This is a genomic window from Stenotrophomonas sp. GQ19 (assembly GCF_059758695.1).
Map to the genome: position 1 here is coordinate 114232 of NZ_JCAXES010000003.1, position 222950 is coordinate 337181.

Consider the following 222950-nt stretch of genomic DNA (forward strand, 5'->3'; position numbering starts at 1 on the left):
TCGCGGCGGCAGGTCGCCGATGATGGAATGGAAACGCTCCTGGATCGCCGGGCGTGACAGGAACTCGATCAGCTTCCACGACGCTTCCTTCTGCTGCGAGGAACGGAAGATCACCAGGCTGGTGCCACCGGCGATACCGGCGCCCGGACCGTCCGGGCCCGGCAGTGCGGCGGTGCCCCACTTGCCTTCCAGTTCCTTGGGCTGCAGCTTCTTGAACTCACGGATGTTCCACGGGCCGGACAGGTAGAACACGTTGAACCCGCGGAAGAACTCATCCCACACGTTGGAGATCTGGGTTTCGGACATGCGCGGCGCCCAGCCCTGGGCGAACATGTTTTCGTAGAAGCCCAGGGTCTTGCGGAAGCCGGGGCTGCTGAAGTTGCCGCGGGTATCGGCATCGCGCAGCAGCGGGTCGGGCTGCTGCAACGCGAACGACAGCTGTTGCTCGAATTCGTTGATCGGCATCAGCACCGCGTAGCGCTTGGGGCCCTGCATCTTCTTGATGGCGGCCATCATCTCGTTCCACTCCGCCCAGGTGCGCGGGGGGTGGTCGTAGCCGGCCTGGGCCAGCAGGTCCTTGCGGTAGTACAGCAGGCGCGTGTCCACGTACCACGGCACGCCCACCAGCTCGTCATGCACCACGTTGGTGTCCCAGATGCCCTGGAAGTAGTCGGCCGGGTCCACCACCTTGGACTGCGCCACATACGGCTGCAGCGGCACCAGGGTGTTCAGTTCGGCGAACTCGGGGATCCAGGTGTTGCCCAGCTGGCACACATCGGGCAGGCCGTCGGCGGCGAACGCGGTGAGCAGCTTTTCGTGCGCGGCCGTCCACGGAATGTTCTGCACATCGACGTGGATGCCCGGGTTTTCCGCCTCGAACTCCTTGATCAGGCCGGTGACCACTTCGGCCTCGCGGCCCATCGCCCAGAATCGTACCGTCACCCCTTCCGGCTCTTTCCGGCAGGCACTCAACAACAGGCTGCCAACCAGCAGCAACACCAGGCTCAACCCCCGCTTCGGGCGCGACATCGATTGCACTGCTCTACTTCCCCTGCTGCTGGTTGCGGTTGGTGGTGGCATTGTTCTTCTGTTCCTGGGCGGCCGCCGCGCGCGATTCGGCAATGCCGACCGAGCGCGCCGACGCGGCTTTCTCGTCTTTCTGCAGCTCCATCGGCTGCTGCTCCCCTTCCGGGGTGAGCCAGCCGCCACTGAAACCGGCGCGCTCCAGACCCTTGCGGATGTGCACGTTCTTCTTCATCACGTCCCAGACGAAATCGTTCCGGTAGTTGGCGATCATCGTCAGGATCGGGCCCTGGTCGATGCCGATGTAATCGCTGGCCACCCAGCCGCGATCGGGCACCAGCCGACCGGTCTTGATCGGGATGTCGTAGTTGAAGCTGGGGTTGAACGAATCCAGGAACCCGTAGCTGGAATAGATGTAGTCGCCGTAGCGCTTGTGCATCTCTTCGGTGGCCGGGATCACTTCTTCCGGGGCGAACACCACCGAGGCGATGGCTGCGGTCGGGGCGATGGTGCCGTCATCGAAGTTCTCGCGCAGACCGGCGCCGCGCGAGGAGTAATGGCGGAACTGGCGCTGTTCGCCGCGGTATTCCTGCGTGGTGTTCTGCGGGCCATCGCTGGCGGTCAGGCCCCACACGTTCTCGCCGTAGTCCTTCCAGTTCATCGGGTTGGCGATGGCGTACTCGCGCTGGGCCAGCGCGGCCGAGCGGCTGTTGAGGAAGTAGGTGCTGCCACGCTCGCGCATGTAGGCATCCTGGATGTCGCGGAAGTCCACCCACACATGCGTGTACTGGTGCCCGAACAGCGGGCCGAAGGACAGGTATTCCTGGCCCTGGTACACGCCCCAGTCGTTGTCGTAGGTGCGCGTCCAGACCGTCCACGCGTCCGGGCTGACCGGGTGGGTCGGCGAGCCGAGCGCGAGGATGTAGACCATCATCGCCTCGTTGTAGCCCATCCAGTCGTGGTCGATGAAGCCGCTTTCGGGGAACCAGCCCATCGAGATCAGCGGCGCACGCTGCTGCAGCCACGGCCAGTCCACGCGCTTGTAGAGCGTGTCGGCAATCTCGCGGATCTCTTTTTCGCGGGCGTCGTCACCGCTGTAGTAGGACTGGGCAAACAGCACGCCCATCATCAGCAGCGCGGTATCCACGCTGGACAGTTCCACCCAGCTGTCATAACGACGGCCCTGCTGCATGTCCAGGAAGTGGTAGTAGAAGCCCTTGTAGCCGCCCTTGCCGGTGCGCTGCGGGCCCATCGGCAGGTCGCGGAAGAACTTCAGCGTGAGCAGGGTGCGGTCCACGGCCTGGGTACGGCTGACCCAGCCGTTCTCCACGCCGATCGGATAGGCGGTGAGCGCGTAGCCCACCGAGGCGATGCTGGCAAACGGGCGCGACGGGTAGCGGTCGGGGCTGAGGCCGTTGACCTCGTTGGTGGTATCCCAGAAGAACTGGAAGGTGCGGCGTTCGATATCGTCGAACAGCGGCGGCAGCTCCGGCTTCATCGGGCGCGGCGGCACGTCGGCTTCAACCAGGATCACCGGCGGCTTCGGCTTTGCCGGTTTGTCCGGCGCCTGCTGCTGGCAACCGGCCATGGCCACGGACAGCAACGCCAGCGACACCACCCGAGATGCATTCATCGACCACCACCTTTTGCGCATGTTCGTGCTGGAGAGCATAGCCTCAACCAAGCTGAAATCGTTTACAGATCACGATCCAAAAAAATCCGCCGGGGCGGACCGTCTGCGTACCGACCAACGGTCGGTACCTACCGCACACGCGCTTGCCCATCCTTGGACGGCAAGCGCCTGTACAGTCCCGCCGGCGGACCCAAGCCGACCGGCGGTACTGCCCCGACACCGCCCAGAAGGCGGTGCCGGGTAACGCTGGCATCAGAAGCGGAAGCCGACTTCCGCCTTGACCTGGCGCGGCGTACCGATGATGTCACCGGTCTCGTTGTAGCTGGCCTGCAGCTTGCCGTTGGTCTTGACGTAGTTGTAGTTGGAGAAGTTGTCGAAGTTGAACACGTTGATGATGTCGATGCGCGCGTACAGCTCGGTCTCGCCCGGCATCTTGAACGTCTTCGTCGCCTGCAGATCGACCGAACGGTAGCCGAAGATCTTGCCACCCAGCAGGAACTTGCCATTGGCGTTGGGCACTGCGGCCTGCGGGGTCGGCAGGTCGTAGCCACTGGCCTGCGGCACGCCGTACCAGTCATTGACGGCAGTCGGGGTGGCCAGGGTGACCTTGCCGCCGAAGGTGATGCCCCAGAAGCCCGCGTACGAACCGGTGACCACCAGGCGGTGGCGCGGCGCGCCGTTGGAACGGATGGTCGGGTAGTCGCCGATCAGGCCGCGGTCGAACGCGTACTTCTCATTGATGTCGCGGTTGTGGCGCGCGGTGGTCCAGGTGTAGGCGATCGAGGAACCCCAGCCGCTTTCCTGGGTGAACGGCTTCTGCGCCGACAGCAGGACCTGGGTAGCGCGGGTCTTGATGCCCTGCTGACCGATGATCAGGCTGCCGAAGCCCGGCACGTTGCAGCTCCAGGCCTGGCTCAGGCCCGGGTCGGTGCCACCGCACAGGCGCGGGTCATCGAAGAACTGGCCGGTCGGGTAACGGTTGCCCAGGGTGAAGGCAAAGCCGTCGTAGCTCAGCGTGCGGGCGATGGTGGCGTCGGTCAGCCAGTCACCGACCTGGTTGCTCATGCCCAGGCTGAACTGGTCGGAGTACGGCACCTTCAGGTTGTTGTTCAGCAGATCCACTTCCAGGCCGGCATTGCTGGTCGAACCGACCAGGGACTGCAGGTTGCCGATACCGTTGAGCAGGTTCGGGTTCCAGTCATAGCAGGCAGCCTGGCCGTTGAGGCAGCTGCCGGTGGCCGGGTTGCGGAAGTAGATGGTCGGCTGCGGCAGGGCCAGCTTGGTGGTTTCCAGCTGCAGGTTGTCGAACAGGTCGCGGTCATACGAACGACCGGCACCACCGTGGATCACGTGCTGCTCGTCGGCGTTGATGTCATACGAGAAGCCCAGGCGCGGCTGCCAGGCATCCTTGAACGCCTTGCGGTTGTGGCCGTTGCTGATGTAGTTGCTGATGTCCAGCCCGCCCAGCGCCAGCGTATCGGCGAAGGTCTGGCCAGCGGCAGCGCGCGGGTCCTGCGAGTAGATCGCATCGACCACGGCCTGCGGGGTCACGAATTCCAGGTAGGCCGGGGTCTTTTCGTAGTCCCAGCGCAGGCCGATGTTCAGCTGCAGGTGATCGTTGACCTGCCAGTCGTCCTGGATGAACAGGCCGATCTGCTTGGACTTCGAACGCACTTCGCCGGACACGCCCGTTACGCCGTTCACCGGCTTGACGAACTGCGCCTTGTACGGGATGTCGGACGGGAAGTCCGCATCGCCCAGCGAGTAGGTGAACTGCGGATTGATCTGCGCCGCATCGGAGGCGTACAGGTCGATCTGCTTGTACTTGGCGCCCATCTTGATGGTGTGGTCGCCCATCCACTGGATGCCATCCAGGGTCAGGTTGTCTTCAATCGCCCAGCCCTTCTGGCCCTTCACCTGCGAATCCAGTGCCGAGGCGCCACCGATCTTCACCAGGGTGCGGTCTTCGGTGCCGTCCGGCGCGGTGTAGGTGAAGCCGTTGCCCAGGGTCAGCGGGGTCGGGTTGTTGAACGAATCTTCGTGGGTGAGCATCAGCTCGTTGTAGTAACGCTCACCGCTGTGGTTCCAGCGCAGCGCGTAACGACGGTCGGTGTTGACCACTTCACGGCCGGCTTCCGGCGCGGTCTGGCCACTGAACTGCTGCTGGGTCTCGTCGCGATCCTGGAAGCTCAGTTCGATGCGATCGTTGTCGGTCGGCTCGAAGTCGATCTTGGCGAAGATCAGGTCCTGCTCGAACGGCTGGCTGGCCGGGCCGAGGCCGGCGGCGGCGTCTGCCGGCAGCAGGCCGACGCGGTTGGTGACCGAGCCTTCCGGCGCGATGGTGACCGGCAGGTCGAAGCGCTTGGCTTCGTAGGTCACGAAGAAGTGGGCCTTGTCCTGGATGATCGGGCCACCCAATGCAAACCCGTATTCCTTCTCGGCCGATGCTTCCTTGGTCTGGCCGTACTGACGCTCCGCCGGGGTCTTGGCGCGCATGTCTTCGTTGGTGTAACGGTAGAAGGTTTCACCCTTGAACTCGTTGGTACCGGACTTGGTGGCCGCGGTCACGGCCGCGCTCGACACCTGGCCGTACTCGGCCTTGTAGTTGCCGCTGATGACCTTGTATTCGCCGATGGCCAGCTGCGGGAACGGGTTGCCGGCGCTGCCGGACTGGCCGGCCACGCCGCCGCCCTTGACGTAGCTCTTCTGGCCCACGCCGTCGATGTAGACGTTGGTGCCGTCGGCATTGGTGGCACCGCCGCGCAGCGAGGTGTTGCCCTTGGCATCGCGGGTGAAGATCATGCCCGGCACCGCGTCGGCGAACTCCAGGAAGTTGCGCGACACCTGCGGGGTGGTCTGGATCTGCTGCAGGCTGACGGTCTTGCCCACTTCGGAGGTACGCACTTCCTGCAGCAGGGTCGGTGCAATGACGTTGACCGTGTCCAGGTTGGTGGCGTTGGCAGTGCCGCCGTTGGCCGGCGCGCCGCTGAAGTTCAGCGTCGCGGTCGAAGCCACGGTCACCGTCACTTTCTGGGTCTGGCCGTTGGCCACCACGTCATAGGTGCCCGGGTCCAGGCCCATCAGCGAGTAGCTGCCGTCGGCACGGGTGGTGGCACGGCGAACGGTGCCGCTGGCCAGGTTGGTGGCGGTCACTTCGGTGCCGGCCTCGGCCTGGGCAACCTGGCCGCGCAGCGACGAGGTGGCCGACTGCGCCATCAGGGACGGCGCGGCGCCCAGCATCAGGCAGGTAACCAGTGCACTGGTCAGCAGACTGCGCGCCGGTGCTCGGTTGCGGTGATTGGAATACGTCATGTAAATCTCCGGGTGGTGGTGGCCGTCTTTGCGGCCCCTGTCGTTTTTTTTACAGCGTGGTTTGAATGCATCACGACCAACGGTCGTGATTTACAGCAAAGGCGTCACGACCAACGGTCGCGACCTACACGAATCACGCACGATCAGGCGCGGCACAAGCGTCTGCTTGTCGCCGGCCACTTCCGTGTTGTTGCCGTCCATCAACTGCAACAGACGCGTCATCGCCTTATCGCCGAGGTCGGCGATACTCACCTGCATCGTCGTCAACGAAGGGTGAACGAAACGCGCCAGCGGAATGTCATCGAAGCCCGCCAGGGCGATATCGGCTGGAACCCGCACGCCTGCCTGCGCGAACGCATACAGGCACCCCAGCGCCATCATGTCGTTGGCGGCGAACACCGCATCGGGCAGCGCGCCGGCTGCCAGCAACTCCTGTCCAGCGCGATGGCCGGAGGCTTCGTCAAAGTCACCGGGCAACTCGATGCCCACCGCATCGGTACCGAACGCGGCCAGCGCGTCACGGAAACCGCGCAGGCGCTCACGCGCATCGAAGTTGAGGTCCGGGCCGGAAATGAACGCGATGCGGCGGTGACCGACATCGAGCAGATGGCGGGTCATGGCCATCGCGCCGGCATGGTCATCGATGCTGAGCACCGGATGATCCTGCTCGGGCAGGTAGGTATTGATCAGGACCGTGGGCAGCGCCTGCGGCAGGTTGTCGGTGAGGAAGCCGGGGCTTTCCGCATACGGCGACAACACCAGCAGACCGTCCACGCGACCGCGCATGGCACGCAGGGCTGCGCCCTGCTGCTCCTGGTCACCGTGGTAGCTGGACACCAGCAGGTGCTGGCGGCGCTCACGGGCGACCCCGTCGATGCCGCGCATCAACTCGGAGAAGAACTCACCGTACAGGTCCGGCAGCACCACACCGATGGTGTTGGTGCGCCGGCTGCTCAGGCTCCGCGCGGCGGCATGCGGGGTGTAGCGCAGACGCGCAGCAACCTCCAGCACCAGCTTGCGGACCGGTTCGGCGACATTTTCATGTCCATTGAGCGCACGCGACACCGTGGCCACGGAGACCCGGGCTTCGCGGGCTACATCTTTGATTGTGATGGCTGCCTTGTTCACTTCGCCGCCCTCCACGGCTTAGAGATCTGGGGCTTGGCGCGGAATGTAAGCGTTTTCAATCCTGAATGTAAACACTACGTTAGGCCAATGTCGTCTGCCGGTAACATGAAAGTGTCTTCAGGGGCCCTGTCCTGGACTGACCAGGACAAGGCAGGACAAGGCTTTCAGCCGTTTTTGGCCGGTGCTTCGGCGCGGATGGACAGCGCGTGGATATCGGTGTCCATCAGGGTGCCCAGGGCGGCATAGACGGCCCGGTGGCGCGCAAGGGGCAGCTTGCCTTCGAAGGCGGCGCTGACAATGTGCACATTGAAATGGCCGCGCCCATCGCGCGCGCCCTCGTGGCCGGCGTGGCGGTGGCTGTCGTCCTCCACCTCCAGCAGCTGCGGGTCCAGCGCCTGCTGCAGGGCCGCCCGGATCTGCTCGACCCGGGTCACGGCAGGACCTTGCGGAACGGGCGCACCTGGACGCGGGTATAGACGCCGGCCGCCACGTAGGGGTCGGCGTCGGCCCAGGCCTGGGCCTGCTCCAGCGCGTCGAACTGGGCGATCACCACGCTGCCACTGAACCCGGCCGGGCCCGGGTCTTCGCTGTCGATCGCCGGGCACGGCCCGGCCAGCAGCAGCCGGCCCTCATCGCGCAGGGCGGTCAAACGGGCCAGGTGCGCGCCGCGCACCGCCATCCGGGCCGCCAGTACATCGGCACCGTCATAGCCTTCAATCACATACCACACAGGCAACTCCCAAGGCTCAGCTAAACGAACGGGACGATTCTAGCCCGGCTCGCTGGACACTGCCGGGCTGAACCCGTACTCTTGGCTCCATTGCACGTGGCTGGACGCAGCAGCCCCGCCGGTAGACGGCTTCACCGCCGCCCGACGATCGACCCGCTGCCCCACACCAGTACACGTAGACGACCTCCCCGTAGTTCTGTCGCTGCCCGTCGCGGCGCGCCTTGCTGTTTGAAGTGTGGAACCGCGCCGACCCAGGCGTGTCATGGCTTGCCATCCTGCCGCCGGGCGTTCCGGAACGGCTGAGGGTGCGGCGACCGGTCCGTTGCAATACTGACATCACTCTTGATGACCTCCGAACTCGCGCTCGACGCGAACCCGCAAATCCGGCCGACCGCCCCACAGCAGCAGGAAATGCCGCTGGCCGTGGTGCATGGTCAACCGGTCCTGCAGATTCCGCAGGATCTGTACATTCCGCCGGACGCGCTGGAAGTCATCCTGGATGCCTTCGAAGGCCCGCTGGACCTGCTGCTGTACCTGATCCGTCGGCAGAACCTGGACATCCTGGACATCCCGGTGGCCGAGATCACCCGGCAGTACGTCGAGTACATCAACGTCATGCAGGAGCTGCGCTTCGAACTGGCGGCCGAGTACCTGGTGATGGCGGCGATCCTGGCCGAAGTGAAGTCGCGGATGCTGCTGCCGCGGCCGCCCAGCATCGAGGGCGAGGAAGCCGACCCGCGCGCCGAGCTGGTGCGCCGGCTGCAGGAGTACGAACGTTTCAAGCAGGCTGCCGAAGATATCGACGCCCTGCCCCGGCAGGACCGCGACACCACCCCGGTACATGCCTTCGTGCCCGACCGCGCCGCAGTGAAGCTGCCGCCGCCGGTGGACCTGAAGGAAATGCTGATGGCGCTGCACGACGTGCTCAAGCGCGCCGAGCTGTTCACCGGCCACGCGATCAAGCGCGAGGCCCTGAGCGTGCGCCAGCGCATGGGCGACGTGCTGGGGCGGCTGGAAGACGGCCGGTTCTACCGGTTTGAATCGCTGTTCACCGCCGAAGAAGGCAAGCTGGGCGTACTGGTGACGTTCCTGGCCCTGCTGGAACTGGCCAAGGAACAGCTGCTGGACATTGTCCAGGAAGCACCGCTGGCGCCGATCTATGTCAAATCCCTGGCTGCCGGCAACACCAACGAACCGCTGCAGTTCAACAGCGAATTCGACGACGCCGACGCCGCCAACGCATCCGACTGAGCACCCGACCCACGCATGGATCAATTGCTGATCAACCGTATTGTCGAAGGGGCGCTGCTGGCCTCCAGCCAGCCGCTGACCCTGGCGCAGCTGCAGGGCCTGTTCCCGGAAGAGGAACCGGCGCCGCCGGGCAGCATCGAGCGCGCACTGGAACTGCTGCGCGACGGCTGCGCCCAGCGCGGCGTGGAGCTGGTGGAGGTGGCCTCCGGCTTCCGCTTCCAGGTCACCAATGAAGTGCACGGCTACATCACCCGGCTGTGGACCGAACGCAAGACCCGCTACACCCGCGCCACCCTGGAAACCCTGGCGTTGATCGCCTACCGCCAGCCGATCACCCGCGGCGAAATTGAGCAGGTGCGCGGCGTGGCGGTCAGCAGCAACATCATCCAGGCGCTGGAAGAACGCGAGTGGATCCGCGTGATCGGCCACCGCGACGTACCCGGCAAGCCGGCCCTGTTCGGCACCACCAAGGGCTTCCTGGACTACTTCGGGCTCAAGCGCCTGGACGAACTGCCGCCGCTGTCCGAGCTGCGCGACCTGGGCGAACTGGAACCGCAGCTGCCGCTGGACCGCGATGGCCAGCCGGCCGGTCGCCTGGCCGCCGGCGCCGCCACCCCCGATGCCGAGCTGGACGGGGACGCGGCAAACGACGACACCCCGCCACTGGCAGGTGACGACGAATCGCAGGACAATTCACCCGATGGCGGGCACGCGCCCACCACCGATACCGTTGCAGACACCGAATCCAAAGCGCCGTTGCCGCCCCGCGACGACGACGCTGGAATGACCGCCCCTGATGGCGAACCCGATACCGCGCCGGGCGAGCGCGCGGCGCCCCAGAACGAAACCGAAAACAACGCCGTCGCGAAGACGACCGTGGCTGTTGACGAAGCCGATCCCGAACCAGAGGCCGACGCACCCGTTGCCGGCCGGAGCCAAGTAAATGAGTGACACCCCCCGCAAGCCGTCTTTGAACAAGCTTTCGCTCAAGCGCGAAACCGCCACCGACCAGCCCAAGCTGGAAGAACGCCTGCACAAGGTGCTGGCCCAGGCCGGCCTCGGTTCGCGCCGCGCGCTGGAACAGCGCATCGCCGATGGCCTGGTCAAGGTCAACGGTGAAGTCGCGCAGACCGGCCAGTCGATCAAGAGCGGCGACAAGGTCGAGCTGGACGGCCGCGGCTTCGTGGCCACGGCGCTGACCGAAACCTCGCGCGTGCTGGCCTACAACAAGCCGGAAGGCGAAGTAACCACCCGCGAAGACCCCGAAGGTCGCCCGACCGTGTTCGAAGCGCTGCCTGCCCTCAAGGGCGCGCGCTGGATCGCGATCGGCCGCCTGGACATCAACACCACCGGCCTGCTGCTGGCAACCACCGACGGTGAGCTGGCCAACGCGATGATGCACCCCTCCTACGAGGTCGAGCGCGAGTACGTGGTGCGCGTGCGCGCCCCGGAAGGCGAAGAGAAGGTGCCCGACAACATCGTCGACCGCCTCGCCCGTGGCGTGGCGCTGGAAGACGGCCCGGCCAAGTTCGACGAGATCGAACGCATCGGCGGCACCGATTCGCACGACTGGTTCCGCGTGGTCGTCAAGGAAGGCCGCAACCGCGAAGTGCGCCGCCTGTGGGAATCGCAGGGCTGCCAGGTCAGCCGCCTGAAGCGCACCCGCTACGGCAAGGTCAGCCTGCCGCGCGAACTGCTGCGTGGCCAGTCGGTGGAACTGCCGGCCAAGCAGGTTGAAGCGCTGCGCGCCGAACTGAAGCTGGAAGAAGGCGCGCCGTCGGCGCTGACCCTGCAGCCGGTGATCGGCCAGCGTCGCGCCGCCAAGACCACCGTGCGCGTGTCGCGCGAGGGTGGACGTGGCAATGCCTACGTCAACGGCCACAACTCGGCCGACGAAGGCCGCGAACTGCGTCGTTTCGACAACGTGCGCGAAGAGCGCGGCCGTGGTCGCGGCGGCAAGGGCGGCGGCTTCAAGGGTGGCCTGACGGTCAGCGGTGAAGCGGCGGCCAAGCAGTCGCAGCGTCCGTTCAAGGCGCGCCCGGACAAGGGCAACCGGGCGCTGCCCGAAGGCAACCCGGCCGCGTTCCGCAGCTGGTACGTGCCGGACGGTGTCAGCACCGGCCCGAGCAACCACCGCAATGCCGGTCCGGGCGCAGCCCGTGGCCCGGGTGCGCGTGGTCCGGGTGCCGGCGCAGGCGCCGGTGGCCAGGGCCGTCCGTACGGCAAGCCGAAGGGTCCGGGCAGCGCAGGCGGCCCGGGTCGCGGCAGCTACGGCGGTGGCGCTGAAGGCCGTGGCGGCTACGCCGGCGGTGGCGGTGGTTACGGCGGCGAGAGCCGCGGTGGCGAAAGCCGTGGCGGCTACGGCGGCCAGGGCCGTCCGGCCGGCGCCGGTGCCGGTGGCAACCGCGGTGGCCAGAGCGGCCAGGGTCCGTCGCGTCATCCGTACGGCCATCCGGGCAATGCCCCGAGCTTCCCGTCCGACCACGCCAATCCGGGCAGCAGCCCGTACGGCAGCGCGCGTCCGGCGGGTAACCGCGGTCCGGGTGGTCCGGGTGGCAATCGTGGTCCGGGCGGTCCCGGTGCGCGTGGTCCGGGCGCCAATGCGCGCGGCCCCGGTGGTCCGGGCGGCAATCGCGGTCCGGGCGGCCCGGGTGGCAACCGTGGCCCGGGCGGTCCCGGTGGCCGTGGTCCCGGCGGCCCGGGCGGTCGGCCCGGCGGCAGCCGCGGTCCGGGCGGCGGCGGTCACCGTGGCGGCGGCCCGCGCGGCGGCTGATCACTGATACCCTGAGATCAAAAAACCCCGGCTTCGGCCGGGGTTTTTTTATGGTGGCTGACCGCGCGTTGTGCCGGCTGGGGCAGCCACCCATGGGGTGGCTCTACCCTGCTCTACGTGTGCACCCTTGCGCCATCAACCTCCGGCCAAATGCGGTAGAGCCACCCCATGGGTGGCTGCACGTAACGCCGGCCAGATGATGCCTCAACGGCGCTCGATCGTGAACTTGCCCAGCCCCACGCCCAGGTCCCAGCCCTTGCCGGTACCGGCCAGCGCCAGCGACACATCGCCCTTGGTCATGACCTGCGCATTGCTGGATTTGTCGGCGCCCGCATGGGCTTCCACCGAGGCATAGGAGCCAATCAGGTCGTTGACCGAATAGGCGCCGGAGAACTTGCCCTTGCCATCGACGATCTTGGATTTGCCCACGGTCAGCCCGCCCCCCTTGACGGTGATCTTCACTGGGATGCGCGCGCCGTTGTCGCAGCTGATGGTGCCGGTGCCCGATGCGGTCTTGTACAGCACCGACCAGCCAGCCAGGTTGTAGTGCAGCTCGCAGTCGATGTTGCCGGCTGCCTGGGCGGCCGAGGCCGTCGAGAGGCCGGCCAGCGCGATCAAAACCAGGGAAAACTTCTTCATGCGATCCGCTCGTACTCAGTGGGTGACGAGGCGAATCTAGCAGTGGCTGCGTGTGACCCGGATGAGGCCACACGCCGCCGTCAGGCCATCGTTCAGCCAGCGTCGACCGGGCCGTCCAGGGTGAACGCATCGGCATCGAGCATCGCCGGGAAGCGTGCGCGGTGCGCGGCCAGTGCCGCCGCCGAAATGGTGGTGGTGACCACCTGCTCGACCTCGCGCACCTCCACCTGCGGCTGGCCGAGGAAGTCGATCACCGCACTGTCGCCGGCATAGTGCAGGTCGTTGCCATCCACGCCCACCCGGTTGACCGCGGCCACGAAGCACAGGTTCTCGATCGCGCGTGCACGCAGCAAGGTGCGCCACGGATACGCGCGTGCCGACGGCCAGTTGGCCACGAAGATCTGCAGGTCGAAGTCCAGCTCGCCCGGGCGCTCCACATCGAAGCGATTGCGGCAGAACACCGGGAAACGCAGGTCGTAGCAGACCTGCGGATTGATCCGCCAGCCCTTCCATTCCACGCTCAGGCGCTCGTTGCCGGCCGCGTAGCGCAGGTGCTCGTTGCCGTAACGGAACAGGTGGCGCTTGTCGTAATGCTGCAGCTCGCCGTCGGGCGTGGCCCACAGCAAACGGTTGTACACGCCCTGCCCCACCCGCAGCTGCACGCTGCCGGTGACCGCCGCGCCCAGCCGCACGGCCTGCTCGCGGATCCAGGCCACGGTCGGGCCGTCCATGCCTTCGGCCTTGTCGATGGCCTCGTTGGAGAAGCCACTGGTGAAGGTTTCCGGCAGGATCACCAGGTCGGTCTGCCCGGCCAGCGGGGCCAGCAGCGCGCCGTAGTACGCGCGGTTGCCAGCCGGGTCGTGCCAGCGGGTATCGCCCTGGACCAGGGAGATGCGCAGGTCACCACGTTCGACGGGGGCGCCCATCACAGCACCTGCAGGCGTTCGATCGCCGCATCCAGCGTGGCTTCGTTCTTGGCAAAGCACAGCCGCACCAGGCGCTGCCCGGCCGGTGCGGTTTCATAGAACGGCGACAGCGGGATCGCGGCCACGCCCTTTTCGATCGTCAGCCACTTCACGAATTCGTGGTCGGGCAGATCGCTGATGGCCGAGTAATCCACCAGCTGGAAGTAACCGCCCGGCACCGGCAGCGGGGTCAGGCGGGTGGTCAGCAGCTGGTCGCGGAAGCGGTCGCGCTTGGCCTGGTAGAACGCCCCCAGCTCGAGGTGGTGCTCGGGCTCGTCACGGATCATCGCGGCAAAGCCGTACTGGGCCGGACCGAAGCTGGTGAAGGTGTTGTACTGGTGGACCTTGCGGAACTCGGCGCTCATCGCCGGCGGTGCGATCGCATAGCCGATCTTCCAGCCGGTGCAGTGGTAGGTCTTGCCGAAGCTGGAGATCACGAACGCGCGTTCGCGCAGTTCCGGGTAGCGCAGCGCCGATTCGTGGCGGCGGCCGTCGTAGATGATGTGTTCGTACACCTCATCGGAAATCAGGTAAATGCTGGTGCCGCGCAGCACGTCGGCCAGCGCCTGCATGTCGTCGGCACTCAGCATCGCGCCGGACGGATTGTGCGGGGTGTTGACCATCAGCAGGCGGGTGCGCGGGGTGATCGCCGCACGCACGCGGTCCCAATCCACCGCGAAGGTCTGCGGGTCCAGCGGCACGTGCACCGCGCGCGCGCCGGCCAGATCGATGGCCGGCTCGTAGCAGTCGTAGGCCGGGTCGAGCACGATCACTTCCTCGCCCGGGCGCACCACGGCGTGGATGGCGTTGAAGATCGCCTCGGTGGCGCCGCTGGTCACGGTGATTTCCGCGTCCGGGTCCACCTGCGCGCCGTACAGATCCAGCGACTTCTGCGCGATGGCCTGGCGCAGCGGCGCCACCCCGGTCATCGGCGGGTACTGGTTCAAACCGCCCTGCATGGCCTCGATGGTTTCATCCACCAGGCGCTGCGGCGCGGAGAAATCCGGAAACCCCTGCCCCAGGTTCACGGCGCCATGCTCGGCAGCCAGCTGGGACATCACGGTGAAAATGGTGGTGCCCACCTTGGGCAGCTTGGTTTGCGGTTGCATCGGCCGGAAAGAAGAAAAGGGGGAAAGGCCAGTGTACGCAAAACCCCCGATACAATGACCGCCCCTTCCGCCGCAAAGACCGCCCCTTGAACGCTCCTCCGTTGCTGGCCGCCCAAGGCCTTGCCTTCAGTCGCAACGATGAGCCGGTGTTCGGCCCGCTCGATTTCCACATCGATGCCGGTGAAGCGCTGCTGGTGCAGGGCGACAACGGGTCCGGCAAGACCACCCTGCTGCGGGTGCTGGCCGGCCTGCTGCGCGCCGATGCCGGGCAGGTGCAGATCGACGGGCGGGCCGCCGGGCACAAGGAGCGCGCGCGGTTCGTGGCCTACCTGAGCCACCTGCCGGCGCTGAAGGCCGATCTGGACACGCTGGAGAACCTGCATTTCCTGTGCGGCCTGCACGGCCGGCGCACGCGCCAGATGCCGGGCAACGCGCTGGCCATCGTCGGACTGGCCGGCTATGAAGACACCTTGGTGCGCCAGCTCTCGGCCGGGCAGAAGCGGCGCCTGGCGCTGGCCCGGATCTGGCTGTCGCCGGCCCCGCTGTGGCTGCTCGACGAACCCTACGCCAACCTCGACCTGGACGGCATCAACCTGGTGAACCGGATGATTTCCGCGCACCTGCGCAGCGGCGGTGCCGCCCTGGTGACCACCCACGGCGCCTACGCCGCGCCGCCGGTACAGACACGGCTGCTGCGGCTGTCGCCTGCGGGGGAGATTTCAGCGCCCGCCGGGCAGAATTCAGCGACTGCCGGGCAGAGCCCGGCACTACGAGGGGGTGCCGCATGATCGCGCCGGGTACCGAACCGGGCCTGTGGCAGACCGCGCGGGCGCTGGCCCGGCGCGACCTGCGCCTGCTGTGGCGGCGCCGCGGCGATGCCCTGCAGCCGCTGATGTTCGCCGTGCTGGTGGTGGTGCTGTTTGCCCTGGCGCTGGGCCGCGAGCCGCAGCTGATGGCGCAGGTGGGCGCGGCGGTGCTGTGGCTGGCGGTACTGCTGGCCGGCCAGCTGGCGCTGGATTCCATGTTCCGCAGCGACGCCGAGGACGGCTCGCTGGAGCAGTGGCTGCTGGCGCCGGTGCCGCTGGCCTGGCTGGTGCTGGTGCGGGTGCTGCTGCATTGGGCCACCACCGCCCTGCCGCTGATCGTGGTCAGCCCGTTGCTGGCGGAAATGCTGCATCTGCCGCATGACCAACTGCCCATCCTGCTGGCATCGTTGCTGCTGGGAACACCGTTGCTCAGCCTGATCGGCGGCGTGGTTGCCGCGCTGACCGTGGGCATCCGGCGCTCTGGTATTCTCGTGGCGTTGCTGGCCTTGCCGCTGTACGTACCGGTGCTGGTGTTCGGTGCAGGCAGTGTCGGGGCCGCCGCACGCGGTCAGGATCCGGTGGGGGCGCTGCTGTTGCTGGGCGCCGGGCTGGTGGTGGCGCTGGTGCTTGCACCGCTGGCCACCGCCGCGGCCATCCGGATATCGTTGAATTGAGCAGTCGTCCACCGCCACACCGTTTACAGCGTCACCGTTCAACACGCCGCTCCACGTCCGTTGAATCGTCGCCCTAGGTTGGATAGCTACCGCTGCATGCACACTCTCGTCCGCTGGTTCCACCACGTCGCATCGCCGCCCATCTTCGACCGCTTCGCCGCGCGCTGGTCGCGCGTGTTCTACGTGGCCGCCCTGCCGGTGCTGCTGATCGGGCTGTGGCAGGGCCTGTTCGTCGTGCCGCCGGAGCAGAGCCAGGGCGACGCCTTCCGCATCATCTACATCCACGTGCCCAGCGCGTGGATGAGCCTGTTCGTATTCGCCTTGATGGCACTGTATTCGGCCATCGCGCTGGTCTGGCGGATCAAGGTCTGCGAGATCCTTGCCATGGCCTGCGCGCCGATGGGCGCCGGCTTCACCCTGATCACCCTGCTCACCGGCAGCATCTGGGGCAAGTCCACCTGGGGCACCTGGTGGGACTGGGACCCGCGCATGACCAGCGAACTGATCCTGCTGTTCCTGTACCTGGGCGTGATCGGGCTCTACTACGCCATCGAAGACCGCCGCAGCGCCGCGCGTGCGGCCGGGCTGCTGGCCATCGTCGGGGTGGCACTGCTGCCGGTGATCCGCTATTCGGTGGACTGGTGGGGCGGCCTGCACCAGCGCCAGTCGATCAACGTGTTCGGTGACAACGCCATCCGCGCCGAGCTGATCGCGCCGCTGTGGTGGATGGTGGTGGGCACCAAGCTGTGGTTCGCCGGCTCGCTGCTGGCCAAGGCGCGTGCCGACAACCTGCTGCGCGAGGCCGGCAAGGCCTGGGTGGCCGAACGCATCGGCGGCGGTGCCGCCACCGCTGCCGGGGAGATGCCGCGATGACCCACCTGCCCTTCATCATTGCCGCCTTTGCGGTGTTCGCGCTGGTGCTGTGCTGCGATGCGTTCGGGTCCTGGCTGCGCCTGCGCCTGGCGCGCTGGCAGGCCCGGCACCGCCAGCAGCGGCTGCAGGCCCGCGCCAAACCGCAGGCCGGCACCCCGCTGGCCACGGAGCTCATCCGATGACCCCGGTGCAGCGCCGCCGCATGGTGTGGGTGTTGCTGCTGTTGCTGGCCTCCGGCCTGGCCACCACGCTGGTAGCCTTCGCCCTGCAGCGCAATATCGCCTACCTGTACACGCCGGCCGAAGTGCTGCGCGGTGACGTGGATCCGCAGTCGCGTTTCCGCCTGGGCGGGATGGTGGTGAAAGGTTCGTTCCAGCGCGCCAGCGGTTCGCTGGAAGCACACTTCGTGGTCACCGATGGCGATGCCACCTTGCCGGTGAGCACCTCGCGGATCCTGCCGGACATGTTCCGCGAAGGCACCGCGGTGGTGGCCAGCGGCCGCCTGCAGGACGGCCGCTTCATCGCCGATGAAGTGCTGGCCAAGCACGACGAAAACTACATTCCCAAGGAAGTGGCCGACAAGATGGGCCAGGCGCATACCAAGCACGATGTACCGGTGACCGCACCGGAGGTGCGCTGAGTGCTGCCCGAACTGGGGCAGATCCTGCTGGTGACGGCGCTGCTGGTGGCGGTGCTGCAGGCGGTGCTGCCGTTGTGGGGCGCCCAGCGTGGCTACGCAGCGTGGATGGCCGTGGCCCGCCCGGCCGCATACGCGCAGCTGGTGCTGCTGCTGGGCGCGTTCGGCGTGCTCACCGCGGCCTTCGTCACCCAGGATTTCTCGGTGCGCTATGTGGCCGAAAACTCCAACTCGCTGCTGCCGCTGGCCTACCGCTACTCCGCGGTGTGGGGCGCCCATGAGGGCTCGCTGCTGCTGTGGGCGCTGGTGCTGGCGCTGTGGAATGCCGCCGTAGCGCGGTGGTCGCGGCAATTGCCGATGCAGGTGCTGGCCCGCGTGCTGGGCGTGCTGGGCATCATCAGCATCGGCTTCCTGGCCTTCCTGATCTTCACTTCCAACCCGTTCGCGCGGCTGCTGCCAGCGCCCCTGGAAGGACACGACCTCAACCCGCTGCTGCAGGACCCGGGGCTGATCATCCATCCGCCGATGCTGTACCTGGGTTACGTCGGCTTCGCGGTGCCGTTCGCCTTCGCCATCGCCGCGCTGCTCGAAGGGCGCGTGGATGCGCGCTGGCTGCGCTGGACCCGGCCGTGGACCAACGTGGCGTGGGGCTTCCTCACCCTGGGTATCGCGCTGGGCAGCTGGTGGGCGTACTACGAACTGGGCTGGGGCGGCTGGTGGTTCTGGGACCCGGTGGAAAACGCCAGCTTCCTGCCGTGGCTGGCCGGCGCGGCCTTGATCCACTCGCAGGCGGTCACGGAAAAGCGCGGCAGCTTCGCCAGCTGGACGCTGCTGCTGGCCATTGCCGCCTTCGCGCTGTCGTTGCTGGGCACCTTCCTGGTCCGCTCGGGCGTGCTCACCAGCGTGCATTCGTTTGCCGCCGATCCCTCGCGCGGGACCTTCATCCTGATTTTCCTGGCGCTGGTCATCGGCGGCGCACTGCTGCTGTACGCGCTGCGCGCCGGTGCGCTGGGCAACGACGACCCGCGCCGCGGCTTCATGGCCACCTCGCGCGAAACCCTGCTGCTGGCCAACAACCTGCTGCTGGCCGCGGCGTGCGCGATGGTGCTGCTGGGCACGCTGTACCCGCTGCTGGCCGATGCGCTGGGGTTGGGCAAGGTGTCGGTCGGCCCGCCCTACTTCGGCACCCTGTTCCTGCTGCTGATGGCGCCGTTGGTGGCGCTGCTGCCGTTCGGCCCCCTGGTGAACTGGCAACGCGACCAGGCCTCGCGCGCGCTGGCGATGCTGGCACCGTGGGCGGTGCTGGCGCTGCTGCTGGGCGCCATTGCCTACTTCATGGCCCCGCAGGGCGCGCTGAAGACCGCGGCCGGTGTGACCGCCGCTGCCTGGGTCGCCTTCGGTACCGCGCGCTTTGTGTGGAGCCGGCTGCGTGGCAATGGCCGCTTCACCGCCGAAATGGTCGGCATGCTGCTGGCCCATGGCGGCGTGGCGGTGTTCCTGGCCGGGGCCCTGCTGGTGGAAGCGCTGAACGTGCAGCGCGAGGTAGCGCTGTCGCCGGGCCAGTCGCTGCAGGTGTCCGGCTATGAAGTGCGCTTCGAGGGCGTGGACCATCAACAGGGCCCCAACTACACCGCCGACCGCGGCCACATGCGCATTCTGCGCAACGACCGCGAACTGGCCCTGCTGCACCCGGAAAAGCGCGCTTACGCCAGTGGCGGCCAGATGATGACCGAAGCCGGCATCCACGCACGCATCGGCGGCGATGTGTACGTGGCGCTGGGCGAGCCGCTGGGCAACAATGCCTGGGCCGTGCGCGTGCACATCAAACCGTTCGTCCGCTGGATCTGGCTGGGCGCACTGCTGATGGCCCTGGGCGGTTTCGTCACCGCCGCCGACCGCCGTTTCCGCCGTCCCTGAGTCCTGGAGTTACCCCGTGTCCGATCCGCGTCCCGTTTCCCGCCCCCTGCCGCCCGTGGCCATCGTCATCGGCGTGCTGTTCTTCTTCGGGCTGCTGGGGCTGATGATCTACGGGGTGATGAAATCCGGCGCGCCCGACCGCGACGTGCTGCCGTCGGCATTGATCGGCAAGCCCGCCCCGGCCTTCACCCTGCCGGTGCTGCACGACCCCACCATCAAGGTCAGCAGCAATGAACTGCGCGGCGCGCCGTACGTACTGAATGTGTGGGGCAGCTGGTGCGCGGCCTGCCGCGAAGAACACCCGGTGCTGACCCGCTTCGCCGAAACCAAGCGCGTGCGCGTGATCGGCTACAACTGGAAGGACGAACCGGCCGACGCCCTGCGCTGGCTGGAACAGCTGGGCAACCCGTTCGTGCTGGTGCTGGCCGACATCGAAGGCCGCACCGCGATCGACTGGGGTGTCACCGCCGCGCCGGAAACGTTCCTGGTGGATGCCAGTGGCGTGGTGCGCTGGAAGTACAGCGGCGCGCTCACCCAGCGGGTGGTGGACACCCAGCTGATTCCCGAACTGGACAAGGTGGAGCGCAGCCATGCCAATGCCCAGACCACGCTGCCCGCCGCGCCGTAAGCTGCCCGCGCTGCTGCTCGGCGGCCTGCTGGCCGCTGCGGCACTGCTGCCGGCGACGGCCAGCGCGCAGGCGGTGTCCGACCCGACGCCGCTGCACTACCGCGACGCCGCCGAAGAGGCACGCTTCCATGCACTGGCTGCCGAACTGCGCTGCGTGCAGTGCCAAAACCAGTCGCTGGCCGATTCCAACGCGCAGATCGCACACGACCTGCGCCGTGAAGTGCTCACCCTGATGCAGCAGGGCCACGACGACGCGCAGATCAAACAGTTCCTGGTCGACCGATACGGCGCGTTCGTGCTGTACCGCCCACCGATGGACGCCCGCAACAGCCTGCTGTGGTTCGGCCCGGCCGTGCTGCTGCTGGGCGGCGCGGGCGTGCTGGTGTGGGTGGTGCGCCGACGCAGCCGCCAGTTGCAGCCGATGGACAAGAGCGAGGAGCGCTGGTGAGCGGATCGTGGTTACCAACACTTGCCGCCATGGCCGCCACTGCCGTCGGCCTGGTCGTGCTGTGGCCGCTGCGCGCCACAGGCCGGCGCGCCCCCTTCCTCGTGATGGTGGTCGCCGTGGGCGTGGCAGGTTCGGCGCTGTATTACCTGGTGGGTATGCCAGAGGCCGCCACGCCGACCGCGCGCACGGGCGAACCGGCCACCCTGCGCGATGGCGTGGTGGAACTGCAGCGCGCGCTCGAACGCGACCCGCAGCGCGCCGACGGCTGGGCCCTGCTCGGCCGCTCGCAACAAGCCCTGGGCAACCTGCCCGAGGCCAACCGCGCCTTCACCCGTGCCGTGCAGCTGGCCCCGGATGAGCCCGAGCTGCTGGTGGAGGCCGCACAAACCCGCGCACAGGCCGACCCGGCCAAGCAGTTCGACGATACCGGGCTGCAGTGGCTGCGCCATGCCCAGCGGCTGGCGCCGGGCAGCGAACGCGCCGGCTGGCTGATCGGCATCGCGCTGCGCCAGCGCGGCCAGGATGCCGAGGCGGCGGCCACCTGGGAGGCCCTGTTGCCCCGGCTGGATCCGGGCGCCGCCACCGCGCTGCGCGAACAGATCGCCATCGCCCGCGAGAAGGCTGGGCTGCCCGCCGCAGCGGCGCCGCCCGCCGCGGTCACCGCAGCAACCGCACTCACCATCACGGTCGCGCTGGATCCCGCGTTCGCCGCCCGCGCACGCCTGCCTGGCGATGCCAGCGTCTTCGTGATTGCCCGCGTCCCCGGCGGCCCGCCGATGCCGGTGGCCGTGGAAAAACACCGCCTGGCCGACCTGCCGCTGCGGGTCACGCTGGACGACGCCGACAGCCCGATGCCCACCCAGCCGTTGTCGGCGCTCAAGGAGGTGGAGGTGTTCGCGCGCCTGTCCGCCTCCGGGCAAGCCAACCGACAGGAAGGCGACATCGATTCGCCGGCGGTCCGCGTGCCGCTGCCGCATGCCGAGCCGGTGCCCCTGCTGATCGGCGGACCATGAGCCGGGCTGGCACGATGCAGCGTGCCGCCACTGGCACGGCACGTTGACCGGACCCGGCTAAAATGCGCGCATGACTGAATTCATCCCGCCCGGTACGCGTTACCACGCCCTGCCCTCGCCCTTCCCGTTCAAGCGCGGTGGCCAGCTGCTGGACGCGCACGTGGCTTATGAAACCTGGGGCACGCTGGACGCGCAGGCCAGCAACGCGGTGCTCATCGTCACCGGCCTGTCGCCCGACGCGCACGCTGCCGCCAACGCCGACAACCCGGCCGCCGGCTGGTGGGAAGGCATGCTCGGCCCGGGCAAGGCGATCGATACCGACCGCTGGTTCGTGATCTGCGTGAACTCGCTGGGCAGCTGCAAGGGCTCCACCGGCCCGGCCACGATCAACCCGGCCACCGGCGCACTGTATCGGCTGCAGTTCCCGGAGCTGTCCATCGAAGACGGCGCCCGCGCGGCCGTCGAGGTGGTGCGCGCGCTGGGCGTGGCGCAGCTGGCCTGCGTAATCGGCAACTCGATGGGCGGCATGACCGCGCTGGCACTGCTGTTGCTGCACCCGGGCATCGCACGCAGCCACATCAACATTTCCGGCAGCGCGCAGGCGTTGCCGTTCTCCATCGCGATCCGCTCGCTGCAGCGCGAAGCGATCCGGCTGGACCCCAAGTGGGACGCAGGCCGGTACAGCGAAGACAGTTATCCCGAATCGGGCATGCGCATGGCGCGCAAGCTGGGCGTGATCACCTACCGCTCGGCGCTGGAATGGGACGGCCGCTTCGGCCGCGTACGGCTGGATTCGGACCAGGCCGACGACGACCCGTTCGGCCTGGAGTTCCAGGTGGAAAGCTACCTGGAAGGCCATGCGCGCCGCTTCGTGCGTTTCTTCGACCCCAACTGCTACCTATACCTCAGCCGCTCGATGGACTGGTTCGACCTGGCCGAATACGCCGACGGCGACGTGCTGGCCGGGCTGGCGAAGATCCAGGTGGACACGGCGCTGGCGATCGGTGCCAACACCGACATCCTGTTCCCGGTCCAGCAGCAACAGCAGATCGCCGACGGCCTGCGGGCCGGGGGCGCCGACGCCCGCTTCATCGGGCTGGATTCGCCGCAGGGGCATGATGCGTTCCTGGTGGATTTCGCACGGTTCGGGCCGGCCGTGGGCGAGTTCCTCTCCGCACTCTAAGGACAGACATGCGACTGCAGGGCAAGCTCAGCGAATGGGACGACGCGCGCGGCTTCGGCTTCGTGCAGCCCAATGGCGGGGGCGAGCGTTGCTTCGTGCATATCCGTGCATTTGCGGCGCGTGACCGGCGGCCGGCACTTGGCGACGTGATTACCTATGCGGTTGAACGCGATGCGCAGGGACGCCGGAACGCGGTGCAGGTGCGCTTTGCACTACAGCGTGGCGGCGCGCGCAACACACTTGCTACCGAGCGGAAGGGCCGCGACGTTTTCCCTCGCAAGACCATCGCACTGCTGTTCCTCGCCGGACTAGCTGGGCTGACCGCGTGGATGCACTGGCCGATGTGGCTACCAGCGGCCTATCTGGGTGCGAGCGCCGTGACCTTCCTGTTCTACCGGTTCGACAAGAGCGCTGCGCAGAACGACCAGCAACGCACGCCCGAAAAAACCCTGCAGCTGCTTGCGTTGTTCGGCGGTTGGCCCGGCGCCCTGTTCGCGCAATCGGTGCTGCGCCACAAGAATCGCAAAGCCTCGTTCCAGCAGGTGTTCTGGGTGGTGGTGGTGATCAATCTGGGCGCCTTGGCCTGGCTGCTGCACCAGATTCCCCGGTAGAGCCACACCATGCGTGGCTGACGCACCCATCGGGCGCCCCATCACCCAGGCACCCGACCCAGACACACCGCCAGCGCGACCTTCAATCCCCACCAAACGGACTACACCGCCATCCGTGCTGGTGCTGCACCCACTCCTCCAGGCTCCTGTCGTCGACAGCCACCGGACCGCACTCGACCGCCACGTACTCCCGCATCAGCCGGCCCAGCACCTGGTCAGCAGCACGGTGCTCGCGCGCCGCCGCCTCCTGAAAACGGGCGCGCAACCCGGCGTCCACCTCGACCTGCATCAACACGCACCGGTTCATGCCTTCCCTCCATCAGTGGACGCCGACGCACGCGCTGCTTCCCGCGCAAGCCGCTGCAGCTTCCTCGGAATCTTCACCGGCGCCGGCACTGGTCGCTCAATCACCGTGAGCGTGATACGGCCATGCTCCGCGTCGATCTTGAGACGTGAGCCTACGTCGAAGCCCAGCTTGTCCAGCCAGCGGCCGCGCAGACGTACGTACGGAATCATCTCTACGCTGCCGCGCTCCTCGCGGATGGGGTACAGCTGTGCACCCACTTTGCAGCTCGGGGCTGGGCGGGCGTAGGGTTTGCGTTTGGGTGGCTCGACGAAGGGTGTGTCAGCCCATGGTGTTCGCATGATGCACCTCCTGATAAGGATCGCCCTCGCCGGGATGGCGAGGGTGTCGGGAGGCTAGAACCGTACGAATGCAATGCCGGTGGGCGTGTTTCCACGAGGGTGTTGTATTCCGCCCCCTCCCGACTCAGGAAGTCGCTATTTTGCATTCGTGGAGGTTCTAGACTCCGGAACACACCATGCGGGATGGTGCAGAAGATAGGAAATTGCTTGTTTCTGTTGATCTGCGGTGGTTGGTTCACTGCATCTACACCCTGTCGCAACGCGCCAATCGTTTGAGCTAAGAACCCCGAAAGAACGAGCCTAGGCGCCAGACAGCCAGAATCCCAATAGGCCCGCTAGGGCAGGTGCCTCCATCAGCCAGAATAGCCATGCCTTTGGGCGATAGCGGGCGGTTCGAAAGTGCGCAATGTGAGCAGTTACAACCCCAAGCTCCCCATCACAGGGTCGCCGTCGCTTCCGAACGCTGCAAATCCCACGCAGACTCCACCGATCGCCCCCAATGAATCGTCTATCATGCCAACACCGAAACTTCATAAACAGGTGGAACGTGGCGCTCAAGATGCAGGCAGGGGAATCAATTAAGGAGAACTTCTCGAAGTTAGAATTCGACACTGAGCATGCCTTAGTGATGCACGCAACAAGTTTATGCACGTTCCCAGTGGAGGCCATGTATGACAACAACTTAATGTCTCAATACAAGAGTATAATAAGGGATTGCCACATCTATATTATCGGATTTCTGCCAATACTGGATCTCAGGGGAGTATGCGAGGAAAATGGAGAGGCAGTCTTCGACTTCACAACAATCGACCGTTCATTTTTTGTGCGCGAGCCCATTCCGGAGGGAATGTCCCTGAAAATTGAAGGGGGAGGTTATTACTTGCAGGCATCGAATGGCACGAAGTACACATTCAATCGGGATCACCTTTACAGGAAGGCGAGTGTGGGCTTGGACGCCGATTCAATGATGGTTATGTATGTCGGACAAGCGTACGGAACCAAAGGCTCACGAAGCGCTCTTGATAGACTTCGCAAGCATGAAACCTTGCAGAAGATTGCAATCAAACAAGCTCCGCCAGGAAAAAAATTGACTGCACTTCTGCTTGCCGTCAAGCCGAGCACAAAATTAGTTACAATGATTAACCCTCACGCAAAAAACAGGGATGACAGTGGGGCGCGGATTAAGAGCGGTCTCGACAAGCTGCGAACTACCACAGAGCTAGAGCGAATCACGCTGTACGAAGCATCGCTGATACGGCACTTCGCACCAGAGTACAACACTGAATACAAGAACAGCTTCCCGTCCACGAACATGAAGGTCCTCAATGATTGTTATGAGAAGGACATAAATGCCATTGTCGCGGAAATTAACTTTGATGCCATGCCCTTCAAGTTAATGTCAAAGTCGGTAACGCCCGCACTAACCTTTATGATCAAACATGATCTCCATAAATCCGAATCGCGCAAAGTTTTCTTTGGAATTGGTTGATAGAACGCTAAAATAGAGCATACATTAAGCTCCACGCCCAACATGGACATTGCTCAGTCAGTTTATAGGCCATGGACTCACCTCCCATACCTTAAGACACTTGCCACAGTCTCAATACCCACTAAAAACGAGAAACATATGCTGGCATGAATCCAGATTGACCTACATCACAAAGTTACGACGGGCCTGAAAGAGTTCCTATCTTACTGTTGCGACCCCAACCAGCTGGCCAGAATCCAATGAAACCTCAAATTCTCGAGACTGCTGGGAAAAGAAAATATGCCGCCTAGCAATTCTCGCCTCCAGAACAGTTCGATTACTCGCCCTAAACCAAGGTCGGTCCATGTAATACTCAAAAGCAAACTTCCTTGCCGTTTCTTTGCAAGTTGTCCATGACTGCCCAAAGCACAATGACGTTAGCTCACTGATATCGCAGCCGCGATAGACCTGCACTACAGTCGGCAATAGATCTATATCATTAGGCTCCAGGATATCAACCAGCACTATCCTAGGATACCAGTCATCATTCTCTTGACCTATAAAAAGATCGTGCAAGCCGCCATGCGCAAATGTCGTGAACGCATGCCGAAGCGGATCTGCAACACCATACCAACTAGAACCGCTATTCGAAGAATCTGAGAATTTCATAAATTCCGAAAGAACACCCGCCCCCACGCCCCCCGATCTAATATGTAGGCATAGCCGCTCGATCAGATGACACGCGTCATTTACTTGTTGAGGGTTCAGACTATGCATGATCTTGGCTTCCAGATCGTCGAGGTCGATGCACATCTCACCCTTCATGAATCTGGAGTCTTCCTGACTCAGTTTTAACATTGATCTTTCCGAAAAATTCAAAATGTGGTTGAGTTGCAGAACTGCGTAGGCCTGAAGTAAGTGCAACGCTGCGTCCCAGCTGCCACGAAGCATGCGTGCCCAGTAGCGTACTCCAAGTGTTAGCACCGGGCCAAAGAATCACAGACTAAAAGAGGATCTCATAAACGGCCCTCGTCACAAGTGTTACCGTCGTGCCTACACGAAATACTATCAGGACCGAATGAACTCAACTCCTACGCATTGCGTCGTGGAGCGGGACCCTGAGTTTCGGTCGACACCCAAGAACCGAGTCCGGTTGAGCAGGCCCACCTTGATTCAGTGTAAATAATGCCTTTCGAAGACAAAAGCACGGCCGCGACACACCGAGGTCTAGGGAAATTCACACCCTCTTCGAATGCAGGGATGAAAAGCTATCAAATAGCTCGATTCAATTCCCCTACCTCGCGCGCCTCGGCTTCGACGGGGTCTTGTCTGCCGACTCGTCGATAAACGATCGACCTCTCAATCTCCCTGAAATTGGCCAGCTACGAAACCGCTCGGAGGATGTGCTGGGCTCTCATGCTTGATAGCGAGATGCCACTTCCGATCGTGCTGCGGCTTACGTGCGCGAGTTGCCCGCCCCGTCCTGGAGCGAAGTGTTGCGGCACCCTCAGCAAGCATCCACGCCCTTCTCACGCAATTCACCCCAACCGCCCATCCCGCAACCGATAACTCCGGTGCACGATGCCCTCCGGCAACACATCATGCGTAATCATTACCAGGCTACGGTTCCCCAGCGCCCCCACCATGTCATGCAACAGCGCATGCGCGGTATCCACATCCAGCCCTTCAGTAGGCTCATCCAGCAACAGAATCGGTGAACCACGCAGCAGCGCCCGCGCCAGCGCCAGGCGCCGCGCCTGCCCGGCCGACATGGTGGCGCCGTTCTCGCCCACCCACGCCTGCAACCCGCCAATCTGCTCGGCCCAGCCCTGCAGGCGCACATCGGCCAGCACCTGCCACAGCTGCGCATCGGTAGCCTGCGGATCACCCAAGCGCAGATTGTCGGCCACGCTGCCCGCAAACACCGGCGCGTTCTGCGGCAACCACGCCACCTGCCGGTGCCAGTCGGCCTGGGCGAACTGGCGGATGTCGATGCCGCCGTAGCGCACGTAACCGGCATCGGGGTCCCACAGGCGCAGCAGCAGCGACGACAGCGTGGTTTTGCCACAGCCGCTGTCGCCCTGGATGGCGATGCGATCACCCGGGCGCAGCTGCAACTGCAGCCCGTCCAGCAATGCCCGCTCCTGCCCCGGCCAGCGGAACGCCACGTGCTCAACACTGAGCGTGGCCGGTTCGGCGGGCACCGGCACCGGGTTCACCGGCTCGGCCACACCGGCGGGTTGATCGACGATCTGCTCCAGCCGCACCGCCGCCACCCGTCCGGACAGCCACGACTGCCAGGCCAATCCGATGGCCGCCCACAGTTCCAGCAGCGCGACGGTGAGGAACACCAGGCCCGCGGCCAAGGCGGCATCGATGGCGCCGCGCTCGAAGCCGCGCAACGCCAGCCACAGCATGGCCACCAGCCCTGCGGCCGCGCACACGCCATGCAGCGCATTGCCGCCGATCAACCGCACGCGGCGCCGACGGTCGCGCGACTTCAGCTGTTTGGCCGCCACCAGCACGCGCAGGTTCCAGTGCTCGCGCGCCTGCAGGGCGGTCAGGTCCGCCGCGCCTTCCAGGCCTTCGAAGGACTGCGCGCGCAGCTGTGCGCGATGCAGCGCGCGGTCGCGCTCCTGGTCGCCGGCACCGCGCACGGTCAGCCACGGCACGCCCGCGCCGATCACCAGCGCGAGCACGCCCAGCAGCGCCGCTGCAGGCGGGTAGATGATGCCCGCGGCGATCACGCCCACCAGCGAGATGCCGCCCAGCGCCAGCAGCGGGCCGATGGCGCGCACCAGCAGGCCGTCCACTTCGCCGATGTCCGACATCAGACGCGCCAGCAGCTCGCCAGTGCGCACGCCGGCCAGTCGCGCCGGCGCCAGCGGCAGCGCGCGGCGGAAGAACCACACGCGCAGGTCGCGGGCGATGCGCAGGGTGACGTCGTGGCCCACCAGCTTTTCGAAATAGCGCGAGGCGATCCGCGCCATGGTCAGCCCGCGGATGCCCGCCGAGGGCGAGAAGAAGTTGAAGCCGCTGCCCAGCCCGGCCGCACCGGCCAGTGCGGCCGCGGTAAGGAAGCCACCGGACAGCCCCAGCAATGCGGTGCCGGCCAGCATGGTGGTCCACAGCAGCAGTACGGTCAGTACCAGGCGACCGCGATGGCGGGTAAATACCTGCTTCAACGAGTCGATGCGTGGCGCACTCATGCCGACACCTCCCGCGTGTTGCGGGTGCCGCTGGCGGTCAAGGTCAGGCGCGTATCGGCCCAGGCCATGGCGGTCTCGCTGTGGGTGGCGATGATGACGCTGCGGCCGCGCGCGAACGCGGCCAGCGTGCGCAGCAGGTCGGCCTCGGTGTCCGGGTCAAGGAAGGCGGTGGGTTCATCGAGCAGCAGCAGCTGCGGGTCGCGCAGCAGCAACCGCGCCAGGCCGATGCGGCGCGCCTCGCCCCCGGACAGGCCGAAGCCGCGCTCGCCGATCACCGTATCCAGCCCATCCGGCAGGGCGGACGCGAAGCGCATCACCTGCGCCGCCTCGGCGACGGCACGCAGGTGCGCGTCGGTGGCGCCCGGGTCGGCCAGCCGCAGGTTGTCGGCAATGCTGCCGTGGAACAGGTAGGGGCGCTGCCCGGCATAGCCGATCTCCAGCCCGGGGCGCAGCACGATGCTGCCCGACTGCGGCGGCAGCCAGCCGGCCAGCGCTTCCAGCAGGGTGCTCTTGCCACTGCCGCTGGGGCCGACCAGCGCCAGCCGCTGGCCGGGCTCGATCTGGAAGGACAGCCCTTGGATGACATCGTGCTGCGCCCCCAGCGGACGCAACACCAGGTCGCGCACCTGCACCGGCGGTGCATGTTGTTCCAGCAGTTCGGGGGCACGTGCAACGGCGGCCTGCACATCGCCGCCCTCCTCCGCATCGGGCAGCTCGCCGAGCAGGCGCTCCACCTCGGCCGCGGCGGCCAGCGCGTTGGCGCGGTCGTGGTAGTGCGCGGCCAGGCGCCGCAGCGGCGCGTAGAACTCCGGCGCCAGCAGCAGGCAGAACATGCCCACGCCCAGTGTGGGCACCTGCGCGTGCAGCGACATCAGGCCCAGGTAGCTCAGCCCGAAGTACAGCGCGACCATGGCCACGCTGACCGAGGCGAAGAATTCCAGCACGGTGGACGACAGGAAGGCGATGCGCAGCACTTTCATGGTGCGCTCGCGCACGCCTTCGGCCGCGGCGGCCACGCCCTCCAGTTCGGCCTCGCCCCGCCCGTACAGGCGCAGCAGGCCCAGGCCCTTGATGCGGTCGGCGAAATGCCCGCTCATGCGGGCCAGCTCGCCCAGCTGCGCGCGCCCGGCCGCTTCTGCGCCCCAGCCCACCAGCATCATGAAGAACGGCACCAGCGGCGCGGTGAACACCAGGATCAGCGCCACCACCCAATCGGTCCAGGCCACCGCCAGCGCGATCAGCAGCGGCACCACCACCACTTCAATGCGGACCGGCTGATAACCGGCGTAATAGTTCTCAATTGCATCGGCATGGGCCAGCATCAGCTCGCCCAGCTCACCGGTACGCTGCTGGCGCAGCCACAACGGCCCGCGCCCCAGCAGGCGCCGGTAGACCCGCTCACGCAGGGCCAGCCGCGCGGCATCGGCCACATCGCCGGCTGCGGCCTGGGTGGCGCTGCCCAGCAGCGCGCGCGCGACCAGCACCACCAGCAGGCCCAGCAGCACCGGGGTGGCGTCGGCCAGCGGCCGGTGCTGCACCAGCACGGCCTGGATCAACCAGGCAATGGCCGCGGCCTGGCCGATCAACAGCGCCCCGGACACGCAGATGCACAGCGCAGCCATGCGCTGGCGCCCCCGCGCGGCCATGCCCAGCCCGCCCAGCCAGTGCAGGCGGCGACGGCGCAGGGCCGTGGTTTCAACAACAGTGGCGTCGGGGGGTATGCTCAAGGCAGATCACGCAGGGACACAGGGAGGTTTCCGTCGATTGTAGTGGGTGCCGGCATGGCCCCCGTGCGGCAAGCGGTCGCAGGTTGCCAGGAACGCATACGATTCCTTGCACAGACCGCTCGTACATTGATCTGAATCAAGGCTATTTGAAGTTGCAGGTCACAGAATTCATCCCGTAGACCCCCCTTCCCGCCACCTGAAACGCTAAACCCAACGAGGTAGCCAGGCCATGATTGATCAGACAGTCGTAGAACTGTCGCGGCTGCAATTCGCTCTGACCGCGATGTACCACTTCCTATTTGTCCCCCTCACGCTCGGGCTGTCCTTCATGGTGGCCATCATGGAGAGCGTGTACGTCATGACCCGCAAACAGGTCTGGCGGCAGATGACCCTGTTCTGGGGCACATTGTTCGGCATCAACTTCGCCATCGGCGTGGCCACCGGCCTGGTGATGGAATTCCAGTTCGGCATGAACTGGTCGTACTACAGCCATTACGTCGGCGACATCTTCGGCGCACCGCTGGCCATTGAAGGGTTGATGGCGTTCTTCCTGGAAGCCACCTTCATCGGCCTGTTCTTCTTTGGCTGGAAGCGGCTGAGCGCGGTCAAGCACCTCACCGTGACCTGGCTGATGGCGCTGGGCACCAACCTGTCGGCGGTGTGGATCCTGATCGCCAACGGCTGGATGCAGAACCCGACCGGTGCGGTGTTCAACCCCGAAACGATGCGCATGGAAGTGGTGGACTTCGCCGCGGTGCTGTTCAATCCGGTGGCGCAGGCCAAGTTCGTGCACACCGTCAGTGCCGGCTACGTGACCGGTGCGATCTTCGTGATGTCCATCAGCGCGCTGTACCTGCTGCGGGGCAAGTACAAGGACATGGCCCGCCGCTCGTTCGCGGTGGCGGCGGCCTTCGGCCTGCTGTCGTCGCTGTCGGTGGTGGTGCTGGGTGACGAAAGCGGGTACGCCGCCAGCGAACACCAGAAGATGAAGCTGGCTGCGATTGAAGCGATGTGGGAAACCGAGCGTGCCCCGGCCGACTTCACCGCCTTCGGCATTCCCAACCAGACCACCCACACCAACGACTACGCGATCAAGATTCCGTACCTGATGGGCCTGATCGCCACGCGTTCGCTGGACCAGCCGATCCCGGGCATCCTGGAGCTGGTGGGTCGCGCCGAGAACCGCATCCGTGGCGGCCAGCTGGCTTACGGTGCACTGGAACGCGTGCGCAAGGACAAGAACGACGTCGAAGCGCGCGAGATGTTCGACCGCCATTGGCAGGATCTGGGCCACGGCCTGCTGCTGAAGCGTTACCGCGAGGACATCCTCAACGCCACCCCGGAAGAAATCTCCAAGGCGGCGATGGACACGGTACCGCGCGTGGCACCGCTGTTCTGGACCTTCCGCATCATGGCCGGCCTGGGCTTCTACCTGATCGCCTTCTTCGCCCTGGCGTTCTACTTCTCGTGCCGCAACAGCTTCCAGGACAAGCGCTGGTTCCTGCGCCTGGCCGTGTGGTCGCTGCCGGCCCCGTGGATCGCGATCGAGTGCGGTTGGTTCGTGGCCGAGTACGGTCGCCAGCCGTGGGCGGTGGATGGCGTGCTGCCCACTTTCTATGCCGCATCGGGCCTGGCCCTGCATGAAATCCTGACCACGCTGGCAGTGTTCACCGGGTTGTACACGGTGCTGCTGGTGATCGAGGTCAAGTTGATGCTGAAGGCGATCCGCAAGGGTCCGGAAGAAATCCTGCCCACGCTGCAGGCTGATATCCGCCCCGTTTCCCCCGTTGCCGCCGCCCCCGGCCAAGCCTGAGGCAGGAGAATCCAGATGGAATTCATTGCACTTGATTACACCACGCTCCGCGTGATCTGGTGGCTGCTGCTCGGCATCCTGCTGGTCGGCTGGGCCGTCATGGACGGGTTCGACCTCGGCGTTGGCACCCTGCTGCCGTTCGTGGCCCGCACCGATGACGAACGCCGGCTGGTGATCAACACCGTCGGCCCGGTCTGGGAAGGCAACCAGGTCTGGTTGGTACTGGGTGGCGGCGCGATCTTCGCAGCGTGGCCCCCGCTGTACGCGGTCAGCTTCTCCGGCTTCTACCTCGCTGTGTTCCTGATGCTGTTCGGGCTGATCCTGCGCCCGGTCGCCTTCAAGTACCGCAGCAAGATGCCCGGCAAGCGCTGGCGCCAGAACTGGGACCGGGCGCTGTTTGTCGGCGGCCTGTTGCCGGCCCTGATCGCCGGCGTGGCGGTGGGCAACGTGCTGGTGGGCGTGCCGTTCCACTTCGATGACAGCATGCGCATCTTCTACACCGGCACCCTGATCGGCCTGCTCAACCCGTTCGCCCTGGTGGCGGGTCTGGTCAGCGTGGCGATGGTGGTGTCGCACGGTGCGGCGATGCTGGTGCTCAAGACCGATGGTCCGGTGGCCGAACGTTCGGCGCGCTATGGCAGCGTGGCTGCACTGGCGAGCTTCGTGTTGTTTGCCGCCGCCGGCGCCTGGGTGGCCTTCGGCCTGCCGGGCTACCAGATCACCTCGCAGGTGGTCACCGATGGCCCGACCAACCCGCTGTTGAAGACCGTTGAACTGGGCAGCGTCGCCGGTGGCTGGCTGCGCAACTACAGCAGCATGCCCGCCACCGTGGTGTTCCCCCTGATCGGCCTGCTGGGTGCCCTGGCCAGCGCAGTGCTGCTGCGTGCCCGCCGTGGCGGCCTGGCCTTCCTCGCCTCGGGCGCGTCCATCGCCGGCATCATCCTCACCGTCGGCTTTGCGATCTTCCCGTTCCTGCTGCCGTCCTCCAGCCAGCCCATCTCCAGCCTGACCGTCTGGGACAGTTCGTCCAGCCATCTCACGCTGTGGATCATGCTGCTGGCCACGGCCATTTTCCTGCCGATCATCATCGCGTACACCAGCTGGGTATACCGCGTCATGAAGGGCAAGACGACCGCCGAGGAAATGGGCGACAACCCCAACGCGTATTGAGTGTTCTCACGCGTGCCGACCCACGGTCGGCACCACCCCCGAATGAAGGAGAGTGAACATGTGGTATTTCGCCTGGATCCTCGGCGCCGGCCTTGCCTCGGTCGTGGCCATCCTCAACGGCATGTGGTTCGAAGCCCGCGAAACCAGCCGACTGGACAACGAGCAACGCTGAAAGTGTAAAAAAGAGTTGCCGATACGGCCTTCACACCGTATTCTTGGCGGCTCCTTCGGGGTGTAGCTCAGTCTGGTAGAGCGCTACGTTCGGGACGTAGAGGTCGCAGGTTCGAATCCTGTCTCCCCGACCACTCAGGTGGTCGCATTGAAGCCTGGAAACACGATTTCCAGGCTTTTGTGTCTAAGCCGTGGCAACACGGCACCGAAGGAAAGCAACACGGTCCCCCTTGCCGCCGAAGGGCGGGATCGATACAATAGGCGGCTCCTTACGGGGTGTAGCTCAGTCTGGTAGAGCGCTACGTTCGGGACGTAGAGGTCGCAGGTTCGAATCCTGTCTCCCCGACCATTTGATGGTCACATTGAAGCCTGGAAGACATATGTCCTCCGGGCTTTTTTGTGTCTGTTGTTCAGGGCACGCATCCACGGCGTGTGGCCATGCCGGACACGCCGGTAGAGCCGACCGTTGGTCGGCTGCACTTCCGTGCGGTGGAGGGTTCCGCACACCCACACCCACACCCACACGCCCCGGCCCGGCCCGGCCCGGCCTGACGACATCGGCATCCGGGGGATTTGGCGCTGGCGTCAAAGCGCAGCCGACCAACGGTCGGCTCTACCGGGGTGTTTCGCATACCCACATGCCCCGGTCCGGTGGTTTGCACATCCACACGCCCCGGTCCGGTGTTTTGCACAGCCACACGCCCGGTCGGGTGTTTTGCACACCCACATGCCCCCGATCCGGTGTTTTCGCATGGGTACACGCCCCGGCCCCGTGTTTCGCATAGCCACACGTCCGGCCCGGTGTTTGGTATGACCAGACGCCCCGGGCCGTCGGCACGACCCATTCATTTGGCGCAGGTACAATGCCCCGCTTCGGGACGCGCGCGGCGCGCGCCATTCCTCTTCTACCCCACGCAGCCTCCGGCCATGCGCCAGCGGCGGCGTTTCCGCACATCCGGCCCCCACCGTGATCGCGCCACCTGCATGAGATCCACGTCCATGACCCACACCGACCCACACGCCTCGTCCCTGCTGCGCGGACGCGTGCTCGCCTTTGCCGCCATCCTGCTGGCCGCGCTCAACCTGCGCACCGCCGTCACCTCGGTCACCCCACTGCTGGACCTGCTCGGCCAGACCTTCGGCTTCGGCACCACCATGACCGGCGTGCTCGGCATGCTGCCCACCGCCTCGTTCGCCCTGTTCGGCGTCACCACCCCCATGGTGGCCCGCCGCATCGGCCTGGAGCGCACCGCCCTGCTCGCCATGGGCCTGGCCACCGTCGGCCTGCTCCTGCGCTCCATGGCCGGCGGCATCGGCAGCCTCCTGTTCGGCTCCATCGTCGCCCTCGCCGGCATGGGCATCGGCAACGTCGTCGTCCCGCCGCTGGTCAAGCGCTACTTCGCCAACCGCGTCGGCACCGTCAGCACCCTGTACATCACCGTGCTGCAGATCGGCACCATGATGCCCGCCCTGCTCGCCGTGCCCCTGGCCCAGAGCGCCGGCTGGCGCGTCTCGCTCGGCATCTGGGCCATCCTCGCCCTGGCCGCCGCCCTGCCCTGGATGATGCTGGCCCGCCGCCGCCCGCACCCGGACCCGCTCGACACCGCCGCCGACCCGTCCGCCCAGCCGCACGGCAAGGTCTGGCGCACCCCGCTTGGCTGGGGCATGACGCTCATGTTCGGCATGACCTCGCTCATGACCTACTCCATGTTCACCTGGCTGCCGCGCATCGTCGTCGAAGCCGGTGCCACCCCGGCCTTCGGCGGCATCATGGTGGCCATCTTCGCCGCCTGCGGCCTGCTGCCCTCGCTCACCATGCCCGCCCTGGCGGTGCGCCTGCGCAACCCGTTCCCGCTGGTCCTGATCGGCTTCTCGGCCTTCCTCATCGCCTTCGCCGGCCTGCTCTTCGCCCCGATGAAGGCGCCGTGGCTGTGGGCCATCCTGCTGGGCATCGGCCCGTCCACCTTCCCGCTCGCGCTGACCCTGATCAACCTGCGCACCCGCACCCCCGCGGGCTCGGCCGCGCTGTCCGGCTTCATGCAGGGCGTCGGCTACGCCTTCAGCTGCCTGGGCCCGTTCCTGTTCGGCTGGCTGCACGAAATGAGCGGTGGCTGGCACCTGCCGTTCGGCTTCCTGGTGGTCTGCGCGGTGGTCCTGCTCACCGCCTCGTGGGTGGCCTGCAAGCCGCAGAAGCTGGAAGACCAGTGGTAAGCGTCGCTTCTACACACCGCTTGCGCACCTGCTGACGTAGCGTGTCAGTCACTGACCTGCCGGGAACGGCAGGCGGTCGGGGCCTGGAGCATTCCAGCGCGTTTCACTGAACGGCTTCAGTACGCAACGACCCCCGGGACATCGCAGTGGCGGCGGCCTGCCGGTCTTTGCGATCAGTACGTTACATCCTGTTTCTCTTCCCGCTCCACAGCGGGATGCGGACGCGCGTGCTTTAACGATTTGTAAACAACTGCGCAGTCAGGCACGATTGGCATGTGATGTGCGTCACATTTTTGCACACCATATTCTCTGAAGGGATGCACTGGGGGTTCCATGTACAACCATCGGCCGCTGGCGCTTTGCGTCGGCCTGGCATGCGCCACACTCTGTTTGACCAGCACCGGCGCACGCGCCGCCGCGACTGCGGATCAGCTCGGGCAGATCAGCCACTTCCGCGACCATGCCCAATGGCTGGATGCGCTGGCCGCCATCGAGCGGGCCCAGCTGCAGTCGCCCGACGACGCCCTGCTGTACAAGCTGCAGGTGCTGACCCTGTCCGACATCGGCAACGCGCACCGCGCCTGGCAGCTGTACCAGGCCCGCCCGCAGCTGTTCGATGATGGCCAGAAGCAGCGCTTCGAGGCCAACTACCTGGCCAAGCTGGTGGGCTGGAGCCTGGCCTACGGGGCCAGCGAAGACACCCGCCTGGACGAAGCCGAAGGCGCCCTGGCGCAGATGCAGCAGTATCTCGACCGCGACGGCAGCAGCGTGCAGGCCGCGCCGCTGCGCATCCGCTACGACCGCCTGATCCTGCTCAACCGGCTGGGCCGGCACACGCAGGTTCGCGACGAGTACCGCAGCCTGTTGGCCGACGGCCATCCGGTGCCGAACTACCTGATGGCCCCGATCGGCGATTCGCTGATGGCCACCCAGCACCCGCAGGAAGCCATTCCCGTGCTCGAGGCGGCGATGAAGGCCGACCCCTCGCAGCCGCAGGTGCGCTCCGAGCTGGCCTACGCCTACCTGGAAAGCGAACAGGCCAACACCGCCATCGCGCTGCTCACCAAGTGGCAGGCCGACGAGCCCGCATGGCGCTGGACCAACGGCGCCAAGGCCCCGCACGCCAACTGGCCGCGTTACGAAGCCGACCTCAACCTGGCCATGGTGCGCGCCTACAGCGGCGACCTGCCCACCGCCCAGCGCGACCTGGAGAAGATGGTCGACATCGGCCCGGGCAACACCGGCACGCAATCCTCGCTGGGCAACGTCTACCTGATGCGCGGTTGGCCACGCCGGGCGCTGGAGCGCTACAGCATGGCCAACACGCTGGACCCGCGCGACGTACCGGCCCGCCTGGGCCAGTACGACGCCTACGTGGAGCTGCAGCGCGACGACCTCGCCCGCCCGATCCGCGACACCCTGCTGGAGCGCTACCCCGGCCAGCCGTCGGTGCAGCGCCTGGACCGCAGCTGGCGCGCCCACCGCGGCTGGCAGCTGCATGCGTACGCCGAGGGCGGGCGCAGTTCCGGCGGCGGCGGTGCGTCGCCGTTGGGCAACGATGACGGCCGTTACGGGGTGGAAGTGCAGTCCCCGATCCTCGACGACCGCTGGCGCGTGGTGGCCTTTGCCGACCGCCGCAACGTCGACTTCCAGGACCAGACCATCAACCCGCTGCGGGTGGGCCTGGGCACGCGCTACCGCTATGGCCGCGCCGACGCCGAAGCCTTCGTCAACCGCGCCAACGACCACATCGGCGATACCGGCCTGAGCGCCGGCCTCGGTTGGCAGTTCAGCGACCAGTGGCATGTGGGCGTCACCGCCGCGCGCAACGATGCCGATGCGTCGATGCAGGCGCGCGTGGCGGGCATCACTGCCGACAGCGTGGCCATCGTCGCGGATTACCGCCGCAACGAACGCACCCACTGGAGCATCGGCGCCAGCCAGTTCCGCTACGACGATGGCAACCGCCGCGATACCGTCACCACCGCCATCGAGCAGCGCCTGCTGACCCGCCCCACGCTGATCCTGGACGGCCTGGGCAGCCTCTACGCCAGCCAGGGCAGCCACGACGACGTGCCCTACTTCAACCCGTCCGAGGACCACTCGGTGGAACTGGGCCTGCGCGTGGACCAGCAGCTGTGGCGCCACTACGAGCGCCACTTCCGGCACCGCCTGACGGTGTCGGTGGGCCAGTACTGGCAGCAGGGCTTTGGCAGCGCGCTCGTGCCGTCGGCCGAGTACCGCCACGAATGGCAGATCGGCGAAGGCCGGATTTTCGAGTACGGCGTGAGCTGGTCGCGACCGGTCTACGACGGACAACGCGAACGACACGTGGGCCTGGATGTCGGCCTGCGCTGGGGAGAATGAGATGGACCATATGGATCTGAAACGCTGGACCCTGGGCCTGCTGCTGGCGTTGCTGGGCGTTGTCGTTCCCGCGCACGCGCAGCCGCCGTCGGCGGCCGTGCTGGACGCGGCCGACAACGGCCTGCTGGTGCTCAGCTACCACGACATCCGCGATGACGTGGCCACCACCAGCGACCTGGACGCCTATGCGGTCAGCACCCAGAACTTCGCCGCGCACCTGGACTGGCTGTCCGCGCACGGCTACCACCCGGTGTCGCTGTCGCAGCTGATCACCGCCTCGAAGGGCGGCACCCCGCTGCCACCCAAGCCGGTCCTGCTGACCTTCGATGACGGCCTGCGCAGTGTGTACAGCAAGGTGTTCCCGCTGCTGCGCGCCTACAACTACCCGGCCCTGGTGGCGGTGATCACCGACTACGTGGACATGCCCGCCGGCCGCCAGATCGACTACGGCTACCGCCCCTTCACCCGCGACGATTTCCTGACCTGGGAACAACTGCGCGAGATGCAGAAGAGCGGGCTGATCGAACTGGCCAGCCACACCGACAACCTGCACCACGGCGTGCAGTCCAACCCGCAGGGCAACTCCACTCCGGCGGTGATCACCCGCATCTACGACCCGACCGCCAAGCGCTACGAAACCGCGGCCCAGTACGAAGCCCGCCTGCGTGCGGACCTGCAGCTGAGCGTGGACCGGATCCAGAAGAACGTGGGCGTGTCGCCCAAGGCGATCGTGTGGCCGTATGCCGCCTACAACGCACTGAGCAACGACATCGCCGAGCAGCTCGGCATGCCGGTGTCCTTCGACCTGGAAGGCCGCAGCACGCCGGTGACGCGTGACCTGCACGGCCTGGCCCGCTTGCTGGTGACCAACAACCCGACCGTGATCCAGCTGGCCTACGAACTGCGCCGCGACGTCGAACGCGACGGTATGCGCGCCCTGCAGATCGACCTGGACGCGGTGTACGACGCCGACCCGGCGCAGCTGGCCAAGAACCTGGATGCGCTGATCGAGCGGGTCAAGAAGATCGGCCCCACCCACGTGTTCCTGCAGGCCTTCGCCGACCCGGACGGCAACGGCTCGGCTGACGCGCTGTACTTCCCCAACCGGCACCTGCCGATGCGCGCGGACCTGTTCAACCGCGTGGCGTGGCAGCTCAAGACGCGTGCCGGGGTGAAGGTGTTCGCGTGGCTGCCGGTGCTGGGTTACGAGCTCAAGGACCCGGCCATCCGAACGGCGCTGGCGATCGAGAGCCCCGAGCGCGATGGCATCTTCCGGCTGGACTTCACCAACCCGAAGGTGCGCCGGATCATCGATGACATCTACGAAGACCTGGCGATCAACTCCTACTTCGAGGGGCTGCTGTTCCACGACGATGCCTACCTGCGCGATACCGAGCTGAGCCAGCTGCCGCCCGAAGGCGACGACGGCGCGCGGACCCAGGCACTGATCGACTTCACCCTGGAGCTGCGCACCGCCGCGCAGCGCTGGCGGCCCAAGCTGGCCACCGTGCGCAACCTGTACGCGCAGCCGGTGCTGCAGCCGCAGAGCGCCAGCTGGTTCGCCCAGCGCCTGGACCTGTTCAACAAGGCCTACGACCACACCGCGTTGATGGCGATGCCGTGGATGGAAGGCAGCCGCAACCCGGAAAAATGGCTGGACACGCTGGTGGTGGCGGTGCGTGCACACGACCCGCAGCTGTCCCAGACCATGTTCGAACTGCAGACGGTGGACTGGCGTACCCAGAAGCCGATTCCCGGTGAGCGCCTGCGTGCGCAGATCCGTCGCCTGCAGGCGCAGGGCGTGCGTCATTTCGCCTGGTACCCCGACGACTTCATCGCCGGCCGTCCGTCCACTTACGATGCGCGCGCGGCGATGTCCTCGCGCAGCTTCCCGTACGAGGAAAAGTGAGGCTGCCATGCATCCCTTCCTGTTCGCGCTGTTCCAGTTCGCCTTCTTCTATCCGATGGTGATGGCGTTCTTCTGGATGTCCGGCGGCCTGTACTACTTCTTCCGACGTGAGCGAAAGGCGCGCGATCGCAACGATCCGCCGCCGATGGAAAGCTACCCGTTCGCGTCGATCCTGATCCCGTGCCACAACGAAGCGGACAACCTGACCGACACGCTTGGCTCGGCGCTGCGCCAGAACTACCCGGACTTCGAAGTGATTGCCATCAACGATGGCAGCAGCGACGACACCGGCGCCCGCCTGGACGCGATGGCCGCGCTGCATCCGCGGCTGCGCGTGGTGCACCTGGACCGCAACCTGGGCAAGGCCAATGCGCTGCGCATGGGCGCACTGGCGGCACGCTCGGAGTACCTGGTGTGCATTGATGGCGATGCGATGCTGGAGGAGTACGCCACCCACTGGATGGTCTGGCACCTGACCAGTGGCCCGCGCGTGGGCGCGGTGACCGGCAACCCGCGCATCCGCAACCGGTCCACCCTGCTGGGCCGCCTGCAGGTGGCCGAGTTCTCTTCGATCATCGGCATGATCAAGCGCGCCCAGCGCGTGTACGGGCGCATCTTCACCATCTCCGGGGTGATCGCCGCGTTCCGCCGCACCGCGCTGCACCGTATCGGCTACTGGGCCGATGACATGGTGACCGAAGACATCGACATCAGCTGGCGCCTGCAGCTGGACCACTGGGACATCCGCTACGAACCCAACGCGCTGTGCTTCATCCTGATGCCGGAAACGCTGAAGGGCCTGTGGCGGCAGCGCCTGCGCTGGGCCCAGGGCGGCGTGGAAGTGATGCTGCGGCATGGCAGCTCGCTGTTCCACTGGCGCAAGCGCCGCATGTGGGGCGTACTGCTGGAATACCTGCTGAGCGTGCTGTGGGCCTACACCATGCTGGCCATCATCGTGCTCTGGGCATTGGGCAAGTTCATGCCCCTGCCGCAGGACCTGTACATCGCCACGCTGCTGCCGCAATGGCACGGGGTGATCCTGGCGCTGGTGTGCCTGCTGCAGTTCGCCAGCAGCCTGATCATCGACCGCCGTTACGAAACCCACATTGGACGCAACTACTTCTGGGTGATCTGGTACCCGATGGCGTACTGGCTCATCAGCCTGTTCACGACCCTGGTGGCCCTGCCGAAGACGCTGCTCAAGCGTCGTGGCAAGCGGGCGGTCTGGGTCAGTCCCGACCGGGGTATCCGATGAACACTGTCAAATCCACCCGCCGTTTCGACTCGCGCCTGATCCAGAAACCGCGCCAGCAGCCGCGTCTGCAGCGCACCGCCTGGGGGTTTGTGACCCTGGCCTTCTGGGGGTTCTACTTCTACCTGTGGGCGCCGTTGGTGACGTTGATTTCCTGGCTGCTCGGCGGCCGCATGGCCTGGCTGCAACTGTACGAGTACAAGCAGGCCATCGACCCGTTCATCATCATCGCGCTGCCGGTGATGCTGGTCTGCACGGCGGTGCTGCTGATCGCCTGGGCCGAGTACAACCGCATGCGGTTTGCCGGCAAGGAGCGCCGCACCCCGCATGAGGACACCACCCGCGAGGAGATCGCCCGCGACCTGGGCGCCAGCCCGGAACTGGCGGCGCAACTGGCCAGCGGGAAGGCGGTTACGTTGCATATGGACGATCACGCGAGGCCGGTGGGCGTGACCCACCAGCTGCTGTAGGAGGGGGCGGCAGGGCTGCGCCCTGCACCTGCCGAAGCGAAGGCCAGAGCCGGAGCCAGAGCCGGAGCAACGTCAACGGCTGAAGCGGCTCTGGATTTCTGCTGGTTGGGCGGGGCGGTGTGGGTGGGCAGGACACGCCGTAAACCCGTCCATGGGGGCTCGGCGGCGCCATCCATGGCGCCAACGGTCCTGCCCACCCACACCGCCCCACCCCCGACAGTTTCCTGGTGACGGTTGGTGGAGCCATGGCATGCGGGGATCAGATCCGATCGATATCGATATCGATATCGAAATCGAATAATTCAAATCGAATAGTTCAAATCGAATAGTTCAAATCGAATAGTTCAAATCGAATAATTCAAATTGAAATCGAAAATCGTCCACGCACGCAGTGGCTCTACTGTCAGCCACGGGAATCTGTCGAAGGCGGGGTGGGTCCGGTTGCGGGGGTGTCCGCGGCATGGATGCCGCGGCCAAGCCCCCAAGGATGGGTTTACGGCGTCCCCCGCAACCGGACCCACCCCGCCATCCCACGGATAGCCCGCTTCTGACGTTGACGTTGACGTTGCCGTTGCCGTGGCCTATAGCGGGTGCAGGGCAGCAGCCCTGCAAACAAACAAACACCTACCGCGTCTGCCCTTCCCCGCGCACCACGAACCGCTCCACCGTCAGCGCGTCCAACCCCATCGGGCCGTACGCATGCAGGCGCGTGGTCGAAATGCCGATCTCCGCGCCCAGGCCCAGTTCGCCGCCGTCGGAGAACCGCGACGACGCGTTCACCATCACCACCGCCGAACGCAAGGCGTGCACGAACTGCTCGGCCGCCTGCGCATCCTCGGTGGCAATTACCTCGGTGTGGTCCGAGCTGTACTGCTGGATATGCGCCAGCGCCTGATCGAGGTCATCGACCACGCGCACCGCAATGATCAGGTCCAGGTACTCGGCCGCGTAATCGGCGTCGGTGGCCGGCTGCGCATCGTCCAGCCACTGCCGCGCGCGGTCATCGGCCCGCACCGCCACGCCACGTTCGCGCAGCGCCTGCCCCGCCAACGGCAGGAAGGTCGCGGCCACATCGGCATGCACCAGCAGCGTTTCCAGCGAATTGCACGCCGACGGCCGGCTGCACTTGCCGTCAACCAGCAACGCCAGCGCCCGCTCAAGATGGGCGGCGCGGTCCACGTACAGGTGGCACACGCCCTTGTAATGCTTGATCACCGGCACCCGCGCATGTTCGGCCACGAAGCGGATCAAACCTTCGCCGCCGCGCGGGATCGCCAGGTCGACCAGGTCGTTGAGCTGCAGCAGTTCCAGCATGGTCTCGCGGCGCAGGTCCTCGACCAGCGTCAATGCCGCCTCGGCCACGCCCGCCTCGCGCAGCGCACGCTTGAGTGCGGCGGCAATGGCGGTGTTGGAGTGGATCGCCTCCGAGCCACCGCGCAGGATCACCCCGTTGCCGGCCTTGATGCACAGCGCAGCGGCATCGGCGGTCACGTTCGGGCGGGCTTCGTAGATCATCACGATCACGCCCAGCGGCACGCGCACCTTCTGCACGCGGATGCCGTTGGGGCGCACGTCGTCACGGGTGACCACGCCCACCGGATCGGGCAACGCGGCCACTTCACGCAGGGCCGCGGCGATGCCGGCCAGGCGCGTGGCGTCCAGTGCCAGGCGGTCGAGCATGGCGCTGCCGGTGCCTTTGTCGCGCGCAGCGGCCAGGTCGCGCGCGTTGGCGTCCAGGATCAGCGCGGCATCGGCCTCCAGCGCGGCCGCCATGGCGTCCAGCAGCGCGGTCTTGGCGCTGGACGACAGCTGCGCCACCTGCTGCGCCGCGGCGCGGCAGGCCAGCGCCTGGGCGCGGATGTCGGAGGGGGAGCTGGCAACCATCTCAATATCCTCTGAAGATGCAGGGTAGCGCCACGCCATGCGTGGCTGCGGGATGTCGAACGGGCCCAGGCTGCGCGGCCACGTAGGGCGTGGCGCTACCGTGGATGTTCTTACGCTTTACAGCACCACCAGGTCGTCGCGGTGGATGACGTTGCCGCCGTAGTTGTAGCCGAGCACGCTCTCGATGTCGCGCGAGTGGCGGCCGGCGATGCGGCGGATGTCGCTGGCCGAGTACTGGCTGACGCCGCGGGCCAGGCACATCTCGCCCTGCTCACCGCGCAGGCGCACTTCGATCATGTCGCCGCGGCGGAAATCGCCGTCGGCCCCGCGCACGCCACCGGGCAGCAGCGAGGCGCCCTTGTCGCGCAGCGCGGCGGCCGCACCGTCGTCGATGAGAATCGCGCCGGGTTCCAGCGGGGCATGCCGCAACCAGTACTTGCGGGCGGCCACGCGGGTCTGCCCGGCGTGGATGCGGGTGCCGAACAACCGGCCCTGGGCCAGCGCACGCACCACGTCGCTGTCGCGACCGTTGAACAGGCAGGTGTCGATGCCGACCCGCCCGGCCTTGGCCGCCGCTTCCAGCTTGGTATGCATGCCGCCGGTGCCGGCCCCGCTGCCGGCGCCGCCGGCCATGGCCAGCACCTCGCCGGTGAGCTCGGGCACGTCGTGGATCGGCCTGGCCTGCGGGTCACGGCGCGGGTCGGCGCTGTACAGGCCATCGATGTCGGTGGCGATGAACAGCACGTCGGCATCGATCAGTGCCGCGACCGTGGCGGCCAGGTTGTCGTTGTCGCCCAGTTTGAGCTCATCCACCGACACGGTGTCGTTCTCATTCACCACCGGCAACGCGCCCAGGCGCAGCAGCTCGTTGAGGGTGGCGCGCGCGTTGAGGTAGCGGCGGCGATTGCGCAGGTCGTCGTGGGTGAGCAGCACCTGCGCCACGGGGCGCTCGAAGAAGCGCTGCCACAGGCCGATCAGCTGCGCCTGGCCCAGCGCGGCCAGCGCCTGGCGCGCGGCCATCGCCGCGCCGGCTTCCAGCGCACGCGGCACGATCGCGCGGCCCGCGGCCACCGCCCCGGACGACACGATCACCACCTCGCGCCCGGCCAGCACGTTGGCCGAGACGAACTGGGCCAGGCCCAGCGCATGGCGCGGTGACAGCCCACCGCCGTCGGCGGCGAGCAGGCTGCTGCCGACCTTGAGCACGGCGCGCTTCCACGGCGGCAGGGTCTGTTCGGGAAACGGCGATTGCACGGTCGGGCTCATCGGGAGTGCATGCCTCAGCGGGTAGCCCATTCGTGGATGCGGGCGGTGGCACTGCCGTGCACCAGCAGCGGATCGGTGTCCACCAGCGCCTGCGCGGCGGCCAGGTCGGCCACGTCCTGCAGCACATAGGCGCCCCCGCTCTTGTCGGTGAAGCCGCCGGTCAGCAGCAGCTGGCCGCGGGCGCGCACCTCATCGAGGAAGCGTACGTGTTCGGCGCCCACCTCGTCGCGGAAGTCCGGGGTGCGGGTGACCAGTACCAGGTAGCAGATGTTCATGGGTGTCCATTCGGGGGGTCGGGCAGCGCCGTTGTTGTGGTTTGCCGGGGAGAGCCCGGCACTACCGTCGTTGTGGTTACACCAGCGCGGCCCAGCGGGCGCGCAGTTCGTCCAGCCGCAGGTCGGCGGCCGCGCCGGGCGACACGCGCGCGGCCAGGCTGCCTTCGGGCGTACGCCCCTGCCCGGCACTGTCGGCGCCGGCCGCGGCGGCCTTGTAGGCCTCGCGGAACGGAACGCCGGCCACCGCCGCTTCCACCGCGACGTCAGTGGCATACATGCCCGAGTCGATCGCCGCGCGCAGCTTGTCGTCGCGCCATTCCAGGTTGGCCAGCAACGCCGGCAGCAGTTCCAGCGCGGCCAGGCCACGGCCGAAGCCGTGGAAGATGGCGCCCTTGCTGCTCTGCAGGTCGCGGTGATAGCCGGACGGCAGCGACAGCAGCTGCTCGATCTCGGTACGTGCGGCGGCCACGCTGGCGTGGGTGGCGCGCATCAGTTCGATCACGTCCGGGTTGCGCTTGTTGGGCATGATCGAGCTGCCGGTGGTGTACTGCGCCGGCAGCGCCACGAAGCCGAACTCGCCGCTGGTGAACAGCGACAGGTCCCAGGCGATGCGGCGCAGGTCCAGGGTGGCACCGCCCAGCGCTTCCAGCGCGGCCAGCTCGAACTTGCCGCGCGACAGCTGCGCGTAGATCGGTGACACCTGCATCCGCGCAAAGCCGAGCGCGGCAGTGGTGTGGGCGCGGTCCAACGGCAGGTTCACGCCGTACCCGGCAGCGGTGCCGAGCGGGTTGGCGTCGATCAGCGCGAAGGTGTCATGGGCGCGGATCGCGTTGTCGATGAAGGCCTCGGCCCAGCCGGCCCACCACATGCCCGCCGAGGACACCACGGCGCGCTGGATGTGGGTGTAGCCCGGCACCGGCAGGTCCTTCTCGGCCTCGGCGCGGTCCAGCGCCACCTTGGCGATCTCGCGGCTCAGGCCGGCCACGTGCAGCAGCTTGTCCTTCAACCACAGGCGGGTGGCCACCAGGATCTGGTCGTTGCGGCTGCGCCCGGTGTGGATCTTGCGACCGGCATCGCCCAGGCGTTCGGTCAGGCGGGCTTCGATCGCCGAATGGCAATCCTCAAAGCGCTCATCCAGCACGAATGCACCGCTGCGGAAATCGGCACCCAGCACGTCCAGCTCGCGCAGCAGGCCATCCAGCTCGTCGCTGGACAGGATGCCGATGTGCTGCAGGCCCTGCGCGTGCGCCTTGCTGGCGGCAACGTCATACAGGAAGAACTCGCGATCCAGGATCACGTCATCGCCGGCCAGGAAGGTCTGGATCTTGGCGTCGACGGCGACGCCCGGCTTCTGCCACAGAAGGTCTGCCATGTCTTGCTCCGTTGGCGGAATCGCTCCGCCGGGTTGTGCGCGCACCGTTGCCGGTGCGCGCCGGTAGGGTTCAGTGCGGGATCGCGGCCAGTTCGTCCAGGCCCAGCGCCAGGTTGAGGCTCTGGATGGCCTGGGTGGCCGCGCCCTTGAGCAGGTTGTCCAGGGTCGCCACCACCACCACCCGCTTGCCACCCGGGGCCACGTCGAAGCCACCGATCTGCACGCCATGGCGGCCGGCGATCTGGCTGACCCACGGGGCCTCGTCGATCACTTCCACCAGCGCTTCATTGGCGTAGTACTTCTGGTACAGCGCCATCACGTCCTCGCGCTTGACCACGGTGTTCAACCAGAGGTTCACGGTCATGGTGATGCCGCGGAAATGCGGTGCCACGTGCGGCATGAACTCCACCGGCACGCGCAGGTGCGCGGTGACTTCGCGCTCGTGCATGTGGTTGGTGAGCGCGTACGGCATCAGGTTGTCGCGCAGCAGCTCCGGGTTGTTCTTGTCCGACGGAGTGGTACCGGCGCCGGAATACCCGGACACGCCGAAGCACTGCGGCGGGCCGGCCAGCTGGGTCAGCAACGGGCTGATCGCCAGCTGCATCGCGGTGGCATAGCAGCCCGGGTTGCTGATGTGCTTCTGGCCCAGGTAGTCGCCCCGGGTCAGTTCGGGCAAGCCGTAGTACCAGCTCGGCTCGAAGCGGTGGTCGGCCGACAGGTCCACGATCACCGTGTCCGGCCGGGCCGCGTCCAGCGCGGTGACGAACGGCGCGGCCAGCCCGTTGGGCAGCGCCAGGATCACCGCGTCCATGCCCTTGGCAGCGACCGCGTCGGCGTCGAGGTTTTCGAACAGCAGGGCAGAGCCCTGCTCCACGTCGGGGTGATGGTCGGCCACACGCTGCCCGGCCAGTTCGCGCGAGGACACAAAGCCCAGCTGCAGGTTGGGGTGCGCGGCAATCAGCTTGATCAGCTCGGCGCCGGTGTGGCCACGGGCGCCGACGATGCCGACGGTGTACTGCGGGGAGCTGCTCATGCGTGTGCGTCCAGGCGGTGCTGCAGGTGGCGCTTCACGCCCTGCCATTCCGCGTCGATGATGGAGAAGATGACGGTGTCGCGCGGGGTGCCGTCGGGGTGGCGCTTGTGGTTGCGCAGCACGCCGTCCTGCTTGGCACCCAACCGCGCGATCGCGGTACGCGAGGCGAAGTTGAACCAGCTGGTTTCGAACACCACGCTCAGGCACTCCAGCCGCTCGAACGCATGGGTGAGCAGCATCAGCTTGGTTTCGGTGTTGATGCCGGTACGCTGCGCGTCCTGCCCGTACCAGGTGTAGCCGATGCTCAGGCGCGGCACCTCTTCTTCCATCGCGTAGTAGCGGGTGGTGCCCACGACTTCATCGGCCGCGTTGAGCACCACGAAGGGCAACACTTTGCCGTCGGCCTGGGCCTGCAGTGCGGCCTGCACGTAGCCGGTCATGGTCTTGGCGCTGGGCACCTGGGTGTACCAGAGGCTGGACAGCGTGCCGTCGCCCAGCGCGCCGCGCAGACCGTCGATGTGCGCCATCTGCAGCGGCTCCAGCCGGGCATGGGTGCCGGCCAGCGTGGGCACTTTGGTCCAATCGGCGTGATTCATCGGGTTCAGCCCTCCAGGCTCGGGGTGCGCAGGGCGCAGTGTTCAACGTAGGTGCGGATCCGCTCGAAGCCGTCGGCGCCAAACCAGAACACCTTCCAGGTGCCCTGCTTGTAGCAGCCGTCGGACTCGGCGTAGTAGAAGTGGTTGATCGGGTTGCCGTTGCGCGAGCGCCAGAACAGCTGCGGGGTTTCCTCCAGCATCACGTTCCACACCGCGCGGCCCAGGCCTTCACCCTGCGCGTCGTCGAGCACCGCGAACTTGTCCAGGTACACGCCTTCGGCCTCGTCGGTGAGGATCACCGCGGCGCGGTAGTTCTCGCTGACGTAGGCGCGCAGCAGCTTGGTCTTCTCGAAGTAGTCCGGCACCAGGGTGCGGCCGAAGCTGGATTCGATCAGGCCCTTCAGGCGCGGCAGGTCCAGTTCGTCCCAGGCGGTGGCGCGCAGGACTTTTTCACCCTTGCGCACCAGCGTGCCCGAGCCCTTGTGAGTGAACAGCTCCTTGGCCAGGTCTGCCGGCCGGGTGATCGACACCGACGACTCCAGCGGCAGCCGATCCAGCAGGTCCTTGATCTGTTCGATCTTCACCCGCATGCCGCCGTGGATCCACGGCTGCTGCATCAGCTGGTCGTACTCGGTGGACAGGTTGATCGAGTCGATCACCTTGCCCTCTTCGTCGAGCAGGCCGCCGGTGCCGGTCAGGAAGATGATCTTGTACGGCTGCAGTTCCTGCACCAGCTCATTGGCGGCAAAATCGGCGTTGACGTTGAGGATCTGCCCGCAGCGGGTTTCGCCCAGGCTGGTGATCACCGGGATCGAGCCGGCGCGCAGGCTGGCTTCGATCGGGGCCAGGTTGACCTTCTTCACCTCACCCACCAGGCCATAGGTGGCCTGGTCCATGTACTCGGCTTCGAACACGCCGCCGGTGATCGAGGTGGCGCGGGCGCCGTTCTGCTGCAGCGCCTCCACCAGCTGCAGGTTGGACGCCTGGAACACCCGGCGCACGATCGCCAGGCCTTCCGGCGAGGTCACGCGCAGGCCGTTGACGGTTTCCTTGACGATGCCGGCCGCCGACAGTTCGGCGTCCAGCTGCGGGCCGGCGCCGTGCAGCACGATCGGGGTCAGCCCGACTTCCTGCAGGAACGACAGCGAGGAGGTCAGCGCATCCAGGTCATCGCGCAGCACCGCGCCGCCGACCTTGACCACGGCGAAGCGCTTGGCGTCCAGCTGCGAGAAACGCTTGAGGTACTGGCTGATCTCCTTCGCGCTGGCCATGCTCGAAAGCAGGCGCACGATGGTCTGGCGGGTCTGGCGGTGGGGCTGGGAAGAAGGCATTTCGGTATCGTCACAGGCGGCCGAAGCCGCGATGGGAGTTCCGTCAGTGGGGGACCACGACGGCGTCATTCGATCAGGCACCGTGCGCGATGATGCGGTGCACGGATGCGGTGTAACGCTGCAGCTGCTCCAGCGTCACGAACTCATCGGCGGTGTGGGCCTGGGCGATGTCGCCCGGACCGTACACCAGTGTGGTGTAGCCGCCGGCCGAGAACAGCGAGGCCTCGGTCCAGAAGTCCACCGCGTTGCCGATCGGAATATCCAGGGCATCGGCCACATCGCGCGCGGCCAGGCGGCGGTTTTCCGCTTCGGCGATGTCGCCGGCCGGGAAACTGGGGCCACGGAAGGTTTCGGTGAACTGCGCCGCGGCCGGTTCGGCAAACCCGGCGAAGGTGGCCAGCAACGCGTCGATGTCCATCGACGGCAACGGGCGGAAGCCGAACCGCACTTCGGCAGCAGGCGCAATCATGTTGGCCTTGATACCGCCTTCCACCCGGCCGATGTTGAAGCGCAGGCCGGTGAGCCCGCCGAAGCGTGCATGCGCCAGCGATTCCACGTGGTCCAGCGCGCGGTTGCCCCAGCGCATGGCCTGGTGCAGCGCGCTGGCCGCCGCATCCTGCTTGCCCGAGGCATGCCCGGCGCGGCCGGTGAACTGCATCAGCACCGAACTGATGCCACGGTGCGCAAGCACCGCTTCGCTCATGGTCGGCTCGGCCACCAGCACCGCTTCATACGGAATGCCACGGGCCAGGAAGGCAGCGATGCAACGCGGATCGTTGGCTTCCTCGTCGCTGGAGAACAGGAACGCGGCATCGCCATCGCTGGCATTCGCTGCGGCCACCAAGGCCGCCGCAGCGCCCTTGATGTCACACACGCCCAGCCCGATCACGCGATCCTCGGCGCGCCGCATCACGTGCGGGTCGGCCGTCCAATGCGGCGAGTCCGGCACGGTATCCAGGTGCACGTTGAACAGGTACTTCGGGGTGCCACGCACCGCATACAGGCTGACCGCACCGTCGCCATGGTCGATCACCTCCACGTTGAACCCGGGCAGGTTCGCACGCAGGTAATCGAAGATGCCGCCGGTGGTGATCGCCCGCGGCGGATTGCGCGTGTCGAAGGACACGAGCTGCTGCAGGTGATCGAGTGTCTGTTCCAACATGTGTCTGGATATCCGTAGGGTTCAAAATCGGTAGTGCCGGCCGCTGGCCGGCTCTGCAATGATCCGGCCGTTCCAGGAGCCGGCCAGCGGCCGGCACTACCCCTCCATCGGCTTTGCGAGGCGCCGGCCAGCGGCCGGCACCCCGGTGAATCGCCTTAGCGGTTGACCTGCGCGTACAGCGTGGAGCTCATACCAAACAGCTTGATGAAGCCTTCGGCCTCTTCCACGCCCCAGTCGGCCGACTGTGCATACGTAGCGCCCTTGGTGTTGAGCAGGTGCGGCGACTTCACCGCCACGGCATCCACACGGCCACCGCGGGTTTCCAGCACCACTTCACCGTTGACCTTGGCCTGCGAGGACTTCAGGAAGGCTTCGATGTCGGTCTTCAGCGGGTCGTGGTAGAAGCCTTCGTACACCAGCTCCACCCACTTGCGCGCCACGTCCGGCTTGAAGCGGTTCTGCTGCTTGGTCAGCACGGCATCTTCCAGCGCGCGGTGCGCGGCCAGCAGCGAGACCAGGCCCGGCGCTTCGAACACGATGCGGCCCTTCAGGCCGATCACGGTGTCACCGGTGTAGACGCCACGGCCCACGCCGTACGGGGCGAACAGCTTGTTGAGCTTGGCCAGGATCTGCTCACCCGGCAGCGCCTTGCCGTCCAGCTCGACGGCTTCGCCTTCGACGAACTTCAGGGTGACCGTCAGTGCCTGTTCCGGCCATTCGCTGCGCGGTGCGCACCAGCCGCGGGCACCTTCGCCCGGGGCTTCCCAACGGTCGATCTCGCCGCCGGACATGGTCAGGCCCAGCAGGTTCTCGTTGATGGTGTAGGCCTGCTGCTTGGCGCGCACGCCGAAGCCGCGCTCTTCCAGGTACTTCTGCTCGTAGGCGCGGGTCTGGGTGTGTTCCTTCTGGATTTCGCGGATCGGCGCGACGATCTGGTAGTCGCCCAGCGCCTTCACGGCCAGGTCGAAGCGGACCTGGTCATTGCCCATGCCGGTGCAGCCGTGGGCGATGATGTTGGTGCCCAGCTCGGCGGCGCGCTTGAGCGCGGCATCCACGATCAGGTAACGGTCGGACACCAGCAGCGGGTACTGGCCCTGATAGCCCTCGCCGGCCCACACGAACGGCTTGACGAAGCCGCTCCAGATCGCCGGGCCACCGTCGACGGTGACGTGGCTGGTGACGCCCAGTTCGGCGGCACGCTTCTCGATGAAATCGCGCTCTTCGTCATCCACGCCGCCGGTGTCGGCGAACACGGTATGCACGTTGTAGCCGCGCTCCTGCAGGTACGGCACGCAGAAGCTGGTGTCGAGTCCACCGGAGAAAGCCAGGACGATGTCTTTGTTGCTCATGGGGGTCAGGTCCAATTGGGGAATTAGGATTCGGTAGAGCCGACCGTTGGTCGGCTGAATCGTGCGGTACGCCGGTCGGCTGAAATCCTGCGCCGGTCGGCTGAAATCTTCGGTGTGACGGTTGAGGCGCAGCCGACCAACGGTCGGCTCTACCCCGTCGGCACTAGCGGCCGATCAACGCCGACATGATCGCCTTCTGCACATGCAGGCGGTTTTCAGCCTCGTTGATCGCGATGCACTGCGCCGAGTCCATCACGCCGTCGGTGGCCTTCACGTTGCGGCGCAGCGGCAGGCAGTGGCTGAACACGCCGTTGTTGGTCAGCGCCATCTTGGCTTCGTCCACGATGAAGTGCTGGTACTGGTCGCGGATCGGCTTTTCCGGTTCCCAGTTGCCGAAGAACGGCAGCGCGCCCCAGCTCTTGGCGTACACCACGTCGGCGCCGGCGTAGGCGCTGGCGATGTCGTGGCTGACCTGCAGCGACCCACCGCTCTCGGCCACGTTCTGCTCGGCCCAGCCCATGTAGCGCTCGTCCAGAATGTAATCCGGGGTCGGACACAGCAGGGTCACGTCCATGCCCATGCGGGTGGCGATGGTCAGCGCCGAGTTGGCCACCGCGGTGTTCAGCGGCTTGGGGTGGTAGGTCCAGGTCAGCACGTACTTCTTGCCGCGCAGGTCCTGGGTACCGAAATGCTCCTGCAGCGCCATCACGTGGGCCAGTTCCTGGCACGGGTGGGTGATGGTTTCCATGTTGATCACCGGCACCGGCGAGTACTTGGCGAAGCTCTTGAGCACGATGTCTTCGCGGTCCTTGGCCCAGTCGATGAACTTCGGGAAGGCACGCACCGCGATCAGGTCGCAGTAGCGGCCCAGCACCTTGGCCACTTCGGCGATGTGCTCCTCGGTGTCCCCGTCCATCACCGTGCCCAGGTTGAACTCGATCGGCCATGCGTCCTTGCCCGGCTGCAGCACGATGGCGTGCCCGCCCAGCTGGAAGGCACCCAGCTCGAAGCTGGTGCGGGTGCGCATGGAGGGATTGAAGAACACCAGGGCAATCGACTTGCCCTTGAGCTCGTCGCCCAGCTTGTTGCGCTTGAACAGCGCGGCCTGGGTCAGCAGGGCATCCAGGTCGGTGCGGCTCCAATCCTGGGTGTTCAGGAAGTGCTTCAGGGACATCGATCGATCCTTTGCGGCTGGTTTTCCACCGTTGCCGGCGGAGGTTGGGGGCGCCGGGGCGCGTTCAGGGCTCAACAAAACGTATACAGATGAAACTTTTCGGATCGTAGAAACGAAAAAACCCAGCGCGGGGGCTGGGCTTTCCGAACAGACAGCACGAAGCTCCGGTTACCCAGCGAAAATGTGGGGTTCCGGTCGGCGGGCACGCGACGTCATGCCCGTAGCCATACGGGCGGCGCTGGTGTCGTGCTGGAAGTCGGTGAGTTTCATGGCCGCCCATCTTTGCATGCACCCCGGGTGGGTGCAAGGCCTGAATGTCAATTGTGGGCACCGGCCGTGGCCGGGTACGCCCCTCACGGGGTGGGACACCCTTCACAGGGCCGGTGAACGGCCTCAGGGATTGGCCGCGCTGCCCTGCTCGGCGCCGATCCACGGGGTGATCGAGACGCGGATCTTGAGCCGGTTGCCCGGATCTTCGGGCAGGCGCGAGCGGTACTTGGTGCCCTTGTAGACGTAATCCACGTCGTAGGCGATCGGCCGGCGGAACTCGCGGCCGACCGGGATGATCCGGCATTCACGGGTCAACAGCGGGCCGTTGTTGGCCGCCGGTGCGGGCGCTTCGGCCACCGGCATCTCTTCCTCGGTGCCGTCTTCGCGGCGGAAGATCGAGCGCACCGAGTCCATGAAACGGCCGAACCGGCCCTTGTCTTCCTGCGGCTCTTCCCCGGTGACGTTGACCGGGGCCAGCGTACGCGTGGACACCGGCTCGCAGTGTTCTTCGGTGCGGGTCGCGCGCAGCGTCTGGAACACCGGTTCGACGTTGAGCACCTGGGCGTAGTCGAACTTCACGTTCTCCACGATCACCACCCGGTTCCGGACCTCGCCGTCCTGGGCGCAGGCCACGGAGGCAGCGCCGCCAAGCAGGCAGGTCAGGGTCAACAACGAAGCGGATTTCATTGGCAACAGGGAAGTGGACAAGGTGGATAGTTTAGGCAGTGCCAGGCACAAGGGGCTGAACATTACCCTTCCGCGATGATTCTGCCCATAGCCCCCCTGCCCCGGGCCGGTTGCCGCGCGGCCCCGGCGCTGGGCGCCGATGTGATCTAAAATCGCGGGCTTGCCCCCTTTTGCCCCCACCACCGCCCCCATGACCCTGCGCCTGCACAACAACCTGACACGCCAGCTCGAACCGTTCACCCCGCTCGATCCGACCTGTCCGACCCTGTATGTGTGCGGCCCCACGGTCTACAACTATGTCCACATCGGCAACGCCCGCGGCCCGGTGGTCTTCGGGGTGCTGGCCGACCTGCTGCGGCGCCGCTTCGGCGGCCTCCGCTACGCCCGCAACATCACCGACGTGGACGACAAGATCAACACCGCCGCGCGTGAACAGGGCGTGCCGATCTCGACGATCACCGACCGGTTCGCCGCGGCCTACCGGGAGGACATGGCCGCGCTGGGCGTGGTGCCGCCGGACATCGAGCCGGAAGCCACTGCGCACATTCCGCAGATCGTCACCATGATCGAGCAGCTGATCACGGCCGGCCACGCCTACGCCGCCGAAGGCCACGTGCTGTTTTCGGTCGGTTCCTATGCCGGGTATGGCAAGTTGTCGCGCCGCGACCCGGACGAAATGCTGGCCGGCGCACGCGTGGACGTGGCCCCGTACAAGCGCGACCCGGGCGATTTCGTCCTGTGGAAGCCCTCCAGCGACGACCTGCCCGGCTGGGAATCGCCGTGGGGCCGGGGTCGTCCGGGCTGGCACATCGAATGCTCGGCGATGGCGGCCGCGCACCTGGGCCCGACCATCGACATCCACGCCGGTGGCGTGGACCTGCAGTTCCCGCACCACGAGAACGAGATCGCGCAGAGCGAATGCGCCCACGGCGGCCAGACCTTCGCCCGGTTCTGGCTGCACAACGGCATGCTCAACTTTGGCGGTGCCAAGATGAGCAAGTCGATCGGCAACATCGAGCGCGTGCACGACCTGGTGCGCAAGCATGCGCCCGAGGCGCTGCGCTATGCGCTGCTGTCGGCGCACTACCGGCAGCCGCTGGACTGGTCCGACGCGCTGATCGAACAGTCCGCGCGCACGCTGGACCGGCTGTACGGCACCCTGCGCGACCTGGCCGCCGTCGAGGCCACTGCGGTCATCCCCGCGGAGATGGACGCGGCCCTGGACGACGACCTCAACACGCCGCAGGCCTTGGCCGAACTGGCCCGCATCGCTGGCGAAGCCCGCAAGGCCGCGCCGGCCGACCAGGCCCGCTGGAAGACCGCGCTGCTCGGGGCCGGCCTGGCGCTGGGCCTGCTGCAGCAGGATCCGGCCGCCTGGTTTGGCAACGCACCGGGCGACACCGATGACGATGCGCGCATCCAGGGCTTGATCGATGCCCGCACCACCGCCAAGCAGGGCCGCGACTTCGCCCGCGCCGACGCCATCCGCGACCAGCTGGCCGCCGAAGGCATCGCGCTGGAAGACACCGCCCAGGGTGTGCGCTGGGTACGCAAGCGTTGATGCCCCGCCCGGCCGACCGCCGGGCGCTACCGCGACACAGATCCGGCCACGGATGGCCGGGTGTTCCCCCCGAACCACCACGGCCTGACCACGGAAGGCAGCTACCGGCCCGGAGTCCCCCATGACCCTTGCTTCCCCGTTCCCGCTTGAACCCACCGCTGCCGAGGCACAGGCGGCCATCGCCGATGAATTCGCCTTCTTCAGCGACTGGTCCGAGCGCTACCAGTACCTGATCGATCTTGGCCGCAAGCTGCCCACCTTCCCCGACGCGTGGAAGACCGAAGAGCACCGCCTGCTGGGCTGCCAGTCGATGGTGTGGATCGTGCCCGAGGGCAACGCGCAGCAGCTGCGCTTCCACGCCATCAGCGACTCGGCGATCGTCTCCGGACTGATCTACCTCGCCCTGCGGGTGTATTCGGGCCGTTCGGCCGCCGAGATCCTGGCCACCGAACCGACCTACATCCAGGACATCGGCCTGTCCCGCCATCTGTCGCCCACCCGCAGCAACGGCGTTGCGGCGATGCTGGCCTTCATCCGCGAGACCGCGCAGTCGCAGCACGCCCAGTCGTGAGTACCGACGCCCCTGCCGAGCCCGCCGAAAGCGCGCTGACCCTGCTGGCCCGTCCCGGCTTCTCGCTGCTGCTGGCCTACCGCATCTGCGCGATGCTGTCCTACCAGATCGTGGCGGTCACGGTGGGCTGGCACATCTACGAAGTAACCCGCAATCCGTTCTCGCTGGGCCTGGTGGGGCTGGCCGAGGTGCTGCCGTTCTTCTGCGTGGCCCCATTCGCCGGCTATCTGGTCGACCACCTGCCCCGCCGCCGGCTGGGCATGGTTGCCGCCAGCGGCCTGGTGCTGACCGCCGTGGTGCTCACCGCCGTTGCCCAGGGCTGGCTGCCGTTCCACGGGGTGTGGCCGATCTATGCGGCCATCGCCATGACCGGCATGGTCCGCGCGTTCCTGTCGCCGATCTACAACGCCCTGTTCGCCCGCGTGCTCGAGCGCCAGCAGTACGCGCGTGGTGCGGGCCTGGGCGCGGTGGTGTTCCAGGCCGGCATGGTGGCCGGCCCGGCGCTGGGCGGCCTGCTGGTGGCCTGGGGCGGCAAGGGGGTGGCCTATGGCGTGGCGGTGGCGGTGGCGTTGATCGCGGTCGGCTGCCTGGCCGTGCTGCGCGTCTCCGAACCGGTGCACACCGGCCCGGCCGCGCCGATCTTCAAGAGCATCGCCGAGGGCGGTCGCTTCGTGCTCGGCAACCGGATCATGGTCGGGGCGATGGCACTGGACATGTTTTCGGTGCTGCTCGGCGGTGTGGTGGCGATGCTGCCGGCGTTCCTGCATGAAATCCTGCACCACGGCCCGGAAGGCCTGGGCATCCTGCGCGCGGCCCCTGCGCTCGGGTCGGTCTGCGTGGGCCTGTGGCTGGCCCGCCGGCCGCTGCAGCGCAATGCCGGCCGCGTGCTGCTGTTCGCGGTGGCCGGCTTCGGCCTGTGCGTGATCGGCTTCGGGCTGTCGCACAGCTTCTGGCTGTCGGCGCTGATCCTGTTGTTCTACGGGGCATTCGACGGCGTGTCGGTGGTGGTCCGCTCGACCATCCTGCAGCTGGCCACGCCGGAGGAGATGCGCGGCCGCGTGTCGTCCATCAACGGCATCTTCATCAGTTCGTCCAACGAACTGGGCGCGTTCTATGCGGGCACCATGGCCAAGCTGTTGGGTCTGGCCCCGGCCGTGGTCCTGGGCGGTTTCGCCGTGCTCAGCGTGGCCGGCATCACCGCCTGGAAGAACCCGACGCTGCGCCGGTTGAACCTGCGGGATCTGCAGTAGGTACCGACCGTTGGTCGGTACGGCGTTGTCGCACCCCCGTGGCGACGGCAGCCGACCAACGGTCGGCTCTACCCCGGTGCGACCCGTGATGGGTTCCGACCCGCACATGCGACGCACCGTCAAGGCGCTGGCGGGTCACCCTCGGCAGGACACGCCAGATCCCCTCCATGGTGCTCGTCTGGCGCCATCCATGGCGCCAACGGTCCTGCCGAGGGTGACCCGCCAGCGCCCGCGAGATGGCAATCAGGCGCCGCGCGCCTCGCCACCGAACCACAAAAAAGCCCGGCCGAAGCCGGGCTTTTCACTATCCATCAACCACCAGAAAATCAGTCGCCCTGCTGCTTCTGCAGGTGCTCCCAACGTTCCTGGGCGTCGATCGTGCGCTCAGCGGTGAGACGCGCTTCCAGACGATCCAGGCCGATCTCTTCGCCGGTGTCCACGCAGTAGCCGTAGTCACCGTCTTCCAGACGCTTCAGCGTGCTGTTGATCTTGCCGATCAGCTTGCGGTAACGATCGCGGGTACGCAGTTCCAGCGAGTTCTCGGTCTCGCGGGTGGCGCGTTCGGCTTCATCGCCGATGTCACGCACTTCTTCCTGCAGGTTGGCGATGGTCTGCTTGGATTCCTCCACCAGATCATTGCGCCAGTGCTGCAGACGCTGGCGGAAATACTCCAGCTGCAGCGGGCTCATGTATTCCTCTTCCGCACTCGGCTTGTAGCCGTCGGGCAGGATCGGACGACCGGTGGCTTCGTCAGTCTTGTATTCCACCACCTTGACCTTGGTGCGCGGTGCCGGGGCGGACGAGCGCGCTGCCACGGCAACGGCGACCTTGCCGACCGGACGCGACACGGGCTTGGGGGCGGACTCGGACTTGGCGGGGGTTTTTGCAGGCGATTTCGAAACGGGCACGGGATTCTTGTTTTGCGGGGCCTTGGAGGCGGGGGCGGCTGCTGCCGGCGCCGGCGCGGACGCCGGAGGGGTAGCAGGTTTGGCCGCGCTCTTGGCCGGGACAGACTTGGCCGTCGCCGGCGATGCCGGCTTCGGTGCGGACTTCACTACGGGTGCTGCAACCGGCTTGGCGGCCGGCTTGGTTGCCACGGGCTTGCTGGCGGTTTTACTTGCCTTCACCGGCTTGGCTGGCGGCTGTTTGACCGCCGCCTTCTTCACCGGTGCTGGCGTGGAGGCCGGCTTGACAGCTGCCGGCTTCACGGATTTTTTCGCGACGGTCTTGGCCGGTGCGGCCTTTTTCACCGGCGCCTTGGCGACCGGCTTGGCCACCGCGGCCTTCTTGGCCACGACCTTCTTGGCAGGCGCGGCCTTCTTCACCGGTGCCTTGCTCACCACCGGCTTCTTGGCGACGGCTTTCTTCACCGCCTTGGCCGGGGTCTTGGCGACAGGTTTCTTTACGGGTGCCGTCCTGGTCGCCGGTTGTTTGGATGCAGGCTTGCCAGCCGGCTTGGCAGCCGGTTTCTTGGCAACGGACTTGGCCGCCAACTTCTTAACAACAGGCTTGGCGGTTTTCTTGGCGGCCTTGACGGCCTTCTTTGCAGTTTTTTTAGCAGCCACGAAACGCTCTTCCTTGGTTTCCCCGGGGCCCGGGAAAGCGGGCCTTTATAGCCTACCCGACCAGCAGCAGCAACCACACCGCCTACTCCGTTCAGCCCCGGAGTCGCAAGGCGTGGAGCCGGTCCGCCCGTCCAGCGGGGCCGGCTTGCGCAGTTCGGTACCTGACCCGGCCAACGGCCGGGGCGGCCCGCCACGCGCGTGGGCGCGGAGGGGACCAACGTCCCATCCTGCGACAAATGCGCCCTTCATGCCAACTGCCTTAAGATTGGCAGGTGATCTCACGCCTGCTCATTGCCCTGCTGCGCTTCTACAAGCGCTTCATCAGCCCGCTGCTGGGGCCGCGCTGCCGCTTCATGCCCAGCTGTTCTGAATACGCCATGCAAGCCATCGCCACGCATGGGCCCGCGCGCGGCAGCTGGCTCGCCGCGCGCCGCCTGGGCCGCTGCCATCCCTTCCATCCCGGTGGCATCGACGAGGTGCCCCCGCGCGCCGCGCACGACGCTGCCTGCCGCTGCACAGGAAAACACTGAAATGTCCTCCACGCTCATCGTCAACGCCCGCCTGGTCAACGAAGGCACCATCCGTCAGGGCGACCTGCGCATCGAAAACGGCCGCATCGCGCAGATCGGTACCGGCCTGGAGGCCCGCCCGGGTGAAACCGTGGTCGATGCCGCCGGCCGCTGGCTGCTGCCGGGCATGATCGACGACCAGGTGCACTTCCGCGAACCGGGCCTGACCCACAAGGGCGACATCGCCACCGAGTCGGCCGCGGCCGTGGCCGGCGGGCTGACCAGCTTCATGGACATGCCCAACACCAACCCGCCCACGCTCAACGCCGAGATCCTGCAGGCCAAATACGACGCCGCCGCCGGTCGCGCGCGCGCCAACTACGGCTTCTACATGGGCGCCAGCAACGACAACCTGGCCCACATCCAGTCGCTGGACCCCAAGACCGCGCCGGGCATCAAGGTGTTCATGGGCGCCTCCACCGGCAACATGCTGGTGGACAACCCGGAAACCCTCGACGCCATCTTCCGCGACGCGCCGACGCCGATCATCACGCATTGCGAAGACACCCCGATGATCGATGCCAAGGCCAAGGAGTACGCCGAGAAGTACGGCGATGCGCTCAGCGCCGAGCAGCACCCGGACATCCGCTCGCGCGAGGCCTGCCTGAAGTCCTCCGAGCTGGCCGTGTCGCTGGCCAAAAAGCATGGCACCCGCCTGCACGTGCTGCACATCTCCACCGCCGACGAGCTCAAGCTGTTCGAACGCGGCCCGCTGATCCGCGCCGATGGCAGCCGCAAGCAGATCACCGCCGAAACCTGCATCCATTTCCTGCGCTTTGACCGCAGCGATTACGCGCGGCTGGGTAACCTGATCAAGTGCAACCCGGCGATCAAGGAAGCCAGCGACCGCGAAGCGCTGACCCGCGCCGTGGCCGAGGACGTGATCGACGTGCTGGCCACCGACCACGCCCCGCACACCTGGGAAGAAAAGCAGAAGCCCTACCCGCAGGCGCCGTCGGGCCTGCCACTGGTGCAGTACGCGCTGGTGGCCGCGCTGGAGCTGGTGCACGAAGGCAAGCTGGAGATCACCCAGGTGGTGCAGAAGTTCGCCCATGCGCCGGCGCAGCTGTTCGACGTGAGCCAGCGCGGCTACCTGCGCGAAGGCTATTTCGCCGACCTGGTGCTGGTGGAGGACGTGCCGTTCACCGTGAAGCGTGAGGACGTGCTGTCCAAGTGCGGCTGGTCGCCGTTCGAGGGCATGACCTTCCGTTCGCGCATCGCCTCGACCTGGGTCAACGGCGAGCAGGCGTGGGACGGCGGGAAGCTGGTGGGCGCGCCGAACGGCCAGCGCATGAGCTTCGACCGCTGATGCGGGCATCGATGCTGGGCCTGGCCCTGCTGGCGGCGGGTGGCGCGGGCGTGACTGCCCTGCTGCCGGCGCCGGCCCAGGCACAGGCCGACACGCGCGTGGTGTTTCCGGCCAGCGCGTCGCAGGGCGCCATGGTGATCGGCAAGGTGCCGGCGGGCAGCGTGGTGCAGTACGCCGGCCGCACGTTGCGGGTGAGCGGCTATGGCAGCGTGGTGTTCGGCATCGGCCGCGATGAGAAGGGACCGCTGCAGCTCCAGGTGCAGCGCCCCGACGGCGGCAGTGACACGGTGAGCATCGCGGTGACCCCGCGCGACTGGCCGACCGAACGCGTCAACGGCGTGCCGCCCAAGACAGTCAACCCGCCCCCGGCGATTGCCGAACGGATCAAGCGCGAGCAGGCCCAGGTGACGGCGGCGCGTGCGCGCGACGACGACCGTGCCGACTTCGCCAAGCCCTTCATCTGGCCGGTGCAGGGGCGCATCAGCGGACGCTTCGGCAATGCCCGGGTGTACAACGGCCAGCCCGGCGCAGGCCATTCGGGCATGGACATCGCCGTGCCCACCGGCACGCCGGTCAAGGCCCCCGCGGCCGGCGTGGTGACCTTCGCCGGCCCGGACCTGTACCTCACCGGCGGCACCTTGCTGCTGGACCACGGCTTCGGCATCAGCTCGAACTTCCTGCACCTGTCGCGCATCGACGTGAAGGTGGGCGATCGCGTCGAGCAGGGCCAGGTGATTGCCGCGGTTGGGGCCACCGGCCGTGCCACCGGCCCGCACCTGCACTGGGGCATGAACTGGTTCGACACCCGCATCGACCCACTGCTGGTGCTCGACCGCAGCAAATAGCCGGTAGGCATCGACCGTTGGTCGATGCACGGTAGTGCCGGCCGCTGGCCGGCTCCCCGCCATCCATCCATCGCGCGAAGAGCAGCCGGGCAGAGCCCGGCGCTACGGCTGTTGCGATCCGGCGCCGACCAACCGGTAGGCATCCACCATTGGTCGATGCGTGCGCGACAACCGGTAAGCATCGACCGTTGGTCGATGCACGCGCGACAACCGGTAGTGCCGGCCGCTGGCCGGCTCCCCACCATCCATACATCGGGCGAAGAGCAGCCGGGCAGAGCCCGGCGCTACGGGTGATGCAATCCGCCGCCGACCAACCGGTAGGCATCGACCGTTGGTCGATGCACGCGCGACAACCGGTAGTGCCGGCCGCTGGCCGGCTCCCCGCCATCCATGCATTGCGCGTAGAGCAGCCGGGCAGAGCCCGGCGCTACGGGTGTTGCGATCCGGCGCCGACCAACCGGTAGGCATCGACCGTTGGTCGATGCACGCGCGACAACCGGTAGTGCCGGCCGCTGGCCGGCTCCCCCACCATCCATCCATCGCGCGAAGAGCAGCCGGGCAGAGCCCGGCGCTACGGCTGTTGGAGCGGCGTTGCGCCCGATCAGCCCCGGCCGGCCCACCACGTGCGCAGCAGCGTGCGCATCGGCGTGACCTTCAGCTCGCGACCCTGCGCACTGGCCTGCAGCCGCGTGCGCGCCAGCGAGGCGTACATGCGCCGTGCGCGCGGGCCCGGCACGCGGGACGGCCACCGTGCCAGCAGCTGCTGTGCCCAGCGCTGCGCGGCATCGCCTTCGCCGGCGGCCAGCAGCGAACGCGGCACGGCCGCCACACCGGCGGCATTCAGCCGCTGGGCCAACGTCTGCACCAGCACCGGGGTGGCCACATCACAGCGCGCGGGCGTATCGAACATCACCGCTTCCACCGCGGCCACCGCGGCCGCATACGGCTGCAGCGCCTTGAATGCCTGCGCCGGCTCCAGTGCGGCCGCGCGGGCTTCGATCAGCTCCGGCAGCGCATCGGCCAATGCGGTCCACGGCGCACGCACCGGCTCCAGCAGGCGGCCCAGCGGGTGGCGCGAGCGCTGCCCGGCCCAGCTGCGCAGCTCCTCGCCCCACCACGCCAGCTTGGCATCGGCCGGCATCGGGTCACCACTGGTATTGAGAATGTCGTCGAACTCCTGCAGCAGCGTGAACCACGCCACCACCAGGGTGCGCTGCGCCTCGGGGACGAACGGTTCGGCCACCGACCATTCCGGCCAGCGGGTGCGCCACTTGTCCAGGAAACTGTCGAGGGCGCTGGAAGTTGTCACGGGGGAAATCCTTGCAAAGGGGCGGTGCCCACCAACGGTGGATACCTACCGGGGGTGCGCAGCGGCTCAACGCCGGTGCGTGCCTGGGTTGTGGTGTGTACCCACCAACGGTGGATACCTACCAGATCGCGTGTGTACCCACCAACGGTGGGTACCTACCGGATCGCTACGGGTCAGCCGCGTGCGGGCGGCCAGGCGTCGGCGCGCTGCAGCTGCGCGGGGTGCTCGATCATGCGTTCGGCACCCCAGGCCAGCGGGTCGTCGGCGTCCAGCCGGTAGCCCCAGAGGGCAGCGACCGAGGCCATGCCCGCCGCGTTGGCGGCCACGATGTCGCGCTCGTCGTCGCCCACGTAGATGCAGGTACCCGGCGCGATGTTCATGCGCTCGGCCGCGACCAGCAGCGGCAGCGGGTGCGGCTTGCGCTGGGCCAGGGTGTCGCCACCGATCAGCACCTTGCAACGCGCGTCCCAGCCCAGCTGCGGCACGATCAGCCGCGCCAGGTACTCGGGTTTGTTGGTCACGATGCCCCAGGCGCAGCCCGCTGCATCCAGTGCATCGAGCATGCCGGCCACGCCGTCGAACAGCACCGCGTGCTGGCCGATCAGCGCTTCATAACGCTGCAGGAACTCGGGCACCAGCGCGTCGCGCTCGACCTGGCCAAGCTCGGGAAACGCCACCGACACCATCGCGCGCGACCCCTTGGACACCACCGGACGCAAGGCGTCCAGGCGGATCGGGGCGCGGTCGCGCGCGGCCAGCATCGCGTTGGCGGTGGCCAGCATGTCCGGCGCGCTGTCCAGCAGCGTGCCGTCCAGGTCGAACAGAACCGCGTGCGGAAAACCGGACTCAGACACCGGCGGCATCGTCCGGCTTGACCGCATGGGCCAGATAGTTGATGTCGGTGCGGGTGCTCAGCCGCGCGCGGTTGCGCCACGGCTCGTAGGCCATGCCGCTGACGTCGCGCAGGCTCAGGTCGGCCTCGCGCAGCCACTTGCCCAGCTCGGCCGGCTTGATGAAGTCCTGGTAGTGGTGCGTGCCCTTGGGCAGTAGCCGCGCCACGTACTCGGCACCGACGATGGCCACCGCGAAGGCGGCCGGGGTACGGTTGACCGTGGACAGGAACAGCTGGCCGCCCGGCTTGAGCAGGCGGTGGCAGGCGGCAATGATCGCGCCCGGGTCCGGCACGTGCTCCAGCATTTCCATGCAGGTGACCACGTCGAAGCTGCCCGGCTGTTCGGCGGCCAGGTCCTCGGCGGCCTGCACGCGGTAGTCCACCGTCACGCCCGACTCCAGGCTGTGCAGGCGCGCCACCTTGACCAGTTCCGGGGCCAGGTCGATCGCGGTGACGTCAGCGCCCTCCTTGGCCAGTGCTTCGCTGAGCAGGCCACCACCGCAGCCGATATCCAGCACGCGGGCGCCGCGCAGCGGCACGCGCTGGGCGACGTACTGCAGGCGGACCGGGTTCAGCGCATGCAGCGGCTTCTGCGGGCCGTCGACGTCCCACCAGCGGTTGGCGAGGGCGGCGAACTTGTCCAGTTCGGCCTGGTCGAAATTGGTGGAAGCGTGAGGGGTGTTCATGGGGATCCTTGGTGCATCAAGCACGGATGTGTCGGATGCGCTCGCGCCACTGGCGCGCGTTGGCGACGATCGCCGCGGTGTCCATGCCGACCAGTTCGCGCTGTACCAGCTTGGGCTGGCCGGCGATCCAGACATCGCTGACCTGGTGGCGGCCGGCGGCGTAGACAAGCTGAGAGAGCACATGGTGCAGCGGCTGGGTTTCAAGCGCGGACAGGTCCACGCAGACCAGGTCGGCCTGCTTGCCCACTTCGATCGAGCCGATGCGGTCGCCAAAGCCCAGCGCGCGCGCGCCGCCCAGGGTGGCCGCGCGCAGCGTGGTGGCCGCGTCCAGCGCGGTGGCATCGTTGGCCACGGCCTTGGCCAGGATCGCCGCGGTGCGGTTCTCGCTGAACATGTCCAGGTCGTTGTTGCTGGCGCAGCCGTCGGTACCGATGGCCAGGTTCACGCCGGCACGCTGCAGCGCGCACGCCGGGCAGAAACCGGAGGCCAGCTTGAGGTTGGATTCGGGGCAATGCACCACGCTCACGCCGCGCTCGGCGCACAGGTGGATTTCCGCTTCGGTCAGCTGGGTCATGTGCACCGCGATCAGGCGGTCGTTGACCAGGCCCAGGCGGTCCAGCCGCGCCAGCGGGCGCTGGCCGTGCAGCTTGATCGAATCGGTGATTTCCTGCGCGGTTTCATGCGTGTGCAGGTGCACCTGCATGTCCAGCTGGTCGGACAGCATGCGCACGCGTTCGAAATTGGCGTCGTTGACGGTGTACGGCGCGTGCGGCGCGAACGAGGTGCCGATCAGCGGGTCGTTGCGCCACTGGTCGTGCAGCTCGCCCGCCTTGGCGAAGTATTCGTCGTCGGTCTTGGCCCAGGCGGTCGGGAAATCGATGATCACCGCGCCAACCAGGGCACGGAAGCCGTGCTGCTTGTAGACGGCGGCCTGGACGTCGGAGAAGAAGTAGTTTTCGTTGGCGCAGGTGGTACCGCCGCGCAGCATCTCGGCGATTGCCAGGGTGGTGCCGTCGGCCACGAATTCCGGGCCGATCACCGCCGCTTCCACCGGCCAGATGTGCTGCTGCAGCCAGACCATCAGCGGCAGGTCGTCGGCGACGCCCCGCAGCAGGGTCATCGGGTTATGGGTGTGCGCGTTGACCAGGCCCGGCATCAGGGCCGCGTCGGGGCGGGATACGGTCTGCTTGGGCGCAAAGCGCTCTCGCGCTTCGGCGCGCGGCAGGATCGCGATGATCTCGCTGCCGCGTACGGCCACGGCATGGTCTTCCAGCACCACCGCATGCGGTTCGATCGGGACCACGTAGCCGGCTTCGATCAGCAGGTCACAGGTTTCGGGAATGCGTGCGGTGTCGGTCATGCGGGCTCACTTGTCTGGGCGGACGACCCGAGGGTGTGGGCGACCGGGACGCTCTGGAACGGGACGCTTTTGACGTAGAGCCGACCGTTGGTCGGCTGCGTGTGGCATCGGCAGCCGACCAACGGTCGGCTCTACCGTCATCCGGCCTTGGCCGACAACAGCAGCCGACCAACGGTCGGCTCTACCGTAATCCGGCTTCGCCGGATTACTTGCCTGCGCGTGCGGAGTATTCGCCCGAGCGGGTGTCGACCTTGATGATTTCATCCTGGTTGACGAACAGCGGCACGCGGACCACGGCGCCGGTTTCCAGGGTGGCCGGCTTGCCGCCGCCGCCGGAGGTGTCGCCACGGACGCCCGGGTCGGTTTCGGTGATCTTCAGCTCGACGAAGTTCGGCGGCTGGACGAAGATCGGCTCGCCGTTCCACAGGGTGACGATGCAGGACTCTTCGCCCTTCAGCCACTTCTCGGCGCCGCCCATGCCGGACTTGACGGCCTGGACCTGCTCGAAGGATTCCGGGTCCATGAAGTGCCAGTACTCGCCGTCGCTGTACATGAAGTCCATGTTGGTGTCGACGACGTCGGCCTTTTCCACGTCATCGGTGGCCTTCATGGTCATTTCGACCACGCGACCGGACTTGATGAAGCGGTACTTCATGCGGGTGAAGGCCTGGCCCTTGCCCGGCTTGACGTATTCGGTCTCGGTGATGACCGCCGGTTCATTGTTGACCAGGATCTTCATCCCGTTCTTGACATCGTTCATGCCCACAGTGGCCATGCTGAAACTCCTGAATGGGCAAACGCCGCGCAGGCGCGGCGAGCCGGATAGAATGGAAAACCCACCGGCACCGGTGGGGTGACTCGTTTTTCTGACCGACATGATAACCGCAGGCCCCCATTCCATGCAGCTTTCCGCCACGCCCCTGCCCACCCCCGTGCGCTGGCAACAGCTGTGGCGCCAGGCGGTACGCGACCCGAGGGCGCTGCTGCAGCAGCTGGGCCTGGACCCGGATGCCCTGCCCGTATCGGCCGACGCCGCCCGCCAGTTCGCGGTGCGCGTGCCGCAGGGCTTCATCGCCCGCATGCGCCACGGCGACCGCCACGACCCGTTGCTGCGCCAGGTGCTGCCGATCACTGATGAAATGCAGGTGGTGCCCGGATTCAGCCTGGATGCGGTCGGCGATGGCCTGGCCAAGAAAGCCACCGGGGTCATCCAGAAGTACCGCGGCCGCGCCCTGCTGGTCACCACCGGCAGCTGCGCGATCAACTGCCGCTACTGCTTCCGCCGCCACTTCGACTACGGCACCGAGAACGCGGCCAAGGAAGGCTGGCGCGAGGCGGTGGACGCCATCGCCCAGGACCCGGACATCGACGAGGTGATCCTGTCCGGCGGCGACCCGCTGTCCCTGGCCACCCACAAGCTGGTCGAGCTGACCGATGCACTCCGCCAGATCCCGCATCTGCGCCGCCTGCGCATCCACAGCCGCCTGCCCGTGGTGCTGCCCGAGCGCGTGGACGAGGACCTGGTGCAATGGATGGCCAGCCTGCCCTGGCCGTTGGCGTTCGTGATCCATGCCAACCACGCCAACGAATTCGATGCCTCCGTGGACGCGGCGATGGCCCGCCTGCGCGGTGCCGGCGCCACCCTGCTCAACCAGGCGGTGCTGCTGCGCGGGGTCAACGACTCGCTGCAGGCCCTGCAGGACCTGAGCGAGCGCAGCTTCGCCGCCGGCGTGCTGCCTTATTACCTGTACCAGGTGGACCGGGTGGAGGGCGTGGCCCACTTCGAGGTCAGTGACGAGACGGCCAAGGCACTGCACGCGCAGCTGACGACGCGGCTGTCGGGCTACCTGGTACCCAAGCTGGTCCGCGAGATTTCCGGCGATGGCAGCAAGCGCCCGGTGTGAGGCCAGTGACCACCAACGGTGGTCGCCTACCGGCGGGGATGCGCTGCGACCACCAACGGTGGCCGCCTACCGGCGTCGGCGACAGCGCGTAGCGCCGGGCTCTGCCCGGCTGATCCGCCAATGTAAATCCAGCCGGGCAGAGCCCGGCGCTACGGGGCTTGCGCCCTACACCCCGGATTCGATCAATTCCACCACGTCGGTGGCGCTGACCGGGTGGCTCAGCCAATAGCCCTGGCCCAGGTCGCAGCCGCGCTGGCAGAGCAGGTCGAACTGCACTTCCTGCTCGATACCTTCGGCCACCACGGTGATCCCCAAGGCATGGGCCATGGCGATGATCGCCGTAGTCAGGGCCAGATCGTCCGGGTCGCGCTGCATGTCGGCCACGAAGCTCTTGTCGATCTTGACCCCGTCCACCGGCACCTGGCGCAGGTGGCTCAGGCCGGAGAAGCCGGTGCCGAAGTCATCCAGCCACACCTTCACCCCGGTCCGGTGCAGCTTGTCCAGCAGCGCCGCGGCCAGCATTTCATCGCCGATCACCGCCGTTTCGGTCAGCTCCAGGTGCAGGCGCGAGGCCGGCAGGCCGGTGTCGCGCAGGCAGTCGGCCACCAGGTTGGGCAGCTCGCCGCCACGCAGCTGGCGCGGCGATACGTTGACCGAGACGAACAGGCCGTCCCCGTCCACGCCGTGCGGCCACTGCACCGCTTCCATGCAGGCCGCGCGCAGCACCTTCGGGCCGATCACCTCGATCAGGCCACTCTGCTCGGCCACTTCGATGAACACCGACGGCGGGATCGTGCCCAGCGTGGGGTGTTGCCAGCGCAGCAGCACTTCCACCCCGACCATGCGCCGGTCGCGGGTGCGGAAGATCGGCTGGTAGACCAGGCGCAGTTCGCCGCGCTCCCAGGCGCCGCGCAGCTCCTGCTCCATATGCACGCGGCGCTCCACCGCGTGGTCCATGGCCCGGCTGTAATAGCGGTAGCAGTTCTTGCCGGCCACCTTGGCCTGGTACATCGCAATGTCGCCGTTCTTCAACAGCGTGGTCGCATCGGCCGCATCGTCGGGGAACAGGGTCACGCCGATGGACGTGCCCAGGAACAGTTCCCGGCCCTGCACGAACAACGGCTTGCCCAGCTCGCGGACCAGGATCTCGGCCAGTTGGCGGGCATGGGCGGCCACATCGCCGTCGCCGAGCAGGATCACGAATTCATCGCCGCCAAAGCGGGCCAGCAGGGCCTCGTCGCCCCCGGCCTGCGCCACGGCGGTGCTGATGCGCTGGGCGAACTGCAGCAGCGCTTCATCGCCGGCTTCATGGCCCAGCGTGTCGTTGACGCGCTTGAAGTCATCCATGTCGGCAAACAACAGGGCCAGCCGATGGTTGGACGCACGCGCGGCCATCAGCCGGTGGTCCAGCGCCTCACGGAAGGCCAGGCGGTTGGTCAGCCCGGTCAGCGCATCGGTGTAGGCCATGTGCCGCACTTCGCGGTCGTGGCGGGCGATCGATTCGCTCATCCGGCCGAACGCACGCACCAGTTCGCCCACCTCGTCCTTGCGCGGGCTTTCGTGCAGCGTCAGCTGGTAGTCGCCCGCCTCGATCTGGCGCGCGGCCCCGGCCAGCCAGCGGATCGGGGCCACCAGGGTGCGCTGCACGTAGATGATCATGCCCGCGCCGATGCCGACCAGCAGCCCCAGCATCAGCAGCAGCCAGCCGAGGTGGCGCTTGCCCACCTGCTGCAGGCGCTCGCCCAGGGTCTGGTTGGCGCGCTGCTCCATCGCCTGCACGTCATCCAGCGCCATGCCCACCCGGACCCCGCCGATGCGCTGGTTGCCGATCATGATCGGCATCGCGTTGTCGAGCACCTTGGGCGACTGCTGCACCACCAGCGCCCGCGCGGCGACGGCACCGGAGGCCAGCGGGTCGCTCATCGGCCGGCCGAAGTCGATCACTTCGGCCGAGCCGTCGTGGATCAGCTTGCCGTCCTCGTCGAACACCAGCACGTAGCGCACCACCTGCTGCCGCGAGGTGTTGCGCACCAGCGCGCCCACCTGCTCCAGGTCGTTGTAGTACAGCGGGTTGGCCAACGCGTCGGACAGCTCGCGCGCCAGCGCTTCACCGCGGCTGCGCACGCTGCGGTCGAACAGGTCATGGATGACGTTGCCACTGAGGTGCTGGACCTCATCCTGCATCGTCGCCTGGCGCCCAAGCACCACCGCGACGATGGCGATCACCACCAGCATCGCACCGCTCATCGCGAGCACGAACCGTGCCTGCATTCCGGAACCCAACAGCCTCATTCCACTTCCATCCGCACGCGAGCCAAGCCTTGTTTCAATTCATCCAACCGGTGCTGCATCTGCGCATCCACCCGATGGAACCCGGACGTACCAAAAAATGTCTGCAGCGCATCCTGCGCCTTGGGATCCGATGCCGCCTCCAGCAGCACCTCCTGCAACCGGTCGCGCACCCGTTCATCCAGCCCGGCGCGCACCATTTCCACCGCGCGCGGGTACGGCTCGGTACGATGGATGACACGGAAATCACGCAGGAAAGTGGCCGGAATGCGATGTCCGTCGGTCCAGTCCACGCTGCTGACCGCCCCGGCGTCCACCACACCCTTGTGCACCAGGGTGGCGATATTGCCCTCCGAGCGTGCAAACACATAGCCCACCGTATCGGGGGCGGCCGCATCGCGCGCCGACAGCAGGATCTCCGGGGTCAGGCCCTGCTGCAACAGGGTCATCACCGGCACCAGGTAGGCACTGGTGGAGGCCACGTTCTGCAACGCCAGGGTGTGCCCCTTGAGGTCGGCCAGCGTCGCAATGGTGCTGTCCCGGCGCACGAAGAACACGGTGTGGTAGTCACGCACGCCGCTGCGCTCGGTCAGCAGCAGGGGCTGGGCGCCACTGCGCAGGCCCAGCGCCACCGCGGTGCCGGAGGTTTCAGTGACCCAGTCCACCCGGCCACGGCGCAGGTAGCTGGCCATCTGCTGGGCGTCGGGTGCCATCAGGATGCGGCCTTCGGTGATGCCGACGTCGCGCATGCGCGGAACCACGTAATCGAGCAGGGGTTGCAGTTGCGCATAGTGTGACTTGGGGTTGTCGCTGATCCGGCCCAGCACCAGCACGTTGTCCGGTGCCGCTGACGCAGGTCCGGCCATCAGCACGATAGCCAGACACAGCAGACCTCCCTGCAGCAGCCATCGCAGACCCGGCACTCCCATCACTCCCCCCAAGGAATCCGAACAGCCTACCCGAAAAAGTGAGAACTGCGTCAGCTCATTCGGGCTTGGCGTTGGCCAACCGTGCCATCCGCTGGGCGTCGGACAGGATGCCGCGCAACAGGCGCACTTCCTGTTCGCTCAGTCCGGTGCGCAGGAACAGGCGGCGCAGTTTGCGCATGGCCGATTCCGGGGCGCGGCCCTTGTGGAAGTCGATGTCGTCCAGGGCCTGGCCGAGCTGGGTGAACATGCCTTCCACCTGCGCATGGCTGGCCGGCTGCTCGCGGAACTCGGGGTCGGCCGGGGCGGCGCCGTCGATGCCGCCGAGCACGGCCATGCGCGTTTCATAGGCCAGCACCTGCACGGCGGCGGCCAGGTTCAACGAACTGAAGTCGGGGTTGGACGGGATATGCACGGCCAGGTGGCACAGCTGCAGTTCCTCGTTGGTCAGGCCGGTGCGCTCGCGGCCGAACACGAAGGCCACTTCGGCCGGTTCGGCGGCCTTGGCCAGGGCGCGCTGGGCAGCGACGGCCGGCAGCAGTTCCTCCAGCTGGACCCGGCGGGCACGTGCGGTGCAGCCCAGGACCAGGGTGCAGTCGGCCACGGCCTCGGCCAGGGTGGCCACGACCGGTGCATCGCCCAGCACGTCCTCGGCGCCGGCCGAGCGCCGGAACGCTTCATCGTCCAGCGGCTTTTCCGGTGCCACCAGGACCAGCCGGGACAGGCCCATGGTCTTCATGGCGCGCGCCGCAGCGCCCATGTTGCCGGGGTGCTGGGTGCCGACCAGGACGAATCGGATACGGGTAGGAGCGGTTTCAACGGACATGAACAGGCCAAACGCGAGCAGGACAGCCACAGATGGTAAACTGTGCGACCGGCCTCTGCGCCGGGACCGCTCTTTTCCCCCGCCAGTACCCCCCCACTCTGCCTTTCCGGGAGCTTTTCGCCATGCAGAAACCCGCCGTCACCGTCATGGTCAAGGCCGCCCGCCTCGCCGGCAACGTCCTGTTGCGCAACATCAACAAGCTGGAGGCGTTGAACGTCGTGCAGAAGGGGCGCATGGACTATGCCAGTGAAGTCGATGCAGATGCGGAAAAGGTCATCGTCAAGGAACTCAAGCGCGCCTATCCCGAGTACGGGATCATGGGCGAAGAAGGTGGTGTGCAGGGTGTGAACCGGTACATGTGGGTGATCGACCCGCTGGACGGCACCAGCAACTACCTGCGCGGCTTCCCGCACTACTGTGTGTCCATCGCGCTGGTCGAGAACGGCGAGCCGATCGATGCGGTGATCTTCGATCCGCTCCGCAATGAGCTGTTCACTGCCAGCCGCGGCGCTGGTGCGGTGCTGAACGACCGTCGCATCCGCGTGGCCGACCGCAAGGACATGGGCGGCGCGATGATCCATACCGGTTTCGCCCCGCGTGAGCGCCAGCGCGCCAGTTCGCAGCTGAAGGCCGTGGATGCGCTGCTGGTGCACGCCGAAGACGTGCGCCGTACCGGGTCGGCCGCGCTGGATCTGGCCTACGTGGCCTGCGGCCGCGCCGATGCCTACTTCGAAGCCGGGCTGAAGGCCTGGGATATCGCCGCCGGCGTGCTGCTGGTGCGCGAGGCCGGTGGCCGGGTCTGTGACTACAAGGGCGCCACCCCGGCCCGCATGGACAGCCGCGGCCCGGAGACCCAGCAGATCGTGGCGGGCAACGTGAAGAACACCGATGTGCTGCAGAAGGTGCTGGTCAACACCGGCTACGCAGCCGAGTTCGACGCCAAGTTCTGATCGGCCACCGCGCTGAAACCGAAGAACGGCGCCCTTGGGCGCCGTTTTTTTGTGCCGGTGCGTCCGGCTTTCCAGCGTGGCCGGGGTAGACGGGCGGCCGCAACGCAACGCCACGCGCGCTACACTTTTTGATTGCGCCGCGGCGCACCCTTCAAGGAAGACCCATGTACAAGCGCGCGATTCTTTCCCTGGCCTTGCTGCTGGGGGGATATGACGCGACCGCGTCGGTGGTGATGGACCCGTCGTCCACGGAAGGGCCGGTGGTCCTGCCCGAGGAGGTCGCGGCGACCTGCGCCGACCTGGTCGCGAGCCTGCAGGCCTCGGCCGCGCTGAGCCTGAAGAAGGCCGGCAAGGACGGCGGCGATGTCACCACGAGCCCGACCTGGGCGTACACCCCGTTCTCCCACCGCGTGCTGATGGCGTCCTGCGTGGCGTATGTCCTGACCGGCAGCACCGACGCCCCCGCCCGCCCCTTGCGCTTCATCGATGAAGACAGCGGCACGCAGGTGGCGGTGCTGGACAAGACCGGCTACCGCGACATCACCCCCTGAGCCGGCGCACCGCCGTATTTGACGTCGGCCTATGAGCCACCGTCCCGTATTATTCCGATTATTCCGACAACGGCGCCCTTGGGCGCCGCTGTTGTTTATGGGAACTGAGTGACTGCGGAGGCAACGGCAAAAAGCGCCATGCGCATCGCCTGCTGCTGGCTGGCTGGCGCGGGTGGGGGCGCGGGACACGCTGCAAGTCCCGCTCCGCGGCCCGGCCCAGCCGCCGACGGCTGTGCGTTCGGACGCTTGCGAGGCAGTGCCTCGCAAGCAATGCGCCCTCACCCATGTAAGCTCCGTCGCCGCATCCATGCGGCTCAGGGTCCCGCACCCCCACCCGCGCCAGCCCCTGACAGAGGGTCGGTGCCCTGGGCAAAAGGCAGGGCGCAAAGCCGGACTTCACCGGCGTGAACTCAAAGGCACCGCTGCGGGCTTCCTTGCCGTTGCTTCGCATGGCCACCGACCCACTGTCGAGGGCGGGACGGTGTGGGTTCGCGGGACCCTGAGCGCCATGGATGGCGCGACGGAGCTTACAGGGACGTACTTGCAGCGTGTCCCGCGAACCCACACCGTCCTGCCCAGCCCGAGAATGCAGGGCAAATGAGGCCTTTGACGTTGCATTTGCCTCAAGGGCAGCCGGGCAGAGCCCGGCTCTACCAGGGAACAACGCAGACACAAAAACGCCCGGCCGAAGCCGGGCGTTCTGAGGTTTCAGCGCACCGCGGATCAGGCTGCGGTGCTGGCCTTCAGGGCGGCGATGCGCTCTTCCAGCGGCGGGTGGCTCATGAACAGCTTGCGGGCCGTCGAACCGGCGATGCCGAAGGCCGCGATCTGCGTCGGCAGCGTGCTCTGGCCGTGGTTGAGCTTCAGCCGCTCCAGCGCCGCGATCATCTTCTGGCGGCCTGCCAGGTGCGCACCACCGGCATCGGCGCGGAACTCGCGGTGGCGCGAGAACCACATCGAAATCATCGTCGCGAACACACCGAACACCATCTCCAGCACGAACACGATGATGTAGTACGCAAAGCCGCGACCGCCGCCTTCGCGGTTGCCCGACAGCGCGCTGTCGATGAAACCACCCACGATGCGGGCCAGCACGATCACGAACGTATTCAACACGCCCTGCAGCAGCGCCATCGTGATCATGTCACCGTTGGCCACGTGCGCGATCTCGTGGCCCAGCACCGCCTCGGCCTCGTCCTCGCTCATGTTGTGCAACAGTCCCGTGGACACCGCCACCAGCGCCTTGTTGCGGTTGGCACCGGTTGCGAACGCGTTGATTTCCGGGCCGTCGTACACCGCCACTTCCGGCATGCCGATGCCGGCCTCGCGGGCCTGCCGCTCGACGGTGGCCAGCAGCCAGCGCTCGGTCGGATTGCGCGGCTCGGTGATCACCACCGCGCCCGTGGAACGCTTGGCCATCCACTTGGACAGCAACAGTGAAATGAAGGAACCACCGAAGCCAAAGATGGCCGCCATCACCAGCAGGCCGCTCATCTGGTTGGGGTTCACGCCCAACACCGACATCACGATGCCCGCCAGGACCAGCACGGCAAGGTTGGTCAGAAGGAAGAGAGCAATGCGACTGAACATGGGGAAATGACGCTCATGGGAGGTGGATGACTGCAAATCTGCGGGGACTTCAGGTTGAATTCAAGTCGCAAACTGACCGACGATTCATAGTTCATGCCAATGACCCCCTACCTCGGCCGCTTCGCGCCCTCGCCCACCGGCCCCCTGCACCCCGGCTCGCTGCTCGCCGCACTGGGCAGCTGGCTGCTCGCCCGCCACGCCGGCGGGCAGTGGTGGGTGCGCGTGGAAGACGTCGACCCCCCGCGCACCGTACCCGGTGCCATCGACCAGCAACTGGCCTGCCTGACCGCGCTTGGCCTGGCCAGCGACGGCCCGATCGTGCGCCAGAGCCAGCGCGACGCCCTCTACCAGCGCGCCCTGGAGCGCCTGCTCGACGAAGGCACCGCGTTTGCCTGCCACTGCAGCCGCAGCGAACTGGCCGACCAGCACGGCATCCACCATCACTGCGTGGCACGCGGCCTGCGCGCGCAACCGGCCATCCGCCTGCGGGTACCGCCCGGGACCCGGATTGCCTTCCACGACGGCCTGCGCGGCCCGGTGGAACAGGACGTCCACGCCGACGTCGGCGATTTCGTGCTGCGGCGCGCCGATGGCTACTGGGCCTACCAGCTGGCCGTGGTCGTGGACGATGGGCAGCAGGGCATCACCGACGTGGTGCGCGGCGCGGACCTGCTCGACTCCACCCCGCGCCAGATCCTGCTCCAGCGCGCGCTTGGCCTGCCGACCCCGGCCTACCTGCACCTGCCCCTGCTGCTGGACGCGCACGGCCGCAAGCTGTCCAAGTCCGACGCTGCCCGCCCGCTCGACCCGGCCGAACCGCTGCCCGCCCTGCGCCAGGCCTGGGCGGCCTTGGGCCAGGACCCGGCCGTGGTGCGCGACGCTGCCGGCGTGACGCCGTTGCTGGACAACGCCCGTGCCGGCTTCGATCCGGCCCGCCTGCCCGCCCATGACATCGCCCCACCCGCCACGCCCGGCTGACGCCCCATTTGCCGCGGCGATGTTGCAGAATCCCCTTCCCCCTTGTTGGCACAGCCTTTCGGAGTAGCAGCCCATGACATCTCGCGTCGCACTGGTCACCGGCGGAACCGGCGGTATCGGTACTGCCATCTGCCAACGCCTGGCCGACCAGGGCCATCGGGTCGCCACCAACTACCGTGACCAGGCCAAAGCCCTGGCCTGGCGCGAGATGATGCTGGCGCGCGGCTGCGACGTGGCGATCTTCCCCGGCGACGTCGCCGACCCGGACACCGCCGAGGCCATGGTCCACGCGGTGGAAGCAGCACTCGGCCCGATCGAGATCCTGGTCAACAACGCCGGCATCACCCGCGACACCACCTTCCACCGCATGCGCGCCGACCAGTGGCACGACGTCATCAACACCAACCTCAACTCGGTGTTCAACGTCACCCGCCCGGTCATCGAAGGCATGCGCCGCCGCGGCTGGGGCCGGGTCATCCAGATCAGCTCGATCAACGGCCTGAAGGGCCAGTACGGCCAGGCCAACTACGCCGCGGCCAAGGCCGGCATGCACGGCTTCACCATCTCCCTGGCCCGCGAGAATGCCGGCTTCGGCATCACCGTCAACACCATTTCCCCCGGCTATGTGGCCACCGACATGGTGATGGCCGTGCCCGACGAAGTGCGCGCCAAGATCATCGCCGACATCCCCACCGGCCGCCTCGGCAAGCCCGAGGAAATCGCCTACGCGGTCGCCTTCCTGGTGAACGAAGAAGCCTCGTGGATCACCGGGTCGAACCTGGACATCAACGGCGGCCACCACATGGGCTGGTAGAGCCGACCGTTGGTCGGCTGCACGCAATCCCGGTAGAGCCGACCGTTGGTCGGCTGCACGCAATCCATCCAGAAAGGTACCCGATCAAAGGCAGCCGACCAACGGTCGGCTCTACCGGGGATTTTCAAGAAAACGTTTGCAGGACTTTTTACAGCTGCACATATTCACCCGTTTGCAAATGCTGCACCCTGCGCAAATCCATGCTGCGCAACATAAAACCGGTCCTGTACCCCGCCGCATGGGCCTTCCGGCGGTTGCATGTGCTGCTGCACTGCGCCATGCTGCGCGCCTACTGTGATGAGTGACCGTTTCATGGCTGCGAACCGCATTATCAAGAAATACCCGAACCGCCGGCTCTACGACACCGAGATTTCCAGTTACATCACCATCGAAGATGTGCGCCAGCTCATCCTCGACGGCGAAGACTTCGAAGTGCGCGATGCCAAGAGCGGCGACGACCTGACCCGCTCGGTGTTGCTGCAGATCATCGCCGACCAGGAACAGGACGGCGAGCCGATGCTGTCCACCCAGCTGCTCAGCCAGCTGATCCGCTTCTACGGCGACTCCCTGCAGGGCTTCATGGGCAACTACCTGGAGCGCAGCATGCAGGTCTTCCTGGACCAGCAGCAGCAGTTCCGCCAGCAGATGGGCAACCTGCTCGGCCAGACCCCGTGGGCGATGATGAACCAGCTGACCGAGCGCAACCTCGAGCTCTGGCAGGACTTCCAGCGCAACATGGGCCCCGGCTTCGGCCCGCGCCCCGGTGGCACCTCCACCGGCACCGGTACCGGCAAGCCGGAAACCCCGGCCCCCGGCGCAGGCAAGACCCGCCGCTGAGGCAACGCCCGGCACGGGGCAATGAAAAAGGCGCAGCCCCACGGCCGCGCCTTTTTCGTATCCGCGGCGTGCGCGATCAGCGCTTCGGCTTGGCGCACCCGGTGCACACGCGCTCGACCGTGAAGCCCTTGGCCTTGAGCTTGTCCACCACGCCGTCGTCGCCCAGCAGGTGCAGCGTGCCGACCACCACCAGCGTGCCGCCCTGCCCGGCCTGCAGGTACTGCTGCAGCTTGGGCACCCAGGCATCATTGCGATCGGTATTGATGCGCTTGTACAGCTGCGGGTACTGACCGCGCATCTGCGCGGCCATCGAGGTCCACAGCAGCTTGTCGTCACCGCGGCGCCACGCGTCGTGCAGCTTGCGGCCTTCCGCGTCGGCCTTGTCGGCCTGGTCCAGCGCCTCGGCCACCATCTGCTGCTGCTCGGCCGCCGACATCCCCGACAGCACGCCGACCTGGGTGTCGATGTCCTCCAGCCCGGAGGTCGGCTTGCCGGCCGTCGCGGCGCGCTGCATGAAGTGCCGATCCAGGCCCAGGTTCGGGTCCAGGCCCATCTTGGTGAACTGCCCCAGCGTGATGGTCAGCCCCACGAACCACGGCTTCATGCCCTGCAGCTGCGCCAGGGGCAGATTGTTCGCGGTGGCGTAGGCCTGCAGCTTGGTCCACGTCGCCGGGTCCAGGTCACGCTTGAGCTCGGTGCCGTCGGTGCGCACCGCCGCCTGCAGCATCTTCTGGGTCAGCTGCGGCGACTGCATGTCCTGCGGCGACAGCTCGAACACCACCCGCTTGGACGCTGCGAACGCCTGGTCCACATCGGCCGCAAGCGGATAATCCTGCGCACGCAGCAGGTGGAACGAACCCAACAGATACACCCGGCTGTCGCCCGGGCCGGTCACCTTCCACAACAGCGGCACCGGGGGCGTGGCCTTGGCCGCCGGGGCGTCGCCGCGCGCCTGCACCACGCCACTGCCCAACAGCAGGCCGACCATCAACACCGGGGACAACATTCGGGACAACATCGACATGGTTCAGGCCTCTCCTTCAGGGGCATGGTAGGCCTGCTCGCCCGCGTCAATGCGCAGGTCCAGGCGGTTTTCCGGCGGCGCCAACGGGCACGTTGCAAACGGCGTGAACGCGCACGGGGGATTGTAGGCGTGGTTGAAATCCACCTGCACCTGCCCGTTCGCATCCGGTGCGGCCACGTCCAGGTAGCGCCCGGCCGGGTAGCTGCCGTGCCCGCTGGTGCGGTCGGCGAAGATCACGAACAGCTCGCGCCCGGGTTCGCCCAGCGCTTCCAGCCGCCAGGTGCGGCCGTCGCGTTCGAACTCCAGTGCGCCGGCATTGGGCATCTGCGTGGTCAGCCCGGTGATGTCCACGATGGGCAGGGTTTTCCCCGGCGCGTGCGGCACGAAGCGCGCGTTCACCCGCCACGACGGGCCGCCCGGCCAGTACTGCAGCCCGGTGAAATTGGCCCGGCTGGCCGCGTCGGCATGCTTTACCCGCAGTGCATAGCGCTCGCCGCGATGGATCAGGCTCAACTGGCCCTTGCCGTCGTCGAAGGAAATCAACGTCGGGGCGGGGTCGCGATCACTGGCGAACCGGATGCGGCCGGTGAGTGGTTTGTCGCCCACCTGCAGGGCCGCGCCACGCTCGGGCGTGAACCATACCGTGTCGCCGTCGCGCGCCACCATGCCCAGCTTGGCCGGTCCGACCGCCAGGCGGATGCCACTGCCCGGCCCGCTGCCGATGTAATGCGCCTTGTACTCCAGCCAATGCAGGCCCACCAGGCTGGTCCAGCCGTCGGCGGCATGCAGTTCTTCATAGCGCTTCTGGCGCCACTGCTGCTGTTCGGCGGCGAACGCCGGATCCACCGCAGCGGCCACCGTGGGTGCCGCTTCTTTGTCGCCGCACGCGGCCAGCCCCACCGCCAGCATGATCGCGCCCAGCGCCCTTCCCCAAGTTCGCATGATTGTCCCCTTCAACGTCCGCGCAGGAACCAGCGGTCGATTTCCGCCAGTGAAAAACGCGCCCAGGTCGGTCGACCGTGATTGCACTGACCCGAGCGTTCGGTGATTTCCATGTCGCGCAGCAGCGCGTTCATTTCCGGCACGGTCAGGCGCCGGTTGGCGCGCACTGCGCCGTGGCAGGCCATCGTGGACAGCAGCTCGTCGCGGGCGCTGGCGATGCGCCGGCTTTGGCCGTGCTCGCGCAGGTCGGTGAGCACGTCACGCAGCAGGCCTTCCGGTTCGGCGTTGGCCAGCAGCGCGGGAATGCTGCGCACGTGCAGCGACCCTGGACCGGAACGGGTGATCTCAAAGCCCAGCGCCACCAGCGTGTCGGCTTCGCGCTCGGCGGTGTCGGCATCACGCTCGCCCACTGCCAGGGTGATCGGCACCAGCAATGGCTGCGCGTGCAGGCCCATGCCATCGTGCGCGGTCTTCAGCCGCTCGTAGCCGATGCGCTCGTGCGCGGCGTGCATGTCGACCACGATCAGGCCTTCGGCGTTCTCGGCCAGGATGTAGATGCCGTGCAACTGCGCCACGGCGTAGCCCAGCGGCGGCACGCCGCTGTCGGCCGCGGTAGCGGGCAGGCCGTTGTAGCTGGGCATCGGCGGCAGCGCAGCGGACACGCCACCGGCAGGCGTGGCGTACAGCGCGGCGTAGGCCGACGGTGCATCGGCCACCTGCAGGCCCAACGGTGACTGCTGCGGGCGCCACTGGCCGGCCATGCTGCCACCCCCGCCGCCGCCCAGCGCGTAGCCGCCGCCGGACGTGCCATAACCGGCCGCACTGCCCGGTGCGGTGCCGGGCAATGCGTGCGCATCGGCGGCACCTGCGGTGGCGGTCATGCCGGCGCGGGTTTCGGCCAGCGCTTCCTTCAACGTGCGGTAGACAAAATCATGGATCAGGCGTGAGTCGCGGAAGCGCACCTCGTGCTTGGCCGGGTGCACGTTGACGTCGACCCGGGTCGGGTCCAGTTCCAGGAACAGCACGTAGGCCGGCTGGCGGCCGTGGAACAGCACATCGCCATAGGCCATCTTCACTGCGTGGGCCACGCTGCGGTCACGCACCGAACGGCCATTGACGTAGAGGTATTGCTGGTCGGTGCTGGCGCGCGAATAGTGCGGCTGCGCGATCCAGCCATGCAGCCGCAGACCGGCCCCGCTGTGGTCCACGCGCAGCGCCTGCGCGGCAAAATCCTCGCCCAGGGTTTCGCCCAGGCGCGTATCGGAATACAGATCGCCAGGCTTGTAGCGGCGCGACGGCTTGCCGTTGTGCGACACCCGCAGTTCCACGTCCGGGCGGGCCAGCGCCAGCGACCGCAGCCACTCTTCGATATGGCCCAGCTCGGTGCGTTCGGCGCGCAGGAACTTGCGCCGCGCCGGCACGTTGTAGAACAGCTCGCGCACTTCCACCGTGGTGCCCGGCGCATGCGCGCGCGGGGTGACCTCGCCGAGCTTGCCGCCTTCGATCTGCAGGGCCGAACCGTGCGCATCGCCGGGACGGCGCGAGGCCAGGGTAAAGCGGCTGACCGAGGCGATCGAGGGCAGCGCTTCGCCACGGAAGCCGAGCGTGGCCACCGCTTCGAGGTCGTCCAGGCTGGCGATCTTGCTGGTGGCGTGGCGGGATACCGCCAGCGGCAGTTCTTCCGGCGCGATGCCGCCGCCATCGTCACGGATCCGGATCAGGCGGACGCCGCCTTCTTCCAGGTCGATGTCCACGCGGGTGGCACCGGCATCCAGTGCGTTTTCGACCAGTTCCTTGACCACCGACGCCGGGCGCTCCACCACCTCGCCGGCGGCGATCTGGTTGATCAGGATCTCGGGCAGCTGGCGGATGCTCATGCGTCGCTCCCGCAGAAGGGACAGGCGACGGCGGAAGCGAGGGGGAATCGGGGGCTGTACGTCATCGACAGATGATAGCGTAGGCCGCCAGCCGACCCACGGTCGGCTCTAGGAGCCGGTAGAGCCGACCGTTGGTCGGCTGCTCTGCGACGCGGCAACCCCGGCGCGGAACCCGACGCGGGCGCGCTTCGCGCGATAGCCGACCAACGGTCGGCTCTACCCGGTTCATCCGGATGGGTTACGTGTGGGGCCCAGCCGACCAACGGTCGGCTCTACGCGGTTCATCCGGACGGGTTACGTGTGGGGCCCAGCCCAGCCGACCAACGGTCGGCTCTACGCAAATGATCCGCGTTGGGGATTATTTGCTGCCGCCGGCTACCGTGCTGGCGGCCTGGATCTCGGCTTCGGCGCGGGCGGCGTAGAGCGTGCCCGGCGGCGGTTGGCGGCTGAAGAAGGTGTGCACGCCGTCGAGCACCGCACCGGCGATCTGGCGCTGGTAGGCCGGGTCGATCAGGCGGCGCTCTTCATCGGGATTGGAGATGAAGGCGGTTTCGACCAGCATCGCCGGCATGTCCGAGGTGCGCAGCACCGCGAAGTTGGCGCGTTCGATGTTGGGCTTGTGGTTCTTGCCGATGCGCTTGAGCCCGCCCAGCACGTGGCCGGCCGCATCTTCAGACGCCTTCATGTACCCACTCTGCGCCAGGTCCAGCAGCACGTTGGCCAAGGTGCCTTCGGTCTGCTGGAGGCGTACACCACCGACCAGATCGGCGGCGTTTTCCTTGTCGGCCAGCCAGCGCGCACGCTGCGACGAGGCACCCTTGGTCGACAGCACGTAGACCGACGAACCGGTGGCGGCGCGGTTTTCAGCCGCGTCGGCGTGGATCGAAATGAAGATGTCGGCCTTCGCCGAACGCGCCTTCTGCGCGCGCATCGGCAGCGGAATGAACACGTCGGTGTCGCGGGTCAGGAAGGCTTTCAGGCCGGGCGTGGCATTGACCTGGCGTGCCAGTTCACGCGCCACTGCCAGGGTGATGTCTTTTTCCCGCTTGCCGGTTGGGCCTACCGCACCGGGATCCTGGCCACCATGGCCGGGATCGATCGCGACGACCAGCGGGCGCATGCCCGGGCGCATCTTGATCCGCGAGATTTCGCTGGGCATCACCGGGCGCGGCGGCTCGGCAGGCACCACCACCGGCGTCGGTGCGGGCACCACCGCGGCAGTGGCCTGGCCGGCCAGGATCGCCGCCGGGGTGGCCGAGTTGCTGGCCGCATTGGCGTTGCCGGCGGCCGCTACGTTCACAGCAGCGGCGGCTGGTGGCGTGGGGGTCGGCACCGGCGTGGCGGCCGTGGCGCTGGCCTGCTGGCGCACCGAGGCGGTCAGAAGTGCCGTGGCACGCGCCGCATCGCTGCGCGCCTGCGCTGCGTTGGCGGCGGTCTGAGCCGGCGGTGCGGCGCCCGCAACCGTACCTGCGGGGGCAGGTGCGGGCGTCGGGGGTTGTGCGGGTGCGGGGGCAGGCGTGCTGGCAACACTGGTCGGCGCATCGCCCGGCCATTCGATGACCAGCCGCGACTCGTCGCCCTGCTTGACCATCTGCGGCCGGAACGGCGCGACCGATTCGGCCAGATCGAACACCACCCGGAACGTGCCGGGCACCGGCTGACCGGTGCGCACGGCCGTGACCACGCCCTTGGGCGCAGGCAGCTTGAGGTTGCGGACCGCGCTGGAGTCCGGGAAATCCACCACCAGACGGTTCGGGCCGGCCAGGGTCAGGGTCTTGTAGCCACCGCTGCCGGACAGCGCGATCTCCGCGCGGGTGCCGGTGGCACCGGTCTCCAGACCCACCTGGCGCACTTCACCGGCCCACGCCAGGGCGCTCGCCAGACAGAGTCCGACGGCGGCACAGATGGCGGTGAGTGGTTTCCCCATTGGCATGGGTCAAGATTCAATCACCGCCCTGAATGAAATGCAACTCCTTTTCCCTTAATAATCCGTAACCTGCCGGTGTTTCCTAGTGTCAGCCGACAGAAAGGGCCTGCAAGTCGCCCCCTTGTGGCAACCGGGCAAGCCATTCACGACCCGCGTCGCTCGTCGCATTGAGACGCACGCGGCGTCCCTGCCCCTCGATTTCCAGCGCCACGATCAGGTCGGTGGGCGGCAGCGCGCCCGCGCCGCGCTCGGGCCATTCGATCAGCCACAGCGAGGCACTGCCCTCGTCCAGCCCCAGGAAATCCAGCTCATCGGCCTGGCCGATGCGGTACAGGTCCAGGTGCCAGGCTTCGTGCCCGTCGGCCAGCGGATAGCGCTCCACCAGCGTGTAGGTGGGGCTGCGGATGGCGCCCTGCACGCCCAGCGCGCGCAGCAGCGCACGCGCCAGCGTCGACTTGCCCGCGCCGAGGTCGCCCTGCAGCTGCATCACCGCCTGCGGCGGACGGGTCGCGGCCAGCCACTGCCCAAGCAGGTCGGTGTCGTCGGTCTGGGCCAGGAAAAACGTGATCATGCGGGTCGAGGTTCCGGATTCACCAGCCGGCGCAGCGGCACCAGCAGGTCGGTGGGGAGCAGGCCACGCTGGCCGTCGCTGGCGGCGGCATCGCCGGCCAGCCCATGCAGCAGTGCACCACTGCTGGCCGCATCGAAGGCATCCAGCCCCTGTGCGCGCAACGCAGCGATGATGCCGGTCAACAGATCGCCCATGCCGCCCACGGCCATGCCCGGGTTGCCCGCCGCGATCACCCGCGGCAGCTCACCGGGGGCGGCGATGATGCTGCCGGCGCCTTTGAGCACCACCACCGCGCCGAAGCGCTCGGCCAGGGCCTTTGCGGCGGCGAAACGGTCAGCCTGGATCGTGGCCGTGTCCACCCCGAGCAGGCGCGCCGCCTCGCCCGGATGCGGGGTCAGGATGGCGTGGTTCAGCGGCTGCGGCGCGGCGGCCAGCAGGTTCAGCGCGTCGGCATCGACCACCAGCGGCGTGCCGCTGCCCAACACCTGCCGCCACAGCTCGCGCGCCCAGTCGTCCTGGCCCAGGCCCGGCCCGATCGCGATCACGCCGGCCCGCGCCAGCAGGGCCTGCAGGTCCTGCGCGTCTTCCACTGCGTGCACCATGGCCTCGGGCAGGCGGGCCAGCAGCGGGGCCACGTGCAGCGCCTGGGTGGCCACGCTGACCAGCCCGGCGCCGGCACGCAACGCGGCCTCGCTGGCCAGCATCACCGCGCCCCCGCTGCCGCAGTTGCCGCCCACGCACAGCACGTGGCCGGATTCGCCCTTATGGGTATTGGCGCGCCGCGCCGGCAGCAGCCCGGCCAGCCGGGGCGCCTGCCATGGCACCGCACTGGGCGACACCTGCGCATCCGCGCCGTCCGGCAGCTGCAGCGGTGCCAACCGCCGCGCGCCCACGTATTCCAACGCGGCGCCGGTATACAGGCCCTGGTGGCAGACAATGAACTGCAGGGTCACGCTGGCGCGGACCGCGTTGCCCGGCACGGCGCCGGTGTTGGCGTCCACGCCGCTGGGTACGTCCAGCGCCAGGACCGGCACGCCCGCCTGGTTGATGGCTTCGATCAGCGCCGCCGCCTCACCGGTGGGCGCGCGGTTCAGGCCCAGCCCGTAAAGCGCATCCACCACCACATCGGCCGGGGGCAGTGCACCGGCAAACACGGCCACCTCCCCGCCTTCGTCCTGCCAGGCCTGCAGCGCCGCCCGGGCCAGGGCGATGGCCGCCGCATCGGTGGCCAGGCGCAGCACGTGCACCGCGCGCCCGGCCTGCCGGGCCAACCGGGCCAGCACATAGCCGTCGCCGCCGTTGTTGCCGGGCCCCGCCACCACGCACAGGCGCTGCGCCTGCGGCCATTGCTCCAGCAGGCACTGCCAGGCGGCCTGCCCGGCCTGGTCCATCAGCGCGGCACCGCCATCGCCGAGCAGGGCGCTGGCACGCGCATCGATCTGGCGCGCAGCAGGTATATCGAACAGTTCAGCAAGCTTGGGCATGCCGGGATTCTATACTTCCCCCCATGTCTGCTGTGCCCCTCCCCGCCCCCGTCAACCTGGCCCGCGCCACCGAGCGCGTGCGCGAGATCGCGCGCGCGCATGGCTTCCAGCGCTGCGGCGTGTCCGGCATCGAGCTGGGCGAGGACGAAGCGCACCTGGCCGACTGGCTGGGCAAGGGCCTGTACGGCACCATGGACTGGATGGCCCGGCACGGCACGATGCGCGCGCGCCCGGCCGAGCTGCTGCCCGGCACCGTGCGGGTGATCTCGGTGGGCATGGACTACGGCCACAAGGACGACGCGCAGGCGTGGGACACCCTGCACGACGGCGACCGCGCCTACGTGGCCCGGTACGCGCTGGGCCGCGATTACCACAAGCTCATGCGCAACCGCCTGCAGAAGTTCGCCGATGCGATCGCCGCCGAGATCGGCGCGTTCGGCTACCGGGTGTTCGTCGATTCGGCGCCGGTGCTGGAGCGCGCCCTGGCGCGCAATGCCGGGCTGGGCTGGATCGGCAAGCACACCTGCCTGATCGACAAGCAAGGCGGCTCCTGGTTCTTCCTGGGCGAGATCTACATCGACCTGCCCCTGCCGGTGGACACGCCGGCCACCGCGCACTGCGGCACCTGCACGCGCTGCATCGATGTGTGCCCCACCCAGGCCATCATCGGCCCGCAGCGGCTGGATGCGCGGCGGTGCATTTCCTACCTGACCATCGAACACGACGGCGCCATTCCCGAAGACATGCGGCCATTGATGGGCAACCGCATCTACGGCTGTGACGACTGCCAGCTGGTGTGCCCCTGGAACAAATTCGCGCGGCGCACCGACGAGCCGGACTTCCGCGCCCGCAACGACCTGGATACCGCCTCGCTGGCGCAGCTGTTCGCCTGGGAGGAAGACGAATTCCTGCGCCGCACCGAAGGCAGCCCGATCCGGCGCAGCGGCCACGAGCGCTGGTTGCGCAACATCGCCGTGGCGCTGGGCAATGCGCCCACCAGTGCGCAGACGCTGGCGGCGCTGGACGCGCGCCGCGCGCATGCCTCGCCGATCGTGCGCGAACACGTGGCCTGGGCCCTGCAGCAGCACGCCGCGCGGAACCCGGGCGCATGACGCTTGTGCGACCATGGGCGCCCGTTCGTACCGTTTGACCTGTCCATGGACCGCAGCGCGCAGATCCTCACGCCCAGCCAGCTCAACATCCTGGCCCGCGACCTGCTGGAAGGCGCCTTCCCGCTGATATGGGTGGAAGCCGAGCTGGGCAGCGTGACCCGCCCGGCATCGGGGCACATGTACTTCACCCTGAAGGACGCACGTGCACAGATCCGCGCGGCGTTGTTCAAGCCCAAGAGCCAGTGGCTGAAATTCGTGCCGCGCGATGGCATGCGCGTGCTCGCCCGTGGCCGGTTGACGCTGTACGAAGCCCGTGGCGAGTACCAGCTGGTGCTGGACCACATGGAAGAAGCCGGTGAAGGCGCACTGCGCCGCGCCTATGAGCAGCTCAAGGCGCGGCTGGAGGCCGAGGGCCTGTTCGCCGCCGAGCGCAAGCGGCCGATGCCGGCGCATGTCCGCCGGCTGGCGGTGATCACCTCGCCCACCGGCGCGGCGGTACGCGACGTGCTCAGCGTGCTTGAACGCCGCTACCCGCTACTGGAAGTGGACCTGCTGCCCAGCCTGGTGCAGGGCGACAGCGCCGCCGCGCAGATCACCGCGCTGCTGCGCGCGGCCGATGCCAGCGGCCGCTACGACGTGATCCTGCTGACCCGCGGCGGTGGCTCGCTGGAAGACCTGTGGGCCTTCAACGACGAGCACCTGGCCCGCGCGATTGCGGCCAGCAGCACCCCGGTGGTGTCTGCGGTGGGCCACGAAACCGACTTCAGCCTGGCCGACTTCGCCGCCGACCTGCGCGCGCCCACGCCATCGGTGGCCGCCGAACTGCTGGTGCCCGACCAGCGCGACCTGCAGTTGCAGGTGCGCCGGCTGGCCGCGCGCATGGTGCAGCTGCAGCGCCACGGCCTGGGCCAAGCCATGCAGCGCGCCGACCGCGCCCTGCTGCGCTTGAATGCCCAAGGTCCGCAGGCCCGCCTGCAATTGCTGCAGCGGCGCCAGCAGGATCTGGGCCGGCGCCTGGACGCGGTATGGCGGCAGCAGCAAGAACGCCGGCAGGCGCAGCTGCGGCATGCCGCCGTGGTGCTGCGCAACGGCCACCCGCAGCGTCGCCTGGATGCGCTGCGCGAGCGGCTGCACCGGTTGATGCCACGCGCCGACGCCGCCATCGGGCGCCAGCTGCAGCGCGACCAGCTGCACCTGCGCGGCCTGGCACGTTCGATGGAAGCAGTGAGCCCGCTGGCCACGGTGGCACGCGGCTACAGCATCCTCACCCGCGACGAAGACGGCAGCCTGGTGCGCTCGCCGCTGCAGGTGCGCCCCGGCGACACCCTGACGGCACGCGTGCAGGACGGCGCCATCGCAGTCGTAGTGAAATAACCGACGCCCCGTAGAGCCGGGCTCTGCCCGGCTGCAGATCGCCGACCGCACGCCCGTAGAGCCGGGCTCTGCCCGGCTGCACGACAACGACGAGCTGAAAGACGCCGGGCAGAGCCCGGCGCTACGTTACCGGTCGCTTGATCATCCGGTCCGCCGGTTACCGCGCCCTCACCCGCCCGCGCTTTCGCAGAACTTCTGCCGGTATTCCATCGCCTTGGGCATCAACGCCTGCAGGTTCTGGATGCGGGTGCCCGGATTGGGGTGCGTCGAGGAAAACTCCGGCGGCGCCTGGCCGCCACTGGCCTGGCCCATGCGTTCCCACAGCGGCACCGCCTCACGCGGATCGAAGCAGGCGGCGGCGGCGAGCATCAGGCCCACTTCATCGGCCTGGGTTTCGTGGCTGCGCGCATACGGCAGCAGGTAGCCGTAGCCCATCGCCGACATCATCATCTGTTGCTGCTGCGGGTCCATGCCGCTGGCGGCGCCGGCCATCTGCCCGATCTGGGTCAGCTTCTGCTGGGCCATGCGCTGGGCACCATGGCGCAGCAGGGCGTGGGCGATTTCGTGGCCCATCACCACGGCCATCGCATCCACCGTGCGTGCCACCGGAATCAGCCCGGTGTACACCGCCATCTTGCCGCCGGGCAGGCAGAACGCATTGGCCTGCTCGGACTGGATCACGTTGACTTCCCACTCGAAGTCGCGCGAGAAATGCGCCGGCTTCAGCCCGTGCTCTTCAGCCAACGCGGTTTCCACCACGTCCACCTTGGCAATCAGGCGCTGGGCGATGGCGCGCACGTCGCGCGATACCTGTGCGTTGGGATCCACCGGCCGTTCCTGCGCCAGGATCTCCTGGTAGGCCTGCAGCCCGAGGGCTTTTTCCTGGTTGGCGTCCAGCGCGCTGTCGATGAGCACGCTCTCACCGGTGTAAGGGTCCACCGCCCGGTTGGAAAACCAGTAGAAGGCGGCATAACCGGCGAAGGCCAGCAGCACCCACCAGCGGATGTTGCCGAACAGGCCGGGACGCCGGGCGCGGCCCTGTTGCTGGCCGCCGAATGGATCGTTGCGCATGGTGCAGGTTCCTCGCTGGACCGACGCCACCCTGGCCGGCACGGCGACATCTTAGTGGCTGCGGCGGGATTTGACGTGAGTGCCGGGTCGATGCCGTCGCCGGTCAGATACCGCGCACCAGGCGGAACCCGATCCGAGCGCTGGTGGTGTCCGAGTCCTGCGACTGCCGCCAGGCCGCGCGGGTCTGCTCGGGGGCGTTGGCCCAGTTGCCGCCGCGGATCACCCGCTGCCGGCAGCCCGGGTTGAACCACGCCGCGCCATCGGCCGGTGCGCGCCGGTAGCTGGCATGCCAGCAATCGGCCACCCACTCGCTGAGATTGCCGGCCACATCGTGCACGCCCCAGGCATTGGGCTCGAAGCTGGCCACCGGCGCCGGGCCCCACCAGCCGTCGCCATAGCCGACGAACGCGTTGTACCAGCGCCGACCCGACGGCGAGACGTCCTCGGCACCGGTGAAGTTGCCCGAACGCGCGGGCGGCGTACCCGCATCGCCCCACGGGTAGCGGCCACTGCTGCCGGCGCGCAGCACGTATTCGAACTCGGCCTCGCTGGGCAGCCGGTACGAGCGCCCGGTCTGTTCGGACAGCCAGATCGCGTAGTGCTCGGCGTCGCGCACGCTGACGTGCATCACCGGCGAATTGGCCAGCGCCGGGGCGCCGTTGTAATCCGATTGCCAGTCCACGCCACTGTGCCGCACGAAGTTGCCGCTGCGTTCGTCGTACACGATCGAGTGGCCACGCCGCGTCGCGCGCGGACGGGCGTTGCTGGCCTGCACGTAGCGGCGGAAATCGGCGACGGTGACCTCGGTGATCGACAGCGCGAACCCGCGCTCGAAACGCACGTAATGCGAGGGTTTCTCCGCGTCGCTGGCCCCCAGCTCGGTGTCCCCGGCGCCCATCTGGAAACCGCCATGCGGCACCACGATCATCTGCGGGCCACGGCCTCCATCGCGCAACGCGTCGCTGAACACCTGGCGCGGCCGGAAACTACCGTAGTGGGTGACCAGCTCGATGCGTTCGCGCAGCTGCCCCACCACGGGGTCGCCGGGCAAGGCCATGCGCAGCGCGTCTTCAAGCTTCTCGCGCGCCGCCTTCAGCCCCTGTGGCGTGGCCAGGTCGCGCAGGCCTTCGTCACGCAGGCGGGTCAGGGTATCGGCACGGATGCGCTCGATGCGCTCGAACGCATCGGCGATGGTGATCGACGAATCGCGCACCTTGGCCGCCTCGGCCAACCAGGTTCCCGCCGTGGCGAAATCGCTGGCACGCGCGGCGGTTTCCGCACGGCCGATCAAACCGCTCTCGGCGGCGGCCAGCCCCTGGCGGGCGCGGGCGTCGTCGGGATTGAGCGCCAGCGCCTCACGGAAATTGGGGATGGCGCCGTCGCCGTCTTCCCCGATCCGGCCGGCACGCAGATCCTCTTCGCCGGCACGGTTGTAGGCGATCACCCGCTGCGCCATTTCCACCCGTGACTGCAGTTGGCGAACGCGCGGGTCGTCGGGGGCGATGGTCAGCAGCACCAGGGCCATGTCGCTGGCCTGCGCCACGGCCTCGCGCTGCTTGAGCGGCCGGACCAGCAACGCGTCGGCATCCTCCAGCAGCTGCTGGCGTGCGCGTTTCAGCCCGGCCACGGCCTGGCGGTCCTTGGGATCACGCTGCAGCAGCGCCAGCCAGAGCGGAACCGCCGCCTGCGCATTCTCGTACAGCCGGCCCTGCTCGAAGGCCTGCGCGGCCTGGCGCCGCGCCGCCGCAACGCCGTCGTCGGCAATCTCCACCACGGGCGGCTGCCAGCGCTGCACGGTCTCGGCCGCGTCCTCGCCCCCGATCGTCACCCGCGCAGCCGGCACCGCAGCGGCCGGCTGGGCACGCGCAGCCGGCTTGGCCACCGCCGCGGGCGGCGACGGTGCATCGGCCGAGCATGCGGCCAGGGCGACCAGCACACCGGCCAACAGCGACGCGGGAAGGACAGAAGTGCGCACAATCAGGTTCCTTGCAGCCAGGCACGAGCATTGCTGAATCCGACCGGGTGAGGCAAGCCACGCCTGCCGCCACGCGGTGACAGGTTCATGATACCGGCGCGCAGGCCGACCACGGCGCGTTATCCTGCTCCCCCTGTGCACCCCTGCAGTAGACGGAACCCACGTGGCTTATTGGATCAAAACCCCGGCGGAACTGGACGAGCGCTACCGCCAGCGCCCCACCCGCATCGGGCTGGACACCGAATTCATCCGCGAACGCACCTACTGGCCGCAGCTGGCCCTGGTGCAGATGGCCGTTGGCGAGGAGATCCTGCTGATCGACCCGCTGATTCCCGGCATGAACGAGGCCCTGGCTACGTGGCTGGGCGATACCAGCATCCTGAAGATCATGCACAGCGCCAGCGAAGACCTGGTGACCTTCAAGGTTGCCTGCGGTGTGCTGCCGCGACCGTTGTTCGATACCCAGATCGGCGCGGCGCTGGCCGGGATCGGCGGCGGCATGGGCTACCAGAAGCTGGTCAATGCGATCACCGGGGTGACCCTGGCCAAGGGCGAGACGCGCTCGGACTGGATGCGCCGACCGCTGTCGGAGGCGCAGCTGGAGTACGCCGCCGATGACGTGGAGTACCTGTTCGCGATCCACGATGCGATCGACGCCAAACTCGGCGAGCTGGACCGCCGGCAGTGGCTGCAGGACGATGCCGAACGCCTGCTGGCCAGCGTCGAGCACGACGAAGAACGCTGGCCGCACGTGGCGATGCGCTCGGCGCAGTTCATGGACGCCGCGGCACAGATGCGCCTGCTGCGCCTGCTGCGCTGGCGCGATGTGCAGGCGCGCATCAGCGACAAGCCGCGCAGCTGGATCCTGGACAACGAACTGGCCGCCCTGCTCGCGCGCACCCCGCCGGCCGACGTAGCCGCGCTGGACAAGCTGATGGAAGGCTTCCCGAAAGCCCCGCGCAAGCTGCTCACCCCGGTCTGGGAGGCGTTGACCACCCCGCTCGACGACGAAGCCGACGCACCGCTCGCCTTGCCCGGCACCGACAGCAACAAGCAGGCCCTGAAGCGGCTGCAGGATGCGGTCAGCGCACGCACCGCCGAACTGGGCTTGCCCGACGGCGTGCTGGCCTCGCGCAAGCATCTGGAAAGCTACCTGGAAAGCCGGCAGTGGCCGAACGCACTGGCCGGCTGGCGGCGCCAGCAGCTGGAGCCGGTGCTGGCACCGCTGTTGCCGACGGTCTGAACCCGCACGCCGCGCGCAATGCGCGGCGATGGAAGACGCGATGCAGCAGGCTGCATCGCGTGGCACCTCGCGCCAAGGCTGCGCAACGCGCTGCACGCCCCCCCCGCGATAGACCTGTCGCGATCCTGTACGTACGCCAACACGATCGCGAAGCGGTGCCTGCCGCCATGACCGCAGGCACATACAGCGGCCTGAACAGCATGCAAGAGTGAATTGCACGCCGCCTGCCACGCCTGTGCAGGGTGCCGGTGGACGTCGCATCCCGCGGGCCGCGCCAGTGGCGCAGGTTCTGCCCACGCTGCTGCGCAAAGGACTTCCATGCATACGATCACCGCCCGACGGACCGCAGCTTCCTCCCACCGTACCGTGCGCGGCCTGCGCCGGTGGCTGGGCCTGTCATTGCTGTGCGTTGCCGCCAGCGCCAGCGCCGTCGACGACCTGCAGACACGCATCGCGCAGGCGATGCAGGGCACCGCCACCCCTGCCATGGGCGTGCTGGTGATCCGCGACGGCAAGGTCACCGAACAGGCGGTCAGCGGCGTGCGTCGCAACGACGCCAAGACCGCCGCAACCAGCAACGATGCCTGGATGATCGGCTCCACCGGCAAGCCGATCACCGTGGCGATGATCGCGCGGCTTGTCGAACAGGGCGTGCTGAAGTGGGATGCACCGTTGTCGGCGATGCTGCCCGACCTGGCCACGCAGATGCAGCCGGCCTACCGCGATGTCACGCTGGTGCAATTGCTGTCGCACCGCGCCGGTCTGCCGGAGAACCTCACCGACGGCGCCGCGCTGGATGCGTTCTTCACCGACACCCGCGCCCTGCCGGTGCAACGCGAGGCCTACATTAAGGCCGCCCTGTCCGAAGCACCGGTGCATCCGCCGGGCACCGAATTCGCCTACAGCAACAGCGGCTTCCTGGTCGCGGCGGTGATCGCCGAACGGGCGGCCGGCGCGCCGGTGGAAACGCTGATCCAGCGCGAAGTGTTCCAACCCCTGGGCATGACCGGGGCCGGCTTCGGCACACCGCCGACCGGGCAGCTGCTGGGCCACCGCGCCGGCGCGCCGGTAACCCGTGCACCGGCCAAAGCCGACGATGGCGTACCGCCGATTTATACCGCGGCAGGCAACCTGCACATGCGCCTGCAGGACCTGGCGCTGTTTGCCATCGACCAGCTGGCCGGTAGCCGCGGCCAGGGCAAGCTGCTGACCCCGGCGTCGTATGCGCTGATGCAGACCGCGCAGCCGGGCAGTCCGTCCGGGCTGGATTGGGGCGTACAGCCATCCATCGCCGGCCGCCAGGGACCGGTGCTGGTGCATGGCGGTTCGGATGGCAACTGGCTGGCCTGGGTGGTGCTGTTCCCCGGGCAGAACAACGGCGTGATCGCCATTGCCAACGCCGCCGAGGACATGGGCGCCGACAAGGCCAGCATGGTCCTGCTTGGCGGCCTGTTCGCCGAACTGGCGCCTGCCGCCACCCCGTCCGCGAAGTAGTCCACGCACGACGCCCTGTATGCACAGGGCGTCGTTGCCCGTATCACGGAAGGCAGTCACTGCAGACAGTCACGGCAGGCAGAAGATTGCCTAGAATGCGCGTCCGATTCTCTGCAAGGACGCTGTTCCCCATGGCGCATTCCCCCCACGACGCGCTGGCCCTTCGCCGCAACGCGCGCGATGCCCTGCACCAGCACCGCTTCGATGACGTCGACCGGCTGCTGGGCGAGATGGAACAGCAGTGGCTCGACGGCAGCACCTCGCGCTTCGGATACGGTTGGCTGCTGGCTACCCTGCTTGATCCTGCGCAGGACCTGCCCACGCGGCTTGAGCAGGCGCGGCAGTGGTGTGCGCAACAGCCGCACAGCCCACACCCCTGGGCCGTGCTGGGTGCACTGTGGGATCGCGCCTGCGGGCGCATCCGTTCCAGCGAAACCATCGAAACCATCCGCCAGGTGCAATGGGATGCGGCGGGCCTGGCCCGCGACCACGCACTGGCTGCGTGGCTGCACACCATTGCACGGCACCCGCGCCCGGCCTTCGTGCTGGGCCGGATGCTGCGCATGTCGTGCTACCTGGGCGAACCGCGCTGGCTGCAGCAGCTGCAGCGCGGTGGCCGTGCCGATCTGTACAACGCGCAGCAGTACCAGGATCCGGATGGATTTGCGGCCGCCGTGGCGTTGTTGGCGCCGTATGGCTGCCCGTTGGAAGCCCTGCCCGCCCTGCCGCCGCTGCTGGCCGGGCGCAGCGAAGAAGCGTTCGAGTACGCCGCCGATTACTGGCTGCAGCAGGCCCTGGCGATCCGTGCCAACGACACCGACGCGCTGGAAACCTACCTGTACTACCTGTACCCGCGCTGGGGCGGCAGTCATGCGCTGATGCAGCACTTCATCGACGGCGCCGACGCCGCCCGGTTGATGCTGCCGCAGCGCAACCGCCTGCGCGTGTTGAAGGAACGCGACTGGCTCGGGTTCCAGCCGGACGCCGACAATGCCGACGACGTGGCCCAGTACGACCAGGCCTACGCCGCCCTGCTCGACCTGCACCTGGATGCATCGACGCGGGCCCTGGTGCTGTGCTGGTGGGCGATGCTGGACTACCACCTGGGCCGCGACGAACCGCAGGAAAATCACGTGCACTGGGACCCGGTGCGGATGGCGCATGCGCATGACTGCCTGGCCGAAGCCTTCGCGCTGGACCCGGCCTGCGTGATCGAAGAAGGCTTGACCGTGCTGGAAGCCTGCGCGCTGTTTGCGCACGTCGATGGCGCCGACACGCTGTTCGCACAGGTGCTGGCCAGCGTCGAAGACTGGACCGACAGCGCGCATGCGCTGGCGTGGCTCGCCGCGGGCCGCCAATCCGGCCTGTTCGGCTTCAGTGTCGACGCCGCGCTGGCCACCCGGCATCTGCGCGGGGCGCTGGCGATGGCCCGCGAAGAAGACGTCGACCTGTCCACGGTAGCGGCCAACCTGTTCTGCGCGGTGTCCGCCCCGGCGGGCCTGCAGATGCTGCTGGACCTGGGCGCGGCCGGGGATCCCCGGTCGATGGCGACGCTGGTGGACCTGTACCGGGGGCGTGTGGGCGGCCAGGACTTCCCCGCCTTCATCGATACGGCGCAGGAAAGTGCGTGGACCGAGCGTGCGATCGCCGCCGGCGACCTGGTGGTGATCTACAACCGCGCGTGGCAGCTGGGCCAGGCCTTCGAGCAGAATCCCGAGCCGGCCCTCCAGCAGCAGTCGCGCGCGCTCTACCGCCGCTGCGTGGATGAAGCCGCGCCCCACGACCGGGTATGGCGGCCGGCCCACAAGAATCTGGCGGTGCTGCTGTACCAGGGCGAGGATGACGCCGACAAGCAGGAAGCGGTGTTCGATCTGCTCGGGCCGCTGTGGTGGCGCGGCGACAGCGCGACCCAGGCGTGGGCGGCCGGCTTCCTGGCCGATGTCTTCCACTTCGGCAACGGCGTGCCTGCCAACGCCTTCCTGGCCAAGGTATGGCTTGAGCGCGCCGCGGAAGCCGAGCCGGACAACGCCGACGTGCTGCGCATGCGCCCGTTGATCGACGGCCAGGGCAAGCTGTTTGGCGCCAGCCGGGCCACGCGCCAACAGGCCCGCGACCGCGAGAAGGTGGACCTGCGCAGCTGGCAGCTCACCTTCGGCCAGCATGCCGTGCCAGACCGGCACGACATCCAGCCGGTCTGAACCGGGGAAGCCGACCAACGGTCGGCTCTACTTGGACGCGAGGAATCAGACGCAGCCGCGCGCTTTCAGCACGGCCCAGCGTTCCGGGCCGATCGCCTTGCGCAGGCCCGGCAACGGATCGATGTTGCCGCTGTTGTCGGCCACCGCCACCACGAAGTCGTCGGTGGTGGTGAGCAGGGCGCGGCGCTCGTGGGCATCCAGCCACGCCGCCACGTTCTTGAGCACGCGCGTGGCCGACGCAGTGCTTTGGCGCAGCTCCATGTACTGGCTGTGGCGTTGGCAGGCCTCGGTCAGTGCCGGCTCGGTAAACCAATGCTGCTCGCTATCGCCCTGCACCTCACGGATCTCGTCGGGCGCCCACAGGTAGTACCGCGCTTCGTCATCGCCACGGTCCAGCACCGCCTGCCGATACGGCTGCCGGCCCCACACCAGGAACGGCGGCCAGGCCGCGGTGGTGTCCTCGGCGGTGAAACACAGCAGCAGGCAGTACAGCGGTTCGCCGGCGGGAATGCGTGGCAGCTGCGCGCTGATCGCCTCGATCAGCAACCGCTCCACCTCGGCGGTCACCGTGGCCAGGGTTTCGCCCGGACGCGGGCGCTGGTACTCCAACCGGCTTTTGCCGTTGCGGCGCCCCTTGGCATCCAGATACTCCAGCACGATCCTGTCGAGCTGGCCGGCGTCGTTGTAGGTGTAGACGTTCTGGCACCACCAGGTACCCTCGCGCTTGGACCAGTTCTCGATCACCACGCGCTGCAGCTGGTCGCCCTCCCAATGGTAGGTCTCGTTGAAACCGCGATCGTCGGTGATCAGGTCCAGCCCCTGCAGCTTGCCGTCGTGCTCGCGCCATTCCCAGCCTGATGCGATGTCACCGTCGTCAAACGACAGACTATGGCGCACGCCGGGTGCATGCAGCCACGCCGTGATCGTGCCGCGCGTTCCGCATTCAATCACTACCCGCCCCTGCGCATCGAAGCCATGGCATACGTGCCTGGCGGGGTCCGCCTTGTCATCGATGACCCACCGCGCCTTGGGCCCGCCCTGCTTCTCCTGCAGGAACGGCGTGGCGAAGGCCATCGACTCGGTCGCCCAGCGCCACTGCACCACTGCGGCCTTGCAGGTGGCCACCAGCGTCCTGGCCGCGGCAGGATCGGCGTAGGTCGTGTAAAGCTGCCGGAGCATCGTCAAGATCCTTTCAACGTGGGGCATCGGGGCAACCGCGCGTCCGATGCGGGCCGGGGACCATAGCACGCAACGCACAACGCCCTGCATGGGCAGGGCGTTGTGGGATTACCTCAGCGGCAGCGTCGGCAGCGCGCGAACGCGCCGCCGATGCAGCCGACCTTACCAGTTCATGTTGAGCGAAACGCCCACGGTGCGCGGTTCGTTGTACACCGCCGCCATGTAGTTCTCGATCACACCCTTGAGGTTCTTCTCATTGGTCATGTTGCGCGCGAACAGGGCCACTTCCCACGCGCCGTAGTTGCCCGAATAGCCCAGCTTCAGGCCGCCTTCGAAGCTGCCCTTGGAGTTGAACTCGGCCGAGTCGTACAGCACGAAGCTGGTGTAGCCCTGCTTGTTCCAGTCGGTGGACACGAAGAACACATCGCTGTCGTTGACCGGCACGTCGTAACGCGCGGCCAGGTTGATGTTGTACTTCGGCGCGTTCGGCAGCGGGTTGCCGTTGATCTGGGCAAACGTGTTCGCACCGACCTTGATGGTCGGGTCGTTCACGGTGCACACCACCGCGCCGTTCAGGGCGCAGACCTGGGCATACACGCGGTCGTCCTGAATCTCGCTGTGCAGCAGGCTCACGCCGGCGCTCAGGCTCAGGTTCGGAATCGGGCGCAGCTGCATGTCCGCTTCCAGGCCGTAGGCCTTGGCCGTGTCGGCGTTGAACAGCACGCCGTTGCCGTCCGAGTCGTTGCCGTTGAGCTGGATGTCGTTGACCACGTAGGTGAACGCGGCCGCGTTCACGCGCAGGCGGTTGTCCCACAGGCTGCTCTTGATGCCCGCTTCCCAGGACAGGATGGTTTCCGAATCGGCGGTGGTGAAGTCGGCGTTGAACACCGCCGAACGGCCCTGGATGGTCGGGCCACGGAAGCCACGGGCCACGCGCGCATACACGCTGAACTGCGGGTTGAACGCGTACATCGCGCTCACGTCCCAGCTCGGGGTGGTGTCGGCCATTTCCACGTCGGTGCGACCCTTGTAGGTCACCACGCCGGCGGCGGTGTCGGCGGTCTTGAGCAGGCGGGTGTGCTTCTCGTCGCGGGTCTGGCGCAGGCCGGCGGTCAGGGTGAACTTGTCGGTCACGTCATAGCTGACCTGGCCGAAGCCGGCCCAGGAGGTGTTGACGTTGCGCAGGCGCACCCAGTTGTTCGGGTTGCGCGCGTTGCCCTGCAGGAACCAGGCGCGCTGGTAGAAATCGGTGGTGTCGCGGCCGTCGAAGTAGAACGCGCCCACCTGCCACTTCAGGCGGTTGTCATCGCCATTGGCCAGGCGCACTTCCTGGGTCCACTGGTCCAGGTCGCGGATCTGGCCCATCGACTGGCCATAGCCGTTCGGCAGGCCGTTGACCGGGTAGTTCACCGCCGCGCCACCGTCGGTGTCGCCGCGGCTGTAGCCGGAGGTGGTTTCGTAGGCGGTGATCGAGGTCAGCGACAGGTCGCCGAAATCGTAGACGGCCTTCACCGAACCGCCGTAGGTCTTGTAGGACTGCGGGTTGTTGTCGGCTTCGTCGTAGGCCACGCGGTCACGCGCCACGTCGGTCTTGTTGGAGCCCTTGGTGATCGCGCCACGCAGGAACAGGGTCGAGGTGCCGTCGTAGTCGCGCGCGTGGGCCGAGGCCAGCAGCGAGAAGTTGTCGGTCGGCTGCAGCAGCAGCTGGGCGCGCACGTTGCGGTCGTCGAAGCCGCCCATCGCATTCTTGCGCGGGGCCACGGTGCCATCGGCGCTGGGGCCGGTGTAGGTGTTGTCGACGTAGTCATCGCGGTGCTGGTACAGCGCCGAGACGCGGAACGAGGCCATGTCGTTGATCGCACCGCCCACGCCGCCGTCGATGGCCACGCTGCCGAAGCTGCCGTAGCTGGCCTGCACGCGACCGCTGGACTCCTGGCTGGGCTTGATGGTGTCGAACTTGACGATGCCGGCGGTGGTGTTGCGGCCGAACAGCGTGCCCTGCGGGCCGCGCAGCACTTCGATCTGGTCCACGTCATAGACCGGGTTGGACTTCAGCACCACGTGCTCCAGCACCACGTCGTCCTGGATGATCGAGACCGGCTGCGAGGCACCCAGGTAGAAGTCGATGTTGCCCAGGCCACGGATGTAGAAGCGCGGGAAGATGCGCCCGGTGGTGGTTTCAGCGTAGAAGCTGGGCACCTTGCCCGACAGCGCCAGCAGGGTGTCATCACCGCCGGCGGTGTAGTCGCGGATCTGCTCGCCCTGCACCACGCCCACCGACACCGGCACTTCCTGCAGGTTGCGCTCGCGGTGGTCGGCGTTGACGGTGATGGTGTCCAGCGAGGTCGGCGACGCGTCCTGTGCCATCGCGGTGCCGGCCAGGCCGAACAGCGAGGCGGTGGCGCAGGCCAGCGCCAGTGCATGGCGGCGCGGCAGCGCGGTGGAATGACGGGACGACAGCGGCGCGGAGGTGGTGCGGAAGGCAGGCATGCAGGGGTCTCGGGGAGTACAGATCGGGTGGCGTGGGGTACACGCGGATGAACAACATCGGCACCGCTGTCTTCACAGCGATGGGGCACGGTATTGCGTGGATGTTGCAGGCTGGTTGCAGGGCGATGCGGGGGACGGCCGTCCATCCCCTACCCTGGTCTGCTGGCTGAGCCGCCGGGAATTCTGGCGCGGATTATGCCCGCTCGGCGCAGTGGCCGGTAGGCTTGACGCTGTGCCGGATCTGGTCAGCGGCGCGCGCGGCCGGGGCTGCGCGCGCCGCCAGGCAGGCTCAGGCCGCGGCCGGACGGCGCACGGCGGCCGCCGGGGCGGCCAGTCGGAAACGGCCCACCGTGTGCTGCAGGTCGGCCGATTGCGCGTTCAACGCCCGGGCCGCTGCCGACGCTTCTTCCACCAGCGCCGCGTTCTGCTGGGTGACCCCGTCCATCTGCACGATGCCCTGGTTGACCTGCTCGATGCCGGCGGCCTGTTCCTGGCTGGCGCTGGCGATTTCCTCGATCAGCCCGCCCAGTTCACCCACCGACGCCACCACCCGCTGCAGCGTCTGCCCGGCCTGGTGGGCCAGCTGGCTGCCCTCGGCCACCTGGGTGCTGGAGGCCTCGATCAGCCCCTTGATCTCGCGTGCGGCCTGGGCCGAACGCTGCGCCAGCGCGCGCACTTCGGAGGCGACCACGGCAAACCCGCGCCCTTCTTCGCCGGCCCTCGCCGCTTCCACCGCCGCGTTCAACGCCAGGATGTTGGTCTGGAACGCGATTCCGTCGATAACCGTGGTGATGTCGGCGATACGCACCGACGCCCCCTCGATGCCGGCCATGGTCTGCACCACCTGCGCCACGGCGGCACCGCCCTGCGCCGCCACCTCGGCGGCCTCGGCGGCCAGCCGGTCGGCTCGGCGGGCATGGTCGGCGTTCTGCTTCACTGCCGCGGTCAGCTCCTCCAGCGACGCGGCCGATTCCTCCAGGCTGGCCGCCTGCTGTTCGGTGCGCCGCGACAGGTCTTCGTTGCCGGCGGCGATCTCCGCCGAGGCCGTGGACACCGACACCGCGGCCTGCTGGATGTCACCGACGATGGCGGTCAGCTGCGCCACGGTCGCATTGGCGTCATCGCGCATGGTGGCGAACACGCCCTGGAACTCGCCCTCGATGCGCCCGCGCAGGTCACCGTCGGCCAGCGCGCGCAGCAGTCCGGACAGCGCCGCCAGGTTGTGGTCGGCGGTGACCATCAGGGTATTGAGGCCCTCGACCATCACGCGGAAGTCGTGCTGGTAGGCATCGGCGTCGCCGCGCACGCTGAAATCGCCGTCCGCCGCCGCCGCGACCAGCCGCTTGATCTCGCCGTTGATCGCCTGCAGGCGACCGCGCACCCCGTTGACCGCCTCGGTGATGCGCGCCTTCTCGCCGGGCAGCGCTTCCATCGCCTCGGACAGGTCGCCGTCGGCGTAGGCCCGAACCAGCGCGACCATGCGCATCTTGGTGCTGATGTGGGCATCGACCAGGGCATTGGTGCCGCTCACCATCGTGCCGAACTCGCCCTCGAAGCGGCCGGCATCGATGCGGTGGCTGATCGCGCCGTCGGCATGGCGCTGGCTCATGTCGTTCTGCGCATCGATGATCTCGCGCAGCTTGCCCTGCATCTGCGCCAGCGCGCCCATCAGCTGGCCCACCTCGTCCTGGCGCTGGACCACGATGGTCCGGTCCAGGCGACCGGCGGCCACATCGCGCGCCACCTGCCCGGCCTGCGCCAGCGGCACGCTCAGCATGCGCCGCACCACCACCAGCAGCGCCACGATCACCGCCAACAGCCCGAACCCGGCGACCAGCGCGATGTGCAGCATCAGCCTGTGCAGCACGCTCTGCAGCACCGACACCGGCTCCAGCCCCAGTACCGCCCACTTCCAGGGGCCATATGCCTGGACCGACACGAAATAGGCCTGCGCCGGGCCATCGGCCGCGGTGCGCAGGTGCAGCGTGGCCTGCTCGGCCTGGCCCGCCAGCAGCGCCTCCAGCGCGGGCAGGTCCGCCGCGTCCACCTGCGTGGCCAACAGCTCGCCCTCGGCCGACGGTGCGGCGATCAGGCTGCCGAAGCGCTCGCCGGGCCGGGTATCCACGGCCAGGAAATGGCCCTGCTTGCCCAGCTGCGCGGTGCGCAGGCGCGCCTTCAATGCGGCCAGGCCGTCGGAGTAGTTCTGCCCCACGAACGCGATCCCCACCACCTCGCCGGCCGCGTTGGTGATCGGCGTGTAGTGGGTCATGTAGTCCACCCCGAACAACCGCGCAGGGCCGGTGTAACGCCCGCCTTTCAACAGCGAGGCGTAGGCTGGGTTGGCGTGGTCCAGCGCGGTGCCCAGCGCGCGGGCGCCCTCGGCATTGCGCAGCGACGTGGACACGCGCACGAAGTCGTCGCCTTCGCGCACGAACACGGTGGCCACGCCTCCGGTGGCGGCGGCGAAGCGGTCCACCGCCGATTCCTGCAGGTTGATCGTCTGCGTGCCCAGGCGCAGCGTCGGCACCTGGCGCTCGCCCACGGTGACCGGCGCGGCGGCATCCAGGCTGGCCTCGCCATCAGGCAACAGCGCGCGGAAGGTGCCGGCCATGCGTTCGGTGCTGTCACTGAGGCTGCGGTCGTACAGCTCGACCGAATCACGCATCAATGCAGTGGACGACTGCAGGCCGGCCTGCACGCGCTGTTCGTAGCTGTGGGCAACCTGGCGGTAGATCAGCGCCGCCAGCAGGACGAAGGCAACGGCAGTGATCAGGCCCATCAGCAGCGCTAGGCGCGCGCCGATGGAGGAGGAGAAAACGGTGGCGGCACGGGTCGTCATCGTTGGTACTCGGAAGGGAAAAAGTGTGGGATGTTCGTCACACTTCTTATCGGCACCCTTTTTGGTCCTCTTTACCTTTTCCGGGCTAGTCCTTTCGTACTAGGGCAAAACGCCAAGTCATTGTTTTTACTTGTATTGGATCGTGACAAGTCTTCACAAACCCCGAGCTGCGTTCAGAAACGGGAGTGGCGGCCGAGAACGGAGCGCCGCGCGCGGACTGAAGGCGCCGTAGGCCAAGACCGCCTCGCCTCCGCCCTCCGCCCGCGTTGCGCTGTGCACCTGCCAGCGCCGCCGCCCCTTGGCAGCGGCCCATTCACGGCGCTAGACTAGGTGCATCGCGAGGCAACGCCCACGCGGTCTGCACCATCCGTGGGGCCATAGCTCAGCTGGGAGAGCGCGTCGTTCGCATCGACGAGGTCAGGAGTTCGATCCTCCTTGGCTCCACCACTTATTCAGCCCGACAGGGCATTCGAAAGGCCGGAATACCTGAACAGCAGGGATTTCGGCCTTTTTCGTTGGGCGCCGGCCCCTCACCGGCAGACTCCAGTTCACCCCCGAGTGAGACCCGCAGCCCCATCCCGTCTGGTGCCGTCCAGAACCTGCCGATGCCGGTGCGCTTGTCGAGAAACATAACGTCGAAGGAGCAGGTCACGCGATCATCCATCGCGCTTTGGCACTCGAAGAAGCGGCGCAGAAGGTCAAGATGGTGCGTATCGAACGCGCGGGTGTCGCTGAAGAACAGCGCCGGTTTCAAGCGGCCGTTGAACGCGTTGCATGCGGTCCGGTCCGGTGATCGCTGTTCCTGCATCGAGAAGCACGTACTGATCGGGTCGACGGTTTCCAACCGGATCCTGTGCTCGCCGATGTACACGCCATGCATCTGGAACCCATCAGATGCGGGCAATGTAAAGAAGATGTTCCCTACACACTCACCAGGCGGACTACCTGCGTGAATACGCGCGGCCTTTGCCTCGCTGGCGATCTGCAGCACATCCACACGCGCATTCTGGCGCTCATGGAGCAGAAACAGGCGCAGGAAAACCACCATCAGCACGACGTCGCCGGAGCCCGCAATAGCCCCGTACTTCCAGGAATAGATTTTCTGATAATTGCGAATAATCACGTGTTCTGTCGCATTTGACCCCCGTGACAGCACGGCGCAATGATCCCCGGCAAGGATCAGATGGTCTTGCACATCGGCCGCAATAATCAGCGTCATGGCAGACAAGACTCCACGCACAGCGCATCGCAAGTAAAGGAACTACGTCATGCCGGGAAACTTCATCATCAAGGCCAGCCAGCATCCGTTTCTGGCCGGCGAACGGCTGCCCGCGCAGCTTGCATCGCTGCCGGACAACCGGGCAGCTCTGTTCGATGAAGCCTTCGTTCTGAAGGACAAGACAACCGGCGAGCCGTTACCCAATATTGCCTATCGCATCCTGCTTGAAGATGGAAACGTTCTGTCTGGCGTTACCGATAGGCTCGGCCTCACGCATGTCGTGAACTCCGCCGCCGCCCAAGCGCTATCGCTGCAATTGCAGGAGAGCTGACGTCATGGTCATCACTGCCGCACGCATCCTGTATCGCACTATCGCCAGTTCTTCGACGTCACCGGTCTCCAACAAGGTGCGCAAGGAGGTGCGGATCGACAGGCCGCGCGACGTCCTCCATCTGGATCCTGTTGCGCTGGCCCCGCAGATCCTGGATGAAGATGAGCGCCCCGTAGAGGGCTCGACCGAGCCCCATGCCATCCCGTACAAACACCCGATGGTCAAGGTGGCCCCGCATACCAACCGCATTGCCCATCGCGAGCTGAAGATCCGTGTCTGGAGCGAGGGCCGCCCGGACAACCACCATCAGGGCAAGACAGTGACATGGTCCATGGCGCCGCTATTCGTGCCGCCGGGCGAGGAAGGTCAACCCGCCCTTGATCCGGTGTTCCGAGGGAGTTGGGCGCATGCCGTTGCCGAACAGCGTGACCGCTTTACTGCGCCGGATGAACTGAGCGCGGTGGGATTCACCCGGCTCAGTCAGGAATACGCCACGACTACGGTGGATGAGACCGGGCATACGGCAATCCGCATCAACCTGGCACCGGTCGCATTCAATGCCGCTCGCATCAGTGTGCAACTTGAAGGGTCGGCGGCTGCGGTGGATGTGATTGATCTGGAAGTTCCGGGGATTATTGTGATTGACCCGGGGCATGGGGGTACACAGAACAAACCTGGCTCTTCGGCCAACAACGCAACATCGCATACCAGCGGTGTCCTTGAGAAGCAGCTGACCCTGGATTTTGGACTACGCACAAAGAGCGCACTGCGTGCGCTACGTACTAATGAAAACCGGAATGTTCGAATTCATTTAACGAGGTCTGACGACGAAAGCAAAGCCGGGATAGCCCGCGCCAATGTAGGCCGAGAAACCGGCGCCGACATACTACTCAGCATCCACTTCAACGGAGCAAATGGGATCGCAAGAGGGACAGAAACGCTGATCCGCCCCCGGAACGACAACGTCAATTTTGCCGAAGACACCGCACTAGCCGAAAGAATCAACGATGCGACCTACGGAGCCATCCTCACCCATGACGCGGGTGCAAGAAATCGCGGAGTAAAGTCAGAGAGGCAGCTTGCGGTTCTGAGTGACCCTGAGCTTGGAAACACCGTTACTTATCATCCGCTTCGCGCTGTACTGCTGGAAGTAGAGTTCATCGACCACCAAGCCGTAGATGAACTCCTTAGCATCAACAGTGGCTACGAGCAGGTCCGGCAAGACATATGCGACGCCATCGCAGTTGCACTACTTGAAGATCTGAGGTGTAACCAATGAAAGTGCCGTCCCCACCCAGTCACGCACTGCGGTGCCTCAGCCTGATCCCTGCAGTTCTTATAGCCTGCACCCTGCAGTCGTTTGCCGTAGCAGCAACTGTAGAAAGGTCGATCGACATGGCACCGCCTTCCGAAGCGCGCTCGAAGCAGCTTGCTGTCCCCTACACACTGCAGCCTGAGAAGCTCCGTGAGACCTCGCGGCCCGTCCAGAAGTCGAAACTATTCAGACTCCTCGCGACCGGATCTGCACAAGCACGAATCGTCAACGTAGATGGTGAGGTAGTCAGGTCATCCGCGCCAAGAGCAAGCATCCAGAGCTTGCAGATCAGCCCTGACGAAGGCTGGTTCCTTGTGGGGGTGGGCAACTCTGGATACTCGGTTGTGTCTGCAGGGTCGCTGGTTGATATGGCTAGGCCGCCAACGCATCCGGAGGCCCCCGAAGACGCCACAGACTTCGAGTGGAAGATTCTAGACAACAACCACCTCATCGGGCAGGCCGACCTCCCTTCGCTGGACACCGAAGGCCTGACGGCAGCCGAGGTGGAGTCGCTTCCTCCCCGGGACACACTGATTTACCTGTACACCATCTCCACCAACACCATGACCCCCATCCAGGTCGACGACACACTCTCTCGTCCATTCCATATCACAGGCGTCACCGACGGCCAGGTCGAGCTGCTGCACTACGTCACTTCGGAGATATTTGGCGCGCGGATTGTCCCGGTTCCCGCCCAGTGACCTTCGCAGCCGCGGGTCACTGGGCGTTGCAGCCCGTCCGCAAACCCGTCAATCGTCGCCCTGGTCCTTGCGCTCCGGGCGCCGGGTTTCCGCGTCATGGATGGCCTGGTCGGTCTGGCCCGGGCGCTGTTTGGCCACTTCGTCCTGCTTGCGGTCCTGCTGGGCTTCCTTGGTGCCTTCCTGCTGGCCCTGCTGCTTGTCGTTGCTGGTCATGCTGGGTACTCGCTGTGGCCGTGTCACGGGGATAGCTGCCAGGCTAGCCAGCGCGGGGTGATGCGCCGGTCACGGACCCGTGTGGGCCATGGCAACGCCGCTGCGCTCGAACGCACCTGCCCCCACACCGCACCGCTCAGTCCAGCTTGACCACCAGCTTGCCGAAGTTGCGCCCCTTGAGCAGGCCGAAGAATGCCTCCGGTGCCTGCGCCAGACCCTCGACGATGTCTTCGCGGTACTGCACCTTGCCCTCCTGCAGCCACCGCGCCATGTCCGCCAGGAACGCCGGGAACAGCGCGTTGAAATCGGACTGGATGAAGCCGCGCACGGTGAGCCGCTGGCGCAGCACCTGGCTCATGAAGCCCGGCAGCCGGTCCGGCCCGGGCAGCACCGCGCCGCGTGCGTTGTAGGTGGCAATGGTGCCGCACACCGGAATGCGCGCGAAGTCGTTGAGCAGCGGCACCACGGCCTCGAAGACGTGGCCGCCGACATTCTCGAAGTACACGTCGATGCCGTTGGGAACCGCTGCTTGCAGGCGGGCAGCAAAGTCGTCGGCACGATGGTCCAGGGCCACGTCGAACCCCAGCGTTTCCAGATAGCGGCGCTTCTGCTCGCCACCGGCAATGCCCACCGTGCGCGCGCCCTGCAGCTTGGCGATCTGCCCCACCGTGGCGCCGACCGGGCCGCTGGCGGCGGCCACCACCAGCGTCTCGCCGGGCTGCAGCCTGCCGATCTCCTGCAGGCCGGCATACGCGGTAAAGCCGGGCATGCCATACACACCCAGTGCGGTACTGACCGGCAAGCCGGTGTCGCCCAGTGTGCGGGTGATGCTGTCACCGTCCACCACCGCGTGGGTCTGCCAGTTGCCCGTGGCCACGACCCGCTCGCCGACGGCAATGCCGGGATGGTTGGAGGCAATCACCTCGGACACCGTGCGCCCCTCCATCACCGCATCTACAGCCACCGGCGCGGCATACGAGGGGCCCTCTTCCATGCGACCGCGCATGTACGGATCCAGCGACAGCCAGCGGTTGCGCAGCAGCACCTGGCCCGGACCCGGCGTCGGCACGGCGACCTGCTCCAGGCGGAAGTTGGCGGCAACCGGTTCGCCCTGCGGCCGCGAGGCCAGGACCACGCGGGTGTTGGTAAGGTCGTTCATCGATGGGCAACTCCATGACAGTGTGTGCTCACGGTAGTCGCTGGCGAGGTGCCTGGGGTGGGGGTAAAACAGCGTTCCATCCGTGCGCTGGCCGCGCGGCACCGCCAGCCCCTGCCCCACCTGCATCGGCAGTACCGATGCGACAACAGCATTCCACTGGCCGCCCCGTGCCAGCCTGCCGTGGCCACCGGGACGCCGCGTGGCGCATCATGGCGCGATGATCGCCCTCGCCCACCACGTTCGCGCCAACGCCGCGCGCTATCTGCTGCTGTTGATGTCGGCCACCACCGCGCTTGGTCTGGGGCTGTGGGTGGTGCTGGCCACCGAGCCGGGCTGCCTGGCCGCGCAGGGCCATTGGTCGGGCAGTGGCCTGTGCCATACGCGGCTGTGCCTGCTGCAGGGTGACTGCGGGGAGATGGCCACGCCGGTGATCGGTTGCGCACACGTCCGGCCCGGCGACTCCCGCGGCAAGGTGTACTTCCACCTGGGCAACCCGCTGCCCGGCGCACCGGCACTGGCGCACTGGCAGGCGTTCAAGGAAGGCGACGGCATCATCGAAGCGCGCTTCGAGGGTGATCGGCTGGTCAGCCTGGCCTGCCCGCTGGCGAAGTAGCCGACGCGCGTGCCCGAAACCGGGCTCAGCCGTTCAACCCTACCGCCTCACGCAGCTCGAACGGTGCCTCGCATTGTGTACAGCGTGAGCTGCCGAACAGCAACCGTAGCGTGTCGACGAATCCGTCGCGGTGCGCGCGTGCCATCTCCAGCAGCCAGCGCTCCGACTCGGCGGCCGGATCACCGGCCCCCGCTTCGATCACCGCCGTGCGCACCGCCCCGCCCCCGATCCACTCCTCGTGCGTGACGAAGGCCTGCGGCGGGTCGATGACGATGTACAGATCGGCCTGGCAGGCCGGGCACACGCCCGACAGTTCGCCTTCCAGCACGCCGGCCAACGCGCGCGACCAGACCCGTTCCCCACCGAACGCCAGGTGGGCCTGCAGCAGGTGCAGGAACGACGCGTCGGGCAGGTCGTCCTGGGCAACCTCGCGCAGGGTCTGCGCGGTGCAGTCCTGCAGCAGCGGCAGTAGCTGCGGATGGCCCGGCACCTGCACCGGCGCGCTGTCGGCATGGCTGACGATGGCGCCCGCCAGCACCAACGGCTCGATCCGCTGCGCCGGCACCGCGTTCAGCGCGGCACGCAGCAGATACGGAAGCGCCTGCAGGCTGGCCGAGTACACCGTGGACTGGTGGCACAGGTGTGACCACAGCACATCCCAGTCCACCTCGCCCGTGCCCGCATCCAGGTCCTCCAGCATCGCGCCCACGGTGTCGGCGCTGCCGTAGGCATCGTCCAGTGCGTTCCAATCGGGCATTGCCGTGCTCCAGCGTGTGCAGGGGTAGCCCGACAGTGTGCGACGGTCAGCGTGTTCGCCGCCACTGCAACGGGCTGATCCCCATTTCCACCCGGAACATGTAGTTGAACGCGGACGCCGATGCATAGCCCAGCTCGTGCGCGATCACGGTGGGTGAACGCCCCTGCGCCAGCCATTCGATCGCACGCAGCAGGCGCAGCCGCGTACGCCACGCGCGCAGGGTCATGCCGGTCTCACGCTCGAAGTGCCGCGCCAGCGTGCGCGTCGATGCACCCAGCCGGTTGGCCCAGTACGCCATGTCGCGCTCGTCGCCGGGGTGGTCGTGCAGGGACTGGCACCAGCGCTGCAGGCGCGCATCCTGCGGCCACGGCAGGTGCAGCGTGTGGCGCGGCTGGCGGCGCAGCTGGGTGGAGATCAGGCGGCACAGCGTGAGGTAGTAGTCAGGATCGTGGTCGGCGGTGGTGCGGTCCAGTTCCACGATCAGTTCGCGCAGCAATGCCGACACCTCCAGCACCACGCAATGGTCGGGCATGCCCAGCGCCGCGTCGTCGGCCACATAGAGGTTGCGGAAGGCCGCCGCGCCCAGGGCGCCGGTGTGGTGCAGCATGCCGGTGGGCACCCACAGCGCCTGCTGCGGGGTGATCACATGGCGCGCGTGCGCGGCACTAACCTGCAGCACACCGTCGGTGGCGAACACCAGCTGGTTCCAGGGATGCGCGTGTGGTGGAAAACGCTCGCCGGCGGCCAGCTGCTGGCTGCGCGCCACCACCGGCCACGGCAGCTGCCGCAGCGCCGGTACCGGGACTTCGCGCCAGGGCGGCACCTGCGTGGACGGCCGGGATTGTCGCTTGGTCGACATGATGGGTCATTCTATCGAAAGACAGTCAGGCCCCGTGCGCTGAGGATGGGCCAACCCCCTGCTGCCTGCCGCCATGCCCGTCCTCCCCTCTGCTGCGCCCGCACGCCGCCCCTGGCAGGTCATCGGCGCCGGCATCTGCGCGCTGGTGCTTACCGTAGGTCTGGCCCGCTTCGCCTACACCCCGTTGCTGCCGCTGATGCGGGTGGACGCCGGGCTCAGCGCTGCCCAAGGCGGCTGGCTGGCCACCTTCAACTACCTGGGCTACCTGCTGGGCACGCTGCTGGTGGCGCGGGTGGGCGACATGCGGCAGAAGTTCCACTTCTACCGGGTGGGCCTGGTGCTGGCCGTGCTGGCCACCGGGCTGATGGGGCTCACCACTACGCCCTGGCTATGGAGCCTGCTGCGCTTCGTGGCGGGCCTGTCCAGCACGGCCGGGCTGCTGCTGGCCTCGGGACTGGTGCTGAACTGGCTGCTGGCACAGGGCCTGCGCCCGCGGTTGGGCCTGCATTTTGCCGGGCTGGGGCTGGGCATCGCGGTGTCCGGTATGGCCACCGCTGCGCTGGCCGGGCATGCCAGCTCCAGCGGCCAATGGATCTGGCTGGCCGCCCTGGGGGTGCTGTTCCTGGTGCCGGCCTGGGCGTGGATGCCTGCGCCGGCGGCGGCATCTGCCCAGGCCACGGGCACCGCGCCCACCCCGCCCGGCCGGCGCTGGCGCTACCTGCTGGTCGCCGCCTACTTCTGCGCCGGCTTCGGCTTCGTGGTCAGCGCCACCTTCATCGTGGCCATCCTGGAACAGACCGCCGTGTTTGACGGCCATGGCAGCGCGGTTTGGGTGCTGGTCGGGCTGGCCGCCGTGCCCTCCACCTTCGGCTGGGACCGGCTGGCGGCGCGGCTGGGCCTGATCCGTGCGCTGATGCTGGCTTTCGCGCTGCAGGCGGTCTCCTTCGTGTTGCCGCTGCTGGATGACGGGCTGCTGGCCGGGCTGGGCAGCGCCGTGCTGTTCGGCCTCACCTTCGCCGGCATCGTCAGCCTCACCCTCACCGTGGTCGGCCGCCATTACCCACGCAACCCCGCCAAGGCGATGGCCAACCTGACGTTGAGTTACGGCGTGGCGCAGATCCTGGCCCCGGCACTGGCCGGCACCCTCGCCCGCGACAGTGGCTCCTACCAGGCATCGTTGCTGCTGGCCGCGGTGATCATGGCCATCGGCATCGTGCTGCTGTGGTGCATGCCCGACGACACGCACTGAGCGCAGCGCGCGAGGTGCGGACTGAACCGATGTTCATGCGCACGGCACCGCGCACGGGCACGCCGGATCAAGCACTTGCAGGCCTTCGCGCGAGGCCTGGCAACAAATGTGAAATTTTTTTCGCGAAACGCTTGCCGAACCCTGCATACCTCCGTATTATTCGCGTCCTCGCCAGCGGCAACGCAGCGATGAAGTGGCCGAGTAGCTCAGTTGGTAGAGCAGGGGATTGAAAATCCCCGTGTCGGCGGTTCGATTCCGTCCTCGGCCACCATGATTTAAGGGTTCTCAGCAATGAGAGCCCTTTTTTCTTTTTGAGTTGCACGGAATTTGCACGGATTGCGCGGCGCACTGCGGCGACACCGCTGTCTATACTCAGGGCCGCCCATAACGTCAGGAAGACTGCCATGTCTGGAACAGCTTTGGCTGCGATTGGAGAGGCCTTCGCCGTGGTCACCCGCCTGCGCGAAATCAACAAGAAGATCGGTGACTCGGAATTCAGCGCCCTCCTAGCTGATCTGCAACTTGAGCTATCCGAGGCGAAGGCACGTATTGCCGATCTGCTGATCGAAAATTCAGAACTCCGCACCAAGCTCTCTGGCCTTGAGAAGGCTGCAGCAGTTGTAGATGAGATGACCTTCGATGGTCAGGTCTACCGCAAAGAAAACGATGCGAGCGCCTATTGCCCCACCTGTTTCGATTCGGATGGAAAGGCAATCCGCCTAAACGCCTTGGCGGCACCGCTGAATCGGATTGCGCAGTACAGCTGCGGCAAATGCAGTTCGAGTGTTTCTTGGCCTGCGCGAGGCTGGCGTTGACCCCTACCATGTCAAGGTCGGGGAAGATCAACAAAAACAACGACTAAGCTGATCACCCGCGATCACTTGCGCTCTATGGGAATCAATGACTTACCTAGGGGCTGGGGTCAGTTCGGGGTCAGCCGGGGTCAGTTCAATCACGCCATCTGTTAGTAATTGTACTAATCCGGCCTAATCACGGCGAAAGATCCGCCATGCCTCGAGCGCCCACTATGCAGCCCCTCGCCCCCCCCGCACGCACGCACGTTAGCCATGCTCGACGGCGAAGGCCCGCGTAAGGCGACGCCGGTCTACTATCAACTCGACCATCTGGGCACACCGCAGGAATTCATCTACGGTGGCGAGATCATGTGGTCCGCGAAATATCGCGCCTACGGCAACCTTGCCGCGTTGGACGTCAGCGAAATCGACAACCCGCTGCGGTTTCAGGGTCAGTATTTTTATGCCGAGACATAGCCCACACCCAGAGCAACCTATAGACCGGGAACTTTTCAAGAAAGAAGTTCCACAATACTTGGAAGACCGAGCGGCCGAGGCTTCGAAATGATCCCTAGTGAATTAGTAAAACTCATTGAGAAACAACCTGGGGACATTCATCGGATAGATAAAAATTCCGTCTTGAAAGAACTGGCAGTGCTAGGAATCGAGCCCAGCAGTGAACTGGCCGAGTTTTTTTTAAACTACACCATAACCTTTTTCAAAAGCAGCTCTTCAGATGAGGAACTATGTGACATCGCCGACCCAAGTAATGAAATAGAGGTCGGCACAGATTTCATTCAGGAGGTGTGGGAGCTTCCAGAAAATTTCATTTGCCTTACTAATGTTCAGGGCGAAGGATGCTACCTGTACGACAAAAACAGCGGCGAGGTTTTAGATTTTAGCCTGGCTAAGCGAGACGAGTTCTTGGCTGGCACAGTGCAAATAAAATGGAGTAGTTTTTTCGAGTTCCTGACTTGGTATCTCGTTCGGGGTAACGCTGGCGCGGACCCAGCGCGAGCTGCAGGGTCATCCTTGCATGGAGCTGGAAGAAGTGGAGCCGAATCGGCAGCAGATCATGGTCAGCCGGTCATTCACAGACCGGGTGGATGACCATGAAGCCGTGGCCCAGGCGCTGGCCACCTTCGCGGTGCGGGCTTGCGAGAAACTGCGCGCCCGTGGCCTGGTCACCGCCGGCGGCTTGCGCGGCTCGAGCGCTTCCTTGACCCGCTCCAGTTCCCTCGTCCCCGCCTCGGCCAAGCGGCGGGCCTGTTGCTGCTGCTCGCGGGTTGGCGGCAGCCCAGGCATCGGTGGCGGCGGCTGAATCGGGGTATTGTCCGTCAGCCAGGCGACGGCCTCACGCAGAGGCAGGTCGGGTTAGAGCCTAGCGGCGCACCAGCGTTCGGCGTAGCGCTTTGCCTGCCGGACGTTGGTCGCGCGTACTTCCTTCACGTGCCACATCTTCTGGCCTTCCATCCACAAGCGCACCCCGGGGCCGCCATCGGGCGTGACGCTGGCCGTCTCCCGGCCGTTGTACCAAAGCACCCAGCCCTCCCCATCTGGACCCAGCCAGAGGGGATCGGGGTGGTGCGGAAGCCTTGGTAGCCGTGCGAAGGAGGCATGGCCGGAAGGATACGGTGAGCGTCGCAAAGGCTGCGACAAGCGCCGGCCTACAACCTGAAGCTTTCGAATTTCGCTACACCCAAGCAGGCTCGGCGACAGGCTGAACCATCGAGCCAAACAGCTCATACAGCGACCGGCGGTACGGCGCTGTCCACCTGTTGCCCGAAGCATGCCCCGGGCCTTCACGGAGAACTCACGCCTCCCATAGCCTACTCCCGCGTGACTTGCAACCCTGACATTCCGTCACCGCGCTTCACACTTTTACAACTTCTTGTATAGCTTCGCAGGAGCTTATGGAAGACCATCAGCTCCAGTTTTTAACAACATCTGGAGCTGAATTTTGCGAACCCATCTTCTGAACGCAAAGCGGACCGCGTTGGTTACCGCTATTGTTTCCTGCCTGCTGGCTGCCGCGCCGGCGGTCTCCGCCCGTAACCTGAACGGTGGCTCTGCGACGGTTGGAGCCGGCGATCCGAAGGAGACCTGGACCCTCACCAACAATGCAACGTTGAATGTTGTAGCTGGCGGGATCACGGGCAACGTTGTAGCAACTGGGTCTAGAGTATTCATCACCGATGGCGTGGTCGACACTGCCTCTGAAGGCATAGGATTGCGAGCCGGTAGCACCGGCACGTTTACACGCGCCACAATCAATTCTGGCTCACGCGCATTGCAATTGGAGGGCGGTGCGGTCGGAGCCACGGCAACGCTCACCGCCAGCAATGTTACGGGTAATAGTGACGTTGGCTTCGGCGCGGTGGTTGCGACAACCAATATTTCTTCGCTGATTATCGAGAACACCAGCATCACCGACTCGGCTACCAGTGGCGCCTGGTCGAATGCAGCTTTGGGTGTCTTTGGGGGATCGATCGCATTGACGGCCGGTAGCAATGCCACCGGCGACGCGACGGGCGCATGGATCTACAATGATAGTCCGTCGGCCCCGACAGATCGCCTCTCATTGACCGTGAGTGATTCGACGCTCACGGGGACTAAGGGGGCCGCAATTCTGGTCGGCGGCCTTGCAGAGCGCTATACGACTGCCGCGGATATCCTGATCGAGAAGAACGCCAACCTCATCTCCGGCAATGGCCGGTTGCTCGAGGTGAGCAAGAATTCGAGCGCTGTGCTTACGATCGATGACAGCCGATTGAGCGGGGGGTTGGTCGTTCTGGATACCAGCCGCGCCGACGTCGTGCTGCAGAATAATGCAGCGCTGACTGGCTACACGACCAATGTAGCCTCGATGTCCTTGTCAAATGCTAGTTGGCAGCTCACCGAAGATTCCGATGTGGGACAGTTAGCCGTGGGCAGTGGTGCCACCGTCGCGCTGGGTGACGGCAGCGCGTTCAATACCCTGACGGTGCAAGGGAACTACACCTCGAACAACGGCAATTTGGTCATCCATTCGGTGCTTGGCGGCGACGCTTCTCCTGGGGATCGTCTGGTGGTACAGGGTGACACTTCGGGTAACACGAATGTCCGGGTAATCAATGTCGGAGGCGCTGGCGCGCAGACGGCCAACGGCATTCAAGTGGTCCAGGTGGACGGAGCCTCCAATGGCACATTTGCGCTGTCAGGGCGTGCCGTGGGCGGGCTATACGATTACTTCCTATTCAAGGGTGGCAAAACCGATCCCAACGATGGTGACTGGTATCTCCGGTCACAACTGCAGACGCCGCCGGATCCCTGCCTTGCTGACCCCTCTCTGCCTGGCTGCCAGATCGTGATTCCCGATCCCTGTGAGATCGACCCATCGCTGCCGCAGTGCGGACCTGTAGTTCCTGTGCTGCGTCCCGAGCCGGGCGCCTACCTCGCCAACCTCCGTTCGGCGGAAATGATGTTCAGGACGGACTACCACAGCCGACACGCCGGTCAGAACCATGGGCGCGGCTGGGCGCGGGTCGACGGAAACCGCAACTCCTACGACGCGCTGAACCGGCAATTGGATATCACTGGGAACAGCCAGGCCTTGCACGTCGGCATGGACATCATGAGCAATGAGGCCGGTAGCGGCTTCGGCTTGATGCTGGCATCGGGCAATGCCACCAGCACCACCAAGTCTAACCTGACCGCTTACAGCGCCCGTGGCAAAGTCCGCGGTGAGGCCTTGGGCGTCTATGGCACGATTCGCGCCCTCGGGACCGACGATCCGTACGCAGGCTTGTATGTCGATGGCTGGGTCCAACGCCAGCAGTTCCGAAACAAGGTCGAAGGTGACGGCCTTACCACGGAGCGCTACGACAGCAAGGCTTGGCAAGGGTCTGTCGAAGCCGGTTATGCGTTCCGCGTAACGGGTGACGCTGCACGGGGAGGAATCTATCTCGAGCCGCAGCTGCAGGTGGGGTACACCGATATGAACAGCGATACTCATATTGAGGAAAATGGAACCATCGTCGAGGCTCAGAAGGCCGGCGGGATGTTCGCTCGCGCCGGGCTGCGGCTGTCGGGTGTCTCCCGCTGGTCGGGCACGGCCGCACAGGTTCAGCCTTACCTTAAGGCTGACTGGCTTTACAACAAGCGGGATGAGGCGTTGCTGTTCGACAACGAGCTTGTCGACAATCGAATTCCCGCTTCCCGACTGGAAGTTGGTGCCGGCGCCAGTATCAAATTTTCCACTGGTTTTGGTGCGTGGGCCGGCCTGGCCATCCAGCACGCTTCCGAGTACCGCTCCACAAGCGCTCAGCTCGGCATGAGCTACAGCTGGTAAGACTGCGGAGGGCGGGAGCGATTTGCTCCCGCCCTCGCTATCCAACCAAAGAACAAGGCTGGCGAAATGCAAAAAGACTTCGGTGTTGAAGAAACAGCCGAGCGACTGAACTCACAAGAACTCATGATCCAGGGCCTCCGCGGGCATGTAATGGCGATGGACCACGCAGTGCGCCTGTTGATTGCAGGATGCCCCGATATCGAGATCATCCGCTCTGCTTGGGCCGGCATTAGCGCGGACCTTGCGGCTTCGAGGGAGCACTCCGCCTCGGCCGAAGGCGTCATCTACAACCAAGCGCTGTTACAGTGCACGGACCGAATAGCCAAACAGCTTAACGTTTCGATTGATATCCGCGCCGTGACTGGTGATGGAATGTGCTAACTGACGGATTCCTCAACGTTTCAATGTCCGCCCCTGAGGTGACCCGCAGGTGCTGTCCGTTGAGCGAAAGCAAATTTACCGCACCCGATTGCCCAACCCTGCAAACGGCCGTCGAATTCACCAAATCTCCATACTGATCGACCGTTTGCAGGCCTTGCCCGAACCCCCAAGAAACGCAGCGAAACTCGATATCACATGAATGAGATTGAGCTACAGGGATGACAGCAAGCATGGGCTCGCGCGACGACAATCGCAGAGCACCACTACACGCCTCAAAAACGGCATCATCCGTGGGCCAGTCGGAGTCACCTGAAACTGGAACCATCACCGCGATGAGTGCGGCACACGATGCCGCAACCTTTAACGCCGTTGCCCGGTCTCGACGGCGTACCGACCGCTGCTGAATGTCTGCCTGCATTGGGATACCGAGTAGGTCGTTGGTAAAAAGTGCGGAATTATCCCTTAGCGCTCTCTCGGCCGCTATGCAACTTGTTGTACTCGTTAGGACACGGGCTACTTTTAAGCCCAAGGTCGCCTCGTGTCTAGACGGCGTTCACAAAAATGGGCGCCGAAGTAACGATCACGCGCCTACCTTGGTATTTCAGATCAACCGAGGAAGACCCGATATGACGATCAAGACCGCAGAAGACCTGTTCATCCACGAACTCTCTGATCTCTACAGCGCTGAAAAGCAGATGGCCAAGGCGCTGCCCCGCCTCGCACGCGCGGCGACGAACCCCAAGCTGTCTGCTGCATTCGAGCTGCACCTTGAAGAAACTCAAGGGCAGATCGAGCGTATCGACCAGGTGGTCGAGCTGCTCGGCATCCGCCTCAAGCGCATCAAGTGCGCTGCGATGGAAGGCCTGGTGGAAGAGAGCAAAGAAGCCATCGACAGCATCGAAAAAGGCCCTGTGCTTGATGCTGCGCTGATCGGCGGCGCACAGAAGGTGGAGCATTACGAGATCGCGTCCTACGGCACTGTTGCTGCCATGGCAAAGCAGTTGGGCTACAAGGCTGCGCTGCCGTTGCTGCTGGAGACGCTGGCCGAGGAAAAGGCCACTGACGATAAGCTGACCTTGATCGCAGAGGGCGGCGGCAACGAAAAGGCCTCGAAGGCGGCGTAGGGCTTCAAACGGGGGGCTGCGGCTACGCAGCTCCCTCGTCGTGAGCTACTTACTGGGGCTGCTCAGCATCTTCCACCGCAGTGAACTTGTAGACCTTGCCCACCACTAGGCCAGCGGCATCGGCCGGCGGCACCGTCATGCTGATTTGCGGCACACCGGTGGTGACCGGCACAAAGCTAAGCGTAACCACGCCGGGCTGGTCGGCGGTCTTCATTTCCATGTTGAGTTTGGCGCGAAATTCCATGTGGTATCTCCTGGTATGCGGCGGCAAGATCGCTGGCCGCCGCGTCAGCGGTTACTGCTCGATCGACACAAGCGAAAGGCTCTGTGTGATCGTCTGCTGGTCGAACGAACCAGACTGATGGGTGACGGTCTGCTCGGTGAAGCCCATCACCTCGGCGCGATACGACCGCTGGGTGGACCCATCGGCGGGGTCGTTGATGGAGATCGACCCGCCCCAGGTCGAGGTGGCCCGGTCGGGGCCGTCGAACTCGTTGAGAATTTCGACGCTGCCGCCCACCCCGAACTGCTGCCACAACACTTCCCCCTGACCGTTGAGGGTCCGGTAGACGTTGATGGTTGCCCCGTTGACGCCAGCACCCGCAACGAAGCCCTGCGAGCCCAAGGCCGTCTTGATCCGGCTGTGCCGGCGCGAGAAGCCGATCGTCACAGCCTTGTTCCGGCCGTTGGTACTGAAGAGCCCGGTGGTGACCGACGCACCCACCGTGATCGTGGTCGTTGTCTGCACCGCGTTGCGCAGCACGCCAGCGGCCAGTGACCCGCCCCAGTAGGCGTTGCCGCCGTCATCCATCCACATCGTGGCGTTGGCCTTGCTGGCCGCCGCCGCGCCTACATTGGGCCCGAAGTAGTCCACCAGGCCTTCGCCGGGCACGCCGAACCCGTTGCCGATGATCCGCTGCGAGTTGCCGCGGTAGACGCGGATGTAGCCGTTCTGCCACTCCATCCCATCGGCGCCACCCGGGGCCAGCACGCGCAGGACGTCGGCCCGGATCTTGAACTCGCTCTTGACACCGTTGTTGCGCACCTCCAACCCGGCGATGACGCCGTTCACGTCGGTATAGAGCGCAGCGCTCGCATAGCTCTCGTTCCCGCCAGCCGACCAGGGCGACGGCCCGGTCTTCTCGGGTGCCACCTGCTCCAACATCGGCCGCAGCCAACGTACAAACCGATCCTGTCCAGCGACGTGCTGGGTGGCGAGGTGAATTCGCATGGTCGCCGTGCCAGCAGGAGCATGGAACTTAGACCACAACCGCGTGTATGACTCGATGGTGCCCCCGCCACCCAGCAGGTTGGTCAGCGGGCAGGTTCCGCGGCCGATCTCGCTCCCAGCGCTATTGAGGCAGGCGACAACGAAGTAGCCGGCATAACCGGAGGCGTACACTGAGAAAACATAGGTTTTGTCACCTTCCACCGGTAGATCCACGCCCGGCCAGACATAGGAGATCCCGCTGCGATCGGCAAGGCCAGCCACGATCAGCGCGCGCATGCCAACCGGTATGCCCTGATCACTCGCACCACTGGCAAAGCCAGGCCCCTGCTGGGCGTACTTCCTCAACCCCTGCACGTCTTCAGGCGACCAGAAGCCTTCCCAGCCCGTAGTGGTGCCTACGCCTAGCGGGCCGTCGAACATCGAGTTGACGACCAGGTTTCCGCCAGCTGCCGCGTTTGCCGACACTTTGGCGTCCAACTGCAGCAGCGCCTGGGCGCTGGCCTTGCCGTCGACCTGCGCCTGCACGCTGTTGATCAGCGCTCCCTGCGCGGTGATCAGCCCACCCTGCTGGGTAACCGTCGCCGTCAACGACGACAGGCCGGCAACGTTCGCTTCACCGGTGACCTGGTCGGTCACGTCGTATAGCTCCACCCGATCGATGCGGATGGCCGCCACGTTGGGCCAGCAATATGCCGACAGCCTGACGGAGCCCACCGTGGTGTCGACCGCGTCGAAGTCCACCGTGTAGGTGGCGAAACTGGTCGTGAGGATAAGCGTCTTGTCGTTGTTGTTGGTGGCCCCCGTTTCGCGGTTCTTTCGCTCCAGCCGCATCATCAGGTTCATAGCGCCGGATACGCCGCGCGCGCGCACGACCGCCCGATAGCGCCGGATCCCGCGACTGGGGAACCACTGAGCGGTGTTCGCCGCCAGTGACGGGTTAGTAGCCGTGCTGGTCTTGTCGAGCAGGAACCCCGCCTTGCCATCACCGTTCGTCCCGCTCCACACCGGAAGCGGTGCCCCGCCTACCTGCCACCACACGGCACCGTCGGCAAAGTCGCTGTTGGGCAGCATGTTGTCGCCCACCGTGCGAAGCCCACTCAACGTGGCGCTTACGCTCGTCACCGACTGCCCCAGCGAGATCAGGGACCCTTCTGCCGCGGTTACCCGGCTGGTCAGCGCATTGGTCGCCGACGCATTCGCCGCGCCGGCAGCTGCCAGCTCGCTGCCACTCGGCATCCATGCCGTGGGCACCTCGCCTTCCTGGAACTGCAGGTTGTCGATCGTCAGATCGAGGTCACCCGGCGTCCCGGAATTGTGAGCCCGCCAGATGGCACGCGCCGCCACCGAACCGGCTGGCGCCGCGTAGGGGCTGACCAGCACGTAGCGCTGAAAGTCTGCGGTGACGGCAAACTGTACTTGGATCGTGCCGTTGCTCGCCCCGGTGGACGTAAGGAACTGGATGTACCCATCCATACGCTGGCCGGCGGTGCCGCGCGCGTACACCGTGCTGACGTACTTTTTCCCCGGGATCACCTTCGGCCGATCGGCCGCCTGCAGCTCGATCCCCAGGTAGGCACCACCATCGGCACCGGCGCGGAACATGCGCAGCGCCTTGGTCGAACCAGGCAACGGCGAATCCACGTAGCTGACGGTGAACGTTCCGCTGGAGCTGGTGACGTACCGCATGGGCACCGCCCCATCGGACGTTCGCTCTTCCAACGAGCTGTTCGGCAGCAGGTTGTCGCCGCCGATGTTCTGCAGCTGCGCGGTGATCGACGTGAGCGCCTGGCCTTGGGCGGTGACGGTTTCCCCCATGAGGGTCACCCGCCCGTCCAGCAAGCTCGTGGCTGCCGCGTTCGCGGCGACCGTGGCGGCCGTCTCGCTGATGCTGGGCATCCACTGCGTGGCAGCCTCGCCCTGCTGCAGCTGGGCGTTGTCTGCCTCCAGGGCATAGGCGCCGGCGGTGGACGTCTGTAGGCGCAGCTGGACACGCACCTCCGCTGCCCCTGCCGGGGCCACCACCGTCGGGGTGTAGGTGAAGCGGCGCCACTCGGTCGCGCTCAGGTTGAACGCCTGGCTGACGTTGGTGGACAGCGCGACACCGGCGCTGCTGTAGAACCACACGATCAGCAGTGCCGTGGCATTGGCCTCGGTGCCGCGCAGAAATGCGCTCAGGGTGTACTTCTGCCCGGGCACAGCCTTGGTTCCAACCCGAGGCGCCAAGCCGATGATCTGCACCGAGCCGCCGGCGGCGACGCCGGTTACCCGCCAGGCCTGGGCGGATCCAGGCAGCGGCGAGTCCACATAGCTGCTCACCAAGCCGGTGAGCGCCTGTGAAAACGCCGTAGTCCACCCGGTCGGGGCGGCCGTCTCGCTGGTGCGCTGCTCAAAACTACTGTTGTTGAGCAGGTTGTCACCACCGATGTTCTGCAGTGCAGCGGTCACGCTCGTGATCGCCGAACCTTGGCTGGACAAGGTATTGCCCTGCTGGGTGACCCGAGTGTCCAGCGCCGCCAGCGCTCCCGCGCTGGCTTTTCCGTCCAGCTGTGCCTTCACCGCCGTAATATCGCTGGCGTTGGCCTGGTCACCACTCACCCGCGCCTGGGCCTCGCTGGTGACACTGGCCTCGGTGGCCACCTTGCCGCTGCCGGCCGGCATGCGGGCTTCCATGGTGCTGATGCGTGCCACCTGGGCGCTGTCGGCCGCCACGCGGGCAGTGCGCTCGTCGGCGACGAAGCCCTGCGTTACCCGGGCCAGGTCGTTGCCCGTGTAGTTGCCGCGCATCTGCACGGCCAGGGTGTTGCGCTGGCTGGCCTCGGCCGCCAGTGCGGTGATCCGGGCCTGGGTTTCGTCCTGGACCAGCGCCACGCTGGCGCCAGGGGTCGGGCGGCCGATGGCCACCCAGTCGATCAGGTAGTAGCTGGACACGGTCTGCGCCGTACCCGGCTGCAACCGGATCGCGGACAAGGTGGCCGGCCACCACGTAACGTCGGCGGCATCCATGATCGCCACGCCGTCGCTGTCCCACGCCGGTTCGTCCATCACCAGACGCTTGGCGGTGTTCCATGCGCCGTCGGTGGTGGTGGTCCACTGCAGCACGCCGGCCCACGTCGGGGTGCCAACCTTGCGGATGCGCAGCTTCACGTAGCGGTACACCGCACCGTCGATTGCCAGCGCCGCCGGCGACTGCACGTAGGGATTGGCCGCGGCATTGGCCGGCCGCAGCCAGCCGTCCACCAGCGTGGGCACGCCGTTGCCGCTCCAGTCCTCCACGGTCTGGTCGAAGTACCAGATGCGCTTGCTGTCGAACTGGGTGCCGCTGCCGGCGGCCACCTCAGACAGCGCGCGCGACAACGACTCCACCTCGCTCTGGCGCGTCTGCTGCTCGGCGGTGATCGCCGCCTCGCGCGCCAGCTTCTCGTTCAACAGCCCGTCAACGCGGGCCGCAGACTCGGCGCTGATGGCGTCCATTGCCTGGCTGATGGCGGATGCGCGAGCCTGCGTCTCGGTCACCAGGTCGGCGGTGACCTTGGCGATGCCCTGGGCACGCGCGGCCGCCTCGTTGGCATCGGCCGCGATGCGGTCGGCGATCTCCTTTTCCAGCTTCAGCCGCTGCTCGACCAGCTGCTCGGTGGTGGGCACCGGCGTGGCTTCCACCACCGCGCCCTGCCCCGGCTTGCCGCGCACCGAGGCGGTGATCCGGAAGAACCACGTCTGCCCACTGCCATCGCTGTAGAGGTAGCGGGTTTCGGTGGTGCGGTAGATCTCCGTCCACGGGCCCTGCTGGGTCGGCCCACGCTCGATGATGTAGACCACCCCGGCTTGGTCGACGGCGGCCCATTCGATCAGGACGCCATCTGCCACCGGCTCCGGCGTCACGCCCTCGACAGGCGGCGTGTCCGGGGAGACGTAGATCGTCGGGAACCAGGATGCGCGCCGCGGCGCCGGCGGCGTCACCGACGGAAGCGCGCCCGCCCCGATATCGATCAGGGTGTTTTTCCTTGCCTGCATGTGAATTACCTTGCGTTGAGCGCTGTGCGCATTGCCGAACTGCTGCTGGTGCGTACGCCTGTGGTGGTGACCGACAGCAGGTCCCGGATCAGCTGGTTCTGCTCTGCCAGCAGGGCGTTGCTCTGCTGCAGCGCCGCGTTGGTTTCGGCCTGGCCCTTCCCCTCGACCACCAGGTCGAACACCGCCCGGCTGAAGTTGTCCGGCAGCGCCTCGATGGCGTCTGCCAGCTGACCCATGCTGGTGCCGTCCTCGGTGTCGAGGTTGCCCACCTTCATGCTGTCGATCAGGCCGGTCACCTGGCCATACAGGCCGTTGTAGTCCTGCCCGCTGGCGTAGAGGTTTCGACCAAAGCCCAGGGCCGCCTGTGCGGCCGCCTGCGCGGCGCTGGTGTCGCCACCGGCCACCGCATGCTCCAGCTCCTGCATCGTCTTCTGCAGCTTCTCCTGGTCGGTCAGCGCCGACAGGTCGCTGGTGTCCAACCCGTACCGCATCGCCTTCTTGTCAGCGTCGATCTGGGCCTGGAGCTTGCCCATGTTCGTCGCGCGCAACGCCTCGATCTTGGCCAGGTCCTCGGCGCGGGCACCGGACAGACCCAGCGCCTTGGCGTAATCGTTGGCCGCCTTCACCTGCTGGCGGTACGTGCGTTCAATCGTGAGCGCCTGCGACTGGTACTGGGTCAGGTCGCCGGTGAGCAGCTGGGTGCTTATGTCAGCCATCAGGCTGGCGTAGTTGCCCAGCAGGCCGCTCACCTTCTCGATCTGGGTGGCCAGGTCCGTGCCGGCCACGCTGGCCAGGTCCTGGAAGTAGTCCACCGCCTTGTTGACCTTCTCGATCTCCATCGAATTCAGCGCGCGGCCGAGCTGGTCGGCGTTGCCCACCGCCAGCGCGATGGACGCACTGAGCGCGGAGAAGACGTCGGACGCCTCGAAGTACCCATCCAACTGGCCACCAAACCCGGCCGCCTTCACCGCCTCGGTGAACAGCCTGTCGGTCATGTCGCCCAGATAGGCCTCCAGCTGCGACTTCGCCTCGGCCGAATCGGCCGACAGCTGCAGCTTGCCCAGCGATACCTTCACCCCGGCCAGCTGCCCCGACAGGTCGACGCCCAGCTGTTTGGCCAAGTCCGTCGTGGCGCCGCGCACCTGGCGCGCGACCATGTCGAAGGTGCGGTCGATGCCCGGGTCAAGTGAACCGTACTGCGTCCACTTCTTGTCGCTGCGGAACATGCCTCCCTTGGCCTTGATATCCGCGTAGGACTGGCCGTCGAACCCACCGAAGCCGTAGCTGCCGGTGAGGCCTTGCCCCGTGATCTTCGGCGCACTGCGGCCGAACAGCTTGGCGTGGATGCTGGACCCGGACAGGATCGAGGCCGTCTTGTCGCTGAGCCCCACTGCGCGGTGGGCCTTGTCGACCAAACCAACCGCACCAGCGGTGGCGATCTTGCCGGCCCAGCTCTCGCCGTTGGCAATATCCCAGCCTTGGTCGAACAGCTCGGCGTTCTTCATCATGCCGGCGACGATCCAGCCAATGATCGGCACAGCCGCCGCCGCGGTCGAACCGGCCGCTCCCGCGCCAGCTCCAGCACTGGCACCACCGCCTGCGAAGCCGGCCACATTGCTGCCGAATCCAGCCATCGAGCCGGCCGACGAGCCGACCCCAAAATATGCATTGGTGGCACCGGCGGCGGCCGTTCCCCCGCTGAACAACCCCTGCCCCTTGGACAGAATCCCGGCGAGATTGCCAACGTTCTGCCCACCACCGGCCGAGCCGTTCCCGCCGAACAGCCCCATCAGGCTATCCATGCTGAAGCCGCCGCCTTGGCTGCCCCAGTTGCTGATGCCGTCCATGATCTTGGTCTGGATCGGGATCACCAGTTTCTGCTGCAGCAGCTCCCGGGCAAGGTCGCGCAACCCCTGCTTTGCCGTGTCCTTCAGGTCATCCCACAGACCGTTGAAGTCACGCAAGCCACTGGCCGTGAAGTCGGCCATGGCGTCAGCTGCGCCATCCACGCCATGCAACACGACGTTCGCCCAGGCTTCGACGTTGGCGGCCCCTTCTTCCACCTGAAGAGACAGGGCCGCCGCCGCATCGGCGGCGTCCAGCATCGACCGTTCGTACTGCTCGTAGCTGCCCGCCCCCTTGGCCAGCGCCAGTGCTTCCTTGCTGCCGGCGGCCTCGACTGCCTTCTGCAGTTCCTGGCGCATGTCGCGCTCGTTCATCAGCTGCCGGCGGTACAGCTCGCGCGCGCGCCCGACCTTGCCGAGTATCGCCAGTTCGCCATCCAGGGTCGCCAATAGCTGCTCGGGCGAGGACAGCGCTTTCTCGACTTCTTCAGCAACTTTTGAGTACTGGAGGGCGCTCTCCGCCATCAGGACGTTGGCGTCAGCCTGGGCGATGTTGCCGCTAGCCAGCAGCCCGTTGTACTCGGCCATGCTGCCGAGGTGCTTTGCCATCGCTTCGGCCAACGGCCCATTCATGGCCCCGGCAGCTTCTTCAGCCTGGCGCCGGTATCGCGCCACTTCCTCGGCCTGACGTTTCGCATCGCCAGCCGCTTTTTCATTGGCGGCCCTGTTGATGTTGCCAGTGGGCTTGTACGCCACTTTGCCGGCCAGCTCATCCATCCACCATTGCGGGGCAGCATCCTGGATCGGACGATCCCCCTTGATTCGCGCGGTAATCTCGCGCTGCAAGGCGATCTGCTCTGCGCGCAGTCGTGCCAGCTCGCTAGCTTTCGTCTTCTTCTGGGAGTCTAGGAATGGCTCCCATTCCTCCATCATGCGCCGCCGCTGGGCGACGTGCCCGAGCTGTTCATTGAGCGCGTCATAACTGGCGTCGCTCGTGCTGCCCCCTTGGTTCAGGCTCCGAAGCTCGCGCACGCGGTTCACGTAATTGCCGAGTTGCGTCAGGCCGGTGATCAGCTCCGCAGTGAGGCCCGCCGCCCAGCCGGTGAAGGTCGCGAAGGAGGCACGGGTGTCATCGGACCCCAGCAGCTCCGTAAGCCCCGAAATCGCCGGCATAGCCTGCTCGGCCACGGTCACCTTAATGCCCTGCACTGCCAAGTCAGCCTGCACAGTCATTTCGCGCATCTTCTTGGCGGATTCCGTAAAGTCCTCGCCCATTACGGCACCGGCGGCCTCGGCCGCCGCACCCCACTGTTTGAATCCGGCGCTGTTGTTGCGCAGCAAGGGCATCAGCAATGCTGAGTCGCTGGCGATTGCCTCCATGTAGAACGTCATTTCTGACTGGGAGAGGTTGGCTCTCTCCAGGCTGTCGAAGTACAGACCCAGTGCATCCGGGCCAGACAGCTTTCGGAACTGCTCGACAGACACGCCCGCCCGCTTGGCAATGTTCTCAAAGAAGTCCGCCAGCGCGCCACCGCCCGTTTGAACGTAATCGCCGATCTTGTCTTGCGTATCTTTCAGGATATCCGCGAGCTTTTCGTGTGACACCCCGACGGTGTTGGCGCCGGCGGCCATGCGCTGAAACGTCGAAGTGGAAGTGCCCGACAACGTCGCAAGGCGATCATATTCGACGCTAAGCCGCGTCACGTCGCGCGTCCAGGCCACCATCGCAACTGACCCGGTGGTGATGCCTGCGGTGATCGCCAGGCCAATGGTAGTGCCTGCGCGCTTGGCCGACGCCTGTAGTGTGCCCATGTGCTTTTCGAAGCTTCGCGCACTCTTGCCGGCGTCTCTCTCAAAGGAGCCCGTCTTCAGCAGCAGATCGACGGTGAGGGTATACAGACTCATCAGGCGCTCCAATGAAAAAGGCCCGCCAGATGGCGGGCCTTGTGGGCATATGCGGGGTTGCTTTGATACGGATCTATTTGGCTTGGCGCTCTCGATGGTGCCTGTCAGCCTGAATCAGGCGCGCAACGACCAAGAGCAACACAGCCAGGCCAATCAGGCCGAGACCCAACGTACCCGGGGAAAGAGAGAGGTAGCCGACGACAGCCAGCGCCAGCGCGATTACCGCCAGTATGACCGCCACAGCCGGCGTTCCAGTTGCAGCAGAGCGGCCGACACCCGGCCCTTCCTGTGGATCCTTCAGCAGTTTCACCATCTGTGCGTTCCGTTGTCCGAGGTAGACGGATTGTGTCACGCACCCCTTGGCTGGTCAGCCAGGGATCTCTTCAAACTCCAGGTAGCCATTGAAGTACTGCCTGCTGATGTTCTCAACCGTCGGCAACTGGGTCGCATAGCCATACAGTGCTGTGCGCGCGGCCAGCAGCGGGTCAAACGCCTTGGTCAGCATGTCCCGATGCTGCGGCACCACACAGCCCCGCCGGCGGCCTGCCAGCGCCGTTCCCAGCGTCTCCCAATCCGTCCCGGCCAAGCCGCCTTTGCGAGCCACCTCTGTCGGTCGCCCACTCAGCGTGGCAGTCAGCCTTCTGTAGGTCGGACCCGGCACCGTGTTGACCTGGCTGCCCTTGGTCCGGGTGTGCGCGCTGCTATCGATGCGTGCCACCGCCCAGCCGTCTGCGATGCCCACGTCCACCGCGCTGAACACGGCGATCTCGCCCACATCCACGTTGGTCACGACGGTGGCGATGGAGACGGCAACGGCGCTGACCAGGGCATTCCCTGTTGGGAACAGCCAGGCGCACACGCTGCCGTCGGGCAGCCGAATGGTCGTGGCGCTGGCGCCGGCGGCTGTCACCAGTACGCCCGGCGGCACGTTGAGGCCCAGGACCGCGATGATGCCCGGCACAATGGCCTCGGCGAGGGTGATGTTGATGGCCAGCGCTCCGGTACGCGCGATGCGGGCCCGGCGGGCCGGCCGGCCGTCGAACAGCGCGGCGCCGCCATCGGCGGTCAGCCAGGTGCCGCCGACCAGGGCAACGGACGCCGGTGGAATTCCATAGCCGATCAACATGCTGCCGTGCCCCGCTTCGCATTGCGGACGTCATCCTCGTTGCGTTTGAGGGTGCGAACCTGGCTTGCAAGCACCGCAATCAACTTACGTCTCACGGCGCCCTGATTCTCTTCGGCAATAGACTCCAGCGTGTGCAAGGCCCCCGAGACAAGGGTCCGGTTGAGGTCACCTCGGGCGCCTCCCCGCACACAGATTTCCACACGGACGACACCGGAATCAGGATCGAATTGAATGGACATGAAAGCACTCCAAGAGGCAAGGGCCATCCTTGCCGAGCTGCAGAAGGTGCACGAGGAATTTGAGGCCCTGATGCGCGCAGGTGACCGCCTGAAGAACAGCCGGTCATACGAGATAGAGGAATTTCGTGGGCGCCTCACCGCCTTGAAGGCTTACCTCAAAGACCGCAGTAAGAACGCCACCCTCGACGGTCGGAAGCGCTCGATGACCATCTTGGAATCTGCGTTCTTCGATCCAGCCGTCAGATCGGCTTCAGCCCATTTTCGTATGCAGGTGAACGCACCGGTGGCTAAGTGGGTTTCCGGTCTGTATGAATCGGCGTCGGACATTTCCTACTACGCATATCAGCTCGAAGATCACATCAAAGAGATCGCGGACTAGCCCCACACCGTCAGCACCACGTCCCCCGTGGCAGGGTTGCGCTCAACGCGCCGGACCAGCACCGGCTTACCGTCGTGCAGGTCATACCGGTTGTACGTCAGTCGGCCCACCTGCCCGGGCTGCGGTGCCAGGTCCTGGTCGCCGCGAACGCTAAGGCGGTAGAAAAACCGCTGCGTGCGGTAAATCGCCACGACGCGCTCGATCTCCGCCTGTGCATCCCCGGCATCCCAGAACAGCGAAATCACCGGGTCAGCCGAATCGGCCCGCCGGTAGTGCGGGTGGAGCGGCGCACCGCCGTACACCTGAGCGCGGAACAGGCCGGACAGCTCGTCGCGCCGCGCCTGCGGCACGTCCACCACGTCGGTGACCATGTCCGATGCGGTCAGCGCCTGCGCGTTGGGTCGGTAGGCCATGCGGCGCGTCAGGTTCGGGGCATCGTCGGGCACCGCCAGAAGATCCTCGGCCAAGTCGTGCCCGCTCAGGTTGAACGCGAGCGGGCCGTCGAACGTCTCAGGGGCGACGACGCGGGCGAACCGCAGGACCCCGTTCGGGTCCTGGTAGCACCCAACCCCATAGCTCGGCAGCATGGCGTTCATGGCGTCGCGCCCGGTCACTGCGTTACCGGCGTAGTAGCCGATACCGGCGTAGCCTGTGGCCGCGTCAATGGCCGAGCAATCGGCCGCCGACCATGCGGCCTTGCCCAAGCGCCCCATCAGGTCCGCCATCGCCTGTCGCAGCCTGGCCGGCTGCTGACCCGGCCCGACGCTCGATACATCGGCCACCACCGGCGTGACCGGCGGCGACTTCATCAGCAGCTGCTGCCCGTCGGGTGAAACCGTGAACGTGCCGGGCTCCATCAGGTCGGCCCGGTCCATGACGGCATCGGCGTAGATCGGGCCGTCGGCCACGAACATGGCCGTCGCATCCGAGTTGGCGCCCATCGCCGGCACGCTGGCCACCGCTCCGATCACCGCCGGCTGCGGCTTCCACGCCAGCGCTGGAATGTTGGGCAGGAACACGCCACGGTTGATGGTGGCATCCAGGTCGTCGTGGGCGTCCCGGAACTGGAACGTCTTGCTGCCGTCGTCGTTGATCTCGATCCGGTCCACCGTGAACCGGAACACGTCGGTAGCATCGACCAGCATGCCGCCCAAGGCGCCGGCCCGGATCTGCACAGGCAGCCCGGCCCCACCGCTAAGCGCCAGGTCATCCAGCAGCCCATCGGCATCCAGCACGACGCACTCGGCCGCGCTGGTTTGGCTCACAGGGTCACCACCCCAGGGCCAGAAGTTGATCTCGCTGATAAGGCTCAAGCCATCGGCGAGCAATCCTTCGTAGCGGGCGTTGGCAGGGCTGTCACCGGGCGCCGTGAGCCAGTCCATATCAGCCAAGCGGGTGATGCCCGACGCGGCACCAGGGAGCCGCCAGCCAGCCTCTGCTGCGGCGCTACGCGCTGCCCACTGCCCTGCGTTCACCGCCATGTTCAACCCACCCGCCTTGGTGGCGGAGAGCGTCGCGGCGAAGTGCAGCGGCCCAGCCAGGTTGATCTCGCGCTGGTGCACCTGCGTGCCGTTGAGGTACAGCTGCAGCACCGTGGGGCTGCCGAAGGTCAGGCGCAGTCCCACCATGTCACCGTGCTTCACCGCCGGCAGCCCGCTGGTGATCGCGCCGTTGCCCTGCAGCACCCGCCCGGTGGCCAGCTCCCAACCAATACCCACAGCGCTGGCCCCCGGGTGTGCCTCCAGCGGTGCGGCCGGCGAAACGACCCCGACCATGGCGGCCAGTACGTCGTCACCCCAGACAGCGAACTCAACCCCGGCGGCGCCAGTGCTGAGTGTGAAGTCCGAGCGTGCCATGCGGCCGAGGTCGGCAGCGGCGGTGGTGGTCAGCGTCAGGCCGCCATCGCGCGCGGCCAGCAACGGGCCGATGGGTAGCGCAGCGAAGCGTCCGAAAGTGTCAGCCATGGGTTATCCCAAATTGTCGAACCAGTCCTGCGCCTCGTCCTCATCGGAGCGGGGCACCAACACGTCCATGAAGTCCTGCATACCGCGCTTTGTGCCGGCCTGGCTGTGCGCGGCGGTGGTGAAGGCAACGAAGGCGGCCGGCTTGATGTGCAGACTGACCGGATCGATGGGGTTCCGCTTGTGGAACTCCCACCATTCCAGGTACTCGCGGCGCGACATGGTCGCCCGCAGCTCGGCCACCGTGCGGTGCAGGTGACCGGCCAGGACGTGCCAGAACCAGGCCTCGCCGCGCTGCCTTAGACGTTTCCCGCCTCGGCCTGGACTTCCTCGGCCTCGCCACCGAACCCGGAGTGCTTCATCGCCACCTGCTGCAGCTGGTGGGCGATGACCGGCTTGAGCTGGGCAGCCTGCGCCACGGTCAGCACGGGCTTACCGTCTTCGTCGCAGATGGTGGCGGCGATCAGCTTGGCGCGATCTGCGTCCTGCCAGAGCTTGCGGAACTCTGCATCCGGCAGTTCGCGCACGTGGAACTGCGCCTTGTCGCCATTCGGGAGGGTGACGGTATCAGCGTGCACGTCCTTGGACGCGAACATGCCCAGGCTGGTGAAAGCCTGCAGCACAGTCTGCGGGGTGACGACGGTGTCAGTCGTGGTTTCGTTGGTCTTGCTCATAGGCCGTTTCCTGAAGTGGTGGCTGGGCGCGCAGGCCGCGCACGGCTAACACGCGGGGTATCCCGCGCGCCCAACCAAAAAGAAGGCCCGCCGAGGCGGGCCGAAAGAGAGAGCGCCGTCGACGCGATCAGGGCGCCGGGCGGTGGGTGGTGACCGCGCCGGAACCGCGGATGGTGATGGTGGCCTTCCAGATATCGTTGTCGGCGACCTGGACCGCGAAATTCTGGACGAAGCCCTTGAACTGCTTGGACACCACGTCGGTGGGCGGCGTGATCACGCCATCCACAGCCACGGGCTTTTCAACGCCTGCGGTTTCCGACTTCGGAGCGGTGACCAGGAAGTCGACGACGGCGCCACTGGTGTGCAGTGCCTCGATCTTCTCGTGGTCGGTGGCGTCGTAGTTGATCTCGATGGTGGTGCTGCCAGTAGCCTTGCGGCCGGCAACGAACTGGTCCCAGTCATCATCGAAGTCGGAAATGTCGATTTCCGACGCCTGGCCGTCAGGGAAGCCGACCGAACGCAGGCGGGTCACCTTGATGACCTCGGCCGCAGCGACCGCGATAAACAGCTGGGTATGCTTGGACTTGATAACGCTCATTGGGGTTTACCTCTCGGATGGGGCCCGGTCGCCGGGCACAAAAAAACCGGCTTGCGCCGGCGGCTGGGTTGCAGTGGAGTGTGGCTACCGGATGGCCAGGAGCCGCACGTCGAAGGAAATGCCGAAGGCGCCGGTGTTGTCGTCGTCAGGCGAAGGGTTGTAGGACTCGATGCCTCCGCGCCGCTCGATCTCAGCCCGGATGGCCACCGCGGCGGCATTAGCCTCCGTGGCGCTGCCACCCCAAACCACGAGGCGGACACGCCAGCCATCGGCTGGCGGCGGGTCGTTGAGCTGTGGCAGAGGTGCACCGCCCACAACGTCCCAGGTTGCGTAAGGGAGCCCAGCGCCCTCGGGCGCGACCTTGGGCCAAAGCCGCATGGGATCATCCCCAAGCTGCGCGCGCACCGGCGCGCTGGCTTCCAGAATCGACTGGATCAACGGCACCATCATTTCCACCCCCTTGCCTTCATCAGTTTGTCGATGCCAGCCCACGTCTCATCGATGATCACCTGCGCCGCCTGCGGCCCTTTTGCTTCGGCTGCCGGCGTCAGAAAGGGATTAGCAGCCATCTTCTTGGTGCCAAATTCGATGTGGCGCCAGTAGTACGCCCAGCCGCTTTGCTCGTAGAGTTTGCCGGCGCGGCGCATCCGCCGGTTGCGCTTCGTGTTCGCGTACTTGATCCGCTTACCCGTGCGGATCCCCACCGTGTAGTAGTCCCCATCGGCTCCTACCCCTGCACCTCGTCGGTTCTTTGCATTGGCTCTGCGCACGACGATCTGCTTGGCCAAGAAGCCCGATGCGCGTGGGGCACGCTTTCGAGCCTCGTCGCGGATGATGTTGCCACCCTTTCGCATACCCGCTTGGGCGGCTTTACCTTGGACCGCCTTGGGTAGCTCACGTAGCGAAACCAGCAGACCATCCAAGCCGAGAATTTCGAGTGACTCAGCCATCAGAGATCCCCGCGACAGCCAGGATGGCGACCTCGCTGCGATCATTGCTTGGCGCGATGGACTTGATGTCGAAAGCCTTGCCCCGGAACACAATTCGCCACGCGGGTTGGACTAGCCTCGGGCGAATATCGAAGCGCACCTGCTCGCGGTATCTATCCGCACCTGCCGCGATCATCTCCGTGGTCGCAGCCAGATTGTTGGTTGCCTTGGCCCAAACAGATGCCACCAACTCCCAGCGTGGCGGCGCGCTGCCGCCCAGTGGGTCCCGCACGCTGACTTTGCGTTCAAAGCGGATCCGACTGGTCAGATCACCGTCTTGGAGGCTCATGGCATCATCACCCGACGATATGGGCGCAGCAGCGCCTTCGCCCCCTGGGGCAACTCAATGGCTTGCGTACCGACCACTACATCGGACCGATTCGCATACAGGTGCCCCAACGTCAGGAGCATGGCGGATAGGATGCTTGGGTTCACGACCAGCCCATGGAGGCACTTAGCAGCCTCGGCCATCGCCTCCTGGTACACGACGCCGGCAACGCGCAGGGCCGCTGATCGTTGTTCGACGTCCTCGATCAGCCCAGCCGACTCAATTGCGAGGTCGCGAGCCGAGGCGGCCACGCCGACTGCAGCGGGGTACGCGCCGCGCTCTGCAGCCAGTGCATCCTTGTTTGGATACACCCTCCGATTGAGATATGCCTGAGCTGCATCCTGGGCGCCATCTACTGCAGATTGCAGCTGTTCGACCGGGTAGTCATCTTCGACCCGGACATGGGTCAGGGCTTTCTCGATGGAGATCAGGCTCATCTGTCAGTCCTTTCCGGCCCCACCGAGGGCCGCGGCCAGTTTGTCCACACCCCAGCGCTTGTCGAAGGCGATCCCTGCCGCTTCCAGCTGTTGGATCAGAACGCCTTTGTCAGGCACCAGAGCGGTGCTGACGGAGCCATCACCGACGGAGGTATTCCCAGCCTCGGCCGCGACGGCCAACTGCTGGATGGACTCCTTCAGCGCCGCATCACGGACCGTCTCGTCCAATGCATTCCATGCTTCGATGGACAGGCCCGAAGCTGCGTGAGCGTGGCTTACAACCTCACCCAGGCTCACAGCTACGTCGCCGGTCAGCGGCACCGCGCTGGGCAGCGTATTCGAACCTACCAAGCTGGCAGGAAGCTGCGTGGTATCCAGGGATAGCGCTCCCACGGACAGTGCACCGGCCACCAGCTCGGCGGGGCATTCCTCGCCGGCAGCGAACCGGACGGGATATACCTCCCCTTGCGGCACGCCACGGAAGGGTTTGGTGAACTTTGCCATTGAGATACCTCGATCACGGATTGGGGCCGGGCGGCGCGATACCGCCCGGCCAGTTGACGATCAAGCCGCGGCGGCGATCTTCAGGGCGCGCATCGGCTCGGGGTTGTGCACACCGCCACCCACGCGCTTGGTGGTGTAGAACTGCACGTAGGGCTTGTTGGTGAACGGATCACGCAGCACACGCACGCCCACGCGGTCGTAGACGGTGTAGGTCTGCTTGAAGTCACCGAACAGCACTGCGGTGGCGTTGGCGGCCACGTCCGGGATGGCGGCAACGTCCTGGAGCGGGAAGCCGCCCAGGGTGGCCGGCTGGCCTGCCACAAGCGACGGCTGCCACAGGTAGTTGCCCTGGCCATCCTTGAGCTTGCGCACGGTGCCCTGGGTCTTGCGGTTCATCGCAAACGTCGCATTCGCGGTGAAGGCCGACGGCAGGTCGTAGATCAGGTCGATCAGGCCATCACTGGTGATCGCCGCCGCGGCTCCGCTGTTGACAGCCTTGATCGCACCGAACGGGTGTTTCGCGGCGTTGGCGCCACCCTCCACGTAGGTCAGGATGCCGAACGGCTTGTTCACCCCGTTGCCCGAGAAGAATGCGCTCCCTTCCTGCTTGGCGAACTCCTGCTCCACTTCGCCGGCCAGCCAGGTTTCCAGGTTGATCTCGGCGTCATCCAGCAGCTGTTGGGTGGCGGCCGGATTGGCGTAGATTTCGCCCCAGCCAAAGCCCAGCGGCTTGAACTGCGCCGTGTTGGTCTGCGGGCGAGCGTCTTCCTCACCAACCCAGCCCGAGCCGGTGCCGCCGGTGTTGTACAGCTTGGTCAGGCCGGCGCCGGAGCAAGGCTGAACAGTGGCCAGCCTGCGCATGTCCGAAACGATAACCAGGCGGTCGGTGATCGAACGATCCCATTCCACCGGAGCCAGGTAGCCCCCCTCGTCGGCAACACCCTTGTTGAGCGCGGCCTGCACCTCACCCTTGCGAAAGTGAGCACGGAAAGCGCTGGTATATTCCGCATCGGCCACACTGTCGGCACCGCCGCCGCCCATCTGGAACGCCGCCATCTGGGTGTTGGCCTGGTCGACTGCCGTCTGCAGTCGGCTGATCTCGGCGTTGATGTTGTCGACCTTGAGCGCCTGCAACGAGTCAGCGTTGCCCTTCTTGATCTCGTCCAGCTGCTTGTTGTGCTCGGCCTTAAAGTCGGCGAACGCCTTATTCAAGCCTTCCACCAGTGCCTTCACATCCGGCTGGTTGCCGCCATCGGCGCGCACGGAAACGAGGCCGCGCGGGACGCGACCGTGGGTCATCTTGTTCATTGTTCGGCCTCTTAGCCCTTGATGTTGTCGAGAAGGCCCTGAAGCAGGGCCGTGGTTTCACTGGTGCCAGCGCTCGGCTTGGCTGATTCGGCAGCGCTCGGCTTGCCGTTGAAAAGCGATTTCAGGGTGTCGCGACGCATCGAGCGGGAGTGGCCAGCCTTTGCCATGGCGGCCTCAACCATCGCCAGCGCCTTCCGGCCACCGCCGGTCGGGGTGCCATCCTTGGTCGCTGCAGCGCCATCAAGCAGGCCGTCGGCGAACCCGTCCTCGACCGCCCGTGCGGCACCGATCCATGTTTCCTCGTCCATCATCCGCGCGGCTTCTGCCACGCTGACGCCCGCCCGAGCGGAGTAGACCTTCGCCATCGCGGCGTCGAATGGCTCCAGCAACTTGGCCGCATCGGCCATGTCATGTCGGTTGCCGACGGCGACCGCCCAAGCGTTGTGGATCATCAGGAAGGCACCGTCACCCATCAGGATCTCATCGGCTGCCATGGCGATGACCGAGGCAGCAGATGCAGCCAAGCCCATCACCTGAACCGTGACGCTGCCTTTGTGTTCCCGCAACAGGTTGTAGATGGCAACCCCTTCGAAGAAGTCGCCGCCCGGGGAGTTGATGTTCACTACCACATCCCGGTCGCCGATAGCTCGCAGCGCAGCACCAATACGCTTGGCCGTGACGCCAGTACCTTCCCAGTTCTCGCCGATGGGGTCGTAGATCGAGATGCTGGCATCACCAGTACTGGCCGCCCGAACGTCGGGCTCCCAACGCTCCAGCGCGTCAGGGCGCATATCGAACTGGGCCGCGCCCAGCCGGCGCTCGGCGCGGATTTCAGGCAGCTGCCGGAGGCTCATTGCTCTTTCCCTTCTGTGTCATGGGGTTGATCAGATCGTTGGCGCCGGCCTGGTCCGATTCCGGATAGTCCAGCAGTTCGCGGATCTCGTTCTGTGTGTGCCATGGGCTCGTGCCACCAGAGCCAAGCGCTTTGGTAAAGAAGTCGGCTTGGTCCTTCAGCGTGCCTCGCATCAGCGCGCGGACGTTGAACTTGGGCTGGTATCGCTCAAGGTCGCGCTCCGCGATCAGCGAGCGGGAGATGGCCTGTTCCCAGTTCGTGAAGTGCTCAAGCATCGTGTACTGCAGGAAGAAAATGCCGAGCTGCTCGATGCCGCTGCCCCAGCTGGTGTCGTCCAGGAACAGAAGCGGCCGCGGGACGCCGAACAGACGGGCCACTTCTTCAACCTGGGCGTTACGATTCTCGACGTGCTGGGCCTCCTGCGCCGTGCTGCCAAACTTGTTGGCCTTGCCGCCCTCCTCCAGCAGCATCCATTTTTGAGCGGCCGCGGCGCCCGCGTACTCGGTGTCGAGCGACACGCGCATGCGTGAGTAGGCTTCATCGCTGAGCGCGGCTGGCACTTCGATGGCGCCGCCTGCCATGTTCCCTGTCTCAAAGATGCGGCTAGCCGCCCGTTCCGCATCCAGCGCCAAGCGGATCGCCCTGTCGGCCAGCTTCATCCGGGACAAGCTTGTTATGCCGTCGACCGAAATGTCGCGCACGTGCAGCACATCCTCCTGTTTGAGGATCACTTCACCGCGCTTCTTGCTGCTGTAGCGGTAGAGCATGCGCCAATCGTCGCCCAGCTCGGCACGGACCGAGGTGGATTCCAAGGGAATCAAGTGGATCGGTCGCCCTGCTGACCACACGATGCGTGCGTAGGCATCGCCGTGCCGCTGCCGGGCCAGTTCCATCTGCCGTTTGAACTCAATGGGCGTCTGCCACGGATTCGGCTTGAGCCTGAGCAGCCTGTGTGCTGGATGCTCACTGGCCACTCGCTTGCCCGGGCCAGCTTCGATCACATTCAGCGGCAACATGCCGATGGTCCCGCAGATCAGTGATACGCACCGCAGCACCGCCATGTTGCGTAGCTGGTAGCCGCCATTGCCGTGGCCACCGGCGGACCGCATGAAGTCGAGCAGAGCCGGATCATCCATTCCCCGGAACTGGCCGGCATCTGCACGTTCGGTCGCTTGCGGTGCCGGCGCCCGGGCCGGTGGGTTCCAGAAGCGGTCCAGCGACTGAATGGCGTCTTCGTTGAACCTGGACATTGCGCTCCCTATAAAAATCTGATGCCACGCCGCTCATACACGGAGGCAGGTTTGACGGCTGAATGGGCTGAGCCGAAGGCCATCACCAGAGCGACTGCCGCATCGATCTTGTTGACCGAGCGAGCCTTTGACAGCCAGCGGTTTTCCCACTTGTCGCTCTCGATGACGGCCGACATGATGGCCGACACCAGAACGGGGTTTCCTCGGATGCGGATCCGGCCCTCTAGCAGGGCTTCTTCAAATAGGCGAACCGATCCAGGCATCCACAATCCGTCTGGCGGTGGTTTCTTTGCCGCCGCCGCAGCCTTGACGGCCTCTTCGGGTGGCTTTCCCTTCTTCAACCCGCCCTGCGGGTGCTCAACGAACGCAATCGACAGCCCCAGGTCGTTGACTTCTTCTTCAAACTTGCGGAACGCATAACGGTCGTACGCGACCTGCGCGATGGCGTAGTCGCGGTCGTACTCGGCCAACGTCTGCGCCACGTGCCGGAAGCTGATCGTCTGGCCCTTGGGACCGTGCAGGTGACCATTCCTGATCCAGTTGCTGTAGGGCAGCTTGTCCCGAAGCTCACGTGCCTTGACCGTGTCCCCTGGCGTCCATGCTTCGACCCACGCATCAAACGTGGGTTTGCTCACCACCTGCTTCTTTCCCTCGACTTCCGCCGTCACATCGGTGGTCCCCGTCTCCACCACAGCGCCCAGCGCCGTAATGTCACGGTTCTGCGAGAGGTCTAGCCCGAGGTGAATCTTTGCCCCATGGTGGTCCGCCGGGTCGAATTCCTGCAGTGCGGGCTCGACGGTGTCGCGGCTCAGCCACGCCTGGTCCGCATCGGTCCACATGCAGAAGTTGAGGCGCAGAATTTCGTTCAGCTTGCTCGGTATCTGCTTGGCCTGGCTGACACGGCCGGCGAGATATTCCTCGGTGATCGTGATCCCCAACATGGGGTTCGCCTTCACCCAGCAGGTGGGATCCTCCAGTGGATCGTCACCCTCATCAAGGCCGCAGACGAAAGAAAACGTCTTGTCGTCGATTACCTCACCAACGAATGCCGGGTCGTTCACGGCCTCGTGGCTGCCGGCCGCGACCTTTACCGCATGCTCATGCTCCGCCCAAGCAACGCTGTTCCGGTCGCTGCCGGAGTTGGTGATCATGAAGAGCAACGGGGAGCGGCGGAACTTGAATCCGTTCTCCATCATCTCGATGATTCGGCCGTCCGCCATTTCGTGCACTTCGTCGGCAAGCACGAAGTGGGGCCGATACCCTGAGCCGGTCTTGCCGACGTCCCGGGACGCCGGGCGGAAGTAGCTCTGCGACTTGTGGTGCGCGATGTTGTATTCCTTCCCCTCGCCTCCAGAGAACGCCAAGCGCTTCTTGAGTGCAGGTGAAGCCTTGACCATCTTCACCGCGTCGCGGAACAAGATTCCTGCCTGGTCCTTGTGCGATGCCACCGCGTACACCTGGGCGCCGGCTTCTTGGTCCGCGCAAAGCCCAATCAGAGCGATGCCGCCAGCCATCGGCGACTTGCCGTTGCCCTTCCCTTCCTCGATGTATGCACGGCGAAACCTACGCTCGCCATCGGCTTGCTTCCATCCGAATAGGCTGCCGATCTTGAATGCCTGGCTCGGATGCAGGACGAACGGCCGGCCTTCGAACTGGCCCTCGCTGAGTCGCAAAACCTCTTCAAAGAAGGCAATTTTCTTGTCGGCGGCCTCGCGGTCAAAGTAGAGCCCGCGCTCGCCAGCCACTTCCAGGTCTTTTAGGTGCCGAAGGCATGCGTTCCGCACGTGGGGACCGGCGAGTATCTCGCCCGATACCACGGCCAACGGATACTCGCTCGTCCGACAGTTAGAAATGCTTGTCGTCTGGGTCTTCGTCGTCGCCTTGGCCATGGTTCACTTTCGTCTCATCGACCGGCGTTGCGCCCAATTTGGAAAGCAGTGAGCCGAGCGCCTGCATTGCTGATACCCCCATTTCCGGGTCCGTCTCCATCCGCGCACCCAAGATGCAGACCTGACGCAGCAACAGGCGGTGGCCGGCATGCAGCCAGGGCATGTTCTCGACCTGCTCCTTCCACACGGCCACCTGGAATTTGGTCATCCCCTTGTATGGGGGACCGATTGCCTTGGGACCCTTCGGGGTCTTCCGATTCTTGTGTCGCTTGGGGTTCTTCGCCGCGGCGCCGGAGACTGCCGCCTTCGCCGCCGGCGTTCGCGGATTTGCCATCAATCCCCACCCTCAGGGGGTCGTCTTTCCAACTGTGGATGCGCGAAGAAAGTGGGGGGCACGTATCGCCGGCTGATCGGCCGCGACTTTTCACCCCCCCCCTCCCCCGTTTCGTTCAGGTTTCTGTGGATAACTTCGCCAGCGGGATGATGCCGCTGGCGTTCCGGGCCGTGACAGGCCACCCGTCCACGTCGCAAGCCACCACGCTTCTACCCGGGCTGGTGTTCCCGAAACCGCCGTCCTCGCGCGCGGTCTTCCTGCTGTGGCAGGCCACACACATCGTCCTCAGGTTGCTGGGGTCGTTGTTGTTGGGATCGCCATCGGCGTGGTCCACGTGCGCCTGACCTTTTCCTCCGCAGATCACTCCGCAGCCGTGTTCCTGGCACCGGTAGAGATCACGCACCAGGATGCTCTCGCGCAGTTGGCGCCATGCCCGACTATTGGTGGGCATGGCGCGCTTGGTCTGCCGGTTACCTGCCAGCCCAACCATCAGTACGGGTTCCCGTCCAAGTCTGTGCGCGGCGGTGGGGTATCTGCATCAGCATCGGCAACTGGCGTTCCCGCTTCCTCGCCGAGCAACAACACGACCGACTGCGTCAGCAGCCCAATGTGCTGGGTGAGCAATGCAATCTGTTCTCCCTGCGCCACGACGGTTGCGTGCTGCTGCTCGGCCAGCGTGACCAACCGATCAATTCGTTCGTCCATCAGAATTCCTCGACGGCCCAGCCGCCTCCATCCTTCTTAGGCTTCGCGCGTACGGCCACGAAGCGGAGCGGATACTGGTCCGCTGCGATCTTGATCTTGGCCCTGGCGTCGTCCATCCAGAACCCCTTGACCTCGTGCATCTCCAACACGCCATCGGCGGCCAGCACCGCGAAGTCAGCGGTGTAGAACGTGTTGTCGGCCAGTCGCAGCTTGATGCCTTCGAACCGGAACCACTGGACGTTGCCGGCGTGCTGGAGCCTCTGCAGCTCGGCCGCATATAACTGCTCGGTCTTGTTCATCTGGCCGCGCTTGAGCCGGCCCAACGCCAGCAGCGCCTTGCCGCTGCGGCCCGGCGGCATCAGCGACGCCGGGTGGGTGCGCGGGTGCCTTTACGCTTGGCTACGGCCAGAACCGGCTTGGCCGCCGACAGGCGCTGCTCAAGAGCGATCACCCGGGAGTCCAGCCCTCGGGTAACCGTGCCCGCCGCGCGGTCTACCTCATCGATGCGCTCATTGAGAGCAGGCAACACGTGGCCAGTGGTCGTTGCGATGCTGCTCTCCGCATGCACCACGCGCGCCTCAAGGTCGCGCAGGCGGGCGGACAGCGGCGGCCACAGGGTCACGCCCAGCAGTTTGATGGTACGGGCCATGATGATCTCCGGGATTCAGGGGCGCTTGGCGCCGTTGATGGCCGTTTCGACGGCCTGATATCGGTCTACGGCTTCGTCGCGTTCGGACTGGGCAAGCTCGCAGGCTCGTACAATTCCCGCCGCACTGACCCGGCGTAATCGGTTTTCTTCTGCAGCTGCTGCGGCAGCGGCGGCACCGTCGGCCAGGCGGCTGGTTTCGCAACTGGCCCAGTGGCTGCGCAGCCGCCCAAGCTCACCATCGCGGCCAGCAGCAGCGGCCGCGATGCGCGTTTGATAGTCCGCATTGATCTGTTCCTGTCGGTCATCGGCGGCATCGGCCGCCCGCTGTACTTCGTTCACCTGGTCACGGTCGACCGCCCGCGCTACCTGTTCGCCCCGCAGGGCTTCCTGGGTCGCCGCATTCTCGGCCACCGTCCCCGCAAGGTCAGCCCGATCACCCCGCCACGACCAGCCCGCCGCGAACGACAAGGCGCAGCACGCGAGCCACGCGATCATCAGGCCCGCAGTGAGGTAGGCCCGGCTCATTGGCCCAGCTCGGCAATGCACTTAGCGTGCCGCTCCCGCTGCCGATCCCACACGCCCCAACACACCTTGTTCGGCTGGCCGCTAACCAGCGTCGAGCAGTCATACCCGCCTGCCCGCTTCCACTGCAGCAGGGCGTCGCAGGCTGCGCGGTAGTTGCCCACCAGCAGCTGGCGACGCATGGTCGACCCCTGCCAGTTGGCCGTGCCGTATTGGTAGGTGAAGTCCAGATACAGGTCGTATTCGCCCTGCGTCAGGGACACGCCAGGCAGGGAAGCCCGAAAGCGCTTCTCTTCGCCGGCGATGTGGGCCTGGGCGGTGTGAAGCGCCCGGGCCGGTGTCGTGCGGTCGCCGAGACGCACAGGCGTGCCGTCCGCGTGGAAGGTCGACCCGAACCCTACGGTCGGTCGATCATTCTTCGTCGGGATGACTGCCGTTTCCGTGTAGCCCTCGCGGGAAACGATGGCGATAAAGCCAGCGGCGCTAAGCACCAGCCCTGCGGCAATGGTCCGGAGCGGCACACCCGGCTGCCGGCTCATACCTTCGCCGCCTTCGACTGCCGCCACTCGCGGACCCAGCGCCAAGCCAGGTAGGTGATCTGTCCGACCAGGTACACGACGGTCAGGATGACGACCAGGCGGTCGAGGTTGACGCCACCCGCTACCGCCCCGGCGACCGCAATCGGCGGCGTGACCTTGGCCGCAGCACCTGCCGCGGTACTGATGATTTCGTCCCGCATGGTTGCCCCGTGCATTGTCCGGTTCGGCATGCGCCCCTCCCGGTGTTGGTTAATAGGTGCCCGCCTCGCTGCCGGCTTGGCGCGAGGGTTAATCCGGTCTGGATGGCGGGCAAAGAAAAAGCCCCGCCATCACTGACGGGGCTGCATTTTGTGGCGGAGGTTTTTACTCGCCGTTTGCTTTGTTCACAGCGATAGCAAGATTAGTCCGCTCCCGCTCTGCGTCTTCGCGTGTTTCATAGGTGAAAGGGACGGCATGCTCCCCCTCAAAATCGACCGTGAAACGAAACTTTTTCATGGCGGTCTCTTGGATCTTGCCAATGACCTTCACATAGCGGGCGTTGTAGTACCTGTCGTCATGCTCGAACACCGGACTCTCCATTATGGCTGAGCTCGAATCGTAGCACTCGACTAGAAGCCCCGGCCGTGGCCGGGGCTTGCGTCTGGACGGTGGTTAGAATGCCGCCGTTTCCGATGACCTATCAAGTCATCGCTACGCAGCGCGCGAAAGTGCCTGCTTCAACTGGCGCGCGGCGTCGGCTTCTGCAGTGCGCATCTGGACCAGCATCCACTCGTACACCGGTTGCCAGAACCTGCTATAGGCGGACCAGTCCGCACCGATGGCGGCGGCACGTTTCCTGCCGCTCAACTGTTCCTGGCCGCTGCCGCCGCACGCTTCGCACTGCACCGCGCCCGTACCCTCTGGAGCTGGCTGTGTCCTGCGGCCGTCGCAGTGCTTGCAAATGCCGGCCCCGGCCATCTCATTGATTACCGCCAGCGCCAGACCGCCCAACTGTTCCATCGTGCTGATGGGCCAGCACAGCGCGCGGGTGGCCTCCAGCTTTGCTTCAGCGCGCGCGAACTCCCGCCGCTGCAGATCCGTCACCACGTTTCCCGCCCAGCCCATGCTCGTTTTGGCGATCCCGTATTCCGTCCTGGCCAGGCTCAGCACCTCCTGGTGCCGGTTGTACTCCGGCGCCACCAGGGCGATTACGGCCTTTCGCAGGTGGTCGATCCTGCGCGATGCACTCTCTGGCCACCACAGGGCCTCCAGCAGCTCGCGCCCGAGTCCCGCCGGCACCATTCCCAGTGCTGCGGCAATGTCTTGCGTGGTCAGATCGGGGGTGCCGCCCCGGCCTGTGTCGAATTTCACGGTTGTCGGCCCCATCCGGCTGGACAGCAGCTCACGTACGTTCCCCATACCCCTACCCCTTATGCTTTCGTCGATTGATTTCTCGGCGCAGCGCGCGTGCCCGCCGCAGTGCCTGCTCTGCCTCGCGGCGGCTGGCCGGGGCTGTCCACGCCCTCGTCCATCGCATCGCGGCTATGTCTTGCTGGATGCTGCTCAGCAGCGCCAGCGCCTTGTCGTCGTAGCGGGTCAGGTCCATCCGTCCAGCTTGCAGCCATCGCGTCGCACCGAACGCGACCGTTTCCCCTATGCAGCCTGTTCCCAGAACGCGGTCAGTCGCTCCACCGTCCCGCCCCTTGCCTCGAACTGCTCAACCGTCTCGCCCTGGGCCGATGGATTGACCTTGGCGGGGGTTGGCGTATTGGCTGCCTGCATCCCGACACGGGCGGCGCGGGTGCTTGGCCCGCCCTTTCCCCTGCGCCGGGCATTCCGGATCCGCTTCCGCTCCGTGCGCTCATCCTCCGACAGCCCGGGCCTGGTCATGCCCTTCCCGCTGACCTGGTAGCCGGTGCCGAACGGACCCGTCACCATGATCAGGTAGCCCGCGTTGGCAAGATCCCGAACAGAGTTGTAGGTCGCCTTGCGCTCGCGGCCTGGGCTTGCATCGATCCACCCGTAAAGCTCGTGCAGGTGGAACGGCGCCGGGCACTGACGTTTGTCCAGCAGCGCCCGGATGAAGGGAGCGTTGATCTTTCGGGCGTTCTCTGTGGTCATGCTGCCTGCCTGATTTCGTTGATGTAGGTCTGTTGAGCGATCAGCTCGTCATCGGTGCCGTACGTTTCGTGGAAGGTCCGCGAGCCGTCCATCAGGCTCGGGCCCCACTTCTCGCGCATCTGGGCGAAGGTGTTGTTGCCGAAGGGGTGTCGACGGTGGTGCCAGACGCACAGGCAGAAGCCGAACCAGTGCCCGCGTCGAATGTTTCCGGACTTGGTGTGCTGGTAGTCCCCTCCTACGAACACCTGCTCAATGTCCAGTAGCCCTTGGACCACCAGCGACAGGCATGCCATGCACGGGCCCACCTTGGACGCCTCGATGCGGGCGCCCTCGGCGGCGGTCTGCGGGGGTGCCTTAGACCACATCAGGCCCGCGCCAGTTCGTGGTCGCGAGGGACCGTGAACCCTGCAGCGCGCGCATGCCCACCACCGCCGTACAGCTTGGCCACCTCGCTGACGTCCACGCCCCGGTCGGTCGAGCGCAGGCTGAACACCCGGCCGCCGTCCTTGTCGTAGTAGCAGGCGGCGAACGGCTGGCCCTTCGCCATCAGGTGGCCGGCGTCGCTGGCCAAGGTGTATGGCAGGCTCGCCACCGGCACGTCGTAGTGGCCGATCACCATCTGGCGCCTGGCTACCTTCACCAGCTCCGCCACGTCCTTGTGGTGCTTGCGTTCTATCGCCACGCCTTGGGCGCGCAGCGTCTCCGTCGGCGTCTCCATCAGCAGATCCCACACGTCGAACTCGTAGGGATAGCTGAAGACCGCCGCCTGGATCTCGCGGGTGCCCGGCAGCGCGAAGCGCCAAAGGTCGCGGTCTTCCACATGGTCGATCAGAGCCGGCCGGGCCTGGCCAGGGTGGAAGAAGTCCCACGCGATGCCGGCCCCACTGCGGTTCATGTCGAACAGCGCGTAGATCACTGCATGCGGGATGTTGGAGTACGCCCTATCCTTCGCAGAGAAGTCCTGCACTCGGCGCCAGTCCCAGCTGATGCTGGGGTGCTGATCGATCCGGGCCACCCACCCAGCTCTACCCTTCAGGGCCTCTTCCGAGGTCTTGTGGTGGTCGAGAACCAGAATCGACCGGGCGGCCTGCTGCAGGTCGAGCATCACCTGCTGGGAGTAGCAGAAGTCCACCAGCACCAGATCGCGGCCGTCAGCTGGCGGTGGTGGGGCGCCATGCACAGCGGCGTGGAACTCGCAGTCCATCGCCTGACGGACGGCCCATGCCGCGGTGAACCCGTCGGCGCAGTTTGCGTGGTAAATCACAAGCGGTTTCATCGAGCAGTTGCTCCTTTGGATTTGCGGGTGCGGCGGCGGGCCGCGCGTTGGGCGTTGCGGGCGATGGCTTCAAGCCGTTCCGCCTCCGCGATGTAGTGGTCGTGCCGGTCCTTCCTCACCGAGGCACTGAACTGGTACTGCTTCAGCGCTTCGTCGGCCGACTCGCGGTAGAGCCTTGCCAGCTTCTCCCCGGCCAGGCGCGGGTCGTGGTCGAATATGTCCAGCTGGTTGTTGTCCGAGCGCATCAGGCGGCCAGCCCTTCCCCATCGAACCCCAGGGCCGCCGCAGCGCGCGCCATGGCTGCGCGTGCGGCATCGCGGTCACGCACCGGGTTCACGACCGGATGCACCGGCGGCAGGGCCAAGGCGGGCTCGGGGACCGGCTTGCCGTCGACCACATGCCGCACGGCGCGCTCGTAGGCGTCCTGCAGCATCCGGCTCTGCTGGTAGCCGTCCTCGGCGCTGGCGTAGTGGTGCAGGTCCAGGAACGACCGCACCAGCACGGTAAAGCCGCACTGGGCACGGCCCGGCCGCACTTCCTGCTGCACCTGAGCGAGCGCCGGCACGTCAAAGCACATGGCCCGGAAGCGCGGCGGGTTCGGCGGCCATTCCAGGGCGTCCCGCATGCAGGCCGACAGGCCGGCGGCCAGCTTCTTCGGGCTCAGGCCGCTGATGCACTGCAGCCAGACTTCTCCAGCCGTCGTCAGCGCCCCGGATTGCGCAACCGGCGCTGGGCCATTCGCTCGGGCCCACTTCGCTGGGAACATGGCCGCCATGCGCTCCCACAGGGTCCACAGCGCAGACATTGCCCGCGCGTCGGACTCACCGGACGACGGTGAATTCGCCGTCAACAATTCCTGCGCTGCCAGCGTGGCCACCGCCTCCCTGCTCTCGCTCGTACTGCTGGCGGAGCTGGGTGACGTGGTCGGCAGAACCTGGGTGAACGATTGCATGGTTGGCTCCAGCGTTGCGGTGGTTGGTCGGGGTGTCACGGGCAAGCCAGGCGGCTTCAAAGCCCTGCCAGTTGCGGGTGCAGCACTTCGCGAGGCACTGATCGACGGTGAAGCCCATGGCCGCGGCCAGATGCAGCTCGCGGCCGAAGCTCTCCAGCACCGTCGGCGTAACCGGGGCGCGGCGCTGGCGGCGGAGGTGGAGCCAGTCACCAAGGACCTGCGGCGAGGGCGGGCTGGGCCACGTCGAGAAGTCGAGATCCACCGCGACCACAGACGGCGCGCTTGCGCGCTTCTTTGCTTTTGGTGGTTCTACTGGTGGATCTATGGTGGTTAGGGTGACACCCGTGTCACCCGTCGCTGTTCCATTTGTCACCCGTCCCTTACCCGTGGTGTCACCCCTCTCCGTCGGATTTTTCACGGGTGACAATTTGTCATCCGTGGGGTCGACAGACCCACGGAGGATCGCTGCGGCATTCAATTGGTACTGGCGCGTCATCCCGGGCTTCCCGCCCATGGAATTACCCACCACGGACAGCCAGCCGGCTTCGATCAACGTGTGCAGTACTCGCTTGGCGTTGCGCTCACTCATCGATGCGCGGACCGCCACCTTCCCCACCGATGGAAAGAGGCTTGCGCCTTCATCGTTCGCCCAGTCGCACATGGCCAGCAGCACCAGCTTCGGGGATGCAGGCAGGTCAAGCTTCCATGCGGCGGTCATCAGGGAAATGCTCATGGGTCAGACCGCCAGGGTGTAGTTGTCGCCCGGGGCCACCGGCCACCAGGTGCACGCGCTGCGGCCGCTGACCTCGCACGGCTTCTTCGGCCCGCGCCATGCGCGGCCGTCTTCCAGCAGCTCAGGGAGGCGACGGGCGAGCATGTAGCGGTCGTGGCCGGTGGCCTTGGCCAGCTCCATGCTGGTCAGGCCCGGGTGAGCCTTGACGGCGCCGGCGGCGCGGTCCTGCTGTGCGATCTGCAGCCCGCTGGAAACCACGTGCGCGGCGGCCTCGTGGCTGGTGCTGATATCGGTGGCGCGGGCCAGATGGCTCATCGGGTCGCCCTCCCCGCCTTCTTGCTCTTCGCTGCGGCACGCGCCACGTTGCGCTCAAGGCGGTGGGCCATGGTGCGCAGCGCGCGGGCCTCGCTCACCATCAACGTAGCCTCGTCACTGTCGATCTGCCGATCACTGATCGCAGCTACCGCAGTGCCGGTAAGGCTGCCAACCCGGGTGGTGATCTCCAGCAGCTTGAGCTGCAATGCGGCCATCTCGTCGGGCCAGCCGCCTTCCGGCGCCGGCGGCACCAGGTCCACAGCCATGCCGAACTGGCCGGCCAGCGCCTGCATCCACTCCAGGGCGTATTCGCTACCGCCTGCCTTCTCCTGCATCCACTCGGTCAGCAGCTCGGCGATTTCGATGGTCACCGACTCGCCCTCGGTGCCATTGAGCTTCGCCCGCAGCGTCTCCGGGTGCATGGACTTGCCGCGGCGGTCGGTCAGCCATTTGGCGGCCTCGATCACACCGCCCGGCGTCTTGCGCACGGCGTTGTAGAGGCAGTCGAGCCAGTTAATCGAGGAAGTACGGCAGGTCATGGGTCACCTTGGGAAGACGGGTATTTCAAGGTTTCGGGCCGGGCCCGGCTGGCGCACGATCAGCGCCATGGATGAATTCAGTTCAGGGATGAAGGCCAGGGACGGCCAGTTAGGCGGCGTGGACGCCGAGATCGATGCGGTCTGCGTCGGGGTCATCGGGCCGGGTGTCCACTGGCGCAGGCACCTGCCCGCCGAGCAGCTGCAGAACCTGCGGGAGGGCTGGGACGCCCTGCTCTTCCGGCCAGGCCTGGACCTGGGCAACAGGAAGCCTCAGCACCTTGGCCAGGTGTCCGTCATTGCCCAGCCCCAGCTTCTCGCGCAGCGCGCGCTTGGTGATCAAGGCCTGTGTGATCGATGCGGCCGGCGAGCTGGTGCCGTCGGTCGCCGGGCCGAACACCGCCGGACACAGTTCGTGCCGGGAAACGCCGGTGATCCCCTCGATCTTGATCACGTGGCCTGGCGGCACACGTCCGCGCTTGCGCCAGTTGCTTACGGTGTTCTGCCCTACGCCCAGAGAGTTGGCGAGGGAAGTGACCCCGCCGGCGGCTTTCACAGCTTTGTCGAGTGCGTCCATGCTCAGTAGCATCACATACCGTGATCCTGCATGCAACACGTTTTGTGTTGGCGGAACATCACAGACCGTGAAGAATTGCGGCATGGCCTTTTCTGACAACCTCCGCGCCGCCCGTCTCCGAAGCGGGATGACCCAAGAAGCCCTGGCACTTGCCTGCGGCTGGTCGGGCCAAAGCCGCATCGCGAACTACGAATCTTCAGCACCCAGCGCGCGCGAACCTAAGGTGTCCGAGGTTCCGCTCCTGGCCAAGGCGTTGGGCGTATCTGTCGCCTCGCTCTTTGGTGAAGCGCAGGCGTCTCATTCCGCGCGACCCGATCCTGCCATCCTCGCCAGCACGTACCGCTTCCTAGTCGATGCGTTTGCAACGTTGGGCAAGGCCGTCGAATTTGAAACCGAGGCCGACCTGTTCGCAGACGTGTACGAGTGGATTGCGGCGGACGACCGCCCGGCCGATCAACGGAACCTGGTGGATTTTGCGAAGTGGCGCGATAAGCGTGATCAGGAAAGGGGCAAAGGAATAGATGAGCAAAACGGAAGCGCTGCTGCACAAGTTGGTAGAGCGAATCAACGCAGCGCCTAAGGCGCGTCTTCCACTTAAGTCTGTATCGGAGCTGGCAGCGCCCGGCTTTGATTCAGTGGTGCGTGAGAGCCACATCCGGATGATCCGGTCGCTGGCTAGAACGTATAGGCAGTTCGGCGTGCAGCTGCTGGTCGACCAAGCCACGCTGGGTAAAGCCGGCATCGACGACCTGACCGATGACGAATTGATCGCCCTCCACCGCGATCTGGATAGAGCCCGCGAGTGCATCCGGGACGACGTGTCGTTCGAGGAAGCGGGGATCCTCCGCAACTCCTTCGACCAGCCATAAGCAAAAGCTGGGTGATTTCCTGAACGGATTTCGCCCAGTTCATAAATTGCGCCCCACTACATCACATATCGTGTTGACTTAAGGATCACGTTTTGTGATTCTAGCCCCGTCGCCCCAGTAACAGCCCATCCGGGCCGGGGCACGGAGACTTCCATGGCCAGCTTCATCGTCAGCGCGCGCGCCCACCCCGTCGTGGAAGCCCGCACCAGCACCGCCACCATCGTCATCAAAGCCGGTGGCGTCATCGTCAGCCTCTCCCCCGAAGAGGCCACCCAGCTCTGCAAAGACCTCGCCCACGCCGCGATGGCGCTGAGCCGCACCGCCCGCGCGCGCCGCGGCATGGTCCCCGCCGGGGGCATCGAGATCGCCCGCGGCAACGCCGACCAGGTCGAGGTGGCGGCATGAGCCGCCAGTTCCGCGACGATCACCCGGCGCTGGATAGCAGCCTCTCGGCGCTGGAAGGCGCGGCAATGGGCGCCTTTGACGCTGGCTGGGATGCATATCCACCGGGCGCGCTCTGCATCGTTCGCTCGCAACGCGATGGCCATCGCCCTGTCGAACGGGAAGCACTGATCGTTCGCACCACCGTCGACTTGCACATGACCTGCAACGGCAAGCCATGGGCTTCGATCAGTGTGCGAACGAAGAACCTGAAAACCGGCAAGTACCGCGTGTTCTACCCATCTGTCGAAGTCGCTGGCAAGCCTAGCGTTCGCGTCAAAGGCGGTGCCGCATGAGCCAGATCATCGCCTTCCCCGTGCGCGACACCATGTCCCGCTACCGCCTCGAAAGCGTGCGCCGCATGGCCGCCCGCGCCGGCGCCGACGTGCGCAAGGTCGCCCGCGAGTTCGTCGCCGCCGGCTGCAGCAAAGCCGCGCAGAACGACCTGGCCGAGCGCTACCGCCGCCACACCCTCACCAGCCCGGGAGGCGACGTCGCATGAATCTCGCTTCCTTCCTGGCCGGCGTGCTGGCCGGCGGCGGCATCTCCGCCATTGTCACCACGCTATGGCTCGAACTCTGCAACGACGCCCACTTCGCCGAGATGCTGCGGCAGATCCGCAGCCAGGAGCGCGGTGCATGAGCCAGGCCGCCGCCAAAGCCCCGACCGTGGCCGCCATCCTGCGCGCCATGCGCCGAGCTGGCGCCGCCGGCGAGCCAGTGCCGGCGGCGACCGTTGCCGAATGGGCCAGCGGCCAGATGGCGCAGCTGTACGGCCTGCAGAAGCCTGTCCGCTACGAATGCCGACCGCTGCACCACTCGACCGAACCGTGGCTGGAAGCGCAGACCAACGACGTGCTGGAGGCCCGGAAGCGCGGCTTGGAAGTGCGCGCGCTCTACCTGCACCCGCCAGTCGTCAAAGAGCAGCACCGCTGGCCGCCGGACAGCAACGGCGACGGCCACTGCTTGGACTGCGGTGAAACCGAATGGCTCGCGGGACCGGACTGCCGGCCGCACGCCCCGCTCCGTGATCACCGATCAGACATGCCATTCCGCCTGACCTGGCTGATCGAACCGCTCGAAACGCTCCTGTACTTGACCAAGCACCTCAACCCGCTCGCCCGCGCCAAGCGGCGAAGCGAAACCACCTACCTCATCGACCGCATCAAAGACCACGAGAAGGGAAGCCAGCCATGACGACCGAGAAGCCCGCCGCGGCGCTAAGCACTACCGATGGCGCCCGCTGCTACATCGCTCACTTCTTCGCCCGAGAGATGCGCCGACACGATTTCGCGACCTACATCGCGACTGAACTGGCTGCCGACTTCGCATGCGCGCTCGCCCAGCACCTCGCCGGCCGCCAGCCTGTGGCGCAGGTGCCGGTTGGTCAGGTACGCACAAGGGTCGATGGTGGCTTCATCGCCGAGCTGTTCCCAGGCGTGGCGGATCGCGTGGGCAACATGGCGCCGTTGTACGCCGCCCCGCCCGCGCAGGGCATCGACCTGCACCGCCTAGTTCCGCCCGAGTGGATCAGCGAACAGCTAGGTGGGCCGTTCGATGACCTGACGCCCGGGCAAGCCTGGCGTCAGGGGTTCAACCAATGCCGCGCCCGCGCGTTGCTGCTGGTTGAGCAGGCGATGGGCTTCCCGGTCGAGCAGCAGCCCGATGCAGCGTCGGGGGTGGCCAATGCCTGAGATCGAACTTAACCGTGAGAAGTCCATGCGCATCCTCAACAGCACCGATGCATCCCCGGACGCGCGCGTGGTCGCGGCATTCGCTGTGATGTTCTTCGAGGCGACCGAGCACGCCGACGACCTCGATCCGGAAACCTACGCCATCGCGCACAAGTTGCTGCGGATGGGCGCCAGCGAGCTCGACCAAGCAAGGGAGCAGGCCAATGGCTGACATCCAACAGGGTGCCCGCGATCTGCAACGGGTCCGCGCCGCCCATCCAAACAACCCGACCGGCTCCCTGGCCACCGTCAAGCCGAAGCCCGGGCCGATGATCCCGAGCGACCGCCGCCACCTCTACCCCCAGGAATGCACCAATGGCTGATGGCTCCCGCTCCTTCAACTTCCCCCTGCCGCAGCAATCGGCACTGGTGAAGGCCGCGGACTTCTTCTGCGGCGGCGGCGGCGCAACCGAGGGGGCCGAGCAGGCCGGCTGCGAGGTGGTGGCCGCAGCAAATCACTCACCGACCGCCATCGCCATTCACGCCGCCAACCACCCAAAGACAAAGCACTTCTGCCAAGACCTCCAGCAGATGGATTTCTCGTTGCTGCCGCACTTCGACCTGCTTCTCGCCTCGCCCGCATGCCAGGGGCACACCCACGCACGCGGCAAGGAGCGACCGCACCACGACGCTACCAGGTCCACCGCTTGGGCGGTAATTGCCGCTATGGAGCGGTGGCTGCCGGAAGCCGCCGTAATTGAGAACGTGCCAGAGTTCCTGAAATGGAAGCTGTTTCCCGCCTGGTGCGCCGCACTGGTGGCGCTTGGCTATGCGGTCAGCCCCCATCTGCTGGATGCCGCCGACTTCGGCGTACCGCAGCACCGGAAGCGCGTGTTTGTCATCCTGACGAAGAGCAAGCACCCGCTGGAACTCCGGTTGCCGCGCCGCGACCACGTGCCGGCAAGCTCATTCATCGACTTCAACGCTGGCAAATGGTCGCTCATCGAGCAGCCGGGCCGCTCCGCAGCCACCTTGGCCCGCATCAAGGCCGGGCGTGCGGCGTTCGGCGATCAGTTCATTGCCCCCTACTTCGGCAATGGCTCTGGCCTGACCGGTCGTAGCCTTTCGCGCCCGATTGGCACCATCACCACCCGCGACCGATGGGCGGTGATCGACGGGAATCGCATGCGAATGGTCATGGTGGAAGAAGCCAGGGCTGCAATGAGCTTCCGGCCCAACTACAAGCTGCCGAACAACAAGCGCGATGCCATGCACATGCTGGGGAATGCGGTCTGCCCGACCGTGGAGCGCGAAGTCATCCTCGCGCTGAAGGCGGCTGCATGAAGACGGCCACCATCCAGCACAAGCAGACAGCGCGCGTGCTGCTGCACGAAGCCCGCGCCCGGCGCGGCAGTGCCTTCTCCCACGTGCTGCTGCGCTGGGCCGGCAACGCCCGCCGGCGAGCCGCAGAGGCCGCCCAGCTCGCCAACGCTGCCGAGCATTGCTCGGCTCTGCCCACCCAACAGGAGCTGTTCCTATGACCCAGAAGCACATCAGCCACCCCGAAGGGCTGCCGGACTGCGCCGCCGGGCACCCGGCGCGCCATATCTTCGACGAGCGCGGCGCCAGCAGCGGCGGCGGCCACTTCGTTGAATGCCGCTGCAAGGCCACCACCCGCCACGCACAGGCTGACGCTGCCCTGGCCGACTGGCGGCGCATCAACCGCCCTGCCCGCAGCGCGCGAAAGGTGCTGCCCGCGATCGCTGGGCCGGCGGCGGACAACGTGCTGCAGCTGCCCATCCGCTTCGCCCCCCCGCGCCAGGCCACGACGGCCAAAGGAGTGAATCGTGGGAGCGGCTGAAAAGCTCTGGCCGGACGTTATGAATCTAAAAACGGCCGCCGCCTACTTGGAGTACCACCCGGTCACCCTGCGCAACTGGATGCGCAAGCGAAAAGGGCCGCCAGGCCGGAAGGTCGGCGGTAACTGGCGCTTCCTTCGCGCCGCACTCGACGCATATCTCACGGAAACGAAGCAACCCGAATGGCCCGCCATCCCTACAAACTTGAGCCGCGTGGCAAAAAAGGAATCCTCTGGATCCGTTTCACCACTCCCAACGGACGCGAAGTATTTAGAAGCTCTGGGACTACCGACCGTGACCTCGCTATCGAGTGGGCGTCGAAAATCCACACGGAGCTTTACCGGGTAGCTCGCTTGGGTGAAAAGCCGCGTCGCCTCTGGACCGAGGCGGTCGTGGCTTGGTTCGAGGACCACAGCGGCAAACGCAGCATCAAGAAGGATCAGCACAACCTGAAATGGCTGTCACCCTATCTAAGCCACCTACACCTGGACGAGATCAATGCCGACGTCCTGGCCATGGTGTCGAGCAAGCGCAAGGCCGAGCCCAAGAACAAGCGGCGGAAGAAGGATGGCAGCACCTTCACGGACGAGCCGACCTCACAGGCCACCGTGGACCGAATGATGGCCCTGATTCGGTCCATCCTGAAGGATGCTCAGCGGCGCGGCTGGACCGACTCGGCGCCTTCAATCCGCATTAAGGAAGCGGACGGCGCCGACGACTACCGCTGGCTGACCCAGAACGAGGCGGTGCGGCTGCACAAAGAGCTGGCGCCGCACCTGCGGCCACCGTTCCTGTTTTCCCTTGCTACCGGGTGGCGTGAGCAGAACGTGCTGCGGCTGATGTGGGACCAGGTCGACATGGACAGGCGTGTTGCGTGGATCAAAGGGAGGCAGGCGAAGGCTAAGAAGGCCATCGGCGCACCACTCAACAGAAACGCGATGGACATCCTGCTGGAGCAGCGCGCGAAGAGGGTGGCGGGGAACCCATGGGTGTTCCCGAGTGGATCTGAGAAGGACAGCGAGCCATACGTCCGGGCGAGCAACACCGGCTGGTATGCCGCCCAGAGGCGGGCCAGGATCGAACCGCTGGCGTGGCACGACCTGCGGCACACCTGGGCGAGCTGGCACGTGATGGCCGGCACCAGCCTGCGCAGCCTCATGGAGCTGGGCGGGTGGCGCTCATATCAGTCTGTGCTGCGGTATGCCCACCTGTCCCCCGAACACCTGGCTACAGACGCTGAGCGCCTGGAGAAAGTTGCACGGAAATTGCACGGGCAGGTTGGGTAGCTACTGCTATGATTCAAGCACTTAGCGCTACAGGTCGTTATTAGTAGGGCTACTAAAGTGTTTGATCTAAAAGCTTTTTTTATATGGTGAATGGGATTGAAAATCCCCGTGTCGGCGGTTCGATTCCGTCCTCGGCCACCATGATTCAAGAAGAGCTCGCAGAAATGCGGGCTCTTTTTCTTTGTGCGGTTGTACGGAATCTGCACGGATCCCTTTCCTGCGAGGACGCAGATGCACGCGCGCGACTGGATGATCGAATTGAGGACGCACCTGCACGATGCCGGCTGGACCGTAAGCAACACGGCCGAGCTGTTCGAGATCGTCCGCAAGGAGATCGAGTGGGACCTGGTGCATGAGTGGTCGGCAAAAACGGACACGCTGGTGTTCTGGCTGCCGTCGCACCCGGGCGAAATGAACACAGTGGCAGATCTTCACTACGTCACCCGCGCGAGCGACGGCGCGCGCCTGGACTTCAGATCGGATGACGTGCGCTGGCAGGCAACCATGAAGGCCTTCGTCCGCAGCCTTTAGAGCGAACTGCGCGGGACTCAAACGCGACGTGTCGAAAGCGATGCCCGCATTGCGCGTATCGCCGCCAGCCCAATGGGGCCGAAACGTCCACCTGGCTGTCGCGTCTCTCAAGGTGCCGTTCGGGCGTGCCCGCAAATGACAGAAACTTCACACCTCGCCCCTGCCCTGCCCCTAAGCTCGGGCGACCGTTCCGGAGTGCCGTCGATGCGCATGTTCAGCCCGTGGCTTGCCCTGCTTCTCCTGTCTGCAGCCACATCGCTATGGGCGGCCGAACCCGTGCGCTCGGTACCCGCCCTGGACATGGGCCGTTACGCGGGCCAGTGGCATGAGATCGCGCATCTGCCGGTGTCGTTCCAGAAGAAGTGCGTGGGCGACATCACCGCCACCTATGCGCTGCGTGGTGACGGCCGCATCAGCGTGCACAACGCGTGCCGCACCGCCGATGGCGAGCGCATCGCCGCCGAAGGCGTGGCGCGCCCGGTAGAGGGCGCGCCGGGCCAGCTGCAGGTGCGCTTCGTCCCCGACTGGCTGGCATGGGTGCCGCTGGTGTGGGCCGACTACTGGGTGATCGCGCTGGATCCGGAGTACCAGTGGGCACTGGTGGGTGACCCCGACCGCAAGTACCTGTGGATCCTGTCGCGCTCGCCGCGCATGGACGCCACGCAGTTCGACAGCATCAAGGCCAAGGCCGAAGTCATGGGCTACGACCTGGCGCCGTTGAAAGTGATGGCGCCGCTGGATTGAGCGGCGCCGTGCCTGCCGGGTCCTTCGCGCGCACGCGGTAGTCCAGCGGCGGTGTGGTGCGATCCAGCAGCGGCACGTAACGGAACTGCGCGCCCCGCCGCTGTGCGAATTCGTTCTTCGCCGCCGTCACGGTCTGTGGCGACTGCAACAACGCCACCGTGGTCAGCGCCAGCACCTTCGCCGCGGTAAGCGCCCCCTTGGTCCCGATCGGCGCCCCCGAGGCCGCCACCGCCTGCCAGCTGTGCGCCGGCGTGCCGGGCACCCAGGTGGCAGTGCTGAGCCCAACGGTGGGTACGTTCCAGCTCACATCGCCCACATCGGTGGATGCGCCCCCGGCCTGATCGTCGCGATACGGCTCCAGCGTGGCCGCAGCGGCCAAGGCAGGACGTTGCTGCAGGGTCTGCTGCAGCTGGGTGGCGAACGCGGTGTCGGCCGCGTCATAGATCACACCGCCCACCTGCTGCAGCGAGGCCTGCATGACGCGGCCCAGCGCATCGTTGGGCAGCAGCGAGTACACCCCGCCGGTAGGTTCGAACACCACCTCGGTGCCGGTGCCCATCGCCGCACCGCGCGCGGCCAGCTGCAGGCGGTCGATCACATCGCGCACCACGGCCGGGTCGACGTGGCGCACGTAGTAGTACGCTTCGGCGGCATCGGGCACCACGTTCGGCGCGGCGCCGCCGTTGCTGATCACGTAATGGATGCGGGTGCCGTCGGGCACGTGCTCGCGCATCATGTTGGCCATGTGGTTGAGCGCTTCCACGCCATCCAGCGCCGAGCGCCCGCGATCCGGGGCCAGCGCGGCGTGCGCGGCGATGCCCTTGAAGCGGAACTTGCCACTGATGTTGGCCAGGCTGGTGCCCTGCGCGGCGGAGTTGGCCGCCGCCGGGTGCCAATGCAGCGCCACGTCCACGTCGTTGAACAGGCCGGCGCGGGTCATGTAGACCTTGCCGCTGCCGCCCTCCTCGGCCGGTGTGCCATACACGCGCACTTCGCCGTCGTGGCCACTGGCCGCGAGCCACTGCGCCACGGCCTGCGCGGCGCCCACCACCGCGGCGCCGAACAGGTTGTGGCCACAGGCCTGGCCCGCGTCCTGGCCGGCAATGGGGCTGCGCGTGGGCAACGCCGCCTGCGACATGCCGGGCAAGGCATCCATCTCGGCCAGCAGCGCGATCACCGGTCCGTTGCCGCGCTTGCCGTAGCGGGCCACGAACGCGGTAGGCATGCCTGCCACACCGGCCTCGATGCGAAAACCGGCCTTGCGCAGCTCGTCCTGCAGCAGTGCCGATGACCGGGTTTCCAGGTAGCCCAGTTCCGGCTGTGCCCACAGCTGCTGGCCGACTTCGGCCTGCCGCGTGGCGTAGGCATCCACGGCCGCGAGCACGTCGTGAGAGGCATCGGCGGCCCCTGCGGGCAGGCCCACGGTGCAGGCCAGCACCGCCAGCGCAACCCGTGCACGACGCAGCACCACGTCAGTAGAACCGGACATTGTCGATCTCGAACCAGATCTTCGCGCCCGCGTCGCCGGTGCCGGTGAACACCAGTTGCTGCACGTCATCGCCGCGCCAGGCGGGCAACGGCCCCTTGGCGCGGTACGGCGGCTGGCCCTGCAGCGCATGGAACGGGATCTCCACGGTCTGCCAGCTGCCATTGGTCGTTACCGGCGCGGCCCAGCGGCGGCCCTGCAGACCGCGCGCTTCCAGGCGCAACGTGGCATCACCGCGCACATCCACGCGCACGCCTTTCCAGCCGCGCAGGTCGGCCGGGGCCACCGAGCCGCGCGTCAGCGGCAGGATCACGCCTGCATAGGCGTCGTCCTTGCTCGACAGCCGGGCCTGCATCGACAGCGCCTTGCCGCCGCCATCGCGATCGATCACGTCGGTGACCTGCACGGTACGGTCGTTGCCACCGTCGGCATCGTCATTGCGCAGGGTGTCCAGCGCGGTGCGCTGGTCGGCACGCTCGAAATCATCCACCAACGCGCCAATGCGTAGCGGCGGCAGCGACGCGGCGTGGTTGCCCGCCGGCAGCTGCACGCCCTTGCCCACCACCTGGCGCCCGGCCACATAGACCTGCTGGGTGTTGCGGATGTCGCCAATGCGCTCCCACGGCTTGCCCGTGACCAGCAGCAGGTCGGCGCGCTTGCCGACCTCGATGCTGCCGCGGTCGTCCAGGGCCAGCGCTTCGGCACTGGCGCGGGTGCCGGCCAGCAGGGCCTCGGTCGGGGTAAGCCCGGCCTGCACGAACAGTTCCAGCTCGCGCAGGGTGGACGCGCCGTGCGGGGTGCCGGTCATGCCGGCATCGGTGCCCAGCACGATCGGAATGCCGGCGTCGTGCAGCGTCTTGACGTTGCGCAGTGCATTGGCGAAGTTCGCCTCGCGCTGGCGGTAGGCCTCGGTGCCGGCGCGGGCCTTGCCGCTGCCATCCACGCGCTCGGGCAGGTACACCGCCAGCGACGGCGAGTAACGGGTGCCGTGCTGCTTCATCAGGGCAATCAGCTCGGCGTCGGCCGGGCCGTCCTGCACGCTGTGCGCCAGTGCATCCACCCCGGCACGCGCGGCGGTCTTGCCACGCTTGACCATCACCGTGTGGGTGAACACGCGCAACTGCTGGCGGTGCGCCTCCTCCACGAGGGCGGCCAGGGTTTCTTCGTCCATGCTGCTGTTGTCGGCTGCGTTGGAGTAGCGCCAGCCGTCGGTGAACGCCTTGATGAAGTCGGGCTTGTAGGCCGCCACCTGTTTGACCGCTGCGGTGGCCGCTTCGGGCGAGTTGACCCAACGGGTAGTGTTCTCGTCCCCCCAGTCGGCGCCGTGGCCCAGCGGTGTACTCATGCGCGCGGCAAACTTCACATCCGGCGCGGCGATGCTCTGCAGCCATGCGCGGCGCGGCGCATAGGCCTCCGGTGGCTGGTGGAAATCGCTCACGGTGGTGACACCTGCGGCCAGGTAGCGGTTGGCGATCTGCGGCAGCGTGGCCGGCTCGGCGTTGGGGGTCCAGTGGGTGTGCAGGTCGAACAGGCCCGGCAGCAGCGCCTGGCCCCGCGCATCCACCTGGCGGGTATGTGCCGGCGCCTTGAGATCGGTGCCGATCGCGGCGATGCGCCCATCCTGCACCAGGACACTGGCCGCATAGGGCGCACGCCCGGTGGCGTCGAAGACCATGGCGTTGCGGATCAGCACATCGTTGTCGGCAGCACTGGCCACCACGCAGGCCTGGCCACCGGCCAGCAACAGGGCGGTCAGCAGCGCCAGTGGGCGCGCGCGCGAAACAGTGGCAGTCATTCGGGCATCCCGGTTCATTGCAGTGAGCGCGGCGCGCTGTGGAAGGCGTTGTGCGGCGTGCGCAGCCAGACATCGTTGCCCTGCTGGTCCACCTCCAGGCCCAGGCTGAGCGCGACGCTGCGCGCAAAGCCCAGCGGATCGTTGGCCGAGTACAACCCGACGATGCGACGGCTGCCGACCAGCGGGTCGTCGATCATGATGCGCACGTCGCTGTAGCGCAGGAACTGCGCAGCGGCCACCGACAGCGTGTCGCCGTTGAAGGACAGCATGCCCTCGCGCCACGCCAGCTGCTGGTCCAGGTCATCATGGGCAACGCTCTCGATGCGGATGCCATGGGTGCGGTTGGCCAGTGCACGGTAGTTGGCCTGCAGCCGGGTCGGGGCCACCGCGCCGGTAGCCGTGGCCACATCGACGATGCCCTCGCGCACCAGCACTTCAACCCCGTGCGTGCGTTGTTCGTTGAGGCTCACCGAGAAGCTGGTGCCCACCGCGGTCACCGCGGTATCGCGCGCGGTCACCACGAACGGGCGGGCCCGGTTTTTGGCCACGTCGAACAGGGCTTCGCCGCGCAGCAGGGTGATCTCGCGCCGCGTCCCGGTGTAGTGCACGCGCACCGCCGCGCCCGAATCCAAGGTCACCGCCGAGCCATCGGCCAACGGCACCCGCAGAATCTCGCCCTTGCGGGTGACGTGGTAGTCCCCGGCATCGCTGTGCTCGTGCACCCCCAGTGCCAGCAGGCACAGCGTTGCCGCCAGTCCCATGGCCCATTGCAGCCGCGGCCGTGGGCCGTTCACGCGGGTGTGTGGCACGCGGTCGGCACTGCCCAACGCGCGCGCGCGTCCGGTTCGCGCGTACACCGCGTGGGCGCGTGCGTAGGCGCCGAAATGGCGGCGGTCGGCGGCCAGCCAGAGGTCGCGCTCGGCCACCTCGTCCGGGGCCAGCGCACCGCGATCCTCGCGCGCCACCCACTGCGCGGCCTGGTCGTCGATCGGGTTGGTGTCAACGGCGCCGTGCATGAACTGCCTCCGTGCTGTCCGGTTTCCCTGTGGACCCTGCATCACCCGCATCCTGTTTCATCGATTCCATCAACAACCGAATACCCTTGCACACGTGCTTTTCCACCGTGTTCTCGCTGATCTGCATGCGCTCGGCGATCTCGCGCTGCGAGAATCCCTCGACCCGTCGCAGGATGAAGGCCTGGCGGCATTTGTCCGGCAACTGCGCGATCAGCGCGGTGACTTTGTTGAGTTCCTGGCGCGAAGACGCCAGCCGTTCCGGTGAGGCGTCCTCACCGGTGATTGGCAGCCGGTCGAACTCGGCCACCATTTCAATCGATACCACTTGGGCGCGGCGCACCTGCTGCAGCACCACCGACTGCGCCACCTGGTAGACGTAGGCGCGCGGTTGCCGCACGTGCGATACGTCGGCCATCGCCGCCAGGATCGCGTAGGTTTCCTGCACCACATCGTCCACGTCCTGCGCATGCGCCATGCGCCGCCGCAGCCAGTCGCGCAGGCCCCGCTCGCACGGCAGGACATGCTCGGCCAACCACAACGCACGCTCTGCTGCCAATGTTGCGCCCATTTGAACTCCTGCTGCGCTGCCCGGCAGTGGCCGGGCAGCGATGTAAGGAACTACCTGCGGATCAGAACGCCTTGGTCACGCTGGCATACCAGTAGCGCGGGTACGCCTGGTATACCGCCGAGGAGTAACCATAACTGTCATCGGACACAGGCGGCCGCTTGTCGGCGATATTGTTGGCCCCCAGCTTGACCGATACCCCGTTGAACAGGCCCTCGCGGTTGAAGTCGTACTTGACGTAGGCGTTGGCCAGCGTCTGCGACTTCACCGTCCATGGCGTGCCATCGGCCAGGGTCAGGCTGGTTTCGTGGTAGCTGCTGGCATAGCGCGCGCTCGCCCCGATGCTGAGGTTCTGGTAGCGCCAGGTGAGCGTGCCGCTCCACTTCCACTGTGGGTTGCCGCCGTCACCGATCAGGTCGCCGCCGCCGGTGATGGCGATCGACGGATCGACCAGGCCGGTGGCCTTGGCGTCTTCCAATGCCTGCAGCGCCGGCGAGCGGTCGCGGTAGAACTCGATCAGGCGGGTGCCGTTGATGCCCACGTCGAACCGGCCGATGCGGGTGTCCGGCGAGCTCCAGGCAACGCTGTAGTCCACGCCGCGCACGGTCTGCGGCTGCATGTTGACGTACTGGTCGGTGACATACAGCACCTTGCCGGCGGCATCCAGGCCGGTACCGGCGAAGCGCGCGATGTCATCGGCGGTGGGGGCGGCGCGCACCACGTTGGGATTGCTGCTGCCCTGCTGGCGCAGCAGATAGTCCAGGATCAGCCCGTTGCCCTCGCCGAACAGGCCGATGATGCCTTCCTGTTCGTACTTGTAGTAGTCCACCGCGAAGGTGAAGCGACCGAAGTCTTCGGGGATGAACTGCGGCTGGAACACGATGCCGGCGCTGGTGTTGGTCGAGGTTTCCGGCTTGAGGTCCGGGTTGCCCGAGCGCCGCGCGGTGGTGGACGAACGGTAGGTGCTGCCACAGGCATTGATCGAGGCCAGTGCGCCGGAGCGCACGTCGGCTTCGCACTGGATGTAGTCGGTGCGCGTGTTGGAGCGGCTGACCACGGTGGCGTTGACCTGCTCCAGGTTCGGCGCACGGAAGCCCTTGGCCCACGACGCGCGCACGGTAAGCCCGTCGATCACGGTCCAGCCCAAGGCCAGCTTGGGCTTGGTGACGTTGCCGAAATCGCTGTAGTGCTCGGCACGCCCGGCCACCTGCAGGTCCAGTGCACGCACCAGCGGAATGGACATCTCACGCGACACCAGCGGCACCGAGAACTCGGCGAACAGGCCGGCCACGGTGCGCGACCCTTCGGTGTCCGGGGTTGGGCTCACCCCGTACATGTCGCTGGGGTAGCCGATGCCGGTGATGCTGTCGGTATAGGTGATGCTGCCGTCCACGCGCGCGTCGCGGTCGTCGCGCTGGGTTTCGCGGCGCACTTCCAGGCCGGTGGCCATGCCCACGTCACCGGCCCAGGTGCGGAACAGGTCCGGGCGCGAGGCCTTCAGGTCCCACAGGTACAGCTCGGTCTCGCTGGTGCGGGTGGCCTTGTAGAAGAACCGGTCCAGCTTGCCGTAGTCGTTGCAGCCGCCGCAGAACGGGTTGTAGGCGGCCGAAGTGGCATCGGTCAGCGCCTGCTGGAACAGGGTCATGCTGACCGCGTCCTGGGTATCGACCACCTTGGCCTTGGAATACAGCGCCGCGGTTTCCCAGTCGAAGCCGAAGTGGAAGCCGCGGAGGCCGCCCAGCGCGCGCACCTGGGTGTTCTTGACGTCGATCTGGGTGGGCCGCTCGAAGCGGTAGCTGCTGATGCTCACCGGAATACCGCCGGCGGCCACGTTGAGGTTGGCCAGCCGGTTGGGGTTGGCGCTACCGTCGGGCAGCGTGGTGGCGCCAAACGGGTTCCAGTAGTTGCTGGCGGCCACGGTCATCGGCAGTGCGGCAATGGTGTTGACGCCGGACTGCAGGCTGCGGGCCTTGGACTGATACCAGCCGGCTTCGCCGAAGGCAGTGATGCCATTTTCGAAGTCATGCTTGCCGGTCAGGAACAGGTTGACGCGGTGCACGTCGGGGGTGATCGACAGCGGGAACTGGGCCTGCTGGTTGTCCAACAGATTGCGGTCGGCACCGGCGGTGGCCTTGCTGCCGGACTGCACGCACAGGCCATCGGCCACGGTGGCGTTGCAGCCCTCGTTGGTGAGCGGCTGCACGTGGAACGCACCCGCGGCGGTGGTGAGGAAGGTGCTGCCCTGGCGCACGCGCGGGCCGATCGCGGTGAAGTTGCCCCACGGGCTGTTGCTGTTGCGGTTGTCCGTGCCACTCAGCCCTTCGAACGCGGTACCGACGAAGTCCGGCGCGCGGTCCGCGCTGCGGGTCCAGTCCTGGTCGAGCGAGTTCAACCCGGTGGTGGCGTAGTAGTTGAAGGCCAGGGTGACGTTGCTGCGCAGGTCCTGTGAGTTCTTGCCGACCAAGCCGTTGATGCCGATGTCACGCAGGTTGGTGCCTTCGCCGATGCCGCGCTGGACGCTGATGGTGCCGCCGTCCACGTCGTCGCGCAGGACGTTGTTGACCACGCCGGCGACGGCGTCGGTGCCGTAGATGGCGGCCGCACCGTCAAGCAGCACTTCGACCCGACGCAGGTTGGCGACCGGGACGGTATTGGCGTTGTAGGTGAGCACGGGGACGAGGTTGCCGTCGGCCTGGCTGGTGGGATGCACGACGGTGCGGCGGCCGTTGATGAGCAGCAGGGTGTTGCCGACGCCGAGCCCACGCAGGTTGACCGAGGCGATGTCGCCGCGCGCATAGTTGGAACTGTTGCCGCCGTTGGTGCCGCTGAAGGAGACGTCGCCCATCTGCGGGATGGCGCGGTAGAGCTCGTCGCCGGAGACCGCGCCGGTGGCTTCGATCTGTTCGGCCTGCAGGGTGGCCACGGGCAACAGGGCGGCGCTTTTGGCGCCCTTGATCTGGGTGCCGACGACGGTGACCGAGTCGAGCGTGACCGGGGCGCTGCGTGCGGCGTCGAGCGGCGCGGGCTCGGGGGCGACGGTGGTGGCCGAGGATTGGGCGGCGAGCAGTGCGGTGCCGCCCAGCGAGGCGAGCAGCGGGCGATCGGCGCGCAGTGTAATGGTACGGCCATCATCGGAGGCGACACTGAGCCCGGTGCCGGCGAGCAGTTGTGCCAGGGCTTGCCGGGCGTCCATCTGGCCCTTGAGGGCAGAGACGGCGATGCCGCCTTCGCCGGCGGCGGGGCTGATGATCTGGATGCCGGCCTGGCGCGCAAACTCGGGCAGTGCTTCTTCGATACGCCCCCCGGCGATATCAAAACTGGCCTGTTGGGCCAGGGCGGGCGTGACCATGCCCAGCACCGACACCATCAGGCCTCCGCGGATGGCGCGGGCCAACGGCTGCAACTTGTACGAACGCATGGATACTTCCCCGTGAAAGTGAACATGAGCGGCGATGTTTCGTACCCCCCTGAACAATCCAGATGCACCGGCGTGCGTGTTCCGCCACTGCGCCCGGTGATTGGCCGCGCTTTTGTTCCGGTCTGACTTTACGGGGTTGGGGGTGGGTTTGTTTTTTTGAAGCTTTTAAGAGCTCTTAAGAGCCAGGGCCAGAGCCAGGGCCAGAGCCGGAGCCGGAGCGAGAGCCGGAGCGAGAGCCGGAGCTTTGGTGTGCGTGTTGCGCTGGCTGGGCCGGGGCGTGTGGGTGTGCGGGACACGCTGCAAGTACGTCCATGTAAGCTCCGCCACCGCATCCATGCGGTGGAGGGTCCCGCACACCCACACGCCCCGACCCCCGACAGTGAACGGGTGCGCAGGGGAAAAGCGCTGGCCTTTTTGAGGCTGTGTGCTGACGGTTGGAGGGCCGAGGGAGGGACCGAGGGAGGGATTGAGGTGGGAGGTGGGATCCAGGGTTGGGGTGGGGGTTGACGTAGGTGCCGAGCAAAGCTCGGCACTACCACCCTCCGCTCCCCGACCCACTGCTCTTGCTCTCACCTACGCGCCGACCATGGCTGGAGGGGTGGGCGTGGGTGGGTTGGCGGGACCGTAGAGCGCCATGGATGGCGCGAACGAGCCTACAGGGACGTACTTGCGGCGTGTCCCGCCAACCCACCCACGCCCGCCCTCCCCACCAAGCCGACGCTCTGGCTCTGGCTCTGGCTCTGGCTCTGGCTCTGGCTTCGGCTTCGAAACAAAAACCCCCTACCCTGCACCCACCAAAACCCATAGCCAGCACAACCACCATACGCCGTAGTATGCTTTGGCCCACGCGGCACCTGCTCGAGGATTGCGCCCATGTACCACCGCTTCCGTACCGCCCTGCTTGTCGCCCTAGTCGCCGGCAGCACCCTGGCCCTTGCCGCCTGCAACAGTGGCGTGGTCAAGCGCGTCTCGCCCCCCGGTGCCAGCGTCCAGCAGCTCACCGTGCGCGCCGACGGCGGGTGGGATGTTGCCCTGCGCCTGCAGAATTTCAGCTCCATGCCCATGGTCTTCAATGACGTCAGCCTGGCGCTCAAGGTCGGCGATGAAGACGCCGGCACCCTCACCGCCAAACCGGCCGTGTCCATCGGCGGCGTCTCCGCCGAAGTCATCACCCTCCAGCTCCAGCCTGCCTCCGGCGCCCGCCTGGTCGTCGCCGACGCCCTTGCCGGCAACCGCACCCTCGCCTATTCGCTCAAGGGCACGGTAAGCGCCACCCCGCAGGAAAAGAAACTGCGCAGCTTCGATGTCGACAGCCGCAGCACCCTCAACCAGGCCCCCGGCCTGCCCGGCGTGCTGCGCTGACCCGCGCACCGCCCGCCTCCCTTTGCACCTGATCGAGACCTGACGATGAGCAGCTACACCGCACCGCTTTCCGATATCCGTTTCGCCCTGCATGACGTGCTCAAGGTCGAACCCCTGTTCGCCCGCCTCGGCTTCACCGACGCCACCACCGACGTGGTGGACGCCGTGCTCGAGGAAGCCGGCCGCTTCAGCACCACCGTGCTGGCGCCGCTCAACAGCGTGGGTGACGAAATCGGCTGCGTGCTCGACCAGGCCACCGGCGAGGTCACCACCCCGCCCGGCTTCAAGCAGGCCTACGCGCAGTTCGTCGACGGCGGCTGGACCGGCCTCACCGCCGCACCGGAACTGGGTGGCCAGGGCCTGCCGCACACCCTCGGCGTGCCGCTCAACGAAATGATCAACGCCGCCAACCTGGCCTGGGGCAACTTCCCGCTGCTCTCGCACGGGGCCATCGAAGCGCTCAAGCAGCACGGCGAAGCCTGGCAGCAGGATGCCTTCCTGAAGCCGCTGATCGAAGGCCGCTGGACCGGCACCATGTGCCTGACCGAACCGCATTGCGGCACCGACCTGGGCCTGCTCAAGACCAAGGCCGAACCCAATGCCGATGGCAGCTACGCCATCACCGGCACCAAGATTTTCATCACTGCCGGCGAGCACGACCTCACCGACAACATCGTGCACCTGGTGCTGGCCAAGCTGCCCGACGCCCCGGCCGGTGCCAAGGGCATCTCGCTGTTTGTCACCCCCAAGTTCAAGGTGGACCGTGAGGGCAAGGTCGGCGAGCGCAACGCGCTGCGCTGCGGCTCGATCGAACACAAGATGGGCATCAAGGGCTCGGTCACCTGCGTGATGAACTTCGACGGCGCCGAAGGCTATCTGGTCGGCCAGCCGCACAAGGGCCTGCAGGCAATGTTCACCATGATGAACACCGCGCGCCTGGGCGTTGGCCTGCAGGGCATCGGCCTGTCCGAGCGTGCCTACCAGAACGCACTGAAGTACGCCCGCGAGCGCCTGCAGTCGCGCTCGTTGAGCGGCCCCAAGAATCCCGAGAAGCCGGCTGACCCGATCCTGGTCCACCCGGACGTGCGCCGCATGCTGCTGACCATCAAGTCGCTTGTCGAAGGCAGCCGCCTGCTGGCCCTGCACGCAGCCACCCTGGTCGACGTGGCCCACCATGCCGACGATGCCGGCGAGCGCGAGCGCGCCGACACCCTGGTGAGCTTCCTGACCCCGATTTCGAAGGCCTGCCAGACCGAATGGGGCATCGAGAACACCTACAACGCCCTGCAGTGCTTCGGTGGCCACGGCTACATCCGCGAGCACGGCATGGAACAGCTGGCCCGCGATGCGCGCATCACCACGCTGTATGAAGGCACCACCGGCATCCAGGCGCTGGACCTGATCGGGCGCAAGACCGCCTCCAGCCAGGGCGCCGGGCTGAAGCTGATGCTGGCCGAGATCGAGGCGTTCGCCAAGGCCAATGAAGGCAACGAAGCGCTCGCCGAGTTCATCGCCCCGCTGCGCGCCAAGGCCGACGAATGGGGCACGCTCACGATGGCCACCCTGCAGCGCGCGGCCGGCAATCCCGAGGAACTGGGCGCGGCCAGCTTCGACTACCTGTTCTATTCGGGCTACGTGGTGCTGGCCTACTGGTGGGCGCGCAGCGTTGCCGCCGCCGACGCCTCCGCGCAGAGCGAGGCGTTCAAGCAGGCCAAGCGCGAAACCGCCCGCTTCTACTTCGCCCGCGTGCTGCCGCGCACCCTCAGCCATGCCGCCGCCATCCAGAGCGGCGCGGCGCCGCTGATGACGATGGCGGATGCGCATTTCGGGGAAGGTTGATCGTTGACCGGCCCACCGACCAACGGTCGGTGGCGACCGGGGATGTGGATCAATCGAGTGTGGATGGTGCCCGGGGGATCGGCATGCACTGGCCGCAGATGAAAGGCCTGCCCGCGTAGGTGCCGACCGTTGGTCGGCACATCGGCGGCCACGGCGACGCCACGCCCGGAAGCCAACCGACCAACGGTCGGTTGCTACCCGGAACGAACGAGGGCCAACCGACCAACGGTCGGTTGCTACCCGGAACGAACCTGAAGCCAACCGACCAACGGTCGGTTGCTACCCGGAACGAACCAGGGCCAACCGACCAGCGGTCGGTTGCTACCCGGAACGAACCTTTGGTTCGTTCCTATACACAAAACGTCAACATTCCGGTATAAGCTGTTTTCCCGATGGAGACAGACACTACACGCCTAGGTCTGATCGATACCGGAGCCTCGTCCGCCCCGGTCGACGAAGTGTCGCCCATCGCCACCCTGCACCGGCCCGGCAGCGTCCGCCTGCTCTCGCTGGATGCGCACGGGCGGGTCCTGGACTGGATCAACTGGCAGGATGCGGCCTGCCTGTATGCGCGTGATGCCGTCGCCTGGACCCTCGGCGACCCCTGCCTGCACATCCATGGCGGCACCAGTCGGTTGACCGGTATCCAGAGCGGCATGGACCTGCACCCGATCATCGCCGCACGTGGCCACGCCCGTTCGCGCGCGCTGGATCCCACCCCGAACCTGTCCAACCAGGCGCTGTTCGCCCGCGACGCGCACCTGTGCCTGTACTGCGGCCAGCAGTTCAACCGCCCCCAACTGACCCGCGACCACGTCATGCCGATCTCCAAGGGCGGCCTGGACGTGTGGGAGAACGTGGTCAGCGCCTGTTTCCACTGCAACTCGCGCAAGAGCGACCGCACCCCGCAGCAGGCCGGCATGCCGCTGCTGGCCGTGCCGTACCGGCCCAGCTGGATCGAACACATGATCCTGTCCAACCGCAACATCCTGGCCGACCAGATGGCCTTCCTGAAGGCGCAGCTGCCCAAACGCTCCAAACTGGCGGCCTGACCTGCGACCAACTGACGCAGGCCCCGTCACCGTTTGGTCACTCCGAAGGCGGTTTGCTTGCCCCACCCCGGTTTGGGGGGGAAAATAGGCGCTCAGAAGAAGCGCGATAAACATGATCGATTCCGCCCGCTATCCCCGCCTGTCGCGCATCCAGTCACCGGATGACCTGCGCAGGTTCGATGAATCCGAACTGCCCGCCATCGCCGACGAACTGCGTGCCTACCTGATCGAATCGGTCGGCAAGAGCGGCGGCCACTTCGGCGCCGGGCTGGGCGTGATCGAATTGACCGTGGCCCTGCACTACCTGTACCAGACCCCGGTGGACCAGCTGGTCTGGGACGTGGGGCATCAGACCTACCCGCACAAGATCCTCACCGGTCGCCGCGACGCGATCCACACGGTCAAGCAGAAGGACGGCGTGGCGCCGTTCCCCAAGCGCGAAGAGAGCGAGTTCGACACCTTCGGCGTGGGCCACTCCTCGACCTCGATCTCGGCCGCGCTCGGCATGGCCATCGCGCGCCAGCTGGAAGGCGACGATCGCAAGGTGGTCGCGGTGATCGGCGACGGCGCGATGACCGCCGGCATGGCCTACGAGGCGCTCAACCATGCCGGTGGCATGGACAGCGAACCGAACCTGCTGGTGATCCTCAACGACAACAACATGTCGATCTCCGAGGCCGTTGGCGGGCTGACCAAGATGCTCGGCCGCGCCACCGGCAGCCGCACGCTCAACGCGCTGCGCGAAGGCGGCAAGAAGATCCTGGGCGACAAGAAGAACAACCCCACCGCGCGCTTCGTCAAGCGCTGGGAAGAACACTGGAAGGGCATGTTCGTGCCATCCACGTTCTTCGAGGAAATGGGCTTCCATTACACCGGCCCCATCGATGGCCACGACCTGCCGGCACTGGTAGCCACGTTGAAGACGCTCAAGGGCCTCAAGGGCCTGAAGCTGCTCCACGTGATGACCACCAAGGGCAAGGGCTACGAGCGTGCCGAGGGCGACCAGATCGGCTATCACGCCGTCGGGCCGTTCGATCCGGACAAGGGCCTGGTGTCCAAGGGCGCCGCCAAGAAGCCGACCTACACCGATGTGTTCAGCGACTGGCTGTGCGACGCCGCGGCGGCCGAACCCAAGCTGGTGGGCATCACCCCGGCCATGCGCGAAGGGTCGGGCCTGGTGCGTTTCAGCAAGGAATACCCGGAGCGCTACTTCGACGTGGCCATCGCCGAACAGCACGCGGTGACACTGGCCGCGGGCATGGCCACGCAGGGCGCCAAGCCGGTGGTGGCGATCTATTCCACGTTCCTGCAGCGCGCGTACGACCAACTGGTGCACGACGTGGCCGTGCAGGAGCTGGACGTGCTGTTTGCGATCGACCGTGCCGGCGTCGTGGGCCCCGATGGCGCCACCCATGCCGGCAACCTGGACCTGAGCTTCCTGCGCTGCGTACCGCACATGGTGGTGATGGCGCCTGCCGACGAAGCCGAATGCCGGCAGATGCTGAGCACCGGCCTGGCGTTCGACGGCCCGGCTGCGGTGCGCTACCCGCGCGGCAGTGGCACCGGCGTGGACGCTGGCACCGATCTGTCCACGCTGGAGATCGGCAAGGCCGACCTGCGCGTACAGGGCAGCCGCGTGGCCCTGCTGGCGTTCGGCAGCACCGTGCCGGCCGCCGAAGCGGTGGGCCGTGCGCTGGGCTTGAGCGTAGTCAACATGCGCTTCATCAAGCCCCTCGACCGCGCCCTGCTGCTGGAGCTGGCACGTACCCACGACGGCTTCGTCACCATTGAAGACAACGTGGTGGCCGGTGGCGCCGGCTCGGGCGTGGCCGAACTGTTCAATGCCGAAGACGTGCTCAAGTCGATCCTGCACCTGGGCCTGCCGGACAGCTTCCAGCATCACGCCAGCCGCGAAGACCTGCTGGCCGAAGCCGGCATCGATGCCACCGGCATCCGGGCGGCGGTGCTCAAGCGCTGGCCGCAACTGGCCAGCGATGGGCATCCGCTCAGCGCCGCGGGTTGAGGTTGCGGCCTCGTAGAGCCGGGCTCTGCCCGGCTGGGTGGTTACTGACGTCACGGATGGTTTTACGCGCAAAGCAGCCGACCAACGGTCGGCTCTACCGGTCATGTCACGGGATGGTTTTACGCGCAAGGCAGCCGACCAACGGTCGGCTCTACCGGTCATGTCACGGGATGGTTTTACGCGCAAAGCAGCCGACCAACGGTCGACTCTACCGTGCCCCGCCGGCGTCAGCCGTAGCGCACGGCCTCCACGTATGCCCCGCTGGCTTCCACCCGTACCGAACTGCGTCGGCCGGTCTCGGCGTGATGCAGGCGCGCCAGCGCATCGGCGAAATCAAACGCCTTGGCGCTGTCGTGGAAACGGAACGATTCCAGCTTGTCCGGATGCAGCACGCGCCACAGGCGGTGCTCCAGTTGCAGGCGGATCAACATGCGGTGCTCTCTCCATGAGTCGGCATATCGGGCAGGACGCGCCGCACGACCGTGCGGCGGAACCTGGGGTCGGATGAAGCCGGGGCTTCCCGCCCCGGACAGTAACCAATCGGAACTGTGATCTGTATCAGATTTTTCTGATTCACCAGCCCAATGATTGCTGCGACCTCAATTCACCTGGAATTCGCCACGGCAACCGCCGTTGACCCACACCCCGTTGCGGTCCCAGCCCCAGGTGCGGCCTTCCACGCACGCCGTGCGCGAGGTCTGGCGGACCAGCCGCGCATCGCGCCGGATGCTGACGTTGCAGCGCTGCAGTCGGTGGTCGTTGGAGTCGCAGGTGACCACCTGGCCACGCCCGCCCCAGCCGCCGCCGTGGTTACCGCCTTGGTTGCCGCCCCAGCCACCGCCGTGGCCACGCCCGCCCTCGGCGATGAATTCGGCGCGGCAGCCCTGGGTCACCCACACGCCATTGCGGGCCTGGCCCCAGGTCTCGCCTTCCACGCAGGGCGAACCGGAAATCTGGCGGACCAGGCGTGCGCGCCCCTGCAACGGGCACTGCTGGGTGCGGCCCTTGATCGATTCGCAGCGCACCGGCCCGCTGTTGTAGCCGTCGTCGCGATGGCGATCGTAGTTCTGCGCCTGGACGGTGGCGCCCAGCGCCAGCATCGCGGGCAGCAGCGCCCACAACCACGCCTGCTTTCCGTGCTTCATCCCATTGCTCCTCATGCCTGCCTCGAAACTGTGTGTGGTGGTGGCGCACAGGATGTGGCAAAGCCGTCACCCGCAACATAGGCCGGAAGTCCCCGATTTCATGCCCTATTTAGGTACCCGACGGCTGGCTGACCAGACCGCGCCAACGCAGTCACATCGCCTCGAACATCTGCAGCACGCGTTCGGCCGAGTCCATCGCCAGCATCTGGTGTGCCTCGGTAGCCGACACCGCCGCGCGCGCGAACATCACCTGCTCATGCGCGTTTACCGCGGCCGGCCAGTCGGCGGCACAGAGCGCGTCGGCCAGATCGGCGGCATCGCGCAGGGCCAGGTTGGCGCCCTCGCCGGCCGGCGGCATCAGGTGCGCCGCGTCGCCGATCAGGGTGACAGCGTCACAGTGCGCCCAGCGATGCTCCACCGGCAGAGTATGAATCGGCCACGGCCGCACGGTGTCCTGCGCGTCGGCGATCAACCGGCGCAGATCCGGGTGCCAGCCCTGGAAATGCTGCAGCAGGCTGGCGCGGGTGTGCAGGGGCGCCGCTTCGCCGTCGCCAAGCTGCTGCGGCAGCGACGCGTACACGCGCACGTGGGCATGCGCATTGCGCTGGGCGAACACGGTGCCGCCACTGCCCTTGGCGATCAGCGTGCCGCGCCCAACCAGTGCTGCCAGTGCCGGGTGCGCGTTGTCCACGTCCGGCAGTGACAGCTCGTACAGGGTGATGCCGGCGTGCTGCGGGCGCACGTCGGTCAACAGCGGGCGCACCTTCGACCACGCGCCATCGGCGCCCACCACCAGGTCGGCGCGCGCCACCGCACCGTTGGCGAACTGCAGCTCGACACTGCCTGCATTCCGCCTGGCCTGCGTCAGCACATGCCCCCAGCGCACGCAGCCCTCGGCCAGCGGCGCCAGCAACAGCGCGCGCAGCTGGCCGCGATCGATCTCCGGGCGGTCGCCGCCCACGCCGTCGTCGGCCAGCAGCAGTCGGCCCTGTGCATCGAACAGGCGCATGCCCTGGTCCTCGTAGCGCGCCAGCTGCTGGAAGGACGCAAACAACCCGGCGCTCCGCAGCGCGGCCTGCCCGGTCGCCGCGTGCAGGTCGAGCATGCCGCCCTGGGCGCGGGCGTCGGGCGAGGCGTCGGCTTCATACACCTGCACGGCACGGCCGGCCTGTTGCAGCCGGCACGCCAGCAGCAACCCGGCGGGGCCGCCACCAACGATGGCAATACGGGGGGAATGGGACATGCGGCGCCTCCAGCGGCTTTAACATAGGACCCTATGATTAGTATCATAGGCGCCTATGTCAATGCCCCGCAGGTGAACGCATGTCCCGGCCCGCGCCCGATCCCAGCAACGTTCCGTCGTTCCTGATCAAGCAGGTGGCACGCGAACTCAGCCGCCTGGCCGAAACCCAGCTGCGTCCGCTGGGGCTGGGCATGGCCAGCCTGCCGGTGCTTGAGGCGGTGCGCCAGGGCAAGGCGACCACCCAGGCCGAATTGGCCCGCCTGCTGCGGGTGGAGCAGCCCTCGATGGCGCAGACCCTGGCGCGGCTGGAGCGCGACCAGTTGATCCGACGGTCGCCGGATCCCCAGCATCCGCGCGCCCAGCGCATCGAACTCACGGCGCTGGCGCTGCAGCGGTTGCCGCAGGCCCGCGAGATCCTCAACGAGGGCAATACACGCATGCTGGCCGACTTCAGCGTGGATGAAACCATGCGGCTGACCAGCTTCCTGCAGCGGCTCAGCGCCAACCTCGACCGCACCGGCTGAGCGCCTGCGGTACACGCGCGGTTTCAGCCGTAGCGCACCGCGTCGACGAAGGCATCCATTGCCACCACCCGTACCGCGCAGGCCTGCCCGGTCTCGGCGTGGCGTTCGCGCGCCAGGGTGTCGGCGAAGTCGAAGGCCACCGCACCGTCATCGAAGCTGACCGGGTCCGGGCGGGTCGGGTGAATCACGTGCCAGCGGTGGTCCTGGCATTGCACCTTGATCATCATGCTGCTCGCTCCTGCGGGGGCATCCATGCGGAGTGGCGATACGGTGCGCCGCATGGGGGCGCTGGCCGCGTGGGGACAGTCAAGCGAGGCATCCCTCCCTCGAGCAGCACGATACGGCCCCAGGCCCGTGCCGGGATATCGGATTAGTCTGATTTTGGGCAGTCACCGACCGTACGCTGCGCACTCCCCTGATGGCAGGATCAGTCGCCGGTGCCCAGGAACGCGAACGGCGCCGACGGCTGGAACTGCCCCAGCGCATCGCCGGCGAATACGTTGCGCTGGTCGCGGCCGAGGTCAAGCCTGAGCACCTGCGCACCCGGGGCGAAATCGACCTTGTTGAGGTCCACCCAGAACGTGTTGGGGGTCAGTGCCGACTCGAAGAAATACAACCGGCGCTTGTGGTCGGCCACGGTGCGCCACCGCGTGGACGAAATATTGGGCTGGTCCGGAGTGGTGATGCCATAGGGCACCGACACGTTGCGGATCACGCTGAACACACTGGCCAGCGCCACCACCGGATCTTCGCTCTTGGGAATGGCGTTGATGTAGAACGACGCCCGCGCGAAACGGTCGGCCGAGCGGTTGGTACCGGGCAGCATCACGGTGCCGCCGATCTGCTGCCAATAGGTGTTGAGCGCCAGCTGCTGGTCGAACACCGGCGAATTGGTCATGACCTGGTAGGCGCGGTCATGGTGGATCACCTGCTTGCCGCCGACGTATTCCACGATCGCGCTGTCGCCACTGGCATCGGACAGCGCCAGGTGCAGCGTAGCCTGCCGCGATTCGCCCGGCAGGTTGTCGGTGACCAGCGCATAGGGCTCGCGCTCCAGCGCGGCCACCGCTTCGGCCACCGTGGCGAAGTTGTCGAGCATGTACTGCGCCCACAGCGAGATGGCCAGGCCGGGTTTGCGCCCGCGTTGTGCCGGGTACTCCGATTCCACCAGCCACAGCAGGTTGGCCGACAGCCCCGCTTCGTTGAGCCCATCGGTGGTGGAAATGTCGAACCCACTGGCTACCACGCTGCCATATTTGGCTTTCCAGCGGATCGAATCGCTGCCGGCCTGGCCGTTGCGCGCGATGCCACGCGGCAACACCCACAGGTTGGTGGCGATGTCGCTCTGCCAATCCATCGAACGGGCGGTGATCACGTCCTGGTTCTCGCCCAGATAGACCACCCGGGTGCAGGCGCTGGCCGGGGTCACCGCACCGCCGACCGCCGTCGCAAGCAACACGGCGCACGCAAACGCCTTCATGGCATCTCTCCCTGCAGAATGTTGGGCAACCACGCCGACTGCACGCCAACGCAGAATGGCCCGATCACACCGGACCCCGGGTGATGGAGGGGTGAATCGTCCGGCCGCGCCCGTCAGCCCGGCACGATGCCCGTCCGATCCACCGCCAGTGCCACCACGAACCGCGCCCCGCCACCGGCGGCACTTTCCGCGGCGATGCTGCCGCCATGGCGCAGCATGATTTCGCGCGCCAGGTACAAGCCAAGCCCGCTGCCACTGCCGCTGGGGCGCAGCCGGTGGAAGGGCTCGAAGATCGCCTGGCGCTCCTGCTCCGGCACGCCGGAGCCTTCATCGCTTACCGCCAGCACGCCATCGGGCTGCAACGCCACGGCAATCAGGCCGTGGTCGCCGCCGTGGGCGATCGCGTTCTGCAACAGGCTGGCCACCACCCGGTGCAGCGCATCCGGATCGCCACGCACCCAGACCGGCGCATCGGGCGCATCCACGGCGAAGGTGTAACCGGCATCGAGCACCAGCGGCGCCACGTCGCCGGCCACCTCGCGGGTCAGCGCGGCCAGGTCCACGCGCTGCGACTGGCTGCGGTGATGGTCCAGCCGCTGCAGGTCGAGCAGCTGCTCGGCGATATTGCTCAGCCGGCCCAGGTCACGCTGCAGGCGCGAACGCGCCGGGCCGGACGGCAGGTCGGCGATGCGCGTGGCCAGAATCGCGATCGGCATGCGCAGTTCGTGTGCCGCGCCCACCAGGAAGCGGTCCTGCGCATCGTAGCTTTCGCCGATGCGGCGCACCGCCGCGTTGAACGCATCCACCAGCGGGAAGATCTCGGCGGGCACCGCGTGCGTGTCCAGGCCACCGCCGCGTTCGTTGATCTGGATCGCGGCGGCCTGCGCGGCCACCCGGTTCACCCCGCGCAGCGAGCGGTGGATTGCCCACGGTGCCACCACCAGGGTGATCACGATCAACGGCACGGTGATCCAGCCACCGAGGTAGCCGATCACCACCAGCATCTGCCGCCACAGCCCGCGGTGCGGCATGCCGCCGATCATCACGTGCACGCGTCCCTCCGGCGTGTCGTTCACCCAGATGCGCATGGCCAGTTCGGCCGCACGCGTGCGTGTGCGTACGTCGGTCGGCTCCAGGTAGCGCAGCTGGGCCACCAGCGGGCGGTACATCTCCGGCACCGTGCCGTGGGTGACCTGGCGGCCGTCTTCATCGGTGGCCGCGAACCAGAACGTGGACGGGCGATCCTGCGCGGCCTGGTCCAGCGCGCGCCAGTCCACGTGCAGTGCATCGTCCCGCACATGGATCGACTTGGCGATCGACTCGCTCATCTTCCAGTCAATGTAACCGGCGCCGCTGTCGCCATACATCAGCACCATGCCAATCAGGCCCATCGCCACCATGGTCACCTGGATCAGGATGATCTTCCAGGCCAGGCTGAAAGACAGCGAGCCGGGTTTGAGGAATTTCATGCGACGTCCTTCAACAGATAGCCGATGCCGCGCATCACGTGGATCTCCACCCGCGCATCGGCCTCGGCCAATGCCTTGCGCAGCTTGGACACGTGCGCGTCCAGGGCGTTGGACTGGATCGCATCGTCGAAGCCGTATACCGCCTCCAGCAACGCCGCGCGCGCCACGGTACGGCCCTGGCGCACCGCCAAGGCTTCCAGCACCAGCAACTGCCGGCGCGGCAGCGCCAGCAGTACACCGTCGACGCTGGCTTCGCGCGCGACGAAATCAAACTGCAGCCGCCCCAGCAGCAGCACCGGCAAGGCGATCTGCGAGGGCCGCCGCGAGATCGCGCGGATGCGTGCCAGCAGTTCTTCCACCGCGAACGGCTTGGTCAGGTAATCGTCGGCGCCGACGTCCAGGCCGAGCACCCGATCGGCCACCGAATCGCGCGCGGTGAGCATGATCACCGGCAGGTTGGGCACCAGGCTGCGCGCCACCCGCACGAAATTGGCCCCGTCGCCGTCGGGCAACTGCCGATCCAGCAGCAGGATCTGGTGCACGCCGGCTTTGAGCGCCTCGCCGGCCTGGGCCATGCTGACCACCACGTCCACCACCATGCCATGCCGGCCCAGGCTGGCCTGGATGGCATTGGCCAGTTCCGGATCATCTTCGAGCAGCAGGATGCGCATGGGTGGGGACACAGGGGACGACGGCTGCCGATGGTACCGCGCGGCCCGGCGCAACGTTCCGACAATGTAGGCACGGCACCATGGCCGCTTGGCATTCCCAGTGTGGCAGGTACATGCGCGAGCGTTGCAAGGCAGATTCCCCCCCGGCAGGCACCTGCGGCCTGGTTGGCAATGAACGTACCCGGCAGTCGCTGTGCCCGGGCATCGCCGCCGTCGTGCTGGCGACCGCGGCATGGCTGGTGGCCGGCAGCGCATTCGCGCAGGCACCGGGCGCCAAGCCGCGCAGCAGCCTGGGCGTGGCGGTGGTGGCCCTGAAGTCGCCTTATACCGGCTACAAGACCGACACCGTGGGCGCGCCGATCATCAGCTACGAAGGCAGGAAGTTCCACTTCCGCGGCGGCAGCTTCGGCTACAAGCTGCTGGACAGCGACAGCACCGAAGTGTCTCTGATGGCCTCGCCGTACATGATGCGTTTCAAGCGCAAGGACAGCCACGACCCGCAACTGCGCCAGCTGTCCAACCGCGGCTTCTCGGCGATGGCCGGGGTGGCGGTGCGGCATACCGCGCCTTGGGGCCTGCTGCAGGGCAACGTGCAGGCCGAAGTGAGCGGCCACGGTGGCGGCGTCGCCGCCGATGCCAAGTACGCCTACCCGCTGCCCATGGGCCGGGTGACGCTGGTGCCCGGCGTGGGCCTGAACTACGCCGGCAAGGGGCTCAACGATTACTACTTCGGGGTCAGCGAGGACGAAGCGCGCCGCAGTGGCCTGGCGCGCTACCGCGCCGGCAGCGGGGTGTCGCCCTACGCCGACCTGACCGCGGTGATGCCGCTTGGCCCGCACTGGACGGCCACCGCATCGCTGCGCCGCACGCGGCTGTCCGATGCGGTCAAGGACAGCCCGATGACCACCGGCGACCACATGGACTCGGCCGCACTTTCGCTCAGCTACGGATTCTGATCATGCGCCAGGGAATCGTCCGTCGTGTTGCCGATGTGGCCCTGCGTATCGAACCGGACCGCGGCGCGGTGCTGGAGTGGATCCTGCATACGCCGCTGCCCTCGCTCGGCGGGCAGACCACCTTCGAACTGGCCTGCGATGGCCAGGGCGAACGGGTGATCGCACTGTTGAACGCCCTGCTGCTGCAACCCGGCGCGGCCGCACCGCGCCTGCCGCAGGCACGGGCACCGCACTGAGCCGGGCCCTCCCCGCCTTTCCGACCCCGCTCCCGGAGCCCGCATGAGCCGTCCCTTTCCGATGATGAGCGCCCACGACGGCGGGCAAGACCCGCTGCTGGCCCAGGCCCTGGTCGATTTCGACCGTGCCGTGCAGGGCCTGATCGCCGACGACCCGGTCGCACATGGGCGCTTCTCGCGCGCGTATGTCACCGCGATCTTCCGGGCCTGCCTGGCCCCCAGCGATCCCGGTCCCGGCGCGCCGCGCGGCCGCCCCGACCCGGAAATCGCGCAGGCGCTCAAGCGCTGGATACAGGACCAGCTGCAACAACATCCCGGCGAAGGCAGCGACCACCGGCTGACCGCCGCGCGGCGCGCAGCACACGGTTTCTGGCTGCAGTCGCTGGCCAATCCGGTCGATGCAGACGGCCGCCCCCGCGCCGACCGCCTGCTGGAAGGTCTACTGGCACTGACCCGCACCGACGGCTGATCGCTACTCAGGGGCTGCCTCCTCACAGGCGCTTGCGGCACACTTTGCCGATGCTGCGCCGCAGCCCGGAGATTGCACGATGCGCCTGCCTGTTGCCCTTGTCCTGTTGTTGATCGCCTCCCCTGCCCTGGCCCAGGACGACGATGAAACGCCGTCGTTCGATCGCCCCGGTATCGGCTTCTCGCCGAGCACCCTGCCGCGCGGCAGCGTCGCACTGGAATGGGGCCTGCCCAGCCTGGAACGCGATCGCGATGACGACGGTACCCGGTCCACCCAGTACAGCAGCGACCTCAACCTGCGCATCGGCCTGGCCGAGCATGTGGAACTGCAGGCCTTCAGCACGCCGTTCAACCACCTGCAGCTGAAGCCGCGCGATGGGTCGGCGAGCAGCAGCAACGGCGGCGGCGACAGCGGCCTTGCCATCAAGATCGCCCTGCCCACCGGCTCGGACAAGCATGCCTGGGCGCTGCTGGCCAGCACCACCTTCGCCACCGGTGCGCGCGATTTCAGCGAAGGCGGCACCCAGTACGCGCTCGGTGCCAGCTACGAATACAGCTTCGACGATCGCTGGAGCGGCGCGCTGTATGCCAACGCCACCCGCGGCGCTGGCGCGGATGCATTCACCTGGTCACCGAGCGTCAGCGTGGCGCTGACCGACACCGTGAGCAGCTACCTGGAAGCCGGCTTCACCCACACCCAGGGCGAAGCGTCCACCGCCATCGCCGGGGCCGGCCTCACCTGGATGGTGGCCCGCACCGTACAGCTGGATGCCTCGTTCGACGTCGGCCTGGACAACAACAACCCGGACCTGCAGGCCGGCCTGGGCGTGTCGTTCTTCTTCCGGTAACACGTAGAGCCCGCGCCAATGCCACCTGCTCGCTCACTCCACAGTGGGGGGTAGAGCCACCCCACGGGTGGCTGCGCGCGATCCGTGCCTACGCACACAGACACGCACCGCGTTTGGCCACCCATGCAACCGAACGCACCCTCGTGAAACCCGGACGTTCCATCGAATGCCGGCGGCGCACCGCCCAAACAAAAACGCCTGCGCATCACTGCGCAGGCGTTGGTATTTGAACCCGATGCTGTCCTGCGGTCAGGTGACCTTCTTGGCGATCGTCATGCCCAGCACGAACAAGACCACGGCGATGATGATGCCTGCCCAGAACAGGAATTTCGCCACGCCGATCGCGGCGCCGCCGATGCCGGCGAAGCCGAGTGCACCGGCAATGAGGCCGATGACGGCGAAGATGATGGCCCACTTGATCATGATGATCCTTACCCGCAAACCGGGATGACTGACAGGCCTCCAACCTAGCGATGCCGCTGTCCGCCCTTCGTGAACGACACGCGCGAACGGCGTGAAGTCTGCGCCGTGCCGATCAGTGCGCCGCGTGCGTGGCGTCCACTGCGTGGGGCTCGCTGCGCGTCATCGGCTGATAGATCAGCCCGGCCGACTCACCCACCTCGCCACTGCACGCAAAACCATGGCGCTGGTAGAACGCCACCGACGACAGCGACGCATTCACCGTGACCACCTCGCTGCACGCCTGTGCAATCACTGCGGCCAGCAATGCCTCACCCACGCCTTGCCGCTGGCATGCCGGATCAACGAACAGCAATGCCACATGGCGGCGCTCTTTCAGTTCGGCCACGCCCTTGATCACGCCGCCAGCGTCGTAGACCACCTGCAGGCTGTCCGGCCCCGAGCGCTGCGCGAAACCGTCTGCTGCCGCGATCGTCCCGAACGTTTCCACGCCGGTCGATGACAGCGACGGCGCCACTGCCGTGAGAAACGCGCGCATGCACACTGCGCTGGCCTCGTCCCGATCGGTCTCCAGCAGTGTCCTGATCATCCTGTCTCCTTCGTGTTTTGTGCGAACGCTTCACTCTACGTGACGCTTGCAGGCAAGTCGCAGCCGATAGCGACAAACCCGGCGGAATCTGCTGAGATTGCCCACCTCGTCGTGCAGTACCGTCATGTCGCTCTCCCCTGCCGCAGCCGCATCCGATCCCCCACGTACCCTGCTGCATGCATGCCTCGATCTCGGGGTGCTGCTGGCCGCCTCCATCACCTTTGCGTGCGTGCTCACCGCCCAGGTCCAGACGGAGCACTTGGGATGGGCCTGGCCGTCGATGCCTTACGACTACACGCGGGGCGACGTGTGGATCCACGCGCTGCTGGCCAGTCTGGTGGTGATCCCGGTGCTGGTGCTCTGCAGGCACGCAGGCGCGCGACCGCCGTCGCGCTGGCAGGACCTGGCCTTCGCCGTGGCCACGCTCGTGGTCATCCGGCTGGGGCCGCCCGATGCACAGGTGTTCGGCACCACCTGGACCGCATGGGAGATCACGGCCGGGTTGTTCCTGCTGCAATGGCCGATCGTGGTGCCGCTGACCGTGGCATCGGTGATGCTCCGCCGCCTGCTGGGCAGGTGGGTGGACCGGCACTGAGCGTTTTTGGACCCGCCGCGGGGCGTTTGGCAGCCTGGCGGCGCCGCGCTCACGGCATTTTCCAGTCCTGCGAATTCATGACAAATATCCGAATAATCAACAGGTTGGAAGTCTATTGAGGATGCGCCGTCAGCTTCCCTCATCTAGCTAAGCGGATTTAATTTGTGATGATTGCCACAAATTCACACCTCCGTCACAATCAGGGCGTCCAACCAGCCTCGTCACGCCCATGCGCGCGCTAATCACCAAGCAACATCCGGCCCTGCTGAAGTTCTACTTCGTGGCCTGTTATGTGGTTCTGATCGAAGAAGTGCTGCGCGCCCTGAGCTGATACGGGCGCGCAACCCTGCCCTGGCCGGTTACGACTGGAACGCGTGTTCCGGCCCCGGGAAGACCCCTGCTTCCACATCGGCGGCGAACTCGCTGGCCGCCTTGTGCAGCAGGCCATGCATGTCGGCGTACTGCTTGACGAAGCGCGGCAGCTGCCCGGTGCGCAGTCCGGCCATGTCCTGCCAGACCAGCACCTGCGCATCGCAGTCGCTGCCCGCGCCAATACCCACCGTGGGCACCGAAACCGCCGCGGTGATCTGCGCGGCCACGTCGGCCGGCACCATCTCGATCAACACCGCGAACGCACCGGCCGCTTCCAGCGCGCGCGCCGCTTCCACCAGCACCGGGCCATTGTCGCCACGGCCCTGGACGCGGAACCCGCCCAGCTGATGCTCCGACTGCGGCGTGAAGCCAATATGCGCCATCACCGGAATGCCCGAGCTGACCAGCTTGCGCACCTGCGGCACCATCTCGATGCCGCCTTCCAGCTTGACCGCGTGCGCGCCGCCTTCCTTCATGAAGCGCACCGCCGTGTGGAAGCACTGTTCCGGTGATGCCTGGTAGGAGCCGAACGGCAGGTCGGCGATCACCAGGGGGCGTCGCGTGCAGCGGCTCACCGCGCGCACCAGCGGCATCAGTTCGTCCACGGTGATCGGCAACAGGCTGTCATTGCCGAGCACGTTGTTGGACGCCGAATCGCCGATCAGCAGCACCGGGATGCCGGCGTCTTCGAAGATCGCCGCGGTGTACATGTCGTAGGCAGTGAGCATGGCCCACTTCTCGCCGCGTGCCTTCATCTCCTGCAGGTGCGGAATGCGCACGCGCTTTGCCTGGGTCAGCGGGCTGGGCGAGTTCGCGTACGGATGAAGCTGTTCGGTCATGGCATGTCCTTGTTTCATGAGGGGGATCAGATCGTAGTGGTTCGGCACAACAACAGCACGGCAATGATCACCATCGCCGCACCGGAAATGCGGCCGACCATGCGCGCCGCACGCGGTCGGGTGCGCAGCAGCGCGCCGGCACCGACGCGCGTCCGTCGTCTGCCTGCTCTATGACGAGCACCTGTCCGCGCTGCCCGGCGTGCAGCGGCTGACCTCGACGCTGGTGATGAAAGAGGTGGTGGTGGACCGACCGCTGCCGCTGTTGGCGCGCTGACGCCGGTACCGGGCCGTACCGCCGGTGTCACGGCGGGCTGGACAGTTCCTGGGCGATGTCCTTGATCAGCCCGGCAATTTCATTGGCCAGGCGCCGGCTGTCGGCAACGGAACCGAAGAAGCGGATGCTGCGGCCGTCCATCTGGACGCGCGCCAGCCCCAGCTCCCCCTTCAAGGCATCGACGCGGCGATGGAAGACCTGCAGCCAGCGGGCCGAGGGTTCCACATCGAGCAAGGCAACGATCGCCTCGTCTTCGGCAGGGTCAACCGTGGCCTGAAGACCGGGTACGTCAAAACCGAGCAGCCGGGGGACGCTCGCGTTATCGGGGGTGGGGTTCATGCGCCATGGTAGCGGCAACACGCCCTGTACCGCGCGGCGAAGGCCGTGCCCGGATGGGTGCCTGGGCCGGACCGACAACGTCATGGGAGGCAGTTCAGTCAGATACCATTCACCGCACCAACAAGTAACATACCGCCCGGTCGGTATCTAACTGGAAGAAACCCATGTCACCCATGGTCACCGCGTATCTGTTCCTGTCGGGCGCGATCGTCGCCGAAGTCACCGGCACAATGCTGCTGCAGAAGACCGCGCAGTTCACCAAACTTGGCCCCACCTTGAGCATGGCGCTGTGCTACGTGGTGTCCTTCTACCTGCTCAGCCATGCGCTGAAGGCGCTGCCGCTGGGCATCGCCTACGCGATCTGGGGCGGCGTGGGCATCGTGCTCACCCTGATCATCAGCGTCACGGTGTTCAAGCAGAGCCTGGATTGGCAGGCCATCACCGGGGTGGCGATGATCGTCGGCGGGGTGGTCATGATCAACGCGTTCTCCAAAGCGGCGGCACACTGATGGACGCCACCCGACGACGCCGGCAGCCGGTGCTGGTGCGCGCGGCCCTGCTTGATGCAGCGGTGCAGGAAGCGATGCTGCACGGCCTGGGCAATGTCACGGTGCTCTCGGTTGCCGACCGCGCCGGGGTCAGCAAGGGCGCGCTGTTCCACCACTTCGCCAACCGCCAGGAGTTGCTGGAAGCGGCGTATGGCGAGTGCCTGGCGCGCTTCGGGGATGCGCTGGATGTGCTTGTCGCCGCCGACCCGGTGCCGCACGGCCGCTTCACCCGCGCCTACGTCCGGGCCACCTTCGAGGCCATGCACGCCGAAGACGCCAACTGGGCACGTTTCTCGTTGAGTGCGCTGGTGGAACCGACGTTTGCCGTGCTGTGGCGCCGCTGGCTGGATGAGCGCCTGGCCCAGGTGTCGGCCGAACGTGGTGCCCCCCGGTTGCGGGTGGCGCGGCTGGCCGCCGACGGGTACTGGCTGCAGGCGCTGGGCGGTGGTCTGGTTGAGAGCGGCATGGCGGAGATCGATGCCCTGCGCGAGTGCGTGGTGAGCTTTACCTATGACGATGCACAGCCGGCTACCGGCTGACCGCTGACGTAGCGCCGGGCGGCATCGTAGCGCCGGGCTCTGCCCGGCCGGTGTTGAATCACGTGCAAGCGCAGCGGGGCAGAGCCCCGCTCTACGTGCCGTCGGCAGCATCGCCGCGCCGGGCGTGGCGCGGGCCGCATCGTAGCGCCGGGCTCTGCCCGACCGGTGTTGAATTACGTGCAAGCGCAGCGGGGCAGAGCCCCGCTCTACGTGCCGTCGGCAGCATCGTCGCGCCGGGCGTGGCGTCGGCAGCATGGTCGCGCCGGGCGTGGCGCGGGCCGCATCGTAGCGCCGGGCTCTGCCCGGCTGGTGTTGAATTACGTGCAAGCGCAGCGGGGCAGAGCCCCGCTCTACGCGGCCTGCGGACACAAAAAAGCCCACGCAGTGCTGCGCAGGCTTTTTCGATTTACCAACAATGGTCGGGACGGCCGGATTTGAACCGACGACCCTCTGCCCCCCAGGCAGATGCGCTACCAGGCTGCGCTACGCCCCGATGATGCTGGTACTGTCCCCGCCTCTCAGCGGGCCGACGAGTATAACGGTTTTATCAGCGGATTTGTTCAGCGACGAAGCAATTGCAGCACTTCTTCCAGCTCCATCCGCGTCTGCTTGATGATCTGGTTGCTCAGCGTCGATTCGTCGCGGGCGCCGGCACCTTCCAGGCGCAGGCGTGCGCCGCCGATGGTGTAGCCCTGCTCGTAGAGCAGGCCGCGGATCTGGCGCACCATCAGCACGTCGTGGCGCTGGTAGTAGCGACGGTTGCCGCGGCGCTTGGCCGGCTCCAGGCTGGGAAACTCGGTTTCCCAGTAGCGCAGCACGTGCGGTTTGACATCGCAAAGCTCGCTGACTTCACCAATGGTGAAGTAGCGCTTTGCCGGTATCGGCGGAAGTTCGCGGTTACTGCCCGGATCCAGCATATGCCTCTACCCTTTCCTTGAGCTTCTGGCCCGGACGGAAGGTGACCACCGTACGGGCGGAAATCGGAATTTCCTCACCGGTTTTCGGGTTGCGACCCGGGCGCTGGTTCTTGCGCCGCAGGTCGAAGTTACCGAAGCCGGACAGCTTCACCTGACGTCCCTGTTCCAATGCCTCACGCAACACATCGAAGAACGCGTCGACAAATTCCTTGGCTTCGCGCTTGTTCAGACCCACTTCGTCGAACAGCTTTTCGGCCATCTCAGCCTTGGTCAATGCCATTCCTGCTACCCCCCATGCTGCCCGCTCAACCGCGGATCCGGGCGTGGTGTTCACGCTCCATGGCAGAGACAGCCTCAGCCACTACCGACTCCACGTCGCGGTCCGTCAGAGTGCGCGACTTGTCCTGCAAAATCAAGCCCATAGCGAGACTCTTGAAGCCCGGCTCGACCCCCTGGCCGACGTAACGGTCGAACAGGGTCACCTGCCGCAGCAGCGGCCCGACGGCCCGGCGCAGGGTGGCTTCCAGGTCGGCCCAGGCGGCGGCTTCGGGCACCAGGAAGGCCAGATCACGTCGCACCGACGGGAAGCGCGACAGCTCGGCGGCACGCGGCAGCTGGCGGGCGGCCAGCGGGGCCAGGTCCAGCTCGAAGGCGAACACGTCCACGTCGATGTCCATGGCCTTGGCCAGGCGCGGGTGGATCTGGCCGATCCAGCCCAGGCTGACGCCATCGCGCAGCACCTCGGCCGAACGCGCCGGGTGGCCGTAGGGGCGCTGCGAGGGCTGGAAGGTCAGCACCGCGCCGGAGGCGGCCGCCAGCGATTCCAGGTCACCCTTGAGGTCGTGGAAATCGACCTTGCGGGTGGCCAGGCCCCACTGCTGCGGGTCGGCGTCGCCACACACGGCGGCGGCCACGCGCTGGGTTTCCAGCGGTGCCGGCGTGCCCTCGCCTGCCTGTGGGTGGAAGCTGCGGCCCAGCTCGAACAGGCGCACCCGGCCCAGCTGGCGCGCGGCGTTGCGGCCCAGCGTGGCCACCAGGCCCGGCAGCAGCGACGGGCGCATCACCGCCAGTTCGGCCGACAGCGGGTTGGCCAGCGCCACTACGTCGTCATGCAGCTGCCACTGGCCCAGCAGGCCGGCATCGACGAAGGCGTAGTTGATGGTTTCCTGCAGGTCGCGCGCCACCAGCTGGCGGCGCACGCTCAGGTCGTCCAGGCGGGTCTCGCTGGGCATGGCGATGCGCGAGGCACCGCCGGGCAGCGTGGTCGGAATCTGCTCGTAGCCGTGGATACGGGCCAGCTCTTCGATCAGGTCTTCTTCGATCGCGATGTCGAAGCGGCGGCTCGGCGCGGTCACCTGCCAGCCGTCGGCGTGGGCGGCCACGTCCATGCCCAGCGCGCGCAGGGTGCGCTCGACGTCGGCATCGGCGATCTGGATGCCGAGCACGCGGGCAATGCGCGCGCGGCGCAGGCCGATGGTGGCGGTCGCCGGCAGGTCGGCCTCCCGGACCGCCTCCGTGACCGGCGCCGGCGTGCCGCCGGCCAGGTCCAGTACCAGACGGGTGGCGTACTCGATCGCGGTGCGCGGCAGGGCCGGGTCCACGCCACGCTCGAAGCGGTGGCCGGCGTCGGTGTGCAGGCCCAGCTTGCGGCCACGGCCCATGATCGCGGCGGGCGCGAAATGCGCGGCCTCCAGGAACACGGCGGTGGTGTCGTCGGTGACGCGGGTGTCGAAGCCGCCCATCAGGCCGGCCAGCGCGATCGGGCGATCGGCGTCGGTGATGACCAAGAAGCTGTCGTCCAGCGCGGCATCGCGGCCATCGAGCAGCTTCAGCGCTTCGCCGGCGCGCGAGCGACGCACGCCGATGCTGCCCTGCAGGGTGCCCAGGTCGAAGGCGTGCATCGGCTGGCCCAGTTCCAGCATCACGTACTGGGTGATGTCCACCAGCAGCGACACCGGCCGCACGCCGCTGCGGCGCAGGCGCTCGGCCATCCACAGCGGGGTGGCGGCACGTGCGTTGATGCCTTCGATGACACGGCCCACGTAGCGCGGCGCTTCGGCACCGGCCGCCAGGTCGATCGTCAATTCACGGGTGCCCACCGCCGCAACCGGGGCTGCGTCGAACGGCACCACTTCGCTGGCGCATGCAGCGGCCACGTCGAAGGCGATGCCGCGGATGCTGAAGCAGTCGGCGCGGTTGGGGGTCAGCTTGATCTCGATGCTGGCGTCGGGCAGCCCCAGGTACTCCACCAGGGTCTGGCCGACCGGCGCGTCATCGGGCAGCTCGAACAGACCGGACGCGTCGCTGTCCAGGCCCAGCTCCTTGGCCGAACACAGCATGCCGTTGGAGTCCACGCCGCGCAGCTTGGCCGGCTTGATCTTCAGCTCGCCGATCTGCGCACCGATCATCGCCAGCGGCGCAACCAGGCCCGGGCGCGCGTTCGGCGCGCCGCACACGATCTGCAGGTGCTCGCCCTGCCCGGCATCGACCTGGCAGATCTGCAGGCGGTCGGCTTCGGGATGGCGCTCGGCCGACACGATGCGCGCCACCACCACGTGGTCCAGGCCCACGCCGAGCGCGGTGACCTCTTCCACTTCCAGGCCGATGGCGGTCAGCACCGCGCCGAGTTCGTCGCGCGAGACCGAGGTGGGAACGTGGCTGCGCAGCCAGTTTTCAGAGAATTTCATGGTGTCACCCTGGTGGGCCCGGCGCATGCGCCTGGGCCGTGATGAATGGTGGTGCGTTGGGCGTTGTTGGATAGCCGGGCAGAGCCCGGCTCTACGCTGTACCGGCGTTACGCGAACTGCTTCAGGAACCGCACGTCGTTTTCAAAGAACGCGCGCAGGTCGTTGACGCCGTAGCGCAGCATCGCAAAGCGCTCCACGCCCATACCGAAGGCAAAGCCGGTGTAGCGTTCCGGATCAATGCCGACGTTGCGCAGCACGTTCGGGTGGACCATGCCGCAGCCGAGCACTTCCAGCCAGCGGGTGCTGCCGTCGGGCTGCTGCCAGGCGATGTCCACTTCCGCGCCGGGTTCGACGAAGGGGAAGTAGCTGGGACGGAAGCGCATCTCGAAATCGCGCTCGAAGAACGCGCGCACGAACTCGGACAAGGTGCCCTTGAGGTCGGCGAAGGTCGAATGCTCGTCCACCAGCAGGCCTTCAACCTGGTGGAACATCGGCGAATGGGTCTGGTCGCTGTCGCTGCGGTAGACCTTGCCGGCCGCGATCATGCGCAGCGGCGGCGCGTGGTCGCCCATGTAGCGCACCTGCACCCCGGAGGTATGCGTGCGCAGCAGGCGGCCGTCGCCGAAATAGAAGGTGTCGTGCATTGCACGCGCCGGGTGGTGCGGCGGGAAGTTCAACGCTTCGAAGTTGTGCCAGTCGTCTTCGATTTCCGGGCCTTCGGATACTTCATACCCGAGCCGGCCGAAGATCTCGGTGATGCGCTCCAGGGTACGGGTGACCGGATGCAGGCCGGCGCGATCGGCGCGACGTCCCGGCAGGGTGATGTCGATGGATTCGGCGGCCAGGCGCGCGTCCAGCGCAGCGTCTTCCAGCACGGCCTTGCGTTCGGCCAGCGCGCTGGTGAGCGCGTCGCGGGAACGATTGATGGCTTCACCGGCGGCCTTGCGCTCGTCGGCCGGCAATGCGCCAAGCTGCTTGAGCTGGGCGGTGATGCTGCCGTTCTTGCCGAGCAGTGCCACGCGCAGGGCTTCCAGCGCATCGGGGCTGCTGGCAGCGGCCACGTCGGCCAGGGCCTGGGTGGTCAGGGATTGGATGTCACTCATGGATAGCCGGAGCCTCGCGTCGGTATGCCATTGCGATACGCGCCGGGCCGACCCCCGTCGCCACCGCTGTCGATCGGGGGCACCGGGAGGGCCACCGCCAACACAAAAAAGAATGGGGAAGGACTTGCGCCCTTCCCCATGCATTTGCCTTACCCACCACCGCTGCGCGACTGCGGCAACGGCGGGGGAATGGACTTATGCCGCCAGCGCGCCCTTGGCCTTTTCGGCCAGTGCAGCAAAACCGGCTGCGTCGTGCACGGCGATGTCAGCCAGAACCTTACGGTCCAGGGTGATGCCGGACTTGAGCAGGCCATTCATGAAACGGCTGTAGCTCAGGCCGTTGATGCGGGCAGCCGCGTTGATGCGGGTGATCCACAGCGAACGGAAATTACGCTTCTTCTGCTTACGACCGATGTAGGCGTACTGCTGTGCCTTGATCACGGCCTGCTTGGCAACGCGGAAGACCTTGCGGCGAGCGTTGTAGTAACCCTTCGCAAGGGTCAGAATTTTCTTGTGGCGGCGACGCGCCTGTACGCCACGCTTTACTCGTGCCATGGGTCAGTCCTCAGAGGTAGGGAAGCATACGGTTCAAACGGCCTGCGTCTTCTGCACGAACATGGTTCGTCTGACGCAGATTGCGCTTCCGCTTGGTCGACTTCTTCGTGAGGATGTGGCTACGGTTGGCATGGCCAGCCTTGAACTTGCCGGAGGCGGTCTTGCGGAAACGCTTGGCCGCCGCCCGGTTGGTTTTGATCTTGGGCATTGCAATGTCCTTGATGATGTTTTGTCACTGACCAGGGCGGTGGCTTGCGCCACACTTTCCGTCCATGCCCTTGCCTGCTTGTAAGCCCGGGATCCCCGATGGGAACCAGGCCGGTCCTGTTGCCGTTGAAACAGCATGCCCGTTGCCGGGCCTGAAACCGTTCAAAACAGCGCCCCGCAAAACGGGGCCGCCCATTATGCCCGTGAACACGGGAGGTTGCAAACTGTTGATTGGGCGAATGTTTACCGCGGGGCGGCCGAACCTGAACGGAACGGCCGCGAGGGCCGGCGTCATGCCAGGCCGCACACGCGGGAAACGGCAGAAGGCGCCGGTGGGCGCCCGCTGTGTGGTGCGCGAAGCAGGGAAGCCGAGCAACGCTCGGTGCAGCCGACCAACGGTCGGCTCTACCCCTCGCCACGTTGGGGTGTGCAGCCGACCAACGGTCGGCTCTACCCCCTCGGTGGGCGGTTACTTCTTCTTCGGCGCGATCATCATCACCATCTGCCGGCCTTCAAGGCGCGGACGGGACTCGATCACGATGTCCTCACCCAGATCACCCTCGATCCGGTTGGCCATTTCGCGACCCAGTTCCTGATGGCTCATTTCACGGCCACGGAAGCGGATGTTGACCTTGATCTTGTCGCCCTCTTCCAGGAAACCGCGCATCTTGCGCAGCTTGATCTGGTAGTCGCCTTCATCGGTGACCGGACGGAACTTCACTTCCTTGATCTCGACCTGCTTGGTCTTCTTCTTGGCCTCGTTGGCCTTCTTCTGCGCTTCGAACTTGAACTTGCCGAAGTCCATGATCTTGCACACCGGCGGATCAGCCTGCGGCTGAATCTCGACCAGGTCCAGACCTTCGTCTTCGGCCATCGACAGCGCTTCGTCACGCGTCAACACGCCAATCATTTCTCCGTCGCTGCCGATCACGCGTACGCGCGGCACCCGGATTTCCTGATTCTTGCGGTTCTGTTTGTTGTCAGGGGTACTGATATTGCAATCTCCCAGAGGAATCAAACCGGCCCCTGGCGGATCATCCGCAGGGCCGGGACTTTCTTACACGGACTGTTCTGCCTGCAACCGCTCGATGAAGGCCTGGACGGACATGCTGCCCAGATCTTCGCCAGAGCGCGTACGCACGGCCACGGCGCCATTTTCCTTCTCACGGTCGCCAACCACCAGCAGGTACGGGACCCGCTGCAGCGTATGCTCGCGAATCTTATAACCGATCTTCTCGTTGCGCAAATCGGCGTTTACCCGGAAGCCTTGATCTGCAAGGGTTTTCCGGACTTCGCTCACGTATTCAGCCTGGGCATCGGTGATATTGGCCACCACCACCTGGGTCGGGGCCAGCCAGGACGGGAAGGACCCGGCGTGGTGCTCGATCAGGATGCCGATGAAACGCTCCATCGAACCGACGATGGCCCGGTGCAGCATGACCGGGTGCTTCTTCTGGCTGTTTTCGTCCACGTACTCGGCGCCAAGGCGGCCGGGCATCATGAAATCGACCTGCATGGTGCCCAGCTGCCAGGTACGGCCGATGGCGTCCTTGAGGTGGTACTCGATCTTCGGGCCGTAGAAGGCGCCCTCGCCCGGCAGCTCCTGCCACTCCACGCCACAGTTGCCCAGCGCCGAGCGCAGTGCGGCTTCGGCCTTGTCCCAGGTGGCATCGTCGCCCAGGCGCTTTTCCGGGCGCAGCGCGATCTTGATCTGGATGTCCTCGAAACCGAAGGTCGTGTACACCGCCAGCGCCTGCTGGTGGAAGGCGGTCACTTCGGCCTCGATCTGCGATTCGGTGCAGAACACATGGCCATCGTCCTGGGTGAAACCGCGCACGCGCAGGATGCCGTGCAGCGCGCCGGACGGCTCGTTGCGGTGGCACGAACCGAACTCACCGTAGCGGATCGGCAGGTCGCGGTAGCTGTGCAGGCCCTGGTTGAACACCTGGATGTGGCCCGGGCAGTTCATCGGCTTGACCGCGTAGGTGCGCTTCTCCGACTCGGTGAAGAACATGTTCTCCTGGTAGTTGTCCCAGTGGCCCGACTTCTGCCACAGCGACACGTCCAGGATCTGCGGGCAACGCACTTCGCCGTAGCCGCTGTCGCGGTACACGCGGCGCATGTGCTGCTCCACCACCTGCCACAGCGCCCAGCCCTTGGGGTGCCAGAACACCAGGCCCGGGGCCTCTTCCTGCAGGTGGAACAGCTCCTGCTGCTTGCCGATGCGGCGGTGGTCGCGCATTTCGGCTTCTTCGATGCGCTTGATGTAGGCCTCAAGCTGCTTCTTGTCGGCCCAGGCGGTGCCGTAGATGCGCTGCAGCTGCTCGTTCTTGGCATCGCCGCGCCAGTAGGCGCCGGAAATGCGGGTCAGCTTGAAGGCCTTCAGGAAGCGCGTGTTGGGCACGTGCGGGCCGCGGCACATGTCCACGTATTCCTGGTGGTAGTACATGCCCATGGCCTGGATCTCCGGGGACATGTCCTCGATCAGGCGCAGCTTGTAGTCCTCGCCACGCGCCTTGAAGATCTCGATGACCTCCGCACGCGGGGTGACCTTCTTGACCACATCGTAGTCCTGGGCAATCAGCTCGCCCATGCGCTTTTCGATGGCGGCCATGTCGTCCGGGGTGAACGGACGCTCGGAGTAGATGTCGTAGTAGAAGCCTTCGGCGATGACCGGGCCGATCACCATCTTGACGTCCGGGTACAGCTGCTTGACCGCATGGCCGACCAGATGCGCGGCGGAGTGGCGGATGATCTCCACGCCCTCCTCGTCCTTGGCGGTGATGATGCGCAGGGTCGCGTCGCGATCGATCACATCGCTGGCATCGACCAGCACACCGTCGACCGAACCGGCGATGGTGGCCTTGGCCAGGCCGGCGCCGATCGACTGGGCGACGTCCATGACACTGACGGGGTTTTCGAACTCACGGCGGCTGCCGTCGGGAAGCGTGATCGCGATCATGACTGGGCTTTTTCTGGTGGGCCCGCAACGCAGGCCGGGGAATCGGAGGTGGAACAGAGGCAACGGCGACACGCCGCTCGGCCATAAAAAAAGCGCCACGAAGGCGCCTGCAAGGGGCCGTCGGGAGCGTTCAGCGGTGGGCGATGGTAGTGCTCATGTCGCACGCTGGACCGGCGCTGGGCGCGGGCCACCTTGTTGCCTGGATGGATACCCTGCCGATCTTAAACCAAAGCGCGGATTTTTGCGCCCGCACGGCCCGGGCATGCGCCTGAACGCGCGGCTGTGGCAGACCAAAAGAGCAATGATTACCATGCGCAGCGGGCCGTGCGACAAGCGGTCCTGCCTTTCCCCCAAGGATCCACCATGGCCTCCGCTGCCCGTCCAACGTGCGTCCCGTGCTGAGCGGCACCACGCTTGCCCTGCTGTACTGCAGCGTCGCTGGCGCAGCGTCTGCGTTCTCGGCGCTGGCCTTCTATGCCGCCTCCCCGCACTGCCGCTGGCCGCGGCTGCGCCGTGCCGGGCGGTTGGGTCGGCAGATCGGGCTGGTGGCCGCCGCCACCTCGCTGTGGCTGTGGATGGGCCAGCTGGGTCTGGCCACCGGCCTGTGCGTGACCCTGGCCGGGTGGATGCTGACCGCCCTGATCCTGCCCTACCTGGCCGCCTGGACGCGTCCCGAGCGTGAGGCGCGGCCCTGATGTGGGCGCGTGCGCTGGCCGGGCTGGTCGCCGGGTTCTTCGTGGCCGCCGCGTGCGCCGGACTGGTGGCGTGGCTGCCGCCGGGCCCGTGGCAGAGCGCCATCGTGCCCAGCCTGATCACCTTCATCCCGTTCTGGATGCTGGCCGCGCTGTGGGCCTTCGCGTTCCGCAGCGGCGTGCGTGCGTGGGCCGGGTTGGGCATCAGTGCAGTAGCCGGCTTTGCGCTGTTGTGGCTGCTGCGCGCCGCCGATCTGGTGCAGTAAAGGAACCTCGATGAAATTCAGTTCGCTCACCCTGCGCACCTTCACCACACTGCATACCTGGGTTGGCCTGGTGGCCGGCTTTGCGCTGTTTGTGGCGTTCTATGCCGGCGCGATCACCGTTTTCCACCATGACCTGCCGCTGTGGCAATCGCCGCAGGCGATGACCCAGCCCGCGCAGACCCTGGACGACGCGCAGCGTCTGCTGGATGGCGTGCTGGCCCGGCACCCGGAAGCCCGCCAGCACCTGGGCATGACCTTCCCCGGCGCCGAGACGCCGCAATCGGTGGCCTATTGGCAGGACGCCAAGGGCACCTGGTTGTTCGCCTGGGCCGATCAATACGATGGCAGCCCTACCCCGCCCCAGGCCGGGCTGGCCGAGCTGGTCAACGAACTGCACTACACCCTGGGCCTTCCGGTGGCCGGCATCTACCTGATGGGCGTGGTCAGCCTGCTGTATGGGCTGGCGCTGCTATCCGGGCTGGTGATCCACCTGCCCAAGCTGGCCGGCGACCTGTTCGCGCTGCGCCCGGGCCGCAACCTCAAGCAGATGTGGCAGGACGCGCACAACGTGATCGGCGTGCTCAGCCTGCCCTTCCACCTGCTGTTTGCGGTGACCGGCGCGCTGCTGTGCCTGGTGTTCCTGCAGATGGCCGCGCTCAACCCGCTGATCTACGACGGCAAGCTGCTGGCCGCGCTGCCAGCGGCGATGGATACCGCGCCGATCCGCGCCGCCAGCGGCGAGCCGGTCCGGGCCGGCAGCCTGGCCATGCTGCATGCCCGTGCGATCGCCGTGGCCAACGACCAGGGCCAGGCGCGTTTCGAACCGGCGTACCTGAAGCTGGCCAACGCCGGCGATGCCAACGCGGTGATCGAGATCACCGGCGACGGCGGGGTGTCACTGGGTCCGTTGGGCGCCGTGGCGCTGGACGCCAATACCGGCGACATTCTGCACACCCAGTTGCCGGGCCGGCGCGACGCCAACCACGCCACGCTGGCAACCGCGTATGCCCTGCATTTCGGCGAGTTCGGCAACGGTCTGGTGCCTTGGCTGTATTTCGCGCTGGGCCTGGGCGGTGCCTTCCTGTTCTATTCGGGCAACCTGCTGTGGATCGAGTCGCGGCGCAAGCGCCGGCAGCAGGCCCAGGGCCGTGCCCAGATCAACATGGCGCGCGCCACGGTCGGGGTGTGCATCGGCCTGTGCGTGGCCATCTCGGCCGCCTTCGTCGGCGTGCAGCTGCTGGAACACCTGGCCCCCGCACATGCCGACGCCGGCATGCGCTGGATCTGTTTCCTGGCCTGGGGCGGCTGCGCCCTGTGGGCGGCGCTGCGCGCGCCGTGGCAGGCCGCACGCGAGCTGCTGTGGGCCGCGGCAATCGTCACCGCGCTGATCCCGCTGGTGCATGGGGCGATGAGCGGGCTGTGGCTGTGGACCAGCGCGCAGCGCGGCTACTGGCCGCTCTTCTGGGTGGATGGGGTGGCGCTGGCCATGGCCATCGGGTTCGCCGCGATGGCGCGCGCCAGCATCCGACGCGCGATCCACGGCGAGCCGAACAGCGTGTGGGCGCGACCGCAGCGTCTGGCCACGCCCGCGCCGTGACTGCCGACGCGGCGCTCCGCGCGCCGTGCCCTCGCCCACCGGCGCCCTTGTGCGGGCGGGCTTTCAGAAACCTTCAGGCGTTCTTCCAGCACTTCAGTCGCGTCCATGGCGTAGTCGAGCTCCCCTTCGAGGAGCCTGACCATGCACACCCGTTCACCCCGTTTCACCGCCCTGATCCTGTTCTGGCTCGCCTGCCTGCCACTGGCGGCCCGGGCGGCGCCACCGACACCGGATCCGGCCAAGCTGGCCGCCCTGGAAGCGGCCATCGCCGCCGAAGACATCAAGCAGGTCACCAGCGTGCTGCTGATGGTGGACGGGCAGATTGTCTACGAGCACTACTTCAACGGGGCCAGCGCCGACACGCTGCATGATGTGCGCTCGGCCAGCAAAAGCGTCACCGCGATGCTGGTCGGCGCGGCCATCGGCGATGGCCACCTGCCGGGAGTGAAGGCGCGGGTCTACGACTACTTCCCCGAATTCACCGCCACCCATCCGGTCGATCCGCGCCTGCGTGCGACCACGATCGAAGACCTGCTGACCATGAGCAGCCTGTGGGAGTGCGACGACGAGAACGCGTTCTCGGCCGGCAACGAAGAACGCATGTACGTCACCGAGCGCTGGCTGGACTTCGCCCTGACGTTGCCGGTGAAGGGCTTCGCCCCGTGGATGACGCGCCCGCAGGACAGCCCGCATGGGCGTTCCCACGCCTACTGCACGGCCAATTCGTTCGTGCTGGGCGCCGTGCTGGAACGCGCCACGAAGATGCCGCTGGCCGACTATGCCGCCCAGGCGCTGGAGCGTCCGCTGGGGATCACCGCCAGCCGGTGGAACCGTTCGCCGGAAGGCATCGGCATGGGCGGCGGCGGCACCCGCTACCGCAGCCGGGACCTGGCGCGCCTGGGCGCGCTGGTGCTGGCCGGTGGGCGCTGGCAGGGCAAGGCGCTGATCCCGGCTGACTACGTGGCGGCGATGGTCAGCGCACAGGCCAGCACCGGCGATGGCAGCGACTACGGGTACCAGTGGTGGGGCCTGAAACTGCCCGTGCAGGGGCGCGAAACGACGTTGTGGGCGATGTCCGGCAACGGCGGCAACTACGTGTTCGTGATCCCGGACAGGAAGCTGGTGGCGGTGATCACCAGCAATGCCTACAACCGCAGCTACGCCCACCCGCAGTCGCGCCGCATCCTCACCGGGTTCCTGCTGCCCGCGCTGGACTGAGCCCATCCAGCTCGCCTGGCCGCCACGCGGCGGCCAGGACCTGCGCGCGCTGCGCAGCGACATCCGCGTCGATCCGGGCCAACAGCCGCGACCACCCGGGCGCCGCGCGCAGCGGGGCGAACAGCGGCGTTGCACGCAGCCAGGCGGCATCGCGGAAGCCAGCGTCCACCGCACGTTGCAGGTCAGCCACGGCGGCCGCCGTATCGCCCTGGGCCTGATGCAGCAGGGCGCGCTCAATGGCCATGTCCGACCAGCCATCCCCGGTCTCGCCCGCCTGCGCCTGCAGCTGCGCGGCGATCCACGCCGACGTGGGCGGCGCGGTGCCGTGCAGGCCGACCAGGGTCTGCCCCATCGACTGCTGCGGACGCAGCGCCCGGCCGCGCTCGAAGGCCTGCGCCGCGCCGGTGGCGTCGCCCTGCAGGAGCAGCATCTCGCCCTGCAGGCGGAACAACTGTGGATGCGGCGTACCGCGCGCAAGCGCCTCCTGCAGCGCCGTCCGTGCCCGGCCCGCATCACCCCTGAGCAGCAGGCTGCGCGGCCAGGCGATGTTGGCGAACACGTTGTCGGGGAACAGCTGGAAGTTGCGTTCGTGGCGACGTGCCGCGGCGTCGGTGAAGCCGAGCAGTTCCAGCTCGCGCGCCACCTGCACCTCGCGGAAACGGACCCGTTCGGGCGCGCGCAGCGACAGGTTGGCCTGCAGTGCCTGCGCAAGGTGGCCCTGTTCCTGCTGCAGGTACGCCAGCGAGGCGCGCGTGCGCTCATCGTCCGGGTCGCGCTGCAACGCCCGCTGGTAATCGGCGATTGCGCGCGGCATCGACCCCAGGCAGTCATGCGCGTACCCGCGTGCAGCGAACGCGGCGGCATCGTCCGATGCGGCGCGCAGCACCCGGTCCGCTTCGAGCACGGCCTGCTGCGCACGCTCGGCGGGACCATTGAACAGGCAGGTATCGGCTGCCAGCGCACGTGCCAGCCCGCGTCGTGCGGCAGGCAGGTCCGGATCGACCTGCAGCGCCTGCCGATACAGCGCGATGGCGCGCGCGTTGTTGCTGGCCTGGCCGATGCCGGCGTAGTGGTCGGCACGCTGCAGCAGCGGGTCGGCCGGGGAGCGCGGCGCGGCGGCGGGCCAGGCCACGACGGCCACGGCCGCGGCGACCACCACCGCACTGGCGGCAACGGCGGATGCGCGCCATCCCCAGCGCCGCGTCAGGGGCGGTGCCTGGTCTGCGGGTGCGGCCTGCGCGACTGGCTGCACTGGCGCGCAGAGCTGGTAGCCACGGCCGCGGACCGAGCGCACATAGCGCGGGCTGCGGCTGTCATCGCCCAAGGCCTGCCGCAGCAGCTTCACCCGCTGGCTGATCGCATCTTCGCCGACCACGGCCGGGGCCCACACCTGCACGGCGAGGGTATCGAAGCTCACCACGTTGGTACCGTGCGCCAGCAGGCAATCGAGCAGCCGCCAACTCAGTCCGCTGACCGGCAGAACGGCATCGCCGCGCCGCACCTGTTGCATGGCGCGGTCGATGTCCAGGTCCAGCAGGCGCACGGTCTCCATGCGGTCAAGCATAGGGCACGGCGCAACCGCCCCGCAGGTGCCGTTGGTCTCCCGCCCTGCAGCCCGCCCTCACTCACCGTGCATTGCCGGCAGCAGGGGTAACGTGCCGGTTTCCCCGCCGTGCCGCACTGCCATGACCGACCTGCATATCGACCGCCTCGACCACCTCGTACTCACCGTGGCCGACATCGACACCACCTGCGATTTCTACCGGCGCGTGCTGGGCATGCAGGTGGAGACCTTCGCCGCCGGGCGCACCGCGCTGCGCTTCGGGCTGCAGAAGATCAACCTGCATGCTGCGGGACGCGAGTTCGAGCCCAAGGCGCTGCGCCCCACGCCCGGCTCGGCGGACCTGTGCCTGATCACCTATGCCGGCATGGACGAGATCCTGGCCCACCTGCAGGCGCAGCAGGTGGACGTGGAAGACGGCCCGGTGCAGCGCACGGGCGCCACCGGGCCGATCCTGTCGGTGTACTTCCGCGATCCCGACGCCAACCTGATCGAGGTGTCGCACTACCTGGACTAAGGCAGGAACGGCGCAGCCATCGCCTGCAGCAGGCTGCCCTGTGCGTCGTCGCCGGTCAGCTCCCAGGTGAATACCCCGCGCAGCGCGGCGGACTTGGCGAACGCGGCGCGCAACCCGATCGACGTCGGGTCTTCATAGCTGATGAAGATCCGTTGGGTCGGGTTGTACAGCCACGGACTCTGCGCCACCGGATGCCAGTGCCGCTGCCAGCCGGGCGCGTCCAGGAATTCGCTGCGGATGCGTCGCCAGTCACCGGCATCGAACGGGCCGCTGTAAGGCTGGTACAGGCCATCGTTGCCGCCCGCGGTGACGCGGAAACCGCGCCCGTAGAACGGCACGCCCAGCACCAGTTTGCTGGCCGGTACGCCATGCTGCTGGTAGTAGGCCACGGCGCCTTCCACGTTATTCCACCGGCGCTGCGCCGGGTCCAACGGATCGTCGGCTACCTCACGCAGCGGCGCGTTGAAGGTGGACACGGCCGAGAAGCCGGTGCCCATGTCGTAGCTCATCAGGTTGATGAAATCGAGCGTCTGGCCCAATTCCTTCAGCGCATAGCTGCGCGCCGGATCGTAGGGGCCGTCGGTCTGCACGCGCCCGGCCGGCAGCGCGGCGGTAAGCAGCAGGTGGCGCTTGTCGGCCGTGCCGGCCGCGTCCAGCTGGCGGCGGAATTCGCGCACCAGCAGGGTCATGTTGCGCCGATCCTGCGGGCGGTCGGTGATCTCCAGCGGTCCGCCGTACACCGGGAATTCCCAGTCGATGTCCACGCCGTCGAAACTGCCGCGGTGCGTGTCGAAGAACAGCGCAACGCAGGACGCAACAAACCGCGCGCGGCTGTCGGCCGTCAACGCCGCGTCGGAGAAGCCGCCCGCGTTCCAGCCGCCGATCGATATCAGCGTATGCAGCGTCGGATGCGCACGCTTGAGCGCGGCCAGCACCTTGAAATGCGCGTCCGCCTGCGGCCCGACCACGCACCGGCCCGCGTCGATGGTGGCGAATGCGTAGAACAGATGGGTGAGCGTGTCGGCGGGGATGTCCGCGACCGGATAGCGTTCGGCCGAGCCACCCGGGTAATACGCCCCGATCACCTTGGACGGTGGTTCGGCGGCGGAAGCGGCGAGCGATAGCGCCGCGGCGGCACAGGCGGCAAGGACGGCAAGGCGCTGGCGGAACATGCAGACTCCAAGGGGTCGGTGGCCGGGCCACGTTAGCAAATGCACATGCGGGCGACGACGGAATTACAGGCGTTCTGGCGCCATGTCCGGCACATTCGTCCAGCGGACAACACCGCCCCGCCGGCATGCGCCAATGCCGTGTCCCGCACGGCCGATCGCGGCATCGGGCAAGGTCCGCTGATGTCCTGTCGCGCCACTGCCGCATGCCCGCACGACAGGCGACGGTACGCCTGGATTCGGCCTATCCTGCGCACATGACAGACACTTCCGATCCACGCGACACCGCACCGGACACCGCCGCATGGGACGCGCTGGAAGCGCGCGCCTACGACGCCTTCGACCACGGCCAGCTGAAGCAGGCCAGTGCGCTGTTCGGCGAACTGACCACGCTGGCGCCCGAGGTGCCGTACCTGCATTACATGCGCGGCCTTGCCCACAAATACCTGCGCGACTGGCCCGCCGCGCTGCAGCATGCCCTGCGCGCGCAGGCGCTGCATGGCTCGGCCGACGACGCCAGTGCCTGGAATGCCGGCATCGCCGCGACCGCCCTGGGCGACTGGGCCGAAGCGCGCCGGCAATGGACCCGATGCGGCATTGGCATTCCCGAGGGCGACGGTCCGATCGAACACGATTTCGGCCTGGTCAGCATCCGTCTCAATCCCTGGGGCAATGGTGAGACCGTGTTTGCACGGCGCATCGATGTGGTGCGCGCGCGATTGTTGAACGTACCCCTGCCGGAAACCGGCCACCGGCTGTTCGACATCGTGCTGCATGACGGCGCCAAGACCGGCGAGCGCGGGCTGGATGACGGTACGGTGCCGGTGTTCAACGCCCTGCAGATCCTGCAGCGCTCGGACCACCGCACCTTCGTGGCGTTCATCCGCTGCCCCTCGGCCGATGACCTGGACGAACTGCAGCAGGCCGAACTGCCCGGCATCGGCTACGTGGAAGACTGGACCGCATCGATCGTGTCGCTGTGCCTGCGCTGCAGCTATGGCGTCGGCCACGGCGAGGAGGATGCGGCGGACACCGCGCACGATGAAGGCGCGGCCAGCAACGATGACTGGCAGGTCGAACGCAACCTGGGCATCGGTGCGCAGGGCAAGGCGGCCGTGGAGCGGCTGCTGGCCAACTGGGTGGCTGCGGGGCCGGGGCGCAGCGTCGATGCGATTGAAAGCCCGCCTTGCGTGGAAAGCGCACCGGAAGAAGGCACGGTGTGGTGGCGGGGCGCTGGCGACGATGCGGACGAGGGCGAGGCGTAGGCGCGTGGCTGGATAGCGTTGTCGGCCGGGTTACGGAACGACAGACACAAAAAAGCGGGCCGAAGCCCGCTTTTTTGTTGTTCGAACGCGTGAGGCGCAGACGTGAGGACCAACGGTCCTCACCTGCCGCGCCACCGGCCCGGCCGATTACTCGGCGACGGCGCCTTCGCCTTCTTCGACGGCCTTCATCGACAGGCGGATACGGCCCTGCTTGTCGACTTCCAGCACCTTGACCTTGACCACATCGCCTTCCTTCAGCACGTCGCCGACCTTCTCGACGCGGTCGCTGGAGATCTGCGACACGTGCACCAGGCCATCCTTGCCCGGCAGGATGGTGACGAAGGCACCGAAGTCCATGATCTTGGCGACCTTGCCTTCGTAGATGCGACCCGGCTCGACGTCCGAGGTGATCTGCTCGATGCGGGCCTTGGCAGCCTGCGCAGCGATGGCATTGACCGACGCGATGACGATGGTGCCGTCATCCTGGATGTCGATCTGGGTGCCGGTTTCCTTGGTGATGGCCTGGATGGTCGAACCACCCTTGCCGATCACTTCGCGGATCTTGTCCGGGTGGATCTTGATGGTCAGCAGGCGCGGCGCGTAGTCCGACAGCTCCTGGCGCGGAGCGGTCAGGCCGTGGGCCATTTCGCCCAGGATGTGCAGACGGCCAGCCTTGGCCTGCTGCAGAGCCTGCTTCATGATCTCTTCGGTGATGCCTTCGATCTTGATGTCCATCTGCAGGGCGGAGATGCCCTCAGCGGTACCGGCCACCTTGAAGTCCATGTCGCCCAGGTGATCTTCGTCACCCAGGATGTCGGACAGGACGACGAAGCGCTCGCCTTCCTTGACCAGACCCATGGCGATACCGGCCACCGGCGACTTGACCGGCACGCCGGCGTCCATCAGGGCCAGCGAGGAACCGCAGACCGAGGCCATCGACGAGGAGCCGTTCGACTCGGTGATTTCCGACACGACGCGGATCGTGTACGGGAAGGATTCCAGCGACGGCATCACTGCCAGCACGCCGCGCTTGGCGAGGCGGCCGTGGCCGATTTCGCGACGCTTCGGGCCCATCATGCGGCCGGTCTCACCCACCGAGTAGGGGGGGAAGTTGTAATGGAACAGGAAGTTGTCCTTGTACTCACCGGACACGGCGTCGATCACCTGACCGTCGCGGGCGGTGCCCAGCGTGATGGTCACGATGGCCTGCGTTTCACCGCGGGTGAACAGCGACGAACCATGGGTACGCGGCAGGATGCCGGTCTTCACGGCGATCGGGCGGACGGTGTCCAGCGCACGGCCGTCGATGCGGACCTTGGTGTCCAGCACCGAGTTGCGCATGGTGCTGTATTCCAGCTCGCCGAATTCCTTCGACAGCTCGGCCGGGTTCCAGCCTTCAGCGGCCACACGGCCAGCCAGCGACTCGACCACGTCCTTCTTGATCGCCGAGATGGCGTCGCGACGCTGCAGCTTGTCGCGCACCTGGAAGGCTTCGCCCAGACGCGGGCCGATGGCTTCCTGCAGGGCGCTGATCAGCACCTCGTTCTTGGCCGGGGCCACCCAGGTCGACGGCTTGGTGCCGGCTTCCACGGTCAGCTCGTTGATCGCGTTGATGACCTTCTGCATTTCGCGGTGACCGAAGGTCACGGCGCCCAGCATCACGTCTTCGGACAGCAGCGCGGCTTCGGATTCCACCATCAGCACGGCGTTGGCGGTACCGGCGACAACCAGTTCCAGCTCCGAATCCTTCAGTTCGGTCACGGTCGGGTTGAGGATGTACTCACCGTTCTTGTAACCCACCTTGGCAGCGGCGATCGGACCCTTGAACGGGGTGCCGGCCAGCGACAGTGCAGCCGAGGCGCCGATCAGCGCGGCGATGTCGCCGTCGATGTCCGGGTTCAGCGACATCACCGTAGCGATGATCTGAACTTCGTTCTTGTAGTCTTCCGGGAACAGCGGGCGGATCGGGCGATCGATCAGGCGCGAAATCAGCGTCTCTTTTTCGGTCGCGCGGCCTTCGCGCTTGAAGAAGCCACCCGGGATACGGCCACCGGCGTAGAACTTCTCCTGGTAGTCACAGGTCAGGGGGAAGAAGTCCTGGCCCTCACGCGCGCTCTTGGCAGCTACGGCGGAGACCAGCAGCACGGTGTCGTCGAACTTGACGATGACGGCGCCACCGGCCTGGCGGGCGATTTCGCCGGTCTCAAGCGTGACGGTGTGCTTGCCGTACTGGAAGGTTTTGGTGATTTTTGCCACGGGGGATGTCCTTGGGATGATGCTTTCTTCGAATGGACCGCGGGCGACCCTTGCCGCCGACGGGTGACCGGTTGTCCGGCCCAGGCGTTTGATGCGGTACTACCAAAACAAAACCGCGGCGCATTCCTGCGCCGCGGTTGGGATTCCTGCTTAGCGACGCAGGCCGAGCTTTTCGATCAGGGCCTTGTAACGCGGAGCGTCTTTCTTCTTCAGGTAGTCGAGCAGGCTGCGGCGGCGGTTGACCATCTGCAGCAGACCGCGGCGGCTGTGGTGATCCTTCTTGTGGGTCTTGAAGTGGCCGGTCAGCAGTTCGATGCGGGCGGTCAGCAGGGCGACCTGGACTTCCGGGGAGCCGGTGTCGGCGGCGCTGCGCTTGTTGTCTTCAATGACTTTCTGGGTGTCGATCGACATATCTGTTTTCTCTTGGATGCGTGGCCCGCAGAAACGTCCCATTGACGTACCGCGCGACTCGCCGTTAACGAAAGGATGAACCCGCAGAACGCGGGAAGCCTGAAAAGGCCGCGAAATTGTAACGGGCGCAGCCCTCCGGGACAAGGACCGGCTGCGCCGGGGTCAGCCCTGCCCGGTCAGGTTGAAGCGCCGCTGCGGTGCCAGCCGCCCGTTCTCGTCGACCTGGCCAAGGCCCTGGATGGCCTCGTCCGGGCCGTATACCACCACCGTGCCCTGCGCCCAGGCCGGGTCGCGCAGGCGCTGGCCCACGCAGAACCGCGGGGTCTGTTCAGCATCCAGGGTGACCCGCGGATAGTGCGCCAGGCCGGCGTCCAGCGGCAGCAGCAGCGCATCGATGGCCGCTTCGTCCCCCTGCTCCACCAGGGTCCGCAGCGTGTCCAGGGACACCATCGGCGCGTCGCGGAAGGGGTCCACCCACAGCCGGCGCAGGCCGGCGATGTGTGCCCCACAGCCCAGGGTTTCCCCGAGGTCGCGGGCCAGGCTGCGGATATAGGTGCCTGAACCGCAGGTCACGCGCAGCCGCAGCCGGGTCGGTTGCTGCTCCAGCACCTCGATGGCGTGTACCTCCACCTGGCGCTCCGGCGCCTCGATGACCTCGCCGCGGCGCGCTTTCAGGTACAGCGGTTCGCCGCCCTGCTTGAGCGCCGAGTAGATCGGCGCACGCTGCAGGATGCGCCCCTTCAACGGGGCCAGCGCGGCCGCCAGCGCTTCGGCGCTGATCGGCGGCACCGGCCGTTCGCGCAGCACCGCGCCATCGGAATCGTCGGTATCGGTGGTCTGGCCCAGCACCACCTCGGCGTCGTAGGCCTTGGCCGAGCCCAGCAGCAGGCCGGCAATCTTGGTGGCCTCGCCGAAGCACAGCGGCAGCAGGCCGGTGGCCAGCGGATCCAGGCTGCCGGTATGGCCGCCCTTCTCGGCGCGGTACAGGCGCCGCGCGATCTGCAGCGCAGCGTTGGAGCTCATGCCGCCCGGCTTGTCGAGCAGCAGGATGCCGTCCAGGCGACGGAATGTGATTCGGGATGCCATGTCGTGGTTTCAATCGGCGCCATGTGGCGCTGCCGGCAGTCCCGGCGGTCGGCGGCGCGGTCGTTGTGGACCCGGGCACCGCCCCATAAGACAACAGCCCTTGCGGGCTGTTGGTCCATCAATCAGATTTCTTGTCGCTTTCGTCCGCGTCGCCATCCCCGGCGTCGTCCTCGGGCTGTCGGCTCTTTTCAGCCGCCAGCGTATCGGGCAGGTCACGCAGGATGTTGTCGATGCGCTCGCCGCGATCCACCGAATCATCGTAGTGGAAGTGCAGTTCGGGCACGTGGCGCAGCTTCATGGCACGCGCCAGCTCCATCCGCAGCTCCCACGCCAGTTCCTTCAGGCCCTTCATGGCTTCTACCGAACGTTCGGGCATCAGCGCGGTGACGAAGATCTTGGCATGCGCCATGTCACGGGTGATTTCCACGTCGGAGACGCTCACCGAAGGCAGGCCGTGTACACGCACGGCGTTGTGCACGAGCGTCCCCAGTTCGCGGCGGATCTGGGCGGAAACACGGTCGGTTCGATGGAAGGTCTTTGGCACGGTAGGCGGACTCGTCTTGAAGGGTGATGCGTAAGCGAAAAAGCCGGACCGCGCGAAGCGGTCCGGCCTGGAACATTACAGGGTGCGCGGCACTTCGATACGCTCGAAGCACTCGATCTGGTCACCCGGCTTGACGTCGTTGTAAGCCTTCACGCCGATACCGCATTCGGTGCCGTTGCGAACTTCGTCGACGTTTTCCTTGAAGCGACGCAGCGATTCCAGCTCGCCTTCGAACACGACAACGCTGTCGCGCAGGACGCGGATCGGCTTGCTGCGCTTGACCGTGCCTTCGATGATCATGCAGCCAGCGACTGCACCGAACTTCGAGCTGCGGAACACATCGCGGACCTGGGCGATACCGATGATCTCTTCGCGGATTTCCACGCCGAGCAGACCGGAGGCCACCTGCTTCACCTGATCGATCACGTCATAGATGATCGAGAAGTAACGCAGGTCAACGCCGTTGGATTCAATGATGCGGCGGGCCGAAGCATCCGCACGCACGTTGAAGCCGATCACGGTGGCCTTGGAGGCAACCGCCGAGTTGGCGTCCGACTCGGTGATGCCGCCCACGCCGGAGTGGATCACGTTGATGCGGATGTCTTCGTTGGACAGCGCAACCAGTGCCTGGCTCAGCGCCTGCACCGAACCCTGCACGTCGGCCTTGATCACCAGGTTCAGCACCTGCTGGCCATCGCCCTTGCCCAGGGTTGCCATGATGTCTTCCATGCGGCTGCCGGCCGACTGCACCAGGCGCGATTCACGGCGCTTGGTTTCGCGCTGCTGCGCGACGTCCTTGGCCAGACGCTCGTCTTCGACCACGACGAAGTCATCACCAGCATCCGGCACGCCGGACAGACCCAGCACCTGCACCGGAATCGACGGGCCGGCCTGGTCGGGCTGTGCGCCGGTTTCGTCGAACAGCGCGCGCACGCGGCCGTACTGGATACCGCAGACCAGGTAGTCGCCCTTCTTCAGCGAACCCTGCTGCACCAGCACGGTCGCGATCGGACCGCGGCCCTTGTCCAGCGAGGACTCGATGACCACACCGCTGGCGCGGCCATCGGGCACGGCCTTCAGTTCGAGCAGTTCGGCCTGGACCGAAATCGCGTCGAGCAGGTCGTCGATGCCCAGGCCAGCCTTGGCCGAGATTTCGACCATCTGGATGTCGCCACCGAAGTCTTCGGACACGACCTGCTCGGTGAGCAGCTCGTTCTTGACGCGCATCGGGTCGGCACCGGCCTTGTCGATCTTGTTGATCGCCACGATCAGCGGCACACCGGCAGAACGCGCATGCTGGATGGCTTCCTTGGTCTGCGGCATCACGCCGTCGTCGGCCGCCACCACCAGCACCACGATGTCGGTCAGCTTGGCACCGCGGGCACGCATGGACGTAAACGCCGCGTGGCCCGGGGTATCCAGGAAGCTGATCACGCCCTTCGGCGTTTCAACGTGGTACGCACCGATGTGCTGGGTGATGCCACCGGCTTCGCCCGTGGCGACCTTGGTGCGGCGGATGTAATCCAGCAGCGAGGTCTTGCCGTGGTCGACGTGGCCCATGATGGTGACCACCGGCGGACGTGCCGCCGGCTCGCCCTGGTTGCCACCGGCCAGCGCCAGCAGCGCGTCTTCGGCGTCGTTGGTGTTGGCACGGATCACGTTGTGGCCGAGTTCTTCGGTCACCAGCGCAGCGGTGTCGTGGTCGATGGTCTGGGTGATGGTCGCCATGACGCCCATCTTGAACAGCGCCTTCACCACGTCGCCGCCCTTCAGGGCCAGCTTCTGGGCCAGATCGGCCACGGTGACGGTGTCGCCGATGGTGACGTCACGCACGATCGGAGCGACCGGACGTTCGAAACCATGGGCACCGCCGCCGCTGCGCGACTGGTTGCTGTCACGACGGCCGCCGTGCTGGGTACGCCCGGTCGGGCGACCACGCGAGTTGCTGTTGTTGCCGCGACGGGCACGATCGGCAGCCGACAGGTGCAGCTGACCGGCGAAGCGGTTGCCACCCTCGTCGTCACGCTTGGCGCCCGGACGGTTGTTGTTGTTGTTGTTGTTCGAGTTGCGGTCATCCGAACGCGGGGCCGGACGCGCAGCCGACGGCGACGACGGGCGCGCGGCGCGGGCCGGTGCATCGGCAGCAGCGGCCGGCTTGGCAGCCGCCGGCGCCGGTGCAGGCGGTGCGTTCTTGGCCGCTTCAGCAGCGGCTGCGGCGGCCTTGCGCTCGGCTTCGGCGCGCTCCTTGGCGTCGATTTCTTCCTGACGCTTGCGGGCGATTTCCTCGTCGCGTGCACGGTCCTTTTCGGCCAGTGCGCGCTGCTCGTCCAGATTGCGCTGGCGGGATTCCTCCAGCTTGCGCAGGATGTCGGCGCGCTCTTCATCCGCCGTCATCGGCTTGCCGCTGGCGTCCTTCATGTAGGTGCGCTTCTGGCGCACTTCCACGTTGACAGTGGTCTTGCTGCGGCCGGCGCTGACGGTCACTTCCTGCAACTTGCGACGGTTGAGGGTGATCTTCTTGGCGGCGTCGTCGGTGCTCTCGACGGGCTGCTCGGTCTTGCCGTGCGAACGACGAAGGAAGCCCAGGAGCTTCACCTTCTCGGTGCTGGTCACGACCTGGTCGGGGCCGCTGAACTTCATGCCGGCTTCGGCAAGTTGTACAAGCAGTTTATCGACCGGGGTGTTGACCAGTTCGGCAAGCTTGCGGATGGTGGTTTGCTGCGACATTCGGATCCTATGATCTGGTTGGCGCTCCCTCGAAACGTGCGAAGGCAGCGCGGAGTCTAAGCCCTGAGCGGGTCAGGGCACTGTTCATCGCTGGCTCATTCGCCGCGCTCCAGGCGGGCGATCTCCTCGGCTCGGGCGGCCAGGATCAGGGCGGCGGCGCGCTCCTGGTCCAGGTCCTCGATACCGAACTCGAGGATCTCGTCGGCGGCCAGGTCCGACAGGTCCTCACTGGTACGCACGCCGTGACCGGCAAGGGCGTAGGCAGTTGCCTCGTCCATGCCTTCCAGGGCGAGCAGGTCGTCCGACGGCGAACCGTCTTCCAGACCTTCTTCCACCGCCAGCGCCTCGTTGAGCAGCGCATCGCGGGCACGGGCACGCAGTTCTTCGACGATGTCTTCGTCGAAGCCTTCCACGGCCAGCAGTTCGCCGACCGGGACGTAGGCGATTTCTTCCACGGTGTTGAAGCCTTCGGTCACCAGGATGGCGGCGATTTCTTCATCCACTTCCAGCTTGTCCATGAACAGCTGACGGGCAACGCCCTGCTCTGCCTCGGACTTGGCGGTCACCTGGTCCTGGGTCATCACATTGAGCTGCCACCCGGTCAGGCGGCTGGCAAGACGGACGTTCTGGCCGCCCTTGCCGATCGCCTGGGCCAGGCGCTCTTCAGCGACGGCCAGGTCCATGGAGTGCTTTTCTTCGTCGACGATGATCGACTGCACTTCGGCCGGCGCCATCGCGTTGATGACGAAGTTGGCCGGGTTCTCGTTCCACAGCACGATGTCCACGCGCTCACCGTTGAGCTCGTTGGACACGGCCTGGACGCGCGAACCGCGCATGCCGATGCAGGCACCGATCGGATCGGTACGCGAATCGTGGGCCAGCACGGCGATCTTGGCGCGATCGCCCGGGTCACGTGCACAGGCCTTGATCTCGACCAGGCCCTGGCCGACTTCCGGCACTTCGAGCTTGAACAGTTCGATCATGAATTCCGGGGCGGCGCGGCTGATGAACAGCTGCGGGCCACGCGGTTCCGAACGGACTTCGGCCAGGTAACCGCGGACGCGGTCGCCGGCGCGCAGGACGTCGCGCGGGATGCCCTTGTCCTTCGGGATGAAGGCTTCGGCGTTGCCACCGAGGTCGACATAGATGTTGCCGCGCTCGGCGCGCTTGACCACACCGGTGACCAGTTCGCCCACGCGGTCCTTCCAGGCATCCACGACCTGCTGGCGCTCGGCTTCGCGCACGCGCTGGACGATGACCTGCTTGGCGGCCTGGGCAGCAATGCGGCCGAAGTCGGGGTTTTCGATCTGTTCTTCGATGTAATCGCCAACTTCGACGCCTTCGGCTTCGTCGATGGCATCCATCAGGCGGATCTGGCGGTCCGGGGACTCCATGACCACGTCATCGGCCACCACTTCCCAGCGGCGGAAGGTTTCGTAGTTGCCGTCCTTGTGGTCGATCGACACACGGGCCAGCACTTCTTCGTCGGGGTAGCGCTTCTTCGCAGCCGACGCCAGTGCTGCCTCGATGGCATCGAAGATCACTTCACGCGGAACGCCCTTTTCATTGGCGACCGCATCCACTACCAGCAAAAGTTCCTTGCTCATTGGCTCACTCCGCGCGCGGCTTTTTAGCCGCCGGCTCGTTGGATGGTTTCTTGTTCGCCTTGCCACCCTGCTTGGGTGCCGGGCCAGTCGGTTTGGTCGGAGCGAGGCCGAGGGCGGCCCAGTCCGGCATGATGCGTGCCTTGTCGATATTCTCGACGTCGGCGGTGAACGGGGCGTTGTCGACCTTGAAGGTGACGGTACCCTGCTCATTGTCTACAGCGAGAATCTCGCCCTGCAGGCGACGACGGCCGTCCTGCGGAAGCTTGAGCGTGACCTTGGCGGATTCGCCGATGGCACGCTCGAATTGTTCTGCGGTGAACAGCGGGCGATCCACACCGGGAGACGAAACTTCCAGGGTGTAATTGGCGCTGATCGGGTCTTCGACGTCCAGCTGCGCGGACACTTCGCGGCTGACGCGTTCGCAGTCGTCGATGTTGACGATACGCTCGGGCTGTTCGGCCAGCGGCACGTCGATGTAGAGGCGCAGCGTCGCACCACCCGGGGCAGTGAGATATTCCACGCCCAGCAGCTCCAGACCCAGCGACTGAACGGTGGGGGCGAGCAGATTCGCGATTTCGGTTGCCTTGTCGCTCACAGTCGGCCTTGATTCGTTGAAAGAGATACGGTTTGGCCAGTCACGCTGGCCGGGCTCTACTGAACATGTTCCGGAAACAACAAAGGGCCCGCTGGGCCCCTTGTCCGGTACAACTCCGGTCATGCTGGATTCCGGTAGCGGGAACACACGCGGTGTGTGTTCCTGCGAGCCCAGCCTTCCGGGGGGTCACGGCGGCCTGGGTACAGGGTGCCGTTCCTGGAAGCCGGTCGCGGGCCGCATTCACATCCGTTGAAAGGATACGCATGGACAGTCCGCTAAGCCGCTGATGATAGCCGTTGCACCGCGCTGGTGCAATGGCTGGGGGTTTTTGCCGGGTGGCTATTGCGAAAGCTGAACAGGGCGTGGTTGGCTTCTGGCGCGTAGATCGAAGGCTGGGCTGGTCGCTTGTGTCGCGGGCACCGGCGCGGGTGGGTTGGCGGGACACGCCGTGAATCCATCCGTGGAGGCTCGTGAGCGCCATCCATGGCGCCCAACGGTCCCGCCAACCCACCCGCACCGGCACCTGGACGCAAATGGGCCAGTCGTTGAGATCAAAGAAGGCAGCGCTACGCGCCGACAGCCAAGCCAGATCCCCGCCCTACCCCGCACCACCACCCACTCAACAAACCCAAACAACACACCCGACCAAACTCAGCACCGCAACACGGCGAAAAAGACCAAAGCAGAGCCGGCCGTTGATCTTCGTTGCGCACCGACACTCCATGGAGGCGCTGGCATGGGTGGGTTTGCGGGGCCCTCCAGCGCATGGATGCGCTGGCGGAGCTTACAAGGACGTACTTGCAGCGTGCCCCGCAAGCCCACCCATGCCAGCGCCCTCCCAGATGCCCGCGCACCGAATTTGCTCTGGCCCTGGCTTCAGCGGTTGCTTTTGCCTTTTGCCTTTTGCCTCGAAAAAACAACCAAACCCCACAACGAAAAAAGCGACCCCGTTTCCGGAATCGCTTCTTCGTCTACTGCATCTGCCCTGCAGATTTTCTGTGGTAGCGGGGGCAGGATTTGAACCTGCGACCTTCGGGTTATGAGCCCGACGAGCTGCCAGACTGCTCCACCCCGCAGCAGAAGCGGAATTGTAAGGGAGTTTTCATTTCCGTGCAACCCCTTGGTGAAACATATCGCCCGGCGTCCGGGAAAGGCAGCCGACCAACGGTCGGCTCTACCGGCCCTGCCGCAACGTCCGGAGCAGCCGTCCGGTCGGCCCTACCGCAACGTGTGGAGCAGCCGACTGACAGTCGGCTCTACCGAAACGTCCGGAGCAGCCGGAGCAGCCGGAGCAGCCGGAGCAGCCGGAGCAGCCGGCCAACGCCCTGGGCATACAACGAAAAAAGCGACCCCGTTTCCGGAGTCGCTTGATTCGTCCACCGTCTCCGGCTTGCACCGGAGCTATATGGTAGCGGGGGCAGGATTTGAACCTGCGACCTTCGGGTTATGAGCCCGACGAGCTGCCAGACTGCTCCACCCCGCATCAAAAGCGGATGAGCCGGGGTACCAACCAACGGTGGGTACCTTGCAACGATCTTCTGGCGAAACCGCTGCAGCAACAACTCAGGAAACGAATATTACACGATTTGCGCAGTTTTGTATCGTTTTTTACGCAAGATGTGCAAATGCCTGCTGGCACCACACCATGATCGGGTTCCACGACAGGCCCAGGGCCAGCAGCGCCAAGGCATTCACGCCCAGCACCACGCCCAGCACGCGGTCGTTGTTGGCCGGCAGCGGCTCGCCCACCGGCTCATCGAAGTACATGACCTTGATGACACGCAGGTAGTAGAAGCAACCCACCACCGCACACAGCACGCCCAGGATCGCCAACCACAGCATGCCGCCGTTGATCGCCGCGCCCAGCACCGCCAGCTTGGTCCAGAAGCCCAGGAACGGCGGAATACCGGCCATCGACGCCATGATGCACAGCACCAGGCCGGCCATCCACGGGTTGCGGGCATTCAGACCCTTGAAGTCGTCGATGTTCTCGGCTTCAAAGCCGCTGCGCGACAGCGCGATGATCGCGCCGAAGCCGGCGGTCGACATGATCGCGTAGCTCAGGGCATAGAACAGCGCCGCCGCGTAACCCTGCTCGCCACCACCGGCAATGCCCAGCAGCAGGAAGCCGATGTGCGACACCGTCGAGTACGCCAGCATGCGCTTCAGGTTGGTCTGCGCGATCGCCATCAGGTTGCCGATCACCAGCGACAGCGCCGCCAGACCGCCAATCAGGTACTTCCACTCGTCCGACAGCGGACCCACGCCCACTTCCAGCAGGCGGTAGGCCATGCCGAACGCGGCCAGCTTCGGTGCCGAGCTGATGAACAGCGCGATCGGGGCCGGTGCGCCCTGGTACACGTCGGGCAGCCACATGTGGAACGGCGCCGCGCCCAGCTTGAAGGCCACGCCGGCAATCATGAACACCGCGCCGGTCAGCAGCAGCACGCGCTCTTCCGAATGCGGAATAGCGGCGTGGATGACGTCCAGGTGCAGCGAACCGGTGGCACCGTAGATCAGCGACATGCCGTACAGCAGCAGGCCCGAGGCCAGCGAACCCAGCACGATGTACTTCATCGCCGCTTCGGAGGCCAAGCCGTTCTCACGGTTGCTGGCCACAAGAGCGTACGAACACAGGGCCAGCAGCTCCAGGCCCAGGTACACCATCAGCAGGCTGCCGGCCGAGACCAGGATCATCATGCCGGCGGTGCCGAACAGGATCAGCACCGGAATCTCGCCCTGGTACAGCTTGCGCTCGCGCAGGTAGCTCCAGCCGTAGACCAGGGTCAGGCCACTGCACAGCACGATCACGGTCTTCATCACGTCCGCCGCGGTATCGCGGACGAACATGCCGTGGAAGACCTCGCCCTGCCCGCCCACTCCGGTGGCGAGCATGAACAGCACCGCGGCCAGCGCGGCGACCGACAGCAGGTGGGTCCAGATCTTGTTCTTCTCACTGATGAACAGATCCAGGATCAACAGGGCGAACGCACTACCAATCAGCACCAGCTCGGGAGCGAGCGGCGGCAGGTCGGCGGCGGTCAACGGCAACAGCGGCGAGGTGGTCATCATCAAATCCTGGAATCAATACTCTCGACGGCCCGATTACAGCAGCTTGCTGGATGCGATCTGCATCGCCAGCTTCGCGATCGAGGGCTCCATCAGGTCGGTCAGCGGCTTGGGGTACAGGCCCAGGGCAAGCGTGCCCACGGCAAATACACCCAACACCAGCCATTCGCGACCGTTGATGTCCTTCAGTTCGGCGACATGGGCATTGGCCACTTCACCGAAGAACACGCGCTTGTACAACCACAACGTATAGGCCGCCGTGATCACCAGGGTGCTTGCCGCACCCAGGGCCAGCCACGGATTGCGCTGGAAGCTGGCCATGATGATCATGAACTCACCGACGAAACCGCTGGTACCCGGCAGGCCGGCATTGGCCATGAAGAACAGCATGGCGAAGGTGGCGAACCACGGCATCACATTGACCACGCCGCCGTAATCGGCGATGCGGCGGCTGTGCATGCGGTCGTACAGCACGCCGACGCAGGAGAACATCGCACCGGACACGAAGCCGTGCGAAATCATCTGCACCATGGCGCCCTGCAGGCCCAGGCGGGCCGCGTCCGGGTTGCCGGCATCACGTACCAGCCACAGCGCAATGAAGGTGCCCAGGGTGACAAAGCCCATGTGCGCGATCGACGAATAGGCGATCAGCTTCTTCATGTCGTCCTGGACCAGTGCGACCAGGCCGACGTAGATCACCGCGATCAGCGACAGCGTGATCACCAGCCAGGCCCATTCCTGCGATGCGTCCGGGACGATCGGCAGGTTGAAGCGCAGGAAGCCGTAGCCACCGATCTTCAGGGCGATGGCGGCCAGGATCACCGAACCGGCGGTGGGCGCTTCCACGTGGGCGTCCGGCAGCCAGGTGTGCACCGGGAACATCGGCACCTTGACCGCGAAGGCGATCAGGAAGGCGAAGAAGATCCAGGTCTGTTCCTTGCCCGACAGCTGCAGCTGGTACAGGTCGGCCAGCTGGAAGCTGCCGCCCTTCAGGTACAGGTAGATCAGGGCCACCAGCATCAGCACCGAGCCGAGGAAGGTGTACAGGAAGAACTTCAGCGCGGCGTAGATGCGGCGCGGACCACCCCAGACACCGATGATCAGGAACATCGGGATCAGCATGGCTTCGAAGAACACGTAGAACAGCATCGCGTCGGTTGCCGCGAAGATGCCCACCGTGACGCCTTCCAGGATCAGGAAGGCGGCCACGTACTGGTTGACGCGCTTGTCGATGGCGCTCCAGGCGCCGATCAGGGCCAGCACCGACACCAGCGTGGTCAGCAGGATCAGCGCGATCGCGATGCCGTCCACGCCCAGGTTGTAGCCGATCTTGTAGGCGGGGATCCAGGCGCGGGTTTCGACGAACTGCAGCGCGTCGTTCCCCACGTCGTAGCCGCTGAGCAGCGACAGGCTGGCCACGAAGGTCAGCACCGCTACGCCCAGCGACGCCCAGCGGGCGGTTTGGGCGTCACGGATGGCAAGGATCAAGGCACCGCCGAGGATCGGCAGCCAGATGAGAACACTGAGTAGGGGCCAGTTCGACACGTCTTCTTATTCCGTACAGGTCATCAACGCAGGTAATGCATCAGGACGCCCAGAAGGGCAATCAGGCCGATGATCATCGCGAAGGCGTAGTGATAGAGGAAACCGGATTGGGTGCGACGCAGCAGGTTGGCCGCCAGATCGATCAGGCGAGCCGAACCGTTGACCACCACACCATCGACGATGTTCGTGTCGATCGCGCGCGAAACCTTACCCAGCTTGATGCCGCCACCGGCGAAGCCGCCGATCCACAGCTTGTCGAAGCCGTACTTGTTCTCCAGCACCGATACCAGCGGCGCGAAGGTCGTGCGGGCCTTGCCCGCCAGCTCCGGCTTCCACAGGTAGAACAGCACCGCCAGCAGGAAGCCGGCCACGGTCAGGAAGAAGGCCGGGGCCATCATGCCGTGCAGCGCGAACGCAACCGGGCCGTGGAACTCTTCGGCCAGCGCGCCAATGGTGTCGCGCGACGGGACGTAGAAATCAACGATGCCGGTGAAGAACGAATGGACCTGGCCCGGGATCGCGTGCTCGGCATGCGCGCCCTTCCAGTCCGTGCCGTACAGCATCGGACCGATGCCGAAGAAGCCGATCACGATCGAGGGGATCGCCAGCAGGATCAGCGGCAGCGTCACCACCCACGGGGTTTCGTGCGGCTCATGCGGACCGTGGCCATGGCCGTGGTCGTCATGGTGCGCGTCGCCGTGGTGGGCATCGACAGCATGGGCATCGACCGCATGCGCGTCGGCATGGTGATCGTCATGGCCATGGCCGTGATCGTCATGCGCGTCGCGGAAGCGTTCCTTGCCATGGAAGGTCAGGAACAGCAGGCGGAAGCTGTAGAAGCTGGTCACGATGACGCCGCCCAGCACCGCCCAGTAGCCGTAGGTGGCCACCCAGCTATGCGACACGTGCGCGTGGTGCTGCGCCGCCTCGATGATGGTGTCCTTGGAGTAGAAGCCGGAGAAGAACGGCGTACCCACCAGGGCCAGCGTGCCGATCCACATGGTCACGAAGGTGATCGGCATGTACTTGCGCAGGCCGCCCATCTTGCGCATGTCCTGCTCGTGGTGCATCGCGATGATGACCGAGCCGGCACCCAGGAACAGCAGCGCCTTGAAGAAGGCATGGGTCATCAGGTGGAACACGGCGGCCGAATAGGCCGACACCCCCAGCGCCACGGTCATGTAGCCCAGCTGGGACAGCGTGGAATACGCGACGACGCGCTTGATGTCGTTCTGCACGATGCCGATCAGGCCGGTGAAGAACGCGGTGGTGGCACCGATGAACAGCACGAAGTTCAGCGCGGTCTGCGACAGCTCGAACAGCGGCGACATGCGGGTGACCATGAAGATACCCGCGGTCACCATCGTCGCGGCGTGGATCAGGGCCGAGATCGGGGTCGGGCCTTCCATCGAGTCCGGCAGCCACACGTGCAGCGGCACCTGGGCGGACTTGCCCATTGCACCGATGAACAGGCAGATGCAGATGATGGTGGCGATGGACCAGATCACCGGGGCGTCCAGCACCTGGAACGAGGTGCCGAACAGGGTGATCGCGCCGGACCAGATCTGCATCTGTGCCTGCGGGCTGCCCAGGATCGGCGCATTGGCGAACACGGTGGCGTAGTCCAGCGAACCGAACACCCACAACACGCCGGCAATGCCCAGGATGAAGCCGAAGTCACCCACGCGGTTGACCAGGAACGCCTTCATGTTGGCGAAGATCGCGGTCGGGCGCTTGAACCAGAAACCGATCAGCAGGTACGACACCAAGCCCACTGCTTCCCAGCCGAAGAACAGCTGCAGGAAGTTGTTGCTCATCACCAGGGTGAGCATGGAGAAGGTGAACAGCGAGATGTAGCTGAAGAACCGCTGGTAGCCCGGGTCATCCTGCATGTAGCCGATGGTGTACACGTGCACCAGGAACGACACGAAGGTCACCACGACCATCATCATGGCGGTCAGCTTGTCGATCATGAAACCGACATGCGCCGAGTACTGGCCGACTTCGAAGAACGTATAGATGTTCTCGTTGTACGGCTGTGCGCCGCCCCACAGCAGCATGTACAGCACGTAGCTGGACATGATGCAGCTGGCGCCGACACCCAGGATGGTGACCGTCTGCGCGCCGATGCGACCGACCTGCCGGCCGAACAGGCCAGCGATGATGCTGCCGATCAGCGGTGCAAGCACCACTGCGATCAACAGACTCTTGGAGAGAGTGATTTCCATCTACGGATCAGCCCTTCAGCGAGTCGACTTCGCCGACATTGATGGTGCGGCGATTACGGAACAGGGTTACCAGGATCGCGAGACCGATCGCGGCCTCGGCCGCGGCAACGGTGAGGATGAAGAACACGAACAGCTGGCCGGCCGTGTCACCCAGTTCCCGCGAGAACCCGACGAAATTGATGTTGACCGACAGCAGCATCAGCTCGACCGACATCAGCAGCACGATGATGTTCTTGCGGTTGAGGAAGATGCCGGCGAGGCTGATGCAGAACAGCAGCGCGCCCAGTGCCAGGATATGGCCGAGGGTGATCATGGCGTTGCCTCCTCGTCGCTGGACGGCTTGGTGTTGGTGTGGACCACCGGCTTTTCGACAGCCATCTTGACCACGCGCAGACGGTCGCTGCCCTTGACCATGGTCTGCTCGCTCGGGTTCTGGGTCTTCAGGCCGGTGCGGCGACGCAGGGTCAGCATCACGGCGGCGACCACGGCCACGGTCAGGATGACGGCGGCGAACTCGAACGGCAGCAGGTATTCGGTGAACAGGCTGCGGGCCAGCCAGGTGATGTTGGAGCTGTCGGCCGCCAGTGCGGCGGCGTTGTCGGCCGGGAACGGGTTGACCGCCCTGCCCTTCACCCCGATCAGCACCAGCATCTGCACCAGCATGGTGACCGCGACCACCAGGCCGATCGGCAGGTAACGCACCCAGCCTTCGCGCAGGTTGGTGGCATCGATGTCGAGCATCATCACCACGAACAGGAACAACACCATGACCGCGCCGACGTACACCAGCACCAGGGCCACGCCGAGGAACTCAGCGCCGACCAGGATCCAGATGCAGGCCACGGAGAAGAAGGTCAGGATCAGGTTCAATACGGCGTAGACCGGATTGCGCACGCTGATCACCGCCGCGGCGGAAATGCCCGCCACGATGGAGAAGACCCAGAAACTGATATTTACCCAATCCATCATTCGACCTCAGCGGAAAGCGGCATCGGCGGCGCGACGCTCGGCGATTTCGGCTTCAAGCCGATCCCCGATGGCCAGCAGCTGCGGCTTGGTAACGATGTTCTCGCCACGATTCTCGAAGTGGTACTCGAGGATGTGGGTCTCGACGATCGAGTCCACCGGGCAGCTTTCTTCGCAGAAGCCGCAGAAGATGCACTTGAACAGATCGATGTCGTAACGGGTGGTACGGCGGCTGCCGTCCTCACGCTTGGCCGAATCGATGGTGATGGCCAGTGCCGGGCACACCGCTTCGCACAGCTTGCAGGCGATGCAGCGCTCTTCCCCGTTGGGGTAGCGACGCAGCGCGTGCAGGCCACGGAAACGCGGCGACTGCGGGAACTTCTCCATCGGGTACATCAGCGTGTACTTGGGCTTGAAGGCGTACTTCAGGGTCAACCACAGACCGCCGAGCAGCTCGAGCAGCAGCAGGCTTTTGAAGTAATGGGTAATTCGATTCATCACTTAGACGCCCTTCTGGATCACGCCGTAGAACACCATCACCGCCGTCACTGCAATCCAGAGGATGGTGAGGGGGATGAAGACCTTCCAGCCCAGACGCATGATCTGGTCATAACGGAAGCGCGGGAAGCTGGCACGGAACCAGATGTAGGCGCTGGCGAAGAAGAACACCTTCAGCAGCAGCCACGGCCAACCGCCCTTCCACAGCCAGTCGATCCACGGCGAGATGTCCGCGTTGACCCAGCCCTGGATGGGGCTCAGCCAGCCACCGAGGAAGAAGATCGAGATCAGGAAGCTGATCAGGATCATGTTGGCGTATTCGGCAAGGAAGAACAGCGCGAACGCACCACCGGAGTACTCGACCATGTGGCCGGCCACGATTTCCGATTCACCTTCCACCACGTCAAACGGCGCGCGGTTGGTTTCGGCAACGCCGGACACCCAGTACACGATGAACAGCGGGAACAGCGGCAGCAGGAACCAGTCGAAGAAGCCGGAGCTGCCGGCCTGGGCCATCACGATGCTGCTCAGGTTCAAGCTACCCGAAGCGATCATCACGCCGACCAGGGCAAAGCCCATCGCGATTTCGTAGCTGATCATCTGCGCCGAGGCGCGCATCGCACCCAGGAAGGCGTACTTGGAGTTGGAGGCCCAGCCCGCGAGGATGATGCCGTACACGCCCAGCGAGGTCATCGCCAGCAGGTACAGCAGGCCGGCGTTGGCATTGGACAGCACGATCTTGGCGTCGAAGGGAATCACCGACCAGGCCGCGAAGGCCGGGCCGAGCGTGATCAGCGGCGCAAGGATGAACATCGCCTTGTGCGAGCTGGCCGGCTGGATGATTTCCTTGAACAGCAGTTTGAAGACGTCGGCGAAGGCCTGGAAGATGCCCATGCCGACATACATCGGACCATGGCGGACATGCATCCAGCCGATCAGCTTGCGTTCCCAGACCACGAAGAACGCCACCGAGATGATCACCGGCATGGCGATCACCAGGATCTTCAGGATGATCCAGAGCAGCGCGCCGATGTCGCCCAGTGAAAGCAGCCACTGGTGCAGCGGGTCGACCGCGTTCAACAGCAATTCGTTCATGCAGCCACCACCGTTACGCGAGCGGCACCCAGCGGTGCGGTTGCACCGTGGCCCGATTCAATCCAGACCGAACCCGCGGCGACGCGGGCGTCGACCACCACCGGCAAGGTGGCGCGACCGGCATCGGTGCCGACCTTGGCCATCTGCCCTTCGGCCAACTGCAGGCGGGCAGCATCGGCGGTGTTGAGCACGATGCGCGGCGCGGTGTTGAGCGGATGCGACTGCAACGCCTGGGCGCGACGGACCACCGCATCGGTGCGGTAGATCGCGGCGGTCGAGGTCACTTCCAGACCCTCGCCTGCCAGCGGCGTTGCAGCCGAGGCGGCAACGGTGACGCTGACCGGGGCCAGGCTGGCGCGCAGGCCGGCCAGGTCGATGAACTCGAAACCGGCCAGGGCCAGCTCGCCGCCCAGTGCACGCAGCACACGCCAGCCTTCACGCGCCTCGCCCGGCAGCTTGCCGCCGGCACGGGCCGACTGCTCGCGACCATCGAGGTTGGTCAGGGTGGCGTCCACTTCCGGCAGCGCACCGATCGGCAGGATCACGTCGGCGACGTCGCGGGTGGAGGCACAGGCGAACTGGCTGAAGGCCACCACCTGCGCACCGGCCAGTGCCTTGCGGGCAGCGGCGGCGTCGGCGAAGTCCAGGCCCGGCTCGATGCCGTAGATGGCATAGGCCTTGCGCGGCTGGGCCAGCATGGCGTTGACGTCCTTGCCGGCCGGCAGCACGCCGGCGCGGGACAGGCCCACGGCATTGGCACCCTGCGGGATACGGCACAGCTTGGCACCGGTGGCGGCGGCGAAATCACGCGCCGCGGCGCGGATCGCAGCAGCCTGCGGGTGGTTTTCGGCGATGCCACCGACGATCAGCACGGCATTGCCGGCCGAGGCGCTGACGGCATCACGCAGCGCGGCAGAGCCCAGCGCCTCGATGAAGGCCGACGGGGCGACGATCTGCTTGCTGGCCAGCTTGAACGCGAAGTCGAAGTCCACCGGGTTGACGGCGTGGATCTTGGCGTTGCGCGTGGTCTGCGCCTTGCGCAGGCGGGCATGCAGCAGCGGCAGTTCGTGGCGGATGTTGCTGCCCAGAACGACGATGCTGTCAGCGGCTTCGATCTCGGCCAGCGGCAGGCCGAACACTTCGGCGGTGGCGGCGTCGGAGAAGTCGCGGTTGTTGATGCGGTGGTCGATGTTGGTGGTGCCCAGGCCGGTGGCGAGACGGGCCAGCAGCGCGCCCTCCTCGTTCGAGGCCGACGGGTGCACCAGCACGCCGAGGTCATCGCCCTGGTTGGCGGCGAAGATTTCCTTGGCAGCGGCCAGGCCTTCAGCCCAGCTCACTTCCTTCCACTCGCCGTTGACCTTGCGCAGCGGCTTGACCGCACGGTCTTCGCTGTACAGGCCCTGGTGCGAATAGCGGTCGCGGTCGGACAACCAGCATTCGTTGACCGACTCGTTGTCACGCGGCACAGCGCGCAGCACTTCGCCGCGACGCACGTGCAGGAATAGGTTCGAGCCCATCGCGTCGTGGTAGCCCAGCGACTCGCGCGCGGTCAGTTCCCACGGACGGGCGCGGAACTGGAACACCTTGTTGGTCAGCGCGCCGACCGGGCACACGTCCACGACGTTGCCGGACAGCTCGGTGGTCAGCGGCTTGCCGTCGTAGGTGCCGATCTGCAGGTTTTCACCGCGGTACATGCCACCCAGTTCGTAGGTACCGGCAACGTCGGCGGTGAAGCGGACGCAGCGGGTGCACTGGATGCAGCGGGTCATTTCGGTGGCGACCAGCGGACCGATGTCCTCGTCGGGCACCACGCGCTTGCGCTCGTTGAAGCGGCTGACCGAACGGCCATAGCCCAGCGACACGTCCTGCAGCTCGCACTCGCCGCCCTGATCGCAGATCGGGCAATCCAGCGGGTGGTTGATCAGCAGGAATTCCATCACCGAGCGCTGGAACTTCAGCGCCTTTTCACTGCGGGTGGCGACCTTCATGCCATCCATGACCGGCGTGGCGCAGGCCGGTGCCGGCTTGGGCGACTTTTCAACGTCGACCAGGCACATGCGGCAGTTGGCCGCGATCGGCAGCTTCTCGTGGTAACAGAAGCGCGGGATCGGGATGCCCGCCTTGTCGGCGGCCTGGATGATCATCGAGCCCTTGGGCACGACCAGGGACTGACCGTCGATTTCGACGGTGACATGTCCCTCGGGCACCACGGCCGGCGTCACGCCCGGATTGTTGGGTTGCGCGCTCATGCGGCGGCTGCCTCCACCTTCTTGCCGTCAACCATCGAATGACCGTTGACGATGTAGTACTCGAATTCGTCCCAGAACTGGCGCAGGAAGCCCTGGATGGGCCATGCCGCCGCTTCACCGAACGCGCAGATGGTGTGACCTTCGATCTGGCCGGCCACCGTCTTCAACTGATGCAGGTCTTCCATGGTGGCCTTGCCGGCGACGATGCGCTCGAGCACACGATGCATCCAGCCGGTGCCTTCGCGGCACGGGGTGCACTGGCCACAGGATTCCTTGTGGAAGAACTGGCTGATGCGGCAGGCGAACTTGACGCAGCAGACGCTGTCATCCAGCACCACGATGGCGCCCGACCCCAGCCCGGTGCCCAGGGCACGCAGGGTGTCGTAGTCCATCTGCAGGCCCTTGAGCTCTTCGGCCTTCAGCACCGGCATCGAGACGCCGCCCGGGACCGCGCCCTTGAGCGTGCGGCCCGGCTTCAGACCACCGGCCATTTCCAGCAGGTCGTCGAAGGTGGTGCCCAGCGGCACTTCAAAGTTGCCGCCCTTCTGCACGCAGCCGGAGACCGAGAAGATCTTCGGGCCGCCGTTCTTGGTCAGGCTCAGGCCCTGGAACCACTCCGGACCGTTGCGGATGATCGCCGGCACCGAGGCATAGGTCTCGGTGTTGTTGATCGTCGACGGCTTGCCGTACAGGCCGAAGTTGGCCGGGAACGGCGGCTTGTAGCGCGGCTGGCCCTTCTTGCCTTCCAGCGATTCCATCAGCGCGGTTTCTTCGCCGCAGATGTAGGCGCCAGCGCCCAGCGCGCCGTAGATGTCGATGTCCACGCCGCTGCCAAGGATGTCCTTGCCCAGCCAGCCGTTCGCGTACGCGTCGGCCAGGGCCTGCTCGAAGTTCTCGAACGGCTCGTGGTGGAACTCGCCACGCAGGTAGTTGTAGCCCACGGTCGAGCCGGTGGCGTAGCAGGCGATCGCCATGCCTTCCACGACCGAATGCGGGTTGTAACGCAGGATGTCGCGGTCCTTGCAGGTACCCGGCTCGGATTCATCCGAGTTGCACAGGATGTACTTCTGCATGGTGCCCTTGGGCATGAAGGACCACTTCAGACCGGTCGGGAAGCCGGCGCCACCGCGGCCGCGCAGATTGGACTGCTTGACCATCTCGATGACCTGCTCCGGCGAGATCTTCTCTTCGAGGATCTTGCGCAGGGCGGCATAGCCACCGGTCTTGAGGTAGCTTTCATACGACCACGGGGTGTCGTAATGCAGGGTGGTGTAGACCACCTGGTGCGGCAACGGTGCGGGACCGACCGGACCACTGGGTGCGTGATGATGTGCCATGTCTTACTCCAACCCGTCCAGCAGCTCGTCGACTTTCTCGACGGTCAGGCGCTCGTGGTAATGGCCATTGATGACCATCATCGGCGCACCGGCGCAACCGGCCAGGCATTCTTCTTCACGCTTGAGGTAGACGCGGCCGTCGGCGGTGGACTG

Annotated in this window: 219 protein-coding genes, 7 tRNA genes and 2 pseudogenes (2 of these 228 only partly in view); 91 read left to right on the plus strand and 137 right to left on the minus strand. The window is 66.4% G+C overall.

Going from position 1 to position 222950, the window contains the following annotated elements:
• The 6 genes from AC6CHL_RS07695 to AC6CHL_RS07720 form a co-directional block, all read right to left on the minus strand.
• Positions 1 to 1008: the 5' portion of a sugar ABC transporter substrate-binding protein gene (locus tag AC6CHL_RS07695; protein WP_241658956.1), read on the minus strand. The gene continues 306 nt to the left of window position 1, outside the view; 1008 of the gene's 1314 nt are visible here — the first part of the coding sequence; the start codon lies at positions 1006 to 1008; its stop codon lies off the left edge, out of view.
• Positions 1009 to 1042: 34 nt separating this feature from the next.
• Positions 1043 to 2656: a glucoamylase family protein gene (locus AC6CHL_RS07700; protein WP_051598772.1), complete on the minus strand. Its 1614-nt coding sequence runs from the start codon at positions 2654 to 2656 to the stop codon at positions 1043 to 1045.
• Positions 2657 to 2908: 252 nt separating this feature from the next.
• The gene (locus tag AC6CHL_RS07705) at positions 2909 to 5968 is read right to left on the minus strand and encodes a TonB-dependent receptor domain-containing protein (RefSeq protein ID WP_498294065.1); all 3060 of its coding nucleotides are present in this window, start codon (positions 5966 to 5968) and stop codon (positions 2909 to 2911) included.
• A 90-nt stretch (positions 5969 to 6058) separates the two neighbouring features.
• Positions 6059 to 7111: a LacI family DNA-binding transcriptional regulator gene (locus tag AC6CHL_RS07710; protein WP_038687492.1), complete on the minus strand. Its 1053-nt coding sequence runs from the start codon at positions 7109 to 7111 to the stop codon at positions 6059 to 6061.
• A gap of 149 nt (positions 7112 to 7260) precedes the next feature.
• Entirely contained in the window at positions 7261 to 7530 is a 270-nt protein-coding gene (locus AC6CHL_RS07715; protein ID WP_038687490.1) for a BolA family protein, read from the minus strand.
• On the minus strand, positions 7527 to 7826 hold the full coding sequence (locus tag AC6CHL_RS07720) for a YciI family protein (protein WP_038687488.1): 300 nt from the start codon (positions 7824 to 7826) through the stop codon (positions 7527 to 7529). The genes AC6CHL_RS07715 and AC6CHL_RS07720 overlap by 4 nt, the downstream gene beginning before the upstream one ends.
• Before the next feature lie 345 nt (positions 7827 to 8171).
• Here AC6CHL_RS07720 and AC6CHL_RS07725 point away from each other — a divergent pair, with 345 nt between their 5' ends.
• Genes AC6CHL_RS07725 through AC6CHL_RS07735 form a run of 3 tightly spaced genes read left to right on the plus strand, consistent with a single transcriptional unit; the run spans position 8172 to position 11850 of the window.
• Positions 8172 to 9077, plus strand: coding sequence for a segregation and condensation protein A (locus AC6CHL_RS07725; RefSeq protein ID WP_038687485.1), 906 nt, complete (start codon positions 8172 to 8174; stop codon positions 9075 to 9077).
• Between the two features lie 15 nt (positions 9078 to 9092).
• Entirely contained in the window at positions 9093 to 10028 is a 936-nt protein-coding gene (gene scpB / locus AC6CHL_RS07730) for an SMC-Scp complex subunit ScpB (protein WP_498294066.1), read from the plus strand.
• Positions 10021 to 11850, plus strand: coding sequence for a pseudouridine synthase (locus tag AC6CHL_RS07735; protein WP_498294067.1), 1830 nt, complete (start codon positions 10021 to 10023; stop codon positions 11848 to 11850). Before scpB ends, AC6CHL_RS07735 begins: the two co-directional genes overlap by 8 nt.
• A 204-nt stretch (positions 11851 to 12054) precedes the next feature.
• Here the strand turns inward: AC6CHL_RS07735 and AC6CHL_RS07740 are convergent, their stop codons facing one another.
• From AC6CHL_RS07740 to AC6CHL_RS07750, 3 genes are all read right to left on the minus strand, one after another.
• Positions 12055 to 12489: a hypothetical protein gene (locus AC6CHL_RS07740; protein WP_038687479.1), complete on the minus strand. Its 435-nt coding sequence runs from the start codon at positions 12487 to 12489 to the stop codon at positions 12055 to 12057.
• Positions 12490 to 12581: 92 nt separating this feature from the next.
• Positions 12582 to 13415: an amidohydrolase gene (locus tag AC6CHL_RS07745; RefSeq protein WP_498294068.1), complete on the minus strand. Its 834-nt coding sequence runs from the start codon at positions 13413 to 13415 to the stop codon at positions 12582 to 12584.
• Positions 13415 to 14563 carry a pyridoxal phosphate-dependent aminotransferase gene (locus AC6CHL_RS07750; RefSeq protein WP_498294069.1) on the minus strand — a complete coding sequence of 383 codons (1149 nt, stop codon included), beginning with the start codon at positions 14561 to 14563 and terminating at the stop codon, positions 13415 to 13417. Before AC6CHL_RS07750 ends, AC6CHL_RS07745 begins: the two co-directional genes overlap by 1 nt.
• A gap of 86 nt (positions 14564 to 14649) precedes the next feature.
• Between AC6CHL_RS07750 and ccmA the strand changes: the two genes are divergently transcribed.
• From ccmA to AC6CHL_RS07805, 11 genes are all read left to right on the plus strand, one after another.
• Entirely contained in the window at positions 14650 to 15351 is a 702-nt protein-coding gene (gene ccmA, locus AC6CHL_RS07755) for a heme ABC exporter ATP-binding protein CcmA (protein ID WP_081797177.1), read from the plus strand.
• Positions 15348 to 16043, plus strand: a complete 696-nt coding sequence (gene ccmB / locus AC6CHL_RS07760; protein WP_038687473.1) for a heme exporter protein CcmB — start codon at positions 15348 to 15350, stop codon at positions 16041 to 16043. The genes ccmA and ccmB overlap by 4 nt, the downstream gene beginning before the upstream one ends.
• 96 nt (positions 16044 to 16139) lie before the next feature.
• Positions 16140 to 16916 carry a heme ABC transporter permease CcmC gene (ccmC, locus tag AC6CHL_RS07765; protein ID WP_498294070.1) on the plus strand — a complete coding sequence of 259 codons (777 nt, stop codon included), beginning with the start codon at positions 16140 to 16142 and terminating at the stop codon, positions 16914 to 16916.
• Positions 16913 to 17098 carry a heme exporter protein CcmD gene (locus tag AC6CHL_RS07770; RefSeq protein WP_447594708.1) on the plus strand — a complete coding sequence of 62 codons (186 nt, stop codon included), beginning with the start codon at positions 16913 to 16915 and terminating at the stop codon, positions 17096 to 17098. The genes ccmC and AC6CHL_RS07770 overlap by 4 nt, the downstream gene beginning before the upstream one ends.
• On the plus strand, positions 17095 to 17556 hold the full coding sequence (gene ccmE, locus AC6CHL_RS07775; protein WP_038687467.1) for a cytochrome c maturation protein CcmE: 462 nt from the start codon (positions 17095 to 17097) through the stop codon (positions 17554 to 17556). Before AC6CHL_RS07770 ends, ccmE begins: the two co-directional genes overlap by 4 nt.
• A complete protein-coding gene (locus AC6CHL_RS07780) occupies positions 17557 to 19470 on the plus strand; it encodes a heme lyase CcmF/NrfE family subunit (protein WP_314403132.1) in 1914 nt (637 codons plus the stop codon).
• 16 nt (positions 19471 to 19486) lie between these two features.
• On the plus strand, positions 19487 to 20098 hold the full coding sequence (locus tag AC6CHL_RS07785; RefSeq protein ID WP_038687463.1) for a DsbE family thiol:disulfide interchange protein: 612 nt from the start codon (positions 19487 to 19489) through the stop codon (positions 20096 to 20098).
• Positions 20067 to 20546: a cytochrome c-type biogenesis protein gene (locus tag AC6CHL_RS07790; RefSeq protein WP_498294210.1), complete on the plus strand. Its 480-nt coding sequence runs from the start codon at positions 20067 to 20069 to the stop codon at positions 20544 to 20546. The genes AC6CHL_RS07785 and AC6CHL_RS07790 overlap by 32 nt, the downstream gene beginning before the upstream one ends.
• Before the next feature lie 29 nt (positions 20547 to 20575).
• The gene (locus tag AC6CHL_RS07795; protein ID WP_498294071.1) at positions 20576 to 21559 is read left to right on the plus strand and encodes a tetratricopeptide repeat protein; all 984 of its coding nucleotides are present in this window, start codon (positions 20576 to 20578) and stop codon (positions 21557 to 21559) included.
• Positions 21560 to 21629: 70 nt separating this feature from the next.
• Positions 21630 to 22742 (plus strand): homoserine O-acetyltransferase MetX, encoded by a 1113-nt coding sequence (gene metX / locus AC6CHL_RS07800; protein ID WP_498294072.1) that lies wholly within the window; start codon positions 21630 to 21632, stop codon positions 22740 to 22742.
• Between the two features lie 8 nt (positions 22743 to 22750).
• Positions 22751 to 23353, plus strand: a complete 603-nt coding sequence (locus tag AC6CHL_RS07805; protein ID WP_498294073.1) for a DUF1294 domain-containing protein — start codon at positions 22751 to 22753, stop codon at positions 23351 to 23353.
• Between the two features lie 82 nt (positions 23354 to 23435).
• Here AC6CHL_RS07805 and AC6CHL_RS07810 read toward each other — a convergent pair whose 3' ends face one another.
• Positions 23436 to 23660, minus strand: coding sequence for a hypothetical protein (locus AC6CHL_RS07810; protein ID WP_498294074.1), 225 nt, complete (start codon positions 23658 to 23660; stop codon positions 23436 to 23438).
• Positions 23657 to 23917, minus strand: coding sequence for a SymE family type I addiction module toxin (locus tag AC6CHL_RS07815; RefSeq protein ID WP_498294075.1), 261 nt, complete (start codon positions 23915 to 23917; stop codon positions 23657 to 23659). Before AC6CHL_RS07815 ends, AC6CHL_RS07810 begins: the two co-directional genes overlap by 4 nt.
• 628 nt (positions 23918 to 24545) lie before the next feature.
• Between AC6CHL_RS07815 and AC6CHL_RS07820 the strand changes: the two genes are divergently transcribed.
• Complete coding sequence (locus AC6CHL_RS07820; protein ID WP_498294076.1) at positions 24546 to 25487, plus strand: hypothetical protein; 942 nt, start codon at positions 24546 to 24548, stop codon at positions 25485 to 25487.
• Positions 25488 to 25685: 198 nt separating this feature from the next.
• On the opposite strand, the gene AC6CHL_RS07825 is transcribed toward AC6CHL_RS07820, so the two are convergent.
• The 3 genes from AC6CHL_RS07825 to cydD form a co-directional block, all read right to left on the minus strand.
• Positions 25686 to 26291 (minus strand): hypothetical protein, encoded by a 606-nt coding sequence (locus AC6CHL_RS07825; protein WP_498294077.1) that lies wholly within the window; start codon positions 26289 to 26291, stop codon positions 25686 to 25688.
• A gap of 713 nt (positions 26292 to 27004) precedes the next feature.
• Positions 27005 to 28675: a thiol reductant ABC exporter subunit CydC gene (gene cydC, locus AC6CHL_RS07830; protein WP_498294078.1), complete on the minus strand. Its 1671-nt coding sequence runs from the start codon at positions 28673 to 28675 to the stop codon at positions 27005 to 27007.
• Positions 28672 to 30402, minus strand: a complete 1731-nt coding sequence (gene cydD / locus AC6CHL_RS07835; RefSeq protein ID WP_498294079.1) for a thiol reductant ABC exporter subunit CydD — start codon at positions 30400 to 30402, stop codon at positions 28672 to 28674. The genes cydC and cydD overlap by 4 nt, the downstream gene beginning before the upstream one ends.
• 229 nt (positions 30403 to 30631) lie before the next feature.
• Between cydD and AC6CHL_RS07840 the strand changes: the two genes are divergently transcribed.
• The 10 genes from AC6CHL_RS07840 to pgaD all read left to right on the plus strand — a co-directional run bounded on the left by AC6CHL_RS07840 (position 30632) and on the right by pgaD (position 41765).
• Positions 30632 to 32215, plus strand: coding sequence for a cytochrome ubiquinol oxidase subunit I (locus tag AC6CHL_RS07840; protein WP_128097676.1), 1584 nt, complete (start codon positions 30632 to 30634; stop codon positions 32213 to 32215).
• Positions 32216 to 32230: 15 nt separating this feature from the next.
• Positions 32231 to 33385 (plus strand): cytochrome d ubiquinol oxidase subunit II, encoded by a 1155-nt coding sequence (gene cydB, locus AC6CHL_RS07845; protein WP_038687450.1) that lies wholly within the window; start codon positions 32231 to 32233, stop codon positions 33383 to 33385.
• Between the two features lie 58 nt (positions 33386 to 33443).
• Entirely contained in the window at positions 33444 to 33557 is a 114-nt protein-coding gene (cydX, locus tag AC6CHL_RS07850) for a cytochrome bd-I oxidase subunit CydX (RefSeq protein WP_038687448.1), read from the plus strand.
• 56 nt (positions 33558 to 33613) lie between these two features.
• A tRNA-Pro gene (locus tag AC6CHL_RS07855) sits at positions 33614 to 33690 on the plus strand.
• A gap of 138 nt (positions 33691 to 33828) precedes the next feature.
• A tRNA-Pro gene (locus tag AC6CHL_RS07860) sits at positions 33829 to 33905 on the plus strand.
• Between the two features lie 650 nt (positions 33906 to 34555).
• Positions 34556 to 35767 (plus strand): CynX/NimT family MFS transporter, encoded by a 1212-nt coding sequence (locus AC6CHL_RS07865; protein WP_038687446.1) that lies wholly within the window; start codon positions 34556 to 34558, stop codon positions 35765 to 35767.
• A 333-nt stretch (positions 35768 to 36100) separates the two neighbouring features.
• Positions 36101 to 38134 (plus strand): poly-beta-1,6 N-acetyl-D-glucosamine export porin PgaA, encoded by a 2034-nt coding sequence (pgaA, locus tag AC6CHL_RS07870; RefSeq protein WP_498294080.1) that lies wholly within the window; start codon positions 36101 to 36103, stop codon positions 38132 to 38134.
• 10 nt (positions 38135 to 38144) lie between these two features.
• A complete protein-coding gene (gene pgaB, locus AC6CHL_RS07875; RefSeq protein ID WP_498294211.1) occupies positions 38145 to 40043 on the plus strand; it encodes a poly-beta-1,6-N-acetyl-D-glucosamine N-deacetylase PgaB in 1899 nt (632 codons plus the stop codon).
• A 7-nt stretch (positions 40044 to 40050) separates the two neighbouring features.
• Positions 40051 to 41298: a poly-beta-1,6-N-acetyl-D-glucosamine synthase gene (pgaC, locus tag AC6CHL_RS07880; protein ID WP_038687442.1), complete on the plus strand. Its 1248-nt coding sequence runs from the start codon at positions 40051 to 40053 to the stop codon at positions 41296 to 41298.
• Complete coding sequence (pgaD, locus tag AC6CHL_RS07885) at positions 41295 to 41765, plus strand: poly-beta-1,6-N-acetyl-D-glucosamine biosynthesis protein PgaD (RefSeq protein ID WP_448134050.1); 471 nt, start codon at positions 41295 to 41297, stop codon at positions 41763 to 41765. The genes pgaC and pgaD overlap by 4 nt, the downstream gene beginning before the upstream one ends.
• Before the next feature lie 624 nt (positions 41766 to 42389).
• Here pgaD and AC6CHL_RS07890 read toward each other — a convergent pair.
• The 11 genes from AC6CHL_RS07890 to AC6CHL_RS07940 form a co-directional block, all read right to left on the minus strand.
• A complete protein-coding gene (locus tag AC6CHL_RS07890; RefSeq protein WP_498294081.1) occupies positions 42390 to 43688 on the minus strand; it encodes a glutamate-5-semialdehyde dehydrogenase in 1299 nt (432 codons plus the stop codon).
• Positions 43689 to 43766: 78 nt separating this feature from the next.
• Entirely contained in the window at positions 43767 to 44915 is a 1149-nt protein-coding gene (gene proB / locus AC6CHL_RS07895; RefSeq protein ID WP_498294082.1) for a glutamate 5-kinase, read from the minus strand.
• 14 nt (positions 44916 to 44929) lie between these two features.
• Positions 44930 to 45190: a YciI family protein gene (locus AC6CHL_RS07900; RefSeq protein WP_038687434.1), complete on the minus strand. Its 261-nt coding sequence runs from the start codon at positions 45188 to 45190 to the stop codon at positions 44930 to 44932.
• A 76-nt stretch (positions 45191 to 45266) separates the two neighbouring features.
• Complete coding sequence (gene argH, locus AC6CHL_RS07905; protein ID WP_137189946.1) at positions 45267 to 46562, minus strand: argininosuccinate lyase; 1296 nt, start codon at positions 46560 to 46562, stop codon at positions 45267 to 45269.
• 70 nt (positions 46563 to 46632) lie between these two features.
• The gene (argC, locus tag AC6CHL_RS07910; RefSeq protein WP_498294083.1) at positions 46633 to 47595 is read right to left on the minus strand and encodes an N-acetyl-gamma-glutamyl-phosphate reductase; all 963 of its coding nucleotides are present in this window, start codon (positions 47593 to 47595) and stop codon (positions 46633 to 46635) included.
• Positions 47592 to 48191 carry a GNAT family N-acetyltransferase gene (locus AC6CHL_RS07915; protein ID WP_038687428.1) on the minus strand — a complete coding sequence of 200 codons (600 nt, stop codon included), beginning with the start codon at positions 48189 to 48191 and terminating at the stop codon, positions 47592 to 47594. The genes argC and AC6CHL_RS07915 overlap by 4 nt, the downstream gene beginning before the upstream one ends.
• A 5-nt stretch (positions 48192 to 48196) precedes the next feature.
• Entirely contained in the window at positions 48197 to 49522 is a 1326-nt protein-coding gene (locus AC6CHL_RS07920; RefSeq protein ID WP_038687426.1) for an acetylglutamate kinase, read from the minus strand.
• A 73-nt stretch (positions 49523 to 49595) separates the two neighbouring features.
• Complete coding sequence (locus tag AC6CHL_RS07925; RefSeq protein WP_038687424.1) at positions 49596 to 50684, minus strand: acetylornithine deacetylase; 1089 nt, start codon at positions 50682 to 50684, stop codon at positions 49596 to 49598.
• A 155-nt stretch (positions 50685 to 50839) separates the two neighbouring features.
• The gene (locus tag AC6CHL_RS07930) at positions 50840 to 52033 is read right to left on the minus strand and encodes an argininosuccinate synthase (protein ID WP_141059262.1); all 1194 of its coding nucleotides are present in this window, start codon (positions 52031 to 52033) and stop codon (positions 50840 to 50842) included.
• A gap of 163 nt (positions 52034 to 52196) precedes the next feature.
• Positions 52197 to 53207, minus strand: coding sequence for an N-acetylornithine carbamoyltransferase (locus AC6CHL_RS07935; RefSeq protein ID WP_038687420.1), 1011 nt, complete (start codon positions 53205 to 53207; stop codon positions 52197 to 52199).
• A 393-nt stretch (positions 53208 to 53600) separates the two neighbouring features.
• Positions 53601 to 54164, minus strand: coding sequence for a hypothetical protein (locus AC6CHL_RS07940; RefSeq protein ID WP_038687418.1), 564 nt, complete (start codon positions 54162 to 54164; stop codon positions 53601 to 53603).
• 190 nt (positions 54165 to 54354) lie between these two features.
• Between AC6CHL_RS07940 and cysS the strand changes: the two genes are divergently transcribed.
• The 3 genes from cysS to AC6CHL_RS07955 all read left to right on the plus strand — a co-directional run bounded on the left by cysS (position 54355) and on the right by AC6CHL_RS07955 (position 57546).
• Positions 54355 to 55725 (plus strand): cysteine--tRNA ligase, encoded by a 1371-nt coding sequence (gene cysS, locus AC6CHL_RS07945; protein WP_498294084.1) that lies wholly within the window; start codon positions 54355 to 54357, stop codon positions 55723 to 55725.
• 121 nt (positions 55726 to 55846) lie between these two features.
• Positions 55847 to 56296 carry a SufE family protein gene (locus tag AC6CHL_RS07950; RefSeq protein ID WP_038687415.1) on the plus strand — a complete coding sequence of 150 codons (450 nt, stop codon included), beginning with the start codon at positions 55847 to 55849 and terminating at the stop codon, positions 56294 to 56296.
• Positions 56293 to 57546, plus strand: coding sequence for an MFS transporter (locus tag AC6CHL_RS07955; RefSeq protein ID WP_038687413.1), 1254 nt, complete (start codon positions 56293 to 56295; stop codon positions 57544 to 57546). Before AC6CHL_RS07950 ends, AC6CHL_RS07955 begins: the two co-directional genes overlap by 4 nt.
• A gap of 326 nt (positions 57547 to 57872) precedes the next feature.
• Here the strand turns inward: AC6CHL_RS07955 and dksA are convergent, their stop codons facing one another.
• Entirely contained in the window at positions 57873 to 59111 is a 1239-nt protein-coding gene (dksA, locus tag AC6CHL_RS07960) for an RNA polymerase-binding protein DksA (protein WP_498294085.1), read from the minus strand.
• Positions 59112 to 59383: 272 nt separating this feature from the next.
• On the opposite strand from dksA, the gene yidD reads away from it, so the two are divergent.
• From yidD to AC6CHL_RS07975, 3 genes are read left to right on the plus strand one after another with little or no spacing between them, the layout of a single operon-like run.
• Positions 59384 to 59641 (plus strand): membrane protein insertion efficiency factor YidD, encoded by a 258-nt coding sequence (gene yidD, locus AC6CHL_RS07965; RefSeq protein WP_019182827.1) that lies wholly within the window; start codon positions 59384 to 59386, stop codon positions 59639 to 59641.
• Position 59642: 1 nt separating this feature from the next.
• Complete coding sequence (locus tag AC6CHL_RS07970) at positions 59643 to 60989, plus strand: dihydroorotase (protein WP_498294086.1); 1347 nt, start codon at positions 59643 to 59645, stop codon at positions 60987 to 60989.
• Positions 60989 to 61834, plus strand: coding sequence for a M23 family metallopeptidase (locus AC6CHL_RS07975; protein WP_498294087.1), 846 nt, complete (start codon positions 60989 to 60991; stop codon positions 61832 to 61834). The genes AC6CHL_RS07970 and AC6CHL_RS07975 overlap by 1 nt, the downstream gene beginning before the upstream one ends.
• A gap of 601 nt (positions 61835 to 62435) precedes the next feature.
• On the opposite strand, the gene AC6CHL_RS07980 is transcribed toward AC6CHL_RS07975, so the two are convergent.
• The 5 genes from AC6CHL_RS07980 to efp form a co-directional block, all read right to left on the minus strand.
• Positions 62436 to 63143, minus strand: a complete 708-nt coding sequence (locus tag AC6CHL_RS07980; protein WP_498294088.1) for a squalene/phytoene synthase family protein — start codon at positions 63141 to 63143, stop codon at positions 62436 to 62438.
• Between the two features lie 173 nt (positions 63144 to 63316).
• The gene (locus tag AC6CHL_RS07985) at positions 63317 to 64006 is read right to left on the minus strand and encodes a phosphoglycolate phosphatase (RefSeq protein ID WP_447594764.1); all 690 of its coding nucleotides are present in this window, start codon (positions 64004 to 64006) and stop codon (positions 63317 to 63319) included.
• Positions 63990 to 64721 carry a bifunctional 2-polyprenyl-6-hydroxyphenol methylase/3-demethylubiquinol 3-O-methyltransferase UbiG gene (ubiG, locus tag AC6CHL_RS07990; protein ID WP_038687402.1) on the minus strand — a complete coding sequence of 244 codons (732 nt, stop codon included), beginning with the start codon at positions 64719 to 64721 and terminating at the stop codon, positions 63990 to 63992. Before ubiG ends, AC6CHL_RS07985 begins: the two co-directional genes overlap by 17 nt.
• A 16-nt stretch (positions 64722 to 64737) precedes the next feature.
• The gene (locus tag AC6CHL_RS07995) at positions 64738 to 66081 is read right to left on the minus strand and encodes a TRZ/ATZ family hydrolase (protein WP_038687400.1); all 1344 of its coding nucleotides are present in this window, start codon (positions 66079 to 66081) and stop codon (positions 64738 to 64740) included.
• Between the two features lie 205 nt (positions 66082 to 66286).
• Positions 66287 to 66856: an elongation factor P gene (efp, locus tag AC6CHL_RS08000; protein ID WP_038687396.1), complete on the minus strand. Its 570-nt coding sequence runs from the start codon at positions 66854 to 66856 to the stop codon at positions 66287 to 66289.
• Positions 66857 to 66956: 100 nt separating this feature from the next.
• Between efp and epmB the strand changes: the two genes are divergently transcribed.
• A complete protein-coding gene (gene epmB, locus AC6CHL_RS08005; protein ID WP_498294089.1) occupies positions 66957 to 67985 on the plus strand; it encodes an EF-P beta-lysylation protein EpmB in 1029 nt (342 codons plus the stop codon).
• A 165-nt stretch (positions 67986 to 68150) separates the two neighbouring features.
• On the opposite strand, the gene AC6CHL_RS08010 is transcribed toward epmB, so the two are convergent.
• The 3 genes from AC6CHL_RS08010 to AC6CHL_RS08020 form a co-directional block, all read right to left on the minus strand.
• Entirely contained in the window at positions 68151 to 70277 is a 2127-nt protein-coding gene (locus AC6CHL_RS08010; RefSeq protein WP_448134059.1) for a putative bifunctional diguanylate cyclase/phosphodiesterase, read from the minus strand.
• Positions 70274 to 71197: a phosphate/phosphite/phosphonate ABC transporter substrate-binding protein gene (locus tag AC6CHL_RS08015; protein ID WP_498294090.1), complete on the minus strand. Its 924-nt coding sequence runs from the start codon at positions 71195 to 71197 to the stop codon at positions 70274 to 70276. The genes AC6CHL_RS08010 and AC6CHL_RS08015 overlap by 4 nt, the downstream gene beginning before the upstream one ends.
• A 61-nt stretch (positions 71198 to 71258) precedes the next feature.
• Positions 71259 to 72026 carry an RNA methyltransferase gene (locus tag AC6CHL_RS08020; RefSeq protein ID WP_038691999.1) on the minus strand — a complete coding sequence of 256 codons (768 nt, stop codon included), beginning with the start codon at positions 72024 to 72026 and terminating at the stop codon, positions 71259 to 71261.
• A 122-nt stretch (positions 72027 to 72148) separates the two neighbouring features.
• Here AC6CHL_RS08020 and AC6CHL_RS08025 point away from each other — a divergent pair, with 122 nt between their 5' ends.
• Together AC6CHL_RS08025 and AC6CHL_RS08030 are read left to right on the plus strand one after the other, a co-directional pair.
• Complete coding sequence (locus tag AC6CHL_RS08025; RefSeq protein WP_038687391.1) at positions 72149 to 72976, plus strand: inositol monophosphatase family protein; 828 nt, start codon at positions 72149 to 72151, stop codon at positions 72974 to 72976.
• Between the two features lie 164 nt (positions 72977 to 73140).
• Positions 73141 to 73527 (plus strand): hypothetical protein, encoded by a 387-nt coding sequence (locus AC6CHL_RS08030; protein ID WP_038687389.1) that lies wholly within the window; start codon positions 73141 to 73143, stop codon positions 73525 to 73527.
• A gap of 723 nt (positions 73528 to 74250) precedes the next feature.
• Here the strand turns inward: AC6CHL_RS08030 and htpX are convergent.
• The gene (gene htpX, locus AC6CHL_RS08035; protein WP_038687387.1) at positions 74251 to 75117 is read right to left on the minus strand and encodes a protease HtpX; all 867 of its coding nucleotides are present in this window, start codon (positions 75115 to 75117) and stop codon (positions 74251 to 74253) included.
• A gap of 93 nt (positions 75118 to 75210) precedes the next feature.
• On the opposite strand from htpX, the gene gluQRS reads away from it, so the two are divergent.
• The 3 genes from gluQRS to phaR all read left to right on the plus strand — a co-directional run bounded on the left by gluQRS (position 75211) and on the right by phaR (position 77746).
• Positions 75211 to 76095: a tRNA glutamyl-Q(34) synthetase GluQRS gene (gene gluQRS, locus AC6CHL_RS08040; protein WP_463601340.1), complete on the plus strand. Its 885-nt coding sequence runs from the start codon at positions 75211 to 75213 to the stop codon at positions 76093 to 76095.
• 73 nt (positions 76096 to 76168) lie between these two features.
• Positions 76169 to 76909, plus strand: a complete 741-nt coding sequence (phbB, locus tag AC6CHL_RS08045) for an acetoacetyl-CoA reductase (RefSeq protein ID WP_038687383.1) — start codon at positions 76169 to 76171, stop codon at positions 76907 to 76909.
• Positions 76910 to 77221: 312 nt separating this feature from the next.
• The gene (gene phaR, locus AC6CHL_RS08050) at positions 77222 to 77746 is read left to right on the plus strand and encodes a polyhydroxyalkanoate synthesis repressor PhaR (RefSeq protein WP_038691997.1); all 525 of its coding nucleotides are present in this window, start codon (positions 77222 to 77224) and stop codon (positions 77744 to 77746) included.
• Positions 77747 to 77822: 76 nt separating this feature from the next.
• Here phaR and AC6CHL_RS08055 read toward each other — a convergent pair whose 3' ends face one another.
• The 6 genes from AC6CHL_RS08055 to AC6CHL_RS08080 form a co-directional block, all read right to left on the minus strand.
• Complete coding sequence (locus AC6CHL_RS08055) at positions 77823 to 78734, minus strand: TraB/GumN family protein (protein WP_447596266.1); 912 nt, start codon at positions 78732 to 78734, stop codon at positions 77823 to 77825.
• Between the two features lie 39 nt (positions 78735 to 78773).
• Positions 78774 to 79712: a DUF1684 domain-containing protein gene (locus tag AC6CHL_RS08060; RefSeq protein ID WP_498294091.1), complete on the minus strand. Its 939-nt coding sequence runs from the start codon at positions 79710 to 79712 to the stop codon at positions 78774 to 78776.
• An 11-nt stretch (positions 79713 to 79723) separates the two neighbouring features.
• Positions 79724 to 81589: a DNA mismatch repair endonuclease MutL gene (mutL, locus tag AC6CHL_RS08065; protein WP_498294092.1), complete on the minus strand. Its 1866-nt coding sequence runs from the start codon at positions 81587 to 81589 to the stop codon at positions 79724 to 79726.
• 358 nt (positions 81590 to 81947) lie between these two features.
• Positions 81948 to 83522 (minus strand): N-acetylmuramoyl-L-alanine amidase, encoded by a 1575-nt coding sequence (locus AC6CHL_RS08070; protein ID WP_498294093.1) that lies wholly within the window; start codon positions 83520 to 83522, stop codon positions 81948 to 81950.
• 82 nt (positions 83523 to 83604) lie between these two features.
• Complete coding sequence (gene tsaE / locus AC6CHL_RS08075; RefSeq protein WP_128096676.1) at positions 83605 to 84087, minus strand: tRNA (adenosine(37)-N6)-threonylcarbamoyltransferase complex ATPase subunit type 1 TsaE; 483 nt, start codon at positions 84085 to 84087, stop codon at positions 83605 to 83607.
• Entirely contained in the window at positions 84084 to 85571 is a 1488-nt protein-coding gene (locus AC6CHL_RS08080) for an NAD(P)H-hydrate dehydratase (protein WP_498294094.1), read from the minus strand. Before AC6CHL_RS08080 ends, tsaE begins: the two co-directional genes overlap by 4 nt.
• 23 nt (positions 85572 to 85594) lie before the next feature.
• Between AC6CHL_RS08080 and queG the strand changes: the two genes are divergently transcribed.
• Complete coding sequence (gene queG, locus AC6CHL_RS08085) at positions 85595 to 86683, plus strand: tRNA epoxyqueuosine(34) reductase QueG (RefSeq protein ID WP_137189971.1); 1089 nt, start codon at positions 85595 to 85597, stop codon at positions 86681 to 86683.
• A 45-nt stretch (positions 86684 to 86728) separates the two neighbouring features.
• A complete protein-coding gene (gene xseA / locus AC6CHL_RS08090) occupies positions 86729 to 88057 on the plus strand; it encodes an exodeoxyribonuclease VII large subunit (RefSeq protein ID WP_141059279.1) in 1329 nt (442 codons plus the stop codon).
• Between the two features lie 168 nt (positions 88058 to 88225).
• Here the strand turns inward: xseA and AC6CHL_RS08095 are convergent, their stop codons facing one another.
• Positions 88226 to 89128, minus strand: a complete 903-nt coding sequence (locus AC6CHL_RS08095; protein ID WP_038687367.1) for a M48 family metallopeptidase — start codon at positions 89126 to 89128, stop codon at positions 88226 to 88228.
• A gap of 103 nt (positions 89129 to 89231) precedes the next feature.
• Positions 89232 to 91103, minus strand: a complete 1872-nt coding sequence (locus AC6CHL_RS08100) for a formylglycine-generating enzyme family protein (RefSeq protein WP_498294095.1) — start codon at positions 91101 to 91103, stop codon at positions 89232 to 89234.
• Positions 91104 to 91266: 163 nt separating this feature from the next.
• Between AC6CHL_RS08100 and rnd the strand changes: the two genes are divergently transcribed.
• The 3 genes from rnd to AC6CHL_RS08115 all read left to right on the plus strand — a co-directional run bounded on the left by rnd (position 91267) and on the right by AC6CHL_RS08115 (position 96038).
• Positions 91267 to 92346 carry a ribonuclease D gene (gene rnd, locus AC6CHL_RS08105; protein ID WP_038687365.1) on the plus strand — a complete coding sequence of 360 codons (1080 nt, stop codon included), beginning with the start codon at positions 91267 to 91269 and terminating at the stop codon, positions 92344 to 92346.
• A 318-nt stretch (positions 92347 to 92664) separates the two neighbouring features.
• The gene (locus AC6CHL_RS08110; RefSeq protein ID WP_498294096.1) at positions 92665 to 93840 is read left to right on the plus strand and encodes a serine hydrolase domain-containing protein; all 1176 of its coding nucleotides are present in this window, start codon (positions 92665 to 92667) and stop codon (positions 93838 to 93840) included.
• 131 nt (positions 93841 to 93971) lie between these two features.
• Entirely contained in the window at positions 93972 to 96038 is a 2067-nt protein-coding gene (locus tag AC6CHL_RS08115; RefSeq protein WP_498294097.1) for a DUF4034 domain-containing protein, read from the plus strand.
• Positions 96039 to 96083: 45 nt separating this feature from the next.
• Here the strand turns inward: AC6CHL_RS08115 and AC6CHL_RS08120 are convergent, their stop codons facing one another.
• The 3 genes from AC6CHL_RS08120 to AC6CHL_RS08130 form a co-directional block, all read right to left on the minus strand.
• On the minus strand, positions 96084 to 97217 hold the full coding sequence (locus AC6CHL_RS08120) for a hypothetical protein (protein WP_498294098.1): 1134 nt from the start codon (positions 97215 to 97217) through the stop codon (positions 96084 to 96086).
• A gap of 162 nt (positions 97218 to 97379) precedes the next feature.
• The gene (locus AC6CHL_RS08125; RefSeq protein ID WP_498294099.1) at positions 97380 to 99707 is read right to left on the minus strand and encodes a TonB-dependent receptor; all 2328 of its coding nucleotides are present in this window, start codon (positions 99705 to 99707) and stop codon (positions 97380 to 97382) included.
• A 289-nt stretch (positions 99708 to 99996) separates the two neighbouring features.
• On the minus strand, positions 99997 to 102546 hold the full coding sequence (locus tag AC6CHL_RS08130; protein ID WP_498294100.1) for a Cache 3/Cache 2 fusion domain-containing protein: 2550 nt from the start codon (positions 102544 to 102546) through the stop codon (positions 99997 to 99999).
• 371 nt (positions 102547 to 102917) lie between these two features.
• Here AC6CHL_RS08130 and AC6CHL_RS08135 point away from each other — a divergent pair.
• Positions 102918 to 102993: transfer RNA gene (locus AC6CHL_RS08135), tRNA-Ala, on the plus strand.
• A gap of 1 nt (position 102994) precedes the next feature.
• Here AC6CHL_RS08135 and AC6CHL_RS08140 read toward each other — a convergent pair.
• Positions 102995 to 103765, minus strand: coding sequence for a hypothetical protein (locus AC6CHL_RS08140; RefSeq protein WP_498294101.1), 771 nt, complete (start codon positions 103763 to 103765; stop codon positions 102995 to 102997).
• Between the two features lie 49 nt (positions 103766 to 103814).
• Between AC6CHL_RS08140 and AC6CHL_RS08145 the strand changes: the two genes are divergently transcribed.
• From AC6CHL_RS08145 to AC6CHL_RS08155, 3 genes are all read left to right on the plus strand, one after another.
• Positions 103815 to 104096, plus strand: coding sequence for a hypothetical protein (locus tag AC6CHL_RS08145; protein ID WP_159497330.1), 282 nt, complete (start codon positions 103815 to 103817; stop codon positions 104094 to 104096).
• A gap of 4 nt (positions 104097 to 104100) precedes the next feature.
• On the plus strand, positions 104101 to 105375 hold the full coding sequence (locus tag AC6CHL_RS08150) for an N-acetylmuramoyl-L-alanine amidase (protein WP_498294102.1): 1275 nt from the start codon (positions 104101 to 104103) through the stop codon (positions 105373 to 105375).
• Between the two features lie 116 nt (positions 105376 to 105491).
• Positions 105492 to 106112, plus strand: a complete 621-nt coding sequence (locus AC6CHL_RS08155) for a hypothetical protein (protein WP_498294103.1) — start codon at positions 105492 to 105494, stop codon at positions 106110 to 106112.
• Positions 106113 to 106160: 48 nt separating this feature from the next.
• On the opposite strand, the gene AC6CHL_RS08160 is transcribed toward AC6CHL_RS08155, so the two are convergent.
• Together AC6CHL_RS08160 and curA are read right to left on the minus strand one after the other, a co-directional pair.
• The gene (locus AC6CHL_RS08160) at positions 106161 to 106325 is read right to left on the minus strand and encodes a hypothetical protein (RefSeq protein ID WP_181393970.1); all 165 of its coding nucleotides are present in this window, start codon (positions 106323 to 106325) and stop codon (positions 106161 to 106163) included.
• 136 nt (positions 106326 to 106461) lie between these two features.
• Positions 106462 to 107484, minus strand: a complete 1023-nt coding sequence (curA, locus tag AC6CHL_RS08165; RefSeq protein WP_498294104.1) for an NADPH-dependent curcumin/dihydrocurcumin reductase — start codon at positions 107482 to 107484, stop codon at positions 106462 to 106464.
• Positions 107485 to 107701: 217 nt separating this feature from the next.
• Here curA and AC6CHL_RS08170 point away from each other — a divergent pair, with 217 nt between their 5' ends.
• The gene (locus AC6CHL_RS08170; protein ID WP_313245761.1) at positions 107702 to 108097 is read left to right on the plus strand and encodes a hypothetical protein; all 396 of its coding nucleotides are present in this window, start codon (positions 107702 to 107704) and stop codon (positions 108095 to 108097) included.
• A 25-nt stretch (positions 108098 to 108122) separates the two neighbouring features.
• On the opposite strand, the gene AC6CHL_RS08175 is transcribed toward AC6CHL_RS08170, so the two are convergent.
• Both AC6CHL_RS08175 and AC6CHL_RS08180 read right to left on the minus strand, forming a co-directional pair.
• A complete protein-coding gene (locus tag AC6CHL_RS08175; protein WP_498294105.1) occupies positions 108123 to 108854 on the minus strand; it encodes a hypothetical protein in 732 nt (243 codons plus the stop codon).
• Positions 108855 to 108900: 46 nt separating this feature from the next.
• Positions 108901 to 109713 carry an AraC family transcriptional regulator gene (locus AC6CHL_RS08180; RefSeq protein ID WP_498294106.1) on the minus strand — a complete coding sequence of 271 codons (813 nt, stop codon included), beginning with the start codon at positions 109711 to 109713 and terminating at the stop codon, positions 108901 to 108903.
• A 73-nt stretch (positions 109714 to 109786) separates the two neighbouring features.
• On the opposite strand from AC6CHL_RS08180, the gene AC6CHL_RS08185 reads away from it, so the two are divergent.
• The 5 genes from AC6CHL_RS08185 to AC6CHL_RS08205 all read left to right on the plus strand — a co-directional run bounded on the left by AC6CHL_RS08185 (position 109787) and on the right by AC6CHL_RS08205 (position 112866).
• Positions 109787 to 110962 (plus strand): YbfB/YjiJ family MFS transporter, encoded by a 1176-nt coding sequence (locus tag AC6CHL_RS08185; protein ID WP_447594827.1) that lies wholly within the window; start codon positions 109787 to 109789, stop codon positions 110960 to 110962.
• Positions 110963 to 111157: 195 nt separating this feature from the next.
• Positions 111158 to 111233 (plus strand) — tRNA-Phe (locus AC6CHL_RS08190).
• Between the two features lie 133 nt (positions 111234 to 111366).
• Positions 111367 to 111777, plus strand: coding sequence for a coiled-coil domain-containing protein (locus AC6CHL_RS08195; RefSeq protein ID WP_498294107.1), 411 nt, complete (start codon positions 111367 to 111369; stop codon positions 111775 to 111777).
• 252 nt (positions 111778 to 112029) lie between these two features.
• Complete coding sequence (locus tag AC6CHL_RS08200; protein WP_498294108.1) at positions 112030 to 112233, plus strand: RHS domain-containing protein; 204 nt, start codon at positions 112030 to 112032, stop codon at positions 112231 to 112233.
• 87 nt (positions 112234 to 112320) lie between these two features.
• Entirely contained in the window at positions 112321 to 112866 is a 546-nt protein-coding gene (locus AC6CHL_RS08205; protein WP_498294216.1) for a hypothetical protein, read from the plus strand.
• 57 nt (positions 112867 to 112923) lie between these two features.
• Here the strand turns inward: AC6CHL_RS08205 and AC6CHL_RS08210 are convergent.
• Positions 112924 to 113375: pseudogene (locus tag AC6CHL_RS08210) on the minus strand (hypothetical protein); the annotation flags it as partial.
• A 341-nt stretch (positions 113376 to 113716) separates the two neighbouring features.
• Here AC6CHL_RS08210 and AC6CHL_RS08215 point away from each other — a divergent pair.
• From AC6CHL_RS08215 to AC6CHL_RS08225, 3 genes are all read left to right on the plus strand, one after another.
• A complete protein-coding gene (locus AC6CHL_RS08215) occupies positions 113717 to 116086 on the plus strand; it encodes an autotransporter family protein (RefSeq protein WP_498294109.1) in 2370 nt (789 codons plus the stop codon).
• Positions 116087 to 116152: 66 nt separating this feature from the next.
• Positions 116153 to 116467 carry a hypothetical protein gene (locus tag AC6CHL_RS08220; protein WP_498294110.1) on the plus strand — a complete coding sequence of 105 codons (315 nt, stop codon included), beginning with the start codon at positions 116153 to 116155 and terminating at the stop codon, positions 116465 to 116467.
• Positions 116468 to 117093: 626 nt separating this feature from the next.
• Entirely contained in the window at positions 117094 to 117591 is a 498-nt protein-coding gene (locus AC6CHL_RS08225; protein ID WP_498294111.1) for a YciE/YciF ferroxidase family protein, read from the plus strand.
• Between the two features lie 49 nt (positions 117592 to 117640).
• On the opposite strand, the gene AC6CHL_RS08230 is transcribed toward AC6CHL_RS08225, so the two are convergent.
• The 6 genes from AC6CHL_RS08230 to AC6CHL_RS08255 all read right to left on the minus strand — a co-directional run bounded on the left by AC6CHL_RS08230 (position 117641) and on the right by AC6CHL_RS08255 (position 127947).
• Positions 117641 to 117835 (minus strand): hypothetical protein, encoded by a 195-nt coding sequence (locus AC6CHL_RS08230; protein ID WP_320489749.1) that lies wholly within the window; start codon positions 117833 to 117835, stop codon positions 117641 to 117643.
• A 51-nt stretch (positions 117836 to 117886) separates the two neighbouring features.
• A complete protein-coding gene (locus AC6CHL_RS08235; RefSeq protein WP_498294112.1) occupies positions 117887 to 122833 on the minus strand; it encodes a hypothetical protein in 4947 nt (1648 codons plus the stop codon).
• Positions 122834 to 122838: 5 nt separating this feature from the next.
• Positions 122839 to 126582 (minus strand): phage tail protein, encoded by a 3744-nt coding sequence (locus AC6CHL_RS08240; RefSeq protein WP_498294113.1) that lies wholly within the window; start codon positions 126580 to 126582, stop codon positions 122839 to 122841.
• A 73-nt stretch (positions 126583 to 126655) separates the two neighbouring features.
• Entirely contained in the window at positions 126656 to 126895 is a 240-nt protein-coding gene (locus AC6CHL_RS08245) for a hypothetical protein (protein WP_313244067.1), read from the minus strand.
• Positions 126896 to 126949: 54 nt separating this feature from the next.
• Positions 126950 to 127708 (minus strand): hypothetical protein, encoded by a 759-nt coding sequence (locus tag AC6CHL_RS08250; protein WP_498294114.1) that lies wholly within the window; start codon positions 127706 to 127708, stop codon positions 126950 to 126952.
• Positions 127702 to 127947 (minus strand): hypothetical protein, encoded by a 246-nt coding sequence (locus AC6CHL_RS08255; RefSeq protein ID WP_498294115.1) that lies wholly within the window; start codon positions 127945 to 127947, stop codon positions 127702 to 127704. Before AC6CHL_RS08255 ends, AC6CHL_RS08250 begins: the two co-directional genes overlap by 7 nt.
• Here AC6CHL_RS08255 and AC6CHL_RS08260 point away from each other — a divergent pair.
• Positions 127940 to 128326 (plus strand): hypothetical protein, encoded by a 387-nt coding sequence (locus tag AC6CHL_RS08260; RefSeq protein ID WP_498294116.1) that lies wholly within the window; start codon positions 127940 to 127942, stop codon positions 128324 to 128326. The genes AC6CHL_RS08255 and AC6CHL_RS08260 overlap by 8 nt on opposite strands.
• Here the strand turns inward: AC6CHL_RS08260 and AC6CHL_RS08265 are convergent.
• The 33 genes from AC6CHL_RS08265 to AC6CHL_RS08425 form a co-directional block, all read right to left on the minus strand.
• On the minus strand, positions 128323 to 130290 hold the full coding sequence (locus AC6CHL_RS08265) for a hypothetical protein (protein WP_498294117.1): 1968 nt from the start codon (positions 130288 to 130290) through the stop codon (positions 128323 to 128325). The genes AC6CHL_RS08260 and AC6CHL_RS08265 overlap by 4 nt on opposite strands.
• A 3-nt stretch (positions 130291 to 130293) precedes the next feature.
• On the minus strand, positions 130294 to 130530 hold the full coding sequence (locus AC6CHL_RS08270; RefSeq protein WP_498294118.1) for a hypothetical protein: 237 nt from the start codon (positions 130528 to 130530) through the stop codon (positions 130294 to 130296).
• Positions 130531 to 130586: 56 nt separating this feature from the next.
• Positions 130587 to 130961, minus strand: coding sequence for a phage tail assembly chaperone family protein, TAC (locus AC6CHL_RS08275; RefSeq protein WP_498294119.1), 375 nt, complete (start codon positions 130959 to 130961; stop codon positions 130587 to 130589).
• A gap of 127 nt (positions 130962 to 131088) precedes the next feature.
• The gene (locus tag AC6CHL_RS08280; protein WP_313244061.1) at positions 131089 to 131559 is read right to left on the minus strand and encodes a phage tail tube protein; all 471 of its coding nucleotides are present in this window, start codon (positions 131557 to 131559) and stop codon (positions 131089 to 131091) included.
• A gap of 84 nt (positions 131560 to 131643) precedes the next feature.
• Entirely contained in the window at positions 131644 to 132009 is a 366-nt protein-coding gene (gp17, locus tag AC6CHL_RS08285; RefSeq protein ID WP_498294120.1) for a tail completion protein gp17, read from the minus strand.
• Positions 132006 to 132509: an HK97-gp10 family putative phage morphogenesis protein gene (locus AC6CHL_RS08290; protein WP_498294121.1), complete on the minus strand. Its 504-nt coding sequence runs from the start codon at positions 132507 to 132509 to the stop codon at positions 132006 to 132008. The genes gp17 and AC6CHL_RS08290 overlap by 4 nt, the downstream gene beginning before the upstream one ends.
• Positions 132502 to 132837: a phage head closure protein gene (locus tag AC6CHL_RS08295; protein ID WP_498294122.1), complete on the minus strand. Its 336-nt coding sequence runs from the start codon at positions 132835 to 132837 to the stop codon at positions 132502 to 132504. The genes AC6CHL_RS08290 and AC6CHL_RS08295 overlap by 8 nt, the downstream gene beginning before the upstream one ends.
• Positions 132834 to 133313, minus strand: a complete 480-nt coding sequence (locus tag AC6CHL_RS08300) for a head-tail connector protein (RefSeq protein WP_498294123.1) — start codon at positions 133311 to 133313, stop codon at positions 132834 to 132836. The genes AC6CHL_RS08295 and AC6CHL_RS08300 overlap by 4 nt, the downstream gene beginning before the upstream one ends.
• Before the next feature lie 3 nt (positions 133314 to 133316).
• Positions 133317 to 133817, minus strand: a complete 501-nt coding sequence (locus tag AC6CHL_RS08305; RefSeq protein WP_498294124.1) for a hypothetical protein — start codon at positions 133815 to 133817, stop codon at positions 133317 to 133319.
• Between the two features lie 60 nt (positions 133818 to 133877).
• Positions 133878 to 135125 (minus strand): phage major capsid protein, encoded by a 1248-nt coding sequence (locus tag AC6CHL_RS08310; protein ID WP_498294125.1) that lies wholly within the window; start codon positions 135123 to 135125, stop codon positions 133878 to 133880.
• Positions 135126 to 135136: 11 nt separating this feature from the next.
• A complete protein-coding gene (locus tag AC6CHL_RS08315) occupies positions 135137 to 135979 on the minus strand; it encodes a head maturation protease, ClpP-related (protein WP_498294126.1) in 843 nt (280 codons plus the stop codon).
• Positions 135957 to 137228 carry a phage portal protein gene (locus AC6CHL_RS08320; protein WP_498294127.1) on the minus strand — a complete coding sequence of 424 codons (1272 nt, stop codon included), beginning with the start codon at positions 137226 to 137228 and terminating at the stop codon, positions 135957 to 135959. The genes AC6CHL_RS08315 and AC6CHL_RS08320 overlap by 23 nt, the downstream gene beginning before the upstream one ends.
• 8 nt (positions 137229 to 137236) lie before the next feature.
• Positions 137237 to 139117 carry a terminase large subunit gene (locus AC6CHL_RS08325; protein ID WP_498294128.1) on the minus strand — a complete coding sequence of 627 codons (1881 nt, stop codon included), beginning with the start codon at positions 139115 to 139117 and terminating at the stop codon, positions 137237 to 137239.
• Entirely contained in the window at positions 139074 to 139451 is a 378-nt protein-coding gene (locus AC6CHL_RS08330) for a hypothetical protein (protein WP_498294129.1), read from the minus strand. Before AC6CHL_RS08330 ends, AC6CHL_RS08325 begins: the two co-directional genes overlap by 44 nt.
• 115 nt (positions 139452 to 139566) lie before the next feature.
• A complete protein-coding gene (locus AC6CHL_RS08335; protein WP_498294130.1) occupies positions 139567 to 139941 on the minus strand; it encodes an HNH endonuclease in 375 nt (124 codons plus the stop codon).
• A complete protein-coding gene (locus AC6CHL_RS08340; protein ID WP_498294131.1) occupies positions 139941 to 140156 on the minus strand; it encodes a hypothetical protein in 216 nt (71 codons plus the stop codon). Before AC6CHL_RS08340 ends, AC6CHL_RS08335 begins: the two co-directional genes overlap by 1 nt.
• Entirely contained in the window at positions 140156 to 140515 is a 360-nt protein-coding gene (locus AC6CHL_RS08345; RefSeq protein WP_369968321.1) for a PDDEXK family nuclease, read from the minus strand. The genes AC6CHL_RS08340 and AC6CHL_RS08345 overlap by 1 nt, the downstream gene beginning before the upstream one ends.
• On the minus strand, positions 140515 to 140805 hold the full coding sequence (locus AC6CHL_RS08350) for a hypothetical protein (protein ID WP_498294132.1): 291 nt from the start codon (positions 140803 to 140805) through the stop codon (positions 140515 to 140517). Before AC6CHL_RS08350 ends, AC6CHL_RS08345 begins: the two co-directional genes overlap by 1 nt.
• A 15-nt stretch (positions 140806 to 140820) precedes the next feature.
• Complete coding sequence (locus AC6CHL_RS08355) at positions 140821 to 141330, minus strand: hypothetical protein (protein WP_498294133.1); 510 nt, start codon at positions 141328 to 141330, stop codon at positions 140821 to 140823.
• Positions 141327 to 141866, minus strand: coding sequence for a glycoside hydrolase family protein (locus AC6CHL_RS08360; protein ID WP_498294134.1), 540 nt, complete (start codon positions 141864 to 141866; stop codon positions 141327 to 141329). The genes AC6CHL_RS08355 and AC6CHL_RS08360 overlap by 4 nt, the downstream gene beginning before the upstream one ends.
• Positions 141863 to 142066 carry a hypothetical protein gene (locus AC6CHL_RS08365; RefSeq protein WP_314402399.1) on the minus strand — a complete coding sequence of 68 codons (204 nt, stop codon included), beginning with the start codon at positions 142064 to 142066 and terminating at the stop codon, positions 141863 to 141865. The genes AC6CHL_RS08360 and AC6CHL_RS08365 overlap by 4 nt, the downstream gene beginning before the upstream one ends.
• Positions 142067 to 142229: 163 nt before the next feature.
• Positions 142230 to 142433, minus strand: a complete 204-nt coding sequence (locus tag AC6CHL_RS08370) for a hypothetical protein (protein WP_498294135.1) — start codon at positions 142431 to 142433, stop codon at positions 142230 to 142232.
• A 123-nt stretch (positions 142434 to 142556) separates the two neighbouring features.
• Positions 142557 to 143216, minus strand: coding sequence for a hypothetical protein (locus tag AC6CHL_RS08375; protein WP_498294136.1), 660 nt, complete (start codon positions 143214 to 143216; stop codon positions 142557 to 142559).
• A gap of 52 nt (positions 143217 to 143268) precedes the next feature.
• Positions 143269 to 143451, minus strand: coding sequence for a hypothetical protein (locus tag AC6CHL_RS08380; protein WP_313244034.1), 183 nt, complete (start codon positions 143449 to 143451; stop codon positions 143269 to 143271).
• A gap of 47 nt (positions 143452 to 143498) precedes the next feature.
• Positions 143499 to 143966, minus strand: coding sequence for a hypothetical protein (locus AC6CHL_RS08385; RefSeq protein ID WP_498294137.1), 468 nt, complete (start codon positions 143964 to 143966; stop codon positions 143499 to 143501).
• Complete coding sequence (locus AC6CHL_RS08390) at positions 143963 to 144331, minus strand: Ref family recombination enhancement nuclease (RefSeq protein ID WP_498294138.1); 369 nt, start codon at positions 144329 to 144331, stop codon at positions 143963 to 143965. The genes AC6CHL_RS08385 and AC6CHL_RS08390 overlap by 4 nt, the downstream gene beginning before the upstream one ends.
• Positions 144331 to 145242, minus strand: coding sequence for a DHHA1 domain-containing protein (locus tag AC6CHL_RS08395; RefSeq protein WP_498294139.1), 912 nt, complete (start codon positions 145240 to 145242; stop codon positions 144331 to 144333). The genes AC6CHL_RS08390 and AC6CHL_RS08395 overlap by 1 nt, the downstream gene beginning before the upstream one ends.
• Positions 145239 to 145487: a hypothetical protein gene (locus AC6CHL_RS08400; protein WP_498294140.1), complete on the minus strand. Its 249-nt coding sequence runs from the start codon at positions 145485 to 145487 to the stop codon at positions 145239 to 145241. The genes AC6CHL_RS08395 and AC6CHL_RS08400 overlap by 4 nt, the downstream gene beginning before the upstream one ends.
• On the minus strand, positions 145487 to 146047 hold the full coding sequence (locus tag AC6CHL_RS08405; protein WP_498294141.1) for a hypothetical protein: 561 nt from the start codon (positions 146045 to 146047) through the stop codon (positions 145487 to 145489). The genes AC6CHL_RS08400 and AC6CHL_RS08405 overlap by 1 nt, the downstream gene beginning before the upstream one ends.
• 16 nt (positions 146048 to 146063) lie before the next feature.
• Positions 146064 to 146927: a helix-turn-helix domain-containing protein gene (locus AC6CHL_RS08410; RefSeq protein ID WP_498294142.1), complete on the minus strand. Its 864-nt coding sequence runs from the start codon at positions 146925 to 146927 to the stop codon at positions 146064 to 146066.
• 3 nt (positions 146928 to 146930) lie between these two features.
• Positions 146931 to 147242 (minus strand): winged helix-turn-helix domain-containing protein, encoded by a 312-nt coding sequence (locus AC6CHL_RS08415; protein ID WP_498294143.1) that lies wholly within the window; start codon positions 147240 to 147242, stop codon positions 146931 to 146933.
• Complete coding sequence (locus AC6CHL_RS08420; RefSeq protein WP_498294144.1) at positions 147239 to 147781, minus strand: hypothetical protein; 543 nt, start codon at positions 147779 to 147781, stop codon at positions 147239 to 147241. Before AC6CHL_RS08420 ends, AC6CHL_RS08415 begins: the two co-directional genes overlap by 4 nt.
• A 109-nt stretch (positions 147782 to 147890) precedes the next feature.
• Positions 147891 to 148355: a transcriptional regulator gene (locus tag AC6CHL_RS08425; RefSeq protein WP_498294145.1), complete on the minus strand. Its 465-nt coding sequence runs from the start codon at positions 148353 to 148355 to the stop codon at positions 147891 to 147893.
• A gap of 82 nt (positions 148356 to 148437) precedes the next feature.
• Here AC6CHL_RS08425 and AC6CHL_RS08430 point away from each other — a divergent pair, with 82 nt between their 5' ends.
• The 17 genes and pseudogenes from AC6CHL_RS08430 (at position 148438) to AC6CHL_RS08510 (ending at position 155757) form a co-directional block, all read left to right on the plus strand.
• Positions 148438 to 148935 carry a helix-turn-helix domain-containing protein gene (locus AC6CHL_RS08430; protein WP_498294146.1) on the plus strand — a complete coding sequence of 166 codons (498 nt, stop codon included), beginning with the start codon at positions 148438 to 148440 and terminating at the stop codon, positions 148933 to 148935.
• Positions 148936 to 149053: 118 nt separating this feature from the next.
• Complete coding sequence (locus AC6CHL_RS08435) at positions 149054 to 149224, plus strand: hypothetical protein (protein ID WP_498294147.1); 171 nt, start codon at positions 149054 to 149056, stop codon at positions 149222 to 149224.
• Positions 149225 to 149377: 153 nt separating this feature from the next.
• A complete protein-coding gene (locus AC6CHL_RS08440) occupies positions 149378 to 149629 on the plus strand; it encodes a hypothetical protein (protein WP_498294148.1) in 252 nt (83 codons plus the stop codon).
• The gene (locus AC6CHL_RS08445; protein WP_498294149.1) at positions 149626 to 149961 is read left to right on the plus strand and encodes a hypothetical protein; all 336 of its coding nucleotides are present in this window, start codon (positions 149626 to 149628) and stop codon (positions 149959 to 149961) included. Before AC6CHL_RS08440 ends, AC6CHL_RS08445 begins: the two co-directional genes overlap by 4 nt.
• Positions 149958 to 150167, plus strand: coding sequence for a hypothetical protein (locus AC6CHL_RS08450; protein ID WP_498294150.1), 210 nt, complete (start codon positions 149958 to 149960; stop codon positions 150165 to 150167). The genes AC6CHL_RS08445 and AC6CHL_RS08450 overlap by 4 nt, the downstream gene beginning before the upstream one ends.
• A complete protein-coding gene (locus AC6CHL_RS08455) occupies positions 150164 to 150307 on the plus strand; it encodes a hypothetical protein (RefSeq protein WP_498294151.1) in 144 nt (47 codons plus the stop codon). The genes AC6CHL_RS08450 and AC6CHL_RS08455 overlap by 4 nt, the downstream gene beginning before the upstream one ends.
• Positions 150304 to 150861, plus strand: a complete 558-nt coding sequence (locus AC6CHL_RS08460; RefSeq protein ID WP_498294152.1) for a hypothetical protein — start codon at positions 150304 to 150306, stop codon at positions 150859 to 150861. Before AC6CHL_RS08455 ends, AC6CHL_RS08460 begins: the two co-directional genes overlap by 4 nt.
• Positions 150858 to 151358, plus strand: a complete 501-nt coding sequence (locus tag AC6CHL_RS08465) for a hypothetical protein (RefSeq protein WP_498294153.1) — start codon at positions 150858 to 150860, stop codon at positions 151356 to 151358. The genes AC6CHL_RS08460 and AC6CHL_RS08465 overlap by 4 nt, the downstream gene beginning before the upstream one ends.
• A gap of 25 nt (positions 151359 to 151383) precedes the next feature.
• On the plus strand, positions 151384 to 151569 hold the full coding sequence (locus AC6CHL_RS08470) for a hypothetical protein (RefSeq protein ID WP_498294154.1): 186 nt from the start codon (positions 151384 to 151386) through the stop codon (positions 151567 to 151569).
• Complete coding sequence (locus tag AC6CHL_RS08475) at positions 151562 to 151720, plus strand: hypothetical protein (protein ID WP_498294155.1); 159 nt, start codon at positions 151562 to 151564, stop codon at positions 151718 to 151720. The genes AC6CHL_RS08470 and AC6CHL_RS08475 overlap by 8 nt, the downstream gene beginning before the upstream one ends.
• Complete coding sequence (locus tag AC6CHL_RS08480) at positions 151713 to 152681, plus strand: DNA cytosine methyltransferase (protein ID WP_498294156.1); 969 nt, start codon at positions 151713 to 151715, stop codon at positions 152679 to 152681. Before AC6CHL_RS08475 ends, AC6CHL_RS08480 begins: the two co-directional genes overlap by 8 nt.
• A complete protein-coding gene (locus AC6CHL_RS08485) occupies positions 152678 to 152878 on the plus strand; it encodes a hypothetical protein (RefSeq protein WP_498294157.1) in 201 nt (66 codons plus the stop codon). The genes AC6CHL_RS08480 and AC6CHL_RS08485 overlap by 4 nt, the downstream gene beginning before the upstream one ends.
• On the plus strand, positions 152875 to 153198 hold the full coding sequence (locus tag AC6CHL_RS08490) for a hypothetical protein (protein WP_498294158.1): 324 nt from the start codon (positions 152875 to 152877) through the stop codon (positions 153196 to 153198). Before AC6CHL_RS08485 ends, AC6CHL_RS08490 begins: the two co-directional genes overlap by 4 nt.
• 19 nt (positions 153199 to 153217) lie before the next feature.
• Positions 153218 to 153352 (plus strand): annotated as a pseudogene (locus AC6CHL_RS08495) (helix-turn-helix domain-containing protein); the annotation flags it as partial.
• 26 nt (positions 153353 to 153378) lie between these two features.
• Positions 153379 to 154482, plus strand: coding sequence for a tyrosine-type recombinase/integrase (locus AC6CHL_RS08500; RefSeq protein ID WP_498294159.1), 1104 nt, complete (start codon positions 153379 to 153381; stop codon positions 154480 to 154482).
• Between the two features lie 231 nt (positions 154483 to 154713).
• On the plus strand, positions 154714 to 155013 hold the full coding sequence (locus AC6CHL_RS08505) for a hypothetical protein (RefSeq protein WP_498294160.1): 300 nt from the start codon (positions 154714 to 154716) through the stop codon (positions 155011 to 155013).
• Positions 155014 to 155217: 204 nt separating this feature from the next.
• Positions 155218 to 155757, plus strand: a complete 540-nt coding sequence (locus AC6CHL_RS08510; RefSeq protein ID WP_463601357.1) for a lipocalin family protein — start codon at positions 155218 to 155220, stop codon at positions 155755 to 155757.
• On the opposite strand, the gene AC6CHL_RS08515 is transcribed toward AC6CHL_RS08510, so the two are convergent.
• The 5 genes from AC6CHL_RS08515 to AC6CHL_RS08535 form a co-directional block, all read right to left on the minus strand.
• Positions 155708 to 157246 carry an amidohydrolase gene (locus tag AC6CHL_RS08515; RefSeq protein WP_498294161.1) on the minus strand — a complete coding sequence of 513 codons (1539 nt, stop codon included), beginning with the start codon at positions 157244 to 157246 and terminating at the stop codon, positions 155708 to 155710. The two genes, AC6CHL_RS08510 and AC6CHL_RS08515, sit on opposite strands and share 50 nt — an antisense overlap.
• Positions 157230 to 159038, minus strand: a complete 1809-nt coding sequence (locus AC6CHL_RS08520) for an amidohydrolase family protein (RefSeq protein WP_498294162.1) — start codon at positions 159036 to 159038, stop codon at positions 157230 to 157232. Before AC6CHL_RS08520 ends, AC6CHL_RS08515 begins: the two co-directional genes overlap by 17 nt.
• A 14-nt stretch (positions 159039 to 159052) precedes the next feature.
• Positions 159053 to 160054, minus strand: a complete 1002-nt coding sequence (locus AC6CHL_RS08525; protein ID WP_314404235.1) for a FecR family protein — start codon at positions 160052 to 160054, stop codon at positions 159053 to 159055.
• Complete coding sequence (locus AC6CHL_RS08530) at positions 160038 to 160622, minus strand: RNA polymerase sigma factor (RefSeq protein WP_447594839.1); 585 nt, start codon at positions 160620 to 160622, stop codon at positions 160038 to 160040. The genes AC6CHL_RS08525 and AC6CHL_RS08530 overlap by 17 nt, the downstream gene beginning before the upstream one ends.
• Before the next feature lie 61 nt (positions 160623 to 160683).
• Positions 160684 to 164037: a TonB-dependent receptor gene (locus tag AC6CHL_RS08535; RefSeq protein ID WP_498294163.1), complete on the minus strand. Its 3354-nt coding sequence runs from the start codon at positions 164035 to 164037 to the stop codon at positions 160684 to 160686.
• Positions 164038 to 164910: 873 nt separating this feature from the next.
• Between AC6CHL_RS08535 and AC6CHL_RS08540 the strand changes: the two genes are divergently transcribed.
• The 4 genes from AC6CHL_RS08540 to dxs all read left to right on the plus strand — a co-directional run bounded on the left by AC6CHL_RS08540 (position 164911) and on the right by dxs (position 170313).
• Entirely contained in the window at positions 164911 to 165399 is a 489-nt protein-coding gene (locus AC6CHL_RS08540) for an LEA/WHy family protein (protein WP_498294164.1), read from the plus strand.
• Positions 165400 to 165444: 45 nt separating this feature from the next.
• Positions 165445 to 167238, plus strand: coding sequence for an acyl-CoA dehydrogenase C-terminal domain-containing protein (locus tag AC6CHL_RS08545; protein WP_498294165.1), 1794 nt, complete (start codon positions 165445 to 165447; stop codon positions 167236 to 167238).
• Between the two features lie 392 nt (positions 167239 to 167630).
• Positions 167631 to 168290: an HNH endonuclease gene (locus tag AC6CHL_RS08550; protein WP_038687333.1), complete on the plus strand. Its 660-nt coding sequence runs from the start codon at positions 167631 to 167633 to the stop codon at positions 168288 to 168290.
• Between the two features lie 112 nt (positions 168291 to 168402).
• Positions 168403 to 170313: a 1-deoxy-D-xylulose-5-phosphate synthase gene (dxs, locus tag AC6CHL_RS08555; protein WP_498294166.1), complete on the plus strand. Its 1911-nt coding sequence runs from the start codon at positions 168403 to 168405 to the stop codon at positions 170311 to 170313.
• Between the two features lie 227 nt (positions 170314 to 170540).
• Here the strand turns inward: dxs and AC6CHL_RS08560 are convergent, their stop codons facing one another.
• The 3 genes from AC6CHL_RS08560 to AC6CHL_RS08570 all read right to left on the minus strand — a co-directional run bounded on the left by AC6CHL_RS08560 (position 170541) and on the right by AC6CHL_RS08570 (position 172701).
• Positions 170541 to 170744, minus strand: a complete 204-nt coding sequence (locus AC6CHL_RS08560; protein ID WP_038687329.1) for a hypothetical protein — start codon at positions 170742 to 170744, stop codon at positions 170541 to 170543.
• A gap of 168 nt (positions 170745 to 170912) precedes the next feature.
• Entirely contained in the window at positions 170913 to 171458 is a 546-nt protein-coding gene (locus AC6CHL_RS08565; protein WP_498294167.1) for a DUF3011 domain-containing protein, read from the minus strand.
• Between the two features lie 151 nt (positions 171459 to 171609).
• Entirely contained in the window at positions 171610 to 172701 is a 1092-nt protein-coding gene (locus tag AC6CHL_RS08570) for an FAD-dependent oxidoreductase (protein WP_498294168.1), read from the minus strand.
• An 80-nt stretch (positions 172702 to 172781) separates the two neighbouring features.
• Here AC6CHL_RS08570 and AC6CHL_RS08575 point away from each other — a divergent pair, with 80 nt between their 5' ends.
• On the plus strand, positions 172782 to 173225 hold the full coding sequence (locus AC6CHL_RS08575; protein WP_447594854.1) for a MarR family winged helix-turn-helix transcriptional regulator: 444 nt from the start codon (positions 172782 to 172784) through the stop codon (positions 173223 to 173225).
• A gap of 23 nt (positions 173226 to 173248) precedes the next feature.
• Here AC6CHL_RS08575 and AC6CHL_RS08580 read toward each other — a convergent pair whose 3' ends face one another.
• The 4 genes from AC6CHL_RS08580 to AC6CHL_RS08595 form a co-directional block, all read right to left on the minus strand.
• Complete coding sequence (locus AC6CHL_RS08580; protein WP_448134094.1) at positions 173249 to 173452, minus strand: hypothetical protein; 204 nt, start codon at positions 173450 to 173452, stop codon at positions 173249 to 173251.
• Positions 173453 to 173652: 200 nt separating this feature from the next.
• Complete coding sequence (locus AC6CHL_RS08585) at positions 173653 to 174705, minus strand: linear amide C-N hydrolase (protein WP_498294169.1); 1053 nt, start codon at positions 174703 to 174705, stop codon at positions 173653 to 173655.
• Positions 174706 to 174818: 113 nt separating this feature from the next.
• On the minus strand, positions 174819 to 176174 hold the full coding sequence (locus AC6CHL_RS08590; RefSeq protein WP_447594858.1) for a sensor histidine kinase: 1356 nt from the start codon (positions 176172 to 176174) through the stop codon (positions 174819 to 174821).
• Complete coding sequence (locus tag AC6CHL_RS08595) at positions 176171 to 176845, minus strand: response regulator transcription factor (protein WP_141059524.1); 675 nt, start codon at positions 176843 to 176845, stop codon at positions 176171 to 176173. The genes AC6CHL_RS08590 and AC6CHL_RS08595 overlap by 4 nt, the downstream gene beginning before the upstream one ends.
• A 113-nt stretch (positions 176846 to 176958) precedes the next feature.
• Here AC6CHL_RS08595 and AC6CHL_RS08600 point away from each other — a divergent pair, with 113 nt between their 5' ends.
• The 4 genes from AC6CHL_RS08600 to AC6CHL_RS08615 all read left to right on the plus strand — a co-directional run bounded on the left by AC6CHL_RS08600 (position 176959) and on the right by AC6CHL_RS08615 (position 179353).
• The gene (locus AC6CHL_RS08600; protein WP_102100611.1) at positions 176959 to 177801 is read left to right on the plus strand and encodes a MipA/OmpV family protein; all 843 of its coding nucleotides are present in this window, start codon (positions 176959 to 176961) and stop codon (positions 177799 to 177801) included.
• A 2-nt stretch (positions 177802 to 177803) separates the two neighbouring features.
• Positions 177804 to 178037, plus strand: a complete 234-nt coding sequence (locus tag AC6CHL_RS08605; RefSeq protein WP_141059526.1) for a hypothetical protein — start codon at positions 177804 to 177806, stop codon at positions 178035 to 178037.
• A gap of 43 nt (positions 178038 to 178080) precedes the next feature.
• The gene (locus tag AC6CHL_RS08610; RefSeq protein ID WP_185753472.1) at positions 178081 to 178506 is read left to right on the plus strand and encodes a hypothetical protein; all 426 of its coding nucleotides are present in this window, start codon (positions 178081 to 178083) and stop codon (positions 178504 to 178506) included.
• Between the two features lie 79 nt (positions 178507 to 178585).
• Positions 178586 to 179353 carry a transporter gene (locus tag AC6CHL_RS08615; RefSeq protein ID WP_498294170.1) on the plus strand — a complete coding sequence of 256 codons (768 nt, stop codon included), beginning with the start codon at positions 178586 to 178588 and terminating at the stop codon, positions 179351 to 179353.
• A 249-nt stretch (positions 179354 to 179602) separates the two neighbouring features.
• Here the strand turns inward: AC6CHL_RS08615 and AC6CHL_RS08620 are convergent, their stop codons facing one another.
• Positions 179603 to 179776, minus strand: a complete 174-nt coding sequence (locus tag AC6CHL_RS08620) for a DUF1328 domain-containing protein (RefSeq protein ID WP_038687308.1) — start codon at positions 179774 to 179776, stop codon at positions 179603 to 179605.
• Positions 179777 to 179888: 112 nt separating this feature from the next.
• The gene (locus AC6CHL_RS08625; protein ID WP_498294171.1) at positions 179889 to 180362 is read right to left on the minus strand and encodes a GNAT family N-acetyltransferase; all 474 of its coding nucleotides are present in this window, start codon (positions 180360 to 180362) and stop codon (positions 179889 to 179891) included.
• 124 nt (positions 180363 to 180486) lie between these two features.
• Between AC6CHL_RS08625 and AC6CHL_RS08630 the strand changes: the two genes are divergently transcribed.
• The gene (locus tag AC6CHL_RS08630; protein ID WP_498294172.1) at positions 180487 to 180957 is read left to right on the plus strand and encodes a hypothetical protein; all 471 of its coding nucleotides are present in this window, start codon (positions 180487 to 180489) and stop codon (positions 180955 to 180957) included.
• Between the two features lie 359 nt (positions 180958 to 181316).
• On the opposite strand, the gene panB is transcribed toward AC6CHL_RS08630, so the two are convergent.
• Both panB and AC6CHL_RS08640 read right to left on the minus strand, forming a co-directional pair.
• Entirely contained in the window at positions 181317 to 182168 is an 852-nt protein-coding gene (gene panB, locus AC6CHL_RS08635; RefSeq protein ID WP_038687304.1) for a 3-methyl-2-oxobutanoate hydroxymethyltransferase, read from the minus strand.
• A gap of 301 nt (positions 182169 to 182469) precedes the next feature.
• Entirely contained in the window at positions 182470 to 182781 is a 312-nt protein-coding gene (locus AC6CHL_RS08640) for a hypothetical protein (RefSeq protein WP_447594874.1), read from the minus strand.
• Positions 182782 to 182945: 164 nt separating this feature from the next.
• Here AC6CHL_RS08640 and AC6CHL_RS08645 point away from each other — a divergent pair, with 164 nt between their 5' ends.
• The gene (locus AC6CHL_RS08645) at positions 182946 to 183290 is read left to right on the plus strand and encodes a DMT family transporter (protein ID WP_498294173.1); all 345 of its coding nucleotides are present in this window, start codon (positions 182946 to 182948) and stop codon (positions 183288 to 183290) included.
• Positions 183290 to 183868 (plus strand): TetR/AcrR family transcriptional regulator, encoded by a 579-nt coding sequence (locus AC6CHL_RS08650; RefSeq protein ID WP_498294174.1) that lies wholly within the window; start codon positions 183290 to 183292, stop codon positions 183866 to 183868. Before AC6CHL_RS08645 ends, AC6CHL_RS08650 begins: the two co-directional genes overlap by 1 nt.
• 416 nt (positions 183869 to 184284) lie before the next feature.
• Here AC6CHL_RS08650 and AC6CHL_RS08655 read toward each other — a convergent pair.
• The 9 genes from AC6CHL_RS08655 to thrS all read right to left on the minus strand — a co-directional run bounded on the left by AC6CHL_RS08655 (position 184285) and on the right by thrS (position 192299).
• Positions 184285 to 184361 (minus strand) — tRNA-Pro (locus AC6CHL_RS08655).
• A 67-nt stretch (positions 184362 to 184428) separates the two neighbouring features.
• A complete protein-coding gene (locus AC6CHL_RS08660; protein WP_038687283.1) occupies positions 184429 to 184785 on the minus strand; it encodes a MerR family transcriptional regulator in 357 nt (118 codons plus the stop codon).
• Complete coding sequence (locus tag AC6CHL_RS08665; RefSeq protein ID WP_005410432.1) at positions 184766 to 185065, minus strand: integration host factor subunit alpha; 300 nt, start codon at positions 185063 to 185065, stop codon at positions 184766 to 184768. The genes AC6CHL_RS08660 and AC6CHL_RS08665 overlap by 20 nt, the downstream gene beginning before the upstream one ends.
• 25 nt (positions 185066 to 185090) lie before the next feature.
• Entirely contained in the window at positions 185091 to 187472 is a 2382-nt protein-coding gene (gene pheT, locus AC6CHL_RS08670) for a phenylalanine--tRNA ligase subunit beta (protein ID WP_498294175.1), read from the minus strand.
• A 107-nt stretch (positions 187473 to 187579) separates the two neighbouring features.
• Positions 187580 to 188575 (minus strand): phenylalanine--tRNA ligase subunit alpha, encoded by a 996-nt coding sequence (gene pheS / locus AC6CHL_RS08675; RefSeq protein WP_038687280.1) that lies wholly within the window; start codon positions 188573 to 188575, stop codon positions 187580 to 187582.
• 195 nt (positions 188576 to 188770) lie between these two features.
• The gene (gene rplT / locus AC6CHL_RS08680; RefSeq protein WP_017355264.1) at positions 188771 to 189130 is read right to left on the minus strand and encodes a 50S ribosomal protein L20; all 360 of its coding nucleotides are present in this window, start codon (positions 189128 to 189130) and stop codon (positions 188771 to 188773) included.
• A gap of 10 nt (positions 189131 to 189140) precedes the next feature.
• Complete coding sequence (gene rpmI, locus AC6CHL_RS08685) at positions 189141 to 189338, minus strand: 50S ribosomal protein L35 (protein ID WP_017355265.1); 198 nt, start codon at positions 189336 to 189338, stop codon at positions 189141 to 189143.
• A 468-nt stretch (positions 189339 to 189806) separates the two neighbouring features.
• Entirely contained in the window at positions 189807 to 190346 is a 540-nt protein-coding gene (gene infC, locus AC6CHL_RS08690; RefSeq protein ID WP_172407481.1) for a translation initiation factor IF-3, read from the minus strand.
• 48 nt (positions 190347 to 190394) lie between these two features.
• Complete coding sequence (thrS, locus tag AC6CHL_RS08695) at positions 190395 to 192299, minus strand: threonine--tRNA ligase (RefSeq protein ID WP_038687276.1); 1905 nt, start codon at positions 192297 to 192299, stop codon at positions 190395 to 190397.
• 386 nt (positions 192300 to 192685) lie between these two features.
• Here thrS and AC6CHL_RS08700 point away from each other — a divergent pair, with 386 nt between their 5' ends.
• The 4 genes from AC6CHL_RS08700 (at position 192686) to AC6CHL_RS08715 (ending at position 196072) form a co-directional block, all read left to right on the plus strand.
• Entirely contained in the window at positions 192686 to 192994 is a 309-nt protein-coding gene (locus AC6CHL_RS08700; protein ID WP_463601374.1) for a hypothetical protein, read from the plus strand.
• On the plus strand, positions 192994 to 193257 hold the full coding sequence (locus AC6CHL_RS08705) for a hypothetical protein (protein ID WP_137191699.1): 264 nt from the start codon (positions 192994 to 192996) through the stop codon (positions 193255 to 193257). Before AC6CHL_RS08700 ends, AC6CHL_RS08705 begins: the two co-directional genes overlap by 1 nt.
• Positions 193258 to 193267: 10 nt before the next feature.
• Positions 193268 to 194854 carry a PepSY-associated TM helix domain-containing protein gene (locus AC6CHL_RS08710; RefSeq protein WP_498294176.1) on the plus strand — a complete coding sequence of 529 codons (1587 nt, stop codon included), beginning with the start codon at positions 193268 to 193270 and terminating at the stop codon, positions 194852 to 194854.
• Positions 194855 to 194995: 141 nt separating this feature from the next.
• Positions 194996 to 196072, plus strand: coding sequence for a serine hydrolase domain-containing protein (locus AC6CHL_RS08715; RefSeq protein WP_463601376.1), 1077 nt, complete (start codon positions 194996 to 194998; stop codon positions 196070 to 196072).
• Here AC6CHL_RS08715 and AC6CHL_RS08720 read toward each other — a convergent pair.
• Positions 196041 to 197624, minus strand: a complete 1584-nt coding sequence (locus AC6CHL_RS08720) for a tetratricopeptide repeat protein (protein ID WP_498294177.1) — start codon at positions 197622 to 197624, stop codon at positions 196041 to 196043. The genes AC6CHL_RS08715 and AC6CHL_RS08720 overlap by 32 nt on opposite strands.
• 142 nt (positions 197625 to 197766) lie before the next feature.
• Between AC6CHL_RS08720 and AC6CHL_RS08725 the strand changes: the two genes are divergently transcribed.
• Entirely contained in the window at positions 197767 to 198150 is a 384-nt protein-coding gene (locus AC6CHL_RS08725; RefSeq protein WP_498294212.1) for a VOC family protein, read from the plus strand.
• On the opposite strand, the gene AC6CHL_RS08730 is transcribed toward AC6CHL_RS08725, so the two are convergent.
• Positions 198147 to 199322: a glycoside hydrolase family 18 protein gene (locus AC6CHL_RS08730; protein ID WP_498294178.1), complete on the minus strand. Its 1176-nt coding sequence runs from the start codon at positions 199320 to 199322 to the stop codon at positions 198147 to 198149. The genes AC6CHL_RS08725 and AC6CHL_RS08730 overlap by 4 nt on opposite strands.
• A 254-nt stretch (positions 199323 to 199576) precedes the next feature.
• Between AC6CHL_RS08730 and AC6CHL_RS08735 the strand changes: the two genes are divergently transcribed.
• Positions 199577 to 200584, plus strand: a complete 1008-nt coding sequence (locus tag AC6CHL_RS08735; RefSeq protein ID WP_498294179.1) for a tetratricopeptide repeat protein — start codon at positions 199577 to 199579, stop codon at positions 200582 to 200584.
• A 147-nt stretch (positions 200585 to 200731) separates the two neighbouring features.
• Here AC6CHL_RS08735 and pnp read toward each other — a convergent pair whose 3' ends face one another.
• The 19 genes from pnp to nuoE form a co-directional block, all read right to left on the minus strand.
• Complete coding sequence (pnp, locus tag AC6CHL_RS08740; protein ID WP_038687262.1) at positions 200732 to 202840, minus strand: polyribonucleotide nucleotidyltransferase; 2109 nt, start codon at positions 202838 to 202840, stop codon at positions 200732 to 200734.
• A gap of 150 nt (positions 202841 to 202990) precedes the next feature.
• Positions 202991 to 203251: a 30S ribosomal protein S15 gene (gene rpsO, locus AC6CHL_RS08745; protein ID WP_038687260.1), complete on the minus strand. Its 261-nt coding sequence runs from the start codon at positions 203249 to 203251 to the stop codon at positions 202991 to 202993.
• A gap of 162 nt (positions 203252 to 203413) precedes the next feature.
• Entirely contained in the window at positions 203414 to 204337 is a 924-nt protein-coding gene (truB, locus tag AC6CHL_RS08750) for a tRNA pseudouridine(55) synthase TruB (protein ID WP_498294180.1), read from the minus strand.
• A gap of 118 nt (positions 204338 to 204455) precedes the next feature.
• Positions 204456 to 204881: a 30S ribosome-binding factor RbfA gene (gene rbfA / locus AC6CHL_RS08755; RefSeq protein ID WP_038687256.1), complete on the minus strand. Its 426-nt coding sequence runs from the start codon at positions 204879 to 204881 to the stop codon at positions 204456 to 204458.
• Between the two features lie 75 nt (positions 204882 to 204956).
• Positions 204957 to 207608, minus strand: coding sequence for a translation initiation factor IF-2 (gene infB / locus AC6CHL_RS08760; RefSeq protein WP_498294181.1), 2652 nt, complete (start codon positions 207606 to 207608; stop codon positions 204957 to 204959).
• Between the two features lie 95 nt (positions 207609 to 207703).
• Entirely contained in the window at positions 207704 to 209215 is a 1512-nt protein-coding gene (gene nusA, locus AC6CHL_RS08765) for a transcription termination factor NusA (RefSeq protein ID WP_038687252.1), read from the minus strand.
• A gap of 4 nt (positions 209216 to 209219) precedes the next feature.
• Complete coding sequence (gene rimP, locus AC6CHL_RS08770) at positions 209220 to 209810, minus strand: ribosome maturation factor RimP (protein WP_038687250.1); 591 nt, start codon at positions 209808 to 209810, stop codon at positions 209220 to 209222.
• A gap of 999 nt (positions 209811 to 210809) precedes the next feature.
• A tRNA-Met gene (locus tag AC6CHL_RS08775) sits at positions 210810 to 210886 on the minus strand.
• A 330-nt stretch (positions 210887 to 211216) separates the two neighbouring features.
• Positions 211217 to 211293: transfer RNA gene (locus AC6CHL_RS08780), tRNA-Met, on the minus strand.
• A 125-nt stretch (positions 211294 to 211418) separates the two neighbouring features.
• Positions 211419 to 212879: an NADH-quinone oxidoreductase subunit NuoN gene (gene nuoN / locus AC6CHL_RS08785; RefSeq protein WP_038691974.1), complete on the minus strand. Its 1461-nt coding sequence runs from the start codon at positions 212877 to 212879 to the stop codon at positions 211419 to 211421.
• Positions 212880 to 212915: 36 nt separating this feature from the next.
• Positions 212916 to 214424, minus strand: coding sequence for an NADH-quinone oxidoreductase subunit M (locus tag AC6CHL_RS08790; protein WP_038687248.1), 1509 nt, complete (start codon positions 214422 to 214424; stop codon positions 212916 to 212918).
• A 23-nt stretch (positions 214425 to 214447) separates the two neighbouring features.
• Positions 214448 to 216652 carry an NADH-quinone oxidoreductase subunit L gene (gene nuoL / locus AC6CHL_RS08795; protein ID WP_498294182.1) on the minus strand — a complete coding sequence of 735 codons (2205 nt, stop codon included), beginning with the start codon at positions 216650 to 216652 and terminating at the stop codon, positions 214448 to 214450.
• A 7-nt stretch (positions 216653 to 216659) separates the two neighbouring features.
• On the minus strand, positions 216660 to 216965 hold the full coding sequence (gene nuoK / locus AC6CHL_RS08800; RefSeq protein ID WP_017355932.1) for an NADH-quinone oxidoreductase subunit NuoK: 306 nt from the start codon (positions 216963 to 216965) through the stop codon (positions 216660 to 216662).
• Entirely contained in the window at positions 216962 to 217621 is a 660-nt protein-coding gene (locus tag AC6CHL_RS08805; RefSeq protein WP_181406245.1) for an NADH-quinone oxidoreductase subunit J, read from the minus strand. The genes nuoK and AC6CHL_RS08805 overlap by 4 nt, the downstream gene beginning before the upstream one ends.
• A 6-nt stretch (positions 217622 to 217627) precedes the next feature.
• Positions 217628 to 218116, minus strand: coding sequence for an NADH-quinone oxidoreductase subunit NuoI (gene nuoI / locus AC6CHL_RS08810; RefSeq protein WP_038687244.1), 489 nt, complete (start codon positions 218114 to 218116; stop codon positions 217628 to 217630).
• A gap of 3 nt (positions 218117 to 218119) precedes the next feature.
• Complete coding sequence (nuoH, locus tag AC6CHL_RS08815; protein ID WP_038687242.1) at positions 218120 to 219211, minus strand: NADH-quinone oxidoreductase subunit NuoH; 1092 nt, start codon at positions 219209 to 219211, stop codon at positions 218120 to 218122.
• A complete protein-coding gene (gene nuoG / locus AC6CHL_RS08820; protein WP_498294183.1) occupies positions 219208 to 221460 on the minus strand; it encodes an NADH-quinone oxidoreductase subunit NuoG in 2253 nt (750 codons plus the stop codon). The genes nuoH and nuoG overlap by 4 nt, the downstream gene beginning before the upstream one ends.
• Positions 221457 to 222797, minus strand: coding sequence for an NADH-quinone oxidoreductase subunit NuoF (gene nuoF / locus AC6CHL_RS08825; protein WP_038687238.1), 1341 nt, complete (start codon positions 222795 to 222797; stop codon positions 221457 to 221459). Before nuoF ends, nuoG begins: the two co-directional genes overlap by 4 nt.
• 3 nt (positions 222798 to 222800) lie before the next feature.
• A protein-coding gene (gene nuoE, locus AC6CHL_RS08830) for an NADH-quinone oxidoreductase subunit NuoE (protein WP_038687236.1) crosses the window boundary here: on the minus strand, positions 222801 to 222950 show its final stretch. The gene runs 378 nt beyond the window's last position; only the last 150 of its 528 coding nucleotides appear in the window; its start codon lies off the right edge, out of view; its stop codon occupies positions 222801 to 222803.

Excerpts from the sequence above, each read along its gene's own strand:
- AC6CHL_RS07700 (WP_051598772.1), bottom strand. The coding sequence starts at position 2,656 with ATGAATGCATCTCGGGTGGTGTCGCTGGCGTTGCTGTCCGTGGCCATG.
- AC6CHL_RS07705 (WP_498294065.1), bottom strand. The coding sequence starts at position 5,968 with ATGACGTATTCCAATCACCGCAACCGAGCACCGGCGCGCAGTCTGCTG.
- AC6CHL_RS07725 (WP_038687485.1), top strand. The coding sequence starts at position 8,172 with ATGACCTCCGAACTCGCGCTCGACGCGAACCCGCAAATCCGGCCGACC.
- scpB (WP_498294066.1), top strand. The coding sequence starts at position 9,093 with ATGGATCAATTGCTGATCAACCGTATTGTCGAAGGGGCGCTGCTGGCC.
- AC6CHL_RS07735 (WP_498294067.1), top strand. The coding sequence starts at position 10,021 with ATGAGTGACACCCCCCGCAAGCCGTCTTTGAACAAGCTTTCGCTCAAG.
- AC6CHL_RS07740 (WP_038687479.1), bottom strand. The coding sequence starts at position 12,489 with ATGAAGAAGTTTTCCCTGGTTTTGATCGCGCTGGCCGGCCTCTCGACG.
- AC6CHL_RS07745 (WP_498294068.1), bottom strand. The coding sequence starts at position 13,415 with ATGGGCGCCCCCGTCGAACGTGGTGACCTGCGCATCTCCCTGGTCCAG.
- AC6CHL_RS07750 (WP_498294069.1), bottom strand. The coding sequence starts at position 14,563 with ATGCAACCGCAAACCAAGCTGCCCAAGGTGGGCACCACCATTTTCACC.
- ccmB (WP_038687473.1), top strand. The coding sequence starts at position 15,348 with ATGATCGCGCCGGGTACCGAACCGGGCCTGTGGCAGACCGCGCGGGCG.
- ccmC (WP_498294070.1), top strand. The coding sequence starts at position 16,140 with ATGCACACTCTCGTCCGCTGGTTCCACCACGTCGCATCGCCGCCCATC.
- AC6CHL_RS07770 (WP_447594708.1), top strand. The coding sequence starts at position 16,913 with ATGACCCACCTGCCCTTCATCATTGCCGCCTTTGCGGTGTTCGCGCTG.
- ccmE (WP_038687467.1), top strand. The coding sequence starts at position 17,095 with ATGACCCCGGTGCAGCGCCGCCGCATGGTGTGGGTGTTGCTGCTGTTG.
- AC6CHL_RS07790 (WP_498294210.1), top strand. The coding sequence starts at position 20,067 with ATGCCCAGACCACGCTGCCCGCCGCGCCGTAAGCTGCCCGCGCTGCTG.
- AC6CHL_RS07795 (WP_498294071.1), top strand. The coding sequence starts at position 20,576 with ATGGCCGCCACTGCCGTCGGCCTGGTCGTGCTGTGGCCGCTGCGCGCC.
- metX (WP_498294072.1), top strand. The coding sequence starts at position 21,630 with ATGACTGAATTCATCCCGCCCGGTACGCGTTACCACGCCCTGCCCTCG.
- AC6CHL_RS07805 (WP_498294073.1), top strand. The coding sequence starts at position 22,751 with ATGCGACTGCAGGGCAAGCTCAGCGAATGGGACGACGCGCGCGGCTTC.
- AC6CHL_RS07810 (WP_498294074.1), bottom strand. The coding sequence starts at position 23,660 with ATGAACCGGTGCGTGTTGATGCAGGTCGAGGTGGACGCCGGGTTGCGC.
- AC6CHL_RS07825 (WP_498294077.1), bottom strand. The coding sequence starts at position 26,291 with ATGAAGGGTGAGATGTGCATCGACCTCGACGATCTGGAAGCCAAGATC.
- cydC (WP_498294078.1), bottom strand. The coding sequence starts at position 28,675 with ATGAGTGCGCCACGCATCGACTCGTTGAAGCAGGTATTTACCCGCCAT.
- AC6CHL_RS07840 (WP_128097676.1), top strand. The coding sequence starts at position 30,632 with ATGATTGATCAGACAGTCGTAGAACTGTCGCGGCTGCAATTCGCTCTG.
- cydB (WP_038687450.1), top strand. The coding sequence starts at position 32,231 with ATGGAATTCATTGCACTTGATTACACCACGCTCCGCGTGATCTGGTGG.
- cydX (WP_038687448.1), top strand. The coding sequence starts at position 33,444 with ATGTGGTATTTCGCCTGGATCCTCGGCGCCGGCCTTGCCTCGGTCGTG.
- AC6CHL_RS07865 (WP_038687446.1), top strand. The coding sequence starts at position 34,556 with ATGACCCACACCGACCCACACGCCTCGTCCCTGCTGCGCGGACGCGTG.
- pgaA (WP_498294080.1), top strand. The coding sequence starts at position 36,101 with ATGTACAACCATCGGCCGCTGGCGCTTTGCGTCGGCCTGGCATGCGCC.
- pgaB (WP_498294211.1), top strand. The coding sequence starts at position 38,145 with ATGGATCTGAAACGCTGGACCCTGGGCCTGCTGCTGGCGTTGCTGGGC.
- pgaC (WP_038687442.1), top strand. The coding sequence starts at position 40,051 with ATGCATCCCTTCCTGTTCGCGCTGTTCCAGTTCGCCTTCTTCTATCCG.
- pgaD (WP_448134050.1), top strand. The coding sequence starts at position 41,295 with ATGAACACTGTCAAATCCACCCGCCGTTTCGACTCGCGCCTGATCCAG.
- AC6CHL_RS07890 (WP_498294081.1), bottom strand. The coding sequence starts at position 43,688 with ATGGCGTGGCGCTACCCTGCATCTTCAGAGGATATTGAGATGGTTGCC.
- proB (WP_498294082.1), bottom strand. The coding sequence starts at position 44,915 with ATGAGCCCGACCGTGCAATCGCCGTTTCCCGAACAGACCCTGCCGCCG.
- AC6CHL_RS07900 (WP_038687434.1), bottom strand. The coding sequence starts at position 45,190 with ATGAACATCTGCTACCTGGTACTGGTCACCCGCACCCCGGACTTCCGC.
- argH (WP_137189946.1), bottom strand. The coding sequence starts at position 46,562 with ATGGCAGACCTTCTGTGGCAGAAGCCGGGCGTCGCCGTCGACGCCAAG.
- argC (WP_498294083.1), bottom strand. The coding sequence starts at position 47,595 with ATGAGCAGCTCCCCGCAGTACACCGTCGGCATCGTCGGCGCCCGTGGC.
- AC6CHL_RS07915 (WP_038687428.1), bottom strand. The coding sequence starts at position 48,191 with ATGAATCACGCCGATTGGACCAAAGTGCCCACGCTGGCCGGCACCCAT.
- AC6CHL_RS07920 (WP_038687426.1), bottom strand. The coding sequence starts at position 49,522 with ATGCCTTCTTCCCAGCCCCACCGCCAGACCCGCCAGACCATCGTGCGC.
- AC6CHL_RS07925 (WP_038687424.1), bottom strand. The coding sequence starts at position 50,684 with ATGTTGGAACAGACACTCGATCACCTGCAGCAGCTCGTGTCCTTCGAC.
- AC6CHL_RS07930 (WP_141059262.1), bottom strand. The coding sequence starts at position 52,033 with ATGAGCAACAAAGACATCGTCCTGGCTTTCTCCGGTGGACTCGACACC.
- AC6CHL_RS07935 (WP_038687420.1), bottom strand. The coding sequence starts at position 53,207 with ATGTCCCTGAAGCACTTCCTGAACACCCAGGATTGGAGCCGCACCGAC.
- AC6CHL_RS07940 (WP_038687418.1), bottom strand. The coding sequence starts at position 54,164 with ATGAAATCCGCTTCGTTGTTGACCCTGACCTGCCTGCTTGGCGGCGCT.
- cysS (WP_498294084.1), top strand. The coding sequence starts at position 54,355 with ATGACCCTGCGCCTGCACAACAACCTGACACGCCAGCTCGAACCGTTC.
- AC6CHL_RS07950 (WP_038687415.1), top strand. The coding sequence starts at position 55,847 with ATGACCCTTGCTTCCCCGTTCCCGCTTGAACCCACCGCTGCCGAGGCA.
- AC6CHL_RS07970 (WP_498294086.1), top strand. The coding sequence starts at position 59,643 with ATGTCCTCCACGCTCATCGTCAACGCCCGCCTGGTCAACGAAGGCACC.
- AC6CHL_RS07975 (WP_498294087.1), top strand. The coding sequence starts at position 60,989 with ATGCGGGCATCGATGCTGGGCCTGGCCCTGCTGGCGGCGGGTGGCGCG.
- AC6CHL_RS07985 (WP_447594764.1), bottom strand. The coding sequence starts at position 64,006 with ATGCCGCCGGTGTCTGAGTCCGGTTTTCCGCACGCGGTTCTGTTCGAC.
- ubiG (WP_038687402.1), bottom strand. The coding sequence starts at position 64,721 with ATGAACACCCCTCACGCTTCCACCAATTTCGACCAGGCCGAACTGGAC.
- AC6CHL_RS07995 (WP_038687400.1), bottom strand. The coding sequence starts at position 66,081 with ATGACCGACACCGCACGCATTCCCGAAACCTGTGACCTGCTGATCGAA.
- efp (WP_038687396.1), bottom strand. The coding sequence starts at position 66,856 with ATGGCCACTGTGGGCATGAACGATGTCAAGAACGGGATGAAGATCCTG.
- epmB (WP_498294089.1), top strand. The coding sequence starts at position 66,957 with ATGATAACCGCAGGCCCCCATTCCATGCAGCTTTCCGCCACGCCCCTG.
- AC6CHL_RS08010 (WP_448134059.1), bottom strand. The coding sequence starts at position 70,277 with ATGAGGCTGTTGGGTTCCGGAATGCAGGCACGGTTCGTGCTCGCGATG.
- AC6CHL_RS08020 (WP_038691999.1), bottom strand. The coding sequence starts at position 72,026 with ATGTCCGTTGAAACCGCTCCTACCCGTATCCGATTCGTCCTGGTCGGC.
- AC6CHL_RS08025 (WP_038687391.1), top strand. The coding sequence starts at position 72,149 with ATGCAGAAACCCGCCGTCACCGTCATGGTCAAGGCCGCCCGCCTCGCC.
- AC6CHL_RS08030 (WP_038687389.1), top strand. The coding sequence starts at position 73,141 with ATGTACAAGCGCGCGATTCTTTCCCTGGCCTTGCTGCTGGGGGGATAT.
- htpX (WP_038687387.1), bottom strand. The coding sequence starts at position 75,117 with ATGTTCAGTCGCATTGCTCTCTTCCTTCTGACCAACCTTGCCGTGCTG.
- gluQRS (WP_463601340.1), top strand. The coding sequence starts at position 75,211 with ATGCCAATGACCCCCTACCTCGGCCGCTTCGCGCCCTCGCCCACCGGC.
- phbB (WP_038687383.1), top strand. The coding sequence starts at position 76,169 with ATGACATCTCGCGTCGCACTGGTCACCGGCGGAACCGGCGGTATCGGT.
- phaR (WP_038691997.1), top strand. The coding sequence starts at position 77,222 with ATGGCTGCGAACCGCATTATCAAGAAATACCCGAACCGCCGGCTCTAC.
- AC6CHL_RS08055 (WP_447596266.1), bottom strand. The coding sequence starts at position 78,734 with ATGGTCGGCCTGCTGTTGGGCAGTGGCGTGGTGCAGGCGCGCGGCGAC.
- AC6CHL_RS08060 (WP_498294091.1), bottom strand. The coding sequence starts at position 79,712 with ATGCGAACTTGGGGAAGGGCGCTGGGCGCGATCATGCTGGCGGTGGGG.
- mutL (WP_498294092.1), bottom strand. The coding sequence starts at position 81,589 with ATGAGCATCCGCCAGCTGCCCGAGATCCTGATCAACCAGATCGCCGCC.
- AC6CHL_RS08070 (WP_498294093.1), bottom strand. The coding sequence starts at position 83,522 with ATGCCAATGGGGAAACCACTCACCGCCATCTGTGCCGCCGTCGGACTC.
- tsaE (WP_128096676.1), bottom strand. The coding sequence starts at position 84,087 with ATGATCACGTTTTTCCTGGCCCAGACCGACGACACCGACCTGCTTGGG.
- AC6CHL_RS08080 (WP_498294094.1), bottom strand. The coding sequence starts at position 85,571 with ATGCCCAAGCTTGCTGAACTGTTCGATATACCTGCTGCGCGCCAGATC.
- queG (WP_137189971.1), top strand. The coding sequence starts at position 85,595 with ATGTCTGCTGTGCCCCTCCCCGCCCCCGTCAACCTGGCCCGCGCCACC.
- xseA (WP_141059279.1), top strand. The coding sequence starts at position 86,729 with ATGGACCGCAGCGCGCAGATCCTCACGCCCAGCCAGCTCAACATCCTG.
- AC6CHL_RS08095 (WP_038687367.1), bottom strand. The coding sequence starts at position 89,128 with ATGCGCAACGATCCATTCGGCGGCCAGCAACAGGGCCGCGCCCGGCGT.
- AC6CHL_RS08110 (WP_498294096.1), top strand. The coding sequence starts at position 92,665 with ATGCATACGATCACCGCCCGACGGACCGCAGCTTCCTCCCACCGTACC.
- AC6CHL_RS08115 (WP_498294097.1), top strand. The coding sequence starts at position 93,972 with ATGGCGCATTCCCCCCACGACGCGCTGGCCCTTCGCCGCAACGCGCGC.
- AC6CHL_RS08120 (WP_498294098.1), bottom strand. The coding sequence starts at position 97,217 with ATGCTCCGGCAGCTTTACACGACCTACGCCGATCCTGCCGCGGCCAGG.
- AC6CHL_RS08125 (WP_498294099.1), bottom strand. The coding sequence starts at position 99,707 with ATGCCTGCCTTCCGCACCACCTCCGCGCCGCTGTCGTCCCGTCATTCC.
- AC6CHL_RS08130 (WP_498294100.1), bottom strand. The coding sequence starts at position 102,546 with ATGACGACCCGTGCCGCCACCGTTTTCTCCTCCTCCATCGGCGCGCGC.
- AC6CHL_RS08140 (WP_498294101.1), bottom strand. The coding sequence starts at position 103,765 with ATGACGCTGATTATTGCGGCCGATGTGCAAGACCATCTGATCCTTGCC.
- AC6CHL_RS08145 (WP_159497330.1), top strand. The coding sequence starts at position 103,815 with ATGCCGGGAAACTTCATCATCAAGGCCAGCCAGCATCCGTTTCTGGCC.
- AC6CHL_RS08150 (WP_498294102.1), top strand. The coding sequence starts at position 104,101 with ATGGTCATCACTGCCGCACGCATCCTGTATCGCACTATCGCCAGTTCT.
- AC6CHL_RS08155 (WP_498294103.1), top strand. The coding sequence starts at position 105,492 with ATGGCACCGCCTTCCGAAGCGCGCTCGAAGCAGCTTGCTGTCCCCTAC.
- AC6CHL_RS08160 (WP_181393970.1), bottom strand. The coding sequence starts at position 106,325 with ATGACCAGCAACGACAAGCAGCAGGGCCAGCAGGAAGGCACCAAGGAA.
- curA (WP_498294104.1), bottom strand. The coding sequence starts at position 107,484 with ATGAACGACCTTACCAACACCCGCGTGGTCCTGGCCTCGCGGCCGCAG.
- AC6CHL_RS08170 (WP_313245761.1), top strand. The coding sequence starts at position 107,702 with ATGATCGCCCTCGCCCACCACGTTCGCGCCAACGCCGCGCGCTATCTG.
- AC6CHL_RS08175 (WP_498294105.1), bottom strand. The coding sequence starts at position 108,854 with ATGCCCGATTGGAACGCACTGGACGATGCCTACGGCAGCGCCGACACC.
- AC6CHL_RS08180 (WP_498294106.1), bottom strand. The coding sequence starts at position 109,713 with ATGTCGACCAAGCGACAATCCCGGCCGTCCACGCAGGTGCCGCCCTGG.
- AC6CHL_RS08185 (WP_447594827.1), top strand. The coding sequence starts at position 109,787 with ATGCCCGTCCTCCCCTCTGCTGCGCCCGCACGCCGCCCCTGGCAGGTC.
- AC6CHL_RS08195 (WP_498294107.1), top strand. The coding sequence starts at position 111,367 with ATGTCTGGAACAGCTTTGGCTGCGATTGGAGAGGCCTTCGCCGTGGTC.
- AC6CHL_RS08200 (WP_498294108.1), top strand. The coding sequence starts at position 112,030 with ATGCTCGACGGCGAAGGCCCGCGTAAGGCGACGCCGGTCTACTATCAA.
- AC6CHL_RS08205 (WP_498294216.1), top strand. The coding sequence starts at position 112,321 with ATGATCCCTAGTGAATTAGTAAAACTCATTGAGAAACAACCTGGGGAC.
- AC6CHL_RS08220 (WP_498294110.1), top strand. The coding sequence starts at position 116,153 with ATGCAAAAAGACTTCGGTGTTGAAGAAACAGCCGAGCGACTGAACTCA.
- AC6CHL_RS08225 (WP_498294111.1), top strand. The coding sequence starts at position 117,094 with ATGACGATCAAGACCGCAGAAGACCTGTTCATCCACGAACTCTCTGAT.
- AC6CHL_RS08230 (WP_320489749.1), bottom strand. The coding sequence starts at position 117,835 with ATGGAATTTCGCGCCAAACTCAACATGGAAATGAAGACCGCCGACCAG.
- AC6CHL_RS08235 (WP_498294112.1), bottom strand. The coding sequence starts at position 122,833 with ATGCAGGCAAGGAAAAACACCCTGATCGATATCGGGGCGGGCGCGCTT.
- AC6CHL_RS08240 (WP_498294113.1), bottom strand. The coding sequence starts at position 126,582 with ATGAGTCTGTATACCCTCACCGTCGATCTGCTGCTGAAGACGGGCTCC.
- AC6CHL_RS08245 (WP_313244067.1), bottom strand. The coding sequence starts at position 126,895 with ATGGTGAAACTGCTGAAGGATCCACAGGAAGGGCCGGGTGTCGGCCGC.
- AC6CHL_RS08250 (WP_498294114.1), bottom strand. The coding sequence starts at position 127,708 with ATGTTGATCGGCTATGGAATTCCACCGGCGTCCGTTGCCCTGGTCGGC.
- AC6CHL_RS08260 (WP_498294116.1), top strand. The coding sequence starts at position 127,940 with ATGGACATGAAAGCACTCCAAGAGGCAAGGGCCATCCTTGCCGAGCTG.
- AC6CHL_RS08255 (WP_498294115.1), bottom strand. The coding sequence starts at position 127,947 with ATGTCCATTCAATTCGATCCTGATTCCGGTGTCGTCCGTGTGGAAATC.
- AC6CHL_RS08265 (WP_498294117.1), bottom strand. The coding sequence starts at position 130,290 with ATGGCTGACACTTTCGGACGCTTCGCTGCGCTACCCATCGGCCCGTTG.
- AC6CHL_RS08275 (WP_498294119.1), bottom strand. The coding sequence starts at position 130,961 with ATGAGCAAGACCAACGAAACCACGACTGACACCGTCGTCACCCCGCAG.
- AC6CHL_RS08280 (WP_313244061.1), bottom strand. The coding sequence starts at position 131,559 with ATGAGCGTTATCAAGTCCAAGCATACCCAGCTGTTTATCGCGGTCGCT.
- gp17 (WP_498294120.1), bottom strand. The coding sequence starts at position 132,009 with ATGATGGTGCCGTTGATCCAGTCGATTCTGGAAGCCAGCGCGCCGGTG.
- AC6CHL_RS08290 (WP_498294121.1), bottom strand. The coding sequence starts at position 132,509 with ATGGCTGAGTCACTCGAAATTCTCGGCTTGGATGGTCTGCTGGTTTCG.
- AC6CHL_RS08295 (WP_498294122.1), bottom strand. The coding sequence starts at position 132,837 with ATGAGCCTCCAAGACGGTGATCTGACCAGTCGGATCCGCTTTGAACGC.
- AC6CHL_RS08300 (WP_498294123.1), bottom strand. The coding sequence starts at position 133,313 with ATGAGCCTGATCTCCATCGAGAAAGCCCTGACCCATGTCCGGGTCGAA.
- AC6CHL_RS08305 (WP_498294124.1), bottom strand. The coding sequence starts at position 133,817 with ATGGCAAAGTTCACCAAACCCTTCCGTGGCGTGCCGCAAGGGGAGGTA.
- AC6CHL_RS08310 (WP_498294125.1), bottom strand. The coding sequence starts at position 135,125 with ATGAACAAGATGACCCACGGTCGCGTCCCGCGCGGCCTCGTTTCCGTG.
- AC6CHL_RS08315 (WP_498294126.1), bottom strand. The coding sequence starts at position 135,979 with ATGAGCCTCCGGCAGCTGCCTGAAATCCGCGCCGAGCGCCGGCTGGGC.
- AC6CHL_RS08320 (WP_498294127.1), bottom strand. The coding sequence starts at position 137,228 with ATGTCCAGGTTCAACGAAGACGCCATTCAGTCGCTGGACCGCTTCTGG.
- AC6CHL_RS08325 (WP_498294128.1), bottom strand. The coding sequence starts at position 139,117 with ATGGCCAAGGCGACGACGAAGACCCAGACGACAAGCATTTCTAACTGT.
- AC6CHL_RS08330 (WP_498294129.1), bottom strand. The coding sequence starts at position 139,451 with ATGGCAAATCCGCGAACGCCGGCGGCGAAGGCGGCAGTCTCCGGCGCC.
- AC6CHL_RS08335 (WP_498294130.1), bottom strand. The coding sequence starts at position 139,941 with ATGGTTGGGCTGGCAGGTAACCGGCAGACCAAGCGCGCCATGCCCACC.
- AC6CHL_RS08340 (WP_498294131.1), bottom strand. The coding sequence starts at position 140,156 with ATGGACGAACGAATTGATCGGTTGGTCACGCTGGCCGAGCAGCAGCAC.
- AC6CHL_RS08345 (WP_369968321.1), bottom strand. The coding sequence starts at position 140,515 with ATGCCGCCGGGCCGCAGCGGCAAGGCGCTGCTGGCGTTGGGCCGGCTC.
- AC6CHL_RS08350 (WP_498294132.1), bottom strand. The coding sequence starts at position 140,805 with ATGGCCCGTACCATCAAACTGCTGGGCGTGACCCTGTGGCCGCCGCTG.
- AC6CHL_RS08355 (WP_498294133.1), bottom strand. The coding sequence starts at position 141,330 with ATGAGCCGGGCCTACCTCACTGCGGGCCTGATGATCGCGTGGCTCGCG.
- AC6CHL_RS08360 (WP_498294134.1), bottom strand. The coding sequence starts at position 141,866 with ATGAGCCGGCAGCCGGGTGTGCCGCTCCGGACCATTGCCGCAGGGCTG.
- AC6CHL_RS08365 (WP_314402399.1), bottom strand. The coding sequence starts at position 142,066 with ATGCGGGACGAAATCATCAGTACCGCGGCAGGTGCTGCGGCCAAGGTC.
- AC6CHL_RS08380 (WP_313244034.1), bottom strand. The coding sequence starts at position 143,451 with ATGGACCTGACCCGCTACGACGACAAGGCGCTGGCGCTGCTGAGCAGC.
- AC6CHL_RS08385 (WP_498294137.1), bottom strand. The coding sequence starts at position 143,966 with ATGACCACAGAGAACGCCCGAAAGATCAACGCTCCCTTCATCCGGGCG.
- AC6CHL_RS08390 (WP_498294138.1), bottom strand. The coding sequence starts at position 144,331 with ATGTGGTCTAAGGCACCCCCGCAGACCGCCGCCGAGGGCGCCCGCATC.
- AC6CHL_RS08395 (WP_498294139.1), bottom strand. The coding sequence starts at position 145,242 with ATGAAACCGCTTGTGATTTACCACGCAAACTGCGCCGACGGGTTCACC.
- AC6CHL_RS08400 (WP_498294140.1), bottom strand. The coding sequence starts at position 145,487 with ATGCGCTCGGACAACAACCAGCTGGACATATTCGACCACGACCCGCGC.
- AC6CHL_RS08405 (WP_498294141.1), bottom strand. The coding sequence starts at position 146,047 with ATGTCTGCGCTGTGGACCCTGTGGGAGCGCATGGCGGCCATGTTCCCA.
- AC6CHL_RS08410 (WP_498294142.1), bottom strand. The coding sequence starts at position 146,927 with ATGAGCATTTCCCTGATGACCGCCGCATGGAAGCTTGACCTGCCTGCA.
- AC6CHL_RS08415 (WP_498294143.1), bottom strand. The coding sequence starts at position 147,242 with ATGAGCCATCTGGCCCGCGCCACCGATATCAGCACCAGCCACGAGGCC.
- AC6CHL_RS08420 (WP_498294144.1), bottom strand. The coding sequence starts at position 147,781 with ATGACCTGCCGTACTTCCTCGATTAACTGGCTCGACTGCCTCTACAAC.
- AC6CHL_RS08425 (WP_498294145.1), bottom strand. The coding sequence starts at position 148,355 with ATGGACGCACTCGACAAAGCTGTGAAAGCCGCCGGCGGGGTCACTTCC.
- AC6CHL_RS08430 (WP_498294146.1), top strand. The coding sequence starts at position 148,438 with ATGGCCTTTTCTGACAACCTCCGCGCCGCCCGTCTCCGAAGCGGGATG.
- AC6CHL_RS08440 (WP_498294148.1), top strand. The coding sequence starts at position 149,378 with ATGGCCAGCTTCATCGTCAGCGCGCGCGCCCACCCCGTCGTGGAAGCC.
- AC6CHL_RS08445 (WP_498294149.1), top strand. The coding sequence starts at position 149,626 with ATGAGCCGCCAGTTCCGCGACGATCACCCGGCGCTGGATAGCAGCCTC.
- AC6CHL_RS08450 (WP_498294150.1), top strand. The coding sequence starts at position 149,958 with ATGAGCCAGATCATCGCCTTCCCCGTGCGCGACACCATGTCCCGCTAC.
- AC6CHL_RS08455 (WP_498294151.1), top strand. The coding sequence starts at position 150,164 with ATGAATCTCGCTTCCTTCCTGGCCGGCGTGCTGGCCGGCGGCGGCATC.
- AC6CHL_RS08460 (WP_498294152.1), top strand. The coding sequence starts at position 150,304 with ATGAGCCAGGCCGCCGCCAAAGCCCCGACCGTGGCCGCCATCCTGCGC.
- AC6CHL_RS08465 (WP_498294153.1), top strand. The coding sequence starts at position 150,858 with ATGACGACCGAGAAGCCCGCCGCGGCGCTAAGCACTACCGATGGCGCC.
- AC6CHL_RS08470 (WP_498294154.1), top strand. The coding sequence starts at position 151,384 with ATGCGCATCCTCAACAGCACCGATGCATCCCCGGACGCGCGCGTGGTC.
- AC6CHL_RS08475 (WP_498294155.1), top strand. The coding sequence starts at position 151,562 with ATGGCTGACATCCAACAGGGTGCCCGCGATCTGCAACGGGTCCGCGCC.
- AC6CHL_RS08480 (WP_498294156.1), top strand. The coding sequence starts at position 151,713 with ATGGCTGATGGCTCCCGCTCCTTCAACTTCCCCCTGCCGCAGCAATCG.
- AC6CHL_RS08485 (WP_498294157.1), top strand. The coding sequence starts at position 152,678 with ATGAAGACGGCCACCATCCAGCACAAGCAGACAGCGCGCGTGCTGCTG.
- AC6CHL_RS08490 (WP_498294158.1), top strand. The coding sequence starts at position 152,875 with ATGACCCAGAAGCACATCAGCCACCCCGAAGGGCTGCCGGACTGCGCC.
- AC6CHL_RS08500 (WP_498294159.1), top strand. The coding sequence starts at position 153,379 with ATGGCCCGCCATCCCTACAAACTTGAGCCGCGTGGCAAAAAAGGAATC.
- AC6CHL_RS08505 (WP_498294160.1), top strand. The coding sequence starts at position 154,714 with ATGCACGCGCGCGACTGGATGATCGAATTGAGGACGCACCTGCACGAT.
- AC6CHL_RS08510 (WP_463601357.1), top strand. The coding sequence starts at position 155,218 with ATGCGCATGTTCAGCCCGTGGCTTGCCCTGCTTCTCCTGTCTGCAGCC.
- AC6CHL_RS08515 (WP_498294161.1), bottom strand. The coding sequence starts at position 157,246 with ATGTCCGGTTCTACTGACGTGGTGCTGCGTCGTGCACGGGTTGCGCTG.
- AC6CHL_RS08520 (WP_498294162.1), bottom strand. The coding sequence starts at position 159,038 with ATGACTGCCACTGTTTCGCGCGCGCGCCCACTGGCGCTGCTGACCGCC.
- AC6CHL_RS08525 (WP_314404235.1), bottom strand. The coding sequence starts at position 160,054 with ATGCACGGCGCCGTTGACACCAACCCGATCGACGACCAGGCCGCGCAG.
- AC6CHL_RS08530 (WP_447594839.1), bottom strand. The coding sequence starts at position 160,622 with ATGGGCGCAACATTGGCAGCAGAGCGTGCGTTGTGGTTGGCCGAGCAT.
- AC6CHL_RS08535 (WP_498294163.1), bottom strand. The coding sequence starts at position 164,037 with ATGCGTTCGTACAAGTTGCAGCCGTTGGCCCGCGCCATCCGCGGAGGC.
- AC6CHL_RS08540 (WP_498294164.1), top strand. The coding sequence starts at position 164,911 with ATGTACCACCGCTTCCGTACCGCCCTGCTTGTCGCCCTAGTCGCCGGC.
- AC6CHL_RS08545 (WP_498294165.1), top strand. The coding sequence starts at position 165,445 with ATGAGCAGCTACACCGCACCGCTTTCCGATATCCGTTTCGCCCTGCAT.
- AC6CHL_RS08550 (WP_038687333.1), top strand. The coding sequence starts at position 167,631 with ATGGAGACAGACACTACACGCCTAGGTCTGATCGATACCGGAGCCTCG.
- dxs (WP_498294166.1), top strand. The coding sequence starts at position 168,403 with ATGATCGATTCCGCCCGCTATCCCCGCCTGTCGCGCATCCAGTCACCG.
- AC6CHL_RS08560 (WP_038687329.1), bottom strand. The coding sequence starts at position 170,744 with ATGTTGATCCGCCTGCAACTGGAGCACCGCCTGTGGCGCGTGCTGCAT.
- AC6CHL_RS08565 (WP_498294167.1), bottom strand. The coding sequence starts at position 171,458 with ATGAAGCACGGAAAGCAGGCGTGGTTGTGGGCGCTGCTGCCCGCGATG.
- AC6CHL_RS08570 (WP_498294168.1), bottom strand. The coding sequence starts at position 172,701 with ATGTCCCATTCCCCCCGTATTGCCATCGTTGGTGGCGGCCCCGCCGGG.
- AC6CHL_RS08575 (WP_447594854.1), top strand. The coding sequence starts at position 172,782 with ATGTCCCGGCCCGCGCCCGATCCCAGCAACGTTCCGTCGTTCCTGATC.
- AC6CHL_RS08580 (WP_448134094.1), bottom strand. The coding sequence starts at position 173,452 with ATGATGATCAAGGTGCAATGCCAGGACCACCGCTGGCACGTGATTCAC.
- AC6CHL_RS08585 (WP_498294169.1), bottom strand. The coding sequence starts at position 174,705 with ATGAAGGCGTTTGCGTGCGCCGTGTTGCTTGCGACGGCGGTCGGCGGT.
- AC6CHL_RS08590 (WP_447594858.1), bottom strand. The coding sequence starts at position 176,174 with ATGAAATTCCTCAAACCCGGCTCGCTGTCTTTCAGCCTGGCCTGGAAG.
- AC6CHL_RS08595 (WP_141059524.1), bottom strand. The coding sequence starts at position 176,845 with ATGCGCATCCTGCTGCTCGAAGATGATCCGGAACTGGCCAATGCCATC.
- AC6CHL_RS08600 (WP_102100611.1), top strand. The coding sequence starts at position 176,959 with ATGCGCGAGCGTTGCAAGGCAGATTCCCCCCCGGCAGGCACCTGCGGC.
- AC6CHL_RS08605 (WP_141059526.1), top strand. The coding sequence starts at position 177,804 with ATGCGCCAGGGAATCGTCCGTCGTGTTGCCGATGTGGCCCTGCGTATC.
- AC6CHL_RS08610 (WP_185753472.1), top strand. The coding sequence starts at position 178,081 with ATGAGCCGTCCCTTTCCGATGATGAGCGCCCACGACGGCGGGCAAGAC.
- AC6CHL_RS08615 (WP_498294170.1), top strand. The coding sequence starts at position 178,586 with ATGCGCCTGCCTGTTGCCCTTGTCCTGTTGTTGATCGCCTCCCCTGCC.
- AC6CHL_RS08620 (WP_038687308.1), bottom strand. The coding sequence starts at position 179,776 with ATGATCAAGTGGGCCATCATCTTCGCCGTCATCGGCCTCATTGCCGGT.
- AC6CHL_RS08625 (WP_498294171.1), bottom strand. The coding sequence starts at position 180,362 with ATGATCAGGACACTGCTGGAGACCGATCGGGACGAGGCCAGCGCAGTG.
- AC6CHL_RS08630 (WP_498294172.1), top strand. The coding sequence starts at position 180,487 with ATGTCGCTCTCCCCTGCCGCAGCCGCATCCGATCCCCCACGTACCCTG.
- panB (WP_038687304.1), bottom strand. The coding sequence starts at position 182,168 with ATGACCGAACAGCTTCATCCGTACGCGAACTCGCCCAGCCCGCTGACC.
- AC6CHL_RS08640 (WP_447594874.1), bottom strand. The coding sequence starts at position 182,781 with ATGAACCCCACCCCCGATAACGCGAGCGTCCCCCGGCTGCTCGGTTTT.
- AC6CHL_RS08645 (WP_498294173.1), top strand. The coding sequence starts at position 182,946 with ATGTCACCCATGGTCACCGCGTATCTGTTCCTGTCGGGCGCGATCGTC.
- AC6CHL_RS08650 (WP_498294174.1), top strand. The coding sequence starts at position 183,290 with ATGGACGCCACCCGACGACGCCGGCAGCCGGTGCTGGTGCGCGCGGCC.
- AC6CHL_RS08660 (WP_038687283.1), bottom strand. The coding sequence starts at position 184,785 with ATGCTGGATCCGGGCAGTAACCGCGAACTTCCGCCGATACCGGCAAAG.
- AC6CHL_RS08665 (WP_005410432.1), bottom strand. The coding sequence starts at position 185,065 with ATGGCATTGACCAAGGCTGAGATGGCCGAAAAGCTGTTCGACGAAGTG.
- pheT (WP_498294175.1), bottom strand. The coding sequence starts at position 187,472 with ATGAAATTCTCTGAAAACTGGCTGCGCAGCCACGTTCCCACCTCGGTC.
- pheS (WP_038687280.1), bottom strand. The coding sequence starts at position 188,575 with ATGAGTGACATCCAATCCCTGACCACCCAGGCCCTGGCCGACGTGGCC.
- rplT (WP_017355264.1), bottom strand. The coding sequence starts at position 189,130 with ATGGCACGAGTAAAGCGTGGCGTACAGGCGCGTCGCCGCCACAAGAAA.
- rpmI (WP_017355265.1), bottom strand. The coding sequence starts at position 189,338 with ATGCCCAAGATCAAAACCAACCGGGCGGCGGCCAAGCGTTTCCGCAAG.
- thrS (WP_038687276.1), bottom strand. The coding sequence starts at position 192,299 with ATGATCGCGATCACGCTTCCCGACGGCAGCCGCCGTGAGTTCGAAAAC.
- AC6CHL_RS08705 (WP_137191699.1), top strand. The coding sequence starts at position 192,994 with ATGTGGGCGCGTGCGCTGGCCGGGCTGGTCGCCGGGTTCTTCGTGGCC.
- AC6CHL_RS08710 (WP_498294176.1), top strand. The coding sequence starts at position 193,268 with ATGAAATTCAGTTCGCTCACCCTGCGCACCTTCACCACACTGCATACC.
- AC6CHL_RS08715 (WP_463601376.1), top strand. The coding sequence starts at position 194,996 with ATGCACACCCGTTCACCCCGTTTCACCGCCCTGATCCTGTTCTGGCTC.
- AC6CHL_RS08720 (WP_498294177.1), bottom strand. The coding sequence starts at position 197,624 with ATGGAGACCGTGCGCCTGCTGGACCTGGACATCGACCGCGCCATGCAA.
- AC6CHL_RS08730 (WP_498294178.1), bottom strand. The coding sequence starts at position 199,322 with ATGTTCCGCCAGCGCCTTGCCGTCCTTGCCGCCTGTGCCGCCGCGGCG.
- AC6CHL_RS08735 (WP_498294179.1), top strand. The coding sequence starts at position 199,577 with ATGACAGACACTTCCGATCCACGCGACACCGCACCGGACACCGCCGCA.
- rpsO (WP_038687260.1), bottom strand. The coding sequence starts at position 203,251 with ATGTCGATCGACACCCAGAAAGTCATTGAAGACAACAAGCGCAGCGCC.
- truB (WP_498294180.1), bottom strand. The coding sequence starts at position 204,337 with ATGGCATCCCGAATCACATTCCGTCGCCTGGACGGCATCCTGCTGCTC.
- infB (WP_498294181.1), bottom strand. The coding sequence starts at position 207,608 with ATGTCGCAGCAAACCACCATCCGCAAGCTTGCCGAACTGGTCAACACC.
- nusA (WP_038687252.1), bottom strand. The coding sequence starts at position 209,215 with ATGAGCAAGGAACTTTTGCTGGTAGTGGATGCGGTCGCCAATGAAAAG.
- nuoN (WP_038691974.1), bottom strand. The coding sequence starts at position 212,879 with ATGACCACCTCGCCGCTGTTGCCGTTGACCGCCGCCGACCTGCCGCCG.
- nuoL (WP_498294182.1), bottom strand. The coding sequence starts at position 216,652 with ATGGAAATCACTCTCTCCAAGAGTCTGTTGATCGCAGTGGTGCTTGCA.
- nuoK (WP_017355932.1), bottom strand. The coding sequence starts at position 216,965 with ATGATCACCCTCGGCCATATCCTGGCACTGGGCGCGCTGCTGTTCTGC.
- AC6CHL_RS08805 (WP_181406245.1), bottom strand. The coding sequence starts at position 217,621 with ATGATGGATTGGGTAAATATCAGTTTCTGGGTCTTCTCCATCGTGGCG.
- nuoI (WP_038687244.1), bottom strand. The coding sequence starts at position 218,116 with ATGAATCGAATTACCCATTACTTCAAAAGCCTGCTGCTGCTCGAGCTG.
- nuoH (WP_038687242.1), bottom strand. The coding sequence starts at position 219,211 with ATGAACGAATTGCTGTTGAACGCGGTCGACCCGCTGCACCAGTGGCTG.
- nuoG (WP_498294183.1), bottom strand. The coding sequence starts at position 221,460 with ATGAGCGCGCAACCCAACAATCCGGGCGTGACGCCGGCCGTGGTGCCC.
- nuoF (WP_038687238.1), bottom strand. The coding sequence starts at position 222,797 with ATGGCACATCATCACGCACCCAGTGGTCCGGTCGGTCCCGCACCGTTG.